Below are 181,506 nucleotides of genomic sequence, written 5' to 3' on the forward strand. Positions count from 1 at the left end.
AAGCACCGAAGCGCCAATGGTACTCGGGCTCAAGCCCCGGGAGAGTAGGTCATCGCCAAACCTAGTAAAAACTCCAATACCTCTCCTACGATGAAACCCCCACCATGCCCGCCTCATCCGCCACAAAGGCCTCGCTGCGCGCGCGCAAGTGGTCTATGGCAGGCGCGATGACGCAAGACCTTCCTCTCGACCTGTTCCTGATCTCGATCCCGGGGCTGGAGTCCGCCCTGCGCGACGAAGCCGTCGAGAGGGGTTTCGATGACGCGGCCGTGGTGCCGGGCGGGGTCACCTTCCGCGGCACCTGGGAGGATGCCTGGCGCGCCAACCTGGTGCTGCGCGGCGCCACACGGGTGCTGGCCCGGATCGGCGGCTTCCCGGTCTTTCACCTCGCACAGCTGGACAAGCGGGCGCGCAAACTGCCCTGGGGCGATGTGTTGCGCTCCGACCGGCCGGTGAAGGTCGAGGCGGTGTGCCGCAAATCCAAGGTCTACCATGCCGGGGCCGCCCGCCAGCGCATCGAGACGGCGATCGCCGAAGAGCTGGGCGCCCCGGTGACCCGCGATGCCGGAATCACAGTCAAGGCCCGGATCGACAAGGATTTCTGCACGTTCAGTGTCGATCTGTCCGGCGAGGCGCTGCATCGGCGCGGCTACAAGCAGGCCGTGGGCAAGGCCCCTCTGCGCGAGACGATGGCGGCGATGTTCCTGCGCATGTGCGGCTTTTCGGGGGACGAGCCGGTTCTGGATCCGATGTGCGGCTCGGGCAGTTTCGTGATCGAGGCGGCCGAGATTGCCACGGGCCGCGCGTCCGGCCGCGCGCGGCGGTTCGCCTTCGAGGATCTGGCCACGTTCGACGCCACGCGATGGCAGGCACTCAAGGAGAGCCAGACGTTGCGGGACTGCGACCTACTGTTCCATGGCGCGGATCGCAATGCCGGCGCCATTGAAAACGCTCTCCGGAATGCCGAATGCGCCGGGGTCACGGGAGTGACACGGTTCGCGGTCCAATCGGTCAGCGACATGCGGCGGCCGGATGGTCCACCCGGTCTGATCATGGTCAATCCCCCCTATGGCACCCGGATCGGCGATCGCAACGCATTGCGCGCCCTCTACGGCACTTTCGGCAAGACCGTGACCGAGCGGTTTTCCGGCTGGCGGGTTGGGCTGGTGACTTCGGATGCGGGACTGGCGCGCAGCACCGGGCTGCGATTCCTGCCGCCGGGTCCGTTGATCGATCACGGCGGCGTCAAGGTCAGGCTGTATCGGACCGAAACCCTTTAGTCCACGCCGGGCCGGACAAAACGACTGTCACCTTGCATTGCATGCAAACGCTTGATCTTACGTGGGAGTGTATGGTGGGTGATGAGAGACTCGAACTCCCGACATCTTCGGTGTAAACGAAGCGCTCTACCAACTGAGCTAATCACCCGTCCGCCGCGATTTATCCAAGCGCGCGGGGGCGCGCAAGGGAAATGCGTGCGTACCGCAACACGGTGTCGCCCGAGCGAGCGAATCTGGATCTATCGAGTGGTAAAAAAATGGATTTGGTGGAGCCTAGGGGAAACCCCGGAAAATCGCCAAGTCCTTGATACTGAACGTTGTTGCGGTGTTGTGTTTCCTTGTGTGTCACACCTTAGTGCCGCACTAGCCGGGGACGCAACAGCTACTTGGAAATGCCGGCGAACTTCCGTCCCGCACAGTTCCGCGATGCTGTCAATCAGTTCGACATCTGAGGCTTTGGGTCTTGCCTCAAAAGAAAATAGATATCGGCGGGTGAGCGGCAAGTTGGCTGGGCCATAGCCACAACGATATGTGGTGGTCATTGGAGCCTTCTTCCTTCTATACGAAGGATTAAGCAAATGGCACAAGATATTGTGGTTGGGCGGCTGGCTGATAGCTGACGATTTTCCTTTTTTGCGAGCGATAAGTTGGTGAAGACTAGAAACGAGATAGTCGCTGACTTCGGGGTGGACCCGGATAGCCTACCCGATCAGCGTGGCCTGCGCTCATGGGCTTTCGAGCCGTATCTTGAGTTGCATCACCAAACTGCTTGCGCTGCGCTAAGCCCTCTTTTGAATGACTTACGCGACCACTGGATGCAGGGCCATCAACGTAAGCCGAACCCTGAGAAGCAGGACAATTTCGTTTCTTGCCTGCGGGTGATCCTGCTGAACCTAATTCGGGTCCGGACGGTAGACGCTGGGCTGACGGTCGGCATTTCCAGCAGCAAGGGTGCATTACAAACCGAGGTACGCTATCGGCCCGGCTTCATGTCGGTTCACTACCACCTGAACGCCCTCAAGCTACTGCAACAACGCGGTCTCGTTTGGATGGCCAAAGCCGGACATCAACAGGAAGACTTTTCAGAGACTTCTCGCTACGCGTTGACCGAAGCGGCCTGCGATCTCTTACCCGTGTCAGATTTAGCGGCCCAAGACTTCTCGATAGGCAGGCGGGATGAAGTGATCCGGCTGAAAGATACCAATCGCCGCCTGACGCGCTATCCCGACACGCCCGAAACGCGGACTATGCGCGCCAATCTGCTACGCTTGAACGACCTCTTAGAAGGCATCGACATCAGCACGACGCGGCCAGCCAATCTACTGTCCGACTTCGATGACGAATACAGCGGGGAGACACGTGGCCTCTGCCGCGTCTTTAACAACGGCAGTTTCGACCAAGGTGGGAGATTCTACGGCGGCTGGTGGCAATATGCCAAGAAGCACCTGCGCCCCTTCATCACCATCGACGGACAGCCCACGATTGAAGCTGACTTCAAGGGCCTGCATCCGGCTATCCTGTTTGCCAAGAATGACTTGCCTATTCCGCCTGACCCCTACGCCTTCGTGCCCGGCATCACGAAGAACCATGCGCTACGCCGCCATGCCAAGACTACTTTTCTCGCCTTGCTGAATGCAGGCAAAGGAGGCACGACAGAACCCCGGGACTTCGACAGCGACACACATGGTATGACTGCCGGCGAGTTCCGCCAGATAGTAGAAAGTGCCTTCCCAATGCTGCCAGGCATCTTCGGCACCGGGATTGGGCTACAGCTGCAACGCGAGGACAGCGATCTAGCCGAGCAAATCATGCTGCACTTCGCGGACAAAGGCGTTCCGGTGCTGCCCGTACATGACAGTTTCATCATCACTGCCCAGCACAAAGATGAACTGGTCAAAGTTATGAAGGCAGTGTTCTACGATACCTATAACCAGATACCCACAATCACTCTAACCTCACCAACTTGAAGATCATTAACTTGAGATATCTTCACCTATATCTACCCCCAACCTATCCTGAGTACCCGCCACGATGGTTCCCCCACTACCGGGTAAAATAGCAGTGGGACCGGATTTCCGACTTTCTGGCCAGACACTTAACGTCCATTTCCACACAACTAGGTTGGCACATGCACGTTGCAGTCATCGACATCGGGAATCCTAGCGTGGTCAGTGAGCAATGCTTGGTGGTCCGACCTGAAGCCGGTTGCTAGACGGGGTACTATGGGGTGGCATGCCCGGCATTCCACGCACCATATCCCGCAGAAGCCGGTGGCGACGGCAAACGGATGCGCCCGCTTGCCCACAACGTCACCTGAGAAAGCCGGAGTCGTCCGCTGAGCGGCCTTCCGCCCGCGCCTGACGGATGATTACCCCGACATCGCGGCGGCTCTGTACGGCCAAATAACTCAGGTGGCCAACTCAGTCCCCGCCAAGCCTACACCCTTCCTATGCCTTCCTATGCCCTGCTCAGCCTTTCCAGCACCCGCTTTGCCTGTGACGGCAGCCAACGCCCACCTTTTGCGGTCTGCAAGCCTGCACGTTCCACGCCTTCTTTCTCTTGAGACGGTGCATTAGGCTCCAATGCTATCCGAGATGATGCGATAGACTGAGGCACGGCCTATCCCGAGTTCCCGAGCAATCTTGGTGGCGCCAACGCCTTTTTCGTGCAGTGCCATTACCTCATCGGACTTCGCTCGTGCCGTGGCCTTCCGGCCCTTGTACTTGCCTGCTGCCTTGGCTTTTGCGATCCCCTCCCGCTGGCGCTCCAGCATGATCTCCCGCTCGAACTGGGCGACGCCGCCCAGCACCGTTAGCATCAACTTGCCGGTAGGCGTACTGGTGTCCATGTTCATGTTGAGGATGCGAAGCGCCGCTCCCTTCGCCGTGAGTGTCTCCAGGATTTCCAGCAGGTGCGCCGTAGAGCGCGCCAGACGGTCCAGCTTGGTGACGACTAGGGTGTCGCCGTCCCTGACGAAGGCAAGGGCCTCAGTGAGCCTCTCGCGCGCTGTCACGTCCACTGACGACACCTGCTCGATGAACAGCCGCTCGCATCCGGCATCCTTAAGTTCGCGCTCCTGACTGTCCAGACCAGCCTTCTGGTCCAGAGTTGAGGTGCGGGCATATCCAACTAGCATCTAGGCTCTCCATGTGTCTCACAATGTCTAAAACGTACTAGTGCGAGCTGTCTCAAATTGTCAAGGCAATTCCTATGAGACACTTCGCATTGTTCAGTGAGACGCCTCGCAGGAGCAAGGTTCAATGAGATGGTCCGCAGGACATCGCCCGTTGGCGTTGGGGGGTACGGGGGAGAACTGCCATGTTCGGGGTAGTAGATGGGGCCTGGGAAAAATTCGCCGCAAAATTACGTCATGCTGTGACCGTTGCGGCTTGCTAGGTGTTCAGCGTTGACCCAGTAGCGCACTACAGCTTAGCGTGCGTGTCGATAGTGCCGGTCGGCGTTTGAGTTGAAATCGAGTTGAGCAGCCCCATTGAACAGTTCATTGATCGTTGGCGCGGCAGCGGTGGCAGCGAACGCGCGAACTTCCAGCGCTTTGCTATCGAGTTGACGCAACTCCTAGGCGTCGAGGAACCCAAGATCGCGACCAGCGACGACCAGGACGACGACTACAGGTTCGAGCGACCCGTTGATTTCGGCCCGACTTCCACACGTTCGCACGGCTTCATCGACCTGTATCGCAGGGGCTGCTTTGTCCTAGAAGCGAAGCAGGGAGCGGAACGCCGGAGCAGGCATGACCCAAACCAGTTGTCCATGTTCGTGGAAGATGCACCGAAACAGGCCCGCACAGGGCACTGTGTCCGTGGCACAAGCCGATGGGACGACACCATGCTCAAGCAACGGCTTTGGATGACGGCCGCTACGCCGCCTAACTAAAATGGCTCGGTAGGCTCTTTTCTTAGGTCAAGTAAAAGGATGACGAAGATGGCGCTTTCCAGTGAGATGCGGATGCTTGCAAATGCGCACCGCAACAACCCTTCGCCGCAATTTCTGGAGTGGCTAGAGGTCAACAACATCCGCGGCTGGACTGGACAGCGCATAGACTTCAAATTCCCAATTACCGCACTCGTAGGCGAGAACGGTGCTGGCAAGAGCACTATTCTGCAGGCCGCGGCAGTTGCGTACCGTTCGCAGGCGGGAGATCGCTATGCATCGGAGTTTTTTCCGGACACGCCATTTGAAGCCGTACAGTCCGCAACGCTAACCTACGGCTATAGGCGCGGCATAAACCATCATACCGGTACAGTTCGCAAGCCCACCAACCGATGGCGCGGCAACCCAGATAGACCGGAGCGACCGGTTGAGTATGTGGACTTGAGGCGCACTCAACCTATTTCAGCGCGGTCAGGCTATGCCCAACTTTTAAAGAGGGGTGTTGTCGAAGGCGCGGCCAATCACTTCGAGCCAGAACAGCTGTTGAGACTTAGCAATATCTTAGGTAAGCAATACGAGAGAGCCGAGATTTCGACGACCGACGCGGGAGCGGACAAGCCAGTCTCGGTACTTACCGTCGCAGGCGAACGGTATTCTGGCTTTCATCAAGGCGCGGGCGAGATCACCGCGGCGGAGCTATTAGCAGTAGATTACCCCAACTACGCATTAGTTCTTATTGACGAGATCGAGACATCACTCCACCCTAGGGCGCAAAGGCGGCTACTAAGAGACCTCGCGACAGTCGCGCGCCTCAATAGGCTACAGATCATCCTCACTACGCACTCACCCTACGTACTAGAGGAACTCCCCGACGAGGCTCGGATTTACCTGATGGAAGGCGACGCTGGGAAGCGGCCCGTAGCGGGCGTCAGTCCCGACTTTGCCATGACACGTATGGACGAGGAGGCTCACCCCGAGTGCGACCTTTATGTGGAAGATCCACGGGCGGCGACCATGCTCGCAGAGATGATGAACCGGGTTGACCGCAACCTTCTCCAACGGTGCAAGATCATTCCTTTTGGCGCAGCGCAAGTCGGTCTGGCTCTCGGTCGAATGGTCGATGAAGGTCGGTTCCCGAGACCTTCAGTGGTGTTCTTGGATGGAGACCAAGAACCTGCCAATGGATGCCAAGTGCTGCCCGGCAACGAAGCACCCGAGATCGTGGTGTGCCATGCTCTGCGGGATGCCGGATGGCCGAGCGTGCACGAGAGACTTGGGCGAGGGGCAGCCGAGACGATCGACGCGCTCAACCGTGCCGTTCTCAATGCCGACCACCACCACTGGATGAACTCGGTGGGCAACGAACTTGTCCTTGGCGGCGACACTGTTTGGCAGGCACTAGCTTCTGCTTGGACCCAGCATTGCGCAGACCCCGTCACCCTTGAAGCAGTTTGCTTGCCAGTTCGAGCCGCTCTCGCCTAAGCCGTGCAGTCCGGTCGCATAATGTTGACTAGGAGTTGAAAGGGCGAACAAGATGGGGCACACAGGTGGGACACTTCGCAACTCGCCCATTGAGCGGCTTCAACCAGAATAATGGTTTACCGATCTGGCAGGCGATCCAGGGTCGCCCACCATCAAACCTTGAAACGCTCCACCGCATCGCGGGTCTGCTGCAGCGTGTAGCCCTCCTTCATGTAGACCTCATGCGTGACGCCTTCACGTTCATGGCCCACGATGAACTGAATGCGTTCGGTCGGCACATCCGCTTGACCGAGGCGGGTCGCGAACGTGTGTCGCAGTCCGTGGAAGACATGCGCGTCGGACTTGATGCCCAGCTTTACCATTAAGGTCCGATTGAACCACTTGCTCAGCTTGTCGCCGTAGCCATGTTTCGGGCTATAGGTGTAGTCGGGGAACAAGCGTTCATGCCCCCTGGCCGCGATCTTGTCTCGATAGGTAAGCAGCCCGAGTTCAATCAGGTGGCTGTGCACCGGGACGCGCCGTATCGCAGCGGACGATTTGAGGCGCTTTCCCTCCGCACCAGTATCGTTAAGGTCGAAGACCCAGATGTCGCCAACTTGGTAAATGTCGCTGACCTGAAGCTGACAGACCTCGTTCAGACGAGCGCCAGAGTACATGGCGATCAAGGTAGCCCAACGGTGGCTAGTTTTGGTGTAGTACTGGCTCTCACGGCTTGTGAGGGCCTCATAGGTACGTTCGAGTGCGTCTTGTGTGAACGGTCTCCGGTCTTTGACTTGGTGTCCCTTCCTACCGACAGTCATGTCTGCGAATAGGGCCTCTTCTGCGTAGCCGTGCGTTTCGGCCCATGTCCAGAATACCTTGAGGGCGCTAAGGTAGGCGTTGGCCGTCCCGTTGCTGATCTTCGGCACGTCCGTTACCGCCATAGCTTCCTGCAATGACATTCCGCGAGTTCTCTGCACCTTCATGCGGTTCGACGGAAGTGTCAGCAGCGCGGCCTTGAACTCCCCGGCAGCGCGCTTGTCGATGGCGGACATAGCCCTTCCCGGTCCGAACCATTCAAGAGCCACCTCCAGAATTGCGCGGCGCTTTTTGATCGTGCTGAAGGTGACCCCGGCAGTCGTCTCCTGCTCACTCAGGAACGCCTCCACAGCGTCGGAGAGGCTTGGGCCTTGGGGAAGGGCTGCGGGCGCACCGGAGGCGCTCACAGGCGCGCTCTGAGGCGCTGTGAAGTCGTAGCTCCCAAGAGACCGGTCAAATTCGAGGACCGCCTCCCACAAGCCGATCTTGGCTTTCCTGATCTCGTCCAGGATCATCGGGAAGTGCTTCCGGTTTTCCTCCTGCGGAATTCCTGTCCCGGAAAAGAACTTGTCCAGTTCCGCCTGCGCATTGTCGCTGCCAACCAGATGCCAGAAGTCCCGGTTCGGCATCTGGTGGAGTTCAAGGCTCCGAGTGGCGTTCTCCTTTTCCTGCTCATTGAGCGGCCCGATTGCCCGACGCCGCTTCATGCCCTCCTCCAAACGTGACCGGAAGTACGCGTCTGCTTTGGCCCTGAGTTCTCCATGGTTCATAGTCGATGCTCTTATGTGTTCGTTGAGCATGTCGCCGCAAACTGCAAGTTGCCTTGCCAAGATGCCAGCCTCCTGGGGGCATCTTGTACGGAGCGACAGTCTGAGGCTCCTGCGGGGTGCTGTCGGTCTGATTTGTGGCAGGGGCCAGCGGAAGTAGAAGATGCCGTGTCGTGATCTGCTGAGATACGCATGTAGCTTCATCGTGTGTCACACCTGTGTGTCACACCACTCTAATGTTCAGCTATCGTATTAAACTCTAAGGATTTGGTGGAGCCTAGGGGAGTCGAACCCCTGACCTCTTGCATGCCATGCAAGCGCTCTCCCAACTGAGCTAAGGCCCCGAACCTGGCCGCCGCGGCGGTGGACGGACGTTTATGAAAGCGCGGCCGCGAGCGCAAGTCAAAAATCGCGCGGCCGGGCGGAAATCTGCGCCCGGGACGCAGGCAGGGCGCCGGCGGAACGAAAGACGTTCCGCCCGGGGTCAGCTGTCCTCGTCCTCGGACGACACGTCGGCGATCTCGTCCAGCGAGACGCTGTCCTCGTCCTCGTCGTCGTCGAGCAGGTCGTCATCGAGATCGACGTCGACGGCATCCTCGTCCTCGATCACCTCGGACTCCTCATCGGTCTTCTTCTTGGCCTTGGCAGTGGCCGCATCCTCGGCATCCGCGGCGATCATCCGGCTCTTGCCGGTCTCCAGCTCGACGGTCTCGCCCGTGTAGGGGCTGACGATCGGATCCTTGTTCAGGTCGTAGAACCGCTTGCCGGTGGTCGGGCAAACGCGCTTTACGCCCCATTCTTCCTTGGGCATGAATAGTCCCCTTGATATCTGCTGAGTCGTGTCGACGATTCAGGTCACGTGCCATAAGAGATGGGGACTGTCAAAGCCTTTGACGGGCCGCTGCACAAGGGGATTGGCCGAGATGGGAGAACATCGCCTGCCGGGCTCGCCGCCAGTGCCGCTGACCCTGCGGCGCTCGGGCCGGGCGCGGCGAATCAGCCTTCGGGTGTCCCGCCTTGACGGGCGGGTTACGCTGACCCTGCCGATCGGTGTGCCCGAGCGCGAGGCGCTGGATTTCGCCCAGGCCAAGGCGGAGTGGATCCGCGACCACCTGAGCAACCGCGCCGAGGATTGGCAGCTGGCCCCGGGTGCCGACCTGCCGGTCGAGGGCCGCAGCCGACGGGTCGAGGCCGCGCGCGGCCGGGCGGTCACCCTGTCCGAGGATCGGATCGAGGTGCCTCAGGCGCAAGGCGGCGTCCGATTGCAACGGTTCCTGCGCGAGTTGGCGCGTGACCGGCTGGCGGCGGCGGCGGACGTCTATGCCGCGCGCTTGGGGCGCGATTATGCGCGGATCACCATTCGGGACACTCGGTCGCGCTGGGGCTCGTGTTCCAGCGAGGGCGCGCTGATGTTCTCGTGGCGGCTGATCCTGGCGCGGCCCGAGGTGCTGAACTACGTCGCCGCGCATGAGGTGGCGCATCTGGCCGAGATGAATCACTCCCCCGCCTTCTGGGCACAGGTCGCGCGCATCCACGGGCCTTATGATGCGCCGCGGCATTGGCTGCGGACCCACGGGCCGGATCTGCACCGCTACCGGTTCGAAACAGGCGGCGCTTGACGGCACGCGGATTTGTGATCACATGTCCGGATGCTGACTGCGCGCACCTCCGATCCGGCCTCGGCCGCTCATGACCGGGTCTACCGCAGCCTGCGCACGCGGATCATGCATGGCGAGATCGCGCCGGGCCAGGCGCTGACCCTGCGCGGGATCGGCCGGGAGTTCGGCGTGTCAATGACACCCGCCCGTGAGGCGGTGCGCCGCCTCGTGGCCGAAGGGGCGCTGTTCCTGTCCAGTTCGGGCCGCGTTTCGACGCCGGAACTGACCGGCGAACGGATCGAGGAACTGGCGGCCCTGCGCGCGCTGCTGGAGGTGGAGTTGGCGAGCCGGGCGCTGCCCCGGGCGCATATGGCCTTGATCGAAAGGCTGCAGGTGATCAACACGGCGGTGGCCGAGATGGTCTCGAAACGGGATGCGGTGGGGTATATCCGGACCAACCTGGAGTTCCACCGAACGCTTTATCTGCGCGCGCAGGCCCCGGCGATGCTGGCGATGGCCGAGACCGTGTGGCTGCAGCTGGGGCCGACGATGCGGGCGCTCTATGGACGGCTGCGGCGGACCGAGCCGCCGCAATACCACAAGCTGATCATCGCCGCGCTCAAGGCCGGGGACGAGCCGGGGTTGCGGCTGGCGGTGCGCTCGGACGTGACGCAGGGGCTGCGGCTTCTGGTGTCGTGAGCGGAGAACCGCGCTGGCGCGCGGTGCCTTCGGCGAGGATATTTTCAGCAAGAGGAAGCGGAGGAGCGGCTGTGGGAAACCCATTCTGGCCGCGGCCCGGCGATCGCGATAGGCTGTGCCCAAAAGGCAGGAGCAGAGTGGAATCATGATCGACAGGCGAATTTTCTCTTTGGGTCTGGGCGCGGCGATGCTGTCGGGATGCGCGGGCGGCTACCCGGCGCCGGGACCGGTGGCAAGCCCGATGCAATCGGTGCCGAATGCCGGCTGGTCGGCCTGGGTGGCCGGCTTCAAGGGGCGTGCGGCGGCGCAGGGCATCTCGCAGGGTACGCTCGACCGGGCGTTTCGCGGCGCGGGGTTCCTGCCCGGCGTGATCGAACGCGACCGCAACCAGACCGAATTCAAGCGCTCCCTGGAGGATTACCTGGCTATCGCGGCCTCGGGCGACCGGATCCGGACCGGCCGGCAGAAGCTGGCGCAGTATCGCGGAGTGCTGTCGCAGCTCGAGGCGCGCTATGGCGTGCAGCCGCAATACGTGGTGGCGATCTGGGGCCTGGAAAGCCGATACGGCGCGCGGCGCGGCGACATACCGGTGATCTCGGCGCTGAGCACGCTGGCCTATGACGGGCGGCGCGGGGCATTCTTCGAAAGCCAGCTGATCGCGGCGCTTAAGATCCTGCAGAACGGCGACATCCCGCCCGAGCGCATGACCGGCAGCTGGGCCGGGGCGATGGGCCATACGCAGTTCATCCCGACCTCCTACCTCGCCTATGCGGTCGATTTCACCGGTGACGGCCGCCGCGACATCTGGTCCGAGGATCCGACCGATGCGCTGGCCTCGGCGGCCGCCTATCTCAGCCGCTCGGGTTGGGTGCGCGGGCAGCCCTGGGGCGGCGAGGTCGGATCTGCCGCCGCGCGGTCGGGAACGCCGTCGGCGGTGCTGCAGCCGCAGGTCCCGGGGCCGAAATTCGCGGTGTTCCGCAATTTCCAGGTGATCAAGCGCTACAACAATTCGGACAATTACGCGATCGGCGTCGGCCACCTGGCGGACCGGATCGCCGGGGGCGGCCCGCTGAAGACACCGTTCGGCCCGGATGCCACCGGCCTGACGCTTGAGGACCGCAAGGAGTTACAGCGCCGCCTGACCGCTGCCGGCTACGACACGGATGGCGCCGATGGCGTGATCGGACCCAAGAGCGAGGCGGCGATAACGGCCTATCAGGCGGCAAACGGCCTTCCTGCGACCGGCACACCGTCGCCCGCGTTGTTGCAGCGGTTGCGCTGATTCCGTTTGAAAAGGCGCGGCATGCGGTATCAGCCCGCAGGCCCGCCGGGTTCCGGGGTCAGGCCGCCAGGCCCTTTGCGCCCATCGACAGATATTTCTGGCGGCGGTCCTGCACCAGCGCCGGTGCATCCTTGCCGTCCAGCTCGGCCAGCATGTCGGCAATCGCGGCTTTCACGCCATCGATCGCGGCCGGCCGGTCGCGATGCGCGCCGCCCTTGGGCTCGGGGATGATCTTGTCGATCACACCGAGCTTCTTGAGGTCCTGCGCGGTCAGGCGCAGCGCCTCGGCGGCCTCGCGCATCTTCTCGGCGTCCTTCCACAGGATCGAGGCACAGCCCTCGGGCGAGATCACCGAGTAGACCGAGTGTTCCAGCATCGCCACCCGGTTGGCGGTGGCAAAGGCCACAGCCCCGCCCGAGCCGCCCTCGCCTATGATGACCGAGACCAGCGGCGTGCCGATCTTGAGGCACATTTCGGTCGACCGGGCGATGGCCTCGGACTGGCCGCGTTCCTCGGCGCCCTTGCCGGGATAGGCGCCCGGCGTGTCGACCAAGGTGATGACCGGCAGGCCGAAGCGGCCGGCCATGTCCATCAGACGGATCGCCTTGCGATAGCCCTCGGGCCTTGCCATGCCGAAATTCCGCTCGATCCGCGACTTGGTGTCCGACCCCTTTTCATGCCCGATCACCATTACCGGCCGGTCCTCGAACCGCGCCAAACCACCCATCACCGCATGGTCGTCGGCAAAGTTCCGGTCGCCCGCCAGCGGGGTGTAGTCGGAAAACAGCGCCTCGATATAGTCCTTGCAATGCGGCCGCTCGGGATGGCGGGCGACCTGGCATTTCCGCCACGGGGTCAGGTCCTTGTAGAGATCGACCAGGAGCGCGGCGGCCTTCTTGTCCAGCGCGGCGGCCTCGTCGGCCACGTCCATCTCTTCGCTGGTGCGGGCCAGCGCGCGCAACTCCTCGGCCTTGCCTTCAATCTCGGCCAGCGGTTTCTCGAAATCCAGATACTGGGTCATGGCGCCTCGCGTAAGCGGTCTCTGGGTCGCTATATGACGGCAGCCGCCCGCAGATGCAACTCGGCAGGGTCAGGCCGGCCAGATCACCGGGTAGAGCGAAGCCACCAGCAGCAGCGCCATCGTCCAGTTGAACAGTGCCAGGCGACGCGGGTTCGTCAGCAGCCTCGCCATCTGTTGCCCGAGCAGCGTCCAGGTGCTGACCGAAGGCAGGTTGATCGCCCCGAACACGATCGCCACCGCGGCGATGGCCGCCAGCGTCTGGCCCGGCGCATAGGCGCTGATCGCGGTCAGGGCCATGGCCCAGGCCTTGGGGTTGACCCATTGGAACGCCGCGGCCTGAAGGAAGGTCATGGGCGTTCCCCGCGCCGTGTTCCCGCGCGCCGGCGCGGCATTGGCGATCTTCCACGCCAGAAAGAGCAGATAGGCCACCGACCCGACCTTGAGGACGGAATAGGACAGGGGGTAGGCGTCGAAGATCTGGATCAGACCGACGCCCACCATCAGCACCATGAAGACGAAGCCCAGCCCGATGCCCAGCATGTGCGGAATCGACCGCCGAAACCCGAAATTCGCACCCGACGCCAGCAGCATCAGGTTGTTCGGCCCCGGCGTGATCGACGAGACGAAGGCAAAGAGCATGAGGGCCAGAAGGAGGTCAGGTTGCATCCGGCAATGATTGCGCAATTCGGGCGAATTTGAATTGCTAAATCGTGCGAGAATCGTCAAATTTCGCAACCAATGGCAAAGCTGGACGACTTGAACCGCCGAATATTGCGCGAACTCTCGCACGACGGGCGCATCGCCAACCTGGAACTGGCCGAGCGGGTGGGCCTGTCGCCCTCGGCCTGCCTGCGGCGGGTGCAGGACCTGGAGCGGTCGGGCGTCATCACGGGCTACCGCGCGGTTCTGAACCCGGCGGCGCTGGGGATCGGGTTCGTCGCCTATATCGGCGTGGGCCTGGGCGAGCACACCAAGGCGGCGCAGGAGGCTTTCGAACGTGCCCTGCAGGGCGCGCCCGAGGTGGTGGAATGCCACAACATCACCGGCACCATCGAATACCTGCTGCGGGTCGAGTGCCCGGACCTGCCCAGCTACAAGACGTTTCACACCGATGTTCTGGGTACGCTGCCGCATGTGACGTCGATCACGTCCTACGTGGTGATGGGCTCTCCCAAGGATCGGCGGGGCTGAGGGCGGCGGCGCCGAACCATCTTGCCGTTGGGCAGGTTGCCCAATAGGTTCTTGCGGGATGGGCAGCAGCCGGACGTTCGAAGCTGGCGCTGCCCCAAGGACAACCGATAGGGAGATTGTCATGAAATCCGCATTCACGGCGCTGCTGGCCGTTCTGTGCATTCTCGGTGCGTCGGTCGCCGGCGCCAAGACGCTCAAGCTGACACCGGCCCAGCCGCAACCGTCCGGGCTCAAGCCCGGGCTGTCTGTGGTCTACGCGTATGGCAAGGGCTCGGGCAAGGACATCAAGTTCCTCAATCATGCGCGATCCGTTCTGCAGGCCGGCGCCGAGCGCGGCAAACCGCTGCGTGGCCTTGACTACCGCGATACGAACCTGGGCGAGAACACCCTGACGTCGAAGTCGGATCAGAACGTGGCCGCGCAGATCTCGGGCTACATCCGGTTCGACCAGCCGGGCATTTACACGCTGGACTTCTTCACCAATGACGGTTTGGACGCGCGCATCTCGGGGCAGAGGGTCGGCCATTTCGACGGCCGACAGACCTGCGACAGCACCTATCAATATGATGTCGAGGTGCCGGCCGCCGGCTGGTACAAGTTCGACGCGACCTATTTCAACCGGCTGAACACGTCCTGCCTGATGATGCGTTGGGCCCCCAAGGGCAAGCGCATGCAATGGGTGCCCAATTCGGCGTTTGGCCGAAAATAGGCGCCTCAGCCGGTCTCGGCGATCAGTTCGGCCTGGGTCACCACCACCTCGGCCTGCTTGATCGAGGCGATGTCGACAAGCCGGCCTTTGTAGACCGTTGCGCCGTCGCCGCGGGCCTTTGCATCCGCCATCGCGGCCAGGATCTCGCGCGCCTCGGCAACCGCCTCGTCCGAGGGGGTGAAGACTTGGTTGGCCAGGGCGATCTGCTTGGGGTGGATGGCCCATTTGCCGACCATGCCCAGGGTCGCCGAGCGTCGGGCCTGGGCGATGAACCCGTCATCATCGCTGAAATCGCCGAACGGGCCGTCCACGGGCAGGACACCATGCGTGCGGCAGGCAGCCACGATCGCCGCCTGCGCCCAGTGCCAGGGATCCGACCAGTGTTTCGCGCCGTCCTGCAGCATGTAGTAATTCTCCTGCGTGCCGCCGATGCCGGTGGTCTGCATCCCCATCGACGCGGCGAAATCCGCAGCACCCAGGCTCATCGCCTGCAGGCGCGGGCTGCTCGCCGCGATCTCCTCGACATGGGCGATGCCGGCGGCGGATTCGATGATGACCTCCAGCGAGACAGGCTTGTCGCGGCCCCGGGCGTGCTCGACCGCCGTGACCAGGGCGTCCACGGCATAGACATCGGCTGCGCAGCCGACCTTGGGGATCATGATCTGGTCCAGCCGGTCGCCGGCCTGCTCCAGCAGGTCGACCACATCGCGATACCACCAGGGGGTGTCCAGCCCGTTGATGCGCACCGACAGATACTTGTTGCCCCAGTCGACGTCGCCGATGGCCTCGATCACGTTGGCGCGGGCCAGCTCCTTGTCGGTGGGCGCCACCGAATCCTCGAGATCGAGATTGATGACATCGGCCGCCGAGGCCGCCATCTTGGCGAAAAGCTTGGTGTTCGAGCCGGGCCCGAACAGCTGGCAGCGATTGGGACGTGCGGGCGCGGCGGGCTGGATACGGAAGCTCATACTGGAACACCTCGTGTAAGGAAGTTGCGTAGTCCTGACCTCAGGCAGTATTAAATTGCGCGACGGGCTGCAAGGCGTTTTGTGCGGATGCAGCATCGCATGCGCAGCATCCGCCGCAGGTGGCGGTTTTCGGGATGATGAAATCTTCATCACCGCAAGAATTCCGAAGAATCTTGTGCATTGAGCGGAAATTGCGGGACAGGATTGCTCCGCCGCGGGTCGGTCCGGTGCAGAACGAGATGCACTCGTCGCGCGGCTGCACTAGGGTTCACCGGAATCAAGGGAGCGAAGCGCGATGATCGAGACACCGTATCTGTTGTTCCTGGGCGACGCGCCCGACAGCCTGGCCGCTAAAGTGGCCCAGGGGATCAAGGACTGGCGGCCCGAAAACGCGGTGGGCCAGCTGCGCCTGCCGGGATGCGGCGCTGATCTGGGCCTGACCGACATGACCCTGGCCGAGGGGCAAGCGGCCGGGGCCAGAACGCTGGTGATCGGTGTTGCCAACCGCGGCGGTGTCATCAGCCAGGCGTGGAAGGATGTGCTGATCGAGGCCCTGCGCATGGGCTATGACCTGGCTTCGGGGCTGCACAATCTGATGCGCGAGGAACGCGACCTGGTTGCGGCGGCCCAGATGCACGGCGGCACGTTGCATGACGTGCGCGTACCGACCGTGTGGTATCCGATCGCCAATGGCAAGAAACGGCGCGGCAAGCGGTGCCTCGCGGTCGGCACCGACTGCTCGGTGGGCAAGATGTACACCGCCATGTCGATGGATGCCGAGATGCGGGCGCGCGGGATGAAATCGACCTTCCGGGCGACCGGCCAGACCGGCATCCTGGTGACCGGGCATGGCGTTCCGCTGGATGCGGTGATCGCCGATTTCATGGCCGGATCGGTGGAATACCTGACGCCCGACAATGACGACGATCACTGGGACCATATCGAGGGGCAGGGCTCGTTGTTCCATGTCTCGTATTCAGGGGTGACGATGGCGCTGATCCACGGCGGCCAGCCCGATGCGCTGATCCTGGCGCATGAGCCGACCCGCACGCATATGCGCGGCCTGCCGGATTATGCGTTGCCGTCGCTCGAAGTGTTGCGGGACACCGCGCTGCCGCTGGCACGTGTGGCCAACCCGGCCTGCCAGGTCACGGGCATCTCGGTAAACACGCAGCACATGGCCGAGGATGCCGCGCGCGCCTATCTGGACGAGGTCGAAACGCGCATGGGCCTGCCGGCGACCGACCCTTACCGGTTCGGCGCGGGCAAGCTGGTGGATGCGCTGGCCGCCCTGTGATCCAATGGGCGTGCCGGTTGAGATCGCGGATGCCTCCGGCGGGAGTATTTGCAAAAAGATGAAGGAGACGCCCCGTGCAGATTGACGTGACGCGCGACGTGTTCCGCCTGGCGCAGGTGTTCACCATCTCGCGGGGGTCGCGCACCGAGGCGAAGGTGCTGACCGTTAGGCTGAGCGACGGCGCGGATCGCGGCTGGGGCGAATGTGTGCCCTATGCCCGCTATGACGAGACGCCGGAGTCGGTCGAGGCGCAGATCCGCGGCCTGCCCGAGCGGTTCGACCGGCAGGTGCTGCTGGAGCGGCTGCCAGCCGGAGCGGCCCGCAACGCCTTGGATTGCGCGCTGTGGGATCTCGAGGCGAAACGCGCGGGCCGGCGGGTCTGGGACCTGGCGGGCTTGCCCGCGCCGGGGCCGGAGATCACCGCCTACACCCTGTCGCTCGACAGCCCCGAGGCGATGCGCGCGCAGGCCGCCAAGCAAGCCCATCGGCCGCTGCTCAAGATCAAGCTGGGCACGCCCGACGACATGCCGCGGCTGGAAGCGGTGCGTGCCGGCGCGCCCGAGGCCCGGATCATCGTCGATGCCAACGAGGGCTGGTCGGCGGAGATCTATGCCGATCTGGCCCCGCACCTGGTCCGGCTGGGCGTGGCGCTGGTCGAACAGCCGCTGCCGGCGGGTGAGGACGTGGCGCTGTCCGGGATCGACCGACCGGTGCCGGTCTGCGCCGACGAAAGCTGCCATGACCGGGCCAGCCTGGCCGGGCTGGAGGGCAAATACGATGTGGTCAATATCAAGCTGGACAAGACCGGCGGCCTGACCGAGGCGCTGGCGCTGCGCGAGGCGGCCCGCGCCCGGGGCTTCGGCGTCATGGTGGGCTGCATGGTCGGGTCGTCCCTGGCGATGGCGCCCGCGACCCTTGTGGCGCAGGGGGCGATGGTGACGGATCTTGACGGCCCGCTGCTTCTGGCCGAAGACCGCGACACGCCGTTGCGCTTCGACGCGGACGGCGTGCACCCGCCCGATGCGGCGCTCTGGGGCTGAGGAGAAAGACATGACCCGAACCGTTTACGTGAATGGCGACTACCTGCCGGACCATGAGGCCAAGGTCTCGATCTTCGACCGGGGGTTCCTGATGGCCGATGCGGTCTATGAGGTGACCAGCGTTCTGGACGGCAAGCTGATCGACTTCGACGGGCACGCGGTCCGGCTCAAACGGTCGCTGGACGAGCTGGACATGGCCGAACCCTGCTCGAAGGAGGAGTTGCTGGAGATCCACCGCGAGCTGGTGCGGCGCAACGGCATCGAGGAGGGGCTGGTCTATCTTCAGGTCACCCGCGGGTCGGATGGCGACCGCGATTTTGTCTTTCCGGCCGCCGATACCCCGCCCACGCTGGTGCTGTTCACCCAAAGCAAGCCTGGGCTTGCCGACAACCCCGCCGCGCGGAAGGGTGCGAAGATCATCTCGATCGACGACATCCGCTGGGGCCGGCGCGACATCAAGACGGTGCAACTGCTTTATCCGTCGATGGGCAAGATGATGGCCAAGGCCGCCGGGGCGGACGATGCCTGGATGATCGAGGACGGCCATGTCACCGAGGGCACGTCGAACAATGCCTATTTCGTCAAGAACGGCACCATCGTGACCCGGCCGCTGTCGAAAGACATCCTGCACGGGATCACCCGCAAGGCCGTGCTTCGGCTGGCCGAAGAGGCGCAGATGCAGGTCGAGGAGCGGCTGTTCACGATCGACGAGGCGAAAGCGGCGGATGAGGCGTTCACCACCTCGGCCAGCGCCTTCGTGATGCCGGTCGTCGAGATCGACGGTGTGGCCCTCGGCGAGGGCGTGCCCGGTCCGGTCGCCACACGCTTGCGCGAAATCTACATCGAGGAGAGCCGCAAGGCGGCGATCTGAGCCGCGGCGCGCATCGGTATCGTTTCCGAATTCTTCCGAATTGTCCTATCGTCACCTTGAGGACCTCCCTCGGGGTGACTGATGGAACGGAAGCTGGCGGCCCTGATGGTCGCGGATTTTGTGGACTCGACTGGCCAGATGGCCTCCGACGAGGAAGCCGCGATCACACGCATATCTGACGCGCTTTCACTGGTGCGGGACTGTGTCACGCGCAATGGCGGGCGGGTGTTCAGTACCGCCGGCGATGCGCTTCTGGCCGAGTTCCCCAGCCCGGTCGGCGCGCTGCGCTCGGCGATCGACGCGCGGGCCCGGCTCGGTGGCTTGCCCGTGCCGTGCCACCGCAAGATGCGGTTCGGCCTGCACGTGGCGGATGTGGTGACCGACGGATCCGACCTGAAGGGCGACGGCGTCAATCTTGCCGCGCGAATCCAGTCGGCCGCCGATCCCGGCGAGATCGACGTGTCCGAACAGCTGCATGCCCATGTCCAGCGGGTCTCTCCCTGCAGCTTTTCCGATCTCGGGCCGCAGGATCTCAGGGGCATGCCAGATCCGGTGCGCGTGTTCCGTGTGGACTCGACGGTTGACCGGCACGTCTACCAGGTGGCGCCGACTGTGGCAGAACCGCGCCAGCGCATCCGGCCGAACTCGGTCGCAGTCCTGCCGTTTCGGACCGCGGGCGACGAGGATGACGACCAACGCTTCCTGTCCGAGGGGCTGACCGACGACCTGGTCCACGAACTGGGCCAGTTCCGGTCGCTCTTCGTCAGTTCGCGTACCGCGTCGCATACACTCGACGGCCAGGATCCCATCGAGATCGGCAAAAGCCTGGGTGTGAAATTCCTGCTGACCGGGTCGCTGCGCAAGCACGGCGATCGGGTCCGGCTGAACATCTCGCTGAGTGAGACCGCCACCGGGGCGTTGGTCTGGAGCGAGCGCATCCAGAGCGGCTTTGACGAAATACTCGTTGCGATGGACGAGTTGACGGCGCGGGTCGCGGCCACGGTTTCGGGGCGCATCGACAACCAGGAAACCCGGGCCTCTCGGGTGGCGCGCCCCGAGAATATGTCGGCCTACGAATTCTACCTGCGCGGTCTTTGGCATCACCGTCTAAGCGGCATCGACCAAAGCCATGTGAACCGGGCGATCGACTGGTTTCACAAGGCGCAGACCGCAGACCCCAATTTCGCCCGGCCCTTCGCGATGGAGGTCTGCGCGTGGTCCTACCGCCCCGATTTCGACCTGCGCCAGGCCGAAATGCTGCTGAACCGGGCGATGGAGCTGGATCCGGCCGATCCCGAGCTGCACCGGATCTTCGGCGTTCTGATGATCAAGCTTCACCGGGACCACGACGCCAGCCGGCGCCATCACGAGCGGGCCATGAGCTTGGCCCCGAACGACGCCTACATCATCGGCCGATGTGCGGCATTCTACAGCTTTGTCGGTGAGCCCGAACGAGCGTTGGACCTGCTGGAGCGGGCCGAGGCGCTTGACCCGTTCCTGCCGGTCTGGATCGCCGAAGAGCGCATCTGTGCGCTCTATGTGCAGGGCCGGTATGACGAGGTTGGCGCCGCGGCTCGGAACCTGCCGTTCCAGACGCGGCGAACCCGGTGCTATCGCGCGGCCGCACGTGTGGCGCAAGGGGACGAGGACCGCGCCAGGGCGATCATTGCCGAGGCCCTGACCGACGATCCCAGCCTGTCGGTGGAGTACGTGGTGTCGCAGGAATTGTTCAGCGACGCGGCAGTGCTGGACAGGTTGATCGGACGCCTGCGCCATGCAGGGCTGCCGGCGCCGCCGCAACAGGGCGCCGTCGAAACGGCGGCCGCCATCAATTGAACACGGCGGATCAGCCCTTGTCGGTCACGTTTTCCTTGAACGCGACCTTGAACGCGGCCTGTTGTTCCGGGCTGGCCTCGGATTGGTGCGCGGCCTTCCAGTCGTCATAGGGCATGCCGTAATAGATCTCGCGCGCTTCTTCCTTGGTCATCTCGATGCCCTGCGCGTTGGCCGCTTCCTGGTACCAGCGGCTCAGGCAGTTGCGGCAGAAGCCGGCCAGGTTCATCAGGTCGATATTCTGCACGTCGGTGCGGTCTTCCATCAGGTGCTTGCGCAGCCGGCGGAATGCGGCGGCTTCCAGTTCGGTCTGGGTCTGCGGGGTCATGGCATTCTTCCTGTCTTGATGTCTTGCGGTGTGCCTCGGTCCGGTTTGTATCAGGCGAGCTTCAGTGCGATCCAGGGCATCAGGCAGAATACCAGGGTCAGGATCTTGTAGTTGGCGAGATACCTGAAATAGGCCTTGCGGACCTCGGCGGGCTCCATCTCGAACATGCGTCCGTGAATCTCGGCGATCCGGTCCCGCAGGACGACGATCATCAGCGTTGTGATTCCCAGGAAGGCGATGTTCAGGACCGCCATCCACCCGAACACGGTGGTCAGCATGTCTTCGGTCATCTGCGCCTCCTTTCATGGTCAGATATGGGCGTGAACGGGGCCGCTCACAAGCCGCTTTCGGCCAGGGCATCCTTGAACGAAGCGGCCAGCCGTTCGGCCCAGGCGCGCTGGCCGGCGGTGTCGGCGATCAGGTCGTTGCGCAGTTCGATCAGGGCGTTGGGCCGGCCATGCGCGGTGCAATGCCGGTCGATCGAATCGCCGGGCAGATGGCCGGAATAGGGCTGGTTGCGGCCCACGCACAGGTCCGCCTCGGCGCGCAGCCGGTCGACCAGCGGACGCGCGAACCGGTCGTCGCTGGTGTGCAGCACGCTCACGTGCCAGGGCCGCGGTTCGCGTCCGCGCAGCTGGCGGGTGAAGGAATGGATCGACACGATCACCGCATGGGGCAGGGCGGCCATGCGGGCCAGCGCTTCGTGGTAGGGGCGATAGCACAGGTCCAGCCGCCGGGCGCGCTCGGCCGCGTCGGCATGGCGGTTGCCGGAGATGACCGATCCGTCATAGAGCTTCATCAGCAGGGTCGGATCGTCCTCGCCGCGGTTTGGGTCGATCACCAGGCGCGAGAAGTTGGCCGCGATCACCGGCGCGTTCAGCACTTCGCCCAGGTGCTGGGCCACGCCATAGGCGCCGACATCATAGGCGATGTGACGCTCCATGTCCTCTCGCGGCAGACCCAGATCGCCGCCGTTGACCTGCGGCGGCACCGTGTTCGTGGCGTGATCGCAGGTAATCAGCCAGCGAGACGGGCGGTCCTCGCCGTGGATGAAAAAGGGTGAGTATGTCATGTGCCTGTCACAAGTTGTCAGGCGCTGTTTAGGGCAGTTGCCTGCAAATGGGAATTGCGCCATAAGCGTCCCGCACAATGTTTGCGGTAACAGTACCGCGTCGAGGAGGGCTGCGACATGCGACGTCTGAGGAAAGTGAAGATCGTTGCGACGCTGGGACCGGCGTCCGAAACCTACGAGACGATTCGGGCCCTGCACGAGGCCGGCGCCGATGTGTTCCGCCTGAACATGAGCCACGGCAGCCACGAGGAAATCCGCGCCAAGCACGAGATCATCCGGCAGGTCGAGAAGGATCTCGACAGCCCGATCGCGATCCTGGCCGATCTGCAGGGCCCCAAGCTGCGCGTCGGCGTGTTCGGCAACGAGGCCGAAGAGCTCGAGGAGGGCGCGGCCTTCCGTCTCGATCTCGACCCGGCACCGGGTGACGCCACGCGCGTGTGCCTGCCCCACAAGGAGATTTTCGACGCGCTCGAACCCGGCGCGCGGCTTCTGGTCAATGACGGCAAGATCCGCCTGACCGTCGAGGAGTGCGGATCCGATTTCGCCAATTGCCGCGTCGAGACCGGCGGCACGATCTCGAACCGCAAGGGCGTGAACGTGCCGGACGTGGTGTTGCCGCTGGCCGCCCTGTCAGAGAAGGACCGCGACGACCTGGAATTCGTCTGCGCGCTGGGCGTCGACTGGCTGGCGCTGTCCTTCGTGCAGCGCGCCAAGGACGTGTTCGAGGCGCGCGAACTGGCCGACGGCCGTGCTGCGATCCTCAGCAAGATCGAGAAACCCGCCGCCGTCGAGGCGTTCGAGGACATCCTTGACGCGTCGGACGGGATCATGGTCGCACGCGGCGACCTGGGCGTGGAATTGCCGGTCTCGGCGGTGCCGCCGATCCAGAAGCGGCTGGTGCGCAAGTGCCGGGCGGCCGCCAAGCCGGTGATCGTGGCCACGCAGATGCTGGAGAGCATGATCGAAAGCCCGATGCCCACCCGCGCCGAGGTCTCGGACGTGGCCACTGCCATCTACGAAGGCACCGACGCCATCATGCTCAGCGCGGAATCGGCGGCCGGATCCTACCCGATCGAGGCGGTGACGACGATGGACCGCGTGGCCATCGAGGTCGAAGCCGACCCGACCTATGAGCAGATCATCTCGGCCTCGCGCACATCGAGCGGCAGCACTGTGGCCGACGCCATCGTCGCCGCGGCGCGCGAGATCGCGGAAAAGACCGACATCAAGGCGATCTGCTGTTTCACCCAATCCGGCACCACCGCCCTGCTGACCGCGCGCGAGCGTCCAGGTGTGCCGATCATCGCAATGACATCGCTTCTGGGCACCTCGCGCCGGCTCTGCCTCAGCTGGGGCTGCCATTGCGTGATGACGCCCGAGCTTGAGCGGTTCAAGGGCGCGGTGGTTTCGGCGGCGCGGACGGCACGGGCCGCGGGCTTTGCGACCGAGACCGACCAGATCGTGGTCACCGCCGGCGTGCCCTTCAACGTTCCGGGCACGACCAACATCCTGCGGGTGGCGCCCTGCGACGAACGCCTGATTTACAACACCGATCCGGGCTGACCCCCGCAGGCGGCGCAGGCCCGCAAAAACCGCTTGCAAGCCGCGCCGCTCTTTCGTACACGGCGCCTTTATTCGTGCGGCCGGCCCAATGAGGCATGCCGAGTCGTGCGTGAACCGAAGCTCAAGACTGGAGACGGAAATGCCCAAGATGAAGACCAAGGCAAGCGCCAAGAAACGCTTCAAGGTGACTGCCACCGGAAAGGTGCTTGCGGCCCAGGCTGGCAAGCGCCACGGCATGATCAAGCGGACCAAGAAGTTCATCCGCGACGCGCGCGGCACCACGACCCTGTCCGCCCCCGACGCCAAGATCGTCAAGGGCTTCATGCCCTACGACCGCTAAGAGGAGATTGATCCATGTCCCGCGTTAAAGGTGGAACCGTCACTCACGCCCGTCACAAGAAGGTCGTCAAGGCCGCCAAAGGTTACTATGGCCGCCGCAAGAACACCTTCAAGGTGGCGCGTCAGGCCGTCGACAAGGCCAACCAGTATGCAACCCGCGACCGCAAGAACCGCAAGCGCAATTTCCGCGCCCTGTGGATCCAGCGGATCAACGCCGCCGTGCGCAGCCATGACGAGGCGCTGACCTACAGCCGCTTCATCAACGGGCTGACCCTGGCCGGCATCGAGGTCGACCGCAAGGTGCTGGCCGACCTGGCCGTGCACGAGCCCGAGGCGTTCGGCGCGATCGTCGAGCAGGCCAAAGGCGCGCTCAGCGCCTGATCCTGACCGAAGCAGTTTCCGGTGAGGCCGTCCCGTTCGGGGCGGCCTTTTCGCGTTTTCGCCCTGCCCTTGCGCGCCTTGCGTGGAACCTTCCTGCGCTGGAACCTTGTTTACTAGGGTACCAAGCAGAAATCGGACGGAGGCTTCATGACATACTCATATCTCAGATTCCTCGCAATGATCGCCACGGCGACCGTCATAATGTTCGGGTTGATGTATCTGAACTCTTATGCGCTGGACCACGTGATGTTCAGTGAAACGCGTCTTTACATGGCGCTTTATATGGGGGCCGTGATGGCTGCGGTCATGCTCGCCTTCATGCTTGGCATGTACAAAAGCAAGGCGGCCAATCTCGCGATCTTGCTGGGGGCAACCGGCGTTTTCATCGCCTCCCTCTGGCTGTTGCGCAGCCAGACGACGGTGCAGGACGAGTCGTGGATGCGGGCCATGATCCCACACCATTCCATCGCGATCCTGACCAGCGAACGGGCCGAGCTTTCGGATCCGCGCGTGCGCAACCTGGCCGAAGAGATCATCTCCGCGCAGCGCCTGGAAATCGCCGAGATGAAGGCCCTGATCACCGACCTGGAAGGTGGGCCTGCCGCTACACCGGAGATTGACGGAAAATGACCGATATCCGAGCGAATACCAGTAACGCGGACGCGCGCCTCTACCGTATGGAGATGCCGGAGCACCATTGCCCATTCGGATTGAAATCCAAAGCGCTGCTGCGTTGGAGTGGCTACAAGGTCGAGGACCATCCCTTGACCACGCGAGAAGAAACCGACCGCTTCATGAACGAGGTGGGTGTCGACACCACGCCGCAGACCTATGTCGGTGGCGAGCGCATCGGCGGCTATGAAGAGCTTCGCGCCTATCTGGGCATGCCGCTGCGGGGCGAGGGCGAGACCACTTACACTCCCGTCATCGCTCTTTTTGCAATGGCCCTGGGGCTGGCGGTGTCGGCGGGCTCGGTGGCCTTCGGGACGCTGGCGGATCCGCGCGTGTTCCAGTGGTTCATCGCCATCTCCATGTGCCTGCTGGCCCTGCAGAAGCTGCGGGATGTCGAAAGCTTCTCGACCATGTTTCTCAACTACGACCTGCTGGCGCGGCGGTTTGTGCCCTACGGCTATTTCTATCCCTTCGCCGAGGGGCTTGCCGGTCTGCTGATGCTGGCCGGCGTCCTGACCTGGATTGCCGCGCCGCTGGCCTTGCTGGTCGGCACCGTTGGTGCGGTTTCGGTGTTCAAGGCGGTCTATATCGACAAGCGCGAGTTGAAATGCGCCTGCATGGGCGGCAGCAGCGACGTGCCGCTGGGGTTCGTCTCCCTGACCGAGAACCTGATGATGGCCGGCATGGGGATCTGGATGCTTGCCGGATGACGGCCGCTTCGACCTGTGGCGCGGCCCTCGGGTCTTGCGTATCGCGCCGTCTGTGGTAGCAGAACGCCAAGCAGGTTCAGGGGGCCGTCATGGACGAGCTAAAGGCAAAATATCTCGGGCAGATCGCCGATGCGGGCGACGAGGCGGCGCTGGAAGCGATCCGGGTGGCCGCCGTGGGCAAGAAGGGCGAGGTCAGCCTGAAGATGCGCGAATTGGGCAAGATGACGCCCGAAGAGCGTCAGGAGGCCGGTCCGGCGCTGAACGCGCTGAAATCCGAGATCACCTCGGCGCTGGCCGCCAAGAAGGCCGCGCTGGCCGATGCCGCGCTGGACGAGCGGCTGCGCGGCGAATGGCTGGACGTGACCCTGCCGGGCCGTCCGCGCCGCCAGGGCACGCTGCACCCGATCACTCAGGCCACCGAGGAGTTGACCGCGATCTTCGCCGAACTGGGCTTCTCCGTCGCCGAGGGGCCCCGGATCGAGAACGACTGGTACAATTTCGACGCGCTCAACATCCCCGGCCACCACCCGGCGCGGGCCGAGATGGACACGTTCTACATGGCGCGGGCCGAGGGCGACAACCGGCCGCCGCATGTGCTGCGCACGCATACCTCGCCGGTGCAGATCCGCAGCATGGAAGCGCATGGCGCACCCATCCGCATCATCTGCCCCGGCGGTGTCTACCGCGCCGATTACGACCAGACCCACACGCCGATGTTCCACCAGGTCGAGGGGCTGGCGTTGGACCGCGACATCTCGATGGCCAACCTGAAATGGGTGCTGGAGGAGTTCTGCCGTGCCTTCTTCGAGATCGACGACGTGGAACTGCGCTTCCGCGCCTCGCATTTCCCGTTCACCGAGCCCTCGGCCGAGGTCGATATCCGCTGTTCCTGGGAGGGCGGCGCGCTGAAGATCGGCGAGGGCGACGACTGGATGGAGATCCTCGGGAGCGGCATGGTGCATCCCAAGGTCATCGCCGCCGGCGGCATCGACCCCGAGATCTATCAGGGCTTTGCCTTCGGCATCGGCATCGACCGGCTGGCGATGCTGAAATACGGTATTCCCGACCTGCGGGCGTTTTTTGACAGCGACCTGCGCTGGCTGCGCCACTACGGCTTTGCGGCGCTGGACATGCCGAACCTGCACGGCGGGCTGAGCAGGTGACGTAGGATGGGGTTGAACCCCATCCTACAGGGCGGATCGGAGGGACACGGGATGCTGTTTTCAAGGGACCGCCAGCACGGCAGCGACCGGCAACGCCGCATCTACGCGGCGTTCGAGATCGTCTATACCCTCGTCGATTTCACCGCCGCCATTCTCTTCGTCATCGGCTCGATCATGTTCTTCTCGCCGGATTGGGAGAGGTTCGGCACCTGGTTGTTCCTGACGGGCTCGCTGTGTTTCGCGGCGAAACCCACGCTCAGGCTGGTTCGCGAGTTGAAGCTGGCGGCGATCGGCGATGTGGATGACCTGGCCGACCGGCTGGAGAAATAGGCCCGATCCCACGGTTTCGTGACATGACAGCCCCGGCGCAGTCGCTAGGCTCCGGCGCATGATCCGCCTTGTCCTGATCCCGCTTCTGTTCTGGGCCGTGCAGGCGACCGCCAATGGCTGCGGCGGCCAGACTGCCTGTCCACTCGGCGACCGCTCCTATCACGTGCTCGAGCCCGACGGCTGGGACGGGCAGACGCCCTTGCCGGTGCTGCTGCATTTCCACGGCTGGCAGCGGCAGGGCGACCTGGTGGTCAAGCACCCGCGCATCGCCGGGGCGACGCGGCTGCGCGGCGTGCTGTTGGTGGCGCCGAACGGGCGGCGCAAGACCTGGGATTTCTGGACCGCCGACACCGAGGATGTGGGATTTGCCGCGCTGGTGCTTGAGGACGTCGCCCGCCGCTATCCCGTGGACCGCGCGCGCATCTACGTCTCGGGCTATTCCTACGGCGCGGCCATGGCCTGGCGATATGCCTGCCAGAACGGCAACGGGGTGGCTGCCCTGCTGGCGGTTGCCGGCACCCTGTCGCAGGACGAACCCTGCCCGCAGGCCCCGCGCGAGGTGCGGCATGTGCATGGGCTGAAGGATACGGTGATGGATTTCCCGATGGGGCCGGGCGGGGATACGACGCATCCCGTCGCCCTGTGGCGGCGAAAGTTGGACTGCGGCAGCGCGACGCCGGCGGGTGATTGGCAGGTTAAACCCTTTCTGGTGCTGACCCGCACCGAATGGTCCGATTGCGCAAAGGGGCGCGTGACGCTGGATCTGCATCCTGGCGGGCATTTCATCCCGCATGGCTGGATCGGGCGGCAGCTGGACGAGCTTCTGGGCCGCACACCCAGCTACCCGTAAGCCCCCAAGGCTTGCGCCCATCGCCATTCTTTGCCATTGCCTCTTGCGACCGGAATTCCCTGCCCAAAGGCCCGCGACATGAAGTTCACGCTTTCCTGGCTGAAAGACCATCTCGACACCGACGCCAGCGTCGCCGAGATCACCGAGGCGCTTACCGACCTGGGTCTGGAGGTCGAGGAGGTGTTCGACCCTGCCGAGCGGCTCAAGGACTTCACTCTGGGCCACGTGACCCATGCCGAAAAGCACCCCGATGCCGACAAGCTGCGGGTGTGCAAGGTGCAGACCGATACGGGCGAGTTGCAGATCATCTGCGGCGCGCCCAATGCGCGCGAGGGGATCACAGCGGTGATCGCCAAGCCGGGCACTTATGTGCCGGGCATCGACACCACGATCGGGATCGGCAAGATCCGTGGCATCGAAAGCCACGGCATGATGTGCTCGGAACGCGAGATGGAGCTCAGCGAAGAGCATGACGGCATCATCGAGCTGCCCTCGGGCGCGGTGGGCGACCGCTTCGTCGACTGGCTGGCCGAGAACGACCCCGCCAAGGTCGACCCGGTGATCGAGATCGCCATCACCCCCAACCGGCCCGACGCGCTGGGCGTCGAGGGCATCGCGCGTGATCTGGCGGCGCGCGGGTTGGGCACGCTCAAGGCCCGCGATATCGCCCCCGTGCCGGGAGCGTTCGAGAGCCCGATCCAGGTGAGCATCGACGCCGACACGCTGGACGGCTGCCCGCTGTTCACCGGCAGGCTGATCCGCGACGTGCGCAACGGGCCCAGCCCGCAATGGCTGCAGGACCAGCTCAAGGCCATCGGGTTGCGTCCGATTTCGGCGCTGGTGGACATCACCAACTACATGACCTTCGACCACAACCGCCCGCTGCATGTCTTCGACGCCGACAAGGTGCGGGGCAACCTGCGCATTCACCGGGCCAAGGGCGGCGAGACCTTGCAGGCGCTCGACGAGAAGGAATACACGTTCGAGCTGGGCATGATGGTCATCTCGGACGACAGCGGCCCCGAGAGCATTGCCGGCATCATGGGCGGTGAGGCAACCGGCGTGACCGGCGAGACGGTCAACGTGTTCCTGGAAAGCGCGTTCTGGGATCACGTCCAGATCGCCATGACCGGCCGCACGCTCAAGATCAACTCGGATGCGCGCTACCGGTTCGAGCGCGGCGTCGATCCCGAATTCACCCTGCCGGGGCTGGAGCACGCCACGCAGATGATCCTGGATATCTGCGGCGGCGAGGCCTCGGAGGTCGTGGTCGCCGGTGCGGTGCCGGATCATTCCCGCGCCTATCGGCTGGACCCCGCGCGGGTGCAGTCGCTGGTCGGTATGGACATCCCCGAAAGCGAGCAGCGCCAGACCCTGACGCGGCTGGGTTTCACGCTGGACGGCAATATGGCACAGGTGCCCAGTTGGCGGCCCGACGTGCAGGGCGAGGCCGACCTGGTCGAAGAGGTGGCGCGCGTGGCGTCGCTGACCCGGCTGCAGGGCAAGCCCTTGCCGCGGGTGACCGAGGGCATCCCGAAACCGGTCATGACCCCGCGCCAGCGCCGGCTGCAGATGGCACGGCGCACCTGCGCCGCGCTCGGCTACAACGAATGTGTCGGCTATTCCTTCATCGACCAGGCCTCGGCGGCGCTGTTCGGCGGCGGCGACGATGCGACCAGGCTGGAAAACCCGATCAGCTCCGAGATGAGCCACATGCGCCCGGCGCTGCTGCCCGGCCTGTTGCAGGCCGCGGCACGCAACCAGGCGCGCGGTTTCATGGACATGGCGCTGTTCGAGGCCGGTCCCGCCTTTCACGGCGGTGAGCCGGGCGAACAGCACACGCTGATCTCCGGCCTGCTGGTCGGGCGCACCGGGCCCAAGGACGTGCATGGCGCCTCGCGCGCCGTGGATGTATTCGACGTCAAGGCCGATGCCGAGGCGGTTCTGGCCGCGATCGGTGCGCCGGCCAAGGTGCAGATCCTGCGCGGCGCAAATGACTGGTGGCATCCCGGCCGGCATGGCATGATCTGCCTGGGGCCAAGGAAGGTGCTGGGCGTGTTCGGAGAGCTGCACCCGCGCGTGTTGCAGGCACTGGACGTGAAGGGGCCGGCGATGGCCTTCACGATCTGGCCCGACGAGGTGCCGATGCCGCGCAAGGCCGGGGCCGCGCGATCCGCGCTGGAACTGCGCGATCTGCAGGCCGTCGAGCGCGATTTCGCCTTTGTCGTCGACGCAGATGTCGAGGCGCTGGCGCTGGTCAATGCCGCAGCCGGGGCAGACAAGGCGCTGATCGAGGAGGTGCGCGTCTTTGACGAATTCATCGGCGGCAGCCTGGGCGACGGCAAGAAAAGCCTGGCCATCACCGTGCGCCTGCAGCCGTCGGACAAGACGCTGAAAGAGGCCGACATCGAAGCGGTCAGCGCGCGGATCGTCGAGAAGGTTGCCAAGGCGACCGGCGGCGTTCTGCGCGCCTGACCGGCAGCCGAAAGAAGGAGACGCAAGATGCCGTTCAAGGTCTATCTGTCCGGAGAGATCCACACCGACTGGCGCGAGCAGATCGTCGAGGGCGCCGCAGGCCTGGACGTTGAGTTCGCCGCACCGGTCACCGACCATGACGCCAGCGACGATTGCGGCGTGGCGATCCTGGGCGAGGAGCCCGACAAGTACTGGCATGACCACAAGGGCGCGATGGTGAACGCGATCCGCACCCGCAAGGGCATCGCCGATGCCGATGTGGTGGTGGTGCGCTTCGGCGAGAAATACAAGCAATGGAACGCGGCCTTCGACGCAGGCTATGCCGCCGCGCTGGGCAAGTCGCTGATCGTGCTGCACCCGCCCGAGCATGACCACCCGCTCAAGGAGGTGGATGCTGCCGCGCTGGCGGTGGCCCGCACACCGCAGCAGGTCGTGGCGATCCTGCGCTATGTGCTGGACGGTCAGCTGCCCGCCGGCAGCTGACCCGGTCAAGGCGGTCGGCCCGCATTTGGGCCGGTGCGCCGTGCCGGTCAAACTTCCCCGTTTCTTTTCTTCCCTGTTCCGGCAATCCTCGGGCACCCTGCGGGCCATTCCGTCCCCGCCGGGCCATTCATCAACAGGGAATTGGGAGAAATACATGCTTCGGGAATTCAAGGATTTCATCGCCAAGGGCAATGTCATGGACATGGCGGTGGGCATCATCATCGGCGCGGCATTCACCGCGATCGTCAAGGCGATGGTCGATGATCTGATCAACCCGATCGTCGGGCTGTTCACCGGCGGGGTGGATTTCACCAACAAGTTTATCGTTCTGGGGGGTGATGCCACCGAATACCCCTCGCTGGAGGCGGCGCGCGAGGCCGGGGCGGCGGCTTTCGCCTATGGTTCGTTCCTCATGGCCGTCTTGAACTTCCTCATCATCGCCTGGGTCGTCTTCATGCTGGTCCGGGCCGTCAACAAGGCCAAGGATTCGGCCGTTGCCGAAGAAGAGGTAAAGGCCAAGGAGGCACCGGCGGGTCCGACCGAACTGGATGTTCTTCTTGAAATCCGCAATTCGCTGCAGAAAGGTTGAGCCGGACCGGCGCCGAACCTTTGCTTGCCGACCGGAGCGCCCCGCATTGGGGCGTTTCCTTTTCTGCCGGTATCGTGAGTGACAATTGAGGAAAAAGACATGGAAGACATGATTGCTGGGGCCGAAGGCTATCTGCCGGTGATCGTCAGCGCCGCCAAGGCGCTGGTGGTGCTGATCGTGGGTTGGATCGTTGCGGGGGCGCTGGGCGCGGCCGTGCGGCGGCGGGTAAACTCCACGCCCCATATCGACCCGACGCTGGGCAATTTCCTGTCCAGCGTCGTCAAATGGGCGATCCTGGCGATGGTGCTGGTGGCCGTCCTGGGCCTGTTCGGTATCGAGGCCACGAGCATCGTCGCGGTTCTGGGCGCGGCGACCCTGGCCATCGGTCTGGCGCTGCAGGGCACGCTGAGCGACCTGGCCGCCGGCGTGATGCTGATCGTGTTCCGCCCCTACAAGCTGGGCCAGTTCGTCGATATCGGCGGCACTTCGGGCACGGTCAAGGATCTCAACCTCTTCACCACCGAGCTTGTGACGCCGGACAACGTTCAGATCATCGTTCCGAACGGGCAATCCTGGGGGTCGATCATCACCAACTACTCGGCCCATGACACAAGGCGCGTGGACCTGGTGTTCGGCATCGACTATGGCGACAGCGCCGACAAGGCGATGGGCATCATCCTGGACGCCGCGCGCGCCGACGATCGGGTGCACGCCGATCCCGAACCCTGGGCGCGGGTGACCAATCTTGGCGACAGCTCGGTCGATCTGACCGCGCGGCTGTGGTGCGATGCCGGTGACTACTGGGATCTGAAATTCGCACTGACCAAGACGATCAAGGAAGCGTTCGACGCGCAGGGCATCTCGATCCCCTATCCGCACACGGTCGAGATCAAGAAGGCCAGCTGAGGAACGGCCCGGCGCGTGCAGGGCGCCGGGCCGTGTTTGTCAGCTGCGGATGGCGACGGCAGGCGTGACGACATCGATGCCCAGTGCCTTGCCGACGGCGTAATAGGTCAGCTTCCCGGCATGCACGTTCAGCCCGGCCATCAGGTGCGGGTCGTCCAGGCAGGCCTGCCGCCAGCCCTTGTCGGCCAGCGCCAGAAGGAAGGGCAGAGTGGCGTTGCCAAGCGCGATGGTCGAGGTGCGCGCCACGGCGCCCGGCATGTTGGCCACGCAGTAATGCATGATCCCGTCCACCTCATAGATCGGGTCGGCATGGGTCGTGGCCCTGGAGGTCTCGAAACAGCCGCCCTGGTCGATGGCAACATCCACCAGCACCGCGCCGGGCTTCATGGTGGACAGCTGCTCGCGCGAGATCAGCTTGGGTGCGGCTGCACCGGGGATCAGCACCGCGCCGATCACCATGTCCGCCTCCTGGATCAGCTCGGCGGTGGCGCCGGCGGTGGAATACTGGTTCTTGAACTCGCTGCGGAACACGTCGTCGAGATAGCGCAGACGCGGCAGCGACCGGTCCAGCACTGTGACATCCGCGCCCATGCCGGCGGCGATCCGGGCCGCATGGGTGCCGACGACACCGCCGCCGATCACGACCACCCTGGCCGGGCCGACGCCGGGCACGCCGCCCATCAGCACGCCGCGCCCGCCATTGGCCTTTTGCAGGGTCCAGGCGCCCACCTGCGGGGCGAGGCGCCCGGCCACCTCGGACATCGGCGCCAGCAGCGGCAACCCGCCGCGGTCGTCGGTGACGGTCTCATAGGCGATGGCCGTGCAGCCCGAGGCCAGCAGGTCATGGGTCTGGTCCGGATCCGGGGCCAGATGCAGATAGGTGAACAGAAGCTGGCCCTCGCGCAGCATCTTGCGCTCGACCGCCTGCGGTTCCTTGACCTTGACGATCATCTCGGCAGTGGCAAACACCTCTTCGGCGGTGCCGACGATCTCGGCGCCGGCATCGACATAGGCCGCGTCGTCAAAGCCCGAGCCGGCCCCGGCCTGGGTTTCGATAATGACGCTGTGGCCATGCGCCACGGCCTCGCGCGCCGCGTTGGGCGTCAGGCCGACGCGGAACTCCTGCGGTTTGATCTCTCTCGGGCATCCGATCTTCATGATTCACCTCCCTTTCGGTCTCGCGCGCATCCTGCCGTGTTGCCACCCGGATTTCTTGTGAAAAACCCTCGCCATGAACCTCGTCTTGAGAATATTCTTCGATCAATCAGACAAACGCTGCAAGGGATGAGCATGAATGGCGCTTGATGCAACGGATCGCAAGATCCTGGGCGCGCTCCAGGTCAAGGGGCGGATGTCGAATTCGGACCTGTCCGATGCGGTCAACCTGTCGCCCTCGGCCTGTCACCGAAGGGTGCAGCGGCTTGAGGCGGACGGCTATATTCGCGACTATGTCGCCCTTCTGGATGCGCGCAAGCTGGGCGTGCCGACTACGGTCTTCGTGGAAATCACCCTTCAGGGCCAGGCCGAGGAACTGCTGGACGCTTTTGAAAAGTCGGTATCTCGCATTCCGGATGTTCTGGAGTGTCACCTGATGGCCGGCACGGCGGATTACGTGCTCAAGGTCGTGGCCGAGAACACCGAGGATTTCGCACGGATCCACCGCCAGTACCTGTCGCGCCTGCCGGGGGTGGCTCAGATGCAATCGTCCTTTGCGCTGCGCACCGTGTTCAAGACCACCGCCCTGCCGATCTGAGACGGCTGGCTCGCGGTGTCTGTGGCAATTCAGTCCCTTGTCCGGTGCGACGCGTACCCTCATAAGAGACGGGTATCATTCAGAGACTGGTGGCCGGCAGGGCCGGGCAGGCGGCGGAACCGTCCCGCGCACCGTCACGACAAAAGGCAAAGGAGCAGAACTTGACCGAGAAATCCGACGATCCCTCCCTCGACTGGCTCGAGGCCGAACTTCAGGACACGCTGGACGAGGATATCGAGATCGAGTTCAGCGAACCGATGCTGTCGATGGAGATCCGCAAGATCTATCGCGAGCATCATCCCGACATGCTGGACCGCAGGGTCTATTTCCGAAATCTGCTGCGGCTGCAGGCCGAGCTGATCAAGGTTCAGGACTGGGTCCAGCACACCGGCGCCAAGGTCTGCATCCTGTTCGAGGGGCGCGACAGTGCCGGCAAGGGCGGTGTCATCAAGCGTATCACGCAGCGGCTGAACCCCCGCGTGGCCCGCGTCGTCGCGCTGCCGGCGCCGAACCGCCGTGAGCAGAGCCAGTGGTATTTCCAGCGCTACGTGCCGCATCTGCCGGCCGGCGGCGAGATCGTGCTGTTCGACCGCTCCTGGTACAACCGCGCCGGCGTCGAGCGGGTGATGGGATTCGCCAGCGAAGACCAGGTGGAACAGTTCTTCCAGGACGTTCCGGAATTCGAACGCATGCTGGTGCGGTCGGGCATCATCCTGCTGAAATACTGGTTCTCGATCACCGACGAAGAGCAGCAACTGCGCTTTCTCATGCGCATCCACGACCCGATGAAGCAGTGGAAGCTGTCGCCGATGGACCTGGAATCGCGCATCCGCTGGGAGGCCTATACCAAGGCCAAGGAAGAGATGTTCGAGCGTACCAATATCGACGAGGCGCCGTGGTACATCGTCGAGGGCAATGACAAGAAGCGCGAGCGCCTGAACTGCATCGAACACCTGCTCACCCGCATCCCCTACGAGGAGGTGCCGAGCGAAAAGGTCACCCTGCCGGACCGCCGTTACAACCCCGACTATGAACGCCGTGTTCTGCCCGACGAGTTGTACGTGCCGAAAGTATACTGAGACCGGTTCTCTGGGTCGCCACAAATTGGCAGCGAACGAGAACTTCGGCGGCGGTTGTTTTGGCCGCCGAGGGTCAAGAACATTGCCGTCCACATGTCCTGCGCCGCCCGTCGATTGGGGTATGATTGCCGGTAAGGCAGGACAGCGCCAATTTGACAGCCGGCGGGCCGTCTTCAGGCCGCCGGCGCCCTTGTCAATTGGGACCTAGAACCAGAAGTCGGTCTCGTCCAATTGCTGTAGTGTGGCGTTTACGACGAGAAGGCTGTTCCCGGCGTCGTCTGAAATCAGGACGTTTGCGCCGCGCTGGGACATGTGGTTCGCGGCCAGGTCCGAATAGTTGTCGATTCCTTCCGCATAACCCATGTAGATTTTCTCAGCAGGATCGAATTTGTTGAAATCCGCCAGTCGATCATTGCCTTCGCTGAACACGAAAATATCGCTGCCGTAGCCGCCGGACATTGTATCGTTCCCGGATTCGCCATGGATGGTATCGTTCCCGCGCCAGCCGTTGAGGCGGTCATCGCCATCACCGCCAACCAACAGGTCTTGGCCGCCGCCACCCTGCAAAGTGTCTTGTCCAGTTTCCCCATAGAGACGGTCGTCGCCCGCTCCGCCACGGATGACATCGTCGCCTGCGCCACCATAGCCGCGGTCGGCATCGGCATTGAGCCAAATCTGATCGTTGCCAGAGCCGCCAATTCCGGTGTCCTGCCCCAACCCACCGCGGATTTCGTCAGCACCGTTGCCACCGGACAAGGAGTCGTCGCCGCCGCCACCGATCAGGGTGTCGTTGCCGAAGCTCCCTGCAATACTGTCGTTTCCGGCCCAACCATGTACTTCTGCCGGGTTGGATAGAAGGATTGTGTCCGCGCCCCCGGTCGCGGTATTCGTCGGGGCAGAGGGGGAGTTGCCTCCACCGGGTGAGCCCGCGCTACCGGCACCCGAATCGATTTGGAGAGGGGCGCTCGTACGGCCAAAGTTCTGTGTCACTACGACGGCATCAAATCCCCGAAAGTTTCCCTGCTCGATGCCAATGCCAATGACCTCCATATCCGGGTTCAAGATGTTGGCCCGATGGCCCGGGCTGTTCATAAGCGAATTGTGCAGGTCGATAACATCATCTGCGAGTCCGGGTGCACCGCGTTCGCTTTGCAAGGCGATGTTCTCGGCCCAGCCCCAGCTGCCCGAGAAGTCGAAGCCGGCCTGCTGCATCCGCCCCCCGGCGCTGGAGCCGCCGGCGCCGGTGTGCGAAAACACGTCTTGCGCAAGCATCCACTCGCTGTGCGTTTCGGCCGCGTCATTCAGCCGGAGTTCGAGTTGTAAGGGGTCAAGCCCGCGCGCAGCGCGTTCCGCGTTGATGAGATCCAGCATTTGCCGTTCAAGTGAATCTGCCTGTGTCATCCGCCTGAGGTCTCCTGTGAGTGGCAGGGAAAGAATGTTCACTGCTCCTAGCGGCGGAATTGTGACCGAGAAATGGCAAGAGTTGAGCGGCCCGCGATCAGGCAAGGCTCCGCTCGGTTGCGGCTTGCGTGCGCGGAAACACGCACATCATTCGGCCTGTCGGGATGGCTGTAGGGCGTCGCGGCACATAATGCAGGGCGGCTGACGCGGGCAAAGACAAACCCCCGGGGCGGGGCCGCGGGGGTCGTCGAATAGTGTCGTCCAAAACTGGAGGGTAGGCGGCTCAGAGCAGCCCTTCGCGCTGGGCCTTCTTGCGCGCCAGCTTGCGGGCGCGGCGGATCGCCTCGGCCTTCTCGCGCGCTTTCTTCTCGGACGGCTTCTCGAAATGTTGCTTGAGCTTCATTTCGCGGAACACGCCCTCGCGCTGCAGTTTCTTCTTCAGGGCACGAAGCGCCTGATCGACATTGTTGTCGCGAACACTGACCTGCATGTGGTTGTCACCACCTTTCTGGTTCGAGTTGCAAGGATTTGCAGGAAGTGGCCGTATAGCAAAGCACTTCTATCTTGTCTAGTAGTGGGTCACTGGCAAGGAGGTCCGAATGACAGAGAGCTTTGACACCGCGCGCGAAAGGCTGCTGGATGCCGCGTTGGCGCATGTTCCGTTCGACGGCTGGTCGGAAACCACGTTTCGCGCGGCGGTTGCGGATGCCGGTATCGACGATGCCGTGGCCCGTGCCATCTGTCCGCGCGGGGCGGTCGACCTGGCGCTCGCCTATCACGCGCACGGTGACGCGGCGATGCTGGCGCGGCTGCGCGCCGAGGACCTGTCGGCGCTGAAGTTCCGCGACCGAATCGCCGCCGCGGTGCGGTTCCGGCTCGAGGCGGTGGAGGACCGCGAAGTGGTGCGCCGGGGCGTCACGCTGTTCGCGCTGCCGGCCCATGCCGGCGAGGGCGCCCGCGCCATCTGGGAGACCTGCGACAAGATCTGGACCGCGCTGGGCGACACGTCGGACGACGTGAACTGGTATACCAAGCGCGCGACCCTTGCCGGGGTCTATTCCTCGACCCTGCTCTACTGGCTGGGGGACGGATCGCCGGGCCACCAGGCGACCTGGGATTTCCTGGATCGGCGCATCGCCGACGTGATGCTGGTCGAGAAGCTCAAGGCGCAGGTTCGGCAGAACCCGCTTCTGAAGCCGTTCATGGCCGGCCCCGACTGGCTGGCCCGGCAGATCCGGCCGCCGGCACGGATGCCCGACCTGCCCGGGCGGTTGTCCCCGCGCGACTGACCCGGCCTGCGATCTGGACTGAATCCCTGAACGAAAGGAGACTGGCGCGATGTCCCGGAAGATGAGCGCAGTGGAAATCACGCGGCCCGGCGGGCCGGATGTTCTGCAGTTGACCGAACGGCCAGTGCCCGAGGCGGGGCATGGCCAGGTTGTCATCAAGGTGGCCTATGCCGGGGTGAACCGGCCCGATGCGCTGCAGCGGGCGGGGGCCTATGATCCGCCGCCGGGCGCCAGCGACCTGCCGGGGCTCGAGGCGTCGGGCGAGGTCGTCGCGGTGGGGCCGGGCGTTGCGGGCCTGGCCGAGGGTGACGAGGTTTGCGCCCTGTTGCCCGGTGGCGGCTATGCCGAGTATGTCGCGACTCCGGCGGCGCATTGCCTGCCGCTGCCCGCCGGCATGACCTTTAAGCAGGCCGCCTGCCTGCCCGAGACCTTCTTTACCGTTTGGTCCAACGTTTTCACCCGCGGCGGTCTGTCCGCAGGTGAGCGGTTCCTGGTGCATGGCGGGTCGAGCGGCATCGGCACCACCGCGATCCAGCTGGCCCGCGCCTTCGAGGCGCGCGTCTTTGCCACCGCCGGGTCGGACGAGAAATGCCGGGCCTGCGAGGATCTCGGGGCCGAGCGCGCGATCAACTACCGCGAGGAGGATTTCGTCGCCGTCATGAAGGACGAGGGCGGCGCCGATCTGATCCTGGACATGGTCGGCGGCGACTATATCCCGCGCAACGTCAAGGCGCTGGCGCAGGATGGCCGCCTGGTGCAGATCGCTTTTTTGCAGGGCCCGGTGGTGGAATTGAACTTTGCCCAGATGATGGTCAAGCGCCTGACGCTGACCGGCAGTACCCTGCGCCCGCAGAGCGATCTGGCCAAGGCGCGCATTGCCGGCGAGTTGCAGGAGGCGGTCTGGCCGCTTCTGTCCGCGGGCAAGGTGGCCCCGGTCATGGACAGCGAGTTCGCGCTGGCCGAAGCGGCCCAGGCCCATGCGCGGATGGAAGCCTCGGACCACATCGGCAAGATCGTCCTCAAGGTGGCGGAGTGACGTCTGTCAGCTGACCGCGCGGCGATACAGGTGCCAGGTCGCATGGCCCAGCACCGGCATCACCACGATCATACCCAGCAGAAGCGGGATCGCGCCCAGCACCAGGAGCGTCGCGACCAATGCGCCCCAGGTCAGGATGACGGCCGGGTTCTCGCGCAGGACCCGGACCGAGGTGACGACGGCAACCGGCACCCCGACCTTGCGGTCCAGCAGCAGCGGGAAGCTGACCACGCTGACGGCCAGGGCGGCCAGCGCAAAGAAGAACCCGACGGCGGTTCCCAGGATCGCCATCGTCCAGCCCGCGGCGGTGCCGATCACGTCTCCGGTGAAGGCGGCAAGTGAAGCCGGCGGCTCGGGGCCCAGCGTCGCGGAATAGATCGCGTTGGCGGTCATGACCCAGACCAGGAACAACATCACCAGGTAGAAGCCCAGCACCAGGATGGCCCCGAAGGACGGCGAGCGGAATACGCCGAACGCGTCCAGCCAGTGGGTCTCCAGGCCCTGTTCCCGCCTGCGGCTGATCTCGTAGAGGCCCACCGCGGCCACCGGCCCGAGGATCGCAAAGCCCATGACCAAAGGCGCCAGCAACGGAACCAGGTCCATCTGCAGGCCCAGCCCGACCAGCAGCAGCCCGGCAAGCGGATAGACCACGGCGATGAAGATCGCGTCGGCCCGTGTTGCGAGGAAATCGGCATATCCCGCGCGCAACACGGCCTTCAGATCGTCCATCGTCAGGGTATGCACCACCGGTGGCGCATCGGGGTCCGCGCCGCCCACCTGCGCGATGGAGTCCCCCACATGTTCGCCCGTGGCGCTCAGGCTCTTGGCGGCCCAGCTGATGGGATTTCCGATTGTCTTGGCCATTATCTGTCCTTCCGCTGCATCACTGCGCAGCGTCCGAAAGCCGGCCCATAGAGCGCAAGAGGGCCAGCCTCGGACTGCGCCCCTGTCGAGGACTATAGCAGATCGCCGGCCAGGGCACAGTCACAGCTTGGCGAGCGGTCGGCTCATGCCGATGCTGCGCCGGTGCCGCAGGTGTGAGGATCAGGCCCGCGCCTCAAGCCTCCAGCACAGGTTGGCGCGCACGGCCCGCCAGTCCGGCGCGGTCACGGAATAGACGGCGGTGTCGCGGATCGTGCCGTTGGGCAGGATCATATGCGCCCGCAGGATCCCGTCCAGCCGCGCGCCCAGCCGCTCGATGGCGCGGCGGCTCTGCAGGTTCATCACGTGGGTGCGGAATTCGACCGCGATGGCGTCCAGCGTCTCGAAGGCATGGGAGAGCATCAGCAGCTTGATCTCGGTATTGAGCGCGGTGCGCTGCACCGCCTTGCGATACCAGGTTGATCCGATCTCGAGCCGCCGGTTGGCATGGTCGATATTCATGTAGGTGGTCATGCCCACCGCCCGGCCGTCCGCATCCAGAATGGCAAAGGCCACCATGCTGCCCGCCTCCAGCAGCGACAGGCGGCGGTCGATCTCCTCCGCGACCTGATCCGGCGCGGGAACCGTCGTATACCAAAGGCGGTGCAGATCGCCATCTGCCGCGGCCTCGCGCAGATCGGCGGCGTGATCCCGGCTCAGCGGAACCACCGCGCCATGCTGGCCCTCAAGCGTGACCGGTTCGGCCCACATGCGTCACCTCCTGACAGAAGATGGGCCGGCGCGGATCCGCACCGGCCCAGGACTCCCTGCAGATGGCGTCAGCCGAACACCCGGCCCAGCGCCCCGTCCACCGCGTCGGTGATCTGGTCGATGTCGTCGGGCGAGGCGATCAACGCGGGCGAGAAGCACAGCGTGTTGTTGCGACCCGGCACCGAGCGGTTGGTGACCCCGATGATGACGCCCTGCGCCATGCAGTCGGCCACGACGGCCTGCGCCTGTTTCTCGGGCACCGGCTCCTTGCTGTCGCGGTCCAGCACCAGTTCGGCGCCCTGGAACAGGCCCTTGCCGCGCACGTCTCCGATCACCTTGTGCTTGTCCATCAGCGCGCGCAGGTTGGCATCCAGACGCGCGCCCATGCCGGTGCAGTTGGCAAGCAGGTTCTCGTTCTCGATGATCCGAAGGTTCTCGATGGCCGCAGCAGGCCCAGCCGTGCAGCCGCCAAAGGTCGAGATGTCGCGGAAGTAGTTCATCGGATCGTCGGCGTCGTCCTTGAACATCGCGAAGACCTCTTCGGTCGTCACCATGCAGGCGATCGCGGCATAGCCCGAGGCCACGCCCTTGGCCATCGTCACGAAGTCGGGCCGGATGCCGTAGTGCTGATAGCCGAACCATTCGGTGCCGGTGCGCCCGACGCCGCAGACCACCTCGTCGATATGCAGCAGGATGTCGTATTTGGTGCAGATCTCCTGCACCCGCTGCCAATAGCCCTCGGGCGCCTCGATCACGCCGCCGCCGGCGGTCACCGGTTCAAGGCACAGCGCGCCCACGGTGTCCGGACCCTCGCGCAGGATCACCGCTTCGATCTGGTCGGCGGCCCATTCACCGAAATTGGCATCCGGCGCGCCGTCCAGTTCGTGCTTGCGGTATTCCATGCAATGCGGCACCCGCACGAAATCCGGCGCGAAGGGGCCGTATTGCATGTTGCGCTCGTCCTGACCGCCCGCCGACATCGCCGCCAGGGTGGATCCGTGATAGTCGCGGTCGCGATAGAGGATCTTGGTCTTCCTGCCGCCATAGCGCTTGTGCGCGATCTGGCGCACCATCTTGAACGCCTTCTCGTTCGCCTCGGAGCCGGAATTGGTGTAGTAGACCCGGCTCATCCCAGGCATCTTCGAGATGAGCTTCTTGGCGAAGATCGAGCCGGGGATCGACCCCGCGGATTGCGCGAAATAGCACAGCTTCATCAGCTGGTCGTAAACCGCCTTGCAGATGCTCTCGCGCCCGTAGCCCACATTGACCGTCCAGACCCCGCCCGAAACGGCATCCAGATGCTCCTTGCCCTTCTGGTCCCAGACGCGCATCCCCTTGCCCTCGACGATGATGCGCGGGTCGTTGGTCTCAAAGGGTTTGTGCTGGATCAGGTGGTGCCAGATATGGGCGCGGTCGGCCTCGACGATGCGGGAGAGATCGTTTTCGTTGAACGTGCCGTCCATGACATGTCCTTTCGTGATGCAACTGTTATCCGGCCCCGAAAGCCTATTGCATCCGGGGGCGTGTTCCTAAGTCCAGTGACGGGGAAAACCGGGCCACGGATAGGGCCAGAATGATCCCGCGGTTATAGCCAGAACAGCCGTAGAATCGACTGGTCGAAAGGCGCCCGGCGGCGGAATGGCCCGAAAAAACGGGCGCATCGCGGGATTTGGAAATCTGGAAGCGGCGATTTGGTCTGGCTGCGGGCGTGAAGCGGGCGGCGAAAAAACATTGATCGGTGAGGGCAATTGCGCTCCGATCAGGCCGGGCACGCGACGGGCCTGCCGGACCGCATGGCGCGACACCGCGACGCGCCGGCACCGAATCCGCGAAAAAGCGGAGCAGCGAAACAGGGAGAACGACATATCATGAAACTCAAATCGCAACTGATGGCGGCCGTGGCCGGGATGGCGGTCATCGCCGCTGCCGCGCCTGCCGTGGCGCAGGACGGCGAGATCACCGTGGGGTATTTCCTGGAATGGCCGATGCCGTTCCAATACGCCAAGGTGAACGGCACCTATGACGAGGAAATGGGCGTCAAGGTCAACTGGGTCAGCTTCGACACCGGCACCGCGATGAGCGCGGCGATGGCCTCGGGCGATGTGCAGCTCAGTGTCAGCCAGGGCGTGCCGCCCTTCGTGGTGGCCACCAGCGCCGGGCAGGATCTGCAGATCCTCGATGTCGCGGTCAGCTATTCGGAGAACGACAATTGCGTCGTTCGCGCGGATCTCGAGATCGACAAGGCCTCGGCCGGCGAACTGGCTGGCAAGAAAGTGGCCGTGCCGCTGGGCACCGCGGCACATTACGGTTTCCTCAACCAGATGAACCATTTCGGCGTGGATATCGGCTCGATGGAAGTCGTCGACATGGCGCCGCCAGACGGTGCCGCGGCCATCGCCCAGGGCGCGGTCGACATGGCCTGCGGCTGGGGCGGGTCGCTGCGCCGGATGCTGGAGCATGGCAACATCCTGCTGACCGGCGCCGAGAAGGAAGAGCTGGGCATCCTGGTCTTCGACGTGACCTCGGGCCCGGCCGGCTGGGTTGCCGAGAACGCCGACCTTGTGGCCAAGTTCCTGAAGGTGACCGGCGATGCCAACGCGATGTGGAATGGGGGCGAGAACCGCGACGAGATGCTGGCGGTGATCGCCAAGGATGCCGGCATGGAACTGGCCGACACGGACGCCACGATCAGCACCTTCGTCTTTCCCAGCGTGGATGATCAATTGTCCGAAAAGTGGCTGAACGGCGGTGCGCAGACCTTCATGAAGGGCGTCGCCGACGTCTTCGTGCAGGCGGGCAGCATCGACTCGGCGCTCGACAGCTATGCCAACGCGGTGAACACCGGTCCGCTGAGCGCGGCGCAGGGCATGTAGCCAAACACGGCGCGGGCGGCGGCCAGACCGGGCCGGACGCCCGCCCGTCACGCCGGCAACGGGCCGGGACCGACCGATCCGGTCGGAGCAGGTGTATTCAGTTACGCGGAAAGGAACCGATGTCGGGATTGTCGATCGAGAACATCTCAATGCGTTTCGACCTGCCCAACGGCACGTCGGTGCAGGCGCTCAAGGACGTGTCTCTGCACCTGCAGGAGGGCGAGTTGATGAGCGTACTGGGGCCTTCGGGCTGTGGCAAGACCACGCTTCTGAACATCCTGGCCGGCTTTCTCGCGCCGACCGAGGGCCAGATCGTCATGAACGGCCACACCGTGACCGGGCCGGATGCCGAACGTGGCATGGTGTTCCAGCAGGGCGCGCTGTTCGAATGGATGAGCGTGCGCGACAACGTAAGCTTCGGCCCGCGGATGAAGGGACAATCCGCATCGCAATACCAACAGGATGTCGATCACCTTCTCGATGTGGTGGGCCTGCAGGAGTTCAAGGAAAAGGCGATCTACGAGCTGTCGGGCGGCATGCAGCAGCGGGTTGCGCTGGCGCGCTGCCTGGCCAACGACCCGGACGTGATCCTGATGGACGAGCCGCTGGGCGCGCTGGACGCGCTGACCCGCGAGAAGATGCAGAGCCTGGTGCTCAAGCTGTGGAAGGAAACCGGCAAGACCATCATCCTGATTACCCATTCGGTCGAGGAGGCGCTGCTGCTGGGTGAACGGCTGATCGTGATGGCGCCGCGACCGGGACGGATCCACAAGGAATACCGGCTTCCCTTCGCCGACCTGGGCGTAGGCCAGGATCTGCGCGAGGTCAAAAAACACCCCGAGTTCGCCATCCGCCGCGAAGAGATCCTGGGCATGATCTGGGACATGGAAGAGGAAATCATGGGCCGCACGGAGGCCGCATCATGAGCAGCGCGGTTCCCTTCCTGATCTATATCGGCATCTTCGTCGGCTCGTATCTCATCGTGAACCGGATCATCCGGCGCAGCGCCCGGACCGACTTCACCTCGCTCAAGACCGTCACTTTCGGGGATGAAAGCGCGGTGGTGTCCGACCGGGTGGCCAGCGTCATTTCGGTGGTCTCGATCTTCGTGCTGTGGGGGATGTTCACGGGCTCGACCCTGCTGCCATCCTTCCTGCATGCGCCGGGTCCGTTCCAGGGCATCGCGACCTTCGACTATACCGCCGCGACCGAGGACGGGCAAAGTGACACCGCCACGGTCACGGTGCTGGTCCATCCCATCGACGAGCAGCCCGATCCGCCGCAGGTGGAGCCGGGCGAAGGCTGGGCCAGGAATGACACCGCCACCATCGGCATGTGGCGGTCCGGCCTGATCCGCGTCGACCAGAATGACGAGCTGGGCCGCGATGCGGGCGCGCGGGTCACCGAGGTGAACGGCCAGCCCATCGCGCCCGGCGGCAGCGTCGAGACGCCCTTTGGCCGGGTCGGGATGTCGCCCAAGGGCACGCTCAATTTCGAGCCGTCGAAGGGCTGGCAGATGGAGCCGATCTGGCTGCCCGCGCCCGAGGCGGTCTGGCAGAAATTCGTCGAGATCGCCAAGGACGGCTTTCGCGGCACCACGCTGCTGGAGCATCTGGGTTATTCGCTGATGCGCGTCGTGGTCGGGTTTCTCTTCGGCGCGCTGGTGGGTATTCCGCTGGGCTATGCAATGGGGCTGTCCAACTGGTTTCGCGGCTGGTTCGACCCGATCGTCGAGTTCATGCGCCCGGTGCCGCCGCTGGCGCTGATCCCGCTGGTGATCATCTGGGCCGGCATCGGCGAGCTGGGCAAGATCATCCTGCTGTTCCTCGCCGCGCTGTGGATCATGGCGATCGCGGCGCGGTCGGGCGTCTCTGGCGTCAGCATCTCGAAGGTTCACGCGGCCTATTCCCTGGGCGCCAGCAAGGGCCAGATCATGCGCCATGTCATCGTGCCCAACAGCCTGCCCGAGATCTTTACAGGCGCGCGGGTGGCGATGGGCGTCTGCTGGGGCACAGTTGTGGCCGCCGAACTGGTCGCCGCGGAAAAGGGCGCGGGCATGATGATCATGGTCGCCTCCAAGTTCCAGAACACCGACATCGTGATCATGGGCATCATCCTGATCGGCATCATCGGGTTCGGCATCGACATGCTGATGCGCTGGGCCGAGCGGGTGCTGGTGCCGTGGAAGGGCAAGGGCTGAAGCGCATCGCGTTGCGACCCGCGACCGGCCGGGGCGGCGATCCGCCCCGGTTTTTTCTTGCCCTCGGTGCGGTTTGTCGTGTTCGATTCCCGACAAGGCCCTGACACGGCCACCACCGGGGAGGAGCGGCGATGACAGGAACCGGCATCTATGAGCAGCACCTGGGGCAGACTCCGGCCAACCACACGCCGTTGTCGCCGCTGAGCTTTCTCGAGCGCGCCGCGGCGGTCTATCCCGAGCGGACCTCGGTGGTCTATGGCGCGCGGCGCTATTCCTGGGCCGAGACCTATGCGCGGTGCCGGAGGCTGGCCAGCGCGCTTGCGGCACACGGCATCGGCAAGGGCGACACCGTGTCGATCATCGCCGCCAACATCCCCGAAATGTTCGAGGCCCATTACGGCGTGCCCATGACCGGCGCGGTTCTGAACACCATCAACACCCGGCTGGACGCCGCCATCATCGCCTTCATCCTGGACCATGCCGAGGCCAGGGCGCTGATCGTCGATCCCGAGTTCGCGGATGTCGTGCGCGACGCGCTGGACCGGATCGCGCGTCCCGATCTGCTGGTGATCGACATCGTCGACGACAGTTTCGAGGGCGGCGCGCCGCTTGGTGCGCTGACCTATGACGCCCTGCTGGCCGAGGGCGACCCTGACCATGACTGGGCACTGCCGGGCGACGAATGGGACGCGATCACGCTGAACTACACCTCGGGCACGACGGGCAATCCCAAGGGCGTGGTCTATCACCACCGGGGCGCGGCACTGAACGCGATGTCCAACATCCTGACCTGGGGCATGCCGCAGCATTCTGTCTACCTGTGGACGTTGCCGATGTTTCATTGCAATGGCTGGTGCTTCCCCTGGACGATGGCGGTGAATGCCGGCATCTCGGTCTGCCTGCGCGCGGTGCGCGACGAGCCGATCTTTCGCGCGTTCCGCGAACAGGGCGTCACGCATTTCTGCGGTGCGCCCATCGTGCTGAACATGCTGGCCAACGCGCCCGACGCGATGAAGGGGTTCGACCATCCGATCAAGGCGATGACCGCCGGCGCACCGCCGCCGGCTGCAGTGATCGAGAAGATGGAGGCGATGGGCGTCGAGGTCACCCATGTCTACGGGCTGACCGAGACCTATGGCCCGGCGGTGGTCTGTGCCTGGAAACCGGAATGGGATGAGCGGCCGGCCGCCGAGCGGTCCGCGCTCAAGGTTCGACAGGGCGTGAAATATGTCGCACTATCAGGGCTGATGGTGGCCGATCCCGAGACGCTGGAGCCGGTGCCGTCCGACGGCGAGACGATGGGCGAGATCTTCATGCGCGGCAACATCGTGATGAAGGGGTATCTCAAGAATCCCGAGGCCACGGACAAGGCCTTTCGCGGCGGCTGGTTCGCCTCGGGCGATCTGGGTGTCATGCACCCCGACGGCTATATCGCGCTCAAGGACCGATCCAAGGACATCATCATCTCGGGCGGCGAGAACATCTCGTCGGTCGAGGTCGAGGATGCGCTTTATGGCCACCCGGCAGTGATGGAGGCCGCGGTGGTGGCCCGTCCCGACGAGAAATGGGGCGAAACGCCGTGTGCCTTCGTCGAGCTGAAACCGGGCCAGACGGCGACCGAGGCCGACCTGATCGCCTTCTGCCGCGACCGCATGGCGCGTTTCAAGGCGCCAAAGACAGTGGTGTTCGGGCCGCTGCCCAAGACCTCGACCGGCAAGATCCAGAAATTCATGCTGCGCGACCGCGCGCGCGACCTCTAGTCAAGTCGCTCAGCCCGGCTTGCAGGCGTCGGGATGCGCGGCGGCAAAGGCCGGGTGGTTTGCGCAGGCGGCCTCGACCGCCAGGGTCCGGGGCAGATCGCCGATCTCGACCTCCCAGCGCCGGGCGTTGTAGAGCTGCGGCATCAGGCAGATATCGGCCAGCCCCGGCGCGGATCCGGTGCAATAGGGCGCCTGGTCGACCCCCGACAGCAGGGTTTCGAAGGCCTGCAGTCCGGGACGTATGAAATGGCGCATCCAGTCGCCGGGCATGTCACCCTGGCCTGCGGACAGCGCGGTGGCATGGCGCGCGACCTTGAGGTTGCAGACCGGGTGAATGTCGACCGCAAGGACGTGTGCCAGCGCCTGCGCCCGGGCGCGGTCGGCCGGTGCGTCGGGCAGCAGCCCCATCGCGCGGGTCCTGTCCAGGTAGTCGAGGATCGCCAGCGATTGCGTCAGCATCAGACCGTCGATCTCCAGCACCGGCACCATGCCCTGCGGGTTGCGCGCCAGGTGGTCGGGCGCGCGGTGTTTCCCCTGCACCAAGTCGACCGGAACCGCGCGATAGGGAATGCCGGCCAGGTTCAGCGCGATCCGCAGCCGGTAGCTGGCCGAGGACCGCCAATAGTCATAGAGAACGGTTTCGCTCACCATTGACCTCCCAATAATCGGCCAGCCGGCGGTCAGCCGGTTGACCCTGCATTGTATCTGCGCGCGGGTTCAGACGTCGCCCAGTTCCTTGGCGTGCAGCCATTCGGCGTGTTTCGGCGCCTTCTTGGTGCGCGACCACTCCTCGAGCATGTCCCATTTGACCTCGTTAAGCTTGGCCAGCATCGCCTCTTCCTGCGGATCGGGACAGGCCAGCTCGACGCGGTGGCCGTTGGGATCGAAGAAATAGATCGAGTGGAAGATCGAGTGATCGGTGACGCCCAGCACGTCCACGCCGTTGGCCTCAAGATGTTCCTTGAAGGCAATCAACTCGTCCCGGTCCTTGACCTTGAATGCGATGTGCTGGACCCATTCCGGCGTGTTCGGATCGCGCCCCATCTCGGGCTTGGTCGGCAATTCGAAAAAGGCCAGAACATTGCCGTCGCCCGCATCCAGGAACAGGTGCATGTAGGGATCGGGCTCGTGGGTGGACGGCACATGGTCCTCGGCGATGGCCAGGATGAAATCCATGTTCAGCATCTTGCCATACCATTCGACCGTCTCCTTCGCGTCCTTGCAGCGATAGGCGACGTGGTGGATCTTCTCGATTTTCATTGGGTGTCCTCCTTGGGGGCGGCGGCGGCCAGCGCCTGCGTGAGCACGTCGCGGTCGCCGATATGGTTGGCCAGAACCAGGATCAGCCGGGCGTTCAGCGCATCGCTTTCCACCTTGTCCAGCGTCTCGTGCGTGGCCAGCAGATCGGCATAGAAATCGTCGGGTGCATCGAGGTTCGGGGTCAGGATCAACTCTGCCATCTGAAATCACTCCTTGCCTGTCGCGCGCCGGATGGCGTGGCGGAACTGGTTGTCGTCAAAGCCGGGGCGGCGCGCGGCCACGTGCTGATCCGGGCGGATCAGGTAGACCGCGCTGTCATTGTCGCCCAGGTAGCGGCGTTTCAGCTCGTAGGTCGGGTCGTCCTTGACCGACAGCGCCAGCCGTTTGACGACGATCCCGTCCTCCTCGATCTCGTCGGGCGCATCGGCGTCGATGGTCATGAGGGTGAACCCGTCGCCCAGTTTCGACAGCAGGAACGCGTCGCCCAGCGGCGCATCCGGGCAGGCCGAGCCGGGCCGGGTGCGCGCCGGGCCGCCCAACGCATCGGCCGAGTTGAGCGGTGAGCCGTCATAGGTGCAGGGCACGCTCAACCGGCCGGAATTGACCAGCGGACGGGCGAACTCATAATGCTCGGCCAGGTCGAGCACCGCATCGCGGATCAGCCGCGAGACCTCGGATTTCGGCGTGATGAAATCGGTCGAGCGCGTGGAGTTCAGGATGTTCTCGTCGGCGCCATGGACGCGCTCGGTGTCGTAGCTGTCCAGCAGCGCCTCGGGCGCCTTGCCATCCATCACCAGCTTCAGTTTCCAGCACAGGTTGTCGGTGTCCTGGATCCCGGAATTGGCCCCGCGCGCGCCGAACGGGCTGACCTGGTGCGCGCTGTCGCCGGCAAAGACCACCCGGCCGTGGCGGAACTGCTCCATGCGGCGGCACTGGAAGGTGTAGATCGACACCCATTCCAGCTCGAACTCCACCTCGTCGCCCAGCATCTCCTTGAGCCGGGGAATGACGTTCTCGGGGCGCTTCTCGCGCTCCTTGTCGATGTCCCAGCCCAGCTGCAGGTCGATGCGCCAGACATTGTCGGGCTGCTTGTGCAGCAACGCCGATTGCCCGCGGTTGAAGGGCGGGTCGAACCAGAACCAGCGCTCGGTCGGGAAATCGGCATCCATGATCACGTCGGCGATCAGGAAGTTGTCCTCGAACACCCGCCCGACGAAATCGAGGCCCATCATCCGGCGCATCGGGGAATTGGCCCCGTCGCAGGCGATGACCCAGTCCGCCTCGATATTGTAGGATCCGTCCGGCGTGTCGACTTCGAGCACCACATGCTCGGGATGGGTGCCCACGGCCGAGACCTTGTTGCGTCCGCGGATCTCGATCGGCGCGCCTTCGGCCTCCAGCTCGCGCACGCGATTCACCAGGTATTCCTCGAAATAGTATTGCTGCAGGTTGATGAAGGCGGGTCGTCGGTGTCCCTTCTCCGGAAGCAGGTCGAAGCCATAGACCTCGCGATCGTCGAAGAAGACCTTGCCCTGATTCCACAGAACGCCCTTGTCGACCATCGGCTGCCCGCAGCCGAGCCGGTCGAGGATGTCCAGCGGCCGCTTGGCGAAACAGATGGCGCGGCTGCCGAAACTGACCTTGTCGTTGTCATCCAGTACCAGCACCTCGACGCCCTGTTGCGCCAGGTCGATCGCGGCGGCCAGGCCCACCGGTCCGGCGCCCACGACGATCACCTTGTGACGCACCGGTGTCGACGCGTCCTGATCCGGGCTGTGCTTGTAGGCATAGATCGGGGTTTCGAATATCTTGTTCATGGGCTCCTCCCAAAGCGGTGCGCGCGGCACAGGTCTCCCGTCCTCCGGAACCGTTTTCCGAAGGGTCATCTCATCCTTTCAACAAATCCGGCGCGGCGACACGATCTGGATCAAATCGCCCCGATCCGATCAGCCCTGCAGGGCCTCCCACATCTCGATGTCGCGCTGGGCGGTCCAGATGCGCGGGGTGTCGATGCCGCGCGCCTCGTCATAGGCGCGGGCGACGTTGAAGGGCAGGCAATGCTCGTAGATCGCGTAATCGGCGAATTTCGGATCGCACTCGGCGCGCACCGCGTCCCAGGCCTCTTTCAGCGACCCGCCGCGCGCCGCCACCCTGGCGGCGGGGCGATAGGTGCTCTCGACGAAATCGCGGGTGTTCTCGATGGCGGCGTTGACCATCTCGGGCCCGACCAACGCATCGCCGCGGCCCGGCGCGATGGCGTCCACGTCGAACCACCTGATCGCGTCCAGCGTGTCGCCCCAATCGGAGAAATGCCCGTCGCCGCAATAGCAGGCCGAGTGGTATTCCACGATGTCGCCGGTGAACATCACGTTCTGGTCGGGCACGTGGATCACGATATCGCCGGCGGTATGGGCGCGGCCCAGATGCATCAGGTCGACCCGGCGATTGCCCAGGTAGACCGTCATGCTGTCGTTGAAGGTGGTGGTGGGCCAGGTTAGGCCGGGGATGCTCTCATGACCCTCGAAGAGGCGCGGGAAGCGCTGGAATTCGCTGTCCCAGTCCTCCTGCCCGCGTTCGACGACCATGGCGCGGGCCATGTCCGACATGATGACCTGCTGCGCCCCGAAGGCCGAGGCGCCCAGCACGCGCACCGCGTGGTAATGGGTCAGCGCCACATGGGTGATCGGCTTGTCGGTGACGCCGCGCACGCATTCGATCACCTTGTTGGCCAGGCGCGGGGTGGCCTGCGCCTCGACGATCATCACCGACTCGTCGCCGATGATGACGCCGGAATTGGGATCGCCCTCGGCGGTGAAGGCGTAGAGGCCCTCGCCGACCTCGGTGAAGCTGATCTTCTTTTCGCTCATGTCGCCTTGCGACGCGAATGCCTTGGCCATGGTCTGTTCCTTCTTCGGGGGATGGGATGGAACCCCATCCTACGGGGGGATGCGCGGGGCAGGGGCCGCCCCGCATGTGTTCAGTCCGTTTGCAGAAACTCCAGCCGGTTGCCGAAGGGATCCTCGGCAAAGAACCGGCGGCGGTTCTCGATGGTGCCGTCCCAGCGCGGGGTCTGGCCCAGGGCCTCGATCCGCGCCGCAACGGCGTCTATGTCTTTGACGGCAAAGCCGGGATGGGCCTTGCGGGCCGGTGCGAATCCCTCTTCGACGCCCAGATGCAGCTCGGCGCCGTCCAGCGCCAGCCACAGCCCGCCGCGCGCGCGAAGCGCTTCGGGCTTGGGCCGCTCGGTCAGTCCCAGCCCCTCGCACCAGAAGGTCCGCGCGGCCTCCTCGCCGCCCGCCGGCATGGCGATCTGGATATGATCGAGCGCCAGCACCGCAATCAGCGCGCGAAGGGATCGTCGAGCGCCGGCAGCACCCGGCCCACGCAATCGCCGAAACCGATGGCATAGCCGTCGCCGCGGGCCGCGCCCTTGAGCGTCAGCGTGTCGCCATCCTCGACAAAGGAGCGCTCTTCGCCAGTCTCCAGCGTGATCGGCTCCTTGCCGCCCCAGCTGAGTTCCAGCAGCGAGCCGCGGCTTTCCTTCGTCGCGCCCGAGATCGTGCCCGAGCCCAGCAGGTCGCCGGTGTTCATTGGGCCGCCGGCCGTGGCGTGATGCGCCAGCTGCTGCGCGGCGGAGTAATACATCTCGTTGTAATTGGTCCGCGCGATGGTGCTTTCGCCCTTGCCTTCGGGCGCCAGCGTCACGGCAAGGTCGATGTCATAGAGCATCGGCCCGCAGTCCTTTAGGTGGTCCAGCAGTTCCACCTCGCGTTCGGGCGTGTCGGTGCGGAACGGCTCCAGCGCGGCCTTGGTCACGATCCAGGGGCTGATCGTGGTGGCGGTGGCCTTGGCCTGGAACGGGCCCAGCGGCTGGTATTCCCAGGCCTGGATGTCGCGCGCGGACCAGTCGTTCAGCAGCACGTAGCCGAAGATGTTGTCATCGGCCTCCTGCACGGTGATCGGCCCGTCGCTGGGGGTGCCGACAATGGCGCCCATCTCCAGCTCGATGTCGAACCGCGCGCAGGGCGCCCAGCGGGGCCTGTCGTCATTCGGTCCCTTCAACTGCCCCCAGGGGCGGCGCACATCGGTGCCCGAGACCACGACCGACGACGCCCGGCCGTTATAGCCGATGGGGATGTGCAGCCAGTTGGGCGGCAGCGCGTTCTCGGCGCCGCGGAACATGGTGCCCACATTGGTGGCGTGATGGCGCCCGGCATAGAAATCGGTGTATTCGCTGACGGCAAAGGGCATGTGCATCTCTGCATCCGCCCGCTCCACCAGCAGCGGCTCGACCTTGTCGCGCTCCTCCGCGCCCTCGGACAGAAGCGCGATCAGCCGTTCGCGCAGGGCGGCCCAGACGGCGGGGCCTTCCTCCATCAACTCGTTCCAGAACGGCACGTCGAAGAGCGGCGTGTCGGTGAGCTGGATCAGGCCCTGCGCCTCGGCCTCGGTTATGTCGAGGATGCTGTCGCCGATGGCGACCCCGCAGCGCGGCTCGCCGTCACCGATCGAGAACACGCCATAGGGCAGGTTGTTGAGCGGAAACGGGTGGTCGGCGTCGTTGGCCGAGGCTACCCAGCTTGTCATAAGGGGCATGTCGTCTCCCATTTTTTTCTGGTGGCGCCCGGCACCGGTTTGGCCGGCCGGGCGTCATTCTCATCTGGATATCGCCGTTGCCTATTTCTTGCCCGGCGTCCCGTCGAACTTTTTTTCGATGTCCGACCAGCAGTCGATATAATCGTCCTGCAGCGGCGCCTCGTTGGCGGCAAACGCGGTCAGGTGCTGCGGGAACCGGGTTTCGAACATGAACGACATGGTGTTGTCCAGCTTGTCCGGCCCCAGATTGGCGTTCGACGCCTTCTCGAACGCCTCGCGGTCGGGGCCGTGCGGCAGCATCATGTTGTGCAGGCTCATGCCCCCGGGGACAAAGCCCTGCGGCTTGGCGTCATACTGGCCATAGATGTTGCCCATCAGCTCGGACATGATGTTCTTGTGATACCAGGGCGGGCGGAACGTGTCCTCCATCACCATCCAGCGTTCGCGGAACAGCACGAAGTCGATATTGGCCGTGCCCGGCACACCCGAGGGCGCGGTCAGCACGGTGAAGATCGACGGGTCGGGGTGGTCGAACAGGATCGCGCCGATGGGGCAGTAGTTGCTCAGGTCGTATTTCACCGGCGCGTAGTTGCCGTGCCAGGCCACCACGTCCAGCGGGCTGTGGCCGATCCTGGTCTCGTGGAACTGGCCGCACCACTTGATGGTGACGGTGGAGGGTGCCTCGCGATCCTCGAAGGCGGCCACCGGCGTCTTGAAGTCGCGGCGGTTGGCCATGCAGTTGGCGCCGATGGGGCCGCGGCCCGGCAGTTCGAATTTCTGGCCGTAATTCTCGCAGACGAAGCCGCGCGCCGGGCCTTCCAGAACTTCGACGCGATAAAGCAGGCCGCGGGGGATCACGGCGATCTCCTTGGATTCCAGGTCGATGATGCCCAGCTCGGTGCAGAACCGCAGCCGCCCTTCCTGCGGGACGATCAGCAATTCGCTGTCGGCGGAGTAGAAATAGGCATCGACCATCGATTCGGTGACCAGGTAGATGTGGCTGGCCATGCCGACCTGGGTGTTGACGTCGCCCGCCGTGGTCATGGTGCGCATGCCGGTCAGCCAGGTCAGGCCCTCGTCGCTGTGCGGCACCGGATCCCAGCGGTATTGGCCCAGGCTCACCACGTCGGGATCCACATGCGGCGCGGATTTCCAGTAGGGCAGGTCGATCCTTGCGTATCGGTGCGAGTGCTTCACGCTGGGCCGGATGCGATAGCACCAGGTGCGCTCGTTCTGGTGGCTGGGGGCGGTGAAGGCGGTGCCGCTCAACTGTTCGCCATAGAGGCCATAGTTGCATTTCTGCGGGCTGTTCATGCCCTGCGGCAAGGCGTCGGGCAGCGCCTCGGTCTCGAAGTCGTTTCCGAAACCCGGCATGTAGCCTTCGGTCGTGCCCGTTGCGGTCGGGGCCTGGGTGAAACTGTGCGGTGCGGTTTGACGATTCATCGCGCGCTCCTGTGATTGCTGCTTGTGACCTAATAGTTGATTTTGTAACTAACAAGGATGGGAGTGGCAAAAAATGACTGAAGAAGACAGCTTTGATCTGCGGGATTTCCTGCCGTTCCTGCTCAACCAGGCGGCCGAGGAAAGCTCGCTGGAGTTCCAGCAGGTCTACAAGGACCGGTTCGGCATGCTGCGCACCGAGTGGCGCGTGCTGTTCCATCTGGGCATGTATGGCGAACTGACCGCCAAGGAGATCGGAGAGCGCGCCAAGATCCACAAGACCAAGATTAGCCGGGCCGTCGCCAAGCTGGCGCAGCGCCGGTATCTGACGCGCACCCGTGACGCCAATGACCGCCGATCCGAGCGGCTGGCGCTGACCACGGCCGGGCGGGCGGTCTATCGCGAATTGCGCGGGGTGGCCCAGACCTATGACGCGCGCCTGGCCGCCCAGTTCACCACCGGCGAGGCGGCGCTGCTGCGCATGATGCTGCGCCGCCTGGCGGGGATGGAGTGATTTGAGCCTCGCAATCGGCGCGCGAAGCCACCAGATAGAACGCAGCGCCTCGGCAAACCGGAGACCGGCATGATCGAAACCGACACTTACCAGCCTTCGGCAGCCGAATCTGCTGCCGACATCAATGCATGGCTGATGAAATGCGGGCTGGAAGGGGTGTCGCGCGACGATCTGCTTGAGGGGTATTGCCAGCGTCTGACCGACCTCGGGATCCCGCTCATGCGTCTGCACGCCGCGCAGAGCACGATCCACCCGCATTATGGCAGCCTGGGTTTCAACTGGCATCGCGAAGACGGCGTGGCGACGTATGAATACGCCTACAGCGCCGATCCCAGCGACGACTGGTTGCAGAGCCCGCTGTTTCACATGCTCGACACGGGCCAGACCGAATTGCGGGAAAACCTGGCCGCAGACACGGGCGACAGTCGGTTTCCGATCCTGAACGATCTGCGCAAGCAGGGGGCGACGGACTATTTCGCCGCGGCCCAACTGCTTCAGCCGCAACCCGAAGATGTCAGCCTCGACCCCGTAAGCGAAGCGCCCGAGGGGTTGCTTCTGTCGTGGACCAGCGATGCGCCGGACGGGTTTCGCAACGCCGATCTCGACATGTTCCGCGCCACGCTGCCGCTGTTGGGGCTGGCGCTCAAATCCGCGGCCAACCGGCAACTGGCGACGGATCTGCTCGAGGTCTATCTGGGCCGCGAGGCAGGCCAGCGCGTCCTGTCGGGTGAGATCCAGCGCGGGTCGCTGCGCGAGGTGGATGCGGTGCTGTGCTATTTCGACCTCAAGGAATTCACCAGCCTGAGCGAACGCACCGCCGGGCCGGACCTGATCGCCATGCTCAACGACTATTTCGGCATGGCGGTCGAGGTGATCGAGGCGCATGGCGGCAGCGTGCTGAAATTCCTGGGCGACGGGATCCTGGCGATGTTCAACCTCGACAGCCTGTCGCTGTCAGCCGCCGCCGGGCTGGACGCGGCGGCGGATCTGCAGGCGGGGATGCGGTCGCGCAACGCCGAGCGCGGCGCGCGCGGCGATGTCACCACGGATGTCACGCTGGCCCTGCATGCGGGGCCGATCCTGTATGGCAATATCGGCGCCGAGAACCGCCTGGATTTCACGGTGATCGGACCGGCGGTCAACCTGACGGTGCGGCTGGCAGGGATGCACCGGGCCGTCGGGCGCAACATCATCCTGTCCGACCGCGTGGCCCATGCGGCCGAATGCCCGCGACAGGACGTGGTCAGCCTGGGGCGCTACATGCTGCGCGGCGTCTCCGAGCCCTGCGAGCTGTTCACGATCTACCAGGGCTGATCCGGCGCGCGGTCAGAACTCGACTTCGACCCCGGGCAGGTTCATCGCCTTCATCATGTCGCGCAACTCCTGCCGCGCGGCGATGTTCGAGATGTTCAGTTGCTTGACCCCGACATCCTTGAGATCCAGCAGGGTCAGGCCGCGCGGAAACAGCTCGCGAAAGATCACCCGCTCGGAAAAGCCAGGCGCCACGCGGAACCCGATGCGCTCGGCCAGCATGGTGATGGCGCGCTCCATCTTCTCCTTGTTGACCATGCGCTGCGTGCCGACGCGGTTGCGCACCACCACCCAGTCGATCGGCTTGAGCCCGGCCTGCGCCCGCAACTGCCGCGCGTTCCACACCATCTCGGAATAGACCGAGGGGCCCAGCAGTTTCTCGCCATGCGAGTCGATCCGCGCCAGCAGGTCGAAATCGATGAAACTGTCATTGAGCGGCGTCACCAGCGTATCGGCCAGCGAATGGGCCACCTGGCTCAGCCTTGTATGCGAGCCGGGGCAGTCGATCAGGATGAAATCGCTGTCCGGTTCCAGCCTGGACACCGCCGCCGACAGCCGGTGGTCATAGACGTTCTCTCCGGGTTTCAGAGTGGCGGCATCGATTTCCGGAAGGTTGTGGTTGGCCGGGCTGGGCAGGTCCAGCTCGGCGGATTTCAGAAAGGCGCGCCGGTTCTCGAAATAGCGCCCCAGCGTGCGCTGCCGCAGATCCAGGTCCAGCGTGTTGACCTTGTGGCCCAGCCGCGCCAGCGCGGTCGCCACGTGCATGGACACGGTGGATTTGCCCGCGCCGCCCTTTTCGTTCCCGACGACAATGATATGCGCCATGCCCCTGTGCCCCTCGCCCCTGCGGACTTGTCTCAGCATTGTTGACGCACACTATATGTTGTGGGGCGAACAAAGGGAAGCTCTCAACCGCGGCTTCTGCGCGCAAGTTCAGTTCAGGCGCTGGCCGGTTCCAAGATCAAAGAGATGCAGGTTGTCCATCTCGCAACCCAGCGTCACCACCGACCCGGCGGCACCGGCCTGCACGCCGTGCAGGCGGACCGCCAGCGGCGAGTTGGCCCCGGCCAATTTGCCGTGCACCACGGTGTCGGCGCCCAGCTGTTCGATGAAATCGACCTCAAGCTCCATGCTCAGCGCCCCGGCCGGGACTTCGGTCAGGTGTTCGGGGCGGATGCCCAGGGCGATCTTGTGGCCCGGTTCGGCCGGCAGCGGCTCGGCAAAGCGCAGGCTGTGCGAGCCGTTCACCGCAAGGCTGCGGCGGTCGGGGTCCACGGTCCCCTCGACGAAGTTCATCGCCGGGCTGCCGATGAACTCGGCCACGAAACGGGTCGCGGGGCGCAGATACAGGTCCATCGGCAGGCCGATCTGTTCGACCCGTCCGGCATTCATGATGATGATGCGGTCGGCCAGGCTCATCGCCTCGACCTGGTCATGGGTGACATAGACGAAGGTGGCCCCCAGCCTCTTGTGCAGCGCCTTGAGCTCGGCGCGCAGCTGTGTGCGCAGCTTGGCGTCGAGGTTGCTGAGCGGTTCGTCGAACAGGAACACCTTGGGGTCGCGCACGATGGCCCGGCCCATCGCCACCCGCTGCCGCTGCCCGCCCGACAGCTGCCGCGGCTTGCGGTCCAGATAGTCCTCCAGCCGCAGCGTGCGGGTCGCCTCGGCGATGCGGGCGTCGATCTCGGACCGCGGCAGCCCCTCGTTCTTGAGCCCGTATTCCATGTTCTTGCGCACGGTCATGTGCGGGTAGAGCGCATAGTTCTGGAACACCATCGCGATGTCGCGGTCGCCGGGCTCCAGGTTGTTGACCCGGCGGTCGCCGATCAGCAGATCGCCGGTCGTGATCGTCTCCAGCCCCGCGATCATCCGCAGGATGGTGGACTTGCCGCAACCCGACGGCCCCACCAGCACGATGAATTCGCCATCCGCGATCTCGGCCGTCACCCCCTCGACCGCCTGCACGCCGCCGGGATAGGTCTTGCCCAGACCGGTGATGCTCAATTCCGCCATGTCGTCTATTTCTCGCTTTCCACCAGCCCTTTGACAAAGAGCTTCTGCATTGCAATCACCACCAGCACCGGGGGCACCATCGCCAGGATCGCGGTGCCCATGATCAGGTGCCAGACCGGCAGCGCCTCGCCCGAGTTCACCATCCGCTGAATGCCCATCACCACCGTGTAGAGGCTCTCGTCCGAGGTCACCAGGAACGGCCAGAGATACTGGTTCCAGCCATAGATGAAGAGGATGATGAACAGCGCCGCGATATTGGTGCGGCTGAGCGGCATCAGGATGTCCCAGAAGAACCGCATCGGCCCCGCGCGGTCGATCCGCGCCGCCTCGACCAGCTCGTCGGGGATGGTCAGGAAGAACTGCCGGAACAGCAGCGTCGCTGTGGCCGAGGCAATGAGCGGAATGATCAGCACCGTGTAGGTGTTCAGCAGCCCCAGCTTGGTCACCACGTCGAATGTGGGCAGGATCCGCACCTCGACCGGCAGCATCAGGGTGATGAAGATCATCCAGAAGAACCCCATGCGGAACGGGAACCGGAAATAGACCACGGCATAGGCGGCCAGGATCGACACCGCAATCTTGCCGAAGGTGATGCCCAGCGCCATGATCAGGCTGTTCCACATCATCCGGCCCAGCGGCACGCCGCCGGCCTCGGGCAGGCCGGCGGCCAGCAGCTGGCTGTAGTTCTGCCAGCCCTGGTCGCCGAACCACATCGGGATCGGCGAGCGCGCCAGCGCGTCGGGCCCGTGGGTCGAGGCGACCAGCGCCATCCAGACCGGAAAGCACAGGAAGACCACGCCCATGATCAGCGCGAAATGGGTCAGGAAGGTCAGCAGCGGGCGGTTCTCGACCATCAGTAGACCACCTTTCGCTCGACATAGCGGAACTGGACGATGGTCATGGCGATCACCAGCGCCATCAGGATCACCGACTGCGCCGCCGAGGACCCGTAATCCTGGCCCACGAAGCCGGTGCTGTAGACCCGGAACACCAGGATCGATGTGGCGTCCACAGGCCCGCCCTCGGTAGTGGCGTGGATCAGCGCGAAGGTGTCGAAGAAGGCATAGACCAGGTTCACCACCAGCAGGAAGAAGGTGGTCGGCGTCAGCAGCGGAAAGGTGATGGTCCAGAACCTCTGGAACGGTGTCGCCCGGTCGATCGCCGCCGCCTCGATCAGCGAGCGCGGGATGGATTGCAGCCCGGCCAGGAAGAACAGGAAGTTGTAGCTGATCTGCTTCCACGCTGCCGCGACGATCACCAGCAGCAGGGCCTGGTCGCCGTTGACATAGTGGTTCCAGTCCACACCGGCATTCTGCAGCCAGTAGGCGACGATGCCCAGGGACGGGTTCATCAGGAAATACCAGATCACCCCGGCCAGCGCCGGCGCCACGGCATAGGGCCAGATCAGCAGCGTGCGATAGCTGGTGGCGGCCCGCACTACGCGGTTGGCCGCTACGGCCAGCGCCAGCGCCAGGCTCATCGCCAGGAAGGCCACCGACAGGCCGAAGATCAGCGTGGTGCGGAAGGACCGCAGATAGCCGGGATCGTCGAACAGCTCGGTATAGTTGAGCAGACCCACCCATTGGCGGGAGAAGCCGAACGCGTCCTCAAGGAAGAATGAGCTTTCAAGCGCCTGGTAGGACGGCCAGAAAAAGAACACCACCGTCACCGCGATCTGCGGCGCCACCAGAAGATAGGGCAGCAGGCGGGAGCGGAACACCACGCGCTTTTGCATGAAACCTCTCGGGTGTCGGAAGACGGGGCGGCCCGCGCAAGCGCGCCGCCCCGGGGATCGCCGATCAGCTGTTGGCGGCCTGGAACTTGCGCAGCAGCGCGTTGCCGCGCTCGACGGCGGCGTCCATCGCCTCGCGGGCGTCCTTCTGGCCGGACCAGACGGCTTCCAGCTCTTCGTTGATGATGTCGCGGATCTGCACGAAGTTGCCGAAGCGCACGCCTTTGGAGGCCGGGGTCGGCGCGTTCAGGCTGAGCTGCTGGATGGCGGTGTCGGTGCCGGGATCGGTCTCGTAGAACCCCTGCTCCTTGGACAGCTCGTATGCGGCCGTGGTGATCGGGACATAACCTGTCTCCTGGTGCCAAAAGGCCTGGGTGTCGGGCTGCGACAGGAACTGGAAGAAATCCGCCACGCAGGCATATTCCGGCTGTTCATGCCCCTGCAGCACCCACAGGGTCGCGCCACCGATGATGCCGTTCTGCGGCGCGTCGGCCACCTCGGTATCCAGCGGCAGCATGGTCTGGCTGAACTCGAAATCCTTGATGTCGTTCTTGAACCCGCCGTAATAGGCCGACGAGTTGATCCAGAGCGCGGTCTCGCCGTTCACGAACTGCGCGCGCGAGTCGCCGCGCCGCCCGCCATAGGCAAAGAGACCTTCCTTGCCCATGTCGGCAATGCGCTGGATGTGGCCGACCACCGCGTCGTTGTTGAAGGTGAACTCGGTGTCCAGCCCGGCAAAGCCGTTCTGCTGCGAGCCCAGCTCGATGTTGTGCCAGGCCGAGTAGTTCTCGATCTGCGTCCAGGACTGCCAGCCGAAGGAGAAGGGCTTGGCGACGCCGTTCTCTTTCAGTTTGCGCGCCGCCTCCTCGACCTCGTCCCAGGTGGTCGGCACCTCGACGCCGGCTTCGTCCAGCGCGGTTTTGTTGTACCACAGGACCGGGGTGGAGGAGTTGAAGGGCAGGGACAGCAGCCGGTCCTCGGTGTCGGTGTAATACGAGATCACCGCCGGCAGATAGGCGGATTGGTCGAAATTGATCCCGGCATCCTCCATCAGCTGATAGACCGGATAGATGGCGCCCTTGTCGCCCGCGGCCATCATCGTGGCGGTGCCGACCTCGAAGACCTGCACCACATGCGGCTGCTCGCCGGCGCGGAAGGCGGCGATGGCGGCGGTCATGTTCTCGGTATAGTTGCCCTTGTAGACGGCGTTGACCTGGCAGGTCTCGGACCCGGCATTGTAGTCGGCGGCGAACTTGTCGACCATTTCGCCCAGCTGGCCGCCCATGGCGTGCCAGAAATCAACCTCGGCCTTTTCGGCGGCGGCGCCGGTCGCGGTCAGGGCGGTGGCGGCGAGTGTCAGGATGGATGTGGTTTTCATGGTTTCTCCCTTTGCCGGCGCGGCGCAAGTGCCGTCCGGTCGGATGGCCGGGGCCGGCCCGGCGGCCGCCCCGTTGCGCGTGCTAGTCATCTTGCGTGACAGTCTTGTGAATCCAAATGAAACCCATGCGAAAATCGAGTCAAGGCGATACTGCCGCAAAACGCGCCTCACTCCGGCGCGGCTCGTCCCGAATCGCGCGCGTTCCGCGCCCATTTCAGTTTGCGTTGCCACGCAGTTTGCGAGGCTCCGCCTCGCGCTCCGAGGTATTTTTCAGCGAGAGGAAGGGCAGGCGCCTGTTTCCTCTTGCCTGAAATATCCCGGGGGAGGCGCCCGGAGGGCGGCGGGGGCAGAGCCCCCTGCATCGGCCTCGCGCAGAAAAAAGGCCGCCCGGAGGCGGCCTTGGTTGAAACGCGGGTCGGGTCGGCTCAGAAGCCCAGGCCCTCGTATTTCTTCTTGAACTTGGACACGCGGCCGCCGGTGTCCATCAGCCGCGAGCTGCCACCGGTCCAGGCCGGGTGCACGCTGGGGTCGATGTCAAGCGAAAGCTGGTCGCCCTCGCTGCCCCAGGTGGACTTCATCTGCACGACGGTGCCGTCGGTCATCTTGACGTTGATGACGTGGTAATCGGGATGGGTGTCTTTTTTCATCGCTCCGCTCCTTACGCCCGGGCGCCCGACTTGGGCTTGTAGTTGGTGACTTCCGCGATCCGGGCCGACTTGCCGCGGCGCGAGCGCAGGTAATACAGCTTGGCCCGGCGGACCTTGCCGCGGCGGACCACGGTGATGCTGTCGATATTGGTCGAGTAGAGCGGGAACACCCGTTCAACGCCTTCGCCAAACGAGATCTTGCGCACTGTGAACGAGCCGTCGATGCCGTCGCCGTTCTTTCGGCTGATGCAGACGCCTTCGTAATTCTGCACACGGGTGCGCGTGCCTTCGGTCACCTTGTAACCGACGCGCACGGTGTCGCCGGCCTTGAAGTCGGGGATGTCCTTCCCCAGGGCGGCAATCTGTTCCGCCTCGAGCTGTGCGATCAGGTCCATCTGATCATCTCCTCATATGCTCGTGGTTGCTCCACGAAGGTGGTATGCGCCCTCAGAGCTCTCGGTCTTCGATCGGGTCCGCCACTGCGCCCGCCAGAGATCAGGTCGTCCGTTTGCTTGTCGCTTCGGGATTGATGGGCGCGGGTCGAAGCGGTTCCGCACGGCGTCATACCCCGAAGGTCCGGAGCCGCGAGCGATTCCGAACTCGCGCGGTATAGGGCGGAACCACGGGACGATCAACCGGTTTTTCAGGCAAGCTCAGTGCCGGATCACCATGCCTTGTCCTGTCGGCAACTCAAGCACGCTGTGGCCCCGGGCGGCCATGAATTCGTTCTCGGCATGCCGTTGTGCGGAATAACCGGTCCAGCCATAGTCGTCGAACAGGATGATCCCGCCCGGCATCACCTTGTCGAACAAGGCCTCGAGCGCGGCGATTTCCGACGCGGCCGAGTTCATGTCGATATGCAGCAACGCAATCTGCTCAGGGCAGGCCTGTCGGAAGCTGTCGGGCACCATGCCGCGAACGATGCGCGTGTTGGGCACCTTGGCGAAGCGATCCTGGACGATTTTCAGAATGGCATCCGGATCGTCGGCGATGGCGCGTTCGTAAACCGCGTTGTTGCGGTTCTCGGAGTTCATGTTTTCCGGAATTCCGGAAAATGTGTCGTAGAGATACAGAGTCTTGTCGGTCGCCGCGAAATCAAGATAGTCGGTCAGAAAGGCAAAGCTGAACCCTTTCCAAACGCCGCACTCGACGAAATCGCCTTGTCCACGCAAGGCCAACTGGCCGGCCCAGACCAGGGTGTGCAGCCGCCACGCCAGAGATCTTTCCTGCGAATTCTGGGCGTTGCGCTTCATTGTCTCGACAAAGCGGCGATCCTCGCGGAACGCGGCGCTGCGCTGTATGCCGATCAGATTATCGGCGGCGTAGACCGACCCGCAAAGCTCGTTGATGGTTGCCAACGCCTGCTCGAATCTCTTGCCGTTCTCGCCCTTGAAGTTTCCGTAAAACACGCTCCGTCCTTCCGATCAGCCTCAAACGCCAAGCTCGCAGTTCGCCAAACCGGTTGGCGTATGTCAATCACCCGAGTTTTCGCTACCCTCGTGTACGGCCCACAGGTCGGGACGGCGTTCTTGGGTGATTTCTTCCGCCAAACGGCGCCGCCATTCGGCCACCTTGCCGTGATGACCCGACATCAGAACCTCCGGAATCTCGCGCCCCTGCCAAACGGCCGGGCGGGTGTATTGCGGATGTTCCAGAAGGCCTGACGCGAAGCTCTCGTCCCGGGCCGAGGCTTCGTTGCCCAGCACGCCGGGGATCAGGCGGACGGTGGCGTCGATCAGGGCCTGAGCGGCGATTTCGCCGCCGGTCATCACGAAATCGCCCAGCGAGACCTCCTGGACGCCGTAATGCTCCAGCACGCGCTCGTCCACGCCCTCGAACCGGCCGCAGATCAGGGTAGCGCCGGGACCGCGGGCGAGGTCGCGCATCATCGCCTGGTCCATCGGGCGGCCGCGCGGGCTGAGATAGATCAGCGGTTGCGGGGCACCGGCCTGCGCCTGCGCGTGTTCGATCGCCGGGCCCAGGACATCGGCACGCAGCACCATGCCGGCGCCGCCGCCCGCCGGGGTGTCGTCGACATTGCGGTGCCGGCCGATGCCGAAGCGGCGCAGGTCGATCGTGTCGAGCCGCCACAGCCCGTCCTTGAGCGCCCGGCCGGTCAGGCTTTCGCCCAGCACGCCGGGGAAGGCGTCGGGGAACAGGGTGATAACATGGGCGGCCCAGGCGCCGTGCAACTGGGGCGCGGGCGTGATCAATTCACGCGGTCGGGCCGTGGCGCGGATGGCCTTGCGGCCATGCGACCGGGCGGGCGGTGCGGTGTCTGGATCGCGGTCGGACATGCCATGCCTCATACGCCACAGGCGCGGCGCTGGAAACGCAAAAAAGCCGGATGTCAGCCAGTGGAGGACACGCCGCGCGCCCCTGTCATTCCGGGAACAGGCCCTCGGGCGGGTCGGCCACGATGCGGCCCGCGCCCAGGTCGACGGTCGGCACGGCGTCGTGGGTGAAGGGCAGCAGGACCGTGGTCTTCAGCCCCGGCGCCTGGATTTCGAGCAGGTCCGAGGCGCCGTGGTTCAGCACCGCCTTGACCCGGCCCAGCGGCGCGCCGCCGGTGTCGTGCACCTCCAGGCCGATCAGGTCGGTATGGTAGAACTCGTCATCCGGCAGCTTGGGAAGCTGGTCGCGCCGCGCAAAGAGGCGCAGGCCGCGGATCGCGTCGGCCTGTTCCTTGGTCTCGATCCCCGACAGGCGGGCGGCAAAGCCGTTCTTGACCGGGCGGGTGAGGGTGATCGTGTAGCGGTTGGCGCCGGCCTCGTCGGTGAGCGGCGAGTAGCTCTCGATGTCCTCGGGGGTGCTGGTGAAGCTTTTCAGCCGCACCTCGCCGCGCACGCCGAAGGCGCCCGCAACCGCACCGACACAGATCAGCTCGCTCATCTTTGCCCTCCCTGGCACAGGTCGTCCACGACCCTTCCGCCGGCATCGAGGCAGCGGTCGGTATGGGCGTTGCGTTCATAGAACATCCCGGCCACGAAGGCGATCAGCACCAGGATGGGGAGTCTCAGCAGTCCGAACATCGCACCTCAACGGGTTTCCAGATGCAGCGTGGTGCGGCGGGTTTCCCAGCCTTTGCGCTGCAGTTCCGGGGTGTCTGATATCGCCTCGGGCCGGCCGATGCAAAAATAACCGATCAGCCGCCAGGCGGCGGGGGTCTCGAGGTCCCGGCTCAGCCGGTCGGCGTCCAGGATCGACACCCAGCCCATGCCCAGCCCCTCGGCCCGCAGGCGCAACCAGAAAAGGGTGATGGCGCTGACGACGGAATATCGGCGCATCTCGGGCATCGTGCCGGCGCCGAGGCCGTGGCCCTGCGCCGTGGCGTCGTCGCAGAACACCGCCAGGTGCACCGGGGCGTCTTCCATGCCCGAGAGCTTCAGCTGGCCGTAGAGCGCGGCGCGCGCTCCGGAATAGCCTTCTAGCGCCGCTGCATTGGCCTGGCGGAAATTGTCGATCGCCGCGGACCGGGCGGCGCTGCTGTCCACCCGGAGGATCCGCCAGGGCTCGCTGAGCCCCACCGATGGCGCCAGCGAAAACGCGTCGAGGCAGCGCGCAAGCACTGCCTCGTCCACGGGCTCGCGGCGAAACCGGCGCACGTCGCGCCGGACCCGCATCAGCAAATCGAGCCGGGTGCGGAAGTCGTCGTCGAACTCGGGCTCCCGCACAGGAAAACCGCTCAGCTTTCGGCGGCTTCCGCGGGCGCCTCGGAGGCTTCGGCAGCCTTGGCGGCCTTCTCCTCGGCGCGTTCCTGGGCCTTCTTGCCGGGCGTGCCCTTCTGGGGGTTGTTGCGCTCGGCCTTGCTGCGGGTGCCGGCGGCTTCCAGCATGCGGGCGATGCGGTCGGTGGGCAGGGCGCCCTTGTCCAGCCAGTGCTGGATGCGCTCCATGTCCATCTTCACGCGATCCTCGCTGTCCTTGGGCAGCAGCGGGTTGTAGGTGCCCAGCTTCTCGATGAAGCGGCCGTCGCGCGGCATGCGGCTGTCGGCCGCGACGATGCGGTAGAAGGGGCGCTTTTTCGAACCGGCGCGGGCGAGACGGATTTTCATAGCCATTGTGAATACTCCTTTGATGGCGTTGACCGGGCAATCCCCGGTTATTCCTGGTGTTCCTTGTGGTGTCGGATGACTTCCCGAATGATGAAATTCAGGAATTTCTTGGCGAAATCGGGGTCCAGATCGGCCTCCTCCGCCAGAGCTTCGAGCCGTTCGATCTGTTGCGCCTCGCGCGCCGGATCGGACGGGGGAAGGTCGTGCCGGGCCTTGAGACGGCCCACGGACTGGGTGTGCTTGAACCGTTCGCCCAGGGTATAGACGAGGATCGCGTCGAGCCGGTCGATGCTCTCGCGGTGCTCCTTCAGCAGCTCGGCGGCACGGGTTGCGGGATCGGTCATGCGCACCTCCGCGCGGCGGCGGGCCGCGGCAGTCCGGTCGGGATCTCAGTCAAGGGCCCATCCTTTCGGTTTGAACAGCGGATCGGCGTAGTGGCCGATCTCCATCTCGATGCCATGTGCCAGCTGGCTGCCGTCGAGCTGCGCCGGCGCGGGGTGGCGATAGACCGCGTCGTTGCCGTCGATGGTCGCGGCCTCGTGGTCCTTTTTGGCGCCCAGCCGCTCGGCCAGGCGGATCGAGTCGAGGTTCTTGGGGTCGATGTAGCTGACCGCGGTTTCCCAGCCCCGTTCGCGGTAGAAATACCGCCGGGCGGCGTGCACCGCCTCGAGCGCATAGCCGTGACCGGCGGCGTCGGGCCAGATCACCCAGGCGATCTCGCGCTCGGGCCATTTGGCCGGCATCCAGCCGCCGGCCATGCCAAGCGTCTTGTCGGTCGCCTTGTCGTGGATCATCCACATGCCATAGCCGCGGATCTGCCAATGCCCGATCTCGGCGGCGTAGAGCATCCACGATTCGTAAGGGTTCAGCGGCCCGCCCATGAAGCGCGCGCGGTAGCTGGTGAAGGTGGCCTTGAAGTTCGGGTAGTCCTCGGGTTCAGGTCCGCGCAGCACCAGGCGGCGGGTTTCCAGTGTGGGTATGCTGTTCATTGCAGCCCCCTTTCCGCCGGGTCGGGACGCGGATGGCGGAAGACCACGGAGGTTTCGCCACCCTCGGTGATCTCGCCCTCGCGCAGCGCACCCAGCCGCCCGGCCAGCCGGATCGAGCGGGTGTTGTCGGGGTCGATATAGCTGACCAGCGAGGGCAGGTTCAGATGTTCGAACCCATAGGCGCGGGTGGCCTCGGCGGCCTCGGCCGCGTATCCGTGGCCTTCGCCCGCCTGCGTCATCATGAAGCCCAGTTCCGGCTCGCGGTCGCCCGGTTCGAAGCCGAGCAGGACAAAGCCCAGCAGCGCGCCGTCCTGCCGCGCCGTCACGGTCCAGATGCCGTGACCGCGCAGCAGCCAGCCGGCGACCATGTTCGAGAAATCATACCAGGCGGCCGCGCGCGTGGCGCAGCCAAGGTGCCGGCCGCGCGGGCTGGCGGCGATTTCAGCATAGGCGTCGACATCGACGATGCGCGGTGCGCGCAGCACCAGGCGCCGGGTCTCCAGCACCGGAATCCGGTCGGCCAGCTGCGCCGCCAGGGCGGCCGCCGGCCCGGTCGAGGGAGTTTCGCAGGCCAGCCGGGTCATGCCGCCCCCGCCCGGGGATGGCGCCAGACCTGGCAGGGGGTGCCGACAACAGTGCCGTCACGCTCAAAGCTCGCGCCCAGCCGTTCGGCCAGCGCCAGCGAGCGGGCGTTCTCGGGCACGATATAGGAGATCGGCGCGGCGATGCCAAAATGCCGCGCGCCGTGGTCTCGGGCCGCGCACGCGGCCTCATAGGCATATCCCTTGCCCTCGTACCCGTCATAGAGGTGCCAGCCCAGTTCCGGCTCGTCCCAGTCGAGCCCGTTGATGAACCCGACCCGGCCGACGGGCTGGCCGCCGTCGCGCTCGGTCACCATCCACATGCCATAGCCGCGCAGGGCCCAGTGGCCGAGACCGGACAGGAAGATGCGCCACGCCTGGAATCGGTCGGCGGGACCGCCGACCAGGTGCGACCGCGGCGAGGTATAGAACGCTGCATGCGCCGCGAAGTCCGACTCCAGCGGGCCGCGCAGGACCAGGCGGTCGGTGGCGATCACCGGGATATCGCGCAGGACGGCGGTCATGCGTAGGCCTCGATCCCGCCGGCGGCCAGATCCTCGGGCGCGGGGTGGCGCCAGATCTCCAGCGCGCCGAACCGTTCGTGCTCGTGCGTGCCATCGGCCCGCGCGCCCATGCGGCGGGCGACGTTGCGCGAGGCCGCGTTCTCCGGGGCCACCAGGCTGATCGCCGTGGTCCAGCCCAGCGTGTCATAGGCATATTCGCGCGCGGCCAGCGCCGCCTCGGTGGCGTATCCCTTGCCCTCGAACCCGTCGAACAGGTCCCAGCCGATCTCGGGCTCGGGCCAACCTTGCGGGAACCACAGGCCGATCAGCCCGGCCAGCTTGCCGGTTGCGGTCTCCACCACGCTCCAGCGGCCGAAGCCACGCAGCTGCCAATGACCCAGTTCCGCGGCCAGGTAGCGCCAGCTCTGCTCGGCCGGCACCGGGCCGCCGACAAAGCCCGACCGCTCGGACGCAAAGAATGCGGCGAAGACCGGGAAATCGCCGGCTTCGGGCGCGCGCAGCGTCAGGCGCGGGGTGGATATGGTGGGGATCGGGGTCACGTCACTTCTTCTTTCCGAACCCGCTCAGACCCGGCGGCAGGCCCATGCCGCCGCCCATGCCGGGCATCCGCCCGCCCATCGCCTTGGCGGCCGCTTCCATCGCCTTGGGGTCCATACCCTGCGCCATCTCTTCGGGGCCGGGACCGCCCTTGCCGAACATGCCCTTCATGGCCTGTTTCAGCATCTTGCCTTTGCCCATCTTGCCCATCTTCTTCATCATGTCGGCCATCTGCCGGTGCATCTTGAGCAGCTTGTTGAGGTCGCTGACCTCCATGCCGGACCCGGCGGCAATGCGCTTCTTGCGGCTGGCCTGCAGGATCTGGGGGTTGGCGCGTTCCTTCCTGGTCATCGACTGGATCATGGCGACCTGACGCTTGATCACGTTGTCGTCGAAGCCCGATTCCTCGACCTGCTTGGCCATCTTGCCCATGCCCGGCATCATCGACATCATGCCCTGCATGCCGCCCATCTGCTGCATCTGTTCGAGCTGCATCTTGAGGTCGTTCATGTTGAACTGACCCTTGGCCATGCGCTTCATCATGCGCTCGGCCTGCTCCATCTCGAGCGTTTCCTGCGCCTTTTCCACCAGCGCCACGATGTCGCCCATGCCGAGGATGCGGCCGGCGATGCGCTCGGGTTCGAAGGTTTCCAGCGCGTCCATCTTCTCGCCCAGGCCGACGAAGCGGATCGGCTTGCCGGTGACCGCGCGCATCGACAGGGCCGCGCCGCCGCGGCCGTCGCCGTCCATCCGGGTCAGCACCACGCCGGAGATGCCGATCTTGGCATCGAATTCCTCGGCCACCTCGACGGCGACCTGGCCGGTCAGCCCGTCGACGACCAGCAGGGTCTCGCGCGGATTGACGGCGTCGCGGACGTCCTCGACCTCCTGCATCAGCACCTGGTCGATCTGCAACCGGCCGGCTGTGTCCAGCATGTAGACGTCATAGCCGCCCAGGCTGGCCTGCTGCTTGGCGCGTTTGGCGATGTCGACGGGTTTCTGGCCCGGCACGATGGGCAGGGTGTCGACGCCGATCTGGGTGCCCAGCACCGCCAGCTGTTCCATCGCCGCGGGGCGGTAGACGTCGAGCGAGGCCATCAGCACTTTCTTGCCCTCGCGGTCCTTGAGCCGCTTGGCCAGCTTGCCGGTGGTGGTGGTCTTGCCGCCGCCCTGCAGGCCGACCATCAGGACCGGCGCGGGCGGGTTGTCGATCTTGAGCGCGCCGGGATCGTCCTCGCCGCGCAGCACCTCGATCAGCGCGTCATGCACGATCTTGACCACCTGCTGACCCGGCGTGACCGACTTGGTCACCGCCTGGCCGGTGGCCTGCGATTGCACCTTCTTGACGAAATCGCGCGCAACCGGCAGCGACACGTCCGCCTCGAGCAGGGCGACGCGCACCTCGCGCAGGGCGGTTTTGACGTCTTCCTCGGAAAGCGAGCCCTGCTTGGTCAGCCGGTCGAAGACGCCGGACAGGCGTTCGGAGAGATTTTCAAACATGCCTCGGCCCCTTTTCTGCCGGTTGCGGTCAGCCCCCATATGGGAGCGGTTCAGTAATGCACAAATGCCCCCACGGGCGAAACTCGCTGGTGGGGGGCGATCCCCGCCGATGCGGGGACCGGAAACTCTGGCGCTTCCGGATATATGGGCGTTTCGGTATGACGAATGCCCGGCGGAGTCAAGTCGGGCTTGAACCCGCCGGCACACCCGATGAGGATGCGCGGCGAAAGACGCATGTGGGCAATGGGAGAGAGTGATGGAGGCAAGGCCGGAGGATCGGGACGAACTGCCGGTGTCGTCGGACGCGCTGCTGGCGCGGCTCGATGGCTGGGGGCTGAGGTATGTCCTGCACCGTCACAAACCGTTGCGCACCGTCGAGGACGCCAAGACGGTCGAGGCCGACTTCGCGGTTCCGGGGCAGCGGGCGCTGCGGATCAAGAACCTCTATCTGCGCGACCGCAAGAAGAGAAACTATCTGGTGTCGCTGGAACAGGATCGCGAGGTCGATCTCAAGGCGCTGGGCGCCGAGCTTGGTGCGGGTGGCCTTTCCTTCGGCTCACCCGAACGGCTGATGCAGCATCTCGGCATCCGGCCCGGCGCGGTCAGCCCGCTGGCGATGATCACCGGGGTGACGACCAGGGTGCGGTTCGTCCTTGACGCGGCCGTGCGGCAGGCCGATGTGATCAACATGCATCCGCTGGTCAACGACCGGACCGTGGTGATGGCGCGCGACGACCTGATGGCGTTCCTCGACCGGATCGGGTGTCAGGTGACCTGGCTGGACTGAACGGTCCGGGATCAGCTGTCTTCGGCCAGAGACCGCTCCAGCGCGGCGGCGACATGGGCGGCAGAGGGGTTGAGGAAGTGGAACCCGCCGGCCCGGAACTGCTGGTCGTCGAGATGGCCGGGAAAGGCCAGAGGCAACTCGGTGCAGGCCAGCAGGATGACCTGATCCGGCCCCGCATGGCGGCGGCAGATCGCAAGCAGGCGCTCGCGCGCCCGGTCCGAGGCGCCGCCGTGGAAATCGGTGTCGATCAGTGCCTGCATCTCGTCCATGTCGTCCTCGGCCAGCGGGTCATTCGCGGTGACACCGTGGGCGGCAAGCGCCTCGGCATAGTGCGGCGCCCGCATGGTGACCGAGGTGCCCAGGACCAGCGCGCGCGTGGCCCCGGTTTCTGCCGTGGCGCGGGCGGCGGCGTCGAAGATCGACAGGATCGGCATCGTCACGCCCCGGCGGATCGCGTGCAGGCGCATATGCGGCGTGTTGCTGGCGATCAGGCCGAAATCGCATCCCGCGCGTTCCAGCGTCAGCAGGGCCGCGCGGAACACCGCGTCAAAGCCGTCCCAGCTGGCCTCGTCCCCGGGCATGCCGCGCAGGGCGCGCGTCTGTGCCTGGGTGACCGATTCGATGGTCATCGGCGGCACCGGCAGCGGCGAGGTGGCACCACGGGCGGCGAAATGGCGGCCGGCGCCCTCGCAGATCGCGCGGTAGTAGTCGATGTCGAGGCCCAGCCGACGCCGCCCAGAATGCCGATCTTCTTCATGCCGCCGCCCCAAACTCTGTGCCCGGCGCCCAGAATGCGCCGCCGCGGACCGCGGGTCCAGCCCGGCGGCGCATGCCGTTCAGGCGGCGAGCCGGTCGGCCGCCTGGTTGGCCGAGGACAGCGCGGCCTCGGGGTCGAGCGCCATGCGGTCGGCGGCCACGATCTGCACGTCGGTGATGCCGACAAAACCCAGGATGTGGCGCATGTAGGTGGTGGCAAAGTCGATCTCGGACCCCACCTGCGTGCCGCCCGATGCCACGGCAAGGATGGCCCGCTTGCCGGTCAAGAGGCCGACGGGGCCCTGTTCGGTATAGCGGAAGCTGATTCCGGCCCGGGCCACCAGGTCGATCCACGCCTTGAGCGCGGCGGGCACCGAGAAATTGTAGACCGGCAGGCCGATCACGACCGTGTCGGAGGCCTGCAGTTCGGCGAGCAGCGCATCGGACTGGGCCAGTTCGGCGCGCTGGTCCGCGCTGCGCTGGTCGGCTGGGGTCTGGTTGGCCGCGATCCAGTCGCCGGTGATCTGCGGCAGGGCGGTCGTCAGGTCGCGGCGGATGATGCGATCGGGGGCAAGCCGGGTCACGATGCGCTGCGAGAGGCTGCGCGTGACCGAACCCTGACGGCGGGCGGAGGCGTCGATATGCAAGACTGTGGTGGTCATCCTTGTGATCTCCTGAAACGGATGGGGTCTGGTGAGACAGACTTGATCTTTGCAAAAATTCACGCAATACCGAGTTTCAAACAGTTTGTGTTGGAAATTGCACATAAGCGGGACGGCCGGTGATGGACAATTGGGACGAGGTGCGCACGGCCTATCAGGTGGCGCGGATGGGCACGGTCAGCGGCGCGGCCGAGGTTCTGGGCGTGCATCACGCCACGGTGATCCGCCATATCGACGCCATCGAGGGGCGGCTGGGGGTCAAGCTGTTCCAGCGCCATGCGCGGGGCTATACCGCGACCGAAGCGGGGCAGGACCTGCTGCGCGTGGCCCAGGCGACCGACGATCAGCTCAGCCAGCTGGCCGGGCGGCTGAAGGGGCAGGGTGACGACGTGACGGGCGAGCTGGTCGTGACCTCTCTGACCACCATCGCGCCGCTGGTGGCGCCGGCACTGGCCAAGTTCCAGGCCGCGCATCCCGGGCTGATCGTGCGCTATCTGACCGGCGACCGGCTGTTCCGGCTGGAATATGGCGAGGCGCATGTGGCGATCCGCGCCGGCGCCGCGCCCGAGCAGCCGGACAACGTGGTGCAGCCCTTCATCTCGCTCGAGACCGGCCTCTATGCCAGCCGCGCCTATGTGGCCGAGCACGGCAAGCCCGACAGCGTGGCCGGGTTCGACGGGCACAGCTTTGTCGGCAGCGACGACGCGAGCAGCCGGGCACCCTTCTCGGTCTGGCTCCGGGCCAACGTGCCGGCCGAGGCGATCCGGTTCCGCGGCACCAACGGCCAGACCCTGCAGGAGGCGATCCTGGCCGGGGCCGGGATCGGGTTCATGGCGCACTGGCAGGCGGCGCGCCATCCCGACCTGGTCGAGATCATGGGCCCGCAGGAGGACTGGACCAGCAAGCTGTGGCTCGTCACCCATGTGGACCTGCACCGCAGCACCAAGGTCCAGAGCTTTCTGTCCTTCATCAAGCAGGAGGCCAGGGCGTGGTGCCCCTGAGCGGCGAGGCGCGCGGCCACCTTGCGATGCTGTGCTTTTCGGCGCTGGTCGCGGGCAGCTTCTCGCTGGGCAGCCTGGTCGCGAACGAGATGGCTCCGCTGGCGCTGACGGCTGTGCGGTTCGCCATCGCCGCCCTGGTGATCGCGGCGGTTGCGGCGGCGACAACCGGCGTGCCGCGCAGCGCGCTGGCCGCCCCGTGGCGCTACCTGGTGCTGGGCGGCACTTTCGCCGCCTATTTCGTGTTGATGTTCGAGGGTCTCAAGACCGCGCCGCCGGTGAGCGCGGCGGCGGTGTTCACCCTGACGCCCATGGTGGCGGCACTGGCCGGGTGGGTCATTCTGCGCCAGGTGACGACCGCGCGCACGGCGTCGGCGCTGTGCATCGGCGCTCTGGGCGCGCTCTGGGTGATCTTCCGCGCCGACTGGAGCGCGCTGCGCGCCTTCGAGGTCGGGCGCGGCGAGGCGATCTATTTCGTGGGCTGCGTGGCGCATGCGGTCTATATCCCGATGGTGCGGCGGCTGAACCGGGGCGAGCCGGCGGTGGTGTTCACGCTGGGCACGCTGCTTGCGGGCTGCGCCGTGCTGACCGTGATCGGCTGGCCCGCCCTGCGCGCCACCGACTGGGCCGGGCTGAGGCCGCTGGTCTGGGTCACGATCCTCTATGTTGCCGTCTTTGCCAGCGCCGCGACCTTCGTGCTGACGCAATATGCCGCCATGCGCCTGCCCTCGGCCAAGGTGATGGCCTATACCTATCTCACGCCCAGCTGGGTGATCCTGTGGGAAATCGCGCTGGGCCACGGCGCGCCGCGCTGGCTGGTGATGGTCGGGGTGTCGCTGACGATCGTGGCGCTGCGGATGCTGCTCAGGCCGGATCCCGACCGGCCGCGCGCAGGGCGGCCGCGCGGGACGCGGGCGCCGTCCTCGGGCGCGCCGCCGGCAGCTTGATCGGGGGCCGATGCAAGCAGAAGGGAGCAGCGATGATCGAGGGCCTGAGCCACATGACCTTCGTGGTGCGCGACCTGGACCGGATGGAACGGATCCTGACAACCGTGCTGGACGCGCGGCGCATCTATGACAGCGGAGACCGGACATTCTCGGTGTCGCGCGAACGCTTCTTCGACATCGCCGGCATCTGGGTCGCGACGATGGAGGGCGATCCGCTGCCGGATCGAACCTACAACCACGTCGCGTTCAAAATGGCGCCCGAGGAGTATGACGACCGCTTGCGCCGCATCCGGTCGCTGGGGCTGGACGTGCGCGAGGGCCGTCCGCGGGTCGCGGGCGAGGGTCAGTCGATCTATTTCCACGACCACGACAACCACCTGTTCGAGCTGCATACAGGCACGCTGGAGGATCGCTTGCGGCGCTACCGGCAGGGCTGATGCGCGGTTCAGCCCTCGCCGCTGTTCGGCGTGCGTCCGACCATGCGGTCGGCCTCGGCGGTCAGATCGTTGAGCAGGGCTTGCAGATCCAGCCGCAGCGCCTCGATCTGGTCGGCGTCGGCCTTGCGCGGCACGGACTGGGTCCATTCGCGGCACAGTATGACGCCTTCGGTCCAGGGGCGCGGCAAGAACAGCCGGTCCCAGGTTCCCGCCTCGTGCGCGTTTCGCGCTGAATAGGTGACCGCGAAAACCCTTTTGCCCGAGGTCCGTGCCCAGATCAGTGGCACGGTCGAGCAAACCCGCTCGGGACCGCGCGGGCCGTCGGCGGCGATGCCGATCGAGATGCCCTGCCGGATCTTGCCCAGCACCTCGCGCGAGAGCGCCACATGGCGCTTGTGGCTGGACATCGCGATCGTGTCCATGCCGAAGAGTTGCTGGACCCGGCCGGCCATGCTGCCGGCCCGTGCCGACGATGTGATCGTGCAGATCGGCGCTTTGTCGAGCGGGAAGAGATAGGGCGATTGCGTTAGCCGTTGGTGCCACAGAACGACGATCACCGGTTCGCCGTCGTCGACCAGCGCGTCAAGCGTCTCGAATCCGATGCGCTGCCAGCGCGAGCTGCGATGGACCAGCCGAAAATAGGAGGCGATGCGCCGGGCGACCCAGTTCTGCACGGCTTCGCTGTCGGCAATCTTCTTTCGCAGGCTCACGGTTTTTCCCTTGTGCGCGATGCGGAACACGGCGGGGGACGTTCTGCCCGTAAACCGCCGGAAGGCGCAACCTGTTTGTCGGACGACAGAGGCGCGCGGGCGGCAAAAATCCCTCTTGTCACCCGTGCCGCGCTGTCCTATTTGAGGGCGCGCTAGGGGTATAGCTCAGTTGGTAGAGCGACGGTCTCCAAAACCGTAGGTCGCGGGTTCGAACCCTGCTGCCCCTGCCATTTCCCGACATGACGTGACGAATTCGGCCGGTCACGGTGCCGGAGCGCTTTGGCGTTGCCGCTGCGCGCCAATCGCGGCAAGGTCCGGGGCATGATGCAGTTTTCCGACTTTCCCCGCCTGCGCCTGCGTGTCTATCTCGGCCCCGGCGACTGGGTCGGGCCGGGCAAGGCAGAGTTGCTGGAGCATATTGCCGAGACCGGCTCGATCGCGGCGGCGGGGCGGCGCATGGGCATGAGCTATCGCCGGGCGTGGCAGTTGGTCGAGACGCTGAACGCGATGTTCCGCGATCCGGTGGTGGAAAGCAGCCGGGGCGGAGTGCGCGGCGGCGGCGCGACGCTGACCAAGACCGGGCGCGCCGTCCTTGCGGCCTACCGCGCCGCCGAGGCCGAGGCGCGGCGGGCGGCAAGTGACCCATTGCAGGATCTGCGCGCGCTGCTGGGGCCGGCCGGAGATTAGCCCTTGCGCGCCCGGTCCGCGCCACCGATATTCCCGGTGATACATAACGACCCGGAGAATCCCCCGATCATGTTCCAGTCCGGCACCCTGCGCGGGCCGATTTTGTGCCTTGCCGTCCTGCTGGGGCTGGTCTTGCCCGGTGTCGCGCGGGCCGAGGCGGTGACGGTCTTTGCCGCCGCCAGCCTCAAGACCGCGCTGGACGAGATTGCCGCGCTCTACACTGCCGAGACGGGGCAGAAAGTGGTGGCCTCTCATGCCGGGTCGTCGGCGCTGGCGCGGCAGATCCAGCAGGGCGCGCCGGCGGACCTGTTCATTTCGGCCAGCCCCGACTGGATGGATCAGCTTCAGGATGCGGGGCGGATGGATGCGGCCAGCCGTTTCGACCTGGCCGGCAACCGGCTGGTGCTGATCGCGCATGATGCGCAGGCCGCACCGCTGGATATCGGGCCGGAGATGGACCTCTCCGACCGGCTGGAGGGCGGGCGGCTGGCCATGGCGCTGGTCGATGCGGTGCCGGCGGGGATCTACGGCAAGGCGGCGTTGCAGCAGCTGGGGCAATGGCGGGCGGTGGCACCGCATGTGGCACAGGCCGACAACGTGCGCGCGGCACTGGCGCTGGTGGCCACCGGCGCGGCGCCGCTGGGCATCGTCTATGCCACCGACGCCGCGGTCGAGCCTCGGGTGCGGGTGCTGGGCCGCTTTCCTGACGGCAGCCACCCGCCGATCCGCTATCCGGCGGCGGCGGTGGCCGGGCGCACGGGCGAAGCGGCGGCGTTTCTGTCCCATCTGCGCGGCGCGGCGGCGCAAGAGGTGCTGGCGCGGCACGGTTTCGTCCCGGTGACGGAGTGAGCGGGATCGTGGACTGGCTGGGGCCCGAGGGCTGGCAGGCCGTGGCGCTGTCGCTCAAGGTGTCGATCTGGGCGACGCTCTGCGCGCTGCCGCCGGGGATCGCTGTGGCGCATGTGCTGGCGCGCCGGGACTTTCCGGGCAAGCAGATCCTCAACGGGCTGGTGCATCTGCCGCTGGTGCTGCCGCCGGTGGTGACCGGCTACCTGCTGCTGCTGGGCTTTGGTCCCAACGGGCCGCTGGGCCGGTTGCTCGAGCCTTTGGGGATCGAGTTCGCCTTTCGCTGGACCGGGGCGGCACTGGCGGCGGGGATCATGGGATTTCCGCTGCTGGTGCGGGCGATCCGCCTGTCGATCGAGGCGGTGGATCCCAGGCTGGAACAGGCCGCCGCCACGCTGGGCGCCTCTCGCGTCTGGGTTTTCGTGACGGTGACGCTGCCGATGATCCTGCCGGGGATGGTGGCCGGTGCGGTGCTGGGTTTCGCCAAGGCGATGGGCGAGTTCGGGGCCACCATCACCTTTGTCTCCAACATCCCCGGCCAGACGCAGACGCTGCCCTCGGCAGTCTATGCCTTCCTGCAGGTGCCCGGCGGCGAGCCGGCGGCGATGCGGCTTGTGGTGATCTCGGTCGCGGTGGCGATGGGCGCGCTGCTGATCTCCGAGGCGGTGTCGCGCCGGGTCGCGCGCCGGGTGGCGGGCACATGAGCCTGGAGGTCGCCCTGACCCACGCGCTGCCGGACCTGGCGCTGGATATCTCATTCGAGGTGCCGCGCGGGGTCACGGTGCTGTTCGGCCGGTCGGGCGCGGGCAAGACCACGGTGGTCAACGCGGTGGCCGGCCTTCTGCGCCCCGACCGGGGGCGGGTGGCCCTGGACGGCCGCGTCCTGTTCGACACGCAGGCGGGCATCTGGGTGCCGCCGCATCGCCGCAGGCTCGGCTACATCTTTCAGGAGGCGCGGCTGTTCCCGCATATGACAGTGCGGCAGAACCTGGCTTTCGGCCGCTGGTTCGCACCGCGCGGACCCGGGGCCGAGGATCCCGCGCATGTGGTCGATTTGCTGGGCATCGGGCATCTGCTGGACCGCCGGCCCGCCCTGCTGTCAGGCGGCGAAAAGCAGCGGGTGGCGATTGGCCGTGCCCTGCTGGCCCGGCCCGAGATGATTCTGGCCGACGAGCCGCTGGCGGCGCTGGACGAGGCCCGCAAGGGCGAGATCCTGACCTATCTGGAGCGGGTGCGCGACGAGGTGGCGGTGCCGATCCTCTATGTCACCCATTCGGTGGCCGAGGTGGCACGGCTGGCCAGTTCGGTCGTGGTGCTGCAGGAGGGCCGGACGATCCGCCAGGGACCGGCGACCGAGGTTCTGGCCGACCCGGCCGTTATGCCCACCGGAGTGCGCGCGGTCGGTGCCCTCATCGAGGCCGAGGTGGTCCGGCAGCTGCCCGATGGCCTGACCGAGCTGGTCGCGGGCGGCCTGCCGCTTTTCGTGCCCCGCATTGCGCCGGCGGCGGGCGCGCAGGTCCGGCTGCGGATTGCGGCGCATGACGTGATCCTGTCGCGGGCCCGGCCCGAGGGTCTTTCTGCACTCAACATCCTGCCCGGCCGGGTCGCGGCGATCCGCGCGGGCGAGGGGCCGGGGATGATGGTGACGCTCGATACCGATGCCGGGGCCTTGCTGGCGCGGATCACCCGGCGTTCGGCGCAGGCGCTCGGGCTGGATGTGGGCGCCGCCTGCCACGCGGTCCTGAAGTCCGTGGCGATCGCGCCCGAGGATGTGGGTGGCCGGCCGCTCGGCGGGCCTTAGATGTCGAGCCGTCAAGAGAGTGTCATGTTCCGCCGCTATCGGTTCGGCGAAACCCAACCTGCAAGCGACTCAGGAGCCACGCACATGACCGGTATCGACCTCACCACCCTCTCGGCGGACGATTGGGACGAGATGACATTTCCGCGCCCCGAAGAAAACGAGTTCGACCGGGTGGTCGAGCGGTCGTTGTCCCGGCGCGGGTTTCTGGGCGGCGTGCTGGCCTTCGGCTCCGGCGCGGCGGTGATGGGCAGCGGTCTTCTGTCCAGCAGCGCGGCGCGGGCAATGGAGGCCAGCCGGTTCCCGTTCACGCCGATCCCGATCCAGACCGATGACGAGATCCACCTGCCCGAGGGCTATGGCTGGCAGGTGCTGGCGCGCTGGGGCGATCCGCTGTTTTCCGACGCCGAAGGTTATGACGTCGCCGAAGGTGGCCCGGTGGAGCACTCGGACCGGGTCTTTGGCGAGAATACGGACGGGATGGAGACATTCTCCTATCGCGGCCACCAACTGATCGCCATCAACCACGAATACACCAACCGCAAGATCAACCTGCCGGCCGGGCAGGAGGGCACACCCGCCAGTGAGGGCGACGTGCGCAAGCTGCAGAACCTGCAGGGCGTGACGGTGATGGAGGTCCGCGAGGGCGAGAAGGGCTGGGAGGTTGTCCGGGACAGCCCCTTCAACCGCCGGATCCACCACAACACGCCGATGAAGCTCGTCGGGCCGGCGGCCGGGCATGACCTGCTGAAGACGGACGCCGACCCGACCGGAACCGCCGCGCTGGGCACGCTGAACAATTGCGGGTCGGGCCGGACGCCCTGGGGCACCTATCTGACCTGCGAAGAGAACTTCAACGGCTATTTCGGGGCCACCGGCGAGATCGACGTGGCGGGGCCGGTTCAGGCGGGTTTTGAGCGCTATGGCATCGGCGCCGACGGCTGGGGCTATGACTATCACAAGTGGGATGCGCGGTTCGATGTCTCGGCAAACCCCAACGAGCCGCATCGCGCCGGCTGGGTGGTCGAGATCGACCCGACCGATCCCGACAGCACCCCGGTCAAACATACCGGCCTGGGCCGGTTCAAGCACGAGAATGCCGAGGTCGTGCTGGCCGCGGACGGGCGCGTGGTGGTCTATATGGGCGACGACGAGCGCGGCGAGTTCCTCTACCGCTTCGTGTCGAACGGCGTCTACCGGCCCGGCGGTTCGACCGAGGGGCTGCTGGATGACGGCACCCTGTCGGTCGCGCGGTTCGACGAGGACGGCACCGGTGAATGGCTGGCCCTGACGCCCGAAAGCACCGGCATGGAGGCGGCCGAGATCCTGATCTTCGCCCGGATGGCCGGATCGGCGGTGGGCGCGACCACGATGGACCGGCCCGAGTGGATTTCGGCCAATCCCCATGCGGTCGAGGCCTATTGCTGCCTGACCAACAACAAGAACCGGGGCGTGAAACCCAATGCCGGCGGCGACGAGACCCCGGCCAACGGCCCCAACCCGCGCGAGACCAACCGTTACGGCCAGATCGTGCGCTGGCGGCCGCATGACGACGACCATGCGGCGGATACGTTCGATTGGGATCTCTACGTGATGGCGGGCAATCCCGAGGTCTATGACAACGCCTATGGCGGGTCCGAGAACATCACGCCCGGCAACATGTTCAACTCGCCCGACGGCATGGCGTTCGACAGCGCCGGTCTGGTCTGGATCCAGACCGATGGCGACGACAGCAACGAGGGCGAATTTGCCGGGCAGGGCAATAACCAGATGCTGGCCGGCGATCCGGTGACCGGCGAGATCGCGCGGTTCATGACCGGGCCCAATGGCTGCGAGGTGACGGGCCTGGCCTGGTCTGCGGACCGGCGGTCGATGTTCGTGGGAATCCAGCATCCCGGCGGCAGCTGGCCGGACGGCACCGGGCTGCCCCGCTCCTCGGTGATCGTGGTCAAGCGCGCCGATAACGGCCTGATCGGCTGAGGCCGGCGCGGGGGTCACGGCCCCCGGCGGTCAGCCGCCGGGGATCATCTTGAGAAACCCGCGGATCACGCGGAGATCTCGGCGCATGGTCAGGTAGACCAGCGTTTCGGTCATCTCCAGCGTGACACCGGCCAGCGCAAACCGCTCGATCCGCGGATCGTGGCCCATCTCGGCCTCGGAGGTGAAGCCGATGCCGCCGCCGGTGGCCACGATCTCGCGCATGGCCTCGCGCCCCTCGACCTCGATCGCGGGGCGCAGGCGCAGACCGGCCCGGCGGGCGGCCTGCTCGACCATCTGCCGCGTGTGCGATCCGGTTTCGCGAAAGACCAGCGGGTGGTCCGCCAGATCCTCCAGCGACAGGGATTTCGTACCGCGGGGCAGCAGCCCGCGCGCGGCGATTCCGACGATGGGCGATGCGCCCAGGGTCACGGCTTCCAGGTCGGGGGCGGATTCGAAGCTGCCCAGGATGCCGATCTCGGCATCGTAGTTGCGCAGGGCGGACAGGACCTGCCCGGAATTGCCGCTGCTGATCTGCACGAAGACATCCGGGTGACGGGCGCGGAAGGCGCGCAGGATACCGCTTACATGCAGCGCGGAATCGGCGACGATCCTCAGCGTGCCGTGCACCGCCGCCCGCGACTGGCGCAGGTATTCCGATATCCCCTCCTCGCATTCGAAGAAGCGCTTGGTCAGCAGCAACAGCTCCTCGCCCGCCTCGGTCAGGCGGATGCGCCGTCCCTCGCGGTGGAACAGCAGCACGTCGTGATCCTGCTCCAGCCGGCGCACCTGTTCGGACAGCGACGGCTGGCTCTGGTTGAGCGCGGCGGCCGCGCGCGAGAACCCGCCCTGAAGTGCGACGTTGTGAAAGGCGCGAAGCTGCGTGTAGCGCATGGCAGGTATATCCACGAAACCTATGGTTGGATAGAATATGGTGATTTTACATATAGGTCGGTCGCGGTCAATCTGCCCGCACATCCTGACCGTGGAGCCACCCCATGACTTCTGCCGAGCCGTTTCCGCCGCCGCGCCTGGGAGAGCCCTACCTGCTGACGCCGGGGCCGCTGACCACCGCCGAGGAGGTCAAGCAGGCCATGCTGCGGGACTGGGGCAGCTGGGACGATGATTTCCGCGCCATGACCCGCGACATGCGCGACCGGCTGCTGGCGATGCTGGGGCCGGGCAATGCGGATTACGATTGCGTGCCGATCCAGGGCTCGGGCAGTTTTGCGGTCGAGGCGATGCTGGGCAGTTTCGTGCCGCGCGACGGCAAGGTGCTGGTGCTGGCCAACGGCGCCTACGGGCAGCGTGCGGCAACGACGCTGGACTATCTGGGCCGTGACAAGGTGGTTCTGGACAAGGGCGACTACCTGCCGCCGCGCGGCGACGAGGTGGCGCGGATCCTGGCCGACGACCCGGCGATCTCCCATGTGCTGGCGATTCACTGCGAGACCAGTTCCGGCATCCTGAACCCGATCGAGGAGATCGCGGCGGCGACCCGCGGGGCCGGGCGCAAGCTGCTGATCGACAGCATGTCGGCCTTTGGCGCGCTGCCGCTGAACCCCGCCGAGCTGGAATGCGCGGCCTTCGTATCCTCGGCCAACAAGTGCATCGAGGGCGTGCCCGGCTTCGGCTTCGTCATCGCCCGGACCTCCGAGCTTGAGGCGGCGCAGGGCAGGGCGCATTCGCTGTCGCTGGATGTGCATGCGCAATGGGCGCATATGGAAAGGACCGGCCAATGGCGGTTCACGCCGCCGACCCATGTGGTTGCGGCCTTCGTCACCGCGCTGCGCCTGCACGAGGCCGAGGGCGGGGTCGCCGCGCGCGGTGCCCGCTATGTCCGCAACCGCGATGTGCTGGTCTCGGGAATGCGCGCGCAGGGGTTCGAGACGCTGCTGAATTCGCACTGGCTGTCGCCGATCATCGTCACCTTCTTCTGCCCCGCCGACCCGGCATTCGAGTTCGGCCGGTTCTACGAGCTGATGAAGGACAAGGGATTCATCATCTATCCCGGCAAGCTGACGGTGGTGGACAGTTTCCGCCTGGGCTGCATCGGGCGGATGGACGAGCACGTGATGCGCCAGGTGGTCGAGGCCGCCGGCGATGCCCTGGCCGAGATGGGGGTCGCCAGCGCCGCCCCGCCGGCCAAGGCGCTGGAAGAACGCAAGAAACTCGCTGCCTGATACGAAGGATAAAAGGACCATGCCCATTTCAACCGAGGTCACGGCAAACGGCCGAACCTATCCCGCGCCGCGCGTCTGCGCGGTCGCGATCTGCCTGGACGGCTGCGAGCCCGCCTATCTGGACGTGGCCATCGCCGAGGGGCTGATGCCCAATCTCAAGCGCATCCGCGAAACCGGCACCGACCGGCTGGCGCATTCGGTGATCCCGTCCTTCACCAACCCCAACAACCTGTCAATCGCCACCGGGCGGCCGCCCGCCGTACACGGCATCTGCGGCAATTACCTGTTCGAGCCGGAGACCGGCGAAGAGGTGATGATGAATGACGTGCGCTTCCTGCGCGCGCCGACGGTGTTCTCGAAATTCTACGAGGCCGGGGCACGGGTCGCGGTGGTGACGGCCAAGGACAAGCTGCGCGCGCTGCTGGGCGCGGGGCTGCGCTTTGACGAGGATCGGGCGATCTGCTTTTCCTCCGAGAAATCCGACCAGGCGACCAGGGCCGAGAACGGTATCGAGGATGCCAGCGCCTGGCTGGGCCGCCCGGTGCCCGAGGTCTATTCCGCCGACCTGTCCGAGTTCGTGTTCGCTGCCGGCGTCAAGCTGTTGAAGGACTGGCAGCCCGACCTGATGTACCTGTCGACCACCGACTACATCCAGCACAAGTTCGCGCCCGAGCAGCAGGGCGCCAAGGACTTCTATGTCATGTTCGACCGCTACCTGGGCGAGCTGGACGCGCTGGGCGCGGCGATCGTGGTGACGGCGGATCACGGGATGAAGCCCAAGCACGATGCGGCGGGCGCGCCCAATGTCGTCTATGCGCAGGACCTGCTGGACGACTGGCTGGGCACGGCGGCCGCGCGGGTGATCCTGCCGATCACCGACCCCTATGTGGTGCATCACGGGGCGCTGGGCGCGTTTGCCACCGCCTATCTGCCCGAGGGGGCCGATACCGCCGACATCATCGCCCGGCTGCAGGCGGTGCACGGCATCATCGAGGTGATGGACCGCGACGCGGCGGTGCGCCGCTTCGAACTGCCGGCCGACCGGATCGGCGACATCGTGATGATCTCGGGCGAGACCATGACCATCGGCACCTCGGAGAATCGGCACGACCTGGCCGCCCTGAAGGAGCCGCTGCGCAGCCACGGCGGGCTGACCGAGCAGGAGGTGCCGTTCATCGTCAACCGGGTGCTGGAGCTGCCCGGCGCGCCCGAGCTGCGCAATTTCGACGCGTTCCACTACGCCTGTGCCGCGGCGGCGTTGCAGGAGGTTCCGGCATGAACAAGCCCCAGGCCGCCATCCGCAACGAGGCCATGCGCATCGGCGGCGAAAAGGTGTTCACCGATGCCGTGGTCGAGGTGCGCTATCCCTATACCGACGAGGTGATCGGCACGGTGCCCGCCGGCGGCGCCCAACATGCCGCCCGCGCGTTCGAGATCGCCGCGGGGTATACGCCGACACTGACCCGCTACGAGCGCCAGCAGATCCTGTTCCGCGCCGCCGAACTGATCCGCGCGCGCCGCGAGGAGATCGCACATTGGCTGACGCTGGAGCTGGGCATCTGCAAGCAGCATGCGCTCTATGAGGCCGGGCGCAGTTATGACGTGTTCACGCTGGCCGGTCAGCTGGCGATCCAGGATGACGGGCAGATATTTTCCTGCGACCTGACCCCGCATGGCAAGGCGCGCAAGATCTACACCAAGCGCGAGCCGGTGCGCGCGATCAGCGCGATCACCCCGTTCAACCATCCGCTGAACATGGTCGCGCACAAGATCGCGCCGGCCATCGCCACCAACAATTGCGTCGTCTGCAAGCCGACCGAGTTGACGCCGCTGACCGCGATCACCCTGGCCGACATCCTCTACGAAGCGGGGCTGCCGCCCGAGATGTTCCAGATCGTCACCGGCTGGCCGGCCGATATCGGTGACGAGATGATCACCAACGAGCATATCGACATCATCACCTTCACCGGCGGCGTGCCGGTCGGCAAGATGATTGCAGGCAAGGCAGGCTACAAGCGCACCGCGCTGGAGCTGGGCGGCAACGACCCGCTGATCATTCTCAACGACCTGGATGAGTCCGACCTGGAAGAGGCCGCGACCATCGCCGTGGCCGGCGCGACCGGCAATTCCGGGCAACGCTGCACCGCGGTCAAGCGGATCCTGGTGCAGCAGGGCGTGGCCGACCGGATCGTGCCGATCATCCTGGAGAAGGCCAGGGCGATCCGCTTCGGCGATCCGATGGATCCCGAGACGCAGCTGGGCTGCGTGATCCATGCCCAGGCGGCCGAGATGTTCGAGAAGCGCGTTCACATGGCGGCCGAGCAGGGCGCCGAGGTGCTCTATGATCCCGGCCGCCAGGGGGCGCTTTTGCCGCCCATCGTGGTCGATCACGTGCCGCATGACAGCGAGTTGGTGATGGAGGAGACCTTCGGCCCCATCGTGCCCATCGTGCGGGTGCCCGACGACGACGCCGAGGTGATGCGGATCTCGAACGCCACGCCGTTCGGCCTGTCCTCGGGCGTCTGCACCAACGATTTCCGGCGCATGCAGGCCTATATCGAGGGGTTGGACGTGGGCACGGTAAACATCTGGGAACAGCCCGGATACCGGATCGAGATGTCGCCCTTCGGCGGCATCAAGGACAGCGGCAACGGGGTCAAGGAAGGCGTGCTGGAGGCGATGAAGTTCTTCACCAACGTGAAGACCTATTCGCTGCCCTGGCCGTGAGTACGACGCTGCATACAGAAGGCGAGTCGAACACCTCGGAAGCGCGGGCCGACTGGGCGGCGCGCGAGCGGGACGGGCCGACGCGCGCGCTGTTGCGGCGCGACGCCGACGCCTTCCTGCACCAGTCGCTGTCCTCGCCCTGTGTCTCGACCATCGCGCGGGCCGAGGGGATCTGGATCAAGGATACCGCCGGGCGGCGGTTCATGGATTTCCACGGCAACTCTGTGCATCACATCGGCTATGGCCACCCCCGCCTGGTGGCGGCGATCAAGGACCAGCTGGACAGCCTGCCGTTCAGCCCCAGGCGGTTCACCAATGACGTCTCGGTCGACCTGGCCGAGCGGCTGGGCGCGCTGGCGCCCGAAGACCTGTCGCGGGTGCTGTTCACCACCGGCGGGTCGGATGCCAACGAGGTGGCGCTGCGGCTGGCGCGGGCGGCCACCGGCCGGTTCAAGACGCTCAGCTTCTGGGATGCGTTCCACGGCGCGGGGTTCGGCGCGGCCAGCGTGGGCGGCGAGGCCACGTTCCGCAGCCATGTGGCCGGGCCGCTGCTGCCGGGGGCCGAGCATGTCGCGCCATTCAACTGCTATCGCTGCGCCTACGGGCATCCGGGACCCGAGCATTGCGGGCTGGCCTGCGCGAAGATGGTCGATTTCGTCCTTGGCCGCGAGGGCGATGTGGCCGCGGTGATCGCCGAGCCGATGCGCGCGGTGCCAGTGGTGCCGCCGCCGGGGTACTGGGCCGAGGTGCAGGCCGCCTGCCACAGGCATGGCGCGCTGCTGATCATGGACGAGATCCCGACCGGGCTGGGCAAGACCGGGCGCATGTTCGCCTTCGACCATGACGGGATCACGCCGGATATCGTGACCCTGGGCAAGGCGCTGGGCGGCGGCATCCTGCCGGTGGCCGCGGTGATCGCCCGCGAGGGGCTGAACGTCGCCGGCGACTTCGCCATCGGGCATTACACCCACGAGAAGAACCCGGTCACGGCGCGCGCCGCGCTGACCACGTTGCAGATCATCGAGGACGAGGACCTGGTCGCCCGGGCCGCCGAGCTGGGCCGGCACGCGCTGGAGCGTCTGCACACCGATCTGGAGGGCTGCCCGATCGCCGGCGACATCCGTGGGCGCGGCGCGATGTTCGGCGTCGAGATCGTGCGCGACCGCGACAGCCGCACACCCGCGCCGGAACTGGCCGAACGGATCTACTATGCCTGCCTGGCGGCCGGACTGTCTTTCAAGATCAGCGCCGGGAACGTGCTGACCCTGTCGCCGCCGATGACCATCGAGCGCGCCGATCTGACCCGGGCGTTGGACATCGTGCGCGACGCGGTGCAGGACGCGGCGCGATAGCCGCTCCGGTGAACCCTGTCACTCGGACTGGCAATCCGTTACTGTCGCTGGATAAATTTTGTGGTGGCCCCGGCGGGGGGCCGCCCGTTTCAAGCAAAAGGCCGGAGTCCGCTCGTCGATGGCGATACTGACCTTCATCGTGCATCTGGCCGGGGCCACGATGCTTCTGCTGTTCGCGGTGCGCATGGTGCGGACCGGAATCGAGCGCGCGCTCGGCCCGGCCTTCCGAACCCTGGTGACCACCCCGCGCGGGCCGGTGCCGGCGGCGGCGATGGGCATGGTGCTGGCCATCGTGCTGCAAAGCTCGGCGGCGGTAGCGCTGCTGGTCGCGGGTTTCGCCGGGGCCGGAGGGCTGGCCTTCGCCACCGGACTGGCCGTGATCCTGGGCGCGGATCTGGGCTCGGCCCTGCTGATCCAGGTGCTGTCGCTGAACCTGCAGGAGGTGATACCCGTGCTGCTGGCGGTCGGTGGGGTGATGTTCCTGCGCTCGGAGCGGCGCAACCTGCGCCAGGCCGGGCGGATCATCCTGGGCATCGCATTCATTCTGATCGCGCTGGAATTCCTGCGCGAGACGATGGAGCCGATCCGCGACAGCCAGGTGCTGCCGGCAGTAGCCGCGTATCTGGAGCGCGACTATGTGACCGCGTTTCTGGCCGGCGCGGCGCTGGCCTTCATCATGCATTCCTCGGTCGCCGCGATCCTGATGTGCGTCACCGTGGTTGCCACCGGGGCGTTGCCGGTTGCGGCGGGGCTGTCGCTGCTCCTGGGGGCCAACCTCGGGTCGGCGCTGATCCCGGTGTGGTTGTCGCGGGCGATGGAGCCGTCCGCGCGCCGCCTACCGGCGACCAACCTGGCATTGCGCGGGGCCTGGGCCATCGTCGCGCTTCTTCTGGTCAACCGTCTGCCGGTGCTGGACACGTTGCCCGCGATGCCGCCGGGGCAGGCGCTGGTCGTGGTTCACGTGCTGTTCAATGCCGTCCTGCTGGTCGTGGCGCTGCCGTTCTGCGCGCTGGTCGAGCGGCCTGCGCTGACCCTGTTCCCGGATCTGCCGGTGCCGCCGGAAAGCGAGGTGCCGCTGCACTACCGCTCCTCCCTGGACCCCACGGCGCTCAGCCGGCCGGCAATCGCGCTGGCCGGGCTGCGGCGCGAGGTGCTTCGGATGGAGCAGGTGGTCGAGGAGATGATGACGCCGGCGATGGAGCTGTTCAGCGAATTCGACCGCGCCCGGATGAAGGCGATCCGGGCCAAGGACAGCATCGTCAACGAGGCGCTGGACGGCGTGCGCCGCTATGCCGCCGGTCTGCCCTCGGACAAGATGCGTAAATCCGACGAGAAGGAACTGCGCGAACTGCTGGAATACGCCATCGCGCTCGAGGCGGCGGGCGACATCGTGGTCAAGTCGCTGCTGCCGCTGGCCGCCGAAAAGGCCGAGAAGGGCCTGCGCTTTTCCAAGGAAGGCCAGCGCGAATTGCAGGCGCTGCATGACCGCGTTCTGCAGAACATGCGGCTGGCTGCCCAAGTTCTGGTCTCGAACGACCCCGAGAGCGCCCGGCTGCTGCTGACCGAAAAGGACGAGATGCGCCGCCTGCACCGGGCCAGCCGCAAGAAGCACCTGCAACGGCTGAGCGCCGGCGAACAGGTCAGTTTCCAGTCCAGCGACGTGCACCTGGAGACCGCGCATGCGCTGAAGGAATTCAACAGCCAGATCACCGCCGTTGCCTATCCGATCCTGTTCCGCGAGGGGCAGCTGCTGGACACAAGGCTTATCGCCAACATGGACGACGAACTGGCCGACTAGTTCGCCGAGCGCACGAATCGCGCGCGCGCGACCGCGCGCCGGCGCGTCGTAAGGTCAGCGATGAAAAGTTGCTTGTGACCCAAGGTCGTGCGCAACTTTCGGTGGAATCCTGCGCCTTGGGCTTTGCAGCCATGATCCTGCCTGCAAGCTGCTTGTCACTTGGCGAATGGCGGCGTTACCTTTGCCCATCGAAACGAACCCAGGGAGGGATTCTGATGTTTCACAGAACCATGAAGTCCGCACTGCTATCGGCCACGATCGTGGCCGGCATGGCGGGCGCGGCCAGCGCCGCGACCTACATGCGCGGCAATGACGGCAACCCCGAGACGCTGGACCAGCACAAGACCTCGACCGTGGCCGAGGCCAACATCCTGCGCGATCTCTACGAGGGCCTGGTGGTCTACACCCCCAGCGCCGAAGTGGCCCCTGGCGTGGCCGAGGAATGGGAAGTGTCGGATGACGGTCTGACCTATACCTTCAAGCTGCGCGAGGATGCCATGTGGTCGAATGGCGATCCGGTCACAGCGCAGGATTTCGTCTATTCGCTGCAGCGGATCATGAAGCCCGAGACCGGCGCGAAATACGCCAACATCCTCTATCCCATCGAAAACGCCGAGGCCGTCAACAAGGGCGAGGCCGAGCCCGAGTCGATGGGCGTCACCGCGGTCGATGACAAGACGCTGGAGATCAAGCTGGGCCAGCCGACCCCGTTCTTCATCGAGCTGCTGACCCACCAGACCGGCCTGCCGGTGCATCCCGCCTCGGTCGAGGAGCATGGCGCCGATTTCGTGCAGCCCGGCAAGATGGTGTCGAACGGCGCGTTCGTTCTGGACGCGAACATCCTCAACGACAAGATCGTGCTGAAGAAGAACGAGAACTTCCACGGTGCCGACGACGTGGCCCTGGACATGGTGAACTACCTGCCGTTCGAGGACCGCGCCACCTGCGTGCGGGCCTGGGAAGCGGGCGAGGTGCACAGCTGTTCCGACCTGCCGGCCGAGGATATCGCACGTCTGAAGGACGAGCATGGCGACGCGGTGCGCGTGGCGCCCTATCTGGGCACCTACTACTATGCGTTGAATCACGAGGACGAGTTCCTGGCTGATCCGGAAGTGCGTCAAGCGCTGTCGATGGCGATCGACCGCGTGTTCCTGGCCGAAGAGATCTTCCAGGGCACGATGGTGCCGGCCGAGAGCTTCGTGCCGCCGGGGATCGGCAACTACAGCGGCGGCTCGCCCGAGATCGAGTATTTCGGCATGTCGATGCTGGACCGCGAGGACAAGGCCGCCGAGATCCTCGAAGCCAAGGGCGTGAGCCCCGACAGCCCGGTCACGATCGAGCTGATGTACAACACCTCGGAGAACCACAAGAACGCGGCCACCGCGATCGCCGACATGTGGTCGAACCTGGGCGTGAATGTCGAGTTCAACGTGCGTGACGCCTCGGCCCACTACGCGCATCTGCGCGACCGGGGCGATTTCGACGTGGCCCGCGCTGGCTGGATCGGGGATTACTCCGACCCGCAGAACTTCCTGTTCATGGTCGAGTCGGACAATGACGGGTTCAACTATGCCCGCTATGACAACGCCGAATACGACCAGTTGATGGACGAGGCGGCGGCCGAAACCGACCTCGAGAAACGGTCGGAGATCCTGAAGAAGGCCGAGGCGCTGTTCATGCGCGATCTGCCCTTCATTCCGCTTCTCTACTACTCCTCGCGTTCGCTTGTGTCCCCCAACCTGTCGGGCTGGGAAGACAACATCCAGAACGTGCACGCATCGCGTTATCTGAGCCTCTCGGAATAAACGCATCGGGCGGCGCCGGGCAGCAATCCGGCGCCGCCGCATTTTCACGCACATCCCACCGGCGATCCAATGCTCAGCTATGCACTCAGGCGGCTTCTGTCCGCCATTCCGACGCTATTCATCATCGTCACCGCAGCCTTCTTCATGATGCGCATCGCGCCCGGCGGCCCGTTCGACCAGGAGCGCACGCTCGAGGCCACGGTGATGGCGAACCTCAACGCCACCTTCGGCCTCGACAAGCCGTTGTGGCAGCAATATGCGATCTATCTCGGCAACCTGTTCCAGGGCGACATGGGTCCGTCCTTCATCTATCGCGACAAGCGCGTGCACGAGATCCTGGCCGAAGGTCTGCCGATCTCGATGCAGCTTGGCGCGACCGCTCTGGTGCTGGCGCTGGTGCTGGGATGCCTGCTGGGCTCGATGGCGGCGCTCCGGCAGAACACCCGCACCGATTTCGGCGTGATCGCGGTGGCGACCTTCGGCATCACGGTGCCGAACTTCGTCGTGGCCCCGGTGCTGAGCCTGGTCTTCGCGGTGATGCTGAGCTGGCTGCCGGCGCAGGGCTGGGGCAACTGGAACCAGATGCTTTTGCCGGTGATCGCGCTGGCCCTGCCGCAGGTCGCCGTGGTCACGCGCCTCATTCGCGGCTCGATGATCGAGGCGCTGCGGTCGGACCATGTGCGCACCGCGCGCGCCTATGGCCTGCCGGCGCGGATGGTGGTGGTAAAGCACGCCCTCAGGGCGGCGATCCTGCCGGCGATCAGTTATCTGGGACCGGCAGCGGCGGCGCTGCTGACCGGTTCGATCGTGGTCGAGCAGGTGTTCAACCTGCCGGGCATCGGGCGCTACTTCGTTCAGGGCGCGCTCAACCGAGACTATACGCTGGTGATGGGCACGGTTGTGATCGTCGCCATCTTCGTCGTCGTCTTCAACCTGATCGTCGATCTTCTTTACGCCGTTCTCGACCCGAGGGTGCGCTATGACTGATATGCCAATTGATACCGCCCCGCGGCCCGATACCAGCCGCTCGCTCTGGGCCACCGCAATGCTGCGCCTCAAGCGCAACAAGGCCGCGATGGCCTCGATCGTCGTGCTGATCGTGCTGGCGATCGCCGGGGCCTTCGGCCCGCTGGTGGCACCGCATTCCTATTCCGAGGTCTACCCGGAATTCGTCAAGGTGCGGCCCTCGCTGCAACCCTATCCGCAGGCCGAACAGGTCATCCCCGCCGCCGAATCCGCCCTGCGACGGGCGCGTGTCGACCTGGGCGGCATCGAGGTCGAAGACGGCAAGGTGCGCATCCCGGTCTCGAGCGATAGCCGCGACCTGGACCCGCGCATCTCGCGCTATCTCGACCGGTCGGATGTGTTCTCGAATGCCGAACTGACCATCGATGCCGCCGATCCCAAGAAGGGCATGATGGAGGCTTCGGTGCAGGAACTCTATTTCATCATGGGCACGGATGCCAACGGGCGCGACCTGTTCTCGCGCATCCTGATCTCGTTGCGCATCTCGCTGATGATCGGCGCGCTGGCCACGGCCGTCGCGCTGGTGATCGGGGTGGCCTATGGCGCCACGGCCGGCTTCGTCGGCGGCCGCATCGACAACGTGATGATGCGGTTCGTGGACGTGATGTATTCGCTGCCCTTCGTGTTCTTCGTGATCCTTCTGGTTGTGTTCTTCGGGCGAAACCTAGTGCTGATGTTCCTGGCCGTGGGCGCGGTCGAATGGCTGGACATGGCGCGGATCACCCGGGGTCAGACGCTCAGCCTGCGGCGACGCGAATTCGTGCAGGCGGCCGAGGCGATGGGCGTCTCGAGCGGGTCGATCATCAAGCGCCACATCATTCCCAACACCGCCGGGACGGTCATCATCTACATGACCCTGCTGATCCCCAAGGTGATCCTGCTGGAAAGCTTCCTCAGCTTCCTGGGCCTCGGTGTGCAGGAGCCGCTGACCTCGCTGGGCGTGCTGATCTCGGAAGGCGCCAAGAACATGCGCAACGCGCCCTTCATGCTGTTCTATCCGGCGGCGACGATGACCGTGCTGCTGTTTGCGCTGAACTTCCTGGGCGACGGGCTGCGCGATGCGCTCGATCCCAAGGACCGCTGAGATGGAGACGCAGATGACCCGAGAACCCGTTCTGGAAATCGACGACATCCGCGTCACCTTCGACACGCCCGACGGGGCGGTCGAGGCGGTGCGCGGCGTGTCGATGCGTGTGGGCCAGGGCGAGACCGTCGCCGTGGTCGGCGAAAGCGGATCCGGCAAGAGCCAGGTGATGATGTCGGCCATGGGGCTTCTGGCCTCGAACGGGCAGGCCACCGGTTCGGTGCGCTATCGCGGACAGGAGATCCTGAACCTGCCCACCGACAAGCTCAACAAGATCCGCGGCGCCAAGATCACCATGATCTTCCAGGAGCCGATGACCTCGCTCGATCCGCTCTACACGATCGAGGATCAGCTGTGCGAGCCGCTTATGATCCATGGCGGCAAGTCGCGCGGCAAAGCCAGCGCGCGGGTGCTGGAGCTGCTGAAGCTGGTGCAGATCCCCGAACCCGAGCGCAAGATGAAGGCCTATCCCTACGAGCTGTCGGGCGGGCAGCGGCAGCGGGTGATGATCGCCATGGCTCTGGCCAACGATCCCGACCTGCTGATCGCGGACGAGCCGACAACGGCGCTCGACGTGACGATCCAGGCCGAGATCCTGCACCTGCTGGCGGACCTGCAGAAGCGGTTGGGCATGTCGATCCTGTTCATCACCCATGACCTTGGCATCGTCGAGGCATTCGCCGACCGGGTCTATGTGATGCGCCACGGCAAGTTGGAGGAGGAGGGCGAAACCGCCCAGATCTTCAACGCGCCCGTGACCGAATATACTCGGATGCTGCTGGATGCCGAGCCGTCGGGGACCAAGGCGGCGCCGGCACAGGACGCACAGGTGATGCTGGAAGGGCACGGCGTCAAGGTGACCTTTGGCCAGCCGGCGGGCTTCCTGCGCAAGGACACACAGTTCACCGCCGTGCGCGGGATCGACGTGGCGCTGCGCCAGGAACAGACCATCGGCATCGTCGGCGAAAGCGGATCCGGCAAATCGACGCTGGGTCGGGCGTTGCTGCAGTTGCTGCCGGCCGAGGGGCGCGTGGTCTACCTGGGGCACGAGATCGGCGGGCTGGACCGCAAGGGGATGCGACCCTATCGCGACGGGCTTCAGATGGTGTTCCAGGACCCCTATGGATCGCTGTCACCGCGCATGACCGTCAGCGAGATCATCACCGAGGGGCTGCTGGTGCACGAGCCGGGCCTGTCGTCCAAGGAGCGCGCCAAGCGCGCGGCGCAGGCGTTGGAGGATGTCGGGCTGGAGCCGTCGATGCGCAACCGCTTCCCGCACGAGTTCTCGGGCGGTCAGCGGCAGCGGATCGCCATCGCCCGCGCGGTGGTGCTTCGGCCCAAGGTGATCGTTCTGGACGAGCCGACATCGGCACTGGACCGGTCGGTGCAGAAGCAGGTGATCGAACTGCTGCGGCGGCTGCAGAAGGAACACGCGCTGTCCTACCTGTTCATCAGCCACGACCTGGCCGTGGTGCGGGCGCTGTCGGATTACGTGATGGTGATGAAGGACGGCGCGGTGGTCGAAGAGGGCCAGACCGAACAGGTGTTCGACAACCCGCGCGCATCCTATACCCACGAGTTGATGCGCGCAGCCTTCGACCTGCGCGGGATCCTGCGCGAGAAGCTGGCCTAGCGGGCCAGCGCCTGGGCGATCCGGTCCGCCAGGGCCGAGATCGCCCGCCCGCCGGCGTCCGCGATGGCGGCGGGGTCGGTGCCGGTCAGCGGCACCCGGATGTCGAACCGCTCCAGCCTCTCGCGCAGAACCCCGTCGGGCGAGGCCAGCGCCATCTGCCCGGCCAGCGCGAAAGTGCCGTCCGCGGCCGCCAGCATCCGTTCCACCCGGACATCCACCCGCACCTGGGCGGGATCGGCCAGCGGCCAGGGTTCGGCCGCGACGGTGGCGCTCGACCGGTCGTCCAGCGCCAGCGCCAGGGCCAGGGTCACGCCACGCACCGGATCGTCGGCCCACAGGCTGTCGGGCACGTCGCGCAGCGCGCCGTCCGGCTGCTGGCTGACGATCTCCTGCGCCGCGGCATAGCTGGGCAGCGACACGTCGCGCACCTCGACCGTCGAGACCCGCGCCTGCCGCTGGGCGGCGGATGCGGGCGGGTCGAGCTGGAATCGCGCGGAATTGTCTGCGCAGGCGGCCAGCAGGACCAGCAGGGGGACGAGGGCTCGCAGGAAACTCATGTCAGCGTCCGATCAACAGGGAATTCGGGTTGCGTTCGATGCTGCGCGCCAGCTGGCTGACCGCGCGGGCGGCGTCGCGGATCTCGCGCAGGGCGCTCAATGTCTCATCGTTGAACGAGGAGCGCGCGCCATAGGTGGCCAGCAGCCCCTCGGACTGGGCGATCAGCCGGTCCAGCCGCGCCGAAAGCTCGGGCAGGCTTTTCGAGGCGCGGGCCACCGCGTCGGCGGCGTCGCGGGCCGAGGCCATCGTGGCATTGGCGTTCTCGACCGCGCCGCCCTCGCGCAGGTCGGCCAGCGCGCCGCGCACCTCGTCCAGCGCCGCGTTGAGCGACGCGGGCAGGGCGCGGGTGGCGTCGCTGTCGACCACCGCGTCGGCGCTTTCCAGCAATTGCCGGGCGGCCGTGACCAGTTCCTCGGCCTGCAGCGCGTTGGCCTTCTCGGCCACGGCGCGCAGTTCCTCGATCAGCTCCGGCACCCCGTCCGAGGCCGTAGCCAGGTTCGCGGCGATCCGGTCGGCCTGTTCCAGGGTCGAGATCAGCCGTTCGGTCGCGCCCCCCTGGCGGAGATCGGTCACGACGGCGCGCAGCTCGGCGATCGTGTCGCGCAGCTCGCCCGGCAAGGCCTGGGTCGAGGGCGCGTTGATCAGCGCGCGCGTGTCCGTGAGAAGGGCCGACACATTGTCGGGCAGTGCGACGGTGCTGTCGCGGCGCAGAAGCGCCTCGGCGCTGGCCATGACCGCGGTGGCCTGTTCGATCAGATCCTCGATCGGCAGCTCGTTGATCCGCTCCAGGACACCCTGCGCGGTGGCGGTGAAATCGGGAAGGTCCGAAGTCACGCTGGGCACCAGCGGCAGCGGCTCGGAATCGCGCTGGAACGTGGCTGGATCAGCATCCGGCAGCTCCACCAGTTCGACCACCAGCGCGCTGCTGAACAGGCTTGTCGTGGCCAGGCGCGCGCGCAGGCCCTTGGCCACCGCTGCCTCGAGGAAATCGAGCACGTCGTCGCGGTCGGCCCCGCGCGGCAGGCCCAGGCTTTCAGGCAGAATGGACAGCCGTGCCAGCGGCCGCAGTTCGGGTCCGAACTCGGTTTCCTCGATATTGGCCTGGATGGCCACCACCTCGCCCACGTTCAGCCCGTTCAGTCGCACGGTCGCCCCCGGCTCCAGGCCGGTCACCGACTCGCCGAAGGCGGCTCCGACCTCGACCGCGGCCTCGTTGGTGCCCGCGAAAAGGCTGCGGCGGGCCTCGGCCTCGTCGGCATAGACGGTGAAGACATGGCCCGGCTTGACCGGAGTGCCGCCCTCGTAGACCGAGTCGAACTTCACGCCGCCGGCAACCAGGGCCGAGATGCTCTCGAACTCGACGCTGAGACCGGCGCTGCTGAACGAGACATCGAAACCGGACGTGTCCCAGAAGCGGGTGGCGGTGTTCAGCCGGCGGTCATGCGGCGCCTCGATAAAGGCGTCGACCACCACGGCATCGGAGGAGACCACGAGGCGCGGCTGTTCCAGCCGACCGATCCGGACCCCGTGGAAATAGACCGGCGCGCCTTCGGACAGAAGGCGGCCGTCCTCGGCCAGAAGGGTGATCCGCTTGCCCGGGCGGCCCGGCTGCACCAGTGGCGGCCCGTCCGAGCCGACGAACCGTGTTGCCGGCACGCCGACCTCCTGGTCCCAGGCACCTTCGATATAGACCCCCGACAGCACGGTGCTGAGCCCGGTGATCCCCCGCGCGCTGACCTGCGGGCTGACGATCCAGAACGTCGCCTCCTGGTCCAGGAAGGGGGCCACGTTCTTGTCGACGCGGGCCTGCACCACGACCTTGCTGAGATCCGGGGAAAAGGTCACGTCCTCGACCTGACCGATGCTGACGTCGCGGTAGCGCAGCGTCGTTTCCTTGGGCGTGACGCCCTGGGCGGAGTTGAACGTGATCTCGATCAGGACCCCGCGGTCGGCATAGGTCTGCCAGGCCAGGCCGAGCGACACCATGAGCGCCAGCACCGGAACCACCCACACGAAGGAGAGGTTGCGCCAGAAAGCGCGTCGCGGCGGCGCGATGTCCAGGTCTGCCGGTGTCGGGTCGGTCACGTATCGTCAGCCTCGTAGGCGTCCCAGAGGGACTTGGGATCGAAACTCTGGGCGGATATCATCGTGAATGCAACCGACAGCGCGAAACAGACCGCTGCAATCCCGGGGTTGATGGTCGCCACGAAATCCAGTTGCACCAGCGCCGCGAGGATCGCTACCACGAAGACGTCGATCATCGACCACCGGCCGATGAACTCGACGACCTCGTAGAGATGCTGGCGCTCGAGCCCCCGTGCGGTGCCCGGATGGTCGATCGTCAGGGCCAGGTATCCGATGGCGATGAACTTGCCGATGGGGATCATCACGCTGGCGAAGATCACGACCCCGGCGACGAAATAGGATCCGTGCTGGAACAGCTCGATCGCACCGCCGATGATCGTGTTCTCCAGCGTGTTGCCGAAGGTCGAGGTCAGCAGCATCGGGTAGATATTGGCCGGGATATAGGCCAGCAGCCCGGCCAGCCACCAGGCCCAGACCCGTTGCAGGCTGGTCGCATCGCGGCTGGCCAGCGCCGAGCCGCAGCGCCGGCAGCCCGCGGTGCCGGCGGCATGCACCGCGCCGCACCGCCGGCAGCCCAGAAGGCCGGCGCGGCGCGCGGTCAGGAGGGTCTGCGTTCTTCGAGCGTTTTCCATATCGTGAACTTGCACATGATGTTGTCCTTCAACACCGTTACCAAAACCAGCGCGACAAAGGCCCAGAAGGCGGGGCCCAGGGTCACGTGGGCCAGCCCGGCCACCTTGACCAGCGCCACGGCCACCCCGACGACGAAGATCTCGGCCATTGCCCAGGGCTGCGAATCCTCGGCCCAGCGCATCGCGGCGGCGGCGTGGCGGGGCGGCGGATAGCCGAATACCATCGGCGTCAGCGCATAGGCGATGGCCCCGAACCGCACCAGCGGCAACACCACGATCAGCGCCGCCACCGCAACCGACAGCGGCAGCATGATGCCGCGCGAGAACGCCATGATCGCGTCGAAGACCGAACTGCGGCTGTGCAGCCCGCTGGCGTCGATTTCCAGGAACGGAAAGAAGACGGCGGCCACCATCAGAATGGCCGCCGTCGCCGCCAGCATGACGATCCGCGTCATCGCGTTCAGATGCGGGGCGAACAGGACCGTGTGGCAGCGGTGGCACCGTGCCTGCGCGCCCGGCGGCACGTCCGCCTCGCGGTGCAGCGCGTCGCAGACCGGGCAGGCGACAAGCCCCTCGGGCTGCAGGGCGGCGCCTTCGGGCAGGCCGCGGGATGGGCGGTCTTGCGGCAACGGTCGATCCTCGTGACTGGCGCGCGCGCGTCTCGCGCCGCCGTCCATATCTAGGGGATCACCGCCGGCATGTAAAAGGGCCTCAGGCGCTGCGGCGGCCCTCGCCATCGAAATAATAGGCATTTGCCGCGTCATAGCCCAGCCGCAGCTCGTCACCCACAGAGACCGGGTGCTGCCCGAACAGGCGCACGGTGATCGGTGTGGCCGGGGTGCGCACGATCACGTTGGTGTCGCCGCCCAGGCGCTCGACATGGGTGACATCGCCGCGCAGCGCGCCGTCCTCGGCGACATAGAGCGCCTCGGGGCGCAGGCCCAGGGTGCGCGTGTCGCCGGGCTGGACCAGTTCGGCGGGCAGGAAATTCATCGACGGCGCGCCCAAGAAGCCCGCGACGAACTGGTTGGCGGGATTGTTGTAGAGATCCATCGGGCTGCCCACCTGTTCGACGCGGCCGTCGCGGAGCACGACGATCTTGTCGGCCAGCGTCATCGCCTCGGTCTGGTCATGGGTGACATAGATCATCGACGCGTCGAGCGCCCGGTGCAGGTTGGCGATCTCGATCCGCGTATTCATGCGCAGCGCCGCGTCGAGGTTGCTGAGCGGTTCGTCGAACAGGAACAGCTTGGGCTGGCGCACGATGGCGCGGCCGATGGCGACCCGCTGGCGTTGCCCGCCGCTGAGTTCCGAGGGGTAGCGGTCGAGATAGTCGCCCAGGCCCAGCATCCGGCTGGCCTCGGCGATGCGGGCCTCGATCTCGGCCTTAGGCTGGCGTTCCTGCTTGAGCGCCAGCGCCATGTTGCCGCGCACGTTCAGATGCGGGTAGAGCGCATAGCTCTGGAATACCATTGCGATGCCGCGCCGGGCGGGCGGGGTCAGGTTGACCAGATCGCCGCCGATGCGGATCTCGCCGGAACTGGCGTCCTCAAGTCCGGCGATGACGCGCAGCAGTGTGGACTTGCCGCAGCCCGAGGGGCCGACGAAGACCACGAATTCACCATCCTCGACCTCGAGATCGATATCCTTGAGCACATGCACGTTGCCGAAGGACTTGTTCACGGATTTCAACGACAGGGCGGTCATGACTGGCTCCTCGGAAAGGTGACGGGCGCGCCGGTGCGGATGCTGTGGTCGGCGGCCAGGCAGATGCGCAGCGATTGCACCGCGTCCTGCACGTGGCGGGTCAGGTCGATATCCTCGGCAATGGCGCGCAGCATATAGGCCTGCTCGGCATCGCAGAGCTGCTGGTGGCCGGGTTCGTCTTGCATGTCGATCCGGCGGTCGCCCGCGGGCGTGTGGACCAGGATGCCGCCCACGCGGGTATGGCCGTCAACGTCGCTTGACGCGCCCTTGTTGCCGTCCGTGATCGACACCGATCCGTTGGGGCTGACGATATCCTTAACGAAAAACGCGGTCTCCGACATCATCGGGCCCCAGCCGGCCTCGTACCAGCCGACCGAACCATCGGTAAAGACCACCTGGAACTGGCCGTAGTTGTACATTTCCGGCGCGATCTCGTCGGAAAGGCGCAGGCCCATGCCATGTACGCGCACAGGCTCGGCATCGGTGATCTGGCACATCACGTCCACGTAATGCACGCCGCAATCGACGATCGGGCTGGTGGTCTGCATCAGCGCCTTGTGGGTCTCCCATTCGGCGCCCGAGCTTTGCTGGTTGAGGTTCAGCCGGAACACGTAAGGCCCGCCCAGCGTGCGTGCCTCGTCGATCAGGCGCATCCATGACGGGTGGTGGCGCAGGATATAGCCCACCACCAGCTTGCGTCCGGTCTCGCGGGCCATCGCGGCCACGCGCTCGGCATCCTCGACGGTGGTGGCCAGCGGCTTCTCGACGAAGACATGCGCGCCTGCCTCCATCGCCGCGCAGGCGAAATCGGCATGGCTGTCGGAATAGGTGGCGATCACCGCCAGATCCGGCCGGGTCTCGGCCAGCGCGGCATGGAAGTCGGTGAAGACCGGATAGCCGGCCAGGTCCGGGTGATCGACCCGGCCCGAGCGGTTGACCAACCCGACGATCTGCGCATCCGGGTGGTGGTGATGGGCCAGCGCGTGGCTCAGCCCCATATTGCCGAGGCCGGCGATCAGGACACGGGTCATTTCACAGCTCCCGAGGTGATGCCGCGGATCAGTTGCCGCGAGAAGATGACGTAGAGAACCAGCACCGGCAGGATCGCCATGCTGAGCGCGGACAGGACCGCATTCCAGTCGGTGACGAACTGGCCGATGAAGACCTGGCTGCCCAGGGTCAGGGTCTTGACCTCTTCCGCCGGCGCCAGGATCAGCGGGAACCACAGGTCGTTCCAGATCGGGATCATGTTGAAAACCGCCACGGTTGCCATTGCCGGCCGCACCAGCGGCAGCACCAGGCGGAAGAAGATCGTGTATTCGCTGAGCCCGTCGATGCGGCCGGCGTTCTTCAGATCGTCGCTCACCTGCCGCATGAACTCGCTGAGGATGAAGACGGCCAGCGGCAATCCTTGCGCGGTGTAGACCAGGATCAACGCCCAGAGCGTATTGACCAGCCCCGTGGCCACCATCATCTCGAGGATTGCGACCGTGCCGATGCGGATCGGGATCATGATCCCGAGCGCCAGGTAAAGCCCCATGACCATGTTGCCGCGAAAGCGGTACTCGGCCAGCGCAAAGGCCGCCATGGCGCCGAACAGCAGCACGAAGAACAGCGAGCCGACGGTGACGATCAGCGAATTCTGGAAGTAGAGAAAGAAATCCCCCTGTTTCATCACTGTCTGGTAGCCGATCATCGAAAAGCTCTCGGCATCGGGCAGGGCCAGCGGCTCGCGGAAGATCGCCTTGCGGGTCTTGAAGCTGTTGATCAGGATCACGAAGACCGGAAACAGCGCGATCAGCGTGTAGAGGATCAGCGCGCCATGCATGGCGAACTTGTTCAGCGGATTTGCGCGGGCTTGGTTCATCGCTCGGACCTCACAGCTGATAGCGGCGCATCCGGGTCTGGATGCCGAAGAGGTAGATGCACACACCCACCAGGATGATCGCGAACATGGCCCCCGCGATGGCCGAACCCATATGCGGATCGCCCAGCTGCAGCTGGAAGCCGAAGAAGGTGCGGTACATGAAGGTGCCCAGGATATCGGTCGAGAAATCCGGCCCCGCCAGTGCGCCCTGTGCCGCATAGATCAGGTCGAAGGCGTTGAAATTGCCCACGAAGGTGAGGATCGAGATGATCCCGATCGAGGGCAGGATCAGCGGCAGCTTGATCTTCCAGAAGGCAGAGATGCCGGTGACGCCGTCGATCTCGCCGGCCTCCAGGATCTCTTCGGGGATCGACAGGAGCGCGGCATAGATCAGCATCATCGGGATGCCGACGAACTGCCAGACCGAGATCAGCGCCAGCGTGGTCAGCGCGTATTCCTCCTTGCCCAGCCAGGGCGCGAACAGCGACTTCAGCCCCACCGCGTCCAGCATCGATGGCGCGATGCCCCAGATCGGTGACAGGATCAGCTTCCAGGCGAAGCCCACGATCACGAAGCTGAGGATCGTGGGGATGAAGATGGCCGAGCGATAGAGCGCGGCGAAGCGCAGGCGCGGGTGGCTGAGGATGGCGGCCAGCGCAACGCCGATGGGGTTCTGCACCAGCATATGCACGATGAAGAACCAGAAATTGTTGCCCAAGGCGTTCCAGAAGGCGGGTGCCCAATTGGGATCGCCGAACAGCGTCTGGAAGTTCTGCAGGCCGACAAAGACGCGTTCCTGGTCGACCTTGCTGTAGAGCGCCAGGCGCAACGTGTTGAACAGCGGAAAGATCATCACTGCCGTGTAGACCAGTACCGCCGGGGCGAGGAACACGACAAGATGCCAGCGGAAGCGGGGCTTTTGCATGGGACTCTCCGATCATGTCCCGGGCGGGCGGATGACCCGCCCGGGAAGGTTGCAGCCGTGAGTGGCGGGTTTACTGCTGCGGTGCGTACCAGCTGGCCAGGCCGTCCTGCAGCTTCTGGCCCAGCTCTTCGGGCGTCGCGGTGCCCTTGATCGCTGCCGCCGACGCACCCCAGGTCTCGTTCTCCAGATTCGGCGTTCCGCGCGACAGGATCTGGTAGGTCGAGCGGATGGTCGACTCGCATTCCTCGCGCCAGCTGACGAACTCGTTGGCCAGCGGGTCCTGGATTTCGACCGGCGTGCTGGACAGCGGGAAGAAGCCGGGCAGCGCGTTGCCGAAGATCTCGGCGAATTCCGGGCTGGCGACCCAGGCAAGGAAGGTGCGCGCGGCCTCGGGATGTTCCGTCGCGGCGTTCATGCCGATGCCGATATCGGTGTGATCCGAGATGTAGCAGGTGTCGCCCGCGGCCTTCACCGGCGGCTTGAACGCGCCCATCTCGAAATCGGCCTGCGCGTTGAAGCCCGAGACCTCCCAGCTGCCGGCGGGATAGATCGCGGCCCGGCCCAGGGTGAACAGGTTCTGGCTGTCGGGATAGGTCTGCGCCTCGAAACCGTCGCCCAGATAGGGCGCCCATTTCGCCAGTGTGGCATAGGGCTCGACCCATTGCGGATCGGTCAGCTTCTGCTCGCCCGCGATCAGCGCCTGGCGGCCTTCCTCGCCGTTCCAGTAATTGGGGCCGATGTTGTTGTAGCCCATGGTGGCGGCTTCCCACTGGTCGTTGGTGCCCATCGCCATCGGGGTATAGCTGCCGTCTTCCTTGATCTTGTCGAGCACGGCAAAGAACTCGTCCTCGGTCTGCGGCTCTTCCAGGCCGAGTTCCGCAAAGGCGTCCTTGTTGTAGATGAAGCCGTGGATGACGCTGGCCATCGGCACGCAGAAGGTGGCCTGCCCGTCGTCGGTCTGCCAGGCGGATTTTGCCACGTCCGAGAAGTTCGACATGGCGTCGAGGTCCGAGAGATCGGTCAGGTGGCCGGCCTCATACAGGGCAAGCGAGGCGTCGAAGGGGCGGCAGGTGATCAGGTCGCCCGCGGAACCGGCATCGAGCTTGGAATTCAGCACCGCGTTGTATTCGGCCGGGGCCGAGGGGGTGAAGTTCAGCTTGATATCCGGATGTTCCGCCTCAAAGGCAGGGATGATCTTGTCCTGCCACAGGGCCAGGTCGTCGTTGCGCCAGCTTTCGATGGTCAGCGTGACGTCCTGTGCGGCGGCGCCGCTGGCCGTCAGGGCCGTGGTCGCCAGCGCGATCAGCATGAAGTTGCGTTTCATTTTGGTCCTCCCGTTTGGTTTATTCATCTGTCGTCAGGTTCGTGTCGCAAGCATGTGCAGCGCCGGCCGCAGCCGGCCGCCATTTTCGGACAGCAGGGCACGGGCGGCTTCCTCCGAAGCCGCGCCGGCCGCGATCAGCACGGCGGGCTTGACCTCGCCGCCGGTGGTTTCCAGCGCGGCGGCGGCGGCCGCGTCGTCGGCGCCGGTCACGGCGCGGACAATCCCGGCGGCGCGGGCGCGCAGCTTGGCGTTGTCGGCACGCAGGTTCACCATCATCCCGTCATGGATGTGGCCAAGCTCCAGCGCCATCAGGGTCGAGAGCATGTTCAACGCGATCTTCTGCGCGGTTCCGGCGCCCATGCGGGTCGAGCCGGGGATCACCTCTGGCGGGGTCGCCAGAAGGATCGGGTGGTCGCTGCAGCGCAGGAGCGCAGAGTCGGCGTTGTTGGCGATGCCGATCAGTGTCGCACCGCATGCGCGGGTCCGTTCGGCGGCTGCAAGCGTGAATGGCGTCGTGCCGCTTGCAGAGACCGCGATCACCGTGTCGGCCGCTGTCAGGTCCGCCATCTGCGCGGGCAGGACGCCGCTGGCGTCCTCGGTGTCGCCCGGCATCTCGGCCGAACGGGGCAGCCCGCCGGCCATGAGGATCCGGATCCGGTTGGCGTGGATGCCGAACGTGCCGCCAAGTTCCATCGCGTCAGCGGCGGCCATCAGGCCCGATGAGCCGGCGGCGGCATACCACAGGCGCCCTCCGTCGCGCAGCGTCCGCGCCATGGCCTGGGCGCCGGCGCAGATCGCCGCGCCCGCCTCCATCGGGGCCAGCGCGGCCGCCGCCTGGGCCTGCGCAAGGGACTGCGCCGCGTCGCGCAGGGGGCGCGTGTCCAGGCCCTTGGCGTCGTGATGTGGCATTTCGGTATTCGGCAGCGGCACGTGATTCTCCCCGGGTGCTGACTAGATCATACCTATTAGATACCATTTGTCTACCATCTATTCCCTGAGCCAAGTCTGGACTCGTTTTGGGCCGTAAATCTTGATTTTGGTCCTGTTTAGGTCTTTCGAAATCAAAATAGGTAGTATAAAGGTATTTACATGATGATTGGATTGGACTCTGCTGTGATCGCCGTGGACGGCGGCGGAACGCGCTGCCGCCTGGCGCTGGCCGATGCGTCCCGCGTGCTGAGGGTCGAGGTCGGTCCGGCCAATGTCACGTCGGATTTTCATGGCGCGATCCGGGCCATCCGCGACGGTCTGGACCAGTTGGCCGCCCGGTCCGAGGTTGAACTGGCCGCGCTGAGTGGCCTGCCGGCCTATCTGGGGCTGGCCGGCGTGACTGGCGCCGATATGGCCCGGCGTGTCTGCGAGGCCCTGCCGTTTGAGCGTGTGACGGTCGAGGATGACCGCCCGAGTGCCTTGCGCGGCGCGGTCGGCGCGGCCGACGGCGCGATCGCCCATTGTGGCACCGGTGCCTTTCTCGCCGTGCAGGATGGCGGCCGCGCCCGTCTGGCCGGCAGCTGGGGATCGGTGCTGGGCGACGAGGCGTCGGCCTTCTGGGTCGGGCGCGCGGCGTTGGCCCACACATTGCGGGCGCTGGACGGTCTGGCGCCGCAGGGCGCGATGACCGCCGAACTGCTGGACCGGCTCGGATCCGGCGCTGAAATCGTCGCCATGGCCACGCAGGCCGGCCCGGCCGAGATCGCTGCGTTCGCGACAACCGTGACCCGGCACGCGGCATCGGGTGATGGGGCTGCGCGCGACATCCTGCGGCGCGGGGCGGCCTGCATCGCGGCGGATCTGCGCGCGATGGGCTGGCGGCAGGGCATGCCGCTGTGCCTGACCGGCGGCCTGGGGCCGGCCTATGCCGACTGCCTTCCGGACGACATGCGCGCGGCCGTGACACCGCCGCTGGGCCAGCCCATCGACGGCGCCATCGCCCTTGCCCAGGCCTTCGCGAAGGAGCGCGCGGCATGACCATGGCCGAGTTCCTGCGCCCGGCCGAATGGCTGAACCGAGAGGCGGGACCGCGCTACGTGCAGTTGCGGCGGCGGCTGGAGGAGGCGATCGAAAGCGGCCTTCTCGCCCCCAACAGCTCGCTGCCGCCCGAGCGGGAGATCGCGGATCTGACCGAACTGTCCCGCGTCACCGTGCGCAAGGCGATCCATGAACTTGTGCGCAAGGGCGCCGTCGTCCAGGTGCAGGGCTCGGGCTCCTTCGTGCGCGAACGCGAGGAGAAGGTCGAACAGTCGCTGTCGCATCTCACCTCGTTCACCGAGGACATGCGCCGCCGCGGCATGGAGACCGAATCGCAATGGCTGGAACGCGGGGTTTTCATGCCCTCGCCCGAGGAGGTCGTCGCGCTGGGCCTGCCCGCGGGCGAATCCGTTTCGCGGATCTACCGTTTGCGCACGGCCGGTGGACGGCCGATGGCGCTGGAACGGGCCGCCCTGCCGCTCGACATCCTGCCCAACCCGCTGGAGGTCACGACGTCGCTCTATGCCGTGCTGGAACGCGGCGGGGTCCGTCCCAATCGGGCGATCCAGAAGATCTCGGCCAAAAACCTGGCCGAGACCGAGGCGGAATTGCTGGACGTGCCGGTCGGCGCCGCCGGGCTGAGCATCCAGCGCACCTCCTACCTGGACAGCGGGCGCGTGGCCGAATTCACCCAATCCATCTATCGCGGGGACGCCTATGATTTCGTGGCGGAACTGCGGTTGTCGAACTGACGAGGTTCCCGATGACACCCAAACAAACCCAGATGCGCCGCGAGATCGAGGAGATCCCCGTGGCGGTGGACCGGCTGCTGAGCCGGGACGGCGAGGCGGTTTCGGCCACAGCGGCAGAGATCTCCGCGCGCGATCCCGCCCATCTGATCTCGGTCGCGCGCGGGTCGTCGGATCATGCCTGCACCTATCTGAAATATGCCGCCGAGCTGGTTCTGGGCCTGCCGATGGCCTCGGTCGGCCCGTCGGTCGCGTCGATCTATGGCGCCACCCTGCGGGTGCCGGGGGCGGTGTGCCTGTCGGTCTCGCAATCCGGGCAAAGCCCCGACATCGTGCGCATGACCGAGGCGGCAACTGCCAGCGGCGCCTACTCCGTCGCGATCACCAACGACGCGGCCTCGCCCCTGGCCGGGGTCGCGTCGGCCACGCTGGACATCCATGCCGGCCCCGAACGCAGCGTCGCGGCCACCAAGACCTTCGTGACCTCGCTGGTCTCGGGTCTGTGGCTGCTGGCGGAATGGAAGGGCGACGCCGAGTTGCTGGCGGCGATCCGGGCCTTGCCCGAGGCGTTGGAGCGTGCCACGCGCTGCGACTGGTCGGAGGCGGCGGATGCGATAAAGGGCGGTTCCCTCTTTACCCTGGGGCGCGGCCCGTCCTGGGCGATCTCGAACGAGGCGGCGCTGAAGTTCAAGGAGACCTGCCAGATCCATGCCGAGAGCTATTCCTCGGCCGAGGTGCTGCATGGCCCGGTCTCGATCGTCGAGGCCGGGTTCCCGGTGATCGCCTTCGCCGCGCGTGACGCCGCCGAGGCCTCGCTGGTAGGCGTGGCCGACCAGCTGGCCGCCAAGGGTGCGCAGGTCTTCGTCACCTCGGATGAGCCGGGCGGCGCCAGGCGCCTGCCGCATGAGCGCACCGACCATTGGCTGACCGACCCGATTTCGGGAATCGTGTCCTTCTATGCGATGGTGGAACAGGTTGCGCGCCGGCGCGGGATCGATCCCGACACGCCGCGCCATCTGCGCAAAGTAACGGAAACCGTATGAGCGGGCGCAGCTGCACCTATCGCGGCGGGGCGATCTTTGACGGCGCGCGGCTTCTGGCCGGGCATGTGGTGCGCGTGGTCGACGGGAGTGTGGCCGAGATCCTGCCCGAGGCAGAGGCCGGGGATCGCGGCGACATCGTCGATCTGGAGGGCGACATCCTGTCTCCGGGCTATGTCGATCTGCAGGTCAATGGCGGCGACGGGATCATGTTCAACGACGCGCCCGAGGTCGAGACCCTGGCGCGGATGGCCGCGGCGCATCGCCGGTTGGGCGCGACCAGCATCCTTCCGACCCTGATCACCGACACGCCGGAACGGACCCGAGCCGCGATTGCGGCGGCGGTGGAGGCAGTGCGGCAGGGCGTTCCCGGCATCGCCGGCCTGCACCTGGAAGGGCCGCACCTGTCGGTGGCGCGCAAGGGCGCGCATGACCCGACGCTGATCCGCCCGATGGGTCAGGCGGATCTGGACCGGATCTTCGCCGCCGCGGCGGACCTGCCGGCCCTGATGGTGACGCTGGCGCCCGAGAACGTGACGCCCGCACAGGTCGCCACGTTGACGGCGGCCGGCGTGGTCGTGTCCCTGGGCCACAGCGACGCCGGATTCGACACCTGCATGGCCTATGCCCGCGCCGGCGCGAGTTGCGTCACGCATCTGTTCAACGCGATGAGTCCGCTGGGCCATCGCGAACCGGGACTGGTCGGCGCGGCACTGGCCTGTCCGGACCTCTCGGCCGGGCTGATCGCCGACGGTATCCATGTTCATCCCCAGGCAATGCGCGTGGCGCTGGCCGCCAAGACCGGGCCGGGGCGCATCTTCCTGGTCAGCGACGCGATGGCGCCGGCCGGGACGGATCAGCAGGCCTTTGCCCTCAACGGGCGGACAGTGCGCCGCGCTCAGGGGCGGCTGACGCTGGAGGACGGCACCCTGGCCGGGGCCGACCTGGACCTGACCACCGCGATCCGGGTTCTCACGCGCGAGGTGGGGCTGGATCTGCGGCAGTCGCTTGCGGCGGCCACGTCGGTGCCCGCCGATGTGGCCGGGTTGACGACGGGTGCGGGGCGTCTGATGCCCGGCACGCCAGCCGACCTGATCCGGATCCGGCGCGACCTGAGCGGTTGTGTGCCGCTGACATAAGACGCTGCCGCGATCCGCGCCCTCAGCTTTCGGCCGCGATATAGGCGGTGGCCTCGATCTCGATCAGCGCGTCATCCTCGACCAGGTCGCGCACGACCAGCAGGGACATGGCGGGGAAATGCTTGCCGAAGACGCGGCGATAGGCCTGGCCGATCTCGCGCTGGTGGGCGAGATATTCGGCCTTGTCCGTCACGAACCAGGTGAGCCGACCGACATCGGTCACGTCACCGCCCGCGGCGCGGACGATCTCGGCGATATTCCGCAGGGCCTGTTCCATCTGGCCGATGAAATCCCGCGCCTCGAACACCTTGTCGCGGGTCCAGCCGATCTGCCCGCCGATATGCAGCGTGCCGTCCGGCATCAACATGCCGTTGGAATACCCCAGCGCCGGGGCCCAGCCTTCGGGGTGGATGGTCTTGGGATTCATGGCCTGCCCTCCAGCAGTTTCGTCACCTTGTCGCGAACCGGGTCCGGCCAAGGCTCGGGACGCCCGTCCGGCCCGACGCAGACCAGCGTCTGCTCGGCCCGGAACCGCGTTTCCGCCGCGCAGGCCGCCTGTGACTGCAGGGCCATGCTCGTGCGGCCGATGCGCATCAGCGTCAGGTCCAGGTGCAACAGATCGCCGTGGCGGCTGGGTGCGTCGAAGCGGACCTCGATGGCTGCGGTCGGAACCGAGCGGTCCTTGTGGATCTCTTCGAATGGCCAGCCCAGCACCGCGTCGAACATCGCCTCGATGGCGTCGTTGATCATCTCGAAATAGCGCGGATAGAACACCATCCCCGCCGGATCGCAATATTTGAATGTCACCTTCTGCGGCATGCGGAAATGCATCGTCGCCCCCTCAGGTCACGCGCGAGCGGGTCTGGTAGGCCGGGTCGCGCCACAGCTCCTGCCCGATCACATCTTCAAGGATCTCCGCCGCCCGGCGCACATCCCCGGCATCCAGATAGAGCGGGGTGAAGCCGAAGCGCATGATGTCGGGGGCGCGGAAATCGCCGATCACGCCGCGCGCGACCAGCGCCTGCATGGCGGCATAGCCCTGCGCAAAGGCGAACGAGACCTGGCTGCCGCGCTGCTGCGGATCGCGCGGCGAGGCGAGGGTGAGCGCGGGGCAGCGGGCCTCGACCTCGGCGATGAACAGCTCGCTCAGCGCGACGGATGCGTCCCGCAGGTCGGCCATGTCCACCCCGTCCCAGACATCGAGCGCCCGGTCCAGCATCGCAAGCTGCACCACCGAGGGCGTGCCGACACGCAGCCGTTCGGTGGACATGGCCGGGCGATACCCCGGCTCCATCGCAAACGGGGCCTCGTGGCCCAGCCAGCCGGACAAAGCGGGTTCGATGCTCTCGACGATATCGGGCCGGGCATAGATGAAGGCGGGCGCCCCGGGGCCGCCGTTGAGATACTTGTAGCTGCAGCCGACGGCGAATTCGGCATTGCTGCCGGCGATGTCGACGGGCACCGCGCCGGCGCTGTGCGCCAGGTCCCAGATCATCACCGCACCGGCCGCATGCGCGCGCCGCGTGATCTCGGCCATGTCGTGCATCCGCCCCGAGCGGTAATCCACATGGGTCAGCATCACCACGGCCACATCCTCGGTGATGGCGTCGGCCACGTCTTCGGGGGCGGGCGTGCGCAGCTCGTACCCCTTGTCGATGGTGCCGATCAGCCCCTGCGCCATGTAGAGGTCGGACGGGAAGTTGCCGCTGTCCGACAGGATCACCCGCCGGTCGGGGCGCATCCGGAGCGATGCGGCCAGCGCCTGATAGACCTTGATCGACAGCGTGTCGCCGGTGGCAACCGATCCTGCGGGCGCGCCGATCAGCCCGGCGATCCGGTCGCCCACCCGGCGCGGCAGGTCCATCCAGCCGGCGCTGTTCCAGGCGCGGATCAGCTCGCAGCCCCATTCGGCCTCGATCACCTCGGCGGCGCGTTCGGCGGTGCCGATCGGCAGCGGACCCAGCGAGTTGCCGTCGAGATAGATCACCCCTTCGGGCAGATCGAACAGATCCTTGCGGGGAAGCGAAGTGGGCATGGTCACAATTCTCCTCTCAGGTGCCAGAGTTCGGGAAACAGCTCCACCTCCAGCATGCGGCGCAGGTATTGCACGCCGCTGGTGCCGCCGGTGCCGCGCTTGAACCCGATCACCCGTTCCACCGTGGTGACATGGTTGAAGCGCCAGCGGCGGAAGTAATCCTCGAGATCGACAAGTTTTTCGGCCAGGTCATAGAGGGTCCAGTACCTGTCGACATCTTCGTATACGATTTTCCAGCGCGCCTGGATCTCCGGCCGCGCCTGGTGCGGTGTCTCGAGCTGGGGCGCGGGCATGTCACCCTCGGCGCCGTCGACGATGCGGAACAGGACGCGCACCACCTCGTCGTAGAAGCTGGGCCGCGCCAGTTCGGCCTGCAGAGCCGCATGCGCCGCGGGGTGGTGTTCATGCGGCCTGAGCATGTTGGGGTTGCGGTTGCCCAGCACGAACTCGATCATCCGGTATTGATGCGACTGGAACCCCGAGGAGGGGCCCAGCGCCTCGCGGAACCGGGTGTAATCCGCCGGAGTCATGGTGCGCAGGACATCCCAGGCGTTGTTGAGCTGCTCGAAGATCCGCGAAACCCGCGCCAGCACCTTGAACATGCGCGGCAGATCCTCACCCGTCAGGGCGGCCCGCGCGGCGGTCATCTCGTGGATGATCTGCTTCATCCACAATTCGCTGGTCTGGTGCTGGATGATGAACAGCATCTCGTCATGCGCGTCGCTCAGCGGATGCTGTTGCGACAGTACGGTGTCGAGATGCAGGTAGTCGCCATAGGACATCGCATCGGCAAAGCCCATCTTGGCGCCCTCGGCACCGGGGTCATATGGTTTCTCGCTCATGGCGCCTGCCTCAGCCTGAAGCGCTGGATCTTGCCGCTTTCGGTCTTGGGCAGCGCCTTGGTGAACACCACTTTCCGGGGGTATTTGAACGGGGCGATTTCGGCTTTCACATGCTCCTGCAGGCGGCGGGTCATCTCGTCGCCCGGCACCTCGCCCGCGCCGAGCACCACATGCGCCTCGACGATGGCGCCGCGCTCGGGATCGGGGGCGCCGATCACCGCGCATTCCGCCACCGCCGGGTGGCTGAGCAGTGCCGCCTCGACCTCGGGTCCCGCGATGTTGTAGCCCGAGGACAGGATCATGTCGTCGTTGCGCGCGGCAAAGTGGAAATAGCCGTCGGCATCCATCGTGAACGTGTCGCCGGTGATGTTCCAGCCGTCTTGCACATATTCGTTTTGCTTCTCGCCACGCAGGTAACGGCAACCCGTGGGGCCGCGGACGGCCAGCCGGCCAGGCTCTCCGGGTGGCATCCCGGCTCCGTCCGGGCTGATCACCCTGGCCTCGTAGCCTTTGACCGGCTTGCCGGTGCAGGCGGGGCGGTGGTCGGTGAAACGGTTGGTGATGAAGATATGCAGCAGTTCCGTCGCGCCGATCCCGTCCAGCATCGGCTTGCCGGTCTTCTCCATCCACTCGTCATAGACCGGCCCGGGCAGTGTTTCGCCGGCCGACACGGCGGCCCGCAGCGAGGTCAGGTCGGCGCCCTCGTCCATCGCCCGCAGCATCGCGCGATAGGCGGTGGGGGCGGTGAAACAGACCGTGGCGCGATACGTTTCGATGATCTCGATCATGTTGGGGGGCGAGGCGTTCTCCAGCAAGGTCGCCGCCGCCCCGAAGCGAAGCGGAAAGATCGCCAGCCCGCCCAGCCCGAAGGTGAAGGCCAGCGGCGGCGAGCCGACGAACACATCGTCGGGCTGCACATCCAACACCTCGCGCGCATAGCCGTCTGCGATGATCAGCAGATCACGGTGGAAATGCATCGTGGCCTTGGGGTCGCCGGTGGACCCCGAGGTGAAGCCGATCAGCGCCACGTCGTCCTGTGCGGTGTCCACCGCGTCGAACAGAACGGATTTCTCCAGCGCCAGCCGGTCGAGTTCTGCATCATGGTTCGAGGTGCCGTCGAAGCCCACCACCGTTTTCAGGAAAGCGCTGTCCTTGGCCGCGCTGGCCAGCTCGTCCATCAGCCGCGTGTCGCACAGCGCATGGGTGATCTCGGCTTTCTCCACGTATTTGCGCAGCTCGCCCGCCCGCAGCATCGGCATGGTGTTGACGACCACCGCGCCCGCCTTGGTCGCGGCCAGCCAGCAGGCGACCATCGCCGGGTTGTTGGCCGAGCGGATCAGCACGCGGTTGCCGGGCTTCACGCCCAGATCCTCGACCAGCACATGCGCCAGGCGGTTGGTCCAGTCGGCCAGTTCCTTGTAGGTGCGCCGCCGGCCATTGCCGATCAGCGCGGTGTGATCGCCCAGGCCGCGCTCGACCATGCGGTCGGTGAGTTCCACCGCGGCGTTCAGCCGGTCGGGATAGTCGAACCCGTCCAGCAGCAGGTCGGGCCAGGTCTCAGGCGCGGGCAGGTTGTCGCGGGTGAACGTGTCGGTATGGGCCGAAGGTCTGAGCATCCTATCCTCCCTGAAAGGCGGTCAGCGTCTGGCGGGCGATGACCACCCGCTGCACGTCCGAGGCGCCCTCGTAGATCCTGAGCGCGCGGATCTCGCGGTAGAGCCGTTCGACGGTCTCGCCCGAGCGCACGCCGTCGCCGCCATGCAGCTGCACCGCCCGGTCGATCACCTTCTGCGCCTGCTCGGTGGCGAACAGCTTTGCCATCGCCGCCTCGCGGGTGACGCGCGGAGCGCCGGTGTCACGGGTCCAGGCGGCGCGATAGACCAGCAGCGCGGCGGCGTCGACATCGAGCGCCATGTCGGCGATATGCCCCTGCACCATCTGCAAATCGGCAAGCGGCGCGCCCTGCACATGGCGCGTTGTGACCCGCGCCAGCGCCTCGTCCAGCGCGCGGCGGGCAAAGCCCAGCGCGGCGGCGGCGACGGTGGCGCGGAACTGGTCAAGCACGGTCATGGCGATGCGGAACCCCGCGCCAGGCTCGCCGATCAGCGCGTCGGCGGGAATGCGGCAATCGGTGAAGCGCAGGGTCGCCAACGGGTGCGGCGCGATGGTGTTGAGCCGCTCGGCGATCTCGAAACCAGGCAGACCGGCGGGCACGACAAAGGACGACAGCCCCTTGGCTCCCGGCGCCTCGCCGGTGCGCGCGAACAGCGTGTAGAGATCGGCGATGCCGCCATTGGAGATCCAGGTCTTTTCGCCGTTCAGGATGTAGTCGTCGCCATCCCGTCTTGCGGTCATGGTGGAATTGGCCACGTCCGAGCCCGACGCCGGTTCGGTCAGCGCAAAGGCCGAGATCGCCTGACCGGCGCGGGTGCGCGGCAGCCATTCGGCCTTTTGCGCGGGCGTTCCGAACAGCGAGAGCGCCCCAGTTCCCAGCCCTTGCATGGCAAAGGCGAAATCGGCCAGCCCGTCATGGCGCGCCAGCGTCTCGCGGATCAGGCACAGCGCCCGCAGATCCAGCGGCGTGCCGTCCTCGCTGGCGGTATGGCGCAACAGCCCTGCGGCACCCAGATCGGCCACCAGCCGGTGGCAGGCGGCATCCGTATTCGCGTGGTCGAGACCGGGCAGGGCGGTCTGCGCCCAAGCCTCGACCTCATCGGCCAGCGCCTTGTGGCGGGGTTCGAGGAACGGCCAGTCGAGAAAGCTGCGATCCGCCATCAGTCGCCCTCGAAAACCGGTTTCTGCTTGGCGACGAAGGCATGATAGGCGCGGTGGAAATCCTGCCCCTGCATGCAGATCGCCTGCGCCTGCGCCTCGGCCTCGATGGCCTGCTCCAGCGACATCGACCATTCCTGCGCCAGCATCGTCTTGGTCATCATATGAGCAAATCCCGGCCCCTCGGCGATGCGCCGGGCCATGTCCTGCGCGGCGCCTTCCAGTTCGTCGGCGGGCAGCAGGCGGCTGTAGAATCCCCAGTCGGCCCCTTCCTGCGCTCTCATCGACCGGCCGGTATAGAGCAGCTCCGCCGCCCGCGACTGGCCGATGATCCGCGGCAGGATCGCGCAGGCGCCCATGTCGCAGCCCGCCAGCCCGACGCGGGTGAACAGGAACGCGGTTTTCGCCTCGGGCGTGGCGATGCGCATGTCGGAGGCCATGGCCAGGATCGCACCCGCCCCGGCGCAGACCCCGTCGACGGCGGCGATGATCGGCTTGCCGCAGCCGATCATCGCCTTGACCAGGTCGCCGGTCATGCGGGTGAAGCGCATCAGTTCCTTCATGCTCATGTCGGTGAGCGGGCCGATGATCTCGTGCACATCCCCGCCCGAGCTGAAATTGCCGCCATTGGGCGCGATCACCACGGCGCGCACATCGTCGTCGTAATGCAGGTCGCGGAACCAGTCGCGCAGTTCCGCGTAGCTGTCGAAGGTCAGCGGGTTCTTGCGCTCGGGCCGGTCCAGCGCGATGGTCGCGATCCCGCCCGCGATGTGGCATCGGAAATGGTCAGTGTCGCTGCGCATCTGTGGCCTCCAGAGTGTCGGTCAAATGGTCGAGACGGTGGATCATGCCGTCGATATCGTCGGCGTCCAGCCCGCCGAGGATGCCGTCGATCCAGCCCTCATGCGCCGCGGCCTGCTCGGCAAAGACCTGTTGCCCGCGCGGGGTCAGGCGCACGCGATTGGCGCGGCGGTCGCCCGGCACGGCGACACGCAGGGCCAGCCCCTCGTTGGCCAGCTTGTCGACGATGCCGGTTATATTGCCGTTTGACACCCGCAGACGCCTGGAGATCTCGCTCATCTTCAGCCCCTCGGGCGCCCGGGCCAGCGCCGACATCACGTCGAAGCGGGGCAGGGTGGAGCCATGCTGGATCCGCAGGCGCCGCCGGATCTCCTCCTCGATCAATTTGCTGGCCTTGAGCAGCTTCAGCCACAGCCGCAGCCGCGCCTTCGACATCGGCTCGGGGTCAGGGCGGGTGTCGGCCGCGCCGCTCATACCCGGATCTCCGCCTCGGCCTCGCGGTCGGCCAACCGCCAGGCCTGATCGCGCCCGGCGAGATAGGGCAGCGGCCAGTCGGCCAGCCTGTCACCGATGGCCGCACCCGCGTGCAGCGTCCAGTAGGGATCGGCCAGGTGGGGCCGTGCCAGCGCCACCAGGTCGGCGCGGCCCGCCATCAGGATCGAGTTGACGTGATCGGGCTCAAAGATATTGCCGACGGCCATGGTGCAAAGCCCGGCCTCGTTGCGGATGCGGTCGGAAAACGGCGTCTGGAACATCCGGCCATAGACCGGTTTCGCCTCGGGTGTCGTCTGCCCGGCGGACACGTCGATCAGGTCGGCCCCGGCATCGGCAAAGGCGCGGGCGATGGCGACCGCCTCGTCGGGCGTGACCCCGTGATCGCCCACCCAGTCGTTGGCCGAGATGCGCACCGACATCGGTTTGTCCTCGGGCCAGACGGCGCGCATGGCGGCGAAGACCTCCAGCGGATAGCGCAGGCGGTTTTCCAGGCTGCCGCCATAGCTGTCGGTGCGGATGTTCGAGACCGGCGACAGGAAGGACGACAGCAGGTAGCCGTGCGCAGCGTGCAACTCGATCATGTCGAAACCCGCGCGCTGCGCCATCTCGGCGGCGGCCACGAACTGATCGCGGATTGCGTCCATGTCGTCCCGCGTCATCTCGCGCGGGGTGGCGTTGGCATCCGACCACGGGACCGGAGAGGCCGAGACCAGATCCCAGTTGCCCGAGGCCAGCGGTATGTCCATCCCCTCCCAGCCGATATTGGTCGAGCCCTTGCGGCCGGAATGGCCGATCTGGCAGCAGATCTTGGCCTGCGTTTCGCCATGCACGAAATCGACCAGCCGCCGCCACGCGGCCTCATGCGCCGGCGCGTAGAGGCCGGGGCAGCCCGGCGTGATCCGCCCCTCGGGCGAAACGCAGGTCATCTCGGTATAGACCAGCCCGGCGCCACCCTTGGCGCGCTCGCCATAGTGGATCAGGTGCCAGTCGGTCGGGCAGCCGTCCACCGCCTTGTATTGCGCCATGGGCGAGACCACGACGCGGTTCATCAACTCCATCCCGCGCAGGCGGAACGGCGCGAACATGGGCGCGCGGGTGGGGGCGTTGTCGGGTGCGCCCGCCTGGGTCTGGAACCATTTCTCGGCGCTTTCCAGCCATTCGGGGTCGCGCAGGCGCAGGTTCTCGTGGCTGATCCGCTGCGAGCGGGTCAGCAGGGAATAGGTGAACTGCACCGGGTCCATGTCGAGATAGCGTTCGACGTCCTCGAACCATTCCAGCGAGTTGCGCGCCGCCGATTGCAGACGCAGCACCTCGAGCCGGCGTTCGGCCTGATAGCGTTCGAAGGCCGCTTCCATCGTCGGTTCCGAATGCAGGTAGTCGGCCAGCGCAATGGCGCTGTCGAAGGCCAGCCGCGTGCCCGAGCCGATCGAGAAATGCGCGGTGGCCGAGGCATCGCCCAGGAGCACGACATTCTGATGATGCCAGGTTTCGCACAGTACGCGGGGGAAGTTCATCCACACCGCCGAGCCGCGCAGATGGGCGGCGTTCGACATCAGGCTGTGCCCGCCCAGGTGATCGGCAAAGACCGCCTCGCAGGTCGCGATGATCTCTTCCTTGCTCATCTCGGCAAAGCCGAACCGGTCCCAGGTGTCCTGCGCGCATTCGATCAGAAAGGTCGCGGTGGTGTCGTCGAACTGGTAGACATGCGCCCAGATCCAGCCATGTTCGGTCTTCTCGAAGATGAAGGTGAAGGCGTCGTCGAATTTCTGGTGCGTTCCCAGCCAGATGAACTTGCAGGCGCGGGTGTCTATTTCGGGCTTGAAGTGATCGGCATATTCCTGGCGCACGCGCGAGTTGATGCCGTCGCAGGCCACAACGAGGTCATAGTCGCGGCGCAGGCTTTCGGCACTCTCGAACTCGGTCTCGAAACGCAGGTCCACACCCAGCTCGCGGGCACGGTCCTGCAACAGGACCAGCATCTGCCGGCGTCCGATCCCGGCGAATCCATGACCGCCCGAGACCGTGCGCACACCGTCATGCACAACGGCGATATCGTCCCAATAGGCGAAGTGGTCGCGGATCGCCTGCGCGCTGATGGGGTCGTTGACTTCCAGGTTCGAGAGCGCGTCGTCAGACAGCACCACACCCCAGCCGAACGTGTCGCTGGCGCGGTTCCGTTCGATCACCACGACCTCGTGGTCGGGATCCAGCAGCTTCATCGAAATGGCGAAGTACAGCCCTGCGGGGCCTCCTCCCAGACATGCGACACGCATGGATGCCTCCCTTCCCTGCGATGCGGGGTCAGGATAATGTATAAGTATGAAAATTTCAAACCTAAAGTAAAACTCCAAAAAAATTGCGGTCTTAGGCCGCCTTGCCAGTCAGAGGCAGGCGGCCATCAGCCGATAGGTGATCTGCGCGGCGGTGAAGTCCCAGGCCGGATTGCCGTCGGGTGCCAGTTCGACCACGTCGAAACCGACGCAGCGCCGGCCCCTCAACGCGTGTTCCACCAGCCGCAGGGCCTGGTAGTAGCCCAGACCGCCGGGAACCGGCGTGCCGGTCGCCGGCATCTGGGACGGGTCCAGACCGTCCACATCGAAACTGACATAGACCAGCTCGGGAAAATCGCCGGGCAGATCGGCGGCGAGGGTGTTTTCGGTCACAAGCTCCTCGGCATCGCGGAAGAAGACACCATTGGCCTTGCGGCTTTCCACCTCCTGCGCGCAGAGCGCCCGCACGCCGAACTGGGCCAGTCTGATCCCGTCCTCGGCCAGCAGATGCATGACCGAGGCATGGCTGTGCTTCTCGCCCTGATAGGCAACCCGCAGATCGGCATGGGCGTCGATCTGCACGATGCCGATGGGCCGGTCCAGGGCGCGGGCGACACCGGCGACCGCGCCGTAGCTGAGCGAGTGTTCCCCGCCGAGCGTCACGGGAATGCGGCCGGCGCGGGTGGCGGCCTCGGTGCGGGTGGCAAGGCGCTCCATGACTTCGGGCAGGGGGCCGGTGCAGTCGAGCGGCGGTTCGGTGAAGATGCCGGAGGCGCAGGGCTCGGACCCCGCAACGATACGCTCCAGCTCGTTGCTGGCCTCGATGATGGCGGCCGGTCCTTTCGCGGTGCCCGAGCCGTAGGACACGGTGCGCTCCAGCGGCACCGGGATCACCCGGAAACGGCCGCTGTCCCGGCGCTCGTCGTCGGTGAGTTCGCTGTCGAGAAAGACGCTCATGAGAGCCGCTCCTTGAAATCGTCATAACCGAATTCGCGTACGATCCGCAGCGCGTCGGTGTCGCTGTTCCACAGGGCGATGGCAGGCAGGGGGACGCCGTTGAACGTGTTGGTCTTGACCATCGAGTAATGCGCCTGGTCGAGAAAGGCGAAGCGCTGGCCGATCTGCAGCGGCGCGCGCCAAGTGTAGTCGCCGATCACGTCGCCGGCGAGGCAGGACGGGCCGCCGAGGCGATAAGTGTGTCCCGTATCGGCCTCGTCCAGCAGCGCGGGACGATAGGGCGCCTCGATCACGTCGGGCATGTGGCAGGTGGCGGAGATGTCGGTGATCGCAAGGTCCATGCCGTTGGTGGGCAGATCGAGGACCTCGCCCACCAGGATGCCGGCGTCGAGCGCCACCGCCTCGCCGGGCTCGAGATAGACGTCGACACCGTGTGTCTCGCGGATATCCCTGATGAAGCCTGCCAGCGCGTCGCGGTCGTAATCGGCGCGGGTGATGTGGTGGCCGCCGCCGAAATTGAGCCAATTCAGGCCGGGCAGATGGGGGGCGAGCCGGGGTTCTACCGCAGCCCATGTGCGGGCCAAAGGCGCGAATCCCTGTTCGCAGAGCGTGTGCATGTGCAGCCCGTCGACCTGCGCCAGCATCTCGGGTGTCAGCTGGCTGACCGGAGTGCCGAGGCGGGAGCAGGGCGCGCAGGGGTCGTATTTGGGTACCTCGCCCTCGGAGTGCTCGGGGTTGATCCTGAGACCGACCTGTTTCCCCGCCGCGCGGGCGCGGGGGCCGAACCGGGCAAGCTGGGCCGGGCTGTTGAAGATCATGTGGTCGGACAGGGCGATGATCTCGTCGATCTCGCAGGCCTTGTATCCGGCGCAGAAGGTTGCGACCTCGCCGCCATATTCCTCGCGCCCCAGCCGCGCCTCGAAAAGCCCGCTGGCGCAGGTGCCGCCAAGATGTCGCCGGACCAGTGGGGCCAGCGCGAACATGGAAAACGCCTTGAGCGCGGCCAGCACATGCGCGCCCGAGCGGGTGCCGATATCGGACAGGATGGCCAGGTTCCGCTCGACGGCGATCTCGTCGACGACGAAGCACGGACTTGGCACGCGGGCGAGGTCGAACCGGCGAAAGGCGCCCGCGTCGCCGGCCTGGGTGGTCATCATGTCTGCCATTGGCGGCGCCTCCGCTTGGTGGAGAGCGCCGGGGGCGCTGCCCCCGGACCCCCGGAGTACTTTCAAAAAGATGAAGGCGGGACGTGGCCCCGCCGGACAGTCAGAACGTCACGGGACCGTCGAGCTCGTGGACCTGCCACGGCAGGCCGTGATTGTTCAGCATGTCCATGAAGTCGTCGGGATCGAGCTGTTCCATGTTCCACACGCCGGGGTCGCGCCAATTGCCCTTGAGCACCTGCGCCGCGCCGATCATCGCTGGGACGCCGGTGGTGTAGCTGACGGCCTGCGATCCGACCTCGCGGTAGCATTCTTCGTGATCGCAGATGTTGTAGATGTAGTAGGTCTTTTCGCCCGTGCCGTCCTTGGCCTGGCCGGTGGCGATGTCGCCGATGCAGGCCTTGCCCTTGGTCTCCTGGCCCAGATCTCCGGGGTCGGGCAGCAGGGTTTTCAGGAACTGGATCGGGATGATCTCGACCCCGTTGTGCATCACCGGGTCGATCCGGGTCATGCCGACATTCTCCAGCACCTTGGCATGGGTGATATAGGCGTCCCCGAAGGTCATCCAGAAGCGGGCGCGCTCGATCTCGGGGAAGTGGATGGAGAGCGATTCCAGTTCCTCATGATACATCAGGTACATATTCTTGGGCCCGATGGCGGGGAAATCGAACTCGACCTTGTGGGTCATGGCGGGCGTGACCTGCCATTCGCCGTTCTCCCAGTGGCGGGCGTCGGCCAGCACTTCGCGCAGGTTGATCTCGGGGTTGAAATTGGTGGCGAATTCCTGGTCGTTGCTGCCGCCATTGGCATCCAGCACGTCGATCTGGCGGATGGTATCGAGCTTGTGCTTCTTGAGCCAGGTGGCGAAAACCGAAGTGACGCCGGGATCGAAACCCGAGCCGAGGATGGCGGTCAGCCCGGCCTCCCTGAACTTGTCGCGATAGGCCCATTGCCAGTGATATTCGAACTTGGCCACGTCCTCGGGTTCGTAGTTGGCGGTGTCGATGTAATGGCACCCGGCCTCGAGGCAGGCATCCATCAGCTTCAGGTCCTGGTAGGGCAGGGCGAGGTTCACCAGGATCTCGGCGCCGGTGTCGCGGATCAGCTGCGCGGTGGCGTCCACATCCATCGCGTCGATCTGCGCGGTGGCGATGTCCACGCCCACGCGCTCCTTGACCGATTTCGCGATGGCGTCGCATTTGGCCTTGGTGCGGCTGGCCAGCGTGATCTCGGTGAAGATCTCGGAATTCATCGCCATCTTGTGCACGGCGGCGTGGGACACGCCGCCCGCGCCGATCACCAGTGTCTTGCCCATTTGAAAGCCTCCTTTCGGGGATGCGGGGTCATTCGTAGTAGGTATAGCCGTTGATGCTGTCGCGATAGGCGCTCATCAGCGTCCGGCGGTCGCCGGCCTTGAGCGTGCCTGTCGCAATGGCCTCGTCCACCATCTTGCGGAAGGCGGCCACGCAGTCGGCGGGGTCGTATTCGACATAGGCCAGCACCTCGCTGATGGTATCGCCCTCCTGCTCGTGCAGCAGCTCGAACCCGCCATCGGGCTTGAGGTCGATGGTGACCACGTTGGTGTCGCCGAAGAGGTTGTGCAGATCGCCCAGCGTCTCCTGGTAGGCGCCGACGAAGAACACGCCCATGTAGTAATGCCCCTCGTCGGGCAGCGAGTGGACGGGCAGCGAGGGCGAGGCGCCGTCGGCCAGGATGAAGCGGTCGACCTTGCCGTCGCTGTCGCAGGTGATGTCGCTGAGGACCGCGCGGCGATCCGGCGCCCGGTCCAGCATCTGCAGCGGCACGATCGGATGCAGCTGGTCGATGGCCCAGACATCGGGCAGCGACTGGAACAGCGAGAAGTTGCAGTGGTAGATATCGGCCAGTTTCTCCATCTGGTCGGAAACGTCCGTGCCGCCCTCCTGTTCCTCGACCAGCGCCTTGATCCGGGCCATCAGCGACAGGTAGATGCGCTCGGCCCGGGCCATCTGGCGCAGGTCGACATAGCCGCGCCGGAACAGCGCGCGCAGCTCGTTGCGGTAGAAACTGGCGTCGTTCCAGCATTCCTGCAGCCGGTCGGCGCTGAGGTATCCGCCCACCGCGGCAAGGTCCGAGACCAGGTGATGGTCGTCGGGCCGGATCTCGGGCGCGTCGGGCGCGTCGTAGAGCGTGCTTTCCAGCACGTTGAAGATCAGCATCGAGGAGGTCGCCACCACCGCGCGGCCGCTCTCGGTGACGATCGTGGGATGGTCGATCCCGGCCTCGTCCAGCGCATAGGCCACGGTTTCGACGATATTGGCGGAGTATTCCTCGACCGTGTAGTTGATCGAATTCTCGGTGGCGCGTTTCTCGCCGGTATAGTCCACCCCCAGCCCGCCGCCGAGGTCGAGATGGGTGAGCGGCGCGCCCTCGCGGGTCAGCTCGGTGAAATAGCGGCAGGCCTCGCCCACCGCGCGGCGCACGTCGTTCACGTCGGGAACCTGGCTGCCCAGGTGCGAATGCTGCAGGGTGAGGCAATGCAGCAGCCCGGCATCGCGCAGCCGGTCGATCACCGAAACCAGCTGATCTGTGTTCATGCCGAAGGTCGAGCGGTCGCCCGAGCTTTCCTCCCATTTTCCGGTGATCATGTTGGTCAGCTTCACGCGCACGCCCAGGAGCGGCTCCAGCCCCAGTTCGCGGTGCACCTCGATCACCGTCTCGGCCTCTTTCGGGCTTTCCAGCACGATCACCGTGTTGAAGCCCAGGCGCCGTGACAGGATCGCCAGCCGGATGAATTCGGCGTCCTTGACCCCGTTGCAGACGATCAGCGCCTCGCGCGACAGGCGGTGGGCCAGGGCGATCACCAGTTCGGGTTTGGAACCGGCCTCGAGCCCGTAGTGGTATTTCTGCCCGAACTCGACGATCCGGTCGACCACCTGCGCCTGCTGGTTGACCTTGATCGGAAAGACGCCGCGATAGGTGCCCTGGTAGCCGGTGCGCCGGATCGCTGCGGCAAAGCTCTCGTTGATATGGTCGATCTCGCTCTCGAGATAGGAGCTGACGCGCACGATCATCGGCGGGCGGATGTCGCGCTGCTCCAGGTCGTGCAGGATGCCGGGCAGGCTGATCGGCGCGGCCTCGGGGGCCAGCGGGTTGTTCAGCCCGATCTCTCCCTCCTCGGTGACGACGATCAGGTTTCGGCCCCATTTTTCCACGCCGTAGACGGCATGGGGTGCTTCGGTCATCTGTTTCAAATCCGTCCGTCCGCGTCTTTGGTCTGGGTGTGGGATGGTCCCGCGCGGCCGCCGCGGGAGGCGTGGGGGCCAGGCGGTCGTTGCATGGAATCGCGTGGCGCCTGGGACATATCCGTGGTCATGGTGCGCACAGACTGCCGAGTGCCGCGCCGCTGCGCAACCCCGGCGCCGGGAAATCCGCCGGCCGCGCCTATTCCGAGATGAAGCGGCGCAGCATCTCGGCCTCCTGCCCGCGCATCAGCGACCACGCGGTTTCCATATGGGCGGCCATGATCCCGCGCGCCGCCTCGGGCTTGCCGTCGCGCAGCGCCTCGATCAGGCGCTGCTGGTGGTCGCGGCCGCGCTCCCACAGCTCAAGGTTCGGCGGGGCGTAGAGCTTGCGATACACGGTCAGGTCGGACAGCAGGTTGACCATGAAGTCGATGATGAACCCGAGCAGCGGGTTGGACGCCTTTTCGGCCAGAAGCGCGTGGAACCCCAGCGAGGCGATATGCTGCTCACGCTCCTCGTCCGGCGAGCGGGCGGGTTCGGCATAGCCGTCCACGATGGCCGCGAGCCGGTCCAGAACCTCGTCGGGCAACTGCCCCGCCAGCGACGCCGCCATCTCGGGTTCCAGCAGCAGACGCAGCTGATAGATGTCGTCGATCGTCAGGCTGCGGAAATAGAAGTAGTTGCCCAGAAGCGCCTTGGCCCGCTGGCGGCTGACCTCGTGCACGAAGCTGCCGCCGCCGGGGCCGGTGCGGGTCTTGATCAGGCCCTGCGCCTCGAGGATGCGCATCGCCTCGCGGATGGTGCCCTTGGCCATGCCGAAGCGCGCGATCAGGTCCGCCTCGCCCGGCAGCCGGTCCCCCGCGCGCAGGCCCTGCTCGACGACCCAGTCCTTGATCGCCTCGGCGACCTGCACCGGGCGGCTGAGCCTGGGTTCAGTCTTCAAGGGGGTGGTGGCAGGCGGCAAACTGATCCTCTCCCATTTGTTCCAGCGGCGGGTCGGTGGCGCGGCAGAGGTCGGTGGCGCGGGGGCAACGACCCGCAAAGGCGCAGCCCGGCGGCGGGTTCAGCGGATCGGGTAGCTCACTATCCTTCTGCTCCGGTGCGGTCAATGCGCGCCCGACGACCGGCGCGCTCTGGGCAAGCAGGCTGGTATAGGGGTGGCGCGGGGCGGCAAAGATCCTCTCGGCGCGGCCCAGCTCGACCACCGCGCCGAAATAGAGCACCACGATTCGGTCGCTCACGGCCTCGACCACGGCAAGGTCATGGGTGATGAACAGGTATGTCAGACCGAATTGCGCGCGCAGATCGGCCAGCAGGTTCAGTACCTGTGCCTGCACCGAGACATCCAGCGCCGAGACCGGCTCGTCCAGCACGATGATGCGGGGGTTGGCGGCCAGCGCGCGGGCGATGCCGATGCGCTGCGCTTGCCCGCCGGAGAACTCGTGCGGATATCGGTCAAGGAACTCGTCGCGCAGGTTGACGCTGGCGAAGACTTCGCTGATCCGCGCGGCGCGTTCGGCCCGGTTCATCCGGTAGAGCCGTTTCAGCGGTGCCTCGATGATCTGGCGGATGGACTTGCGCGGGTTCAGGCTGCTGTTCGGATCCTGGAAAACATACTGGATCAGCTTTCCGAAGGCGGCCGGGTCGGCATTGTCCAGGGCCTTGCCGGCGATCTCGATATGGCCCTCGCTGGGCTCCAGCAGCCCGACCAGCATCCGCGCCAGGGTGGACTTGCCGCAGCCGGATTCGCCCACCACGCCGAGGGTTTCGCCCTCGGCCACCTCGAAGCTCATGGGCCGCACCGCGCGCACGCCGTCGCGCGCCGCGCCGAAGAGCGGCTTCTTGAGCGGAAAGGTCTTGGCCAGGTTCTCGACCTTGAGGGCGGGCATCAGACGGCCTCCTCGGCATAGAGGCAGCGCACGGCGCGTGGTGCGGTGCCGTCGAGCGGGATGTCGCCCGCGCGGCAGTCGTCCCGCGCCTTGTCGCAGCGTGGGGCAAAGGCGCAGCCGGGCGGCAGGTCGTCCACCACTGGCGGCAGGCCCGGGATGGCGGCCAATTCGCGCCGCCCGCCGCCCAGTTCCGGCACACAGGCAATCAGGCGCTTGGTATAGGGATGCGCCGGCGCGTCCAGAACGGCGCCTGTCGGCCCCTCTTCGACGATACGGCCGGCATACATCACCGCCACCCGGTCGCAGAGCTGCGCCACCACGCCGAAATCGTGGGTGATGAAGACAATCGCCAGCCCGCGGTCGCGGCGCAAATCGTCGAGCAGCGACAGGATCTGCGCCTGAACCGTGACGTCCAGCGCCGTTGTCGGCTCGTCGGCGATGATCACGTCCGGCTCGTTGGCCAGCGCCATGGCGATGCCGACCCGCTGCCGCATCCCGCCCGACATCTCGTGCGGGTAATTGTCGATGCGGCTTTCGGCGTTGGGGATGCGCACGTCCTTGAGGAGTGCGATGGCGCGGGTGCGGGCATCCTTGCTGGAGATCTTGTGGTGCGACTGGATGGCCTCGGCCAGCTGCTCGCCCACGCGGTAAAGCGGGTGCAGCGTGCTGAGCGGATCCTGGAAGATATACGCCACCCGGTCGCCGCGCTTCTGCCGCAGGGTCTCGTAGGGGGCGCCGACCAGATCCTCGCCCTGGAACCGCACCGCGCCGCCAGTGATCACGCCGGGGGGTGAGGCGACAAGGCCCATGACCGACAGCGCGGTGACCGACTTGCCCGACCCGCTCTCGCCGATCACGCCGAGGCATTCGCCGGGTTTCACCGCAAGGCTGACACCGCCCACCGCGCGGTAGATGCGCTTGCCCACATGGAACTGCGTGTGCAGATCCTGGATCGCCAGCAGGTCGTCGGAGGCGGGCGGGATCTCGCCCTGCCGCTCGACCAGCGTGGTGGCGCGAGGACGGCTGAGCGCGCCGGAGCGCAGGCGCGGGTCGAGCGCATCGCGCACCCCGTCGCCCAGCAGGTTGATGGACATCACGATGAGGAAGATCATCAGCCCCGGCACCACCGATGTATGCGGATGCGTGATCAGCGCCGAGCGTGCCTCACCCAGCATCGAGCCCAGATCGGCCTGCGGCGGCTGCGAGCCGAGGCCCAGGAAGCTGAGACCGGCGGTTTCCAGGATCATCCAGCCCACCGTGGTGGACATGGCGATGACGATAACCGGCAGGACGTTGGGCAGAAGCTCGGTCAGGATGATGCGCGCGTGTCCCATGCCGGCCAGACGCGCGGCGTCGATGAACTCGCGCCCCGCCAGGCTGACCGTGACGCCGCGGATGTTTCTGGCGAAGAACGGCACGTTGACCGCGGCCACGGCGATCAGCGCGTTCATCAGCCCCGGTCCCAGTGCGGCGACGATGGCCAGCGCCAGCAGGATGTAGGGAAAAGCCATCAGCATGTCGACGCCGCGCATGATCACGTTGTCGGTGCGCCCGCCGAAATAGCCCGCGACGATGCCGATGGCCGAGCCGATGGTGGCGGCAATCAGCGCCGCCGAGATGCCCACGGCCAGAGACAGGCGAGTGCCCCACAGAAGGCGGCTGAGCAGGTCGCGGCCCAGATGGTCGGTGCCCAGCGGGTGGCCGGGCGTAAAGGGTTTGAGGAACCGGTCGGCGGTGGCGGTCGTGTCGGGGTTCTGCAGCGGCAGGATCGGCGTCAACAGCACGAGCAGCAGGATGACCGAAAGGACCACCGCGCCGAAGCCCGCCAGCCGGTTGCGGAACAGCAGTTTCAGGAACTGCGTCATGTCTTGATCCTCGGGTCCAGCAGGCTTTGCGCCACGTCGACCGCGATATTGAACATCACGTAGCAGGCGGCGACGAAGACGACCCCGCCCTGCACCAGCAACAGGTCGCGCTTGAGGATCGCGTCGACCAGCATCCGGCCCACGCCGGGCCACTGGAACACGATCTCGATATAGACCGCGCCGGACAGCACGAACCCGGCCTGGATGCCGAGGACCGGGATGATCGAAACCATCGCCGCGCGCAGGGCATGGCCCATGATGACGCGGCGCTCGGGCACGCCCTTGGCGCGGGCGGTGCGGATATAGTCCTGCCGCAGCACCTCGAGCATGGCGCTGCGCGACAGCCGCGCAACGACGCCGGTGGCCACTGCAGACAGCGCCAGCGCGGGCATGATCAGGTGGTTCAGCAGGTCGGGCAGATCGCCGCCGCCATAGATCGCGTACATCCCCGAGACCGGCAACCAGCGCAGGTTCACCGCAAACAGCAGGATCATCATCATGCCGAGGAAGAAGGCCGGCACCGAGATGCCGATCAGCACGGTGAAGGTAATGAGCTTGTCGGCCCAGCCATATTGCCGAGCCGCCGAGACCACACCGGCCAGGATGCCGAGCACGGCACAGAGCACGAAGCTGGTGCCGGCGAGGATCAGAGTGGCGTTGAAGCGTTCCAGCACCTCGTCCAGCACCGGGCGGTTGAGCGAATAGGAGCGCCCGAAATCGCCCTGGATCATGTTGCCCAGCCAGATGAAGTACCGCTGCATCGCCGGCTTGTCCAAGCCCAGGTCTCGGTTCAGCTTTTCCACGTTGTCCGGTGTCGCATAGGCGCCCAGGATGGCGGTGGCCGGGTCGCCGGGGATCAGCGACATGATGCCGAACACGATGACGGTGATGCCCAGAAGCACCGGGATCGCCGAGACCAGACGTTTCAGGATATAGCTGCCCATTGTGCCCGCCTTTGCGCCGCGATGGACCTTTCGGAATGTCCCGGGGCCGTGACGGCCCCGGGCAGATGCGTCAGTTCTTCACGACGCTCTGGAGATGCAGCAGGAAGGACGGCTCCAATCCGAAGCTTTCGACCCGCTCATTCGTCACCGCGTTCTGCTTCCAGTTGGCGACAAAGACCCAGGGCGCTTCTTCCTGCACGATGGCCTGCATCTCGCGATAGAGCCGTGCACGCTCGTCCTGGTCGGTGGCGGTGCGGGCCGCCTCGAGCAGCTCGTCCACCTTCTCGTTGGCGTAATAGCCCGAGTTGAACCCGCCCTTGTCGGGCCAGGCCTCGGACCGCAGCGCCAGATAAGGCAGCGTGTCGGGGTCGTTGGTCATCCACGCCATCTCGGCCATGTCGGCCTTGCCCTCGAGACCGGGATTCACCTCGCCCAGGAAGGTGTTCCACTCATAGGTCTCGATCTTGACGTCGAAGCCCACCGCCTCCAGGTCAGCCTGGATCGCGGTACCCATCGGCACCGGGTCCAGCATCCCCGAGCCGCCCTCAGTGACGTAGAAGGTCAGCTCGGCGCCCTCGGCCCCGGCCTCGGCGATCAGCGCCTTGGCCTTTTCAGGATCGTATGGATAGGGATCCAGCTCGTCGTTATAGGCCCAGGCAAAGGCGGGCGGGGTCGGGCCGGCGGCCACAGTGGCGGTGCCTTCCAGAACGTCGTTCACGATCGCTTCCTTGTTGATCGCGTAATTCGCGGCCTGGCGCACGCGCTTGTCGGCGAAGGGGCCTTCCTTGGCGTTCAGGATCAGGAACCACACATGCGGGCCGGCCTGTTCGTGCACGGTATAGGCGTCGCCCTCGAACTGGCTCAGCGAGGTCGGCGGCACCTCGACCATCAGGTCGATGCCCCCGGCCAGCATCTCGGCCACGCGGGTATTGGCGTCGGTGATCGGGCGGAAGACCACCGCCTCGGTGCCGGCGGGCTCGCCCCAGTAGTCGGCGTTGCGCTCGATCACCACCGCCTCGTTCGAGCGCCATTCGACGAACTTGAACGGGCCGGTGCCGGACGGGTTGCGCCCGAAATCGGCGCCATGCGCCTCGACCGCGGCGGGCGAGACCATCAACCCGGTGGGATAGGCGAGGTTGGACAGGAACGGCGCGTAGGGCGCGTTCAGCGTGAACTTCACCGTCAGGTCATCGACCGCCTCGGTCTGTTCCACCGCGCCGAAGAAGAAGGCCAGCGGGAACGGGCCGGTGTCGTGATAGGGGTGCGATTCATCCAGCATCCGGTCGAAGTTGAACTTCACCGCCTCGGCGTTGAAGGGCGTGCCGTCGTGAAAGGTCACGCCCTCGCGCAGGGTGAAGGTATATTCGGTGCCGTCCTCGCTGATCTCCCAGCTCGTGGCCAGGCCCGGCTCGACCTCCAGCGTGCCGGACTTGTAGCGGGTCAGCCCCTCGTAGACGTTGACCAGAATGCGGAAATCGTTGACCGCCGTCACCGCCGCGGGGTCCAGCGACTTGGGCTCGGCGATCTGGCCGACGATCAGAACGCCGGGCGGTGTCTGGGCGGCGGCGGGCATGGGCAGGGCCGTGAATGCCAGCAGCGCGCCCGACGTGGCGGCCAGCAGACCGCGGCGGGTCCAGCTCTTGAATGTCATATGAGTTCTCCCTGTTGGCAGCGTGCCTCCAATTATCATGATAATTTGCTTCGGTCAATTTTTCATGATAAATCGGCAATACCTGCAAAGAAGGCGGCCCATGACCTTTTCGATTCTTGCCAGGGATCCCGAGACCGGCGCGTTCGGCGGCGCGGCCGCCACCGGCAGCCTGTGCGTTGGCGGGTGGGTCCTGCGCGGCGATGCGCGGGTCGGGCTTTCGGCCAGCCAGGGCGCGGCACCATCGACCCTTTGGGGCGAGGACGTGCTTGTCCTGATGCGCGCGGGGGTCGATGCGGCGACAGCGGTCGCGCGCGTCACCCAGGCGGATGCCGGGCGCGACTGGCGCCAGTTGGCCGCCCTCGGCGCGGCCGGTCAGGGCGCGGCCTTCACCGGTCGGTCCAACACGCCGGAGATGGGCAGCCGCTGTTTCGACGGCAGTGTCGTGAGCGGCAACATGCTGACGGGCGAGACTGTGCTGGATGCCATGCAGGCGGCGATCCAACCCGGCCCGGACCCTTTTGCCAAGCGGTTGCTGGGCGCGTTGCGCGCCGCCGAACGCGCGGGCGGGGACAGCCGCGGGCTGCTCTCGGCGGCCCTTCTGGTCCTGCATCCGACGCGCGCCCCGCTGACCTTGCGGATCGACCACCATCGGGGCGACCCGATCGGCGCGCTGGAGGAGCTGCACGGCCTGGCGACCAGCGGCGATTATGCGGATTGGACGGCACAGGTGCCGACGCTCGCGGCGCCGGAGCGATTCCTAGATTGATTTCTTTCTCGGGAGCGGCGCCGTGCCAGGGCCCGCCGGCGTCAGGCGCGCCGCAGGCCGCCCCAGGCCTTGAGACCGGCCACAGGCCCCATCTTCGCCACCAGCCCCTGCGGCAAACCGCGCCGGGCGACTGTCGGGATGGGCGGGGAGTCCTCGGCCGTGACCGCGCAGCGCGGCGCCGACCGGCGTTTGGCATGCGGCTTGGCCAACAGATCGGCGGTCTGGTTCAATCTGTCCAGCAATTCAGGCTGAATATGTGGAAACTGCGGTTTGTCGTCCGCACCAAACTTGTTTCCCGTCATCGTACATCCCCGGTCGAGCAGCATTAGAATGAACGAGACATTAACACATACACGTGGGGATTGAGTGGGAACCATGTCACACTGTTCCCCTAAAATGCGAGTTGCCGCGTGGGAGTCCCCATTTGGGGACGATTTGTCTTTTGAAAACAAAAACTAGGGCGAGGTAAAATTGTATCCCTCGTCGTTTCCATCACAGGATCAATGTGATTTGAGGTGTGCCTCTGTTCAGTTCGCGGCGACAAAGTTCGCCGGTAACTTGCATTCCGGCGCTGTCCCGGTCGGCGGATTCCCGCCCTTTCGGGGTAGAATCACCTATTCCATTTGACGGCACCCAGCGCGCTCACATCGTAGCCCGAGAGCTTCTCGGCCTGGTCGCGAAAATCGGCGGTCCGCGCGAATGCCATCAGCGATTGCATCGGCGGGTCGAACCAGGCCCGGCGGTCGGCCAGGATGTCGAAGGATTCCTCGATCACCGGAACGAAGCCGAGCCCGTAAGGCGCGGCCAGCGCCTGAAGCCCGAAGGCGGCGTCGGCGTCGCTCCGGGCCACGGCCAGAACCGCGTCCTGTTCGCTGCGGCACGGGGCGATGCAGTCCAGGTCGGCCTCGACAAGGCTCGACCGGGCCAGAAGGTGGCGGAACAGGATTTCCGAGCCCGCCTCGGGCTGGCGCGGGGCAAAGCTGTGCCCGCGCAGGTCGCCGATACCCTGGACCTGTGCCGCCAACTCCCGGCGCATCACCAGGCCGCGCCGCCGTTTCGCCCAATGGATCAGCACTGCGTCCTGATCCACGGCTTCGGCCTCGACCCGGGCCAGGTTCCATTCATCGCCGTCCTCGTGGATGTGAAGGCCGGCTGCCGCACCTTCTCCGGCGACGAACCGTGCCAGCCCGTCCAGGCTGGAGTCGAAGATCGTGGCGAAGCCCGAGCGCGAATTGCGCAGGGCCCAGTCCAGAAGCGGATCATGGCTGCCGAGAAAGACGGCCGGCCGCCGCGTTTGCCCGGCCGGACCCGAGCGGCTGCCGTCGATCCAGGCGCGGATCTCGGCCTCGGGGAACAGCAGCTTGCCGGTGGCCCGGGAACACGGCACCTGCCCCGAGGCGGCGAGGTCATAGACCTTGCGCTCCTTGATCCGCAGCAGCTCTGCCAGCTCGGGCACGGTCAGGAATTCCGGGCGGGTCGGTGCGTTGGTCATGGCCGGCATGATGCGGCAGGCAGGAAGGGGCGGCAAGACCCGCGCATATGGGCCTCAGTTCGGCTCGGGCGCATTGGGAAAGAACAGTTGCTGGCCCCCGACGCGATACGCACCGATAGCCGCCTGACCGGCCTCGGACACGAGCCAGTCGACGAAGCGCTGCCCGGCCTCGGCCTCGACCTGCGGGCAGGCCTCGGGGCTGACCGGTATGACGCCATACTGGTTGAACATCTGCTCGTCGCCCTGGACCTGGATCACATGGTCCTGCTTGTTGCCGAAGCTGATCCAGGTCGCGCGGTCGGTCATCACATAGGCGCCCATGCCGATCCCGGCGTTGAGCGTGGCCCCCATGCCCGACCCGGTTTCGCGGTACCACGCGCCCGAGGCCTCGGCAGGATCGACGCCGGCCGCGTTCCAGAGGGACATCTCCTTCTTGTGGGTGCCGGAATCGTCGCCGCGCGAGGCGAAAAGCGCTTCGGACTCCGCGATCCCGCGCAGAGCGGCATGAACATCGGTCAGCCCGCCGATGCCCGCCGGGTCCGAGGGCGGGCCGACAATGACGAAGTCGTTATACATGAGGTCCGTGCGCGAGACGCCGCCGCCGGACGCAACGAATTCCTCCTCGGCAGGTTTGGCATGCACAAGCAGGACGTCGCCATCGCAATTCGCGGCATTTCGGATCGCCTGCCCCGTGCCCACCGCGACGACGTTCACGGTGATGCCGCTGTCACGCTCGAAGATCGGTAGCAGGTGATCGTAGAGGCCGGAATTTGCCGTCGATGTCGTGGATTGCACGATGATTGTGGTCTCTTGCGCAGGGACATCGGTAGCAAGCGTCGCCGCGACGGCGAGTGCGGCAAGGAAGGAACCTGTCTTCATGATGGTCTCGTGGATTGCAATCGGGATCAGAGGGGGAGTTGCCCGGCCAGATAGGCCCGGGCCGCCCGGCTTTGCGGCGCGGCAAAGAAGCGGGGGGCGGCGGAGTGTTCCGTGATACGGCCCTGGTGCAGGAACACGACCTCTCGTGCCATGCGCCGCGCCTGGCCGACATCATGGGTGACGAAGATGACACTGGTGCCTTCGTCGGCAATGTCCGAGACGATGCCTTCGAAGGACTGGACCGCGGCGGGGTCCAGGCTGGCCGTGGGCTCGTCGAGAAACAGGATGTCGGGCCGGGTGGCCAGCGCGCGTGCCAGGGCAAGCCGTTGCTGCTCGCCGCCCGAGAGGAGGCGCGCGGGCTGGCTCGCCTTGTGGGTCAGGCCGACACGCGCCAGCAGCGCGTCGCGCGCCTCGGCGGTGCCGGCGCGGCGGGCCCGCAGAACGAAATCCAGGTTGGCGGCCACCGAACGGCGCAGCAGCACCGGCTTCTGGAACACCAGCGCCTGACGGCGCGCGATAGCGGGCGACATCGCCGCGCCCCCCCAGGCAATCGTACCCGAACTTGGCGCGATCAGGCCGTGCAGCAGACGCAGCAGCAGGCTCTTGCCCGCCCCGTTCGCGCCCATGATGACGGTGGTCCCCGCACAGTCGAGGTCGAGCGCCGGGATGTCCAGCAGCGGCTGCCCGCGCATCTGCAGCGTCAGGTCGCGCACCCGCAGCGGCATCAGCGCCGACCGCGCCGGGGCGGGCGGGTCTGCGGGTGGCATCACGGGCAGGAGCGTGTCAGGCATAGGCGAACCTCGCCGCCGTGAGGCGGACGCTTTGCGCCGCCGCGTTGATGCCCAGCGCCAGGACCATCAGAACGAGCCCCAGCGCCAGCGCCAGCGGCAGGTCGCCCTTGGAGGTTTCAAGCGCGATGGCGGTGGTCATCACCCGGGTCAGGTGGTCGATGTTGCCGCCGACGATCATCACCGCGCCGACCTCGGCCACGGCGCGTCCGAACCCGGCAAGGGCCACCGTGACGAGGGAGTAGCGCGCGTCCCAGATCAGCGCCTGAACCACCTGCCTGCGCGACAGGGCCAGGGATCGGAACTGTTCGGAATACTCGCCATGCAGATCCTCGATCACCTGGCGCGAAAGGGCGGCGACAATCGGGGTGATCAGGATCGACTGGGCGATGATCATCGCCGTGGGCGTGTAGAGCAGCCCGAGGAACCCCAGCGGCCCGGCCCGCGACAGGTGCAGGTAGACGATCAGCCCCACCACCACCGGCGGCAGCCCCATCAGCGCGTTGACCAGCACCAGCGCCGCCTGTCGGCCGCGGAATCGCGACACCGCCAGCACCGCCCCAAGCGGCAGGCCCAAGACACAGGCGATGGCGGTCGCGGTCAGGCTCACCCGCAGCGACAGCAGCACGATCTCGAACAGATCGGCGTCGCCGGAAAGGACGAGGTTCAGCGCGAGGCCGATTGCGTCTCCGAAGTCCTGCAAGATTTCCCCGATCGTGCAAAATTTCCGATCTGGGCAGGTTAAGAAGCATGGAATGCAATTGCAAGCGGGCGATGACGCGCGCCGATGCAGACATCCGATCGGATCACGGGGTGAAACTCAGTCGGAGGGCGGCAGGAGGTCAGTCCCGGGTGCCGTCTGGCCGGTCAATTCGCGCCACATGCCTTGCAGAACCGTGTGATCGGGATTCGCAGCCAGCGCATCGCGGACCACCGGCCGGGCCGCCTGCGGGCCGCCCCGGGCGGCGGCGAGGCGCACCAGCATCATCCAGGCATCGACCTGCTGCGGGTCCAGGCGCACGACATCGCGAAACGCGCCCTCGGCGGCCGGAAAATTGCGCAGGGTCAACGCGACGCCCGCCATCTGCAGGTGGGTCTCGGGGAAATCCAGCCGGTTCGACATGGCCTGGCGCCACTCCGCAAGCCCGGCCTGCATGGCCGGGCGGTCGGTCTCCGGCAACCGGGTTTCGGGCGACAGAAGCAGCCCGCGCGCCGCGGCCATGCGTACCGTGCGCACCGTATCGCTCAGCAATGGGGCCAGCAGGCCGGCGCGATCCTCGGGCGGGGCAAGCCGCTGCAGCCCGATTGCGGCCGCACGCACGACGGGGTCGGGATCGGCGAGCAGCGGGGCCAGGCGTGCGGCGGTCGCGGGGCTGTTGGACTGCTCCAGCAGCCACAGCGCCGTGGCCCGCACGATCCCGGGCTGCGCGGTGTCCCCGGCCAGGTCGGCCAGGTCACTGGCGGCGCCAACGGGGTTGTCGCGGCCGGCGGCAAGGGCCAGGCCAAAATGCGGCCGCGTTTGCGACCCGTCCGGAAAGCGCTTGGCGATCTCGGCCGCGGCCCATTCGGCGGTTCGGTCCTGATGGCAATCCGTGCAGGCGTCGCTTGCGCCCGTCCGGTTGGTCAGGTCGGGGCGGGGGATGCGGAACGAGTGGTCGCGCCGCCAGTCATTGCCCATATAGACCCGCTGGGCCATGTGGCAGCTGACGCATTGCCCGCCCTCGCTGTCCGGCGGGTGGAACGTGTGTGCCGGGTCGTCATACACTGCGGGTTTCAGGTCGGGAAAGCGCGGGTTCGCGGCCGGGCTGTGGCACTGGGTGCAGACCGTGTTGCCCTGCGCGACGGGCTCGGCGTCGTGCGGCGTGTGGCAATCCACGCAGCCGACGCCGTTTGCATACATCTTGGATTGCAGGAACGAGCCGTAGACATAGACCTCATCCTGGATCTGCCCGTCGCCCTGGTAGAGCCCCGGCCGCAGCAGCGCGAGGTTGTAGGCGTCGTGAAAGGGCGTGCCCGGAAGCGGGTTGCCGTCGAGATGAGCCTCGCGCCGGGAATGGCAGGTGGCACATTGCTGGATCGCCGCCTCGGTGTCGCCGAAATCGACGGCGAAGCCGTAGTTCGGCGGCGGTGTTGTCGTGCCAGCGACATTGGCCCAGTCGACATGCGCGCGCCCCGGCCCGTGGCACGCCTCGCAGCCGACACCGATCTCGACCTGGGTGGATCGGTACAGCCCGGTCTGCGGGTCATGGTTCTTTTCAAACCCGGTGGCGTGACATTCCGCGCAGCGCGCGTTCCACGTCTTGTAGGGGCCGGTCCAGTGCAACCCGTCATCGGGCGGCAGGTCCTGATCCGGGTAGAGGTGGAACCAGCCGCCATTCTCGGTGTTCCAGACCACGTCGAAACTCTGCAGCCGTCCCGGTTCGGTCTCGAGCAGGTACTGCTGCAACGGCGCGATCCCGGCGACCGAGTGCACCGGATAGCGTGTGGTCCGGCCGTCCTGTTCGGTGACGGTCACGACATGCGCGCCGTCGGCGCCGCGCGAAAAGCGCGCGGTCATGCCGTCAAGTGTGAACTCGGTGTCGTCGAAATCGCCGAGGATGTTCTCGGACGTGGCCTCGGTCCAGGCCAGGGCATGATGCGAGCCGGCCCAGTCTTCGGCGGCCTCGGCATGGCAGAAGGTACAGGCCTGCGAGCCGAGATAGTCATCCTCGTCGGCCCCCTGCGCCAGTGCCGGAGTGATGAGCCAGGCCATCAGACCGGCAAGCAGGAGGGTGGGAAAGGGGCGCATCGTCATCCTCTGGCAGCGGCCGGCGGCGTGAATGGAAACAATTGCATTGTGCCGATCCAAGGGCAAGCGCCGGGATCGTGCGGCATCGCTTTGCGATGCAAGGTGACCCGGGCGGCCCCGTCTTTCCTTTGCGGTGGGCATTCGGGATGTGGCAATAGATCGTCAATGGACCCGCCCCAACCGACAGGAGAGACCCCGGATGATCTGCGCCTTCGACATCGGCGGTTCCAAGATCGCGGCCGCGCTGGTCGACGAAGATCTTTCGCCGCGGCCGCTGGGCCGGGTCGCGACTCCGACCACGGACTATCCCGCCTTTCTCGACGCGGTTCGGCGACTCGTGCCGCAGGCGGCGACGGCGGCGGCCTTGTCCGTCGCGGGGATCGTCGAGCCTGCGGCCGGCCGGGTCCGGGCGGCGAACATTCCCTGCCTGCAGGGCCGCGACGTGGCGGGTGATCTTTCGGCGCGACTGGGCAGGCCGGTACACCTGATCAACGACGCCAAGGCCTTTGCCCTGGCCGAGGCCCGCACCGGCGCGGGGCGCGGTCATGGTGCGGTGTTCGCGATCATCCTGGGCACCGGGGTCGGCGGCGCGCTCGTGCTGGATGGCCGGCTGCGTCACGGGGCGGGCGGATCGGCGGGGGAATGGGGCCACGGCCCGGCGGCGGCCACGCGCACCGGGCGGGCCTTGCCCCACCTCCCCTGCGGATGCGGGCAACCCGGATGCGTGGACCTGTTCGGCGGCGCGCGGGGGCTGGAGTTGCTCTATCGCACGGTGACGGGCCGTCGAAGCGACAGCAGAGCCATTCTGGGCGCCTGGCACGCGGGCGAGGCCGGGGCGGTGGAAACGCTGGATCTCTATCTCGATGTGACAGGCGGCGCGCTGGCGGGTGCGGTGAACCTTGTGGCGCCGGATGTGATCGTGGCGGGCGGCGGGCTGTCCGGCGATCCCGCGCTGGTCGACGCGGTGTCTCGGGAAATGCGCGCCCGGCTCCTTACCCCCGATCACGCACCGGCGCTGGTGCTCGCCAAAACCGGCCCCGACAGCGGCGTGATCGGCGCGGCGGCGCATGCGTTCGAGCGGATGGCGGCGACCTCGGGCGGGGCTGTCTGATGGCATTGCTGGAGATCTGCGTGGACAGCGTTGCGGGGCTGGAAGCCGCGGTAGCGGGCGGCGCCGATCGGATCGAGCTGTGCGCGGCGCTTGTGCTGGGCGGCCTGTCGCCGCCGCTGTCCCTGCTGCAGGCGGCCCGGCAGGTTCCGGTGCCGGTGCACGTGATGGTGCGCCCGCGCGCCGGGGACTTCCTCTATTCCGCTGCCGAACTGGCCGGGATGGCGGCGGAAATCGCGCAGGTTCGGCAGATGGGCCTGGCCGGTGCGGTGCTGGGTGCGGGATCCGGCGCGGGGCTCGACTGGCCCGCGCTCGAGCGTCTTTGCGCCGCGGCGCGCGGCCTGGATGTGACTCTGCACCGGGTCGTCGACCTGTTGCCGGACCGTCAGGGCATTCCGGGGCCGGCGCAGGCGCTGGGTGTCCGGCGGATCCTGACCTCGGGCGGTGCCGCAACCGCGATGGAGGGTATCGACGACATCGCCTGTCTGGTGCGGACCGCGCCGCCGGGTCTGTCGGTCATGCCGGGCGCGGGCGTCGATCCGGGCAATGTCGCGGAACTCGTGGCCCGGACCGGGGCCACCGAGATCCACGCCTCGGCCGCGGTCGCCGCGCCCGAGGAGAACCGCGATCTTCTGGCGTTGGGCTTTGCACCGGACATACGTCGCGCGCCCAAGGTCGAGAGCGTGCGCGCGCTCAAGGCGGCGTGCGGGTGAGGGCTGCGGCGCTCAGCAGGCAGCGGTAATGATGATCTCGACCTTCAGGTCGGGGCGGGCCAGTCTGGCCTCGCCGCAGGCCCGGGCCGGGGCATGGCCCTCGGGCACCCAGTCATCCCAGACCGCGTTCATCTCGGCGAAATCGGCCATGTCGGCCAGCCAGATCACCGCCTGAAGGATGTTTTCGCGGGACGAGCCCGCGCGCTCCAGCAGCGCGTCGACGCGGGACAGGCAATCGCGCGTCTGCGCCTCGACGCTGGCGCCTTCGCCGACCTGGCCGCAGAGATAGGCCACGCCGTTATGCTTGACGATCTTGCTCATCCGGGTGCCGGTCTCGATACGTTCGATCATCGGGGTCTCCTCTTCCGTGCAGGGGTCATTCAACCGGGTTTTGGCGTCCGCGCCCATCCTTTCGGCAGTAGTCCCGCAGTGCCGCCTTGGCAAGGTCGGACGGGTCAGGCGCCCTGCGTCGCGGCAGACAGGATGCGGCCGAGCTGTCGCGCGTCCAGGTCAACCGGGTTGGATTTCATCGACGACGCGCCCTGCGCTTCGCGCGCCCAGGCGGTGCGGGTCTCTCCGGCATCACCGGGATCGGGCAGATAGGGCAGGCCCTGCGCGTCGATCCACCGCTGGAACGCCGTCAGCGCGGTGTCGGCGCCGGTTCCGAAGGTATCCGCCAGCAAGTCGCACAGCCAGTCGATCCGTTCGACCGGCAGGCCGGCGACCAGCAGCGCGGCCCGGTTTTCGACCAGCGCCGGCACCAGCAGGCGGCCGCAGATCGCGCCATGCGCCAGCCCGGTGCGCCCGCCGATCACGCCGGCCAGCCCGTGAACCGCGCCCAGCCCGGCATTGGCCAGCGCGATGCCGCCGCACAGGCTGACATAGGCCATCTCGTCGCGCGCGCCGGGCTCGTCACCCTGCATCAGGCGGGTCAGCGCGGACAGGCCGCGCGGGATCGCGTCGCGGCAGATCGCGTCGGTCAGCGGGTTGGCGCGTTTGCTCAGATAGGGTTCGATCACCTGCGTCAGCGCGTCCAGCCCCGAGGCCAGCGTGACGTGCCGGGGGCAGCCGTCGGTCAGGGCGGGATCCACGATGGCAAGATCGGGGATCATGCGCGGATCGCGCAGCGACACCTTGCGCGCCGCCCCCGGCACGCCGATCACCGCGTTGCGGGTGGCCTCGGCCCCGGTCCCGGCGGTGCTGGGCAGGGCGAACACCGGCAGCGGATCCCGTTCCAGCGGCTGCCCGCGGCCGACCACTTCGAGATAGTCCAGCGGCGCACCCTCCTGCGGAAGCAGCGCCGCGACGGCCTTGGCCAGGTCGATGACCGACCCCCCGCCGATGGCAAGAACGACGGTCGGCCCAGCCTCCTGCGCCTGGCGCAGCGCGGTCTCCAGCTGCGGCAATGTGGGCTCGCCGGACCCCGACAGGACGGTGACTTTCGCGCCCTCGCGCTCCAGGTCGGCGATCAATTCATCGGCAAAGCCGCAGGACCGGCCGCGCACGACCAGCGGACGCTTGCCCCGGGCCAAGACCTCGGACACGGCGCGCCGGGCAGTGCCGCGCCCGAACAGAACATGACCCGGCAGGGTCAGAGTGAATTTGTCCATCCCGGGATCAGAACGCCTGCGCCGCGGCCACGGCGCGTTTCCAGGCGTCGTATTTCCGGGCGCGCTCGTCTTCGTCCATCTCCGGCGAGAAGCTGCGGTCCAGCGCCCAGGTCTCGGCGAACCCGTCCATGTCCGGATAGACCCCGGCGCGCTGTCCCGCCAGCCAGGCCGCGCCCATCGCGGTGGTCTCGAGCACCTGCGGGCGGTCGACCCCGGCGCCGATGATGTCCGACAGGAACTGCATCGCCCAGTCCGATGCACTCATGCCGCCATCGACGCGCAGCACCCGGTTGCCGCCCTCGGGCGTCCAGTCGGCATACATCGCCTCGAGCAGGTCGCGGGTCTGGTAGCCCACGCTTTCCAGCGCAGCGCGGGCGAATTCGGCGGGGCCGGAATTGCGCGTCAGGCCAAAGACGGCACCCCGGCACTCGGCGTTCCAGTAGGGTGCGCCCAGGCCGGTAAAGGCCGGCACCAGTACGACATTCTGGCCGTCATCGGCGGTCTCGGCCAGTGGCTGGGTCTCCTTGGCTTCGCGGATGATCCTGAGCCCGTCGCGCAGCCATTGAACCACGGCGCCGGCGATGAAGATGGACCCCTCGAGCGCGTAGGTCGGTTTGCCGTCCATCTGGTAGGCGATGGTGGTGAGCAGGCGGTTCCGCGACGCAACCGGCGTGTCGCCGGTGTTCAGCAGTGCGAAACAACCGGTGCCATAGGTCGATTTCAGCATGCCGGGTTGAAAACACGCCTGCCCGATGGTCGCGGCCTGCTGGTCGCCCGCAACGCCGAGGATCGGGATCTCGCCGCCGAACAGGTCCGCCCGCGTGTGGCCGAAATCGGCGGCGCAGTCGCGCACTTCGGGCAGAAGCGACATCGGCACGCCGAGCATCTTGCACATGGTGCTGCTCCAGCGGCCCTTGCGGATATCGTAAAGCATGGTGCGCGCGGCATTGGTGGCGTCGGTGACGTGCACGGCACCGCCGGTCAGGTTCCAGATCAGCCAGCTGTCGACGGTGCCGAACGCCAGTTCGCCGGCCTCGGCGCGGGCCCGGGCGCCTTCGACATTGTCGAGGATCCAGGCCACCTTTGTGGCGCTGAAATAGGGGTCGAGCAACAGCCCGGTGCGGTCGGTGACGGTGCTCTCTTGACCCTCGGATTTCAACCGCTGGCACATCTCGTGGGTGCGCCGATCTTGCCAGACGATGGCGTTGTGAATGGGCTTGCCGGTCTTGCGGTCCCAGATCAGGGTGGTCTCGCGTTGGTTGGTGATGCCGATCGCGGCGATGTCACCGGCCCGGGCGCCGGCCTTCTCCATCGCGGCGCGGCAGGTGGCGGCGGTGCTGCTCCACAGGTCCGAGGCGTCATGCTCGACCCAGCCGCTGGCAGGGTAGTGCTGCGTGAACTCCTCCTGCGCGACGGCGGCGATCTTCAACCCCTCGTCGAAAAGGATCGCGCGGCTGGACGTCGTGCCCTGATCGATGGCCAGAATGTAACCCATCTGTTGCCTCCCTGCGTGTCGTCGGAACCGGCCAGAGCATGGCCGGCCGGGTCATTGTCGGTCAATCCGGTGCGTTGATGTCAAATGGAAAAACGAAATCGGCCGGGGCCCGCGAAGGCCCCGGCCGGTGTCAGGCTTACTGCCAGGACTTGATTAGCTCGTCATAGGAGACGGTCTCGGGCTCCTCGTCCTCGTTCTCGAGCTTCGCCTTGGGCGAGCCGGGCTCGGAGAGCCATTCCTGCGGGTCACGCTCTTCGTTCAGCTTCGGACCGATATCGCCCTGGATACCCGCGCGCTCCAGCCGCGACAGGACGCTTTCCATGTCCTCGCAAAGCTGGTCCAGCGCGCCCTGCGGAGTCTTGGCGCCGGACATGGCGTCACCGATATTCTGCCACCACAGCTGCGCCAGCTTGGGATAGTCCGGCACGTTGGTGCCGGTCGGCGACCACGCTACCCGCGCGGGCGAGCGGTAGAATTCCACCAGGCCGCCGAGCTTGTCGGCGCGCTCGGTGAAGCTGTCGTGCTGGATCGTCGACTCGCGGATGAAGGTCAGGCCGACATGGCTTTTCTTCACGTCCACGGTCTTGGAGGTCACGAACTGCGCATAGAGCCACGCTGCCTTGGCGCGCTCGTCGGGGGTGGATTTCAGGATCGTCCAGGAACCCACGTCCTGGTAGCCGACCTTGGTGCCTTCGGTCCAGTAGACACCGTGCGGCGACGGCGCGAGTCGCCATTTCGGGGTGCCGTCCTCGTTCATCACCGTCTCCGACGCGACCAGCGGCGGCACGAAGGTGGTGTACATGAACATCTGCTGGGCGATCTGCCCCTGCGCCGGGATCGGGCCGGCCTCGGAGAAGGTCATGCCGGCAGCGGCCGGGGGCGCGTACTTGTCCAGCCATTCGATCGCCTTGGTCACCGCGTAGACCGCAGCGGGCGAGTTCGCCGCGCCGCCCCGGGCCACGCAGGCGCCCACGGGTTGCGAGTTCTCGTTCACCCGGATGCCCCATTCGTCGACCGGAAGGCCGTTGGGCTCGCCTTCGGATCCCATCCCGGCCATCGACATCCACGCATCGGTGTAGCGCCAGCCGAGCGAGGGGTCCTTCTTGCCGTAGTCCATGTTGCCGAAGACCTCGCCCTCGACCCCCAGATGCGACAGGTCGCGGCCGGTGAAGAACTCGGCGATGTCCTCGTAGGCCGACCAGTTGACCGGAACGCCCAGGTCGTAGCCATAGGCTTCCTTGAAATCGGCCTTGTTCTTCTCGTCGTTGAACCAGTCGTAGCGGAACCAGTAGAGGTTGGCGAACTGCTGGTCGGGCAGCTGGTAGAGATCGCCGTCCGGTGCGGTGGTGAACTGGATGCCGATGAAATCGTCCAGGTCCAGCGTCGGGCTGGTCACGTCGGCGCCGGTGCCTTCCATCCAGTCGGTCAGGCTGCGGGCCTGCTGGTAGCGCCAGTGGGTGCCGATCAGGTCGGAGTCGTTGACATAGGCGTCGTAGATGTTCTCGCCCGACTGCATCTGGGTCTGCAGCTTTTCGACCACGTCGCCCTCGCCGATCAGGTCGTGGGTGACCTGGATGCCGGTGATCGCGGTGAAGGCCGGGGCCAGCACCTGGCTTTCGTAGCTGTGGGTGTCGATGGTTTCCGACACCACCTTGATCTCCATCCCGGCAAATGGCTCTGCGGCATCGACGAAGAACTGCATCTCGGCTTCCTGGTCGGCGCGTGACAGCGTCGACATGTCGCCGATCTCGGAGTCGAGGAACGCGCGGGCCGCCTCCATGTCGGCGAATGCCGGCCCGGACAACAGGCCGAGCGCCATCGCGACCGCCGTTGTTGATTTCAGCTTCAAGTTCATAAGGTCCTCCCATTTATTGGAACTTGGCTTTGATTGATGGCGGCGCCCGGTCCGGATGCCGCCGTTGCGATCCCGATCACACCCAGCGGAACACCGCTGCGGCGTAGATCAGGCAGATGACCAGGGCGAAGGGTTGGTTCGCCCCGACAAGGCCCAGCCAGGCCAGGTTGATGAAGGCCGAGCCCAGAAGCGTGATGAACAACCGGTCGCCCCGGGTGGTCTCGATCCGCAGGATGCCGGTGCGCGGCGTCTCGGGGAACTTGATCGCCAGGATCGTGAAGGTGATCAGAAGCGACGCGATGACGATGAAGAAGATCGCCGTCGGCCAGGTCCATGCCATCCAGTCCATTGTTAATCCTCCGTCTTTTGCGGGTCAGACCCGACCCAGGGCAAAGCCCTTGGCGATGTAGTTGCGCACGAAATAGATCACCAGCGCGCCGGGCACGATGGTCAGGACGCCGGCGGCGGCCAGAACGCCCCAGTCGATCCCCGCGGCGCCCTGGGTGCGAGTCATGATCGCCGCGATGGGCTTGGCGTCAACCGTGGTCAGCGTCCGGCTCAGCAGCAGTTCGACCCACGAGAACATGAAGCAGAAGAACGCGGTCACGCCGATGCCCGAGGCGACCAGCGGCATGAAGATCTTCACGAAGAACCGGCCGAAGCTGTAGCCGTCGATAAAGGCGGTCTCGTCGATCTCCTTGGGCACGCCGCGCATGAACCCTTCGAGGATCCAGACCGCCAGCGGCACGTTGAAGAGCGTATGCGCGAGCGCCACCGCGATATGCGTGTCGAACAGGCCCACCGAGCTGTAGAGCTGGAAGAACGGCAGCGCGAACACCGCCGGCGGCGCCATGCGGTTGGTCAGCAGCCAGAAGAACAGGTGCTTGTCGCCCATGAAGTGATAGCGGCTGAACGCATAGGCCGCCGGCAACGCAACGGTCAGCGAGATCGCCGTGTTCATCACCACGTAGATCAGCGAGTTGACATAGCCCATGTACCAGGACGGATCGGTCAGGATCGTGCGGTAGTTGTCCAGGGTGAAGTTGTCGGGCCACAGCGTGAAATCGTTGAGGATCTCTGTGTTGGTCTTGAGGCTCATGTTCAAGAGCCAGTAGATCGGCAGCAGCAGGAACAGCAGGTAGAGCGTCATCACGACGGCCCGCGAATTCACCCGGGGCAGGGACAGGCCACGCGGCGCGGATTGATTGGCGGTCAGGTCGGCCATGACTCAGCCCTCCCTTTTGTCGAGGTTGGTCATCACGGTGTAGAACACCCATGAGATCAGCAGGATCACCAGGAAATACATGATCGAGAAGGCCGCCGCGGGGCCGAGGTCGAACTGCCCCAACGCCATCTTCACCAGATCGATGGACAGAAGCGTGGTGGCATTGCCCGGCCCGCCGCCGGTGACCACGAACGGCTCGGTATAGATCATGAAGCTGTCCATGAAGCGCAGCAGGACCGCGATCATCAGCACGCCCATCATCTTGGGCAGCTCGATGTAGCGGAACACCTTCCAGCGCGAGGCCTGGTCGATCTTGGCGGCCTGGTAGTAGGCCTCGGGGATCGACTTGAGCCCTGCATAGGCCAGCAGCGCCACCAGAGAGGTCCAGTGCCAGACATCCATCACCACGATGGTGATCCAGGCAGCCACGGTGTCCTGGGTGTAGTTGTAGTTGATGCCCAGCGCGTCGAGCGTGTGACCCAGCAGGCCGATATCGACCCGGCCGAAGATCTGCCAGATCGTGCCGACCACGTTCCACGGGATCAGCAGCGGCAGCGACATCAGCACCAGGCAGAAGCTGGACCAGAAGCCCGATTTGGGCATGTTCAGCGCCACGAAGATGCCCAAGGGCACCTCGATCGCCAGGATGATGCCCGAGAACATCAGCTGCCGGCCCAGCGCGTCCCACATCCGTTCCGAGGCCAGCATCTCCTCGAACCATTCCAGACCCGCCCAGAAGAACTGGTTGTTTCCGAACGTGTCCTGCACGGAATAGTTCACCACCGTCATCAGCGGGATCACCGCCGAGAAGGCGACCAGCAAAAGCACCGGCAGAACCAGGAACCAGGCCTTTTGATTGACCGTCTTTTCCATCACGCGGCCTCCCCCTTGATCCGCCAGTCGTCGGCATAAACATTGACCCGCTCGGGATCGAAGCTGACGCGGTTCATGTCGGCGCTGACCTGCTCGTCCTCGCCGGCTATGATGTTGATGTCGTGGCCGAAGAAATCGGCGCGGATGATCTTGTGGCGGCCCACGTCCTCGATCCGCCGGATCTTGACCGGCAGGCCCTCGGACTGGCTGAGCCGGGCGAATTCCGGCCGCACGCCGATCTCGACCTTGCCGTCCAGCGCGCCATAACCGCGGCCCAGCTCGACATAGGAGCCGTCGAGATAGGCGCGGGTGCCCTCGATCCGGGCCGGGATCACGTTCATGCCAGGCGAGCCGATGAAATATCCCACGAAGGTGTGCTCGGGCGTCTCGAACAGCTCCTGCGGGGTGCCGATCTGCACCACGCGCCCGTCATACATCACCACGACCTTGTCGGCGAAGGTCAGTGCCTCTGTCTGGTCATGGGTGACATAGATCATCGTGTGGCCGAATTCGTTGTGCAGCTTCTTGAGCTGGGTGCGCAGCTCCCATTTCATATGCGGGTCGATCACCGTCAGCGGCTCGTCGAACAGCAGCGCGTTGACGTCCTTGCGCACCATGCCGCGGCCCAGGCTGATCTTCTGCTTGGCATCGGCTGTCAGGCCGCGCGCCTTCTTGTTCAGCATGTCCTCCATGCCGATCATCCGGGCGATTTCCTGGACCCGGTCCGAGACATAGGCCTCGTCACGGCCGCGGTTGCGCAGCGGAAAGGCCAGGTTGTCGCGCACGGTCATGGTGTCGTAGACCACCGGGAACTGGAACACCTGCGCGATGTTGCGCTGGGCCGTGGCGGCGTTGGTCACGTCCTTGCCGTCGAACAGGATGCGGCCCTGGCTGGGCTGCAGCAGTCCCGAGATGATGTTCAGCAGCGTGGACTTACCACAACCCGAGGCGCCGAGCAGCGCATAGGCGGCGCCGTCCTCCCAGTCGTGGTTCAGTTCCTTGAGCGCGTAGTCGTCCTCGGACGCAGGGTTCGACAGGTAGGAATGCGCGAGATTGTCGAGCGTGATCTTGGCCATGTCCTCCCCCCTTTCAGGCAGCGGTTGCATAGGCGGCGGGGGCGATCAGCTGCCCGTCCTCGCCGAAGATGTAGACGTGTCGCGGGTCCAGCCAGACGGTCAGTTCCTCGCCCAGCGCGAGGTCCTGAACGCCGTGGATCAGGCCGACCCAGCGCTCGCCGTGGTGATCGAGATGCACGAAGGTCTCGGACCCGGTCAGCTCGGTGACGCTCAGCCGTGTCGTGAAGCCCATCGCGTCCGGCGTGTGGCGTTCGATCTCCAGGTGATTGGGACGGAAGCCGGCGGTGAAACGGCCGTCGGGCAGGCTGGCCAGCTTGCCGCTTGCCGGGGCCGACTGGCCGTCGCCGAACATCAGCTTGGAGCCGGTCTTGGCCACCTGCAGGAAGTTCATGGGCGGGTCGCTGAACACCCGCGCCGTGGTGGCGTCGACTGGCTGGCGGTAGACGTCAGGCGTGGGGCCAAACTGGGTGATGCGGCCCTCCCAGAGGGTTGCCGTGTTGCCGCCGAGCAGCAGCGCCTCTTCGGGTTCGGTCGTCGCATAGACGAAGATGGCGCCGGACGCCTCGAAGATCTTCGGGATCTCGACGCGCATCTCCTCGCGCAGCTTGTAGTCGAGATTGGCTAGCGGCTCGTCCAGCAGCACCAGCCCGGCATTCTTGACCAGCGCACGGGCGAGCGCGCAGCGCTGCTGCTGGCCGCCCGACAGTTCCAGCGGCTTGCGGTCCAGCATCGGCGTCAGCTGCATCATCTCGGCGGTTTCGCGCACGCGGCGGTCGATCTCGGCGCGGTCGGCACCCAAAAGCCGCATGGGCGAGGCGATGTTGTCGTAGACGCTCATCGAGGGGTAGTTGATGAATTGCTGATAGACCATCGCGACCTTGCGGTCCTGCACGCGCACCCCGGTCACGTCCTGCCCGTCCCAGATAATCTGTCCGGTGGCCGGCGCGTCCAGGCCCGCCATCAGGCGCATCAGCGAGGTCTTGCCCGACAGGGTCGGACCCAGCAGCACGTTCATCGTGCCCTTTTCCAGGGTCAGGTCAGTCGGGTGGATATGCGTCTGCCCGTCTACCGTCTTGGATACGCCCTTGAATTCAAGCGCCATCGGGTGTCCTCCTCATTCGGCGGCCGCGGGGGCCGAGTGGCTCCGGCTGGTCATCCAGCTGTCGAGCGCCGCGATTTCGTCCTTGCCGAGCCGGAGGCCCAGCTTGTTGCGCCGCCACACGACGTCTTCGGCGGTGCGGGCGTATTCGTTGTCCATCAGCCAGGCGACCTCGGCCTCGGTCAGGGTAGCGCCGAAATCGCGGCCCAGATCCCCGGCCGAGCGCGCCTTGCCCAGGATGCCGGCGGCCTCGGTTCCGTAGGCGCGCACCAGCCGGCGGGCCCAGAACTCGGTCAGATAGGGATGATCGCCGCGCAGGCGCTCGACCAGCGTATCGACCTCACCCACCTCGAAATCCCCGCCGGGCAGCGGTGCGCCGGCGGTCCACGATCCCGTCACGCCGGGCAGGTGCTCGGCCACCAGCTTGAGCGCGCTTTCGGCCAGCCGGCGATAGGTGGTGATCTTGCCGCCGAAGATGTTGAGGATCGGCGCGCCGCCCTCGGCTTCGACCTTGAGCGTGTAGTCGCGAGTCGCCGCCGTCGCGCTGCTGGCGCCGTCGTCATAGAGCGGCCGGACACCGGAATAGGTCCACACGATGTCATCGGTCGTCAGATCGCGGGCGAAGTAACGGTTGGCGAAGTCGATCAGGTATCGCTTTTCGCCCTCGGTGCAGACCGGCCTGACCGAGGGATCGTCATGTTCGGCGTCGGTGGTGCCGATCAGGGTGAAATCGGTCTCGTATGGGATCGAGAAGATGATCCGGCCATCGGTGCCCTGGAAGAAATAGCACTTGTCGTGGTCATAGAGGCGACGGGTGACGATGTGGCTGCCGCGCACCAGGCGCACGCCCTCGGTCGAGTTCAGCCGCACCTTTGTCTGGATGATGTCCCCGACCCAGGGGCCGCCGGCATTGATCAGCATGCGGGCGCGGTGGATGCACCGCTCGCCGTTTTCGGTATTTTTCGTTTCGATCCGCCACTCCGCGCCGTCCCGCTCGGCGGACAGGACTTGCGTGCGCGTCAGGATCCGCGCGCCCAACCGGTCCGCGTCGCGGGCGTTCAGCACCACCAGGCGGGAATCCTCGACCCAGCAGTCGGAATATTCGAAGGCCTTCTCGAATCGCGGCTCCAGCGGTGCGCCTTCGGGCGTGTCCTTGAGGTTCAGCGTCGAGGTGCCGGGCAGGATCTTGCGCCCGCCCAGATGGTCGTAGAGGAACAGGCCCGTGCGGATCAGCCAGGCCGGGCGCCGCCCTTTCATCCAGGGCATCACCAGGCTGAGCAGGCGGGATGTCGGGGTTTCGGACTCGAACCGCATATCTTTATGATAAGGCAGGACAAACCGCATCGGCCAGCTGATATGCGGCATCGCGCGCAGCAGGACCTCACGCTCGATCAGCGCCTCGCGGACCAGGCGGAACTCGAAATATTCCAGGTAGCGCAGGCCGCCGTGGAACAGCTTGGTCGAGGCCGAAGACGTGGCCGAGCCGAGATCGTTCATCTCGGCCAGCGTCACGCTCAACCCGCGGCCCGCGGCGTCGCGCGCGATGCCGCAGCCGTTGATGCCGCCACCGATGATGAACAGGTCGGTCGTGTCAGTGTTCTGCGGGTTCGCCACGCGCATCCTCCCCAGCGCATTTGCCTGACTATCTATGCAGATTCGCGAAACACTCCGCAACATCGCAATTTTCGTTTTTATTCGTTTTTGGGTAACGTGCTGAATTGATTTGCAAAGTTTTTTGACCCGCAGGCTTCCCCAACGTCACCCAGGAAAAAATACCAGGCGCAATGCCGGGCGACATGGCGAATTCCGCCCGCGGAGACGCGGGATTCGCCGGGATCTTGTCAGGTTGGATCTTTGGTGCGACCTTGGGCGAAACGAACCGAAAGCCCTGCATGTCCCAAACCTTTCGCCATCCGGAAATCCTCGAGATCGCGCGTCGCGAGGGCAAGGTAACGGTCGAGGGTCTGGCGGTGCATTTCGGCGTGACGCTGCAGACGATCCGGCGCGACCTGTCCGATCTGGCCGAGTCCGGGCGGCTGGAGCGGGTGCATGGCGGTGCGGTCCTGCCGTCGGGCACTACCAATATCGGCTATGAGGAGCGCCGGTCGCTCAACTCGGCGGCCAAGACGGCGATCGCCCGGGCTTGCGCGGCCCGGGTGCCAAACGACATTTCGCTGTTTCTCAACATCGGCACCAGCACCGAAGCAGTGGCGCAGGAGTTGCTGCACCACCGCAACCTGATGGTGGTGACCAACAACATGAACGTCGCCAACATCCTGGTCGCGAATCCCGATTGCGAGATCATCGTGACGGGCGGGCACCTGCGGCGGGCCGATGGCGGTCTGGTGGGCAACCTGGCCGCCGGCACGATCCGGCAGTTCAAGTTCGACCTTGCGGTGGTCGGATGTTCGGCGCTGGACAAGGACGGGGACCTGCTGGATTTCGACATCCAGGAAGTCGGTGTCAGCCAGGCGATCCTGAGGCAGTCGCGCAAGACCTTCCTGGTGGCGGACCACTCCAAGTTCACCCGCAGCGCCCCGGCGCGCATCGCGTCCCTGGCCGAGATCGACACGTTCTATACCGACCGGCCGCTGGCGTCTGACCTGGCGGCGCGCTGCGCGGACTGGAACACCGAAGTGTCGATCTCGCGGCCAGTCTGACGCGCCGGTCAGCTGCCGTCACGCGTCCGAGGACAGGCGGAGATCCGCAAAACCGCCGGTCCTGCGGATCAGTTCTGCATTGGGCAGGTCGTTGCGTTCGACGCGGGCGCGGGCCTCCGCCTCGGGCAGACCGGCGGTCAGCCAGCGCTCCGTGAGCCGGTCCTCGAGCTGCGACGGCGCGGCGTCGATCCAGATCGCCAGGTCCCACAGCGCGCGCAGATCGGACCAGGGTGCGGCGTCCAGAAGCAGGTAGTTGCCCTCAACCAGGACAAATTCGGTTTCGGCGGGCAGATAACCGGCCCCGGCGATGGCGATGTCGCGCTCCCGGTCGAAGATCGGAAAGACCAGCGGCTCGCCACTTGCCGCGCGGCGCATCAGGTGCACGAACCCCGCCGCGTCGAAGCTGTCCGGCGCGCCCTTGCGGTCCAGCAGGCCGCGCGCGCTGAGCAGGCTGTTGTCCAGGTGAAACCCGTCCATCGGCAGGACCTCGGCGCTGCTGTCCCGTCCGACCAGCCGGTCGCGCAGCAGGGCCGAAACGGTGGATTTTCCTGCAGCCGGCGGTCCGGCCAGCGCGACCATCTTGCGGGTCCCCTCCAATGCCAGCAAGGCCTCCAGCGCGGTGTCGGCAAGGTCTTCAGGCTGCAGCGTCATCTGGCGTCATCGCTCCGGTCATCAGGGCCACCGCATCGGACATCGATATGTCCTTGGGGTCAACGACCGTCAGTCGCTTGCCCAGCCGGTGAATGTGGATCCGGTCGGCGAGTTCGAACACGTGCGGCATGTTGTGGCTGATCAGGATGATCGGGATGCCGCGCGACTTCACGTCCTGGATCAGCTCCAGCACCCGTCGGCTCTCCTTGACGCCCAGGGCGGCGGTCGGTTCGTCCAGGATGATGACCTTGGAGCCGAAGGCGGCGGCGCGGGCGACGGCGACGCCCTGGCGTTGGCCGCCCGAAAGGGTTTCGACGGCCTGGTTGATGTTCTGGATCGTCATCAGCCCCAGCTCGGTCAGCTTGTCCCGCGCGAATTTCTGCATGGCGGCCGAGTCGAGCATCCGGAACCAGCTGCCCAGGATGCCCGGTTTGCGCAGCTCGCGCCCCATGAACATGTTGTCGGCGATCGACAGGGCCGGGCTGAGCGCCAGTTGTTGATAGACGGTCTCGATCCCCGCCTCGCGCGCGTCGTTCGGCGAGGTGAAGGCCACCTTCGCGCCTTCCAGCCAGACCTCGCCCTCGTCGGGCGCGACGGCGCCGGACACGGCCTTGATCAGGCTGGACTTGCCGGCGCCGTTATCACCGATGACGGCGAGGATCTCGCCGGGATAGAGGTCGAAATCGCAATGGTCGATGGCGGTCACATGGCCATAACGCTTGACCAGGTTCCGCGCGCTTAGAATGGGGTCCGTCATACCGTTGCCCTCCGGATCCACTGGTCGACGGCCACGGCCGCGATGATGAGAATGCCGATCAGCAGGTTGGTCCATTGCGGATCCGCCCCGGCCAGCCTGAGGCCCAGCGTGAACACGCCGACGATCAGCGCGCCGAACAGCGTGCCCAGGATCGAACCGCGCCCGCCGAACAGGGAAATACCGCCGATCACGACCGCGGTGATGCTCTCGATATTGGCCAGCTGTCCGGAGGTGGGCGAGACCGATCCGATGCGCCCGATCAGCGTCCAGCCGGCGAAGGCGCAAATGGTTCCCGCCAGCACGTAGACCGAGATCAGCGTGCCGCGCACGTTGACCCCCGACAGGGCCGCCGCCTCGGGGTCGTCGCCCACCGCATAGACGTGCCGGCCCCAGGCCGTGAAGCGCAGCGCGTAGGCCAGCACCACGGCCAGGATCAGCATGAACAGCACGCCGAATGTGAAGATCGCACCCCCGATTTCGACCCGGGTGCCGAAGAATTGCAGCAGCGGAGCGGCGGCCTCGATGTCCTGACTTCGAATGGTTTCGTTACGCGAATAGAGGAAGTTTCCGGCCAGGACCACCTGCCACATGCCCAGCGTGACGATGAAGGGCGGCAGCTTGACGATGGCCACCAGCACCCCGCTGACCAGCCCGCACAACGCTCCGCACAAGAGCCCGCTCATGACCGCGATGCCCGGCGGCAGGCCGTAGCGGAAGGTGAACTGCCCCATCACAACCGAGGACAGGACCATCACCGCGCCGACCGACAGGTCGATCCCGGCGGTCAGGATCACCAGAGACTGGGCCAGCGCCACGATGCCCACGATCTGCACCTGTTGCAGGATCAGGGTCAGCGCGAAGGGCGACAGGAAGCGCTGCCCGAGCAGAAGCCCGAACACGACGACCGCCGCGATGAGGACCATCAGCGGAACCAGCGACGGCGTGACGTGCAGGGCATGCTGCAGCCGGTGGCCAAGGGTGCGGCCCTGGCTGTCGAACTCGGCGACGGACTGGTCCCGGCTGGCCGAGCTTTCGTAGGATTCGGGCATGGTGGGCAGCTCCCTGCGCTGGGGTGGATCGGCCGCGCGCGGCACTGAATGTGGCGCGCGCGGCCAGTCTGCATCAGGATCGGGCCGGGGGCATCAGCCCCAGCAGAGCTCCAGCCCCTTCTCCGACGAGATCGACTCGACACCTTCGACCGGGGAGTCGGTGATCAGCGACACGCCGGTGTTGTAGAAGTCGAGACCCGGCGACGTTTCCGGCAGCGACCCGTCCTTGGCATAGTTGACGATGGCCTCGATGCCCAGCCGTGCCATGTCCAGCGGGTATTGCTGCGAGGTGGCGCCGATCACGCCTTCTGCCACGTTCTGCACGCCGGGACATCCGCCGTCGACCGACACGATCAGCACGTCGTTCTCGCGCCCGATCGCGCGCAGCGCCTCATAGGCACCCGCGGCCGCAGGCTCGTTGATCGTGTAGACGACGTTGACCATCGGATCCAGCGCCAGCAGGCTTTCCATGCCCTCGCGCCCGCCTTCCTCGGCGCCGTCGCTGACGTCGTGGCCGACGATCCTTGGGTCGTCCTCGTCACCCCAGCGGTTGGGGTCGCCCAGATCCACACCGAAACCCTCAAGGAAGCCCTGGTTGCGCAGGACGCCGACGGTCGGCTGGCTCTGGTTGATGTTCAGAAGCCCGATCTTGGCATCCGCCGCCGCGTCGCCCATCTGTCCCGCGGCCCATGCGCCGATCAGGCGGCCAGCCTCGTAATTGTCGGTCGCAAACGTCGCGTCGGCCGCGTCGGCGGGCGACAGCGGCGTGTCCAGCGCGATCACCAGGAGCCCGGCATCGCGCGCCTGTTGCACCGCCGGCGTGATCGACGATGTGTCGGAGGCCGTCAGCAGGATGCCCTTGGCGCCGCTGGCGATGCAGGTCTCGATGGCGGCGACCTGGGTTTCGTGGTCCCCGTCGAACTGGCCCGCGAAGGCCTGAAGCTCGACGCCCAGCTCTTCGGCGGCGGCGGTGGCGCCTTCGCGCATCTTCACGAAGAACGGGTTGGTGTCCGTCTTTGTGATGAGGCAGGCGGATATGTCGCCATGCGACCCGGCCATTGCCGTGCCTGCGGTGCCCAGTGCGATTGCGCTGCCCATGAGCGCGAGCTTTGTCATCTTGATCATGCGTTCCTCCAACATGTCTGCAAGCCCTCCCGACCTGCGAAGAGCAGGCCCGTGCGGGCCCGACTGGGCGGAGTCATGCAGATCATCCGTGGCCGAGTCAATAAATAACTTCCAGAGAGTTAATTATTGACGGGAAGCTTGCCACGCAGGATAAGGTCGGCACAGTGAGGTCATGAACATGACAAAGGATACCGGGCACGAAGCCGCCGATCCGTTCTCGGGCGCGGGAACGAACCAGTCGGGGATGCGTGAAAGCAACGAGCGCCTGGTGCTGAGCCTGCTGCGCCGCGAAGGCGGCTTGGCCAAGGCCGGGATCGCCCGCAAGACCGGCCTGTCCGCCCAGACGGTTTCGCGCCTGATCGGCACGTTGGAGGGCGAGGGTCTGATCCGTCGGGGAGACCCGCAACGGGGGCGGGTGGGGCAGCCTTCGGTGCCCATGTCGCTGGCGCCGACGGGGGCCTATTTCCTCGGGCTCAAGGTCGGGCGCCGGCTGGTGGAGGTGGTACTGACCGACTTCACCGGGCAGATCGTCGACCGGGTACAGCAGATGCACGACTACCCGCAGTTCGACAGCATCCTGAATTTTGCCGTGGCGTCCATCAACCGTTTGACCGAGCGCATGCCTCCGCAGCGGCGCGATCGGGTGGCAGGGCTGGGCATCGCCATGCCGTTTCACCTGTGGAACTGGGCGGCGTCCATCGGCGTGTCGCCCGACCGGATGGCCAATTGGCGCACACGGGATTTGCAGGCGGAACTGTCGGCCCGGCTGGAAATTCCAGTGTTCCTGCAGAACGATGCCACCGCGGCATGCAGCGCCGAGCTGGTGTTCGGCAGTGCCGAATTGCCGGAGAATTTCCTCAGCATCTATATTGCCTTCTTTGTCGGCGGTGGGCTGGTGTTGCGCGGGTCGCTGTTTTCCGGTGCAACGGGGAATGCGGCGGGGTTGGGCCCGCTGCTGGTGCCGGATCTGGATGGCGAGATGCGGCCCCTGATCGACCTGGCGTCGCTGGTGACGCTGGAGACTCGGATGCTGGACCAGGGCTGCGACGCAAGGCAGATCTGGGAACGGCCGGAGGGGTGGGACATCCCGTCCCGCATTCTGGATGACTGGGTGGACCGTTCGGCGAATGCGCTTGCCTATGCCGTGCGGGCCAGTCAGACGCTGCTGGATCTGGATGCCGTCCTTGTCGACGGATGGCTGCCGCGGGCGGTGCTCGAGGATCTGCACGCACGCATAGGCGATGCGGTCGGCCGCATCGACATGCGCGGCATGACCGTGCCGCAGATCATCGCGGGAACCGTCGGGCCGGACGCCCGCGCGCTGGGTGCGGCCAGCCTGCCGCTCAGCGCGCGCTTTCTGAAAGGCTGAGGCGGCCCGCGCCTCCTTAAAGACGCTGACTCCTGGTCCCGCCAGGGTTGCGCGTCCCCCGGATTCTGTGGACTTTCTGTCAGCTGATGTGAATTCTTGTTGTAAAGCCCTCGGAGGAGTGCTGATATTTTCCGCAGAACAGAGGAGCGGGAGACCGATGGGAGCCTGCGCGGAAACCGAACGGGTTCAGCAGCCTGTCGCGCCGAGGCGCGGATGGTGGCCTCTGTCCGTGTCCGATGAGTTCGAAGAAAACATTCGCTCTCCGGCGCAAGGTGGCCGGTGATGCCGGATCACGGGGCCATCGCCGAACAGATCGCGGCGCTTCCGATCTGCTGGGACAAAAAGGGCCGGTTGCGCGTGCTCATGGTCACCTCGCGGGACACCGGCCGTTGGGTCATGCCCAAAGGGTGGCGGATGGATGGCAAGAGCCCCTGGCGCGCCGCCAAGATCGAAGCCCTGGAGGAAGCCGGCGCCGTCGGGTCGATCTCGGACCAGGCGATCGGAAGCTATCACTACATCAAGCGGCTGCGCCACGGCGAGGCGCTTCCTTGCCGGGTCGTCGTCTATCCGATGGTTGTCGATCGGCTCAAACGGCGCTGGAAGGAGCGCGGCGAGCGCAAGCGGCGGTGGTTTCCGCCCCGGCGGGCCGCCCGGCTGGTGGATGAGCGCGAACTGTCTACGCTGCTCGCCGGGCTCGAGGACATGGTGCGTGGCGGCACGATCATCGGCGCGCGGCGCAAGGCATCCTGAGCAAGCGGACATCCGGCCTGAAGGGCCGGGGGAGTATTCATGGGAGGAGAAGAAATGAACAGATTGAAAGCAACACTCGCAGGCTCGGTGATCGCGCTTGCGGCCTCGGTCACGGCGTCCCAGGCGGAAAAGCTGACCCTGTATTGCAGCGCGCAGGAGGACTGGTGCCAGCTGATGGCGCGCAGTTTCGAGGACGCCACCGGCATCGACGTCAACATGACGCGCAAGTCGTCGGGCGAGACCTTCGCCCAGATCCGCGCCGAGTCCGCGAACCCGAAAGGCGACGTGTGGTGGGGCGGCACCGGCGATCCGCATCTTCAGGCCGCCGAAGAGGGGCTGACCGAGGAATATGTCTCGCCCATGCGCGACCAGCTGCACGACTGGGCGATCAGCCAGGCCGAAAGTGCCGGCAACCGCACCATCGGCATCTATTCGGGTGCGCTGGGCTATGGCTACAATTCCGAGCTGCTGGCCGCCAACGACCTGCCCGAACCGGGCTGCTGGAAGGACCTGCTGAAGCCCGAATACAAGGGCCATGTGCAGATGGCCAATCCCAACTCGTCGGGCACCGCCTATACGACGCTGGCCTCGATGGTGCAGATCTTCGGCGAGGACGAGGGTTTCGAGTTCATGAAGGGCCTGCACAAGAACATCAACCAGTACACCAAGTCGGGATCGGCCCCGATCAAGGCCGCCGGCCGTGGCGAGAACACGATCGGCATCGTGTTCATGCATGACGCGGTGAAACAGGCGGTGTCGGGCTTCCCGATCAAGGTGGTCGCGCCATGCGAGGGCACCGGCTATGAGATCGGTTCGATGTCGATCGTCAAGGGCGCCCGGAACATGGACGAGGCCCAGAAATTCTATGACTGGGCGCTGAGCGCCGAGGCGCAGAACCTCGCGCTCGAGGTCAATGCCTTCCAGGTGCCGTCCAACACCGGCGCCGAGACCTCGCCCTCGGCACCTGACATGAGCCAGATCAAGCTGATCGACTACGACTTCAAGAAATACGGCTCGTCCGACGAGCGCAAGCGGCTGTTGCAGAAGTGGGACGAAGAGGTCTCGGTCCTGCCGCAATAGGCCGTGGAGACGGGCTTGCAAGGCAATACAGCGCGCCCCGGGCTTGACCCGGGGCCTCGCCCCGGCGGTGGGGTCCCGGGTCAAGCCCGGGGCGCGGTTCGCCCGGCGGTCCTGATCTTCTGGATCGTCGTCGGGTGGGTCGGCTTCTGCCTGCTGCCCTGGTATGGGGTCGAGGACGGGTTGTTCTCGTTCCGGTGGCTGGTTGACGGCTACCCGTTCGACGAGGACTATGCCCCGGCGCTGTTCCTGATCGGGCAGGGGGAGAAACTGTGGCTTGCGCCGCTCTCGATCCCGCTGGCACTGCCGTTGCTTGCCTTGGGACGGGCGAAATCCGATCCCGCCTTTGCCCGCATCCTGATCCTGTCCGGTGCGTTGGGCTTTGCCTGGCTGATCGCGCAGGGGTTCGGCATCGGTATCCGGGGCTTCAGCTATGCCTGGATGAACGCGCTGTTCGGCGAGCTGGGCGACCGGCAGTTCGGCATGGGCTATGGCGCAATGCTCTGCGCCACCGCGTTCCTGTTCCTGCTGACCCAGGGCATCGCCGCGCGGGGCGCGGTCAACGGCGATGTCTTCGTCGTCAGTGCCATTGGCGGTGTGATCGTGATCGTGACCGCCTTTGTCTTCTTCCCCATCGCCAAGATGCTGTTTGCCGCCTTCGTCACCGAGGAGGGCGGCTACTCCATCCGGGTCTTCACCTCGAAATTCTTCGACGATCGGCTCTGGGGTCTGGCCTGCCTGTCCGGCGGGCGCTGCGGTGCGGCCTGGAATTCGCTGTTCCTGGCGGTGGCCGTGGGGTTCATCACGACGCTGCTGGGCCTTGCCTTTGCGCTGGTGGCCACCCGGTCGGGCTTCCGGTTCAAGCGCGCGTTGCGGGCGCTGACCGTGCTGCCGATCATCACGCCGCCCTTCGTCATCGGGCTCGCGCTGATCCTGCTCTTCGGGCTGTCGGGTTCGGTGACCGTGTTCATCGCCGACCTGTTCGGCGTTCAGCCGACGCGCTGGCTCTATGGTCTGCCGGGGGTTCTGATCGCACAGACGCTGGCCTTTACCCCGATCGCCTTCCTTGTCCTGATCGGCGTGGTCGAAGGCGTCAGCCCCTCGATGGAGGAGGCCGCCCAGACCCTGCGCGCAAACCGATGGCAGACCTTCCGCACCGTGTCTTTGCCGCTGATGCGCCCCGGACTGGCCAATGCCTTCCTGCTGGGCTTCATCGAGAGCATGGCCGATTTCGGCAACCCGCTGGTGCTGGGCGGCAATTTCGACGTGCTGTCGACCGAGATCTTTTTCGCCATCGTCGGCGCGCAATACGATCAGGGGCGGGCCGCGGTCCTGGCGATGGTGCTGCTGTTCTTCACCCTATCGGCCTTCTACGCGCAGCGCGCCTGGCTGGGAAAGAAGAGTTATACCACCGTGTCCGGCAAGGGCGATGCCGGCGTGCACCCGCTGATGCCGGTCGGGCTGGCCCTGCCGGTGCTCTGCATTGCGCTGGCCTGGGCGCTGTTCACCGCGGTGGTGTATGTCATGATCCTCTACGGCAGCCTGGTCGAGCTCTGGGGCGTCAACAACACCCTGACCTTCAAGCACTACGTCACCGCGTTCTCGGTCCGGTTCGAGGCCGAGGGCATCCGCTGGAGCGGCGCCGCCTGGGACAGTTTCTGGACCACGATCACCATCGCCGCCATCGCCGCGCCGCTGACCGCCGCGGTCGGGCTGGTGACGGCATACCTGCTCACGCGGCAGAGCTTTGCCGGCAAGAATGCCTTTGAATTCGGCACCATGCTCAGCTTTGCCATCCCCGGCACCGTGATCGGCGTCAGCTATATCCTGGCCTTCAACGTGCCGCCCATCGAGATCACCGGAACCGGCATCATCCTCGTCGTCAGCTTCATCTTCCGCAACATGCCCGTGGGGGTGCGCGCCGGCATCGCCTCGATGAGCCAGCTGGACCGCTCGCTGGACGAAAGCTCGCTGACGCTGGGGGCGAATTCCTGGCAGACCTTCCGGCGGGTGATCCTGCCGCTGCTGCGCCCGGCGATCCTGGCCGCGCTGGTCTACAGCTTCGTGCGCGCGATGACCGCGATTTCGGCGGTGATTTTCCTGGTGTCGGCCGAATACGACATGGCGACGAGCTATATCATCGGGCGGGTCGAGAACAACGACTATGGCCTGGCCATCGCCTATTCGACAACGCTGATCCTGGTCATGCTGGCCGCCGTCGGCCTGTTGCAGCTGCTCGTGGGCCGGGTGCAGATCGGGCGGCGGACCCAGCCATCGAAGGGAATTTCCACATGAGCAAGGCAAAGCTGGGCTCCAAGGCCGCGCCGGTGCGGTTCGAGGGGGTGTCGAAGGTCTTCGGCAAGGACGTGGTGGCGGTGGACAATATCGACCTGCATGTCGAGGCCGGGCGGCTTGTCACGCTGCTGGGGCCGTCGGGCTGCGGCAAGACCACGACGCTGCGAATGATCGCCGGGCTGGAAATGGCCAGTGCCGGGCGCATCCTGATCGGGGACACCGATGTCACGCGCCTGCCGGCCACCGACCGCGACGTGTCGATGGTGTTCCAGTCCTATGCGCTGTTTCCGCATATGAGCGTGCTGGAGAACGTCATGTACGGCCTGACCTTTTCCGGCTTCGGCAAGGACGAGGCGCGCGCGCGGGCGTTGCAGGGGTTGGATCTGGTCGGGCTCAAGGGCTTCGACAACCGTCTGCCCAGCGAGCTGTCCGGCGGACAGCAGCAGCGGGTCGCGGTGGCCCGGGCGCTGGTGCTCGAGCCTCAGGTGCTGCTGTTCGACGAGCCCTTGTCGAATCTCGACGCCAAGCTGCGCCGCCAGGTGCGCGAGGACATCCGCGCGATCCAGAAGGATCTCGGCCTGACCGTCGTCTATGTCACCCATGACCAGGAAGAGGCGCTGGCGGTGTCCGACGAGATCGTGGTGATGCGCAATGCCGGTATCGCCCAGATGGGCAGCCCGCGCGAGCTCTACGACGCGCCCAACGACCGGTTCGTGGCGGATTTCATCGGCGAAGCCAACCTGATCGCCTGCGAAATCGTCGCCGTCGAGGACGACCGCGCGACGATCGAGATCGAGGGCTATCGCCACGATCTGCCCGCCCGCGGCCTGCCGCCCGGTCCGGCGACCCTGGCGGTGCGGCCGTCGCGCCTGCTGATCGGTGCATCACGGGGCATCCGGGCCACCGTCATCAAGGCAACCTATGTGGGGGTCCGGATGGAATACACGCTCGAAGGCGCGTTCGGGCAGGTATTTGCCGTGCAGGAGGATGTGGACGATCCGCTGGCGGTCGGCACGGAGGTGCTGATGTCCTTTGCCGAAAAGGGCCCGGTGCTGCTGCCGGAAAGCTGACCGGTGGCCCGGCTGGTCTTCGTGACCCATCCCGATGTGCGGGTGGAGCCGGCGCTGGCCATTCCCGACTGGGGGCTGTCGGCCGAAGGCCGCCGGCGCGCGGCGGATTTCGCCGGATCGCCCCGGCTGGCATCGGTGTCGGCCATCTGGTCGAGCGCCGAGGCAAAGGCCCACGAGACGGCCCTGATCCTGGCCAGAGCGCTCGACCTGCCGGTGAAGGTCGACGCGCAACTGGGCGAGAACGACCGCAGCGCCACCGGCTATTTGCCACCTGAGGAATTCGAACGGACGGCGGAGGCGTTCTTTGCTGCGCCGGAGCAGAGCTTTCGCGGCTGGGAACGGGCCATCGATGCCCAGGAACGGATCCATGCGGCTGTGCGCCGGATCGTGGCCGGTCACGGCACGGGCGATCTGATGGTCGTGTCACACGGGGCCGTTGGCACGCTGCTCTATTGCCGGCTTCGCGGTCTTGCGATCGACAGACGCCACGACCAGCCGCACCAGGGACACTGGTGGTCGGCGGAATTGCCCGCGCTGGTCCCGCGTCACGGCTGGCGGCCTGTTGGTTGACCTTCGTGCGGCCAGGCCGAAACGGCGATGGCCTTCAACTCGTCGAACACGGCCGGCGTCCCGGCAATCACACGCCCGCCATGCGCGATCATCGCATCGGCGTCCTGATCCTCGACACAGCCGCCGGCCTCGCGGATCAGCAGCTGACCGGCCAGGCAGTCCCAGGCGTTCATGTGCTCTTCGAGATAACCCAGCAGCCGGCCCGCGGCGACATAGGCCAGCGACAGCGCGCCCGAGGCGTTGCGGTGGAACATCGCGCCGCGTGAGACCAGTTCCGCCACGACCGGCACGATGTTCGACGCCTCCACCCGGTTGGAATAGCCGACCGCCACGGTGCCGCTGTCCAGAGGCACTTTGTCGGCCACCGAGATCGGCTGGCCGTTCAGCCGAGCGCCGGCGCCGCGCAGCGCCACGAAGGTCTCGTCGTTGCTGGGGTCGTGGATGATGCCGATCTCGGTCCGGCCGTTGCGCACACCGGCCAGAACGACGGTCCAGGCCGGGATTCCGTTGACGAAATTCGTTGTGCCGTCGATCGGGTCGATGACCCAGGAAAACCCGCTGGTGCCGGGGGTCGGGTCATGCTCTTCGCCGAAGACGCCGTCATCGGGCCAGTCCCGGGCCAGACCTTCGCGGATCAGCCGTTCGACGCCGCGATCCGCTTCGCTGACCCAGTCCTGCGCGCCTTTCTTGTCGACCACCAACGCCTCGCGGTCGCGGAACCAGGCCGATGCCCGGTGCCCCACGGACCGGCAGAGCGTCACCGCATGATCCGCCCTGGGTTCGATATCCTGCATGATCCAGCCCCTCCTGCACCATCCGATCATGCGATGGTCGGGCGGGATGCAAAAGGCGAATCTGGAACCGCGTGATTTTCGACGGCGCGGTCAGCCGCCGACGTGCCAGCCTTCCCGCGCCACCATGCGCAGTGCGCCGCGGAAGGCGAGGGCGGTCAGGCTCACGCCTTCAGACCAGCCCATGCGCTCCATCGCGCGGGTTTCGTCTGGATGGGCCGGATTGAAACAGGCCGATGCCAGAAGCCGCGCCTGACCCCACCGGCTCTTGCCCAGATCTCCGAGCCGCTCCAGCGCGGGCAGAATGGTCTGTTCGATCTCGGTGAAATCGCTTCCGAAGGGGAAATCGGGCAGCGCGGACCGGTGCGGCAGCAGCCAGCCGTCCAGTGCCTGCGGTGTGTTGTTGCGATGCGCCTGCGGGATCCGGTGATCGGGCGGCAGTTTTCCAGCCGCTACCGCCTCTTGCCGCAACTCCTCCTGGAACCGGCTGTCGGCGATGTTCAGCAGGGCCGCGATCACCTCGGCGTCGGTCTTGCCGCGCAGGTCGGCGGCCCCGTATTCCGTGACCACGATGTCGCGCAGGTGGCGCGGGATGCTGACCGTGGCGACGTTCCAGCGGATGTTCGACACCGGCCGCCCGTCCTTCATCCGGCTCGCCGGCAGGGTCAGGATCGAGCGCGCACCGCTGAGCGCAAAGGCCTGATCGACGAAGTTGAACTGGCCGCCGATGCCGCTGACCACCTGGCCGCCCGGCAGGGTGTCCGACATGGCATCCCCCAGCAGCGAGACTTGCATCGTCACGTTGACAAAGCGGGCGTCGCGCCGGGCGGCACGTTTGGCGGCTTCGTCGCCGTAGAGCGCGTTGGTGAAACTGACGGGCATCATCGCGATGCGGGCGCGCTTGTCCTCGGGGAGCGCGCGCAGCCGGCGATAGAAGTCGCGGCTTTCGACGAAGAACCCGGCATGGATCGCCGCGCCCGAGACCTCGCGCCGCACGATCCCGGCCTCGAACAGGCGGAACAGCCCTTCGGTCAGCATTTCGGTCAGGCCATAAATCCCGGTTTCGAAAGGTTCACCGGGCGGGGCCTGTGAGGGAAACGGGCAGGCCTCCTGGATCGCGCGCCCGCGCCCGTCGTGACGCAGCAACAGCGCGTGCCCGATCGCATCGCCCAGGGCGCCGATGCCGATCTGCAACGTGCCGCCATCCGGCACCAGCCGCGCGGTGTGCAGCCCGATGGCGTGGGTCTGCGGCCCGACCGGGCGGCGCGGCGCGGCGAACAGCGCGCGCTGTTCCGGGGGGTCCAGCCGATGGGCGAACTCATCCGCGCCGATCTCGCCCGCGCCGGCATCGAGGAACGGCAGGTCGGGGTGGATTTCGGCCAGGGCGATGAAATCTGCCTCGCCCCTGCGCCGGAAATCGAACAGGTCGGCCGAGATGTCGGTGTTGCAGCTGAGCGAAAGCCGCCCGTCCTCTTCCGCGAGCAGTTGCGCCAGCACGTTCGGGCGGCGATCGAGCAGAACGTCGCGGGCATGGGTGTAATTGGCGGCGATATAGTTTCTCTGCGCCGGCTCCACCCCGATCCAGCGGCCGGCCAGCAGAAAGAACTCGCGGATCTCGATATTGGGCGGCAGGCTGCCCTCGCGCAGCATCCGGGCGTAGGATGGCGCGCGGTAGTTGCCGAACAGCCGCTCGCGCGCGGGGCCGAGAAACCTGTCGCGCACCTCTTCGCCCTCGTCCGGCGGTTCCAGCGTCAGGGCCGTGAAGATCTGCAAGCGACGCGCAGGGTCGGCGGCGGCCGCGCGGACCAGGCCATCGACGATATTGACGGGTTTGCCCAGGCCCAGCGGCAGGGCCAGGCGCACCTCGCCGCCGCAGGCGTCGAAGACCGCCTCGGCCAGGGCATCCGCATCCTGCCAGCGCCGCATCGGCGTCAAAGGTCGGCCCAGCCCGGATCGGGCTCGAAACGGGCTCCGTGCCGGGACGCCAGCGCGCGCATCCGCCCGGCGATCTCCTCCGCTCCGCGCTGCTTCGCGTAGTGGAGCGGCCCGCCCCGGAACGGCGCGAACCCGGTGGCAAAGATCATCGCGGCATCCACGCTGTCGGGATCGGCTGCGATGTCACGGCGCAGGCATTCGACGCAGGCATCGAGCATCGGCAGAATCAGCCGGTCGGTCAGGTCTTCGGGCGCGTCGTCCAGATCCGCGTCCGGCGCGGGGGTGCCGTCGGACCAGTCGTAGAACCCGGCGCCGGTCTTCTTGCCCAACTCGCCATTCTTGACCTTGCCCCGCAGGGTATCGCTGATGTCGGGCAGCGGCTTGTCCAGGCCTGCCTTCAGGCTTTCGCCGACATGCAGGCCGATATCCAGGCCCACCTGGTCGGCCAGCGCCACCGGACCCATGGGCATTCCGAACCGGATGGCGGCGGTGTCGATGACCTCCTTGTCGACACCCTCGTCCATCAGGACCATCGCCTCGAGCAGATAGGGTGTCAGCGCGCGGTTCACCAGGAACCCCGGGTAATCGCGAAGCTGAACCGGCAGGCGGTCGATGGATCCGCAGAAGGCGGCCAGACGGCGGGCGGTTTCGTCATCGGTGCCTGCATGGCGGACAACCTCGACCAGTTGCATCTTGGAGACGGGGTTGAAGAAGTGCAGGCCGGCGAACCGGGCCGCCTCGGGCGCGCCGTCGCGCAGATCGTCCAGCGACAGGCTGGAAGTGTTCGTGGCGAGGATCGCGCCGGATTTCATCCTTGGCCCGATATTGTCATAGATCGCGCGCTTGGTCTCGACCGTTTCCGGCCCGGCCTCGATGACCAGATCTGCGCGGGCGAGGCCATAGCCGTTCGGGTCGGGGACCAGCCGGTCCAGCGCATCGCGGATCTCGATATCGGACAGGTGCGCCGCCTTGGCGACGGAACGGGCATCGGCTATGGCCCGGCCCAGCGGCGCGGTCTCCACGTCGCCCAGGGTCACGCGCTTGCCCTTGACCGCGGCCCAGGCGGCAATCTCGGCCCCCATCGCGCCGGCGCCGATGACATGGACATGCGCGATGCCGTCCTCACCGCGGGCGCCCTCCTTCAGGTGCTGGCGCAGGAAGAAGGCACGGCGCAGGTTCTTCGAGGTTTCGGTGCCGAGCAATTCGGCAAAGCTGTCGATTTCGGCCTGCTGCATGGCCTGGGCATCGTCACCATGCTCTTCCCACAGGTCGATCAGGCGGTGGGGCGCGGGATAGTGGTCTTCGGGCGCTTTCTTGCGGGTCTCGCTGCGCATCTGGCGGGCGGCGAGCGCGCGCGCCTGGTCGAAGCGTAGCGCACGCGCCTTGAGGCCGGGGCTGCGGTCGCTCTCGGCATCGAGCATCGCCTGCACCGCCGCCGCCATGTGGCGTTCCTGCACGACCTCATCCGCGATCCCCAGCTTCCTGGCCTTGCGAGTATGCGCCGATTTGCCGGTCAGCATCATCGTCATCGCCTCGAGCGGGTCGATCAGCGCGGGCAGGCGGAAAGTCCCGCCCAGGCCAGGATGCAGGCCCAGCTGAACCTCGGGAAGACCGAAGCTGGCGCCGTCGATGGCGATCCGCCGGTCGCAGGCCAGTGCGATTTCGAACCCCGCGCCCAAGGCCGGGCCGTGGACCACGGCGATCGTGGGACAGGGCAGGGCGGCCAGCCGGTCCAGCACCGCGTGACCCTGGCGCAGCAACGCAGCGGCGCCGTCGGCGGCCATGTCGTCGAAGCTTCCGATATCGGCGCCGAGCGCGAAGCCCGACGGTTTGGCCGAGCGGATGACCACGCCCTTCGGCGGTGTCTCCTCCAGCCGGTCCAGCTCGTCCGACAGCCCCTCGATGACGGCGCGCGAGATGGTATTGGCCGAGCTGCCCTCGCAATCAAGGACCAGCCAGACAACCCCGTCCGCCTCGGCCCGCCGCCAGGGATGTCGCGGCTCGGTGGCCGGGCCAAGCTCCAGCTTCGTCTCGCCAAGGTGTTTCAGAACCGGTCCGGTCATCACGCAGCCTCCAACAGCATCGCTCCGCCCAGGCCACCGCCGATGCATTCGGTCGCGATGCCCCGAGCATGTCCCAACCGCCGCATCGCGTTGGCCAGGTGCAACACGATCCGGTTGCCGCTGGTGCCGACGGGATGGCCCAGCGAGATGGCGCCGCCGTCCACGTTCAGGCGGTCGCGGTCGATCTGGCCGAAGGCGCCGTCCAGGCACAGGACTTCGCGGCAGAACTCGGGATCGTTCCAGGCAGCCAGGCAGGCCAGCACCTGCGCGGCGAAAGCCTCGTTCAACTCCCACAACCTCACGTCATCCAGGTCCAGCCCGTTGCGCCGGGCCAGAGGTGTCGCCGACAGGACGGGTCCCAGGCCCATGACGGCGGGGTCGAGTGCAGCCCATTCGCTGTCGACGATGCGGGCCAGCGGCCTCAGGTCATGCTTTTCCACGGCCTCTTCCGAGGCCAGGATCACCCAGGATGCGCCATCGGTGATCTGGCTGGAATTGCCCGCCGTCACCTTGCCATGCGGTCGCTCGAAGGCGGGTTTCGGCTTGGCCAGGCCTTGCATGTCGCTGTCCGGGCGCACGCCGTTGTCGGCCTCGTAGACCGTGCCGTCGGGATCGAAGGCGGGCATCACCTCGTCATCCAGCCAGCCCTGATCCTGCGCGCGGGCCAGACGATGGTGGCTTTCCATCGCGTAGGCGTCGGCGGTCTTGCGGTCGATGTCGAACCGGTGGGCGAGAACCTCGGCGGTCTGGCCCATGTTCAGCGTCGTGATCGGGTCGGTCAGGCCGCGCTCCAGCCCGATCACCGGTTTGAAGAACCCCGCCCGCAGGCCGGTCATCGCCTTGGCCTGCGCCATCGGGCCCTTGGCCTGGCTCATCTGGCCGAACCATTCCACCGCCTCCTGCCGCAGGGTCAGCGGCGCGTGGCTCAGCGCCTCGGCCCCGCCGGCCAGGATCATTTCATGGCTGCCGTCGCGGATATAGCGGAACGCGGTGTCGATCGATTGCATCCCCGAGCCGCAATTGATCTGCGTGGTGAACGCGACCATATCGGCTCCAAGCCCCAGCCGCAGCGCGGCGACGCGGGCCGGGTTCATCTCATCTGCGATGACATTCACGCAGCCCAGGATGACCAGATCCAGGTCCTGCGGCTCGAATCCCTGCCGCAGCAGCAGCGGCCGGCCACATTGCACCGCCAGATCCACCGGCGTGAACGGGCCGGGCTTGCCCTCGGCCTTGAGGAACGGCGTACGGGCGCCATCGACGAGGTAGACCGGGCGGCTCATTCCGCGGCCTCCTGGCGGTCGCCCGAGACGGCCTTGCCGGGAAACAGCGCCGCCAATTCGTCGGCCGAGTAGTCCTCTACCGCAATCACCTTGTCGACAAGCTCCTGCATACGGGCGATGCGGTCACGATCCGACTGGCCCAGGATGCCGGCCTCCAGCCCGCTTTCGGGTGTGTGCCCGGCATCGCGCAGCTTCTTCATCAGCGGTGCACAGTCGTTGACCGCCGCGTAGGCCGCGTTCAGATCCGCGATCCCGTCACGGGTGCATCCGTCGAACATCCGCCCGATGATCCGGTCGCGGGTGTCCGAGGGGGCATAGATCAGGTCGGCGCAGGCTGTGGTCAGCTTGTCCGACGGGCCGTGCGCCGATCCGCCCGGCAGGATCAGGACCCGCAGCAGCCACGCGGCCCAGCGGGCGGGAAACGCCCGCAGCACCTCATCCAGGGCGATGCGGATGCGCTGGAACGCGCGGGCGGCGGTATATTCAACCAGCGGCAGGTCGGCCTGCTGCCCGCCCTCGTCATCCCACCGCTTGAGCGTGGCGGTCAGGATGTAGAGCTCGGAGAGGACATCGCCCATCCGCCCCGAGATCAATTCTTCGCGCTTGAGCGCGCCGCCCAGCGTCAGAAAGGCGAAATCGGCGACCAGGGCATAGGCCGCGGCCCAGCGCGAGACCTGCCGGTAGATCGGCGTCGCCTTGCCGGCCTCGGGCGCGGGGGCCAATCGCCCGCCCGTCCAGGCCCGCCCGATCGCGCGGCCCAGGGTCTTTGTGGTGTGCGATACATGCGCCCAGAGGCTGCGGTCGAAGGCTGCGAGGCTTTCCTCCTCGTCCTCGATCTGCAGCGCCTTGATATTGTTGAGCATGTGCGGATGCGCCCGGATCGCGCCCTGGCCGAAGATGATGAGGCTGCGGGTAACGATGTTGGCGCCCTCGACGGTGATGCCGATGGGCACCGCGCGATAGAGTGGCAGGAGGTAGTTCGACGGCCCGTCGATCACCGCCTTGCCGGAATGCACGTCCATCGCGTCGTTGAGCGCATCGCGCATGCGATAGGTCGCATGGGCCTTCATGATGGCCGAGATCACCGACAAGGCATGGCCCGCGTCGAGCCCCGCGCAGGTCAGCCGTCGCGCGGCATCCATCGCATAGGCGTCGGCCGCAAGCCGCCCCAGCCGCGCCTGGATGCCGCCGAACAGTCCGATCGGCAGGTTGAACTGCTCGCGGACGCGGGAATAGGCGCCGGTCGTATGCGCCGACAGCGCGATCCCCGCACAGCCCATCGAGGGCAGCGAGATCCCGCGCCCGGCAGCCAGCGCACTCATCAGCATCATCCAGCCGCGCCCGGCATAGTCGGGCCCGCCGATGATGTGGTCCAGCGGGATGAACACGTCCTTGCCCGTGGTCGGCCCGTTCATGAACATTGTCGAGGACGGCAGGTGCCGGCGCCCGGTATCGACCCCCGGCAGGTCGGCGGGCACCAGGGCACAGGTGATGCCCACGTCTTCCTCGCCGCCCAGGTGGCCGTCGGGATCGCGCAGCTTGAAGGCGAGGCCGAGCACCGTGCAGACCGGGGCCAGCGTGATGTAGCGCTTGGCCCAGTTGAGGCGGATGCCCAGAACCTCCTCACCGTTCCAGAGACCCTTCTCGACAACGCCTTCGTCCTTCATTGCCGAGGCGTCCGAGCCGGCCTCGGCGCTGGTTAGCCCGAAGGCGGGCAATTCGCGCCCGTCGGCCAGGCGCGGCAGCCAGTGATCCTTCTGGGCGTCGGTGCCGAACATGTGCAGCAACTCGCCGGGGCCCAGCGAATTGGGCACCATCACCGTGACAGCGGCCGCAACCGACCGGGTCGAAAGGTAGCGGACGATCTCGGAATGCGCATAGGCCGAGAACCCCAGCCCGCCATGCGCCTTGTCGATGATCATGCCGAAAAACTTCTTCTCGCGCAGGAAGTCCCAGGCCTCGGGCGGCAGATCGGCGGTCTCGCGGTTGATCTGCCAGTCGTCGATCATCTCGCAGAATTCGCGGCATGGTCCCTCGAGGAAGGCCAGCTCTTCCTCGGTCAGTTCCGGCTCTGCGACCGCGTGCAGCCGGGACCAGTCGGGATTGCCCGAGAACAGCTCCGCCTCCCACCAGACATCACCGGCTTCCAGCGCCTCGGCCTCGGTCTCACTGAGGCTGGGCAGGGCCTTCTTGGCCCACTTGTGGAGAGGGGCGGTTATCCTGTTTCGGCGAAAATCCGACATGGCGGGCACTCCCAAGGCTTACACGTGCACTAGGATAACGCAAAAAGCCGAACCGGGTTCCTGTATTGTCGGTTTGGTGGCGGTGTGGGCGACATCGGGCATCACCGCAGCCCTGGCGGGCAACCGGCCTCCGACCGCCATGTGCACTCAGGCCGAAGGGGAATCCAATCGTCTGGTCGATCCCCGTTCGACCAGCTGCGCGGGCAGATCGACCTTGCCGCCCTGCGCCTCGTCCGGGGTGTCGATGGCGGTCCGCAACATCTCGAAGCCGCGCCGACCGACGTCATATCGCGGTGTCGCAATTGTCGTCAGGCCCGGGTTCAGATGTCGGCTGAATTCCAGGTCGTTGAACCCGCAGACCCCCAGTTTCCCCGGCACATCGAAATACCTGCGCTGCGCTTCGAGGAGCACACCGGCCGCGAGGTCGTCATTGTTGCAGAAGATCGCGTCGGTATCCGGTCTGCGCGCAATCAGGTCGGCGAAGAGCTGCGTTCCCAATCCGATAGAGGAAGATTGCGGCGTCGTCACGATCCGGGTCGGGTCGAACATCCCGGTCTCTTTCAGCGCATCCGTGAACCCGGCCAGGCGGCGTTGCGACCGCGGGTCCATCCGCGCGCCCAGGAAGGCGGGCCGCCGGTACCCGCACGCCAACAGGTGTCGGGTCGCATCCACGGCGCTGGCGTAGTGCGAGAACCCGATGGACAGGTCCACCGGATCGTCGCCGCTGTCCATGATCTGGACGACGCGGCAATCGGCACCTTCGAGCATCGCGCGGGCCTCGGCGGTCTGATCGAACCCGGTTACCATCAGGCCGGCCGGTTTCTGTCGCAGAAGCGTGCGGATCAGCTGCTCTTCTTTAAGCGGGCTGTAGCGGAAATTGACGATCTGAACGTTGAAGGGTGTGTCCTCGGATGCGTCGTAGATACCGCGCAGCACCTCGGCGAACACGTTGTTTGTCAGCGACGGCACCAGAAGGCCGATCAGGTCGGTTCGTTTCGAGGCAAGCGCGGATGCGGCGGCGTCGGGCACATATCCCAGCCGCTCCACCACGGCGAGGACGCGCTCGCGCACCTTGTCGGACACCATGTGGGGCTTCCGAATCGCCCGGGAGACTGTGATCGCGCTAACATCGGCTGCGCGGGCGACGTCGTCCAGCGTAGTGTTCCTGCTTTTGGCCGATCGCGGTTGCATTTGGGGAGTATAGACAGTTTCTTCGAATTGAGAAGCAGTTTTCGTAGCATCAATTGACTTGTGACAGCGCTGTCATTATAGATCGCGCTCATTGAGTCTATTCCGAGGAGGACAAACCATGCGTGACACACTGAGATTTTCCCTTGCGACCGCGGTTGCGGGCCTGGTCATGGCCACATCCGTCGCGGCGCAGGAATACACCTTCAAGTTCCAGTCGTCCGACCCCGCGGGCAACGCCAATTTCCTGCTGCAGCAAGGCTGGGCCGAAAGCGTTTCCGAAAAGACCGATGGCCGCATCGAGATCGATCTGCTGCCGGTGGAGACCATCGTCGCGCACACAGAGACCCAGGATGCGATTGCCGCCGGCATCATCGACGGTCATTTCACCGACACGTCCTATTTCGCGGGCAAGGAGCCTGCATTCGGCCTGATCGCCAACCCGGTCGGGGCATGGTCCGATCCCGAGCAGATGTTCGATTTCATGGAGAATGGCGGCGGCAACGAGTTGATGAACGAGATGCTGGAGCCCTATGGCCTGCATTTCATCGGCGCCACGACCCCGGGCCTCGAAGCGTTCCTGTCCAAGGTGCCGCTTGAGGGTGTGGACGATCTGAAGGGTCTGAAGATGCGCGCGCCGGAGGGCATGGTGCAGCGGGTGTTCGCCGCGGCCGGCGCCGCGCCGGTCAACCTGCCCGGGTCCGAGGTTTTCACCTCGCTCGACAAGGGTGTGATCGACGCCGCGGACTATACCGTGTTTTCGACCAACCATGCACAGGGCATGCACGATGTTGCCAAGCATCCGGTCTATCCGGGCTTCCACTCCATGCCGCTGGTTGAGGTGAGCATCAACAAGGCCACCTGGGACAGCCTGCCCGAGGATCTGCAAACCGCGCTGGAGGAAAGCGTGCGCGAGTTTTCCCGCTCGCAAGTCGCAGCCCTGGCCGAAGCCGACGCAGCCGCCGTCGCAGAGGCCGAAGCTTCGGGTGAAGTGACGGTGCATGACTGGCCGGACGAAGAGCGCGCGCGCTTCCGGGCCATCGCCAAGGAAGAGTGGGCCAAGGCCGCCGAAGCATCGGAAGCGTCGCAGAAGGTCTATGACACGTTGACGACTTACCTGACCGAAAACGGTCTGATGTAACTGACCCCTCGACAGCGCCCCGGTTCGCCGGGGCGCTGTGCAATTCCCGAGGAGAATGCCATGAACGAGCCGCAAGAGACTCCGGACCGCGAAGATCACGGCGCCGCGCCCGAAGCGGGCGCGCTGGGCCGCATGATCAACGCGCTGGGCGTCGTGTTCGCCATCGGTATCCTGGCCTCTGCCGGTATTCTCTTTCTCGAGGTCATCCTGCGCTACGGTCTGAACAAGCCGACCGTCTGGGCGCACGAGACGGTGATCTTCCTCAATGCCTGTGCCTTCGTCTTCGGCGGGCTCTATGTCGCCGCGCGCGACGGGCATATCCGCGTGGTGCTGATCTACGATCAGTTGACGGGATGGATGCGACGCATCTTCGACATCGTGATTTCCATCACCAACATGATCGCCGCCGCTTTCTTTGCATGGGCGGCATGGCAGAGCCTGGTGCGCGCGGTCTGGACACCGGCCGGCGACGTGCGGCTGGAGACCAGCGGTTCGGCCTGGAACCCGCCGACGCCGGGTTTGCTGAAGGTATTCCTGTTCGTGGTCCTCTGCGTCATGGCGGTTCAGTTCGCGGTGCTGGCGATCAACTACTGGCGCAAGAAGGGTGACAGCTGATGGACCTGTTCGGATTTCTGCCCGATTTCCAGTCGATGGGGATCGAGATGGCGACGCTCGCCATGTTCATCATGCTGCTGGGTCTGCTGATCACGGGGATGCCGCTGGCCTTCGTGACCCTGCTCGTCGCGCTGCTCTTTGCGCTGGGGTGGTTCGGGCCGATGGCAGTGCCGCTGATCACCAGCCGGATTTTCAGCTTCGTGAACTCGTTCGTGTTCGTCTCGGTGCCGATGTTCGTGCTGATGGCGGCGATCCTCGACCGGTCGGGGATCGCGCGCGACCTGTTCGACGCGATGCGCGTGGTCGGCGGGCGCCTGCGGGGCGGGGTTGCGATCCAGACGCTGCTGGTCGCTGTCGTGCTGGCGGCCATGTCCGGGATCATCGGCGGCGAGGTTGTCCTGCTTGGCCTGCTCGCCCTGCCTCAGATGCTGCGGCTGGGCTATGACCGGCGGCTCGCGATCGGCGTCTGCTGCGCCGGTGGCGCGCTGGGCACGATGGTGCCGCCGTCGATCGTCTTGATCATCTATGGCCTGACCGCCAGCGTTTCCATCGGCGACCTGTTCACAGCGTCCTTCCTGCCGGGGCTGATGCTGGCCGGGTTCTACATCACCTATGTTTTGATCCGGGCCTACATCAACCCGGCCATCGCCCCGATCCCCGAGGCCAACGAGATCTCGACCGGCGAGAAACTGCGCCTGCTCAAGGGGCTGATCCTGCCGATCATGGTGGTGATCTTCGTTCTGGGGTCCATCTATGGCGGCATCGCCTCCGTGACCGAGGCCTCGGCCATCGGCGTGATCGGCGTGACCCTGTCGACCGTCATCCGGCGTGAATTCACCTGGTCGCTCATGATGGGCGCCGCGCGGCAGACATTGGCCACGGTGGGGATGATCGTCTGGATCGGCATCGGCGCCTCGGCCCTGGTCGGCGTGTTCAACCTGATGGGCGGGATCGATTTCGTGTCCGGCCTTATCATCGGCGTTTCCGAGAATCCGACCGTGATCGTCCTGCTGATGATGGCGATCCTCTTCGTGCTGGGCATGTTTCTCGACTGGGTCGGGATCGCGCTGCTGACCATGCCGATCTTCGTGCCGATCATCCGCGACCTCGGCCTCGACCCGGTGTGGTTCGGCGTGGTGTTCGCGATGAACATGCAGGTCAGCTTCCTGTCGCCCCCGTTCGGCCCGGCGGCGTTCTACCTGAAGTCGGTCGCGCCCCCGGACATCTCGCTGGGCGAGATCTTCCGCTCGCTGCTGCCGTTCATCGCGATGCAGATCCTGGCGGTGGCGATCCTGATCACGTTCCCGGGCGTTACCGGACGCTAGGGAGCAGGCATGAAGATCGACCGCATCGAAACCCTTAGGCTGGCCGAATTCCCGAACCTCATCTGGGTCGAAATCGTGACCGAGGATGGTACCCGCGGGCTGGGTGAGACGTTCTTCGGCGCAAGCGCGGTCGAAGCCTACATTCACGACTGGTGCGCGCCGCGGCTACTGGGCCGTGACGCAATGGCGATCCCGGCGCGGCGGGCCGATCTCAAGGATTACCTGGGTTGGCGGGGTGCGGGTGTCGAGACGCGGGCCCTGTCCGCAATCGACATCGCGCTTTGGGATCTGTTCTCGCGGGTCCACGGGAGGCCCGTTGCGGACATGCTGGGCGGCCGGTCGCGCGACCGCATCCGGACCTACAACACCTGCGCCGGCTATCGCTACGTCCGCGGGGCGCAGGGGCAGCGCGTGGCGAATTGGCAGGCGGATGCCGCCGAGGGCCCATACGAAGATCTCGACGCGTTCCTGACGGATGCGGGCGAGCTGGCGCAATCGCTGCTGGATCAGGGCATCTCGGCGATGAAGATCTGGCCTTTCGACCCGGCTGCCGAGCGGAGCGGCGGCTGGGACATTTCCGCCGACGAGTTGAAGACCGCGCTGGAGCCGTTCGAGAAGATCCGAAAGGCGGTCGGCGACAAGATGGATATCATGGTCGAGTTCCATTCGCTGTGGTCGCCGCCGGCGGCCCGGCGGCTGGCGCATGCGCTGCGCGACTTCGATACCTACTGGCACGAGGACCCGTTTCGCCTGGAAAACCTGGGCGACCTTCGGGAATACGCCCGACATACCGACGCGCTGATCTGCGTGTCCGAGACCCTGCCGTCGGTTCACGCCTTCCGCGACTATCTCGAAACCGGCGTCGCCGGGGTGGCCATGCTGGATCTTTCGTGGTGCGGGGGGCTCAGCGAGGCGCGCAAGATCGCCGGGATGGCCGAGGCCTTTGGCGTGCCCGTGGCCCCGCATGACTGCACTGGGCCGGTGGTGTTCGCCACGTCGTGCCACTTCTCGATGTACGCACCCAACGCGATGATCCAGGAATCCGTCCGGGCCTTCTATACCGGCTGGTATCGGGAACTTGTCGACGGGCTTCCCGAGGTTTCTGACGGGATGATCGCCATTTCCGACGCACCCGGGCACGGTGTTTCCCTGCATCCCGATCTGGTGGGCCGGGCGGATGCTGTTCACCGCGTTTCAACGAATTTCGATGGAGGCTGACATGACCAATTCCGATGGCCGCACCCTGAGATCCCGGGCCTGGTTCGACAATCTGGACGATCCGGAGATGACCGCGCTCTATCTGGAACGCTATCTGAACTACGGCCTGACGATCGAGGAGTTGCGCTCGGGCAAGCCGATCATCGGTATCGCCCAGACCGGCAGCGACCTGTCGCCCTGCAACCGTCACCATGTCGAGCTGGCCAAGCGGTCGCGGGACGCGATCAGGGACGCCGGAGGCATCGCGCTGGAATTCCCGGTTCATCCGATCCAGGAGACCGGCAAGCGCCCGACCGCCATGCTGGACCGCAACCTCGCCTATCTGGGCCTGGTCGAGGCGCTTTATGGCTATCCGATCGACGGGGTGCTGCTGACGATCGGCTGCGACAAGACCACGCCCGCGCTGCTCATGGCGGCGGCGACGGTCAACATTCCGGCCTTGGCCTTCTCGGTCGGCCCGATGCTGAACGGCTGGCATCGGGGTGAGCGGGCCGGCTCGGGCAGCGTGATCTGGAAGGCGCGCCAACAGCTCGCCGCCGGCGAGATCGACGCCCAGGGTTTCCTGGACATCGCCGCGTCCTCGGCGCCTTCGGTCGGGTATTGCAACACGATGGGTACGGCTACGACGATGAATTCCCTTGCCGAAACGCTCGGGATGCAGCTGCCCGGTTCGGCAACTATACCCGCGCCCTACCGGGAACGCGGGCAGATGGCCTATTACAGCGGCCAGCGGATCGTCGAGATGGTGCACGAGGACCTGCGCCCCGACCAGCTGATGACGCGCCAGGCATTCGAGAACGCCATCGTGGTGAATTCGGCTCTGGGCGGGTCGACCAATGCGCCGATCCACCTGAACGCCATCGCGCGTCACGTGGGGGTGGAACTCTCGAACGACGATTGGGAACGTGTCGGTTTTGCGGTTCCGCTGTTGGTCAACATGCAGCCAGTGGGCAAGTATCTCGGCGAGGACTTCCACCATGCCGGTGGCCTGCCGGCGGTGATCGGAGAGTTGTTGCGCGCGGGCGTCCTGCCGCATCCGGATGCGCTGACGGCGACCGGACGGACGGTGGCGGACACCTATGGCAAGATCCAGGCGTCCGATCCCGACGTGATCCGGCCATTCGAAAGCCCGATGGCCCGGTACGCGGGGTTCCTGAACCTGTCCGGCAATCTCTTCGACAGCGCGATCATGAAGACCTCCGCGCTCAACGAGGAATTCCGCGGCCGCTACCTGTCGGATCCGGACGATCCCGATGCTTTCGAGGGCAGCGCGGTTGTCTTTGACGGTCCCGAAGATTTCCACCACCGGATCGACGATCCCGCGCTGGATATCGTGCCGCACTCTATCCTGGTGATGCGTGGCGCCGGCCCGAAAGGGTATCCCGGCGGTGCAGAAGTGGTGAACATGCGCCCGCCATCCTACCTGATCAAACAGGGCGTCCACGCGATGCCCTGCATCGGTGACGGAAGGCAATCGGGAACATCCGGCTCGGCCTCGATCCTGAACGCCTCGCCCGAGGCGGCGGACGGCGGCGGGCTGGCACTGCTGGAAACCGGCGACCGCGTGCGGGTCGACCTGAAGACGCGTCGGGTCGAGATGCTGGTGCCGCAGGAGGAATTGCAGCGTCGGCGCGAGGCGCTTGACGCCGCCGGGGGGTTCCCGGCCCCGGCCAGCCAGACGCCGTGGCAGGCGCTGTTCCGCGAAAAGGTGCAACAGTTCAACACTGGCATGGTGCTGAAGGATGCAACCGACTACCAGGACATCGCCCGCAAGTCGCTGCCGCGCAACAACCACTGAGGTCATCCATGTCCCATCCGTTCGACCTGCTCTGCATCGGAGAGCCGTTGTTCGAATTCAGCCATGTCGGTGACGGCAATTGGCGCGAAGGGTTCGGCGGCGACGTGTCGAACGTGGCCATCGCCGCGGCGCGGCAAGGCGCGCGTTCGGCGCTGCTGACGCGGTTGGGCGCCGACGGGTTCGGCGACCGATTCCGCGACCTCTGGACGGTGGAGAGGGTCGATCACAGCCATGTCGCGACGGATCCCGACGCGCCCACGGGCCTCTATTTCATAACCCAGAAGGACGGCGATCACGTCTTCGACTACCGGCGCAAGGGATCCGCTGCCGCCGGTCTGTCTGAGGCGAACCTGCCGCGGGCCGCACTGGCCCAGGCACGCATCGTGCATCTGTCGGGCATCTCGCAGGCGATCAGCCCGTCGGCCCGGGATGCCGGTTTTGCGGCGATGGAACAGGTTGCCCAGGCGGGCGGGCAGGTGTCCTATGACCCGAACCTGCGGTTGAAGCTCTGGCCGCTCGATGAGGCCCGCGACGTCATCCACAGGGCGATGGCCCATGCCGACATCGCTCTGCCGGGGCTTGACGACGCGCGGATCCTGACCGGTCTGTCCGATCCCCGGGACATCCTTGCGTTCTATCGGGACCTCGGGCCCGAGATCGTGGCGCTGACGCTGGGCCGGGACGGGGCTATCGTGTCCCATCGCGACCAGGTCGTGTCGATTCCGGCGGTGCCTGCGGAGGCGGTTGACGCAACGGGTGCCGGAGATTGCTTCGACGGATCGTTTCTCGCCCGGCTGGCGCTTGGCGACACGGTCGAGGCTGCGGCCCGCTATGCGGTCGCGGCGGCGTCCCTGTCGGTCACGGGCCACGGTGCTGTGGCCCCGCTGCCCGACCGCGACGCTGTGCACGCTGCGCTGTCTCGGTCCAGAGCTGGTTGACCGCCGCGACTTCCTGTCGCCTGGTCGTCACGCCGGCTCGCCGTACTTCGACACCAGGACGGTCCAGAGGGCGTCCAGCGCGGGAAATCCCAAGTCCTTTCTGCCTGCGGCGCAGATGTTCCAGCGAATATCCTGGCGGACGGGCACCCGATCCGCAGGCGTTCGCCCCCGTTGCTGTGCAAGCGGGCAGAACTGCCGGGTCATCAAGGGATCTATACACGCATCTTTTGGATTATCCGCGCAGGGCCGGTTAGGCGACGGACTTCGCACTGATGGAAAGGGGTGTCGTCGCCCAGTCCGAGGACAGGCCGAAGGCTCTTGCGATCGTGGCGGATAATGTCGGTTGGGCCAGCCTTGGAAGTCATCCCAAGGCGGTCAAGAGCATCGAGACGCCGAAGCTCGACGCGATGGAATGCCCCAGCGACCGGGTTGGCCCCGGGACGAGGCGTTCAACAATCCGTTCGGTCCGCGCAACATCGCTCATGCCTTTGCCACCGAAGAGACCGACGAGACGGATGATCCGCGGTGGGGCCGGTGGGCACCAGCGTATCGTCGATGACCGGCCTGTCCCGCCCGAACGGCAGAAGACGCTCGATAGCGAGATGACGGAAAAGACCCTGGATTCCATCGATCGCGCCGTGCAGAGCGACACGCCGTTCTTCGTCTGGTTGGCACCGGCGCGCGCCCATGTCTGGATTCACCTGAGCCCGGAATACGAGGCGATGCCGGGCAATGGTCGCGGGCTGCAGGATGTCGTGATGAAGGAACTCGACGATAATGTCGCCAAGGTCCTGGACCATCTCGACAGCCTCGGGATCGCCGAGAACACGATCGCGGTCGTCACCTCGGACAACGGGCCGGAGACCCTGACCTGGCCGGATGGCGGCGCCACGCCGTTCCGGGGCGAGAAGGGCACCACCTGGGAAGGCGGATTCCGCGTGCCCGCGATCATCCGCTGGCCGGGTGTGGTCGCGGAGGGTGTGGTCGAAAACGGGATTTTCGACTCTATGGATTGGATGCCCACGCTTGTCGCCGCGGCGGGCGGGCCGAAGGATCTGCGCCAGAGCCTGTCCGACGGGTTCGAGGGCTGGCAGGCGCACCCGGACGGATACAACCAGCTGCCGCTGCTGACCGGCGAGGGCGAGAGTTCCTGCAAGGAGGTGATCAAATATGACGGCACCGACCTCCAGTGCATCCGCCATTGCGACTGGAAGGCGCATTTCGTGGTGCAGGACATGGACGGGCAGGACCGAAGGATGAGTGCAATTCGCCGCTCCTCGTCAATCTTCGCCGCGATCCCTATGAGAAAGCGTCGGAAGTACCCGGCATGAATGTTAAATGGACCGGCGACCAGATGTGGGCGTTCGGCCCTGCGGCGCGGATCGTCCAGAACCATCTTTCGACCTTCGCCGAATCCCCGCGGCGCGGCGCTTTGGTTGGAAACGAGCAGCTGTTAACGAGCAGGTCAGCTCCGACACCGGCTTCTCGCAATAGGCCCCCCCGGCCGTCCCCGTCAACCGGGGGCGGGTTATCCGGGGGGAGGGGTGCCCGTCGCCATCACGAAGGCGTGGGCACGGATTTGTCTCCGGCCGCCGGCGTCCTATGATCAAAGTTGATCGGATTCGCGGGCGACCCCGAACGACATGCCTGGACGGTGCGCGATGTTTCGGATCCGTGGCACTTAATGCGGGAGCGATGACAATGACACATCCGCACCTGACCCGACGCGATCTCGTCGCTGCAGGCGGCGCCTTGATCGGGGTGGCGCTTGCGACCGGAGGTTCCGGGCTTCTTGCACCGGCACGCGCGAATGGGCTTTCGCCGACAACAACGATGCGCGGCGGGGCGAACAACTATCTGCCCGGCGCGCCGATCGTGGATCGGATCGGTGGAGGCGGGTTCTGGATGACCGGAACCGTTCGCCGCGCGGGTGACGGGGCGCCACTGCAAGGTGCCCGTATCCAGATCTGGGCGCACACCACCGAAGGGCATGAACGCGATCCGCACAGCCACGGTGCCACGCTGACGGATGCCGCCGGAGTGTTCCGCCTCGAGATGCCCCAGATCGTGCCGGCCTTCGGTCAACCGCACGGGCATCTTGCCTATGACAGCGGCGACTTCGAAACCGTCTTCCTGCGTCCCGTGATGCCAAGCTCGAAGGACACCAGCCTGGAGGCGCATTTCGTCCTTCAGCCAGCCTAGCGCGCATGCGGCTGCTCAGCGCGATACTGGTATGGGCGGGGTTCGGCGCCCTGGTGGGAACCCCCATTTTCATCGCGGCAGCAAGCCCGCTGCTCCAATGGCGCGATCCGGTCTATGTCGTGGCTGGTTTCGCGGGTATCGTCGCGCTGGCGCTTCTTCTCGTACAGCCCGTGCTGATCGGAGGCTACCTGCCCGGTCTCCCAAGGCGGCTGGGACGTCACGTGCATCGCTGGACTGGAAGCCTGCTGGTCGTCGCGGTCATCATCCATGTCACCGGGCTTTGGCTCACCAGCCCGCCGGACGTCATCGATGCGCTGATCTTCGCCTCGCCGACGCCGTTCGCCGCCTGGGGTGTTGTCGCCATGTGGGCCGTCTTCGCGGCGGCGATGCTGGCTTTGCTTCGACGGCGGCTCCGTTCTTGGTTGAGCGCCTGGCGCCTCGGTCACTCGGCGTTGGTCCTGGTCGCCGTCGTGGGCACGGTGATCCATGCCGTGCTCATCGAAGGGACGATGGGGATGGTGTCGAAGGCAGTCCTCTGCGCTGCGGCAATCTCGGCTGTCGTCAGAGTCATCATCGATCTCCGCACCCTGATGCTGCTGAAAAAGCCACAGGGCTGAGGGCCGGCCAGAAATGCCGGGATTGTCGGAAATTGCTCAAGGCGATCAAGGCGCGGCGATTGCCGGGACTCCTGCCGCGAATGACGCAGCCATTTGCTCACTGCCACCGATGTTCCCGAAGCCGTGGGTGCGGGCCGGTGGGCCTTGCTGCCAAGGCAGTCGGATACAGCGAAGCCGGAGTGTCGGCGGAAGCTGCGATGGATATTTCCGGCATCGAGAAACCCAAATCGCTCGGCAATGCAGCGAAGATGGCCGCACACGGGTTCCTCAGTGAGGAGCTGCGTCAGGCAGCGCCGCGGTCGCTGATCCCGGACGTAGCGGCGCACACGACCCACTTCTTTAAAGGGCCGGTAGCGCGTCGCCCGAGAGAATCCGAACTCCTGGCACAAGCGCTCGACCCCCAAGGTCATCGGCGCCCAGGTTGCGGTCGATGAATCCGCGCAGGAGATGCGACGTCCCTTTCCCGTTTTTCCGTTCCGGCGGGATTTCGTGTTCGCCAAGCATCAGTGATCCAACGAGGGCCAGGAACGCGACCGACAGTTACTGGACCTCGGCTGAGTGGTCAGTCTGATCTGACTGGTCCGATGTGATTGTTAGTGCATGACTGGCCTCTGGTCCATCGGGACGAAGATCTACAGGGAGCCGCACTAGACCTTCATGGCGATATCATCGCGGCCCTCGAGCGCCGTATCGCCCGACTGGAAGAAATATCCGATATCTTTGCCAGGAATGCATCGAAATCTGATCTCGATGCCTGGACGGACCGGCTACGCCGATCCGGTGTGCGCATCTCAATGGACGGCAAGGGCCGGTTCCTCGATAACATCTTCGTTGAACGGCTCTGGCGCAGCCTGAAATGCGAGTGCGTCTACCTGCATGCCTGGGAGACCGGATCGCAGGCAAGGGCCGGTGTTGGCAAATGGATCGAGTTCTACAACCGCAAGCGCCCTCATTCCGCGCTTGGCGGCAAACCGCCAGCCGTGGTCTATTGGCTGAGAAAAGACAAAACCCAACCCCCTAACGGTGATGCAAACATCACCTGCCGGGCAACGGATCAGCAGGAGCAAAGAGTAGCTTAGATCACGCCCGAACCTGTCCAAGGACTGGGGAGTATGTATGAACTGCCTTCCCCTGCAAGTGATTTTTCGATGCGCCGCTGACCCTGCTTCTATGTATTCGGTCTTTCTTTGGAACCATTTGATTTGCC

The 181,506-nt window shown here is 66.0% G+C and carries 177 protein-coding genes, 3 tRNA genes and 2 pseudogenes; 78 read left to right on the top strand and 104 right to left on the bottom strand.

All coding sequences use genetic code 11. The features are described 5' to 3' along the window. Positions 1–167 precede the first annotated feature (167 nt). Positions 168–1,280, top strand: a complete 1,113-nt coding sequence (locus tag BMX57_RS14980; RefSeq protein ID WP_092369294.1) for a THUMP domain-containing class I SAM-dependent RNA methyltransferase — start codon at positions 168–170, stop codon at positions 1,278–1,280. Between the two features lie 72 nt (positions 1,281–1,352). Here BMX57_RS14980 and BMX57_RS14985 read toward each other — a convergent pair. Further along, positions 1,353–1,428: transfer RNA gene (locus tag BMX57_RS14985), tRNA-Val, on the bottom strand. A gap of 502 nt (positions 1,429–1,930) precedes the next feature. On the opposite strand from BMX57_RS14985, the gene BMX57_RS14990 reads away from it, so the two are divergent. Next, the gene (locus BMX57_RS14990) at positions 1,931–3,247 is read left to right on the top strand and encodes a hypothetical protein (protein WP_143057931.1); all 1,317 of its coding nucleotides are present in this window, start codon (positions 1,931–1,933) and stop codon (positions 3,245–3,247) included. 605 nt (positions 3,248–3,852) lie between these two features. On the opposite strand, the gene BMX57_RS14995 is transcribed toward BMX57_RS14990, so the two are convergent. Next, complete coding sequence (locus BMX57_RS14995; RefSeq protein ID WP_092368854.1) at positions 3,853–4,416, bottom strand: recombinase family protein; 564 nt, start codon at positions 4,414–4,416, stop codon at positions 3,853–3,855. A gap of 341 nt (positions 4,417–4,757) precedes the next feature. Between BMX57_RS14995 and BMX57_RS15000 the strand changes: the two genes are divergently transcribed. Then, entirely contained in the window at positions 4,758–5,174 is a 417-nt protein-coding gene (locus BMX57_RS15000; protein WP_092368857.1) for a type IIL restriction-modification enzyme MmeI, read from the top strand. A 48-nt stretch (positions 5,175–5,222) separates the two neighbouring features. After that, complete coding sequence (locus BMX57_RS15005) at positions 5,223–6,653, top strand: AAA family ATPase (RefSeq protein ID WP_218142427.1); 1,431 nt, start codon at positions 5,223–5,225, stop codon at positions 6,651–6,653. 152 nt (positions 6,654–6,805) lie between these two features. On the opposite strand, the gene BMX57_RS15010 is transcribed toward BMX57_RS15005, so the two are convergent. The 4 genes and pseudogenes from BMX57_RS15010 to BMX57_RS15020 all read right to left on the bottom strand — a co-directional run bounded on the left by BMX57_RS15010 (position 6,806) and on the right by BMX57_RS15020 (position 9,029). Next, a complete protein-coding gene (locus BMX57_RS15010) occupies positions 6,806–8,221 on the bottom strand; it encodes a site-specific integrase (protein ID WP_177175474.1) in 1,416 nt (471 codons plus the stop codon). Between the two features lie 51 nt (positions 8,222–8,272). After that, a pseudogene (locus tag BMX57_RS21115) lies at positions 8,273–8,422 on the bottom strand (DUF6538 domain-containing protein); the annotation flags it as partial. A gap of 64 nt (positions 8,423–8,486) precedes the next feature. Further along, positions 8,487–8,562 (bottom strand) — tRNA-Ala (locus tag BMX57_RS15015). A gap of 140 nt (positions 8,563–8,702) precedes the next feature. After that, positions 8,703–9,029: a TIGR02300 family protein gene (locus tag BMX57_RS15020; RefSeq protein ID WP_092368863.1), complete on the bottom strand. Its 327-nt coding sequence runs from the start codon at positions 9,027–9,029 to the stop codon at positions 8,703–8,705. A gap of 112 nt (positions 9,030–9,141) precedes the next feature. On the opposite strand from BMX57_RS15020, the gene BMX57_RS15025 reads away from it, so the two are divergent. From BMX57_RS15025 to BMX57_RS15035, 3 genes are all read left to right on the top strand, one after another. After that, a complete protein-coding gene (locus tag BMX57_RS15025; protein WP_092368866.1) occupies positions 9,142–9,837 on the top strand; it encodes a M48 family metallopeptidase in 696 nt (231 codons plus the stop codon). A gap of 30 nt (positions 9,838–9,867) precedes the next feature. Further along, on the top strand, positions 9,868–10,515 hold the full coding sequence (locus BMX57_RS15030; RefSeq protein WP_092368869.1) for a GntR family transcriptional regulator: 648 nt from the start codon (positions 9,868–9,870) through the stop codon (positions 10,513–10,515). Between the two features lie 145 nt (positions 10,516–10,660). After that, complete coding sequence (locus BMX57_RS15035) at positions 10,661–11,797, top strand: lytic murein transglycosylase (RefSeq protein WP_092368872.1); 1,137 nt, start codon at positions 10,661–10,663, stop codon at positions 11,795–11,797. Positions 11,798–11,855: 58 nt separating this feature from the next. Here BMX57_RS15035 and BMX57_RS15040 read toward each other — a convergent pair whose 3' ends face one another. Together BMX57_RS15040 and BMX57_RS15045 are read right to left on the bottom strand one after the other, a co-directional pair. After that, entirely contained in the window at positions 11,856–12,818 is a 963-nt protein-coding gene (locus BMX57_RS15040) for an acetyl-CoA carboxylase carboxyltransferase subunit alpha (protein WP_092368875.1), read from the bottom strand. A gap of 69 nt (positions 12,819–12,887) precedes the next feature. Continuing rightward, the gene (locus tag BMX57_RS15045) at positions 12,888–13,484 is read right to left on the bottom strand and encodes a LysE family translocator (RefSeq protein ID WP_092368878.1); all 597 of its coding nucleotides are present in this window, start codon (positions 13,482–13,484) and stop codon (positions 12,888–12,890) included. Between the two features lie 72 nt (positions 13,485–13,556). Between BMX57_RS15045 and BMX57_RS15050 the strand changes: the two genes are divergently transcribed. Further along, positions 13,557–14,009 carry an Lrp/AsnC family transcriptional regulator gene (locus BMX57_RS15050; RefSeq protein WP_092368881.1) on the top strand — a complete coding sequence of 151 codons (453 nt, stop codon included), beginning with the start codon at positions 13,557–13,559 and terminating at the stop codon, positions 14,007–14,009. A 121-nt stretch (positions 14,010–14,130) separates the two neighbouring features. Next, complete coding sequence (locus tag BMX57_RS15055) at positions 14,131–14,718, top strand: PA14 domain-containing protein (RefSeq protein ID WP_092368883.1); 588 nt, start codon at positions 14,131–14,133, stop codon at positions 14,716–14,718. 5 nt (positions 14,719–14,723) lie between these two features. Here BMX57_RS15055 and BMX57_RS15060 read toward each other — a convergent pair whose 3' ends face one another. Beyond that, positions 14,724–15,686: an L-malyl-CoA/beta-methylmalyl-CoA lyase gene (locus BMX57_RS15060; protein ID WP_092368886.1), complete on the bottom strand. Its 963-nt coding sequence runs from the start codon at positions 15,684–15,686 to the stop codon at positions 14,724–14,726. Positions 15,687–15,981: 295 nt separating this feature from the next. Here BMX57_RS15060 and dgcN point away from each other — a divergent pair, with 295 nt between their 5' ends. The 4 genes from dgcN to BMX57_RS15080 all read left to right on the top strand — a co-directional run bounded on the left by dgcN (position 15,982) and on the right by BMX57_RS15080 (position 20,730). Continuing rightward, positions 15,982–16,983, top strand: a complete 1,002-nt coding sequence (dgcN, locus tag BMX57_RS15065; RefSeq protein WP_092368889.1) for an N-acetyltransferase DgcN — start codon at positions 15,982–15,984, stop codon at positions 16,981–16,983. A 74-nt stretch (positions 16,984–17,057) separates the two neighbouring features. After that, the gene (dgcA, locus tag BMX57_RS15070) at positions 17,058–18,023 is read left to right on the top strand and encodes an N-acetyl-D-Glu racemase DgcA (RefSeq protein ID WP_092368892.1); all 966 of its coding nucleotides are present in this window, start codon (positions 17,058–17,060) and stop codon (positions 18,021–18,023) included. 10 nt (positions 18,024–18,033) lie between these two features. Further along, positions 18,034–18,894, top strand: a complete 861-nt coding sequence (locus BMX57_RS15075; protein WP_092368895.1) for a D-amino-acid transaminase — start codon at positions 18,034–18,036, stop codon at positions 18,892–18,894. Between the two features lie 81 nt (positions 18,895–18,975). Further along, on the top strand, positions 18,976–20,730 hold the full coding sequence (locus BMX57_RS15080) for an adenylate/guanylate cyclase domain-containing protein (RefSeq protein WP_092368898.1): 1,755 nt from the start codon (positions 18,976–18,978) through the stop codon (positions 20,728–20,730). Between the two features lie 10 nt (positions 20,731–20,740). Here BMX57_RS15080 and BMX57_RS15085 read toward each other — a convergent pair whose 3' ends face one another. Genes BMX57_RS15085 through BMX57_RS15095 form a run of 3 tightly spaced genes read right to left on the bottom strand, consistent with a single transcriptional unit; the run spans position 20,741 to position 22,127 of the window. Continuing rightward, positions 20,741–21,055 carry a DUF1244 domain-containing protein gene (locus tag BMX57_RS15085; protein ID WP_092368901.1) on the bottom strand — a complete coding sequence of 105 codons (315 nt, stop codon included), beginning with the start codon at positions 21,053–21,055 and terminating at the stop codon, positions 20,741–20,743. Positions 21,056–21,105: 50 nt separating this feature from the next. Further along, positions 21,106–21,345, bottom strand: a complete 240-nt coding sequence (locus BMX57_RS15090) for a DUF6868 family protein (protein ID WP_092368904.1) — start codon at positions 21,343–21,345, stop codon at positions 21,106–21,108. A 44-nt stretch (positions 21,346–21,389) separates the two neighbouring features. After that, complete coding sequence (locus BMX57_RS15095; protein WP_092368906.1) at positions 21,390–22,127, bottom strand: N-formylglutamate amidohydrolase; 738 nt, start codon at positions 22,125–22,127, stop codon at positions 21,390–21,392. 117 nt (positions 22,128–22,244) lie between these two features. Here BMX57_RS15095 and pyk point away from each other — a divergent pair, with 117 nt between their 5' ends. From pyk to BMX57_RS15155, 12 genes are all read left to right on the top strand, one after another. Further along, positions 22,245–23,690: a pyruvate kinase gene (gene pyk, locus BMX57_RS15100; protein ID WP_092368909.1), complete on the top strand. Its 1,446-nt coding sequence runs from the start codon at positions 22,245–22,247 to the stop codon at positions 23,688–23,690. Positions 23,691–23,829: 139 nt separating this feature from the next. Next, positions 23,830–24,030, top strand: a complete 201-nt coding sequence (gene rpmI, locus BMX57_RS15105) for a 50S ribosomal protein L35 (protein WP_092368912.1) — start codon at positions 23,830–23,832, stop codon at positions 24,028–24,030. Positions 24,031–24,044: 14 nt separating this feature from the next. Beyond that, positions 24,045–24,410, top strand: coding sequence for a 50S ribosomal protein L20 (gene rplT, locus BMX57_RS15110; RefSeq protein WP_092368915.1), 366 nt, complete (start codon positions 24,045–24,047; stop codon positions 24,408–24,410). A 147-nt stretch (positions 24,411–24,557) separates the two neighbouring features. Further along, entirely contained in the window at positions 24,558–25,040 is a 483-nt protein-coding gene (locus BMX57_RS15115; protein WP_092368918.1) for a DUF305 domain-containing protein, read from the top strand. Continuing rightward, complete coding sequence (locus BMX57_RS15120) at positions 25,037–25,792, top strand: MauE/DoxX family redox-associated membrane protein (RefSeq protein ID WP_092368921.1); 756 nt, start codon at positions 25,037–25,039, stop codon at positions 25,790–25,792. Before BMX57_RS15115 ends, BMX57_RS15120 begins: the two co-directional genes overlap by 4 nt. Positions 25,793–25,881: 89 nt before the next feature. Next, complete coding sequence (gene pheS / locus BMX57_RS15125) at positions 25,882–26,955, top strand: phenylalanine--tRNA ligase subunit alpha (RefSeq protein WP_092368924.1); 1,074 nt, start codon at positions 25,882–25,884, stop codon at positions 26,953–26,955. Positions 26,956–27,006: 51 nt separating this feature from the next. Then, on the top strand, positions 27,007–27,285 hold the full coding sequence (locus tag BMX57_RS15130) for a YrhK family protein (RefSeq protein ID WP_092368927.1): 279 nt from the start codon (positions 27,007–27,009) through the stop codon (positions 27,283–27,285). 58 nt (positions 27,286–27,343) lie between these two features. Then, the gene (locus BMX57_RS15135; RefSeq protein WP_092368930.1) at positions 27,344–28,135 is read left to right on the top strand and encodes a CE1 family esterase; all 792 of its coding nucleotides are present in this window, start codon (positions 27,344–27,346) and stop codon (positions 28,133–28,135) included. A gap of 78 nt (positions 28,136–28,213) precedes the next feature. After that, positions 28,214–30,610 carry a phenylalanine--tRNA ligase subunit beta gene (gene pheT / locus BMX57_RS15140; protein ID WP_092368933.1) on the top strand — a complete coding sequence of 799 codons (2,397 nt, stop codon included), beginning with the start codon at positions 28,214–28,216 and terminating at the stop codon, positions 30,608–30,610. A 27-nt stretch (positions 30,611–30,637) separates the two neighbouring features. Continuing rightward, entirely contained in the window at positions 30,638–31,093 is a 456-nt protein-coding gene (locus BMX57_RS15145; RefSeq protein WP_092368936.1) for a YtoQ family protein, read from the top strand. Between the two features lie 154 nt (positions 31,094–31,247). Further along, complete coding sequence (mscL, locus tag BMX57_RS15150; RefSeq protein WP_092368939.1) at positions 31,248–31,682, top strand: large conductance mechanosensitive channel protein MscL; 435 nt, start codon at positions 31,248–31,250, stop codon at positions 31,680–31,682. 99 nt (positions 31,683–31,781) lie between these two features. Beyond that, positions 31,782–32,588 (top strand): mechanosensitive ion channel family protein, encoded by an 807-nt coding sequence (locus BMX57_RS15155; RefSeq protein ID WP_092368942.1) that lies wholly within the window; start codon positions 31,782–31,784, stop codon positions 32,586–32,588. A gap of 39 nt (positions 32,589–32,627) precedes the next feature. Here the strand turns inward: BMX57_RS15155 and ald are convergent, their stop codons facing one another. Continuing rightward, complete coding sequence (gene ald / locus BMX57_RS15160; RefSeq protein WP_092368945.1) at positions 32,628–33,746, bottom strand: alanine dehydrogenase; 1,119 nt, start codon at positions 33,744–33,746, stop codon at positions 32,628–32,630. 136 nt (positions 33,747–33,882) lie between these two features. On the opposite strand from ald, the gene BMX57_RS15165 reads away from it, so the two are divergent. Together BMX57_RS15165 and ppk2 are read left to right on the top strand one after the other, a co-directional pair. Continuing rightward, positions 33,883–34,341, top strand: a complete 459-nt coding sequence (locus BMX57_RS15165; protein WP_092368948.1) for an Lrp/AsnC family transcriptional regulator — start codon at positions 33,883–33,885, stop codon at positions 34,339–34,341. Positions 34,342–34,502: 161 nt separating this feature from the next. Beyond that, positions 34,503–35,420 carry a polyphosphate kinase 2 gene (gene ppk2 / locus BMX57_RS15170; RefSeq protein WP_092368951.1) on the top strand — a complete coding sequence of 306 codons (918 nt, stop codon included), beginning with the start codon at positions 34,503–34,505 and terminating at the stop codon, positions 35,418–35,420. Positions 35,421–35,624: 204 nt separating this feature from the next. Here ppk2 and BMX57_RS15175 read toward each other — a convergent pair whose 3' ends face one another. Next, positions 35,625–36,821 carry a CAP domain-containing protein gene (locus tag BMX57_RS15175; protein ID WP_092368954.1) on the bottom strand — a complete coding sequence of 399 codons (1,197 nt, stop codon included), beginning with the start codon at positions 36,819–36,821 and terminating at the stop codon, positions 35,625–35,627. 283 nt (positions 36,822–37,104) lie between these two features. Next, entirely contained in the window at positions 37,105–37,311 is a 207-nt protein-coding gene (gene rpsU / locus BMX57_RS15180; protein WP_005614280.1) for a 30S ribosomal protein S21, read from the bottom strand. 109 nt (positions 37,312–37,420) lie between these two features. Here rpsU and BMX57_RS15185 point away from each other — a divergent pair, with 109 nt between their 5' ends. Next, positions 37,421–38,110, top strand: coding sequence for a COQ9 family protein (locus BMX57_RS15185; RefSeq protein WP_092368956.1), 690 nt, complete (start codon positions 37,421–37,423; stop codon positions 38,108–38,110). A 49-nt stretch (positions 38,111–38,159) separates the two neighbouring features. After that, positions 38,160–39,146 carry an NAD(P)H-quinone oxidoreductase gene (locus tag BMX57_RS15190; RefSeq protein ID WP_092368959.1) on the top strand — a complete coding sequence of 329 codons (987 nt, stop codon included), beginning with the start codon at positions 38,160–38,162 and terminating at the stop codon, positions 39,144–39,146. Positions 39,147–39,152: 6 nt separating this feature from the next. Here BMX57_RS15190 and BMX57_RS15195 read toward each other — a convergent pair whose 3' ends face one another. The 3 genes from BMX57_RS15195 to BMX57_RS15205 all read right to left on the bottom strand — a co-directional run bounded on the left by BMX57_RS15195 (position 39,153) and on the right by BMX57_RS15205 (position 42,241). Further along, positions 39,153–40,010: a DUF2189 domain-containing protein gene (locus tag BMX57_RS15195; RefSeq protein WP_092368962.1), complete on the bottom strand. Its 858-nt coding sequence runs from the start codon at positions 40,008–40,010 to the stop codon at positions 39,153–39,155. Positions 40,011–40,190: 180 nt separating this feature from the next. Continuing rightward, positions 40,191–40,778 carry a GNAT family N-acetyltransferase gene (locus tag BMX57_RS15200; protein WP_092368965.1) on the bottom strand — a complete coding sequence of 196 codons (588 nt, stop codon included), beginning with the start codon at positions 40,776–40,778 and terminating at the stop codon, positions 40,191–40,193. A 68-nt stretch (positions 40,779–40,846) separates the two neighbouring features. Beyond that, on the bottom strand, positions 40,847–42,241 hold the full coding sequence (locus BMX57_RS15205; protein ID WP_092368968.1) for an aminotransferase family protein: 1,395 nt from the start codon (positions 42,239–42,241) through the stop codon (positions 40,847–40,849). Between the two features lie 405 nt (positions 42,242–42,646). Here BMX57_RS15205 and BMX57_RS15210 point away from each other — a divergent pair, with 405 nt between their 5' ends. The 4 genes from BMX57_RS15210 to BMX57_RS15225 all read left to right on the top strand — a co-directional run bounded on the left by BMX57_RS15210 (position 42,647) and on the right by BMX57_RS15225 (position 47,611). Continuing rightward, on the top strand, positions 42,647–43,651 hold the full coding sequence (locus tag BMX57_RS15210) for a taurine ABC transporter substrate-binding protein (RefSeq protein WP_092368971.1): 1,005 nt from the start codon (positions 42,647–42,649) through the stop codon (positions 43,649–43,651). 119 nt (positions 43,652–43,770) lie between these two features. Next, positions 43,771–44,577 (top strand): taurine ABC transporter ATP-binding protein, encoded by an 807-nt coding sequence (locus tag BMX57_RS15215; RefSeq protein WP_092368974.1) that lies wholly within the window; start codon positions 43,771–43,773, stop codon positions 44,575–44,577. Beyond that, positions 44,574–45,851 carry an ABC transporter permease gene (locus tag BMX57_RS15220; protein ID WP_092368977.1) on the top strand — a complete coding sequence of 426 codons (1,278 nt, stop codon included), beginning with the start codon at positions 44,574–44,576 and terminating at the stop codon, positions 45,849–45,851. Before BMX57_RS15215 ends, BMX57_RS15220 begins: the two co-directional genes overlap by 4 nt. Before the next feature lie 131 nt (positions 45,852–45,982). After that, positions 45,983–47,611, top strand: coding sequence for an acyl-CoA synthetase (locus BMX57_RS15225; protein ID WP_092368979.1), 1,629 nt, complete (start codon positions 45,983–45,985; stop codon positions 47,609–47,611). Positions 47,612–47,620: 9 nt separating this feature from the next. Here BMX57_RS15225 and maiA read toward each other — a convergent pair whose 3' ends face one another. The 8 genes from maiA to hmgA form a co-directional block, all read right to left on the bottom strand. Further along, the gene (maiA, locus tag BMX57_RS15230; RefSeq protein WP_092369300.1) at positions 47,621–48,259 is read right to left on the bottom strand and encodes a maleylacetoacetate isomerase; all 639 of its coding nucleotides are present in this window, start codon (positions 48,257–48,259) and stop codon (positions 47,621–47,623) included. Positions 48,260–48,328: 69 nt separating this feature from the next. Beyond that, positions 48,329–48,871, bottom strand: a complete 543-nt coding sequence (locus tag BMX57_RS15235) for a VOC family protein (protein WP_092368981.1) — start codon at positions 48,869–48,871, stop codon at positions 48,329–48,331. After that, positions 48,868–49,071: a DUF2783 domain-containing protein gene (locus BMX57_RS15240; protein WP_092368984.1), complete on the bottom strand. Its 204-nt coding sequence runs from the start codon at positions 49,069–49,071 to the stop codon at positions 48,868–48,870. Before BMX57_RS15240 ends, BMX57_RS15235 begins: the two co-directional genes overlap by 4 nt. A 6-nt stretch (positions 49,072–49,077) precedes the next feature. After that, a complete protein-coding gene (locus tag BMX57_RS15245) occupies positions 49,078–50,688 on the bottom strand; it encodes an FAD-dependent oxidoreductase (protein WP_092368987.1) in 1,611 nt (536 codons plus the stop codon). 129 nt (positions 50,689–50,817) lie between these two features. Continuing rightward, positions 50,818–51,768, bottom strand: a complete 951-nt coding sequence (locus BMX57_RS15250) for an MBL fold metallo-hydrolase (protein WP_092368990.1) — start codon at positions 51,766–51,768, stop codon at positions 50,818–50,820. Between the two features lie 80 nt (positions 51,769–51,848). Beyond that, a complete protein-coding gene (locus BMX57_RS15255; RefSeq protein WP_229724257.1) occupies positions 51,849–52,205 on the bottom strand; it encodes a VOC family protein in 357 nt (118 codons plus the stop codon). Between the two features lie 5 nt (positions 52,206–52,210). Continuing rightward, the gene (fahA, locus tag BMX57_RS15260) at positions 52,211–53,467 is read right to left on the bottom strand and encodes a fumarylacetoacetase (protein ID WP_092369303.1); all 1,257 of its coding nucleotides are present in this window, start codon (positions 53,465–53,467) and stop codon (positions 52,211–52,213) included. Positions 53,468–53,548: 81 nt separating this feature from the next. Then, positions 53,549–54,910: a homogentisate 1,2-dioxygenase gene (gene hmgA, locus BMX57_RS15265; RefSeq protein ID WP_092368993.1), complete on the bottom strand. Its 1,362-nt coding sequence runs from the start codon at positions 54,908–54,910 to the stop codon at positions 53,549–53,551. Between the two features lie 73 nt (positions 54,911–54,983). Between hmgA and BMX57_RS15270 the strand changes: the two genes are divergently transcribed. Continuing rightward, on the top strand, positions 54,984–55,421 hold the full coding sequence (locus BMX57_RS15270) for a MarR family winged helix-turn-helix transcriptional regulator (RefSeq protein ID WP_092368995.1): 438 nt from the start codon (positions 54,984–54,986) through the stop codon (positions 55,419–55,421). Positions 55,422–55,490: 69 nt separating this feature from the next. Further along, positions 55,491–56,735 carry an adenylate/guanylate cyclase domain-containing protein gene (locus BMX57_RS15275; protein WP_177175475.1) on the top strand — a complete coding sequence of 415 codons (1,245 nt, stop codon included), beginning with the start codon at positions 55,491–55,493 and terminating at the stop codon, positions 56,733–56,735. A gap of 12 nt (positions 56,736–56,747) precedes the next feature. Here the strand turns inward: BMX57_RS15275 and BMX57_RS15280 are convergent, their stop codons facing one another. The 19 genes from BMX57_RS15280 to ffh form a co-directional block, all read right to left on the bottom strand. Next, positions 56,748–57,557, bottom strand: a complete 810-nt coding sequence (locus BMX57_RS15280) for a division plane positioning ATPase MipZ (RefSeq protein WP_092368998.1) — start codon at positions 57,555–57,557, stop codon at positions 56,748–56,750. A 108-nt stretch (positions 57,558–57,665) separates the two neighbouring features. After that, the gene (ugpC, locus tag BMX57_RS15285; protein WP_092369001.1) at positions 57,666–58,745 is read right to left on the bottom strand and encodes a sn-glycerol-3-phosphate ABC transporter ATP-binding protein UgpC; all 1,080 of its coding nucleotides are present in this window, start codon (positions 58,743–58,745) and stop codon (positions 57,666–57,668) included. A 5-nt stretch (positions 58,746–58,750) separates the two neighbouring features. Then, positions 58,751–59,599, bottom strand: coding sequence for a sn-glycerol-3-phosphate ABC transporter permease UgpE (gene ugpE / locus BMX57_RS15290; protein WP_092369004.1), 849 nt, complete (start codon positions 59,597–59,599; stop codon positions 58,751–58,753). Continuing rightward, positions 59,599–60,480 carry a sn-glycerol-3-phosphate ABC transporter permease UgpA gene (gene ugpA / locus BMX57_RS15295; protein WP_092369007.1) on the bottom strand — a complete coding sequence of 294 codons (882 nt, stop codon included), beginning with the start codon at positions 60,478–60,480 and terminating at the stop codon, positions 59,599–59,601. Before ugpA ends, ugpE begins: the two co-directional genes overlap by 1 nt. A 64-nt stretch (positions 60,481–60,544) precedes the next feature. Then, positions 60,545–61,855: a sn-glycerol-3-phosphate ABC transporter substrate-binding protein UgpB gene (gene ugpB / locus BMX57_RS15300; protein ID WP_092369010.1), complete on the bottom strand. Its 1,311-nt coding sequence runs from the start codon at positions 61,853–61,855 to the stop codon at positions 60,545–60,547. Between the two features lie 425 nt (positions 61,856–62,280). Continuing rightward, positions 62,281–62,502, bottom strand: a complete 222-nt coding sequence (gene rpmE / locus BMX57_RS15305; RefSeq protein ID WP_092369013.1) for a 50S ribosomal protein L31 — start codon at positions 62,500–62,502, stop codon at positions 62,281–62,283. Between the two features lie 11 nt (positions 62,503–62,513). Then, entirely contained in the window at positions 62,514–62,897 is a 384-nt protein-coding gene (gene rplS, locus BMX57_RS15310; protein WP_092369016.1) for a 50S ribosomal protein L19, read from the bottom strand. 258 nt (positions 62,898–63,155) lie between these two features. Further along, the gene (locus tag BMX57_RS15315) at positions 63,156–63,911 is read right to left on the bottom strand and encodes a TylF/MycF/NovP-related O-methyltransferase (protein WP_092369019.1); all 756 of its coding nucleotides are present in this window, start codon (positions 63,909–63,911) and stop codon (positions 63,156–63,158) included. A 63-nt stretch (positions 63,912–63,974) separates the two neighbouring features. Beyond that, positions 63,975–64,799: a tRNA (guanosine(37)-N1)-methyltransferase TrmD gene (gene trmD, locus BMX57_RS15320; protein WP_092369022.1), complete on the bottom strand. Its 825-nt coding sequence runs from the start codon at positions 64,797–64,799 to the stop codon at positions 63,975–63,977. A gap of 85 nt (positions 64,800–64,884) precedes the next feature. Next, a complete protein-coding gene (gene rimM, locus BMX57_RS15325) occupies positions 64,885–65,394 on the bottom strand; it encodes a ribosome maturation factor RimM (protein ID WP_092369025.1) in 510 nt (169 codons plus the stop codon). Beyond that, the gene (locus BMX57_RS20735) at positions 65,391–65,534 is read right to left on the bottom strand and encodes a hypothetical protein (protein ID WP_177175476.1); all 144 of its coding nucleotides are present in this window, start codon (positions 65,532–65,534) and stop codon (positions 65,391–65,393) included. Before BMX57_RS20735 ends, rimM begins: the two co-directional genes overlap by 4 nt. A gap of 6 nt (positions 65,535–65,540) precedes the next feature. Continuing rightward, positions 65,541–66,176, bottom strand: a complete 636-nt coding sequence (gene bluB / locus BMX57_RS15330; RefSeq protein WP_229724258.1) for a 5,6-dimethylbenzimidazole synthase — start codon at positions 66,174–66,176, stop codon at positions 65,541–65,543. 11 nt (positions 66,177–66,187) lie between these two features. Beyond that, positions 66,188–66,562 carry a 30S ribosomal protein S16 gene (rpsP, locus tag BMX57_RS15335; RefSeq protein WP_092369028.1) on the bottom strand — a complete coding sequence of 125 codons (375 nt, stop codon included), beginning with the start codon at positions 66,560–66,562 and terminating at the stop codon, positions 66,188–66,190. A gap of 41 nt (positions 66,563–66,603) precedes the next feature. After that, the gene (locus BMX57_RS15340; RefSeq protein WP_092369030.1) at positions 66,604–66,900 is read right to left on the bottom strand and encodes a chorismate mutase; all 297 of its coding nucleotides are present in this window, start codon (positions 66,898–66,900) and stop codon (positions 66,604–66,606) included. Between the two features lie 45 nt (positions 66,901–66,945). Beyond that, positions 66,946–67,545: a GNAT family N-acetyltransferase gene (locus tag BMX57_RS15345; protein ID WP_092369033.1), complete on the bottom strand. Its 600-nt coding sequence runs from the start codon at positions 67,543–67,545 to the stop codon at positions 66,946–66,948. Continuing rightward, complete coding sequence (locus BMX57_RS15350) at positions 67,542–68,129, bottom strand: GNAT family N-acetyltransferase (protein ID WP_092369036.1); 588 nt, start codon at positions 68,127–68,129, stop codon at positions 67,542–67,544. Before BMX57_RS15350 ends, BMX57_RS15345 begins: the two co-directional genes overlap by 4 nt. Further along, positions 68,126–68,650, bottom strand: a complete 525-nt coding sequence (locus BMX57_RS15355; protein WP_092369039.1) for a GNAT family N-acetyltransferase — start codon at positions 68,648–68,650, stop codon at positions 68,126–68,128. The genes BMX57_RS15350 and BMX57_RS15355 overlap by 4 nt, the downstream gene beginning before the upstream one ends. Next, complete coding sequence (locus BMX57_RS15360; protein ID WP_092369042.1) at positions 68,647–69,189, bottom strand: GNAT family N-acetyltransferase; 543 nt, start codon at positions 69,187–69,189, stop codon at positions 68,647–68,649. The genes BMX57_RS15355 and BMX57_RS15360 overlap by 4 nt, the downstream gene beginning before the upstream one ends. 1 nt (position 69,190) lies before the next feature. Then, complete coding sequence (gene ffh / locus BMX57_RS15365; RefSeq protein ID WP_092369045.1) at positions 69,191–70,687, bottom strand: signal recognition particle protein; 1,497 nt, start codon at positions 70,685–70,687, stop codon at positions 69,191–69,193. A gap of 256 nt (positions 70,688–70,943) precedes the next feature. Here ffh and BMX57_RS15370 point away from each other — a divergent pair, with 256 nt between their 5' ends. Continuing rightward, complete coding sequence (locus tag BMX57_RS15370) at positions 70,944–71,474, top strand: prolyl-tRNA synthetase associated domain-containing protein (protein ID WP_092369048.1); 531 nt, start codon at positions 70,944–70,946, stop codon at positions 71,472–71,474. An 11-nt stretch (positions 71,475–71,485) separates the two neighbouring features. Here the strand turns inward: BMX57_RS15370 and BMX57_RS15375 are convergent, their stop codons facing one another. Both BMX57_RS15375 and BMX57_RS15380 read right to left on the bottom strand, forming a co-directional pair. Then, positions 71,486–72,244, bottom strand: coding sequence for an aspartate/glutamate racemase family protein (locus BMX57_RS15375; RefSeq protein ID WP_229724259.1), 759 nt, complete (start codon positions 72,242–72,244; stop codon positions 71,486–71,488). 66 nt (positions 72,245–72,310) lie between these two features. After that, entirely contained in the window at positions 72,311–72,892 is a 582-nt protein-coding gene (locus tag BMX57_RS15380; protein WP_092369051.1) for an FMN-dependent NADH-azoreductase, read from the bottom strand. 122 nt (positions 72,893–73,014) lie between these two features. On the opposite strand from BMX57_RS15380, the gene BMX57_RS15385 reads away from it, so the two are divergent. From BMX57_RS15385 to fosX, 3 genes are read left to right on the top strand one after another with little or no spacing between them, the layout of a single operon-like run. Then, entirely contained in the window at positions 73,015–73,893 is an 879-nt protein-coding gene (locus tag BMX57_RS15385; RefSeq protein ID WP_092369053.1) for a LysR family transcriptional regulator, read from the top strand. Further along, positions 73,890–74,837 (top strand): DMT family transporter, encoded by a 948-nt coding sequence (locus BMX57_RS15390; protein WP_092369313.1) that lies wholly within the window; start codon positions 73,890–73,892, stop codon positions 74,835–74,837. The genes BMX57_RS15385 and BMX57_RS15390 overlap by 4 nt, the downstream gene beginning before the upstream one ends. Positions 74,838–74,869: 32 nt before the next feature. Next, a complete protein-coding gene (gene fosX, locus BMX57_RS15395) occupies positions 74,870–75,274 on the top strand; it encodes a FosX/FosE/FosI family fosfomycin resistance hydrolase (protein WP_092369056.1) in 405 nt (134 codons plus the stop codon). A gap of 8 nt (positions 75,275–75,282) precedes the next feature. Here the strand turns inward: fosX and BMX57_RS15400 are convergent, their stop codons facing one another. Next, entirely contained in the window at positions 75,283–75,984 is a 702-nt protein-coding gene (locus BMX57_RS15400) for a lysophospholipid acyltransferase family protein (protein WP_092369316.1), read from the bottom strand. Between the two features lie 154 nt (positions 75,985–76,138). Between BMX57_RS15400 and BMX57_RS15405 the strand changes: the two genes are divergently transcribed. The 6 genes from BMX57_RS15405 to BMX57_RS15430 all read left to right on the top strand — a co-directional run bounded on the left by BMX57_RS15405 (position 76,139) and on the right by BMX57_RS15430 (position 81,295). Beyond that, positions 76,139–76,214, top strand: a tRNA-Trp gene (locus BMX57_RS15405). Positions 76,215–76,305: 91 nt separating this feature from the next. Beyond that, positions 76,306–76,671, top strand: a complete 366-nt coding sequence (locus tag BMX57_RS15410) for a winged helix-turn-helix domain-containing protein (protein ID WP_092369319.1) — start codon at positions 76,306–76,308, stop codon at positions 76,669–76,671. A 69-nt stretch (positions 76,672–76,740) separates the two neighbouring features. After that, positions 76,741–77,520: a molybdate ABC transporter substrate-binding protein gene (gene modA, locus BMX57_RS15415; RefSeq protein WP_092369059.1), complete on the top strand. Its 780-nt coding sequence runs from the start codon at positions 76,741–76,743 to the stop codon at positions 77,518–77,520. 8 nt (positions 77,521–77,528) lie between these two features. Beyond that, entirely contained in the window at positions 77,529–78,221 is a 693-nt protein-coding gene (gene modB / locus BMX57_RS15420; RefSeq protein WP_092369062.1) for a molybdate ABC transporter permease subunit, read from the top strand. Beyond that, positions 78,218–79,318 carry a molybdenum ABC transporter ATP-binding protein gene (gene modC, locus BMX57_RS15425; protein ID WP_092369065.1) on the top strand — a complete coding sequence of 367 codons (1,101 nt, stop codon included), beginning with the start codon at positions 78,218–78,220 and terminating at the stop codon, positions 79,316–79,318. Before modB ends, modC begins: the two co-directional genes overlap by 4 nt. Before the next feature lie 84 nt (positions 79,319–79,402). Further along, a complete protein-coding gene (locus BMX57_RS15430) occupies positions 79,403–81,295 on the top strand; it encodes a PhoX family protein (RefSeq protein ID WP_092369068.1) in 1,893 nt (630 codons plus the stop codon). Positions 81,296–81,325: 30 nt separating this feature from the next. On the opposite strand, the gene BMX57_RS15435 is transcribed toward BMX57_RS15430, so the two are convergent. Beyond that, a complete protein-coding gene (locus BMX57_RS15435; RefSeq protein WP_092369071.1) occupies positions 81,326–82,186 on the bottom strand; it encodes a LysR substrate-binding domain-containing protein in 861 nt (286 codons plus the stop codon). A gap of 104 nt (positions 82,187–82,290) precedes the next feature. Here BMX57_RS15435 and BMX57_RS15440 point away from each other — a divergent pair, with 104 nt between their 5' ends. From BMX57_RS15440 to BMX57_RS15480, 9 genes are all read left to right on the top strand, one after another. Further along, the gene (locus tag BMX57_RS15440; RefSeq protein ID WP_092369075.1) at positions 82,291–83,475 is read left to right on the top strand and encodes a 2-aminoethylphosphonate--pyruvate transaminase; all 1,185 of its coding nucleotides are present in this window, start codon (positions 82,291–82,293) and stop codon (positions 83,473–83,475) included. Between the two features lie 19 nt (positions 83,476–83,494). Further along, on the top strand, positions 83,495–84,754 hold the full coding sequence (phnA, locus tag BMX57_RS15445; protein ID WP_092369078.1) for a phosphonoacetate hydrolase: 1,260 nt from the start codon (positions 83,495–83,497) through the stop codon (positions 84,752–84,754). Next, entirely contained in the window at positions 84,751–86,202 is a 1,452-nt protein-coding gene (gene phnY, locus BMX57_RS15450; protein WP_092369081.1) for a phosphonoacetaldehyde dehydrogenase, read from the top strand. Before phnA ends, phnY begins: the two co-directional genes overlap by 4 nt. After that, a complete protein-coding gene (pbfA, locus tag BMX57_RS15455) occupies positions 86,199–87,554 on the top strand; it encodes a (R)-1-hydroxy-2-aminoethylphosphonate ammonia-lyase (protein WP_229724260.1) in 1,356 nt (451 codons plus the stop codon). The genes phnY and pbfA overlap by 4 nt, the downstream gene beginning before the upstream one ends. Before the next feature lie 118 nt (positions 87,555–87,672). Then, positions 87,673–89,352: a Na/Pi cotransporter family protein gene (locus tag BMX57_RS15460; protein ID WP_092369087.1), complete on the top strand. Its 1,680-nt coding sequence runs from the start codon at positions 87,673–87,675 to the stop codon at positions 89,350–89,352. 215 nt (positions 89,353–89,567) lie between these two features. Beyond that, positions 89,568–91,157, top strand: a complete 1,590-nt coding sequence (locus tag BMX57_RS15465) for a peptide ABC transporter substrate-binding protein (protein ID WP_092369090.1) — start codon at positions 89,568–89,570, stop codon at positions 91,155–91,157. A gap of 69 nt (positions 91,158–91,226) precedes the next feature. Then, the gene (oppB, locus tag BMX57_RS15470) at positions 91,227–92,144 is read left to right on the top strand and encodes an oligopeptide ABC transporter permease OppB (protein WP_092369093.1); all 918 of its coding nucleotides are present in this window, start codon (positions 91,227–91,229) and stop codon (positions 92,142–92,144) included. Beyond that, complete coding sequence (locus BMX57_RS15475) at positions 92,137–93,267, top strand: ABC transporter permease (RefSeq protein ID WP_092369096.1); 1,131 nt, start codon at positions 92,137–92,139, stop codon at positions 93,265–93,267. Before oppB ends, BMX57_RS15475 begins: the two co-directional genes overlap by 8 nt. A gap of 13 nt (positions 93,268–93,280) precedes the next feature. Further along, positions 93,281–94,900, top strand: a complete 1,620-nt coding sequence (locus BMX57_RS15480; RefSeq protein ID WP_092369321.1) for an ABC transporter ATP-binding protein — start codon at positions 93,281–93,283, stop codon at positions 94,898–94,900. Here BMX57_RS15480 and BMX57_RS15485 read toward each other — a convergent pair. From BMX57_RS15485 to BMX57_RS15530, 10 genes are all read right to left on the bottom strand, one after another. Then, positions 94,897–95,457, bottom strand: coding sequence for a PqiC family protein (locus BMX57_RS15485; protein ID WP_092369099.1), 561 nt, complete (start codon positions 95,455–95,457; stop codon positions 94,897–94,899). The genes BMX57_RS15480 and BMX57_RS15485 overlap by 4 nt on opposite strands. A 1-nt stretch (position 95,458) precedes the next feature. Then, a complete protein-coding gene (locus BMX57_RS15490) occupies positions 95,459–97,543 on the bottom strand; it encodes a PqiB family protein (protein WP_177175477.1) in 2,085 nt (694 codons plus the stop codon). Continuing rightward, entirely contained in the window at positions 97,540–98,175 is a 636-nt protein-coding gene (locus BMX57_RS15495) for a paraquat-inducible protein A (RefSeq protein ID WP_092369102.1), read from the bottom strand. Before BMX57_RS15495 ends, BMX57_RS15490 begins: the two co-directional genes overlap by 4 nt. Beyond that, entirely contained in the window at positions 98,142–98,804 is a 663-nt protein-coding gene (locus tag BMX57_RS15500; RefSeq protein ID WP_229724261.1) for a paraquat-inducible protein A, read from the bottom strand. The genes BMX57_RS15495 and BMX57_RS15500 overlap by 34 nt, the downstream gene beginning before the upstream one ends. Positions 98,805–98,886: 82 nt before the next feature. After that, a complete protein-coding gene (locus tag BMX57_RS15505; protein WP_092369108.1) occupies positions 98,887–99,882 on the bottom strand; it encodes an ABC transporter ATP-binding protein in 996 nt (331 codons plus the stop codon). Continuing rightward, positions 99,879–100,913 carry a Gfo/Idh/MocA family protein gene (locus tag BMX57_RS15510; RefSeq protein ID WP_092369111.1) on the bottom strand — a complete coding sequence of 345 codons (1,035 nt, stop codon included), beginning with the start codon at positions 100,911–100,913 and terminating at the stop codon, positions 99,879–99,881. The genes BMX57_RS15505 and BMX57_RS15510 overlap by 4 nt, the downstream gene beginning before the upstream one ends. Beyond that, on the bottom strand, positions 100,910–101,749 hold the full coding sequence (locus tag BMX57_RS15515; protein ID WP_092369113.1) for a carbohydrate ABC transporter permease: 840 nt from the start codon (positions 101,747–101,749) through the stop codon (positions 100,910–100,912). The genes BMX57_RS15510 and BMX57_RS15515 overlap by 4 nt, the downstream gene beginning before the upstream one ends. 10 nt (positions 101,750–101,759) lie before the next feature. Then, the gene (locus BMX57_RS15520; protein WP_092369116.1) at positions 101,760–102,674 is read right to left on the bottom strand and encodes a carbohydrate ABC transporter permease; all 915 of its coding nucleotides are present in this window, start codon (positions 102,672–102,674) and stop codon (positions 101,760–101,762) included. A 70-nt stretch (positions 102,675–102,744) separates the two neighbouring features. Then, positions 102,745–103,998, bottom strand: coding sequence for an ABC transporter substrate-binding protein (locus tag BMX57_RS15525; RefSeq protein WP_092369119.1), 1,254 nt, complete (start codon positions 103,996–103,998; stop codon positions 102,745–102,747). 33 nt (positions 103,999–104,031) lie between these two features. Further along, positions 104,032–104,928 (bottom strand): N-acetylmuramic acid 6-phosphate etherase, encoded by an 897-nt coding sequence (locus BMX57_RS15530; RefSeq protein WP_229724262.1) that lies wholly within the window; start codon positions 104,926–104,928, stop codon positions 104,032–104,034. A gap of 159 nt (positions 104,929–105,087) precedes the next feature. On the opposite strand from BMX57_RS15530, the gene BMX57_RS15535 reads away from it, so the two are divergent. The 4 genes from BMX57_RS15535 to nagA are packed head-to-tail and all read left to right on the top strand — an operon-like array spanning position 105,088 to position 108,894. Continuing rightward, complete coding sequence (locus BMX57_RS15535) at positions 105,088–105,966, top strand: glucosamine kinase nucleotide-binding domain-containing protein (RefSeq protein WP_092369122.1); 879 nt, start codon at positions 105,088–105,090, stop codon at positions 105,964–105,966. Beyond that, a complete protein-coding gene (locus BMX57_RS15540; RefSeq protein WP_092369125.1) occupies positions 105,963–106,718 on the top strand; it encodes a GntR family transcriptional regulator in 756 nt (251 codons plus the stop codon). The genes BMX57_RS15535 and BMX57_RS15540 overlap by 4 nt, the downstream gene beginning before the upstream one ends. Positions 106,719–106,729: 11 nt before the next feature. Next, the gene (locus tag BMX57_RS15545) at positions 106,730–107,758 is read left to right on the top strand and encodes an SIS domain-containing protein (protein ID WP_092369128.1); all 1,029 of its coding nucleotides are present in this window, start codon (positions 106,730–106,732) and stop codon (positions 107,756–107,758) included. Further along, positions 107,755–108,894, top strand: coding sequence for an N-acetylglucosamine-6-phosphate deacetylase (nagA, locus tag BMX57_RS15550; RefSeq protein WP_092369131.1), 1,140 nt, complete (start codon positions 107,755–107,757; stop codon positions 108,892–108,894). Before BMX57_RS15545 ends, nagA begins: the two co-directional genes overlap by 4 nt. A gap of 22 nt (positions 108,895–108,916) precedes the next feature. Here nagA and BMX57_RS15555 read toward each other — a convergent pair whose 3' ends face one another. From BMX57_RS15555 to BMX57_RS15640, 18 genes are all read right to left on the bottom strand, one after another. Beyond that, positions 108,917–109,321 (bottom strand): RidA family protein, encoded by a 405-nt coding sequence (locus BMX57_RS15555; protein WP_092369134.1) that lies wholly within the window; start codon positions 109,319–109,321, stop codon positions 108,917–108,919. Next, a complete protein-coding gene (locus BMX57_RS15560) occupies positions 109,318–109,725 on the bottom strand; it encodes an acyl-CoA thioesterase (protein WP_092369137.1) in 408 nt (135 codons plus the stop codon). The genes BMX57_RS15555 and BMX57_RS15560 overlap by 4 nt, the downstream gene beginning before the upstream one ends. 10 nt (positions 109,726–109,735) lie before the next feature. Further along, positions 109,736–110,929, bottom strand: coding sequence for a kynureninase (gene kynU / locus BMX57_RS15565; RefSeq protein ID WP_092369140.1), 1,194 nt, complete (start codon positions 110,927–110,929; stop codon positions 109,736–109,738). 2 nt (positions 110,930–110,931) lie between these two features. Continuing rightward, positions 110,932–111,771 (bottom strand): tryptophan 2,3-dioxygenase, encoded by an 840-nt coding sequence (kynA, locus tag BMX57_RS15570; RefSeq protein WP_092369143.1) that lies wholly within the window; start codon positions 111,769–111,771, stop codon positions 110,932–110,934. After that, positions 111,768–113,387 (bottom strand): AMP-binding protein, encoded by a 1,620-nt coding sequence (locus BMX57_RS15575; RefSeq protein ID WP_092369146.1) that lies wholly within the window; start codon positions 113,385–113,387, stop codon positions 111,768–111,770. Before BMX57_RS15575 ends, kynA begins: the two co-directional genes overlap by 4 nt. A 1-nt stretch (position 113,388) precedes the next feature. Then, positions 113,389–114,546, bottom strand: coding sequence for an acyl-CoA dehydrogenase family protein (locus BMX57_RS15580; RefSeq protein ID WP_092369149.1), 1,158 nt, complete (start codon positions 114,544–114,546; stop codon positions 113,389–113,391). Continuing rightward, positions 114,546–115,346, bottom strand: a complete 801-nt coding sequence (locus tag BMX57_RS15585) for an enoyl-CoA hydratase family protein (protein ID WP_092369152.1) — start codon at positions 115,344–115,346, stop codon at positions 114,546–114,548. The genes BMX57_RS15580 and BMX57_RS15585 overlap by 1 nt, the downstream gene beginning before the upstream one ends. After that, on the bottom strand, positions 115,330–115,818 hold the full coding sequence (locus BMX57_RS15590; RefSeq protein ID WP_092369155.1) for a MarR family winged helix-turn-helix transcriptional regulator: 489 nt from the start codon (positions 115,816–115,818) through the stop codon (positions 115,330–115,332). The genes BMX57_RS15585 and BMX57_RS15590 overlap by 17 nt, the downstream gene beginning before the upstream one ends. Next, a complete protein-coding gene (locus BMX57_RS15595; RefSeq protein ID WP_092369158.1) occupies positions 115,815–118,112 on the bottom strand; it encodes a bifunctional salicylyl-CoA 5-hydroxylase/oxidoreductase in 2,298 nt (765 codons plus the stop codon). The genes BMX57_RS15590 and BMX57_RS15595 overlap by 4 nt, the downstream gene beginning before the upstream one ends. Positions 118,113–118,220: 108 nt before the next feature. Then, a complete protein-coding gene (gene speB, locus BMX57_RS15600; protein ID WP_092369161.1) occupies positions 118,221–119,066 on the bottom strand; it encodes an agmatinase in 846 nt (281 codons plus the stop codon). Then, complete coding sequence (locus BMX57_RS15605) at positions 119,063–120,232, bottom strand: carboxynorspermidine decarboxylase (RefSeq protein ID WP_092369164.1); 1,170 nt, start codon at positions 120,230–120,232, stop codon at positions 119,063–119,065. The genes speB and BMX57_RS15605 overlap by 4 nt, the downstream gene beginning before the upstream one ends. 100 nt (positions 120,233–120,332) lie before the next feature. Continuing rightward, a complete protein-coding gene (locus BMX57_RS15610) occupies positions 120,333–121,544 on the bottom strand; it encodes a saccharopine dehydrogenase family protein (RefSeq protein WP_092369167.1) in 1,212 nt (403 codons plus the stop codon). A 28-nt stretch (positions 121,545–121,572) separates the two neighbouring features. Next, a complete protein-coding gene (gene speA / locus BMX57_RS15615) occupies positions 121,573–123,462 on the bottom strand; it encodes a biosynthetic arginine decarboxylase (protein WP_092369170.1) in 1,890 nt (629 codons plus the stop codon). Positions 123,463–123,652: 190 nt separating this feature from the next. Continuing rightward, positions 123,653–124,396, bottom strand: a complete 744-nt coding sequence (locus BMX57_RS15620; RefSeq protein ID WP_229724264.1) for a FadR/GntR family transcriptional regulator — start codon at positions 124,394–124,396, stop codon at positions 123,653–123,655. Then, positions 124,386–125,345 carry an ABC transporter ATP-binding protein gene (locus BMX57_RS15625; RefSeq protein ID WP_092369330.1) on the bottom strand — a complete coding sequence of 320 codons (960 nt, stop codon included), beginning with the start codon at positions 125,343–125,345 and terminating at the stop codon, positions 124,386–124,388. The genes BMX57_RS15620 and BMX57_RS15625 overlap by 11 nt, the downstream gene beginning before the upstream one ends. Then, a complete protein-coding gene (locus tag BMX57_RS15630; protein ID WP_092369175.1) occupies positions 125,342–127,207 on the bottom strand; it encodes a dipeptide/oligopeptide/nickel ABC transporter permease/ATP-binding protein in 1,866 nt (621 codons plus the stop codon). The genes BMX57_RS15625 and BMX57_RS15630 overlap by 4 nt, the downstream gene beginning before the upstream one ends. Next, a complete protein-coding gene (locus tag BMX57_RS15635; protein WP_092369178.1) occupies positions 127,204–128,151 on the bottom strand; it encodes an ABC transporter permease in 948 nt (315 codons plus the stop codon). The genes BMX57_RS15630 and BMX57_RS15635 overlap by 4 nt, the downstream gene beginning before the upstream one ends. Before the next feature lie 70 nt (positions 128,152–128,221). Then, positions 128,222–129,802 carry an ABC transporter substrate-binding protein gene (locus tag BMX57_RS15640; protein ID WP_092369181.1) on the bottom strand — a complete coding sequence of 527 codons (1,581 nt, stop codon included), beginning with the start codon at positions 129,800–129,802 and terminating at the stop codon, positions 128,222–128,224. A 100-nt stretch (positions 129,803–129,902) separates the two neighbouring features. Here BMX57_RS15640 and BMX57_RS15645 point away from each other — a divergent pair, with 100 nt between their 5' ends. Continuing rightward, positions 129,903–130,568, top strand: coding sequence for a DUF1028 domain-containing protein (locus BMX57_RS15645; protein WP_092369184.1), 666 nt, complete (start codon positions 129,903–129,905; stop codon positions 130,566–130,568). A 41-nt stretch (positions 130,569–130,609) separates the two neighbouring features. On the opposite strand, the gene BMX57_RS15650 is transcribed toward BMX57_RS15645, so the two are convergent. From BMX57_RS15650 to BMX57_RS15675, 6 genes are all read right to left on the bottom strand, one after another. Further along, on the bottom strand, positions 130,610–130,870 hold the full coding sequence (locus BMX57_RS15650) for a hypothetical protein (protein WP_092369187.1): 261 nt from the start codon (positions 130,868–130,870) through the stop codon (positions 130,610–130,612). Positions 130,871–131,178: 308 nt separating this feature from the next. Then, positions 131,179–132,060 (bottom strand): helix-turn-helix transcriptional regulator, encoded by an 882-nt coding sequence (locus BMX57_RS15655; RefSeq protein WP_092369333.1) that lies wholly within the window; start codon positions 132,058–132,060, stop codon positions 131,179–131,181. Between the two features lie 54 nt (positions 132,061–132,114). Next, positions 132,115–132,939: an ABC transporter substrate-binding protein gene (locus BMX57_RS15660; protein ID WP_092369190.1), complete on the bottom strand. Its 825-nt coding sequence runs from the start codon at positions 132,937–132,939 to the stop codon at positions 132,115–132,117. A 26-nt stretch (positions 132,940–132,965) separates the two neighbouring features. Next, complete coding sequence (locus BMX57_RS15665; protein WP_177175478.1) at positions 132,966–133,730, bottom strand: ABC transporter ATP-binding protein; 765 nt, start codon at positions 133,728–133,730, stop codon at positions 132,966–132,968. Then, on the bottom strand, positions 133,723–134,430 hold the full coding sequence (locus BMX57_RS15670; RefSeq protein WP_092369193.1) for an ABC transporter permease: 708 nt from the start codon (positions 134,428–134,430) through the stop codon (positions 133,723–133,725). Before BMX57_RS15670 ends, BMX57_RS15665 begins: the two co-directional genes overlap by 8 nt. A gap of 117 nt (positions 134,431–134,547) precedes the next feature. After that, positions 134,548–136,515: a cytochrome c3 family protein gene (locus BMX57_RS15675; protein ID WP_308419744.1), complete on the bottom strand. Its 1,968-nt coding sequence runs from the start codon at positions 136,513–136,515 to the stop codon at positions 134,548–134,550. A gap of 199 nt (positions 136,516–136,714) precedes the next feature. Between BMX57_RS15675 and BMX57_RS15680 the strand changes: the two genes are divergently transcribed. Then, positions 136,715–137,626 carry an ROK family protein gene (locus BMX57_RS15680; protein ID WP_092369199.1) on the top strand — a complete coding sequence of 304 codons (912 nt, stop codon included), beginning with the start codon at positions 136,715–136,717 and terminating at the stop codon, positions 137,624–137,626. After that, positions 137,626–138,336 carry a copper homeostasis protein CutC gene (locus BMX57_RS15685; protein ID WP_092369202.1) on the top strand — a complete coding sequence of 237 codons (711 nt, stop codon included), beginning with the start codon at positions 137,626–137,628 and terminating at the stop codon, positions 138,334–138,336. Before BMX57_RS15680 ends, BMX57_RS15685 begins: the two co-directional genes overlap by 1 nt. 12 nt (positions 138,337–138,348) lie before the next feature. Here the strand turns inward: BMX57_RS15685 and BMX57_RS15690 are convergent, their stop codons facing one another. From BMX57_RS15690 to glpD, 10 genes are all read right to left on the bottom strand, one after another. Continuing rightward, complete coding sequence (locus BMX57_RS15690; protein ID WP_092369339.1) at positions 138,349–138,687, bottom strand: RidA family protein; 339 nt, start codon at positions 138,685–138,687, stop codon at positions 138,349–138,351. Between the two features lie 104 nt (positions 138,688–138,791). Further along, the gene (locus BMX57_RS15695) at positions 138,792–139,946 is read right to left on the bottom strand and encodes an iron-containing alcohol dehydrogenase (RefSeq protein ID WP_092369205.1); all 1,155 of its coding nucleotides are present in this window, start codon (positions 139,944–139,946) and stop codon (positions 138,792–138,794) included. Positions 139,947–139,953: 7 nt separating this feature from the next. After that, entirely contained in the window at positions 139,954–141,441 is a 1,488-nt protein-coding gene (gene glpK / locus BMX57_RS15700) for a glycerol kinase GlpK (protein WP_092369208.1), read from the bottom strand. Positions 141,442–141,577: 136 nt separating this feature from the next. Further along, positions 141,578–143,296 carry an ABC transporter substrate-binding protein gene (locus tag BMX57_RS15705; RefSeq protein ID WP_092369211.1) on the bottom strand — a complete coding sequence of 573 codons (1,719 nt, stop codon included), beginning with the start codon at positions 143,294–143,296 and terminating at the stop codon, positions 141,578–141,580. 76 nt (positions 143,297–143,372) lie between these two features. Continuing rightward, entirely contained in the window at positions 143,373–143,645 is a 273-nt protein-coding gene (locus BMX57_RS15710; RefSeq protein ID WP_092369214.1) for a DUF2160 domain-containing protein, read from the bottom strand. A 24-nt stretch (positions 143,646–143,669) separates the two neighbouring features. Next, on the bottom strand, positions 143,670–144,521 hold the full coding sequence (locus tag BMX57_RS15715; protein WP_092369217.1) for a carbohydrate ABC transporter permease: 852 nt from the start codon (positions 144,519–144,521) through the stop codon (positions 143,670–143,672). A 3-nt stretch (positions 144,522–144,524) separates the two neighbouring features. Continuing rightward, complete coding sequence (locus BMX57_RS15720; protein WP_092369220.1) at positions 144,525–145,394, bottom strand: carbohydrate ABC transporter permease; 870 nt, start codon at positions 145,392–145,394, stop codon at positions 144,525–144,527. Beyond that, complete coding sequence (locus BMX57_RS15725) at positions 145,394–146,470, bottom strand: ABC transporter ATP-binding protein (protein WP_092369223.1); 1,077 nt, start codon at positions 146,468–146,470, stop codon at positions 145,394–145,396. The genes BMX57_RS15720 and BMX57_RS15725 overlap by 1 nt, the downstream gene beginning before the upstream one ends. Positions 146,471–146,483: 13 nt before the next feature. Next, positions 146,484–147,572: an ABC transporter ATP-binding protein gene (locus tag BMX57_RS15730; RefSeq protein WP_092369226.1), complete on the bottom strand. Its 1,089-nt coding sequence runs from the start codon at positions 147,570–147,572 to the stop codon at positions 146,484–146,486. A 12-nt stretch (positions 147,573–147,584) separates the two neighbouring features. Next, positions 147,585–149,189 carry a glycerol-3-phosphate dehydrogenase gene (glpD, locus tag BMX57_RS15735; RefSeq protein WP_092369229.1) on the bottom strand — a complete coding sequence of 535 codons (1,605 nt, stop codon included), beginning with the start codon at positions 149,187–149,189 and terminating at the stop codon, positions 147,585–147,587. 272 nt (positions 149,190–149,461) lie between these two features. Between glpD and BMX57_RS15740 the strand changes: the two genes are divergently transcribed. After that, on the top strand, positions 149,462–150,229 hold the full coding sequence (locus tag BMX57_RS15740) for a DeoR/GlpR family DNA-binding transcription regulator (protein WP_092369342.1): 768 nt from the start codon (positions 149,462–149,464) through the stop codon (positions 150,227–150,229). Between the two features lie 18 nt (positions 150,230–150,247). Here the strand turns inward: BMX57_RS15740 and BMX57_RS15745 are convergent, their stop codons facing one another. The 4 genes from BMX57_RS15745 to BMX57_RS15760 form a co-directional block, all read right to left on the bottom strand. Then, positions 150,248–150,880: a nucleoside/nucleotide kinase family protein gene (locus BMX57_RS15745; protein ID WP_092369232.1), complete on the bottom strand. Its 633-nt coding sequence runs from the start codon at positions 150,878–150,880 to the stop codon at positions 150,248–150,250. Beyond that, on the bottom strand, positions 150,864–151,637 hold the full coding sequence (locus BMX57_RS15750) for an ATP-binding cassette domain-containing protein (protein WP_092369235.1): 774 nt from the start codon (positions 151,635–151,637) through the stop codon (positions 150,864–150,866). The genes BMX57_RS15745 and BMX57_RS15750 overlap by 17 nt, the downstream gene beginning before the upstream one ends. Continuing rightward, positions 151,634–152,686: an ABC transporter permease gene (locus BMX57_RS15755; protein ID WP_092369238.1), complete on the bottom strand. Its 1,053-nt coding sequence runs from the start codon at positions 152,684–152,686 to the stop codon at positions 151,634–151,636. Before BMX57_RS15755 ends, BMX57_RS15750 begins: the two co-directional genes overlap by 4 nt. Positions 152,687–152,779: 93 nt before the next feature. After that, positions 152,780–153,811, bottom strand: a complete 1,032-nt coding sequence (locus tag BMX57_RS15760; protein WP_092369345.1) for a sugar ABC transporter substrate-binding protein — start codon at positions 153,809–153,811, stop codon at positions 152,780–152,782. Between the two features lie 178 nt (positions 153,812–153,989). Between BMX57_RS15760 and BMX57_RS15765 the strand changes: the two genes are divergently transcribed. The 6 genes from BMX57_RS15765 to BMX57_RS15790 all read left to right on the top strand — a co-directional run bounded on the left by BMX57_RS15765 (position 153,990) and on the right by BMX57_RS15790 (position 160,942). Then, a complete protein-coding gene (locus BMX57_RS15765) occupies positions 153,990–155,180 on the top strand; it encodes an ROK family transcriptional regulator (RefSeq protein ID WP_229724266.1) in 1,191 nt (396 codons plus the stop codon). Positions 155,181–155,462: 282 nt separating this feature from the next. Then, entirely contained in the window at positions 155,463–155,930 is a 468-nt protein-coding gene (locus tag BMX57_RS15770; RefSeq protein ID WP_092369241.1) for an NUDIX hydrolase, read from the top strand. Between the two features lie 54 nt (positions 155,931–155,984). After that, positions 155,985–157,010, top strand: coding sequence for an ABC transporter substrate-binding protein (locus tag BMX57_RS15775; protein WP_092369244.1), 1,026 nt, complete (start codon positions 155,985–155,987; stop codon positions 157,008–157,010). Positions 157,011–157,121: 111 nt separating this feature from the next. After that, positions 157,122–159,302 (top strand): ABC transporter permease, encoded by a 2,181-nt coding sequence (locus BMX57_RS15780; RefSeq protein ID WP_177175480.1) that lies wholly within the window; start codon positions 157,122–157,124, stop codon positions 159,300–159,302. Then, positions 159,299–160,372 (top strand): ABC transporter ATP-binding protein, encoded by a 1,074-nt coding sequence (locus tag BMX57_RS15785; RefSeq protein ID WP_092369247.1) that lies wholly within the window; start codon positions 159,299–159,301, stop codon positions 160,370–160,372. Before BMX57_RS15780 ends, BMX57_RS15785 begins: the two co-directional genes overlap by 4 nt. Before the next feature lie 3 nt (positions 160,373–160,375). Continuing rightward, positions 160,376–160,942, top strand: a complete 567-nt coding sequence (locus BMX57_RS15790) for a histidine phosphatase family protein (protein ID WP_092369250.1) — start codon at positions 160,376–160,378, stop codon at positions 160,940–160,942. Here the strand turns inward: BMX57_RS15790 and BMX57_RS15795 are convergent. The 6 genes from BMX57_RS15795 to BMX57_RS15820 form a co-directional block, all read right to left on the bottom strand. Continuing rightward, positions 160,918–161,736 carry an inositol monophosphatase family protein gene (locus BMX57_RS15795; RefSeq protein WP_092369253.1) on the bottom strand — a complete coding sequence of 273 codons (819 nt, stop codon included), beginning with the start codon at positions 161,734–161,736 and terminating at the stop codon, positions 160,918–160,920. The genes BMX57_RS15790 and BMX57_RS15795 overlap by 25 nt on opposite strands. A gap of 90 nt (positions 161,737–161,826) precedes the next feature. Then, positions 161,827–163,659: an acetyl-CoA hydrolase/transferase C-terminal domain-containing protein gene (locus tag BMX57_RS15800; RefSeq protein WP_143057932.1), complete on the bottom strand. Its 1,833-nt coding sequence runs from the start codon at positions 163,657–163,659 to the stop codon at positions 161,827–161,829. Positions 163,660–163,664: 5 nt separating this feature from the next. Further along, on the bottom strand, positions 163,665–165,731 hold the full coding sequence (locus BMX57_RS15805) for a 3-hydroxyacyl-CoA dehydrogenase NAD-binding domain-containing protein (protein ID WP_092369259.1): 2,067 nt from the start codon (positions 165,729–165,731) through the stop codon (positions 163,665–163,667). After that, the gene (locus BMX57_RS15810) at positions 165,731–167,014 is read right to left on the bottom strand and encodes an acetyl-CoA C-acetyltransferase (protein WP_092369261.1); all 1,284 of its coding nucleotides are present in this window, start codon (positions 167,012–167,014) and stop codon (positions 165,731–165,733) included. Before BMX57_RS15810 ends, BMX57_RS15805 begins: the two co-directional genes overlap by 1 nt. Further along, on the bottom strand, positions 167,011–169,257 hold the full coding sequence (locus BMX57_RS15815; protein ID WP_092369264.1) for an acyl-CoA dehydrogenase: 2,247 nt from the start codon (positions 169,255–169,257) through the stop codon (positions 167,011–167,013). The genes BMX57_RS15810 and BMX57_RS15815 overlap by 4 nt, the downstream gene beginning before the upstream one ends. Positions 169,258–169,404: 147 nt before the next feature. After that, positions 169,405–170,448 carry a LacI family DNA-binding transcriptional regulator gene (locus tag BMX57_RS15820; RefSeq protein WP_092369267.1) on the bottom strand — a complete coding sequence of 348 codons (1,044 nt, stop codon included), beginning with the start codon at positions 170,446–170,448 and terminating at the stop codon, positions 169,405–169,407. Positions 170,449–170,566: 118 nt separating this feature from the next. On the opposite strand from BMX57_RS15820, the gene BMX57_RS15825 reads away from it, so the two are divergent. From BMX57_RS15825 to BMX57_RS15850, 6 genes are read left to right on the top strand one after another with little or no spacing between them, the layout of a single operon-like run. Continuing rightward, positions 170,567–171,586: a TRAP transporter substrate-binding protein gene (locus BMX57_RS15825; protein WP_092369270.1), complete on the top strand. Its 1,020-nt coding sequence runs from the start codon at positions 170,567–170,569 to the stop codon at positions 171,584–171,586. A gap of 60 nt (positions 171,587–171,646) precedes the next feature. Then, positions 171,647–172,201: a TRAP transporter small permease subunit gene (locus BMX57_RS15830; RefSeq protein ID WP_092369273.1), complete on the top strand. Its 555-nt coding sequence runs from the start codon at positions 171,647–171,649 to the stop codon at positions 172,199–172,201. Further along, positions 172,201–173,526: a TRAP transporter large permease gene (locus BMX57_RS15835; protein WP_092369276.1), complete on the top strand. Its 1,326-nt coding sequence runs from the start codon at positions 172,201–172,203 to the stop codon at positions 173,524–173,526. Before BMX57_RS15830 ends, BMX57_RS15835 begins: the two co-directional genes overlap by 1 nt. A 9-nt stretch (positions 173,527–173,535) precedes the next feature. Next, on the top strand, positions 173,536–174,744 hold the full coding sequence (locus tag BMX57_RS15840; RefSeq protein WP_092369279.1) for a mandelate racemase/muconate lactonizing enzyme family protein: 1,209 nt from the start codon (positions 173,536–173,538) through the stop codon (positions 174,742–174,744). A gap of 1 nt (position 174,745) precedes the next feature. Continuing rightward, entirely contained in the window at positions 174,746–176,542 is a 1,797-nt protein-coding gene (locus tag BMX57_RS15845) for an IlvD/Edd family dehydratase (protein ID WP_092369354.1), read from the top strand. Between the two features lie 8 nt (positions 176,543–176,550). Then, entirely contained in the window at positions 176,551–177,480 is a 930-nt protein-coding gene (locus tag BMX57_RS15850) for a sugar kinase (RefSeq protein WP_092369282.1), read from the top strand. Positions 177,481–177,507: 27 nt separating this feature from the next. On the opposite strand, the gene BMX57_RS20740 is transcribed toward BMX57_RS15850, so the two are convergent. Continuing rightward, positions 177,508–177,684: a hypothetical protein gene (locus BMX57_RS20740; RefSeq protein WP_177175479.1), complete on the bottom strand. Its 177-nt coding sequence runs from the start codon at positions 177,682–177,684 to the stop codon at positions 177,508–177,510. 311 nt (positions 177,685–177,995) lie between these two features. On the opposite strand from BMX57_RS20740, the gene BMX57_RS15855 reads away from it, so the two are divergent. From BMX57_RS15855 to BMX57_RS20905, 4 genes and pseudogenes are all read left to right on the top strand, one after another. Beyond that, positions 177,996–178,811, top strand: a complete 816-nt coding sequence (locus BMX57_RS15855; RefSeq protein WP_229724267.1) for a sulfatase-like hydrolase/transferase — start codon at positions 177,996–177,998, stop codon at positions 178,809–178,811. Positions 178,812–179,181: 370 nt separating this feature from the next. Then, positions 179,182–179,682 (top strand): peptidase associated/transthyretin-like domain-containing protein, encoded by a 501-nt coding sequence (locus BMX57_RS15860; RefSeq protein ID WP_092369285.1) that lies wholly within the window; start codon positions 179,182–179,184, stop codon positions 179,680–179,682. Positions 179,683–179,687: 5 nt separating this feature from the next. Further along, a complete protein-coding gene (locus BMX57_RS15865; RefSeq protein WP_092369288.1) occupies positions 179,688–180,299 on the top strand; it encodes a ferric reductase-like transmembrane domain-containing protein in 612 nt (203 codons plus the stop codon). A gap of 779 nt (positions 180,300–181,078) precedes the next feature. Beyond that, positions 181,079–181,378: pseudogene (locus BMX57_RS20905) on the top strand (integrase core domain-containing protein); the annotation flags it as partial. Positions 181,379–181,506 lie beyond the last annotated feature (128 nt).

Source organism: Cribrihabitans marinus, from assembly GCF_900109035.1.
In the GTDB taxonomy this organism is placed as follows: Bacteria; Pseudomonadota; Alphaproteobacteria; order Rhodobacterales; family Rhodobacteraceae; genus Cribrihabitans; species Cribrihabitans marinus.

Coding starts and splice junctions, on each gene's coding strand:
- BMX57_RS14980 (WP_092369294.1), top strand. CDS start 168: ATGACGCAAGACCTTCCTCTCGACCTGTTCCTGATCTCGATCCCGGGG.
- BMX57_RS14995 (WP_092368854.1), bottom strand. CDS start 4,416: ATGCTAGTTGGATATGCCCGCACCTCAACTCTGGACCAGAAGGCTGGT.
- BMX57_RS15005 (WP_218142427.1), top strand. CDS start 5,223: ATGGCGCTTTCCAGTGAGATGCGGATGCTTGCAAATGCGCACCGCAAC.
- BMX57_RS15010 (WP_177175474.1), bottom strand. CDS start 8,221: ATGAACCATGGAGAACTCAGGGCCAAAGCAGACGCGTACTTCCGGTCA.
- BMX57_RS15020 (WP_092368863.1), bottom strand. CDS start 9,029: ATGCCCAAGGAAGAATGGGGCGTAAAGCGCGTTTGCCCGACCACCGGC.
- BMX57_RS15025 (WP_092368866.1), top strand. CDS start 9,142: ATGGGAGAACATCGCCTGCCGGGCTCGCCGCCAGTGCCGCTGACCCTG.
- BMX57_RS15030 (WP_092368869.1), top strand. CDS start 9,868: ATGCTGACTGCGCGCACCTCCGATCCGGCCTCGGCCGCTCATGACCGG.
- BMX57_RS15035 (WP_092368872.1), top strand. CDS start 10,661: ATGATCGACAGGCGAATTTTCTCTTTGGGTCTGGGCGCGGCGATGCTG.
- BMX57_RS15040 (WP_092368875.1), bottom strand. CDS start 12,818: ATGACCCAGTATCTGGATTTCGAGAAACCGCTGGCCGAGATTGAAGGC.
- BMX57_RS15045 (WP_092368878.1), bottom strand. CDS start 13,484: ATGCAACCTGACCTCCTTCTGGCCCTCATGCTCTTTGCCTTCGTCTCG.
- BMX57_RS15050 (WP_092368881.1), top strand. CDS start 13,557: ATGGCAAAGCTGGACGACTTGAACCGCCGAATATTGCGCGAACTCTCG.
- BMX57_RS15055 (WP_092368883.1), top strand. CDS start 14,131: ATGAAATCCGCATTCACGGCGCTGCTGGCCGTTCTGTGCATTCTCGGT.
- BMX57_RS15060 (WP_092368886.1), bottom strand. CDS start 15,686: ATGAGCTTCCGTATCCAGCCCGCCGCGCCCGCACGTCCCAATCGCTGC.
- dgcN (WP_092368889.1), top strand. CDS start 15,982: ATGATCGAGACACCGTATCTGTTGTTCCTGGGCGACGCGCCCGACAGC.
- BMX57_RS15075 (WP_092368895.1), top strand. CDS start 18,034: ATGACCCGAACCGTTTACGTGAATGGCGACTACCTGCCGGACCATGAG.
- BMX57_RS15080 (WP_092368898.1), top strand. CDS start 18,976: ATGGAACGGAAGCTGGCGGCCCTGATGGTCGCGGATTTTGTGGACTCG.
- BMX57_RS15085 (WP_092368901.1), bottom strand. CDS start 21,055: ATGACCCCGCAGACCCAGACCGAACTGGAAGCCGCCGCATTCCGCCGG.
- BMX57_RS15090 (WP_092368904.1), bottom strand. CDS start 21,345: ATGACCGAAGACATGCTGACCACCGTGTTCGGGTGGATGGCGGTCCTG.
- BMX57_RS15095 (WP_092368906.1), bottom strand. CDS start 22,127: ATGACATACTCACCCTTTTTCATCCACGGCGAGGACCGCCCGTCTCGC.
- pyk (WP_092368909.1), top strand. CDS start 22,245: ATGCGACGTCTGAGGAAAGTGAAGATCGTTGCGACGCTGGGACCGGCG.
- rpmI (WP_092368912.1), top strand. CDS start 23,830: ATGCCCAAGATGAAGACCAAGGCAAGCGCCAAGAAACGCTTCAAGGTG.
- rplT (WP_092368915.1), top strand. CDS start 24,045: ATGTCCCGCGTTAAAGGTGGAACCGTCACTCACGCCCGTCACAAGAAG.
- BMX57_RS15115 (WP_092368918.1), top strand. CDS start 24,558: ATGACATACTCATATCTCAGATTCCTCGCAATGATCGCCACGGCGACC.
- BMX57_RS15120 (WP_092368921.1), top strand. CDS start 25,037: ATGACCGATATCCGAGCGAATACCAGTAACGCGGACGCGCGCCTCTAC.
- pheS (WP_092368924.1), top strand. CDS start 25,882: ATGGACGAGCTAAAGGCAAAATATCTCGGGCAGATCGCCGATGCGGGC.
- BMX57_RS15130 (WP_092368927.1), top strand. CDS start 27,007: ATGCTGTTTTCAAGGGACCGCCAGCACGGCAGCGACCGGCAACGCCGC.
- BMX57_RS15135 (WP_092368930.1), top strand. CDS start 27,344: ATGATCCGCCTTGTCCTGATCCCGCTTCTGTTCTGGGCCGTGCAGGCG.
- pheT (WP_092368933.1), top strand. CDS start 28,214: ATGAAGTTCACGCTTTCCTGGCTGAAAGACCATCTCGACACCGACGCC.
- BMX57_RS15145 (WP_092368936.1), top strand. CDS start 30,638: ATGCCGTTCAAGGTCTATCTGTCCGGAGAGATCCACACCGACTGGCGC.
- mscL (WP_092368939.1), top strand. CDS start 31,248: ATGCTTCGGGAATTCAAGGATTTCATCGCCAAGGGCAATGTCATGGAC.
- BMX57_RS15155 (WP_092368942.1), top strand. CDS start 31,782: ATGGAAGACATGATTGCTGGGGCCGAAGGCTATCTGCCGGTGATCGTC.
- ald (WP_092368945.1), bottom strand. CDS start 33,746: ATGAAGATCGGATGCCCGAGAGAGATCAAACCGCAGGAGTTCCGCGTC.
- BMX57_RS15165 (WP_092368948.1), top strand. CDS start 33,883: ATGGCGCTTGATGCAACGGATCGCAAGATCCTGGGCGCGCTCCAGGTC.
- BMX57_RS15175 (WP_092368954.1), bottom strand. CDS start 36,821: ATGACACAGGCAGATTCACTTGAACGGCAAATGCTGGATCTCATCAAC.
- rpsU (WP_005614280.1), bottom strand. CDS start 37,311: ATGCAGGTCAGTGTTCGCGACAACAATGTCGATCAGGCGCTTCGTGCC.
- BMX57_RS15185 (WP_092368956.1), top strand. CDS start 37,421: ATGACAGAGAGCTTTGACACCGCGCGCGAAAGGCTGCTGGATGCCGCG.
- BMX57_RS15190 (WP_092368959.1), top strand. CDS start 38,160: ATGTCCCGGAAGATGAGCGCAGTGGAAATCACGCGGCCCGGCGGGCCG.
- BMX57_RS15195 (WP_092368962.1), bottom strand. CDS start 40,010: ATGGCCAAGACAATCGGAAATCCCATCAGCTGGGCCGCCAAGAGCCTG.
- BMX57_RS15200 (WP_092368965.1), bottom strand. CDS start 40,778: ATGTGGGCCGAACCGGTCACGCTTGAGGGCCAGCATGGCGCGGTGGTT.
- BMX57_RS15205 (WP_092368968.1), bottom strand. CDS start 42,241: ATGGACGGCACGTTCAACGAAAACGATCTCTCCCGCATCGTCGAGGCC.
- BMX57_RS15210 (WP_092368971.1), top strand. CDS start 42,647: ATGAAACTCAAATCGCAACTGATGGCGGCCGTGGCCGGGATGGCGGTC.
- BMX57_RS15215 (WP_092368974.1), top strand. CDS start 43,771: ATGTCGGGATTGTCGATCGAGAACATCTCAATGCGTTTCGACCTGCCC.
- BMX57_RS15220 (WP_092368977.1), top strand. CDS start 44,574: ATGAGCAGCGCGGTTCCCTTCCTGATCTATATCGGCATCTTCGTCGGC.
- BMX57_RS15225 (WP_092368979.1), top strand. CDS start 45,983: ATGACAGGAACCGGCATCTATGAGCAGCACCTGGGGCAGACTCCGGCC.
- BMX57_RS15235 (WP_092368981.1), bottom strand. CDS start 48,871: ATGAAAATCGAGAAGATCCACCACGTCGCCTATCGCTGCAAGGACGCG.
- BMX57_RS15240 (WP_092368984.1), bottom strand. CDS start 49,071: ATGGCAGAGTTGATCCTGACCCCGAACCTCGATGCACCCGACGATTTC.
- BMX57_RS15245 (WP_092368987.1), bottom strand. CDS start 50,688: ATGAACAAGATATTCGAAACCCCGATCTATGCCTACAAGCACAGCCCG.
- BMX57_RS15250 (WP_092368990.1), bottom strand. CDS start 51,768: ATGGCCAAGGCATTCGCGTCGCAAGGCGACATGAGCGAAAAGAAGATC.
- fahA (WP_092369303.1), bottom strand. CDS start 53,467: ATGCCCCTTATGACAAGCTGGGTAGCCTCGGCCAACGACGCCGACCAC.
- hmgA (WP_092368993.1), bottom strand. CDS start 54,910: ATGAATCGTCAAACCGCACCGCACAGTTTCACCCAGGCCCCGACCGCA.
- BMX57_RS15270 (WP_092368995.1), top strand. CDS start 54,984: ATGACTGAAGAAGACAGCTTTGATCTGCGGGATTTCCTGCCGTTCCTG.
- BMX57_RS15275 (WP_177175475.1), top strand. CDS start 55,491: ATGATCGAAACCGACACTTACCAGCCTTCGGCAGCCGAATCTGCTGCC.
- BMX57_RS15280 (WP_092368998.1), bottom strand. CDS start 57,557: ATGGCGCATATCATTGTCGTCGGGAACGAAAAGGGCGGCGCGGGCAAA.
- ugpC (WP_092369001.1), bottom strand. CDS start 58,745: ATGGCGGAATTGAGCATCACCGGTCTGGGCAAGACCTATCCCGGCGGC.
- ugpE (WP_092369004.1), bottom strand. CDS start 59,599: ATGGTCGAGAACCGCCCGCTGCTGACCTTCCTGACCCATTTCGCGCTG.
- ugpA (WP_092369007.1), bottom strand. CDS start 60,480: ATGCAAAAGCGCGTGGTGTTCCGCTCCCGCCTGCTGCCCTATCTTCTG.
- ugpB (WP_092369010.1), bottom strand. CDS start 61,855: ATGAAAACCACATCCATCCTGACACTCGCCGCCACCGCCCTGACCGCG.
- rpmE (WP_092369013.1), bottom strand. CDS start 62,502: ATGAAAAAAGACACCCATCCCGATTACCACGTCATCAACGTCAAGATG.
- rplS (WP_092369016.1), bottom strand. CDS start 62,897: ATGGACCTGATCGCACAGCTCGAGGCGGAACAGATTGCCGCCCTGGGG.
- trmD (WP_092369022.1), bottom strand. CDS start 64,799: ATGTCCGACCGCGATCCAGACACCGCACCGCCCGCCCGGTCGCATGGC.
- rimM (WP_092369025.1), bottom strand. CDS start 65,394: ATGAGCGAGCTGATCTGTGTCGGTGCGGTTGCGGGCGCCTTCGGCGTG.
- BMX57_RS20735 (WP_177175476.1), bottom strand. CDS start 65,534: ATGTTCGGACTGCTGAGACTCCCCATCCTGGTGCTGATCGCCTTCGTG.
- rpsP (WP_092369028.1), bottom strand. CDS start 66,562: ATGGCTATGAAAATCCGTCTCGCCCGCGCCGGTTCGAAAAAGCGCCCC.
- BMX57_RS15340 (WP_092369030.1), bottom strand. CDS start 66,900: ATGACCGATCCCGCAACCCGTGCCGCCGAGCTGCTGAAGGAGCACCGC.
- BMX57_RS15345 (WP_092369033.1), bottom strand. CDS start 67,545: ATGAACAGCATACCCACACTGGAAACCCGCCGCCTGGTGCTGCGCGGA.
- BMX57_RS15350 (WP_092369036.1), bottom strand. CDS start 68,129: ATGACCCGGCTGGCCTGCGAAACTCCCTCGACCGGGCCGGCGGCCGCC.
- BMX57_RS15355 (WP_092369039.1), bottom strand. CDS start 68,650: ATGACCGCCGTCCTGCGCGATATCCCGGTGATCGCCACCGACCGCCTG.
- ffh (WP_092369045.1), bottom strand. CDS start 70,687: ATGTTTGAAAATCTCTCCGAACGCCTGTCCGGCGTCTTCGACCGGCTG.
- BMX57_RS15370 (WP_092369048.1), top strand. CDS start 70,944: ATGGAGGCAAGGCCGGAGGATCGGGACGAACTGCCGGTGTCGTCGGAC.
- BMX57_RS15380 (WP_092369051.1), bottom strand. CDS start 72,892: ATGACCACCACAGTCTTGCATATCGACGCCTCCGCCCGCCGTCAGGGT.
- BMX57_RS15385 (WP_092369053.1), top strand. CDS start 73,015: ATGGACAATTGGGACGAGGTGCGCACGGCCTATCAGGTGGCGCGGATG.
- fosX (WP_092369056.1), top strand. CDS start 74,870: ATGATCGAGGGCCTGAGCCACATGACCTTCGTGGTGCGCGACCTGGAC.
- BMX57_RS15410 (WP_092369319.1), top strand. CDS start 76,306: ATGATGCAGTTTTCCGACTTTCCCCGCCTGCGCCTGCGTGTCTATCTC.
- modA (WP_092369059.1), top strand. CDS start 76,741: ATGTTCCAGTCCGGCACCCTGCGCGGGCCGATTTTGTGCCTTGCCGTC.
- modC (WP_092369065.1), top strand. CDS start 78,218: ATGAGCCTGGAGGTCGCCCTGACCCACGCGCTGCCGGACCTGGCGCTG.
- BMX57_RS15430 (WP_092369068.1), top strand. CDS start 79,403: ATGACCGGTATCGACCTCACCACCCTCTCGGCGGACGATTGGGACGAG.
- BMX57_RS15435 (WP_092369071.1), bottom strand. CDS start 82,186: ATGCGCTACACGCAGCTTCGCGCCTTTCACAACGTCGCACTTCAGGGC.
- BMX57_RS15440 (WP_092369075.1), top strand. CDS start 82,291: ATGACTTCTGCCGAGCCGTTTCCGCCGCCGCGCCTGGGAGAGCCCTAC.
- phnA (WP_092369078.1), top strand. CDS start 83,495: ATGCCCATTTCAACCGAGGTCACGGCAAACGGCCGAACCTATCCCGCG.
- phnY (WP_092369081.1), top strand. CDS start 84,751: ATGAACAAGCCCCAGGCCGCCATCCGCAACGAGGCCATGCGCATCGGC.
- BMX57_RS15460 (WP_092369087.1), top strand. CDS start 87,673: ATGGCGATACTGACCTTCATCGTGCATCTGGCCGGGGCCACGATGCTT.
- BMX57_RS15465 (WP_092369090.1), top strand. CDS start 89,568: ATGTTTCACAGAACCATGAAGTCCGCACTGCTATCGGCCACGATCGTG.
- oppB (WP_092369093.1), top strand. CDS start 91,227: ATGCTCAGCTATGCACTCAGGCGGCTTCTGTCCGCCATTCCGACGCTA.
- BMX57_RS15475 (WP_092369096.1), top strand. CDS start 92,137: ATGACTGATATGCCAATTGATACCGCCCCGCGGCCCGATACCAGCCGC.
- BMX57_RS15480 (WP_092369321.1), top strand. CDS start 93,281: ATGACCCGAGAACCCGTTCTGGAAATCGACGACATCCGCGTCACCTTC.
- BMX57_RS15485 (WP_092369099.1), bottom strand. CDS start 95,457: ATGAGTTTCCTGCGAGCCCTCGTCCCCCTGCTGGTCCTGCTGGCCGCC.
- BMX57_RS15495 (WP_092369102.1), bottom strand. CDS start 98,175: ATGGAAAACGCTCGAAGAACGCAGACCCTCCTGACCGCGCGCCGCGCC.
- BMX57_RS15505 (WP_092369108.1), bottom strand. CDS start 99,882: ATGACCGCCCTGTCGTTGAAATCCGTGAACAAGTCCTTCGGCAACGTG.
- BMX57_RS15510 (WP_092369111.1), bottom strand. CDS start 100,913: ATGACCCGTGTCCTGATCGCCGGCCTCGGCAATATGGGGCTGAGCCAC.
- BMX57_RS15515 (WP_092369113.1), bottom strand. CDS start 101,749: ATGAACCAAGCCCGCGCAAATCCGCTGAACAAGTTCGCCATGCATGGC.
- BMX57_RS15520 (WP_092369116.1), bottom strand. CDS start 102,674: ATGCAAAAGCCCCGCTTCCGCTGGCATCTTGTCGTGTTCCTCGCCCCG.
- BMX57_RS15525 (WP_092369119.1), bottom strand. CDS start 103,998: ATGAAACGCAACTTCATGCTGATCGCGCTGGCGACCACGGCCCTGACG.
- BMX57_RS15535 (WP_092369122.1), top strand. CDS start 105,088: ATGATGATTGGATTGGACTCTGCTGTGATCGCCGTGGACGGCGGCGGA.
- BMX57_RS15540 (WP_092369125.1), top strand. CDS start 105,963: ATGACCATGGCCGAGTTCCTGCGCCCGGCCGAATGGCTGAACCGAGAG.
- BMX57_RS15545 (WP_092369128.1), top strand. CDS start 106,730: ATGACACCCAAACAAACCCAGATGCGCCGCGAGATCGAGGAGATCCCC.
- nagA (WP_092369131.1), top strand. CDS start 107,755: ATGAGCGGGCGCAGCTGCACCTATCGCGGCGGGGCGATCTTTGACGGC.
- BMX57_RS15555 (WP_092369134.1), bottom strand. CDS start 109,321: ATGAATCCCAAGACCATCCACCCCGAAGGCTGGGCCCCGGCGCTGGGG.
- BMX57_RS15560 (WP_092369137.1), bottom strand. CDS start 109,725: ATGCATTTCCGCATGCCGCAGAAGGTGACATTCAAATATTGCGATCCG.
- kynU (WP_092369140.1), bottom strand. CDS start 110,929: ATGCCCACTTCGCTTCCCCGCAAGGATCTGTTCGATCTGCCCGAAGGG.
- kynA (WP_092369143.1), bottom strand. CDS start 111,771: ATGAGCGAGAAACCATATGACCCCGGTGCCGAGGGCGCCAAGATGGGC.
- BMX57_RS15575 (WP_092369146.1), bottom strand. CDS start 113,387: ATGCTCAGACCTTCGGCCCATACCGACACGTTCACCCGCGACAACCTG.
- BMX57_RS15580 (WP_092369149.1), bottom strand. CDS start 114,546: ATGGCGGATCGCAGCTTTCTCGACTGGCCGTTCCTCGAACCCCGCCAC.
- BMX57_RS15585 (WP_092369152.1), bottom strand. CDS start 115,346: ATGCGCAGCGACACTGACCATTTCCGATGCCACATCGCGGGCGGGATC.
- BMX57_RS15590 (WP_092369155.1), bottom strand. CDS start 115,818: ATGAGCGGCGCGGCCGACACCCGCCCTGACCCCGAGCCGATGTCGAAG.
- BMX57_RS15595 (WP_092369158.1), bottom strand. CDS start 118,112: ATGCGTGTCGCATGTCTGGGAGGAGGCCCCGCAGGGCTGTACTTCGCC.
- speB (WP_092369161.1), bottom strand. CDS start 119,066: ATGAGCGTCTTTCTCGACAGCGAACTCACCGACGACGAGCGCCGGGAC.
- BMX57_RS15605 (WP_092369164.1), bottom strand. CDS start 120,232: ATGGCAGACATGATGACCACCCAGGCCGGCGACGCGGGCGCCTTTCGC.
- BMX57_RS15610 (WP_092369167.1), bottom strand. CDS start 121,544: ATGGGCAAGACACTGGTGATCGGCGCGGGCGGCGTGTCCCACGCCGCC.
- BMX57_RS15630 (WP_092369175.1), bottom strand. CDS start 127,207: ATGACGCAGTTCCTGAAACTGCTGTTCCGCAACCGGCTGGCGGGCTTC.
- BMX57_RS15635 (WP_092369178.1), bottom strand. CDS start 128,151: ATGGGCAGCTATATCCTGAAACGTCTGGTCTCGGCGATCCCGGTGCTT.
- BMX57_RS15640 (WP_092369181.1), bottom strand. CDS start 129,802: ATGACATTCAAGAGCTGGACCCGCCGCGGTCTGCTGGCCGCCACGTCG.
- BMX57_RS15645 (WP_092369184.1), top strand. CDS start 129,903: ATGACCTTTTCGATTCTTGCCAGGGATCCCGAGACCGGCGCGTTCGGC.
- BMX57_RS15650 (WP_092369187.1), bottom strand. CDS start 130,870: ATGACGGGAAACAAGTTTGGTGCGGACGACAAACCGCAGTTTCCACAT.
- BMX57_RS15655 (WP_092369333.1), bottom strand. CDS start 132,060: ATGACCAACGCACCGACCCGCCCGGAATTCCTGACCGTGCCCGAGCTG.
- BMX57_RS15660 (WP_092369190.1), bottom strand. CDS start 132,939: ATGAAGACAGGTTCCTTCCTTGCCGCACTCGCCGTCGCGGCGACGCTT.
- BMX57_RS15665 (WP_177175478.1), bottom strand. CDS start 133,730: ATGCCTGACACGCTCCTGCCCGTGATGCCACCCGCAGACCCGCCCGCC.
- BMX57_RS15675 (WP_308419744.1), bottom strand. CDS start 136,515: ATGCGCCCCTTTCCCACCCTCCTGCTTGCCGGTCTGATGGCCTGGCTC.
- BMX57_RS15680 (WP_092369199.1), top strand. CDS start 136,715: ATGATCTGCGCCTTCGACATCGGCGGTTCCAAGATCGCGGCCGCGCTG.
- BMX57_RS15685 (WP_092369202.1), top strand. CDS start 137,626: ATGGCATTGCTGGAGATCTGCGTGGACAGCGTTGCGGGGCTGGAAGCC.
- BMX57_RS15690 (WP_092369339.1), bottom strand. CDS start 138,687: ATGATCGAACGTATCGAGACCGGCACCCGGATGAGCAAGATCGTCAAG.
- BMX57_RS15695 (WP_092369205.1), bottom strand. CDS start 139,946: ATGGACAAATTCACTCTGACCCTGCCGGGTCATGTTCTGTTCGGGCGC.
- glpK (WP_092369208.1), bottom strand. CDS start 141,441: ATGGGTTACATTCTGGCCATCGATCAGGGCACGACGTCCAGCCGCGCG.
- BMX57_RS15705 (WP_092369211.1), bottom strand. CDS start 143,296: ATGAACTTGAAGCTGAAATCAACAACGGCGGTCGCGATGGCGCTCGGC.
- BMX57_RS15710 (WP_092369214.1), bottom strand. CDS start 143,645: ATGGACTGGATGGCATGGACCTGGCCGACGGCGATCTTCTTCATCGTC.
- BMX57_RS15715 (WP_092369217.1), bottom strand. CDS start 144,521: ATGGCCGACCTGACCGCCAATCAATCCGCGCCGCGTGGCCTGTCCCTG.
- BMX57_RS15720 (WP_092369220.1), bottom strand. CDS start 145,394: ATGGAAAAGACGGTCAATCAAAAGGCCTGGTTCCTGGTTCTGCCGGTG.
- BMX57_RS15725 (WP_092369223.1), bottom strand. CDS start 146,470: ATGGCCAAGATCACGCTCGACAATCTCGCGCATTCCTACCTGTCGAAC.
- BMX57_RS15730 (WP_092369226.1), bottom strand. CDS start 147,572: ATGGCGCTTGAATTCAAGGGCGTATCCAAGACGGTAGACGGGCAGACG.
- glpD (WP_092369229.1), bottom strand. CDS start 149,189: ATGCGCGTGGCGAACCCGCAGAACACTGACACGACCGACCTGTTCATC.
- BMX57_RS15740 (WP_092369342.1), top strand. CDS start 149,462: ATGTCCCAAACCTTTCGCCATCCGGAAATCCTCGAGATCGCGCGTCGC.
- BMX57_RS15745 (WP_092369232.1), bottom strand. CDS start 150,880: ATGACGCTGCAGCCTGAAGACCTTGCCGACACCGCGCTGGAGGCCTTG.
- BMX57_RS15750 (WP_092369235.1), bottom strand. CDS start 151,637: ATGACGGACCCCATTCTAAGCGCGCGGAACCTGGTCAAGCGTTATGGC.
- BMX57_RS15755 (WP_092369238.1), bottom strand. CDS start 152,686: ATGCCCGAATCCTACGAAAGCTCGGCCAGCCGGGACCAGTCCGTCGCC.
- BMX57_RS15760 (WP_092369345.1), bottom strand. CDS start 153,811: ATGATCAAGATGACAAAGCTCGCGCTCATGGGCAGCGCAATCGCACTG.
- BMX57_RS15765 (WP_229724266.1), top strand. CDS start 153,990: ATGACAAAGGATACCGGGCACGAAGCCGCCGATCCGTTCTCGGGCGCG.
- BMX57_RS15770 (WP_092369241.1), top strand. CDS start 155,463: ATGCCGGATCACGGGGCCATCGCCGAACAGATCGCGGCGCTTCCGATC.
- BMX57_RS15775 (WP_092369244.1), top strand. CDS start 155,985: ATGAACAGATTGAAAGCAACACTCGCAGGCTCGGTGATCGCGCTTGCG.
- BMX57_RS15785 (WP_092369247.1), top strand. CDS start 159,299: ATGAGCAAGGCAAAGCTGGGCTCCAAGGCCGCGCCGGTGCGGTTCGAG.
- BMX57_RS15795 (WP_092369253.1), bottom strand. CDS start 161,736: ATGCAGGATATCGAACCCAGGGCGGATCATGCGGTGACGCTCTGCCGG.
- BMX57_RS15800 (WP_143057932.1), bottom strand. CDS start 163,659: ATGCGGCGCTGGCAGGATGCGGATGCCCTGGCCGAGGCGGTCTTCGAC.
- BMX57_RS15805 (WP_092369259.1), bottom strand. CDS start 165,731: ATGACCGGACCGGTTCTGAAACACCTTGGCGAGACGAAGCTGGAGCTT.
- BMX57_RS15810 (WP_092369261.1), bottom strand. CDS start 167,014: ATGAGCCGCCCGGTCTACCTCGTCGATGGCGCCCGTACGCCGTTCCTC.
- BMX57_RS15815 (WP_092369264.1), bottom strand. CDS start 169,257: ATGTCGGATTTTCGCCGAAACAGGATAACCGCCCCTCTCCACAAGTGG.
- BMX57_RS15820 (WP_092369267.1), bottom strand. CDS start 170,448: ATGCAACCGCGATCGGCCAAAAGCAGGAACACTACGCTGGACGACGTC.
- BMX57_RS15825 (WP_092369270.1), top strand. CDS start 170,567: ATGCGTGACACACTGAGATTTTCCCTTGCGACCGCGGTTGCGGGCCTG.
- BMX57_RS15830 (WP_092369273.1), top strand. CDS start 171,647: ATGAACGAGCCGCAAGAGACTCCGGACCGCGAAGATCACGGCGCCGCG.
- BMX57_RS15835 (WP_092369276.1), top strand. CDS start 172,201: ATGGACCTGTTCGGATTTCTGCCCGATTTCCAGTCGATGGGGATCGAG.
- BMX57_RS15840 (WP_092369279.1), top strand. CDS start 173,536: ATGAAGATCGACCGCATCGAAACCCTTAGGCTGGCCGAATTCCCGAAC.
- BMX57_RS15845 (WP_092369354.1), top strand. CDS start 174,746: ATGACCAATTCCGATGGCCGCACCCTGAGATCCCGGGCCTGGTTCGAC.
- BMX57_RS15850 (WP_092369282.1), top strand. CDS start 176,551: ATGTCCCATCCGTTCGACCTGCTCTGCATCGGAGAGCCGTTGTTCGAA.
- BMX57_RS20740 (WP_177175479.1), bottom strand. CDS start 177,684: ATGACCCGGCAGTTCTGCCCGCTTGCACAGCAACGGGGGCGAACGCCT.
- BMX57_RS15855 (WP_229724267.1), top strand. CDS start 177,996: ATGATCCGCGGTGGGGCCGGTGGGCACCAGCGTATCGTCGATGACCGG.
- BMX57_RS15860 (WP_092369285.1), top strand. CDS start 179,182: ATGACACATCCGCACCTGACCCGACGCGATCTCGTCGCTGCAGGCGGC.
- BMX57_RS15865 (WP_092369288.1), top strand. CDS start 179,688: ATGCGGCTGCTCAGCGCGATACTGGTATGGGCGGGGTTCGGCGCCCTG.